At 73.2% G+C, this 207929-nt stretch carries 190 protein-coding genes, 8 pseudogenes and 1 riboswitch; of the genes and pseudogenes, 138 read left to right on the forward strand and 60 right to left on the reverse strand.

Annotated elements, in window-relative coordinates; all coding sequences use genetic code 11:
* A partial coding sequence (locus tag C569_RS30120) for a transposase (RefSeq protein WP_018785838.1) occupies positions 1-265 on the forward strand: 265 nt, incomplete at its 5' end.
* 75 nt (positions 266-340) lie between these two features.
* Here the strand turns inward: C569_RS30120 and C569_RS0111035 are convergent.
* Positions 341-1936, reverse strand: a complete 1596-nt coding sequence (locus C569_RS0111035; protein WP_026267994.1) for an NAD(P)/FAD-dependent oxidoreductase — start codon at positions 1934-1936, stop codon at positions 341-343.
* Positions 1937-2118: 182 nt separating this feature from the next.
* On the opposite strand from C569_RS0111035, the gene C569_RS0111040 reads away from it, so the two are divergent.
* Positions 2119-2535, forward strand: a complete 417-nt coding sequence (locus C569_RS0111040; RefSeq protein ID WP_018785840.1) for a 50S ribosomal protein L7/L12 — start codon at positions 2119-2121, stop codon at positions 2533-2535.
* A gap of 104 nt (positions 2536-2639) precedes the next feature.
* On the forward strand, positions 2640-3809 hold the full coding sequence (locus C569_RS0111045) for an alkaline phosphatase PhoX (protein WP_018785841.1): 1170 nt from the start codon (positions 2640-2642) through the stop codon (positions 3807-3809).
* A 9-nt stretch (positions 3810-3818) separates the two neighbouring features.
* Here the strand turns inward: C569_RS0111045 and C569_RS0111050 are convergent, their stop codons facing one another.
* Positions 3819-4661, reverse strand: coding sequence for a YhjD/YihY/BrkB family envelope integrity protein (locus C569_RS0111050; protein ID WP_018785842.1), 843 nt, complete (start codon positions 4659-4661; stop codon positions 3819-3821).
* Between the two features lie 51 nt (positions 4662-4712).
* On the opposite strand from C569_RS0111050, the gene C569_RS0111055 reads away from it, so the two are divergent.
* From C569_RS0111055 to ispG, 6 genes and pseudogenes are all read left to right on the forward strand, one after another.
* Positions 4713-5258, forward strand: coding sequence for a GNAT family N-acetyltransferase (locus C569_RS0111055; RefSeq protein WP_018785843.1), 546 nt, complete (start codon positions 4713-4715; stop codon positions 5256-5258).
* Positions 5259-5382: 124 nt separating this feature from the next.
* Entirely contained in the window at positions 5383-5592 is a 210-nt protein-coding gene (locus C569_RS0111060; RefSeq protein WP_231394761.1) for a hypothetical protein, read from the forward strand.
* Positions 5589-5888, forward strand: a pseudogene (locus C569_RS32240) (PIN domain-containing protein); the annotation flags it as partial. The gene C569_RS0111060 and the pseudogene C569_RS32240, both read left to right, overlap by 4 nt.
* Before the next feature lie 82 nt (positions 5889-5970).
* A complete protein-coding gene (dxr, locus tag C569_RS0111065) occupies positions 5971-7194 on the forward strand; it encodes a 1-deoxy-D-xylulose-5-phosphate reductoisomerase (protein ID WP_026267995.1) in 1224 nt (407 codons plus the stop codon).
* Positions 7191-8435, forward strand: coding sequence for an RIP metalloprotease (locus tag C569_RS0111070; protein ID WP_018785846.1), 1245 nt, complete (start codon positions 7191-7193; stop codon positions 8433-8435). The genes dxr and C569_RS0111070 overlap by 4 nt, the downstream gene beginning before the upstream one ends.
* A gap of 9 nt (positions 8436-8444) precedes the next feature.
* Positions 8445-9620, forward strand: coding sequence for a flavodoxin-dependent (E)-4-hydroxy-3-methylbut-2-enyl-diphosphate synthase (gene ispG, locus C569_RS0111075; protein WP_026267996.1), 1176 nt, complete (start codon positions 8445-8447; stop codon positions 9618-9620).
* Positions 9621-9741: 121 nt separating this feature from the next.
* On the opposite strand, the gene C569_RS0111080 is transcribed toward ispG, so the two are convergent.
* Complete coding sequence (locus tag C569_RS0111080) at positions 9742-10329, reverse strand: PadR family transcriptional regulator (RefSeq protein WP_026267997.1); 588 nt, start codon at positions 10327-10329, stop codon at positions 9742-9744.
* 248 nt (positions 10330-10577) lie between these two features.
* Here C569_RS0111080 and C569_RS30125 point away from each other — a divergent pair, with 248 nt between their 5' ends.
* From C569_RS30125 to C569_RS0111110, 6 genes are all read left to right on the forward strand, one after another.
* Positions 10578-11678 (forward strand): MFS transporter, encoded by a 1101-nt coding sequence (locus tag C569_RS30125; protein WP_018785849.1) that lies wholly within the window; start codon positions 10578-10580, stop codon positions 11676-11678.
* 64 nt (positions 11679-11742) lie between these two features.
* A complete protein-coding gene (locus tag C569_RS0111090) occupies positions 11743-12582 on the forward strand; it encodes a DUF4081 domain-containing GNAT family N-acetyltransferase (protein WP_018785850.1) in 840 nt (279 codons plus the stop codon).
* A gap of 94 nt (positions 12583-12676) precedes the next feature.
* Positions 12677-13393 (forward strand): ATP-binding cassette domain-containing protein, encoded by a 717-nt coding sequence (locus tag C569_RS0111095; protein ID WP_018785851.1) that lies wholly within the window; start codon positions 12677-12679, stop codon positions 13391-13393.
* Entirely contained in the window at positions 13390-15540 is a 2151-nt protein-coding gene (locus C569_RS0111100; protein ID WP_018785852.1) for a YhgE/Pip domain-containing protein, read from the forward strand. Before C569_RS0111095 ends, C569_RS0111100 begins: the two co-directional genes overlap by 4 nt.
* A gap of 10 nt (positions 15541-15550) precedes the next feature.
* Positions 15551-16144 carry a TetR/AcrR family transcriptional regulator gene (locus tag C569_RS0111105; RefSeq protein WP_018785853.1) on the forward strand — a complete coding sequence of 198 codons (594 nt, stop codon included), beginning with the start codon at positions 15551-15553 and terminating at the stop codon, positions 16142-16144.
* An 89-nt stretch (positions 16145-16233) separates the two neighbouring features.
* On the forward strand, positions 16234-19767 hold the full coding sequence (locus C569_RS0111110) for an ABC transporter ATP-binding protein (RefSeq protein ID WP_018785854.1): 3534 nt from the start codon (positions 16234-16236) through the stop codon (positions 19765-19767).
* A gap of 82 nt (positions 19768-19849) precedes the next feature.
* On the opposite strand, the gene C569_RS0111115 is transcribed toward C569_RS0111110, so the two are convergent.
* From C569_RS0111115 to C569_RS0111130, 4 genes are all read right to left on the reverse strand, one after another.
* The gene (locus C569_RS0111115; protein ID WP_018785855.1) at positions 19850-20917 is read right to left on the reverse strand and encodes an NADH:flavin oxidoreductase/NADH oxidase; all 1068 of its coding nucleotides are present in this window, start codon (positions 20915-20917) and stop codon (positions 19850-19852) included.
* Between the two features lie 69 nt (positions 20918-20986).
* Positions 20987-22267 carry a dicarboxylate/amino acid:cation symporter gene (locus C569_RS0111120; RefSeq protein WP_026267998.1) on the reverse strand — a complete coding sequence of 427 codons (1281 nt, stop codon included), beginning with the start codon at positions 22265-22267 and terminating at the stop codon, positions 20987-20989.
* 136 nt (positions 22268-22403) lie between these two features.
* Positions 22404-23072: a DUF998 domain-containing protein gene (locus C569_RS0111125; protein ID WP_018785857.1), complete on the reverse strand. Its 669-nt coding sequence runs from the start codon at positions 23070-23072 to the stop codon at positions 22404-22406.
* Positions 23065-24030: a glutathione S-transferase family protein gene (locus C569_RS0111130; protein ID WP_018785858.1), complete on the reverse strand. Its 966-nt coding sequence runs from the start codon at positions 24028-24030 to the stop codon at positions 23065-23067. Before C569_RS0111130 ends, C569_RS0111125 begins: the two co-directional genes overlap by 8 nt.
* Before the next feature lie 98 nt (positions 24031-24128).
* Between C569_RS0111130 and pcaF the strand changes: the two genes are divergently transcribed.
* The 7 genes from pcaF (at position 24129) to C569_RS0111165 (ending at position 32490) form a co-directional block, all read left to right on the forward strand.
* A complete protein-coding gene (gene pcaF / locus C569_RS0111135; protein ID WP_026267999.1) occupies positions 24129-25334 on the forward strand; it encodes a 3-oxoadipyl-CoA thiolase in 1206 nt (401 codons plus the stop codon).
* A 116-nt stretch (positions 25335-25450) separates the two neighbouring features.
* On the forward strand, positions 25451-26269 hold the full coding sequence (locus C569_RS0111140; protein ID WP_018785860.1) for an SAM-dependent methyltransferase: 819 nt from the start codon (positions 25451-25453) through the stop codon (positions 26267-26269).
* Between the two features lie 4 nt (positions 26270-26273).
* Positions 26274-28424, forward strand: coding sequence for a bifunctional diguanylate cyclase/phosphodiesterase (locus tag C569_RS0111145; protein WP_018785861.1), 2151 nt, complete (start codon positions 26274-26276; stop codon positions 28422-28424).
* 91 nt (positions 28425-28515) lie between these two features.
* On the forward strand, positions 28516-29016 hold the full coding sequence (locus C569_RS0111150) for a DUF456 domain-containing protein (RefSeq protein ID WP_018785862.1): 501 nt from the start codon (positions 28516-28518) through the stop codon (positions 29014-29016).
* A 262-nt stretch (positions 29017-29278) separates the two neighbouring features.
* Positions 29279-30853, forward strand: a complete 1575-nt coding sequence (locus tag C569_RS0111155) for an amino acid permease (RefSeq protein ID WP_018785863.1) — start codon at positions 29279-29281, stop codon at positions 30851-30853.
* Between the two features lie 29 nt (positions 30854-30882).
* Positions 30883-31260 carry a nuclear transport factor 2 family protein gene (locus tag C569_RS0111160; RefSeq protein ID WP_026268000.1) on the forward strand — a complete coding sequence of 126 codons (378 nt, stop codon included), beginning with the start codon at positions 30883-30885 and terminating at the stop codon, positions 31258-31260.
* A 354-nt stretch (positions 31261-31614) separates the two neighbouring features.
* The gene (locus C569_RS0111165; protein WP_231394762.1) at positions 31615-32490 is read left to right on the forward strand and encodes an IS982 family transposase; all 876 of its coding nucleotides are present in this window, start codon (positions 31615-31617) and stop codon (positions 32488-32490) included.
* Positions 32491-32580: 90 nt separating this feature from the next.
* Here C569_RS0111165 and C569_RS0111170 read toward each other — a convergent pair whose 3' ends face one another.
* Both C569_RS0111170 and C569_RS0111175 read right to left on the reverse strand, forming a co-directional pair.
* Complete coding sequence (locus tag C569_RS0111170) at positions 32581-32781, reverse strand: DUF397 domain-containing protein (RefSeq protein ID WP_018785866.1); 201 nt, start codon at positions 32779-32781, stop codon at positions 32581-32583.
* Positions 32768-33562 (reverse strand): helix-turn-helix transcriptional regulator, encoded by a 795-nt coding sequence (locus tag C569_RS0111175; protein ID WP_018785867.1) that lies wholly within the window; start codon positions 33560-33562, stop codon positions 32768-32770. Before C569_RS0111175 ends, C569_RS0111170 begins: the two co-directional genes overlap by 14 nt.
* A 407-nt stretch (positions 33563-33969) precedes the next feature.
* Here C569_RS0111175 and C569_RS0111180 point away from each other — a divergent pair, with 407 nt between their 5' ends.
* Together C569_RS0111180 and C569_RS0111185 are read left to right on the forward strand one after the other, a co-directional pair.
* Entirely contained in the window at positions 33970-34263 is a 294-nt protein-coding gene (locus tag C569_RS0111180; RefSeq protein ID WP_231394763.1) for a hypothetical protein, read from the forward strand.
* Positions 34263-34511, forward strand: a complete 249-nt coding sequence (locus C569_RS0111185; RefSeq protein ID WP_018785869.1) for a hypothetical protein — start codon at positions 34263-34265, stop codon at positions 34509-34511. Before C569_RS0111180 ends, C569_RS0111185 begins: the two co-directional genes overlap by 1 nt.
* A gap of 31 nt (positions 34512-34542) precedes the next feature.
* Here C569_RS0111185 and C569_RS0111190 read toward each other — a convergent pair whose 3' ends face one another.
* Positions 34543-35715, reverse strand: coding sequence for a sorbosone dehydrogenase family protein (locus C569_RS0111190; RefSeq protein WP_026268001.1), 1173 nt, complete (start codon positions 35713-35715; stop codon positions 34543-34545).
* 86 nt (positions 35716-35801) lie between these two features.
* On the opposite strand from C569_RS0111190, the gene C569_RS0111195 reads away from it, so the two are divergent.
* The 5 genes from C569_RS0111195 to C569_RS0111215 all read left to right on the forward strand — a co-directional run bounded on the left by C569_RS0111195 (position 35802) and on the right by C569_RS0111215 (position 44011).
* Positions 35802-37166 carry a glutamine synthetase family protein gene (locus tag C569_RS0111195; protein ID WP_018785871.1) on the forward strand — a complete coding sequence of 455 codons (1365 nt, stop codon included), beginning with the start codon at positions 35802-35804 and terminating at the stop codon, positions 37164-37166.
* Positions 37167-37294: 128 nt separating this feature from the next.
* On the forward strand, positions 37295-38641 hold the full coding sequence (locus C569_RS0111200) for an aldehyde dehydrogenase (RefSeq protein ID WP_369753371.1): 1347 nt from the start codon (positions 37295-37297) through the stop codon (positions 38639-38641).
* A 5-nt stretch (positions 38642-38646) separates the two neighbouring features.
* The gene (locus tag C569_RS0111205) at positions 38647-39414 is read left to right on the forward strand and encodes a 3-oxoacyl-ACP reductase (protein ID WP_026268003.1); all 768 of its coding nucleotides are present in this window, start codon (positions 38647-38649) and stop codon (positions 39412-39414) included.
* Positions 39411-40145: a gamma-glutamyl-gamma-aminobutyrate hydrolase family protein gene (locus C569_RS0111210; protein WP_018785874.1), complete on the forward strand. Its 735-nt coding sequence runs from the start codon at positions 39411-39413 to the stop codon at positions 40143-40145. Before C569_RS0111205 ends, C569_RS0111210 begins: the two co-directional genes overlap by 4 nt.
* 203 nt (positions 40146-40348) lie before the next feature.
* On the forward strand, positions 40349-44011 hold the full coding sequence (locus C569_RS0111215; protein WP_018785875.1) for a SpoIIE family protein phosphatase: 3663 nt from the start codon (positions 40349-40351) through the stop codon (positions 44009-44011).
* A gap of 25 nt (positions 44012-44036) precedes the next feature.
* Here the strand turns inward: C569_RS0111215 and C569_RS0111220 are convergent, their stop codons facing one another.
* Positions 44037-44660 carry a DUF4352 domain-containing protein gene (locus C569_RS0111220; RefSeq protein ID WP_018785876.1) on the reverse strand — a complete coding sequence of 208 codons (624 nt, stop codon included), beginning with the start codon at positions 44658-44660 and terminating at the stop codon, positions 44037-44039.
* A gap of 480 nt (positions 44661-45140) precedes the next feature.
* Positions 45141-45455, reverse strand: a complete 315-nt coding sequence (locus tag C569_RS0111225) for an STAS domain-containing protein (RefSeq protein WP_026268005.1) — start codon at positions 45453-45455, stop codon at positions 45141-45143.
* 95 nt (positions 45456-45550) lie between these two features.
* Here C569_RS0111225 and map point away from each other — a divergent pair, with 95 nt between their 5' ends.
* A complete protein-coding gene (gene map / locus C569_RS0111230; protein ID WP_018785878.1) occupies positions 45551-46408 on the forward strand; it encodes a type I methionyl aminopeptidase in 858 nt (285 codons plus the stop codon).
* Positions 46405-47121 carry a VIT1/CCC1 transporter family protein gene (locus tag C569_RS0111235; protein WP_018785879.1) on the forward strand — a complete coding sequence of 239 codons (717 nt, stop codon included), beginning with the start codon at positions 46405-46407 and terminating at the stop codon, positions 47119-47121. Before map ends, C569_RS0111235 begins: the two co-directional genes overlap by 4 nt.
* A 27-nt stretch (positions 47122-47148) precedes the next feature.
* Here the strand turns inward: C569_RS0111235 and C569_RS35020 are convergent, their stop codons facing one another.
* Positions 47149-47502 (reverse strand): hypothetical protein, encoded by a 354-nt coding sequence (locus tag C569_RS35020; protein WP_369753334.1) that lies wholly within the window; start codon positions 47500-47502, stop codon positions 47149-47151.
* Between the two features lie 294 nt (positions 47503-47796).
* Here C569_RS35020 and C569_RS0111245 point away from each other — a divergent pair, with 294 nt between their 5' ends.
* Both C569_RS0111245 and C569_RS0111250 read left to right on the forward strand, forming a co-directional pair.
* Positions 47797-48066, forward strand: coding sequence for a type II toxin-antitoxin system prevent-host-death family antitoxin (locus C569_RS0111245; protein ID WP_026268006.1), 270 nt, complete (start codon positions 47797-47799; stop codon positions 48064-48066).
* 32 nt (positions 48067-48098) lie between these two features.
* Complete coding sequence (locus C569_RS0111250) at positions 48099-48344, forward strand: type II toxin-antitoxin system RelE/ParE family toxin (protein ID WP_155945532.1); 246 nt, start codon at positions 48099-48101, stop codon at positions 48342-48344.
* A gap of 19 nt (positions 48345-48363) precedes the next feature.
* On the opposite strand, the gene C569_RS0111255 is transcribed toward C569_RS0111250, so the two are convergent.
* The 6 genes from C569_RS0111255 to C569_RS0111280 all read right to left on the reverse strand — a co-directional run bounded on the left by C569_RS0111255 (position 48364) and on the right by C569_RS0111280 (position 54079).
* Entirely contained in the window at positions 48364-48843 is a 480-nt protein-coding gene (locus C569_RS0111255; protein WP_018785883.1) for a nitroreductase family deazaflavin-dependent oxidoreductase, read from the reverse strand.
* A gap of 98 nt (positions 48844-48941) precedes the next feature.
* Complete coding sequence (locus C569_RS0111260) at positions 48942-51623, reverse strand: ABC transporter permease (protein ID WP_018785884.1); 2682 nt, start codon at positions 51621-51623, stop codon at positions 48942-48944.
* Positions 51620-52351 carry an ABC transporter ATP-binding protein gene (locus C569_RS0111265; protein ID WP_018785885.1) on the reverse strand — a complete coding sequence of 244 codons (732 nt, stop codon included), beginning with the start codon at positions 52349-52351 and terminating at the stop codon, positions 51620-51622. Before C569_RS0111265 ends, C569_RS0111260 begins: the two co-directional genes overlap by 4 nt.
* A gap of 19 nt (positions 52352-52370) precedes the next feature.
* Complete coding sequence (locus tag C569_RS0111270; RefSeq protein WP_018785886.1) at positions 52371-52952, reverse strand: PadR family transcriptional regulator; 582 nt, start codon at positions 52950-52952, stop codon at positions 52371-52373.
* 69 nt (positions 52953-53021) lie between these two features.
* The gene (locus C569_RS0111275; RefSeq protein ID WP_369753373.1) at positions 53022-53519 is read right to left on the reverse strand and encodes a ferritin-like domain-containing protein; all 498 of its coding nucleotides are present in this window, start codon (positions 53517-53519) and stop codon (positions 53022-53024) included.
* A gap of 110 nt (positions 53520-53629) precedes the next feature.
* The gene (locus tag C569_RS0111280; RefSeq protein ID WP_026268009.1) at positions 53630-54079 is read right to left on the reverse strand and encodes a hypothetical protein; all 450 of its coding nucleotides are present in this window, start codon (positions 54077-54079) and stop codon (positions 53630-53632) included.
* A gap of 263 nt (positions 54080-54342) precedes the next feature.
* Between C569_RS0111280 and rimP the strand changes: the two genes are divergently transcribed.
* From rimP to C569_RS0111340, 12 genes are all read left to right on the forward strand, one after another.
* Entirely contained in the window at positions 54343-54993 is a 651-nt protein-coding gene (gene rimP / locus C569_RS0111285; RefSeq protein ID WP_018785889.1) for a ribosome maturation factor RimP, read from the forward strand.
* Positions 54990-56033: a transcription termination factor NusA gene (gene nusA / locus C569_RS0111290; protein ID WP_018785890.1), complete on the forward strand. Its 1044-nt coding sequence runs from the start codon at positions 54990-54992 to the stop codon at positions 56031-56033. The genes rimP and nusA overlap by 4 nt, the downstream gene beginning before the upstream one ends.
* Before the next feature lie 15 nt (positions 56034-56048).
* The gene (locus C569_RS32255; protein WP_081635938.1) at positions 56049-56384 is read left to right on the forward strand and encodes a YlxR family protein; all 336 of its coding nucleotides are present in this window, start codon (positions 56049-56051) and stop codon (positions 56382-56384) included.
* A 93-nt stretch (positions 56385-56477) separates the two neighbouring features.
* A complete protein-coding gene (infB, locus tag C569_RS0111295; protein ID WP_018785891.1) occupies positions 56478-59519 on the forward strand; it encodes a translation initiation factor IF-2 in 3042 nt (1013 codons plus the stop codon).
* Positions 59520-59601: 82 nt separating this feature from the next.
* On the forward strand, positions 59602-60645 hold the full coding sequence (locus C569_RS0111300) for a TRM11 family methyltransferase (protein WP_018785892.1): 1044 nt from the start codon (positions 59602-59604) through the stop codon (positions 60643-60645).
* A gap of 41 nt (positions 60646-60686) precedes the next feature.
* Positions 60687-60980, forward strand: a complete 294-nt coding sequence (locus C569_RS0111305; RefSeq protein ID WP_013284668.1) for a DUF503 domain-containing protein — start codon at positions 60687-60689, stop codon at positions 60978-60980.
* A gap of 181 nt (positions 60981-61161) precedes the next feature.
* Positions 61162-61647 (forward strand): 30S ribosome-binding factor RbfA, encoded by a 486-nt coding sequence (gene rbfA, locus C569_RS0111310; RefSeq protein WP_026268010.1) that lies wholly within the window; start codon positions 61162-61164, stop codon positions 61645-61647.
* On the forward strand, positions 61644-62672 hold the full coding sequence (locus C569_RS0111315; RefSeq protein ID WP_018785895.1) for a bifunctional oligoribonuclease/PAP phosphatase NrnA: 1029 nt from the start codon (positions 61644-61646) through the stop codon (positions 62670-62672). The genes rbfA and C569_RS0111315 overlap by 4 nt, the downstream gene beginning before the upstream one ends.
* 145 nt (positions 62673-62817) lie before the next feature.
* The gene (locus C569_RS0111320; RefSeq protein WP_018785896.1) at positions 62818-63225 is read left to right on the forward strand and encodes a hypothetical protein; all 408 of its coding nucleotides are present in this window, start codon (positions 62818-62820) and stop codon (positions 63223-63225) included.
* Positions 63225-63434, forward strand: a complete 210-nt coding sequence (locus C569_RS0111325; protein ID WP_018785897.1) for a DUF6186 family protein — start codon at positions 63225-63227, stop codon at positions 63432-63434. The genes C569_RS0111320 and C569_RS0111325 overlap by 1 nt, the downstream gene beginning before the upstream one ends.
* A 533-nt stretch (positions 63435-63967) precedes the next feature.
* Positions 63968-64477, forward strand: a complete 510-nt coding sequence (locus C569_RS0111335; protein WP_026268011.1) for an adenylate kinase — start codon at positions 63968-63970, stop codon at positions 64475-64477.
* A gap of 47 nt (positions 64478-64524) precedes the next feature.
* The gene (locus C569_RS0111340) at positions 64525-65847 is read left to right on the forward strand and encodes an MATE family efflux transporter (protein ID WP_018785900.1); all 1323 of its coding nucleotides are present in this window, start codon (positions 64525-64527) and stop codon (positions 65845-65847) included.
* 165 nt (positions 65848-66012) lie between these two features.
* On the opposite strand, the gene C569_RS0111345 is transcribed toward C569_RS0111340, so the two are convergent.
* From C569_RS0111345 to C569_RS33700, 4 genes are all read right to left on the reverse strand, one after another.
* Positions 66013-66708, reverse strand: a complete 696-nt coding sequence (locus tag C569_RS0111345) for a hypothetical protein (protein ID WP_018785901.1) — start codon at positions 66706-66708, stop codon at positions 66013-66015.
* Between the two features lie 172 nt (positions 66709-66880).
* Complete coding sequence (locus tag C569_RS0111350) at positions 66881-67180, reverse strand: hypothetical protein (protein ID WP_018785902.1); 300 nt, start codon at positions 67178-67180, stop codon at positions 66881-66883.
* 42 nt (positions 67181-67222) lie between these two features.
* A complete protein-coding gene (locus C569_RS0111355) occupies positions 67223-67444 on the reverse strand; it encodes a hypothetical protein (protein ID WP_018785903.1) in 222 nt (73 codons plus the stop codon).
* Positions 67405-67590, reverse strand: a complete 186-nt coding sequence (locus C569_RS33700) for a hypothetical protein (protein WP_018785904.1) — start codon at positions 67588-67590, stop codon at positions 67405-67407. Before C569_RS33700 ends, C569_RS0111355 begins: the two co-directional genes overlap by 40 nt.
* A gap of 108 nt (positions 67591-67698) precedes the next feature.
* Here C569_RS33700 and truB point away from each other — a divergent pair, with 108 nt between their 5' ends.
* The 7 genes from truB (at position 67699) to C569_RS34735 (ending at position 75071) form a co-directional block, all read left to right on the forward strand.
* Entirely contained in the window at positions 67699-68583 is an 885-nt protein-coding gene (gene truB, locus C569_RS0111360) for a tRNA pseudouridine(55) synthase TruB (RefSeq protein ID WP_036345644.1), read from the forward strand.
* Positions 68584-68615: 32 nt separating this feature from the next.
* A complete protein-coding gene (locus C569_RS0111365) occupies positions 68616-69542 on the forward strand; it encodes a bifunctional riboflavin kinase/FAD synthetase (RefSeq protein WP_018785906.1) in 927 nt (308 codons plus the stop codon).
* A 182-nt stretch (positions 69543-69724) separates the two neighbouring features.
* Entirely contained in the window at positions 69725-69994 is a 270-nt protein-coding gene (gene rpsO / locus C569_RS0111370) for a 30S ribosomal protein S15 (protein ID WP_013284678.1), read from the forward strand.
* Between the two features lie 219 nt (positions 69995-70213).
* Positions 70214-72571, forward strand: coding sequence for a polyribonucleotide nucleotidyltransferase (locus C569_RS0111375; RefSeq protein ID WP_018785907.1), 2358 nt, complete (start codon positions 70214-70216; stop codon positions 72569-72571).
* 121 nt (positions 72572-72692) lie between these two features.
* Positions 72693-74060, forward strand: a complete 1368-nt coding sequence (locus C569_RS0111380) for a pitrilysin family protein (RefSeq protein WP_036345631.1) — start codon at positions 72693-72695, stop codon at positions 74058-74060.
* A 46-nt stretch (positions 74061-74106) separates the two neighbouring features.
* Positions 74107-74868 carry a 4-hydroxy-tetrahydrodipicolinate reductase gene (gene dapB / locus C569_RS0111385; RefSeq protein WP_018785909.1) on the forward strand — a complete coding sequence of 254 codons (762 nt, stop codon included), beginning with the start codon at positions 74107-74109 and terminating at the stop codon, positions 74866-74868.
* A 74-nt stretch (positions 74869-74942) separates the two neighbouring features.
* Positions 74943-75071 carry a hypothetical protein gene (locus C569_RS34735; protein ID WP_255327268.1) on the forward strand — a complete coding sequence of 43 codons (129 nt, stop codon included), beginning with the start codon at positions 74943-74945 and terminating at the stop codon, positions 75069-75071.
* 136 nt (positions 75072-75207) lie between these two features.
* Here the strand turns inward: C569_RS34735 and C569_RS0111395 are convergent, their stop codons facing one another.
* The gene (locus C569_RS0111395; RefSeq protein WP_018785911.1) at positions 75208-75801 is read right to left on the reverse strand and encodes a GNAT family N-acetyltransferase; all 594 of its coding nucleotides are present in this window, start codon (positions 75799-75801) and stop codon (positions 75208-75210) included.
* Between the two features lie 35 nt (positions 75802-75836).
* Here C569_RS0111395 and C569_RS0111400 point away from each other — a divergent pair, with 35 nt between their 5' ends.
* Positions 75837-77141, forward strand: coding sequence for a glycosyltransferase family 87 protein (locus C569_RS0111400; protein WP_026268013.1), 1305 nt, complete (start codon positions 75837-75839; stop codon positions 77139-77141).
* Here C569_RS0111400 and C569_RS0111405 read toward each other — a convergent pair.
* On the reverse strand, positions 77046-77591 hold the full coding sequence (locus C569_RS0111405) for a GNAT family N-acetyltransferase (protein ID WP_018785913.1): 546 nt from the start codon (positions 77589-77591) through the stop codon (positions 77046-77048). The two genes, C569_RS0111400 and C569_RS0111405, sit on opposite strands and share 96 nt — an antisense overlap.
* 79 nt (positions 77592-77670) lie before the next feature.
* Here C569_RS0111405 and C569_RS0111410 point away from each other — a divergent pair, with 79 nt between their 5' ends.
* The 6 genes from C569_RS0111410 to C569_RS0111435 all read left to right on the forward strand — a co-directional run bounded on the left by C569_RS0111410 (position 77671) and on the right by C569_RS0111435 (position 84788).
* Positions 77671-78900: a winged helix-turn-helix domain-containing protein gene (locus C569_RS0111410; RefSeq protein ID WP_018785914.1), complete on the forward strand. Its 1230-nt coding sequence runs from the start codon at positions 77671-77673 to the stop codon at positions 78898-78900.
* The gene (locus tag C569_RS0111415; protein ID WP_026268014.1) at positions 78890-79492 is read left to right on the forward strand and encodes a DUF2752 domain-containing protein; all 603 of its coding nucleotides are present in this window, start codon (positions 78890-78892) and stop codon (positions 79490-79492) included. Before C569_RS0111410 ends, C569_RS0111415 begins: the two co-directional genes overlap by 11 nt.
* 114 nt (positions 79493-79606) lie before the next feature.
* Entirely contained in the window at positions 79607-80344 is a 738-nt protein-coding gene (gene thyX, locus C569_RS0111420; RefSeq protein ID WP_026268015.1) for an FAD-dependent thymidylate synthase, read from the forward strand.
* 52 nt (positions 80345-80396) lie between these two features.
* Positions 80397-81323 (forward strand): 4-hydroxy-tetrahydrodipicolinate synthase, encoded by a 927-nt coding sequence (gene dapA, locus C569_RS0111425; RefSeq protein WP_026268016.1) that lies wholly within the window; start codon positions 80397-80399, stop codon positions 81321-81323.
* A gap of 51 nt (positions 81324-81374) precedes the next feature.
* Positions 81375-83063 (forward strand): ribonuclease J, encoded by a 1689-nt coding sequence (locus C569_RS0111430; RefSeq protein WP_018785918.1) that lies wholly within the window; start codon positions 81375-81377, stop codon positions 83061-83063.
* A 174-nt stretch (positions 83064-83237) separates the two neighbouring features.
* A complete protein-coding gene (locus C569_RS0111435; protein WP_026268017.1) occupies positions 83238-84788 on the forward strand; it encodes a S1 family peptidase in 1551 nt (516 codons plus the stop codon).
* 97 nt (positions 84789-84885) lie between these two features.
* Here the strand turns inward: C569_RS0111435 and C569_RS0111440 are convergent, their stop codons facing one another.
* The gene (locus C569_RS0111440) at positions 84886-86580 is read right to left on the reverse strand and encodes a YbjN domain-containing protein (RefSeq protein WP_369753347.1); all 1695 of its coding nucleotides are present in this window, start codon (positions 86578-86580) and stop codon (positions 84886-84888) included.
* Positions 86529-87008: a YbjN domain-containing protein gene (locus C569_RS0111445; protein WP_018785921.1), complete on the reverse strand. Its 480-nt coding sequence runs from the start codon at positions 87006-87008 to the stop codon at positions 86529-86531. The genes C569_RS0111440 and C569_RS0111445 overlap by 52 nt, the downstream gene beginning before the upstream one ends.
* A gap of 113 nt (positions 87009-87121) precedes the next feature.
* On the opposite strand from C569_RS0111445, the pseudogene C569_RS35025 reads away from it, so the two are divergent.
* The 3 pseudogenes from C569_RS35025 to C569_RS35035 form a co-directional block, all read left to right on the forward strand.
* A pseudogene (locus tag C569_RS35025) lies at positions 87122-88651 on the forward strand (DNA translocase FtsK 4TM domain-containing protein); the annotation flags it as partial.
* Between the two features lie 60 nt (positions 88652-88711).
* Positions 88712-89872 (forward strand): annotated as a pseudogene (locus C569_RS35030) (LAGLIDADG family homing endonuclease); the annotation flags it as partial.
* Positions 89873-90022: 150 nt separating this feature from the next.
* Positions 90023-91063 (forward strand): annotated as a pseudogene (locus C569_RS35035) (FtsK/SpoIIIE domain-containing protein); the annotation flags it as partial.
* A gap of 60 nt (positions 91064-91123) precedes the next feature.
* Here C569_RS35035 and C569_RS0111460 read toward each other — a convergent pair.
* A complete protein-coding gene (locus C569_RS0111460; protein ID WP_026268018.1) occupies positions 91124-91366 on the reverse strand; it encodes a hypothetical protein in 243 nt (80 codons plus the stop codon).
* An 84-nt stretch (positions 91367-91450) separates the two neighbouring features.
* Positions 91451-91765 (reverse strand): multidrug efflux SMR transporter, encoded by a 315-nt coding sequence (locus C569_RS0111465; RefSeq protein ID WP_013284696.1) that lies wholly within the window; start codon positions 91763-91765, stop codon positions 91451-91453.
* Between the two features lie 58 nt (positions 91766-91823).
* A riboswitch (guanidine-III (ykkC-III) riboswitch) is annotated at positions 91824-91889 on the reverse strand.
* A 95-nt stretch (positions 91890-91984) separates the two neighbouring features.
* Between C569_RS0111465 and C569_RS0111470 the strand changes: the two genes are divergently transcribed.
* From C569_RS0111470 to C569_RS0111500, 7 genes are all read left to right on the forward strand, one after another.
* On the forward strand, positions 91985-92917 hold the full coding sequence (locus C569_RS0111470) for an ornithine cyclodeaminase family protein (RefSeq protein WP_018785924.1): 933 nt from the start codon (positions 91985-91987) through the stop codon (positions 92915-92917).
* A 63-nt stretch (positions 92918-92980) separates the two neighbouring features.
* Complete coding sequence (rimO, locus tag C569_RS0111475) at positions 92981-94483, forward strand: 30S ribosomal protein S12 methylthiotransferase RimO (RefSeq protein ID WP_018785925.1); 1503 nt, start codon at positions 92981-92983, stop codon at positions 94481-94483.
* 47 nt (positions 94484-94530) lie between these two features.
* Positions 94531-95112, forward strand: a complete 582-nt coding sequence (gene pgsA, locus C569_RS0111480) for a CDP-diacylglycerol--glycerol-3-phosphate 3-phosphatidyltransferase (protein ID WP_026268019.1) — start codon at positions 94531-94533, stop codon at positions 95110-95112.
* Positions 95113-95171: 59 nt separating this feature from the next.
* Positions 95172-95729: a CinA family protein gene (locus tag C569_RS0111485; RefSeq protein WP_026268020.1), complete on the forward strand. Its 558-nt coding sequence runs from the start codon at positions 95172-95174 to the stop codon at positions 95727-95729.
* A 209-nt stretch (positions 95730-95938) separates the two neighbouring features.
* Positions 95939-96379 carry a helix-turn-helix domain-containing protein gene (locus tag C569_RS0111490; RefSeq protein ID WP_018785928.1) on the forward strand — a complete coding sequence of 147 codons (441 nt, stop codon included), beginning with the start codon at positions 95939-95941 and terminating at the stop codon, positions 96377-96379.
* A gap of 127 nt (positions 96380-96506) precedes the next feature.
* Positions 96507-97358, forward strand: a complete 852-nt coding sequence (locus C569_RS0111495) for a PspA/IM30 family protein (RefSeq protein WP_018785929.1) — start codon at positions 96507-96509, stop codon at positions 97356-97358.
* A gap of 16 nt (positions 97359-97374) precedes the next feature.
* Positions 97375-98136, forward strand: a complete 762-nt coding sequence (locus tag C569_RS0111500) for a hypothetical protein (RefSeq protein WP_018785930.1) — start codon at positions 97375-97377, stop codon at positions 98134-98136.
* A gap of 56 nt (positions 98137-98192) precedes the next feature.
* Here the strand turns inward: C569_RS0111500 and C569_RS0111505 are convergent, their stop codons facing one another.
* On the reverse strand, positions 98193-101921 hold the full coding sequence (locus C569_RS0111505) for a fibronectin type III domain-containing protein (protein WP_081635939.1): 3729 nt from the start codon (positions 101919-101921) through the stop codon (positions 98193-98195).
* A gap of 39 nt (positions 101922-101960) precedes the next feature.
* The gene (locus tag C569_RS0111510; RefSeq protein WP_018785932.1) at positions 101961-102782 is read right to left on the reverse strand and encodes a DNA-formamidopyrimidine glycosylase family protein; all 822 of its coding nucleotides are present in this window, start codon (positions 102780-102782) and stop codon (positions 101961-101963) included.
* A gap of 109 nt (positions 102783-102891) precedes the next feature.
* On the opposite strand from C569_RS0111510, the gene C569_RS0111515 reads away from it, so the two are divergent.
* Positions 102892-104142 (forward strand): hypothetical protein, encoded by a 1251-nt coding sequence (locus tag C569_RS0111515; protein WP_026268021.1) that lies wholly within the window; start codon positions 102892-102894, stop codon positions 104140-104142.
* A 90-nt stretch (positions 104143-104232) separates the two neighbouring features.
* Here C569_RS0111515 and C569_RS0111520 read toward each other — a convergent pair whose 3' ends face one another.
* Positions 104233-105021: an S-adenosyl-l-methionine hydroxide adenosyltransferase family protein gene (locus C569_RS0111520; protein ID WP_018785934.1), complete on the reverse strand. Its 789-nt coding sequence runs from the start codon at positions 105019-105021 to the stop codon at positions 104233-104235.
* Between the two features lie 193 nt (positions 105022-105214).
* On the reverse strand, positions 105215-110008 hold the full coding sequence (locus tag C569_RS0111525) for a DEAD/DEAH box helicase (protein WP_018785935.1): 4794 nt from the start codon (positions 110006-110008) through the stop codon (positions 105215-105217).
* Between the two features lie 177 nt (positions 110009-110185).
* Here C569_RS0111525 and C569_RS0111530 point away from each other — a divergent pair, with 177 nt between their 5' ends.
* The 18 genes from C569_RS0111530 (at position 110186) to C569_RS0111615 (ending at position 129929) form a co-directional block, all read left to right on the forward strand.
* The gene (locus C569_RS0111530) at positions 110186-110530 is read left to right on the forward strand and encodes a hypothetical protein (protein WP_018785936.1); all 345 of its coding nucleotides are present in this window, start codon (positions 110186-110188) and stop codon (positions 110528-110530) included.
* Between the two features lie 150 nt (positions 110531-110680).
* Positions 110681-113416, forward strand: a complete 2736-nt coding sequence (mbhE, locus tag C569_RS30150) for a hydrogen gas-evolving membrane-bound hydrogenase subunit E (RefSeq protein WP_018785937.1) — start codon at positions 110681-110683, stop codon at positions 113414-113416.
* The gene (locus tag C569_RS0111540; RefSeq protein WP_018785938.1) at positions 113413-113781 is read left to right on the forward strand and encodes a sodium:proton antiporter; all 369 of its coding nucleotides are present in this window, start codon (positions 113413-113415) and stop codon (positions 113779-113781) included. Before mbhE ends, C569_RS0111540 begins: the two co-directional genes overlap by 4 nt.
* Positions 113781-115244 carry a proton-conducting transporter membrane subunit gene (locus tag C569_RS0111545; RefSeq protein ID WP_155945534.1) on the forward strand — a complete coding sequence of 488 codons (1464 nt, stop codon included), beginning with the start codon at positions 113781-113783 and terminating at the stop codon, positions 115242-115244. Before C569_RS0111540 ends, C569_RS0111545 begins: the two co-directional genes overlap by 1 nt.
* Positions 115245-115249: 5 nt before the next feature.
* Positions 115250-115660 carry a Na+/H+ antiporter subunit E gene (locus C569_RS0111550; RefSeq protein WP_018785940.1) on the forward strand — a complete coding sequence of 137 codons (411 nt, stop codon included), beginning with the start codon at positions 115250-115252 and terminating at the stop codon, positions 115658-115660.
* 1 nt (position 115661) lies between these two features.
* Positions 115662-115919 carry a monovalent cation/H+ antiporter complex subunit F gene (locus tag C569_RS0111555; RefSeq protein WP_018785941.1) on the forward strand — a complete coding sequence of 86 codons (258 nt, stop codon included), beginning with the start codon at positions 115662-115664 and terminating at the stop codon, positions 115917-115919.
* On the forward strand, positions 115916-116281 hold the full coding sequence (gene mnhG / locus C569_RS0111560; RefSeq protein WP_018785942.1) for a monovalent cation/H(+) antiporter subunit G: 366 nt from the start codon (positions 115916-115918) through the stop codon (positions 116279-116281). Before C569_RS0111555 ends, mnhG (C569_RS0111560) begins: the two co-directional genes overlap by 4 nt.
* Before the next feature lie 264 nt (positions 116282-116545).
* Positions 116546-119260 carry an HAD-IC family P-type ATPase gene (locus C569_RS0111565; RefSeq protein ID WP_018785943.1) on the forward strand — a complete coding sequence of 905 codons (2715 nt, stop codon included), beginning with the start codon at positions 116546-116548 and terminating at the stop codon, positions 119258-119260.
* A gap of 90 nt (positions 119261-119350) precedes the next feature.
* The gene (locus tag C569_RS30155) at positions 119351-119977 is read left to right on the forward strand and encodes a universal stress protein (RefSeq protein WP_155945530.1); all 627 of its coding nucleotides are present in this window, start codon (positions 119351-119353) and stop codon (positions 119975-119977) included.
* Between the two features lie 133 nt (positions 119978-120110).
* Positions 120111-122942: a Na+/H+ antiporter subunit A gene (locus tag C569_RS0111575; protein ID WP_018785945.1), complete on the forward strand. Its 2832-nt coding sequence runs from the start codon at positions 120111-120113 to the stop codon at positions 122940-122942.
* A complete protein-coding gene (locus tag C569_RS0111580) occupies positions 122939-123421 on the forward strand; it encodes a Na(+)/H(+) antiporter subunit C (RefSeq protein WP_026268024.1) in 483 nt (160 codons plus the stop codon). The genes C569_RS0111575 and C569_RS0111580 overlap by 4 nt, the downstream gene beginning before the upstream one ends.
* On the forward strand, positions 123418-124923 hold the full coding sequence (locus C569_RS0111585) for a Na+/H+ antiporter subunit D (RefSeq protein ID WP_018785947.1): 1506 nt from the start codon (positions 123418-123420) through the stop codon (positions 124921-124923). Before C569_RS0111580 ends, C569_RS0111585 begins: the two co-directional genes overlap by 4 nt.
* Entirely contained in the window at positions 124920-125567 is a 648-nt protein-coding gene (locus C569_RS0111590) for a Na+/H+ antiporter subunit E (RefSeq protein WP_018785948.1), read from the forward strand. The genes C569_RS0111585 and C569_RS0111590 overlap by 4 nt, the downstream gene beginning before the upstream one ends.
* Positions 125564-125827, forward strand: coding sequence for a monovalent cation/H+ antiporter complex subunit F (locus C569_RS0111595; protein WP_018785949.1), 264 nt, complete (start codon positions 125564-125566; stop codon positions 125825-125827). Before C569_RS0111590 ends, C569_RS0111595 begins: the two co-directional genes overlap by 4 nt.
* Before the next feature lie 120 nt (positions 125828-125947).
* The gene (gene mnhG, locus C569_RS0111600; protein WP_026268025.1) at positions 125948-126283 is read left to right on the forward strand and encodes a monovalent cation/H(+) antiporter subunit G; all 336 of its coding nucleotides are present in this window, start codon (positions 125948-125950) and stop codon (positions 126281-126283) included.
* Positions 126284-126446: 163 nt separating this feature from the next.
* On the forward strand, positions 126447-127802 hold the full coding sequence (locus C569_RS0111605; RefSeq protein WP_018785951.1) for a hemolysin family protein: 1356 nt from the start codon (positions 126447-126449) through the stop codon (positions 127800-127802).
* Positions 127799-128863 (forward strand): hemolysin family protein, encoded by a 1065-nt coding sequence (locus tag C569_RS0111610; protein WP_026268026.1) that lies wholly within the window; start codon positions 127799-127801, stop codon positions 128861-128863. Before C569_RS0111605 ends, C569_RS0111610 begins: the two co-directional genes overlap by 4 nt.
* A gap of 136 nt (positions 128864-128999) precedes the next feature.
* A complete protein-coding gene (locus C569_RS0111615; protein WP_018785953.1) occupies positions 129000-129929 on the forward strand; it encodes a sporulation protein in 930 nt (309 codons plus the stop codon).
* 63 nt (positions 129930-129992) lie between these two features.
* Here the strand turns inward: C569_RS0111615 and leuE are convergent, their stop codons facing one another.
* Positions 129993-130655, reverse strand: a complete 663-nt coding sequence (gene leuE / locus C569_RS0111620) for a leucine efflux protein LeuE (protein ID WP_026268027.1) — start codon at positions 130653-130655, stop codon at positions 129993-129995.
* On the reverse strand, positions 130652-131899 hold the full coding sequence (locus tag C569_RS0111625) for a bifunctional pyridoxamine 5'-phosphate oxidase family protein/GNAT family N-acetyltransferase (protein ID WP_018785955.1): 1248 nt from the start codon (positions 131897-131899) through the stop codon (positions 130652-130654). Before C569_RS0111625 ends, leuE begins: the two co-directional genes overlap by 4 nt.
* A 38-nt stretch (positions 131900-131937) precedes the next feature.
* Between C569_RS0111625 and C569_RS0111630 the strand changes: the two genes are divergently transcribed.
* Together C569_RS0111630 and C569_RS0111635 are read left to right on the forward strand one after the other, a co-directional pair.
* Positions 131938-133275 (forward strand): aminotransferase class I/II-fold pyridoxal phosphate-dependent enzyme, encoded by a 1338-nt coding sequence (locus C569_RS0111630; RefSeq protein ID WP_026268028.1) that lies wholly within the window; start codon positions 131938-131940, stop codon positions 133273-133275.
* Positions 133276-133355: 80 nt separating this feature from the next.
* On the forward strand, positions 133356-134057 hold the full coding sequence (locus C569_RS0111635) for a UdgX family uracil-DNA binding protein (protein ID WP_018785957.1): 702 nt from the start codon (positions 133356-133358) through the stop codon (positions 134055-134057).
* Positions 134058-134225: 168 nt separating this feature from the next.
* Here C569_RS0111635 and C569_RS0111640 read toward each other — a convergent pair whose 3' ends face one another.
* Complete coding sequence (locus C569_RS0111640) at positions 134226-134879, reverse strand: 4a-hydroxytetrahydrobiopterin dehydratase (protein ID WP_026268029.1); 654 nt, start codon at positions 134877-134879, stop codon at positions 134226-134228.
* Between the two features lie 389 nt (positions 134880-135268).
* On the opposite strand from C569_RS0111640, the gene C569_RS0111655 reads away from it, so the two are divergent.
* From C569_RS0111655 to rny, 10 genes and pseudogenes are all read left to right on the forward strand, one after another.
* On the forward strand, positions 135269-135490 hold the full coding sequence (locus tag C569_RS0111655) for a hypothetical protein (RefSeq protein ID WP_018785960.1): 222 nt from the start codon (positions 135269-135271) through the stop codon (positions 135488-135490).
* A gap of 20 nt (positions 135491-135510) precedes the next feature.
* Positions 135511-136653 (forward strand): acyl-CoA dehydrogenase family protein, encoded by a 1143-nt coding sequence (locus C569_RS0111660; RefSeq protein WP_018785961.1) that lies wholly within the window; start codon positions 135511-135513, stop codon positions 136651-136653.
* A 68-nt stretch (positions 136654-136721) separates the two neighbouring features.
* Positions 136722-138034: pseudogene (locus tag C569_RS0111665) on the forward strand (MFS transporter).
* Positions 138025-138225 (forward strand): DUF3046 domain-containing protein, encoded by a 201-nt coding sequence (locus C569_RS0111670; RefSeq protein WP_018785963.1) that lies wholly within the window; start codon positions 138025-138027, stop codon positions 138223-138225. Before C569_RS0111665 ends, C569_RS0111670 begins: the two are co-directional and overlap by 10 nt.
* A gap of 185 nt (positions 138226-138410) precedes the next feature.
* Positions 138411-139043 (forward strand): annotated as a pseudogene (recA, locus tag C569_RS34860) (recombinase RecA); the annotation flags it as partial.
* Positions 139044-139085: 42 nt separating this feature from the next.
* Positions 139086-139877 (forward strand): annotated as a pseudogene (locus C569_RS34865) (recombinase RecA); the annotation flags it as partial.
* Between the two features lie 171 nt (positions 139878-140048).
* The gene (locus C569_RS34870) at positions 140049-140552 is read left to right on the forward strand and encodes a hypothetical protein (protein WP_279616549.1); all 504 of its coding nucleotides are present in this window, start codon (positions 140049-140051) and stop codon (positions 140550-140552) included.
* Positions 140553-140563: 11 nt separating this feature from the next.
* Entirely contained in the window at positions 140564-141265 is a 702-nt protein-coding gene (locus C569_RS0111680; protein ID WP_026268030.1) for a regulatory protein RecX, read from the forward strand.
* Between the two features lie 51 nt (positions 141266-141316).
* On the forward strand, positions 141317-142024 hold the full coding sequence (locus tag C569_RS0111685; RefSeq protein WP_018785966.1) for a 3-keto-5-aminohexanoate cleavage protein: 708 nt from the start codon (positions 141317-141319) through the stop codon (positions 142022-142024).
* An 840-nt stretch (positions 142025-142864) separates the two neighbouring features.
* On the forward strand, positions 142865-144631 hold the full coding sequence (gene rny / locus C569_RS0111690) for a ribonuclease Y (RefSeq protein ID WP_018785967.1): 1767 nt from the start codon (positions 142865-142867) through the stop codon (positions 144629-144631).
* A 56-nt stretch (positions 144632-144687) separates the two neighbouring features.
* Here rny and C569_RS0111695 read toward each other — a convergent pair whose 3' ends face one another.
* Genes C569_RS0111695 through C569_RS0111710 form a run of 4 tightly spaced genes read right to left on the reverse strand, consistent with a single transcriptional unit; the run spans position 144688 to position 148084 of the window.
* On the reverse strand, positions 144688-145656 hold the full coding sequence (locus C569_RS0111695) for an amino acid ABC transporter permease (protein ID WP_018785968.1): 969 nt from the start codon (positions 145654-145656) through the stop codon (positions 144688-144690).
* A complete protein-coding gene (locus tag C569_RS0111700) occupies positions 145653-146360 on the reverse strand; it encodes an amino acid ABC transporter permease (RefSeq protein WP_026268031.1) in 708 nt (235 codons plus the stop codon). Before C569_RS0111700 ends, C569_RS0111695 begins: the two co-directional genes overlap by 4 nt.
* A 36-nt stretch (positions 146361-146396) precedes the next feature.
* Complete coding sequence (locus tag C569_RS0111705; protein ID WP_018785970.1) at positions 146397-147275, reverse strand: glutamate ABC transporter substrate-binding protein; 879 nt, start codon at positions 147273-147275, stop codon at positions 146397-146399.
* Positions 147276-147328: 53 nt separating this feature from the next.
* The gene (locus tag C569_RS0111710) at positions 147329-148084 is read right to left on the reverse strand and encodes an amino acid ABC transporter ATP-binding protein (protein ID WP_018785971.1); all 756 of its coding nucleotides are present in this window, start codon (positions 148082-148084) and stop codon (positions 147329-147331) included.
* A gap of 198 nt (positions 148085-148282) precedes the next feature.
* Between C569_RS0111710 and selD the strand changes: the two genes are divergently transcribed.
* A complete protein-coding gene (selD, locus tag C569_RS0111715; RefSeq protein WP_018785972.1) occupies positions 148283-149272 on the forward strand; it encodes a selenide, water dikinase SelD in 990 nt (329 codons plus the stop codon).
* Positions 149273-149484: 212 nt separating this feature from the next.
* Entirely contained in the window at positions 149485-149964 is a 480-nt protein-coding gene (locus tag C569_RS0111720; protein ID WP_018785973.1) for a hypothetical protein, read from the forward strand.
* A 79-nt stretch (positions 149965-150043) separates the two neighbouring features.
* Here C569_RS0111720 and C569_RS0111725 read toward each other — a convergent pair whose 3' ends face one another.
* On the reverse strand, positions 150044-150271 hold the full coding sequence (locus C569_RS0111725; RefSeq protein WP_018785974.1) for a DUF2277 family protein: 228 nt from the start codon (positions 150269-150271) through the stop codon (positions 150044-150046).
* A 52-nt stretch (positions 150272-150323) separates the two neighbouring features.
* On the opposite strand from C569_RS0111725, the gene miaB reads away from it, so the two are divergent.
* Positions 150324-151823 (forward strand): tRNA (N6-isopentenyl adenosine(37)-C2)-methylthiotransferase MiaB, encoded by a 1500-nt coding sequence (gene miaB, locus C569_RS0111730; RefSeq protein WP_018785975.1) that lies wholly within the window; start codon positions 150324-150326, stop codon positions 151821-151823.
* A gap of 93 nt (positions 151824-151916) precedes the next feature.
* On the opposite strand, the gene C569_RS0111735 is transcribed toward miaB, so the two are convergent.
* The gene (locus tag C569_RS0111735; RefSeq protein WP_018785976.1) at positions 151917-153125 is read right to left on the reverse strand and encodes a DUF349 domain-containing protein; all 1209 of its coding nucleotides are present in this window, start codon (positions 153123-153125) and stop codon (positions 151917-151919) included.
* Between the two features lie 203 nt (positions 153126-153328).
* Between C569_RS0111735 and C569_RS0111740 the strand changes: the two genes are divergently transcribed.
* The 3 genes from C569_RS0111740 to dapF are packed head-to-tail and all read left to right on the forward strand — an operon-like array spanning position 153329 to position 155803.
* On the forward strand, positions 153329-154048 hold the full coding sequence (locus C569_RS0111740) for a hypothetical protein (protein WP_026268046.1): 720 nt from the start codon (positions 153329-153331) through the stop codon (positions 154046-154048).
* Entirely contained in the window at positions 153931-154950 is a 1020-nt protein-coding gene (gene miaA, locus C569_RS30160; protein WP_155945531.1) for a tRNA (adenosine(37)-N6)-dimethylallyltransferase MiaA, read from the forward strand. Before C569_RS0111740 ends, miaA begins: the two co-directional genes overlap by 118 nt.
* 7 nt (positions 154951-154957) lie before the next feature.
* A complete protein-coding gene (dapF, locus tag C569_RS0111750; RefSeq protein ID WP_018785979.1) occupies positions 154958-155803 on the forward strand; it encodes a diaminopimelate epimerase in 846 nt (281 codons plus the stop codon).
* A 306-nt stretch (positions 155804-156109) separates the two neighbouring features.
* On the opposite strand, the gene C569_RS0111755 is transcribed toward dapF, so the two are convergent.
* Positions 156110-157582, reverse strand: a complete 1473-nt coding sequence (locus C569_RS0111755; protein ID WP_018785980.1) for an NAD-dependent malic enzyme — start codon at positions 157580-157582, stop codon at positions 156110-156112.
* A 196-nt stretch (positions 157583-157778) separates the two neighbouring features.
* Here C569_RS0111755 and hflX point away from each other — a divergent pair, with 196 nt between their 5' ends.
* Together hflX and C569_RS33145 are read left to right on the forward strand one after the other, a co-directional pair.
* Positions 157779-159242 carry a GTPase HflX gene (hflX, locus tag C569_RS0111760; RefSeq protein ID WP_018785981.1) on the forward strand — a complete coding sequence of 488 codons (1464 nt, stop codon included), beginning with the start codon at positions 157779-157781 and terminating at the stop codon, positions 159240-159242.
* A 50-nt stretch (positions 159243-159292) separates the two neighbouring features.
* The gene (locus C569_RS33145) at positions 159293-160990 is read left to right on the forward strand and encodes a hypothetical protein (RefSeq protein ID WP_018785982.1); all 1698 of its coding nucleotides are present in this window, start codon (positions 159293-159295) and stop codon (positions 160988-160990) included.
* 55 nt (positions 160991-161045) lie between these two features.
* Here the strand turns inward: C569_RS33145 and lexA are convergent, their stop codons facing one another.
* A complete protein-coding gene (lexA, locus tag C569_RS0111770) occupies positions 161046-161828 on the reverse strand; it encodes a transcriptional repressor LexA (protein WP_018785983.1) in 783 nt (260 codons plus the stop codon).
* A gap of 490 nt (positions 161829-162318) precedes the next feature.
* Between lexA and nrdR the strand changes: the two genes are divergently transcribed.
* The 7 genes from nrdR (at position 162319) to C569_RS0111810 (ending at position 170085) form a co-directional block, all read left to right on the forward strand.
* Positions 162319-162819, forward strand: a complete 501-nt coding sequence (gene nrdR, locus C569_RS0111775; protein ID WP_013284751.1) for a transcriptional regulator NrdR — start codon at positions 162319-162321, stop codon at positions 162817-162819.
* Positions 162820-162857: 38 nt separating this feature from the next.
* Entirely contained in the window at positions 162858-165755 is a 2898-nt protein-coding gene (locus C569_RS0111780) for a vitamin B12-dependent ribonucleotide reductase (RefSeq protein WP_026268032.1), read from the forward strand.
* 206 nt (positions 165756-165961) lie between these two features.
* Positions 165962-167287: a polysaccharide pyruvyl transferase family protein gene (locus C569_RS0111785; protein WP_026268033.1), complete on the forward strand. Its 1326-nt coding sequence runs from the start codon at positions 165962-165964 to the stop codon at positions 167285-167287.
* A gap of 72 nt (positions 167288-167359) precedes the next feature.
* Positions 167360-168295 (forward strand): DUF2332 domain-containing protein, encoded by a 936-nt coding sequence (locus tag C569_RS0111790; RefSeq protein WP_018785986.1) that lies wholly within the window; start codon positions 167360-167362, stop codon positions 168293-168295.
* Between the two features lie 137 nt (positions 168296-168432).
* Positions 168433-169074, forward strand: a complete 642-nt coding sequence (locus C569_RS0111800; protein ID WP_026268034.1) for a class I SAM-dependent methyltransferase — start codon at positions 168433-168435, stop codon at positions 169072-169074.
* A gap of 141 nt (positions 169075-169215) precedes the next feature.
* Entirely contained in the window at positions 169216-169449 is a 234-nt protein-coding gene (locus C569_RS0111805) for a DUF5522 domain-containing protein (RefSeq protein WP_018785988.1), read from the forward strand.
* An 87-nt stretch (positions 169450-169536) separates the two neighbouring features.
* Positions 169537-170085, forward strand: coding sequence for a hypothetical protein (locus C569_RS0111810; RefSeq protein WP_018785989.1), 549 nt, complete (start codon positions 169537-169539; stop codon positions 170083-170085).
* 49 nt (positions 170086-170134) lie between these two features.
* Here C569_RS0111810 and C569_RS0111815 read toward each other — a convergent pair whose 3' ends face one another.
* Entirely contained in the window at positions 170135-170821 is a 687-nt protein-coding gene (locus tag C569_RS0111815) for a metal-dependent transcriptional regulator (protein ID WP_026268035.1), read from the reverse strand.
* A gap of 97 nt (positions 170822-170918) precedes the next feature.
* On the opposite strand from C569_RS0111815, the gene C569_RS0111820 reads away from it, so the two are divergent.
* From C569_RS0111820 to C569_RS0111830, 3 genes are read left to right on the forward strand one after another with little or no spacing between them, the layout of a single operon-like run.
* Positions 170919-171776 carry a sulfurtransferase gene (locus C569_RS0111820; RefSeq protein WP_018785991.1) on the forward strand — a complete coding sequence of 286 codons (858 nt, stop codon included), beginning with the start codon at positions 170919-170921 and terminating at the stop codon, positions 171774-171776.
* A 47-nt stretch (positions 171777-171823) separates the two neighbouring features.
* Positions 171824-173005 (forward strand): acetoin utilization protein AcuC, encoded by a 1182-nt coding sequence (locus C569_RS0111825; protein ID WP_018785992.1) that lies wholly within the window; start codon positions 171824-171826, stop codon positions 173003-173005.
* A gap of 25 nt (positions 173006-173030) precedes the next feature.
* The gene (locus C569_RS0111830) at positions 173031-175586 is read left to right on the forward strand and encodes a bifunctional GNAT family N-acetyltransferase/acetate--CoA ligase family protein (protein WP_018785993.1); all 2556 of its coding nucleotides are present in this window, start codon (positions 173031-173033) and stop codon (positions 175584-175586) included.
* Between the two features lie 55 nt (positions 175587-175641).
* Here the strand turns inward: C569_RS0111830 and C569_RS0111835 are convergent, their stop codons facing one another.
* The 4 genes and pseudogenes from C569_RS0111835 to sigB all read right to left on the reverse strand — a co-directional run bounded on the left by C569_RS0111835 (position 175642) and on the right by sigB (position 178105).
* Positions 175642-176049: a VOC family protein gene (locus tag C569_RS0111835; RefSeq protein ID WP_018785994.1), complete on the reverse strand. Its 408-nt coding sequence runs from the start codon at positions 176047-176049 to the stop codon at positions 175642-175644.
* Positions 176046-176536, reverse strand: a pseudogene (locus C569_RS30165) (SRPBCC family protein). Before C569_RS30165 ends, C569_RS0111835 begins: the two are co-directional and overlap by 4 nt.
* A gap of 110 nt (positions 176537-176646) precedes the next feature.
* The gene (locus tag C569_RS0111845) at positions 176647-177009 is read right to left on the reverse strand and encodes a helix-turn-helix transcriptional regulator (RefSeq protein WP_018785995.1); all 363 of its coding nucleotides are present in this window, start codon (positions 177007-177009) and stop codon (positions 176647-176649) included.
* A 109-nt stretch (positions 177010-177118) separates the two neighbouring features.
* The gene (gene sigB, locus C569_RS0111850; RefSeq protein WP_018785996.1) at positions 177119-178105 is read right to left on the reverse strand and encodes an RNA polymerase sigma factor SigB; all 987 of its coding nucleotides are present in this window, start codon (positions 178103-178105) and stop codon (positions 177119-177121) included.
* A gap of 220 nt (positions 178106-178325) precedes the next feature.
* Between sigB and C569_RS0111855 the strand changes: the two genes are divergently transcribed.
* The gene (locus C569_RS0111855) at positions 178326-179114 is read left to right on the forward strand and encodes a sporulation protein (RefSeq protein WP_026268037.1); all 789 of its coding nucleotides are present in this window, start codon (positions 178326-178328) and stop codon (positions 179112-179114) included.
* Here C569_RS0111855 and dtd read toward each other — a convergent pair.
* Positions 179111-179533, reverse strand: coding sequence for a D-aminoacyl-tRNA deacylase (gene dtd / locus C569_RS0111860; RefSeq protein ID WP_018785998.1), 423 nt, complete (start codon positions 179531-179533; stop codon positions 179111-179113). The two genes, C569_RS0111855 and dtd, sit on opposite strands and share 4 nt — an antisense overlap.
* Positions 179533-181017: a methyltransferase gene (locus C569_RS0111865; RefSeq protein WP_018785999.1), complete on the reverse strand. Its 1485-nt coding sequence runs from the start codon at positions 181015-181017 to the stop codon at positions 179533-179535. Before C569_RS0111865 ends, dtd begins: the two co-directional genes overlap by 1 nt.
* A 183-nt stretch (positions 181018-181200) precedes the next feature.
* Here C569_RS0111865 and C569_RS0111870 point away from each other — a divergent pair, with 183 nt between their 5' ends.
* From C569_RS0111870 to C569_RS0111880, 3 genes are all read left to right on the forward strand, one after another.
* Complete coding sequence (locus C569_RS0111870) at positions 181201-182421, forward strand: S8 family peptidase (protein ID WP_018786000.1); 1221 nt, start codon at positions 181201-181203, stop codon at positions 182419-182421.
* 125 nt (positions 182422-182546) lie between these two features.
* Positions 182547-183122 carry an HhH-GPD-type base excision DNA repair protein gene (locus C569_RS0111875; protein WP_018786001.1) on the forward strand — a complete coding sequence of 192 codons (576 nt, stop codon included), beginning with the start codon at positions 182547-182549 and terminating at the stop codon, positions 183120-183122.
* 72 nt (positions 183123-183194) lie between these two features.
* Entirely contained in the window at positions 183195-184427 is a 1233-nt protein-coding gene (locus C569_RS0111880; RefSeq protein WP_018786002.1) for a low temperature requirement protein A, read from the forward strand.
* A gap of 4 nt (positions 184428-184431) precedes the next feature.
* Here C569_RS0111880 and C569_RS0111885 read toward each other — a convergent pair whose 3' ends face one another.
* Complete coding sequence (locus tag C569_RS0111885) at positions 184432-184743, reverse strand: hypothetical protein (protein ID WP_018786003.1); 312 nt, start codon at positions 184741-184743, stop codon at positions 184432-184434.
* 259 nt (positions 184744-185002) lie between these two features.
* On the opposite strand from C569_RS0111885, the gene C569_RS0111890 reads away from it, so the two are divergent.
* Positions 185003-185359: a DUF3099 domain-containing protein gene (locus C569_RS0111890; protein WP_026268038.1), complete on the forward strand. Its 357-nt coding sequence runs from the start codon at positions 185003-185005 to the stop codon at positions 185357-185359.
* Between the two features lie 39 nt (positions 185360-185398).
* Here C569_RS0111890 and C569_RS0111895 read toward each other — a convergent pair whose 3' ends face one another.
* Together C569_RS0111895 and C569_RS0111900 are read right to left on the reverse strand one after the other, a co-directional pair.
* Positions 185399-186295 carry a carbohydrate kinase family protein gene (locus C569_RS0111895; RefSeq protein WP_026268039.1) on the reverse strand — a complete coding sequence of 299 codons (897 nt, stop codon included), beginning with the start codon at positions 186293-186295 and terminating at the stop codon, positions 185399-185401.
* 53 nt (positions 186296-186348) lie between these two features.
* Positions 186349-187284: a pseudouridine-5'-phosphate glycosidase gene (locus tag C569_RS0111900; RefSeq protein WP_026268040.1), complete on the reverse strand. Its 936-nt coding sequence runs from the start codon at positions 187282-187284 to the stop codon at positions 186349-186351.
* 88 nt (positions 187285-187372) lie between these two features.
* Here C569_RS0111900 and C569_RS0111905 point away from each other — a divergent pair, with 88 nt between their 5' ends.
* The 3 genes from C569_RS0111905 to C569_RS0111915 all read left to right on the forward strand — a co-directional run bounded on the left by C569_RS0111905 (position 187373) and on the right by C569_RS0111915 (position 190255).
* The gene (locus C569_RS0111905) at positions 187373-187591 is read left to right on the forward strand and encodes a DUF3039 domain-containing protein (protein WP_018786007.1); all 219 of its coding nucleotides are present in this window, start codon (positions 187373-187375) and stop codon (positions 187589-187591) included.
* Positions 187592-187631: 40 nt separating this feature from the next.
* Positions 187632-188282, forward strand: coding sequence for a trimeric intracellular cation channel family protein (locus C569_RS0111910; protein WP_018786008.1), 651 nt, complete (start codon positions 187632-187634; stop codon positions 188280-188282).
* A gap of 251 nt (positions 188283-188533) precedes the next feature.
* Positions 188534-190255: a DEAD/DEAH box helicase gene (locus C569_RS0111915; protein WP_018786009.1), complete on the forward strand. Its 1722-nt coding sequence runs from the start codon at positions 188534-188536 to the stop codon at positions 190253-190255.
* Between the two features lie 152 nt (positions 190256-190407).
* Here C569_RS0111915 and C569_RS0111920 read toward each other — a convergent pair whose 3' ends face one another.
* Both C569_RS0111920 and C569_RS0111925 read right to left on the reverse strand, forming a co-directional pair.
* Positions 190408-190641 carry a hypothetical protein gene (locus C569_RS0111920; RefSeq protein ID WP_013284786.1) on the reverse strand — a complete coding sequence of 78 codons (234 nt, stop codon included), beginning with the start codon at positions 190639-190641 and terminating at the stop codon, positions 190408-190410.
* Between the two features lie 244 nt (positions 190642-190885).
* Entirely contained in the window at positions 190886-192487 is a 1602-nt protein-coding gene (locus C569_RS0111925; protein WP_018786010.1) for an RNA polymerase sigma factor, read from the reverse strand.
* Positions 192488-192773: 286 nt separating this feature from the next.
* Here C569_RS0111925 and C569_RS0111930 point away from each other — a divergent pair, with 286 nt between their 5' ends.
* A complete protein-coding gene (locus C569_RS0111930) occupies positions 192774-193595 on the forward strand; it encodes an inositol monophosphatase family protein (RefSeq protein ID WP_018786011.1) in 822 nt (273 codons plus the stop codon).
* Positions 193596-193667: 72 nt separating this feature from the next.
* On the opposite strand, the gene C569_RS0111935 is transcribed toward C569_RS0111930, so the two are convergent.
* Complete coding sequence (locus C569_RS0111935) at positions 193668-194183, reverse strand: LytR C-terminal domain-containing protein (RefSeq protein ID WP_018786012.1); 516 nt, start codon at positions 194181-194183, stop codon at positions 193668-193670.
* Between the two features lie 439 nt (positions 194184-194622).
* Between C569_RS0111935 and C569_RS0111940 the strand changes: the two genes are divergently transcribed.
* Entirely contained in the window at positions 194623-194919 is a 297-nt protein-coding gene (locus tag C569_RS0111940; RefSeq protein WP_013284790.1) for a DUF4193 domain-containing protein, read from the forward strand.
* A 214-nt stretch (positions 194920-195133) separates the two neighbouring features.
* The gene (locus C569_RS0111945; protein ID WP_036345662.1) at positions 195134-195940 is read left to right on the forward strand and encodes a hypothetical protein; all 807 of its coding nucleotides are present in this window, start codon (positions 195134-195136) and stop codon (positions 195938-195940) included.
* A 45-nt stretch (positions 195941-195985) separates the two neighbouring features.
* Here the strand turns inward: C569_RS0111945 and C569_RS0111950 are convergent, their stop codons facing one another.
* Positions 195986-196477 carry a DUF3093 domain-containing protein gene (locus C569_RS0111950; RefSeq protein ID WP_018786014.1) on the reverse strand — a complete coding sequence of 164 codons (492 nt, stop codon included), beginning with the start codon at positions 196475-196477 and terminating at the stop codon, positions 195986-195988.
* 85 nt (positions 196478-196562) lie between these two features.
* Between C569_RS0111950 and dut the strand changes: the two genes are divergently transcribed.
* The 4 genes from dut to C569_RS0111970 all read left to right on the forward strand — a co-directional run bounded on the left by dut (position 196563) and on the right by C569_RS0111970 (position 198920).
* Positions 196563-197060 carry a dUTP diphosphatase gene (dut, locus tag C569_RS0111955; protein ID WP_026268042.1) on the forward strand — a complete coding sequence of 166 codons (498 nt, stop codon included), beginning with the start codon at positions 196563-196565 and terminating at the stop codon, positions 197058-197060.
* A 25-nt stretch (positions 197061-197085) separates the two neighbouring features.
* Positions 197086-197706 carry a DUF3710 domain-containing protein gene (locus C569_RS0111960; RefSeq protein ID WP_018786016.1) on the forward strand — a complete coding sequence of 207 codons (621 nt, stop codon included), beginning with the start codon at positions 197086-197088 and terminating at the stop codon, positions 197704-197706.
* Between the two features lie 156 nt (positions 197707-197862).
* Positions 197863-198243 carry an OB-fold nucleic acid binding domain-containing protein gene (locus tag C569_RS0111965; RefSeq protein ID WP_013284795.1) on the forward strand — a complete coding sequence of 127 codons (381 nt, stop codon included), beginning with the start codon at positions 197863-197865 and terminating at the stop codon, positions 198241-198243.
* A complete protein-coding gene (locus tag C569_RS0111970) occupies positions 198240-198920 on the forward strand; it encodes a DUF3159 domain-containing protein (protein WP_018786018.1) in 681 nt (226 codons plus the stop codon). Before C569_RS0111965 ends, C569_RS0111970 begins: the two co-directional genes overlap by 4 nt.
* A gap of 4 nt (positions 198921-198924) precedes the next feature.
* Here C569_RS0111970 and C569_RS0111975 read toward each other — a convergent pair whose 3' ends face one another.
* Positions 198925-199614 (reverse strand): TrkA family potassium uptake protein, encoded by a 690-nt coding sequence (locus C569_RS0111975; RefSeq protein ID WP_018786019.1) that lies wholly within the window; start codon positions 199612-199614, stop codon positions 198925-198927.
* Between the two features lie 3 nt (positions 199615-199617).
* Complete coding sequence (locus tag C569_RS0111980) at positions 199618-200283, reverse strand: TrkA family potassium uptake protein (protein ID WP_026268043.1); 666 nt, start codon at positions 200281-200283, stop codon at positions 199618-199620.
* A gap of 158 nt (positions 200284-200441) precedes the next feature.
* Here C569_RS0111980 and C569_RS0111985 point away from each other — a divergent pair, with 158 nt between their 5' ends.
* The 5 genes from C569_RS0111985 (at position 200442) to C569_RS0112005 (ending at position 207630) form a co-directional block, all read left to right on the forward strand.
* Positions 200442-202493, forward strand: coding sequence for an APC family permease (locus C569_RS0111985; protein ID WP_026268044.1), 2052 nt, complete (start codon positions 200442-200444; stop codon positions 202491-202493).
* The gene (locus C569_RS0111990) at positions 202490-203755 is read left to right on the forward strand and encodes a class I SAM-dependent RNA methyltransferase (RefSeq protein ID WP_018786022.1); all 1266 of its coding nucleotides are present in this window, start codon (positions 202490-202492) and stop codon (positions 203753-203755) included. Before C569_RS0111985 ends, C569_RS0111990 begins: the two co-directional genes overlap by 4 nt.
* A gap of 79 nt (positions 203756-203834) precedes the next feature.
* On the forward strand, positions 203835-205001 hold the full coding sequence (locus C569_RS0111995) for an anhydro-N-acetylmuramic acid kinase (RefSeq protein WP_018786023.1): 1167 nt from the start codon (positions 203835-203837) through the stop codon (positions 204999-205001).
* 58 nt (positions 205002-205059) lie between these two features.
* Positions 205060-207003, forward strand: coding sequence for a 1-deoxy-D-xylulose-5-phosphate synthase (dxs, locus tag C569_RS0112000; protein ID WP_018786024.1), 1944 nt, complete (start codon positions 205060-205062; stop codon positions 207001-207003).
* Between the two features lie 96 nt (positions 207004-207099).
* The gene (locus C569_RS0112005) at positions 207100-207630 is read left to right on the forward strand and encodes a GNAT family N-acetyltransferase (protein WP_018786025.1); all 531 of its coding nucleotides are present in this window, start codon (positions 207100-207102) and stop codon (positions 207628-207630) included.
* Positions 207631-207929 lie beyond the last annotated feature (299 nt).

The raw sequence follows: 207929 nt of genomic DNA on the forward strand, positions 1-207929 counted from the left end.
CGTGCACCGCAGAGTCATGATCCGCGACTGGCTCACCGAGCGCACCGACGACATCGAGATGCACTTCCTGCCCGGCTACGCCCCTGAACTCAACCCCGTGGAACTGCTCAACCACGACGTCAAACACCATGTCGCACAAGCCCGCCCGGCCAGCCCTACAGATCTGGCCACCGCAGCCAGCCGGCACCTACGCCGCCGGCAGAACCAGCCAGCCACGGTGAAAGCCTTCTTCGGCAAGCCCGAAGTCCGCTACGCCGCAGAATAACCACGGCACATTTGCCCTACCCCTCAATAATAAGGGGCCCTTCCTCTACCGGAGGCGTTAAGAGGGGGCCCTTCCTTACAGGTCGGCGAGGATGCGCCGGGCCGCGTTGTGCCCGGCCGCGCCGATCACGCTGCCCGCCGGGTGGCAGCCGGCGCTGCCCGCGTACACGCCGTCCACCCCCGTCGCGTACGGCATCCGGTCGGTGAACGACACGGTGTTGTCGACGTGGTGGATGTGGCCGCCGGTGATGCCGAAGTGCGCCTCGATGCCGGGCGGCGGCAGCGGCACCGCGTCCGCGACCAGGTCGGCGGCGCCCGGGGCGTACCGCTCGCAGATTGCGATCAGCCGCTCCACGTAGCCGGGCAGCACCGCGTCCCAGGTGGTGCCGGTCGGCTCGTAGGGGACCGACTGCACGAACAGCGCCGACGAGTGGTGCCCCGCCTCGTCGGACAGTGACGGGTCGACAGTGGTGTGCAGGTACCACTCGATGGTCGGCTCGTCCGGCAGCCGCCCGGCCCGCACGTCCGCCCACATGCCGCGCAGCGCCGCCATCGGCGACTCGCCGCCGTCGCCGACCAGCGAGGCCGAGCCGGGCAGCAGGTGGATGGTCGATCCGAACGGGCTCGGCGCGTCGTCGGGCAGGCAGGAGAAGCGCGGCAGCCCGGTCAACGCCAGGTTGAGCTTGAGCGTGGTGCCGGGGCGGCGGACCGCCGCCATCCGCGCGCCCAGCTCCGCCGGGAGCGCGCCGTCGGGCAGCAGCTCCATCAGCCGGTACGGGTCGCAGGCGCCGAGCACCACCGGGGCGTCCACCTCCCGGCCGCCGGCGAGCGTCACCCCGGCGGCGGCGCCTCCGGCCAGCCGGATCCCGGTGACCGGCGCGTCGGCGACGACCCGCGCTCCGGCGCGCTCGGCGGCCTCGGCGAACATGCGGGACACGGTGCCCATGCCGCCCCGGGTGATCATCCAGGTGCCGTCCGCGCCCGGCAACCGGCACATGTTGTGCACCAGGAAGTTGTGGCCCGTGCCGGGATCGTCCGGGCCGGCGTTGAGCCCGGACAGGCCGTCGGTGACCGCGTACATGCTGACCAGCAGCTCGGAGCGGAAGTCGAAGCGGGCCAGGTGGTCGGCGACCGAGCCGCGTACCAGGTCGACGAAGACCTGCCGCAGCGCGGGCCGCACGTAGCGTTCCGCGGTCTCCTCGACCGGCATCGGCTCGGCCAGCCACGCCGGGGCGAGATCCTCCCGCAGTTGGGCCAGCTCGGCGTGCAGCGCGTCGTCGGCGGCGACGTCGGCGGGGGAGAACATCTCCGCGAGCTGCCGCCGGCCGGCGGCGATGTCGCTGCCGGCCAGCAGGTACGGCGAGCCGGGCCCGCCCGGCGTGGGCAGGAAGTAGTGCGGGTCGCGGCGCAGCACCGGGATGGTCACGTCGAGCGTGGCCAGCAGTTCCGGCGGCATCAGCCCGAGCAGGTACGACCCGGTGGAGTGGCGCAGCCCGGGCACCTTCGGGAACGGGTTCTCGGTGCGGGTCGCCCCGCCGATCACTCCTGATGCCTCCAGCACCAGCACGTCCAGGCCGGCGCGGGCCAGCAGGATCGCCGAGACCAGGCCGTTGTGCCCGGCGCCGACGATCACGACGTCGGCGCGGGACGGCAGCTCATTCGCGCCGCTCATGCTGGGCCGGCTGGGCATGCGCTCACGGCCCTCGCTTCGCTCGGTGCGTTCGCTCATGCTGTGCGGGCTGGGCATGCGCTCACGGCCCTCGCTTCGCTCGGTGCGTTCGCTCATGCTCGCGCAGCCTATCCGCGGCCGGGCCCCGACGGGAGGGTTCGCGGCGGGGCGCTACCGTTCCGGGCATGTCCCCGGCTGTCCAGATCGCGCTCGCGGTGACGCTCGTCGTGGTGCTCCTCCTCCTGCTCGTGCTGCGGCGCGACCGGCCCCGGGATCTGGTCGTCCCCGATCGCCCGGCTGGCGACGGGCAGGTCGAGGTGCTCCGGCTGGCCCGCGCGGGGCGTACGGTCGAGGCGGTACGGGTGCTCCGCCGGCAGACCGGGCTGCCGCTGCTGGACGCGAAGCGGGTGGTGGACGCGCTGGAGGCCGGCGGATCCTGGTCGCCGGGCGGCCCGGTGCCGGGACGGGGCGTCGACGACGCGGTGCGGGCCGAGGCCGCGCGGCTGCTGCACCGGGGCCGGAAGATCCAGGCGATCAAGGTGGTGCGGGAGCACACGCACATGTCGCTCGCCGACGCCAAGCGGTACGTCGAGGGACTCTGACGCCGGACGGCCGTCACCGGGCGTTCACCCGGTAGCGGCAGTTGTCGATGCTTTTCTGTCCTACCGTCGACGGGAAACCCACCGCCTCCGGGAGGTAATCCCCGATGGATCGTCGTACCGTCCTGCGTGCCACCGCCGCCGGTGGCACCGCTGCTTTCGCCGGTGCTCTCTGGGCCGCCGCGGCCGCCCGGGCCCAGCCCGCCCAGCCCGGCTCCGGCCCGTACGGCGACCTGCTGGCCGCCGACGCCAACGGCCTCCAGTTGCCGGCCGGCTTCACCAGCCGGGTGATCGCGCGTTCCGGGCAGCGGGTCGCCGGCACCTCGTACACCTGGCACCCGGCGCCGGACGGCGGCGCCTGCTTCCCGTCCGGCACCGGCTGGATCTACGTCTCCAACTCGGAGGTTCCGCTCGTCGGTGGCGCCTCGGCGGTGCGGTTCGCCGCCGACGGGGCCATCGTCGCCGCGTACCGGATCCTCGGCGGCACGAACGTCAACTGCGCCGGTGGGCCGACCCCGTGGGGAACCTGGCTGTCCTGCGAGGAGGTGCCGCTGGGACGGGTCTTCGAGACCTGGCCCGAGGGCGGCCGGTCCGGCGAGGAGCGGACCCGGATGGGCCGCTTCAAGCACGAGGCGGCGGCCTGCGACCCGGTGCGCCGGGTGGTCTACCTGACCGAGGACGAGGGGGACGGCTGCTTCTACCGGTTCGTCCCGGACACCTGGGGCGACCTGCGTACCGGCAAGGTGCAGGTGCTGTGCGCCCCGGACGGCCAGGTGACCGGGCCGGTGACCTGGCGGGACCTGCCGGACCGCGACGGGTTCCCGGTGCCCACCCGCTACCAGGTGGGCGCGGCGCAGACGTTCGACGGCGGCGAGGGCTGCTGGTACGCGGACGACACCTGCTGGTTCACCACCAAGGGCGACAACCGGGTGTGGGCGTACGACGCGGTGAACCAGCGGCTCGACCTCGCGTACGACGACTCGCTGGTGCCGGCCGGGGCCGCGCCGCTGACCGGCGTCGACAACATCACCGGCACCGCGGGAGGTGACCTCTACGTGGCCGAGGACGGCGGCAACATGGAGATCAACATGATCACGCCGGCCGGTGTGGTGACCCCGTTCCTGCGGCTGCTCGGGCAGGCCGAGTCGGAACTCACCGGGCCGGCGTTCTCCCCGGACGGCAGCCGGCTCTACTTCTCCTCGCAGCGCGGCACCAGCGGCGCCCGGGTCGGCACCGGCGGCATCACGTACGAGGTACGCGGCCCGTTCCGGCGCTGACCCGTACCGTCAGGGGCGGGCCGCCTCCCGGGTGGCCCGCCACCGGCTCGCCGCCAGCGTGGCCGAGTAGCCGGACAGCACGATCACGTGGAACAGGTACAGCCAGAGCAGCACCGCCACGCCGCCGCCGATCTCGTCGAACCCGCCGAACGGCACGCCCAGGTCCAGCGGCAGCGAGCAGAACAGCACGAAACCGTGCAGGAAGCCGGACAGGTTCGCCGCTGTGAACGAACCTAGGCCCACCGTGACGAGCCAGTCCGGGGAGGCCGGGCCGACCACCCGGAACACCCAGATCAGCACCGGCGTGAGCACCAGCCACACCGCCAGGAACGACAGCACCACGCCGAGTGCGCCGATCCAGCCGCCCTGGCGCACCAGCCGGGTGGTCATCGGCAGTCCGAGCAGGATCGACAGCAGTAGCGCCGGGGCCGGCGCCAGCAGCGGGAGCAGCAGCAGGCGACCCCGCCAGCCGACGAGCGCGCCGGACTCGGCGCGCGGCTCGGCCACCGAGACGAACGCGCGGCGCAGCCCTTCGCCGTACAGGGAGGCGGGCAGCAGCGAGGCCAGTGCCAGCAGCGGGGTCAGCCCCAGCCCGGCCTCGACGAGCGCGGCCGCCGCCCGGTGCGCGCCGATCTCCGTGGGCAGCGTGTCGATGGCGTACCCGGTCAGCCGCCGCACCCGGTCCGCCCCGGCGAGCAGCCCGGTCAGCCAGATCGCCAGCAGCGCCACCGGCACCACGGCGATCGCGCTGTAGAAGGTGATCGCGGCGGCGTGCAGCGACAGGTCCCGGCCACGGACCGGCCGGAACGCCGCAGCCGTGATCCGCTTGGTCCGCTCCCACCCGTCGCCCATCGCCCTCTCGTTCCCCGTACGACCCCGCGCCACGCATTACGATCCGGCGGCATGACGATCGCCACGACCGAGCGGCTGGTGCTGCGGGACTGGACCGAGTCGCCAGGCGACCTGGGCCGGATCTACGACATCTATTCCCGAGACGAGGTGATGCGCTGGCTGGGCGGCGGCAAGGGGCGGATGACCGACCCGTCCGAGGCGCTCGAACGGGTCCGGATGTGGCACGAACGCTGGACGCCGTACGCCGGCCGCTGGGGCCTGTGGGCGATCGAGCCGCGTGCCGGCGGACCGGTGGCCGGGAGCATCCTGCTCAAGCCGCTACCGGGACGCGACGGGGTCACGCTGACCGACGACATCGAGGTCGGCTGGCACCTGCACCCCGACGCCCAGGGCCGCGGCTACGCCACCGAGGCGGCCCACGCGGTGCTGGAGCGCGAGTTCGCCACCGGCACCCCGCGGGTGTACGCGGTGGTGATGGCCGGGAACGACCCGTCGATGGCGGTGGCCCGGCGGCTCGGTATGACGCACGCGGGTGTGCGCACCGACTGGTACGGCGGCGCCGAACTGGAGACCTTCGTCCTGGAGCGCCCCGCCTGACCGTGCGGAGAGAGGGGCGCACAGGGTGCGACCGGCGGCTCCGGGAACGTGTGGGCCTCGGGTGCGATCAGCAGGTTTCCGCGCCGCCAGGTGAGAGGATGAAGCACTCAGTGAGGTGCAGAAGGTGAGCGCCCCCATGTCGACCGACGCCGAGCGCAACCCGGACTGGCCGGGCACGGTTCACGTGCCGGCTGACGAACTCGCACGTCGCCAGGGCGTCGAGCCGGTCACCAGTCTCGACGACCTCGCCCGTCCGGACCTGATCGAATCGGACGAGGAACTGGAACGCTTCCTCGCCGACCTGTACGCCTCACGGCGCGAGGGACTGGCTTGAGCATCGTCGTCCTGGACACCGACGTGGCATCGGCCATTCTGCGAGGCCGGGTCGACGAGCGGTTGAGAGCGCGGCTGACCGGGGCGACCCTCGCCATCACCTTCGTGACGCTGGGAGAGCTGACCAGATGGACCGTGGTGCGGAGCTGGGGCCCGCGCAGGTTGGCTGACCTCGCGCGCTGGCGGCGGAACCTGGTCCTGTTGCCTTTCGACGAGACCGTCGCGGTGCGTTGGGGGCGAATTCAGGCAGCGGCCCAGCTTCGTGGACGGCCGCGGCCGGTCAACGACTCATGGATCGCCGCGTGCTGCTGCGGCGCATCTCCGTCTCGCCGGGCACTCCGGGACGAACCGTGGTGGGGCGCTGGGGAACAATGGTCCGGTGACCACTCCCCGAGATCTCGTGCTGCTCGGTTCGACCGGCTCGATCGGCACCCAGGCCATCGACATCGTCAAGCGCAACCCGGACCGCTTCCGGGTGGTGGCGCTGGGCGCGGGTGGCGGCAACGTCGACCTGCTCGCCACGCAGGCGCTGGAGCTGGGCGTGGAGGCCGTCGGTGTGGCCCGCGCGTCCGCCGCGCAGGATCTTCAGCTGGCGTTCTACGCCGAGGCGAGCCGGCGCGGCTGGGCCACCGGCGACTTCAAGCTGCCGAAGATCGTGGCCGGGCCGGACGCGATGACCGAGCTGGCGCAGTGGCCGTGCGACGTGGTGCTCAACGGCGTGGTCGGCTCGCTGGGCCTGCCGCCGACGCTGGCCGCGCTGCACGCCGGGCGTACCCTCGCGCTCGCCAACAAGGAGTCCCTCGTCGCCGGCGGCCCGCTGGTGCGGGCCGCGCTGTCGCGGCACCCGGGTCGCAGCCAGATCGTTCCGGTCGACTCCGAGCACTCGGCGCTGGCGCAGTGCCTGCGCGGCGGTGCCCGGGGCGAGGTGCGGCGGCTGGTGGTAACCGCCAGCGGCGGCCCGTTCCGGGGCCGGCGGCGCGACGAGCTGACCGCCGTCACGCCGGAGCAGGCGCTGGCGCACCCGACCTGGAACATGGGCCCGGTCGTCACGATCAACTCCGCCACGATGGTCAACAAGGCGCTGGAGGTGATCGAGGCGCACGAGCTGTTCGACGTGCCGTACGCCGACATCGAGGTGATGGTGCACCCGCAGTCGGTGATCCACTCGATGGTCGAGTTCACCGACGGCTCCACACTCGCCCAGGCCAGCCCGCCGGACATGCGGCTGCCCATCGCGCTGGGCATCGGCTGGCCGGACCGCGTGCCCGGCGCCGCCGCGGCGGTCGACTGGACCGGCGCGCACGCCTGGGAGTTCTTCCCGCTCGACGACGCGGCGTTCCCGGCGGTCGCGCTGGCCAAGGCGGCGGGTGAGGCGGGGCGCTGCCGCCCGGCGATCTACAACGCGGCGAACGAGGAGTGCGTGGCGGCGTTCGTCGCGGGCCGGTTGCCGTTCCTCGGCATCGTCGACACCCTCCAGCGGGTGCTGGAGGACGCTCCCGATTTCGACGAACCAGGTACCGTCGAGGACGTGCTCGCCGCCGAGTCGTGGGCACGGGCGCACGCCCAGGAGATCATCGTCGGGTCGGTGGAAGGAGCTCGATGAGCTATCTGCTCGGGGTGGTGCTGTTCGCCCTCGCGATCCTCATCTCGGTGAGCCTGCACGAGGCGGGGCACATGCTGACCGCCAAGGCGTTCGGGATGAAGGTCACCCGCTACTTCGTCGGCTTCGGCCCGACGCTCTGGTCGTTCAGGCGGGGTGAGACCGAGTACGGCATCAAGGGCATCCCGCTCGGCGGCTTCTGCAAGATCGTCGGCATGACACCGCAGGACGACGACGTCGAGCCCGGGGACGAGAAGCGCGCCATGTGGCGCTACCCGGTGTGGAAGCGGACGATCGTGATGTCCGCGGGTTCGATCACCCACTTCGCCCTGGCCCTGGTCGCCCTCTGGATCATCGCGGTGTCGGTCGGGCTGCCGAACCCGAAGTTCCCCACCACCGAGGCCGGCTACCGGGCCGAACCGGCGGTGATCGCCCCCGTCCCGTGCGTCACGGTGGACAAGGTCCGTGCCTGCCAGCCCGGCGACCCGGCCAGCCCGGCCGAGAAGGCCCAGCTCAAGGAGGGCGACCGGATCACCGCGGTGAACGGCAAGCCGGTCTCCACCTGGGGCGACATGCTCGACGTGGTCCGCGCCACCCCGCCCGGCGCGGTCACCGTCACCTACCTGCGCGACGGCACCTCGCAGGACGCCAGGGTCGACCTGGCCGCGGTGCAGCGCCCGCCGCTGGGCGACCCGGAGGGCGCCACCTCGCCGGTCTCCGCGCTCGGCGTGGTGCTCTCGCCCACCACCCCGACCCGGGTCGAGTACGGCCCGGTCGCCGCGTTCGGCGCCACCGCCGACTTCACCGGCAACATGGCCGTGCAGACCGCGCAGGCCATGCAGCGCATCCCGCAGAAGGTGCCGGCGTTGTGGGACGCGATCACCGGCGGCGAGCGCGACGTGGACACCCCGATCAGCGTGGTCGGCGCCAGCCGGCTCGGCGGCGAGGCCGTGGAGAACAACGCCTGGCTGGTGTTCTTCATGCTCTTCGTGTCGCTGAACTTCTTCATCGGCGTGTTCAACCTGCTGCCGTTGCTCCCGCTGGACGGTGGCCACATCGCCATCGCCTGGTTCGAACGGGCGCGGTCCTGGCTCTACGCGCGCATCGGCCGCTCCGACCCGGGCCGCGTCGACTACCTCAAACTCATGCCGTTCACGTACGCGGTGATCCTGATCGGTGGCGCGTTCACGCTGCTGACCGTCACCGCTGATGTCATCAACCCGATCACGCTCTTCTCAAGGTGAGTGCCTGAAGTGACCGCTGTCAGTCTCGGTATGCCCCCCGTACCGCCGCCGCCGCTGGCCCCGCGCCGGGCCAGCCGCCAGATCATGGTCGGTTCGGTGCCGGTCGGTGGTGGCGCGCCGGTCTCGGTGCAGTCCATGACCACCACCCTCACCGCCGACGTCAACGCCACGCTCCAGCAGATCGCCGAGCTGACCGCGTCCGGCTGCCAGATCGTCAGGGTCGCCGTGCCGTCGCAGGACGACGTGGAGGCGCTGCCCGCGATCGCCAGGAAGTCGCAGATCCCGGTGATCGCCGACATCCACTTCCAGCCGAAGTACGTCTTCGCCGCGATCGACGCCGGCTGCGCCGCGGTGCGGGTGAACCCGGGCAACATCCGGCAGTTCGACGACAAGGTCAAGGAGATCGCGCGGGCCGCCGGCGACGCGGGCGTGCCGATCCGGATCGGCGTCAACGCCGGCTCGCTGGACAAGCGCCTGTTGGCCAAGTACGGCAAGGCCACCGCCGAGGCCCTGGTGGAGTCGGCGCTGTGGGAGTGCTCGCTGTTCGAGGAGCACGGCTACCGGGACATCAAGATCTCGGTCAAGCACAACGACCCGGTGGTGATGATCCGCGCGTACCGGCTGCTGGCCGAGAAGTGCGACTACCCGCTGCACCTCGGCGTCACCGAGGCGGGCCCGGCGTTCCAGGGCACGATCAAGTCGGCGGTGGCGTTCGGCGCGCTGCTGGCCGAGGGCATCGGCGACACCATCCGGGTCTCGCTGTCCGCCCCGCCGGTCGAGGAGATCAAGGTCGGCGCCGCGATCCTGGAGTCGCTGGGCCTGCGTGAGCGTGGCCTGGAGATCGTCTCCTGCCCGTCCTGCGGCCGGGCGCAGGTCGACGTCTACAAGTTGGCCGAGGAGGTCACCGCCGGCTTGGAGGGCCTGCCGGTGCCGCTGCGCGTCGCGGTCATGGGCTGCGTGGTGAACGGTCCGGGTGAGGCCCGCGAGGCCGACCTGGGCGTGGCCTCCGGCAACGGGAAGGGCCAGATCTTCGTCAAGGGCAAGGTCGTCAAGACGGTGCCCGAGGCGCAGATCGTGGAGACGCTGATCGAGGAGGCGCTGCGGATCGCCGACGAGATGGGCGCCGAGATCCCCGAGGAACTGCGCGACCTGGTGCCGGGTGGCGCCACTGTCACCGTGCACTGATCCGCTCTCCGCGTCGCCGTGCGGCCGTCCCCGGCATCGGGGGCGGCCGCACGCGCGTTCGCGGACCGGTGCGCACGGCGTCACCGCGCGCCGGGTGTGTCCGGGTCGCGCCGCCCGGCGCTCACTCGGACTCGGCGAGGATGGCGTAGAGCTTGCGCCGGGTCTCGTCGAGGACCTGCACGGCGCGGGCGCGCTGGTCGTCGGTGCCGGTGGTCATCACCTGCCGCAGCGCCTGCATGGCCTGCGCGCCGGCGTCGCGGATGTCGTGCCAGCTGTTTACTGTCTGCTCGGCGAACTCCGCCCACGGCGGGGCCTGCGCCGCGCCGGTCGCCTCGGCCTGCCCCGCCTCGGTCAGCGCGAACCGCTTGCGCCCGCCCTCGGAGTCGGCGGCGGTCGCGATGACGCCCTCGTCCTCCAGCAGTTGCAGCGTCGGGTAGATCGAGCCGGGGCTGGGCCGCCAGGCCCCGCCGGTGCGGGAGTCGATCTCCTGGATCATCTCGTAGCCGTGCATCGGCCGCTCGGTGAGCAGGGCCAGCACGGCGCCGCGGACGTTCGGCCGCCGTCCGAGTCCCCGGCCGCCTCGGCCCCGCCCGCGACCGTGCGGTCCGGGGGAGAAGGGCGGCGGGCCCGGGGGTACGGGCGGGAATCCGAAGCCGCCGTGGCGGCGCATCTCGTCGTGCACGGCGTGCATGCGTCGATGGAAACCCATCAGTCGTTCTCCTTCTGTCGTGTGTCGCTGATGCATCAACGATATATCGGCAATGCATCGCCGACAAGACGTCAGGCCGACGGAAATGCAAACCGTACGTACGTCTTGCTAATGTGCCGGTGTGCGCCTGCTCCCCGAACCGGGCCCGTCCCGGACCCTCGCCCTCTCCACGCTCGTCAACACCCGTCGGGCGGGGCACCTGGCTCACCGCCAGCGCACTGTTCCTCACCCGGTCGGTAGGGCTCTCGGTGACCCAGGTCGGTGTGGCGCTCACCCTCACGGCGCTGGTCAGCCTCGTGGCGAGCACGCCGATGGGCTACCTCGCCGACCGCCTCGGCCCGCGCGGCCTCCAGCTGTCCGCGCTGCTCGCCTCGGCCGGGTGCACGGCCGCCCTGGTCGCGGTGCGCTCGTTCACCGGCTTCCTGGTCGTCGGCATGCTGATGGCGGTCGCCGACGCGGGCACCCGTGGCGCCCGGGGCGCGCTGATCGCCGGTGCCGTCCCACCCGACCAGCGGGTCCGCACCCGCGCCTACCTGCGCGCTGTCACCAACGTCGGGATCTCGGTGGGCACCGTGCTGGCCGGGTTCGCGCTCGCCGCCGACACCCGCGGCGCGTACGTCACGCTGATCCTGCTCGACGCCGCCACGTATCTGCTGGCGGCGGCGGTGCTGCTGCGGCTCCCGCCGGTGCCGCCGATGCCCGCTCCGGCGCACGGGCCCCGGCTGATCGCGCTGCGGGACCGCCCCTTCCTCGCCTTCACCGTGCTGGACGGGCTCATGTCCATGCACTTCTCGCTGATCAACATCGCCCTGCCGTTGTGGATCGCCGGGCACACCACCGCGCCGAACTGGCTGATCTCCGCCTGCCTGCTGGTCAACACCGTGGTGGTGATCCTGTTCCAGGTCCGGGCCTCGCGGGGCACCGAGGACCTGACCGGCGCGGGCCGGGCCGCCCGGCGGGCGGGCGTCCTGCTAGCGGCCGCGTGCGCGCTGTTCGCGGCCGGTGGCGGGGTGCCGGTCGCCTTCGCGGTGCCGCTGCTGCTGGCCGGTGCGCTGGTGCACGTCGTGGGGGAGTTGTGGCACGCGGCGGCCGGCTGGGGCATCTCCTTCGGCCTGGCCCCGGCGCACGCGCACGGGCAGTACCAGGGCGCGTACGGGATGGGCATGCAGCTCGGCTCGATGGTCGCCCCGGTGGTCGTGACCACGCTCGCGATCGGGTGGGGCGTGCCCGGGTGGCTGGTGCTCGGCGTGGTGTTCCTGCTGCTCGGCGTGCTGGTGCCGCCGGTGGTGCGGTGGGCCGCCCGGACCCGGCCGCCGGTGCCCGAACCGGTGCCGGCGGCTGCGGGTTGAGCGCGGTGCGGCAGGTGCCCGGTCGGCCCGCGCGCGCCGGGGTGGATCTGGCAGGCTGGTAGCCGTGCTCACGGTGCCGGTACGCCAACTGGGGGAGTCGGAGCGCCGCGCGGTCGAGCGGCTGCTCGACCTCGACCCGTACGCCGGCGCGCAGGTCGCCGAGCGGGTGGCGGCACGCGGGCTGGCGTGGTGGCGGGCCGAGGCGCGGATCCTCGGGTACGGCTCCCGCCGGCACCTGGAGTCGATCTGCTGGCTGGGCGGCAACCTCACCCCGGTGCTCGCGTCCGAGTCGGCGGTGACCGCGTTCGCCGACCAGCTGAGCGCCGAGGAGCGGCTCTGTTCCTCGATCGTGGGCAGTGCCGACGCGGTGCTCGGGCTCTGGGACCGCCTCTCCGCCTACTGGGGGCCGGCTCGGGACGTACGCCCGAACCAGCCGCTGCTGGCCACCGACGCGCTGCCCGCCGTGGCGCCCGACCCGCAGGTCCGGCGGGTGCGCGGCAACGAGGTCGACCGGCTGTTCCCGGCGGCGGTGGCGATGTACACCGAGGAGGTCGGGGTGTCGCCGCTGGCGGAGGACGGCGGGCGTGGCTACCGGCGGCGGGTGACCGAGCTGGTGCGCGCCGGCCGCGCCTACGCCCGTTTCGTCGACGGGCGGGTGGTCTTCAAGGCGGAGCTGGCGGTGGTGACCCGCCGGACCGCGCAGGTGCAGGGCGTCTGGGTGGCACCCGAGTGGCGTGGCCGGGGCATCGCCACCGCCGCGATGGCCGCCGTGGTCCGCGACGCGCTGGCCCGGGTCGCGCCCACCGTGAGCCTCTACGTCAACGACTTCAACCTGCCCGCCCGCCGGGTCTACGAGCGCTGCGGTTTCCGCCCGGTCGGCACGCTCGCCACAGTGCTGTTCTGAGGATCACTCCCGCCGGACCGTCCCGAACCGGACAACCGGCGCTATGCTGGGCATGTTTTTGTACTGACCAGTCAGTTTGGAATTCGGGTTCCTGATGAACATCGTCGAGGCCCGCGGCCTGGGGCTGCGCACCCGCCGGGGCTGGGTCTACCGGGATGTCGACCTCACCGCCGCGAGCGGTGAGCTGCACGCCGTCACCGGCCCGCCGGGCAGCGGGCGCACCTCGTTGCTGCTCGCGCTGGCCGGGCGCTTCCCGCACAACCACGGTGAGCTGCGCCGCCGCGGCCCGGCAGCGCTCGGGCAGGTGGCGGGCGTGCACGAGCCCGATCCGACGCTCACCGTCGCCGAGCACATCACCGAACGACTGCTGCTGCTCGGCCCGGTGCCGCGCCGTCGGCGCCGGCTCGTCCCGGTGGCAGCGGTCCGGGCCCGCCGGGCCTACCGCCGTGACGCCTACGCCGCCGCCGTCAACGGCGCCGGGCTCACCGACGAGCCGCTGGACCCCGGCCGGTACGGCAGAGACCTCACGCCGGTCGAACGGCAGGTGCTCGGGCTGGTGCTCGCCGGCCTCGGCGGCCCCGGCCTGATCGTCGCCGACGACGTGGACGCCGGTGCCGACCGACCCGAGCGGGAGTGGATGTGGGGCGCGCTGGAACGCCTCGCCGGCCAGGGGTACGCCGTGGTCGCCAGCGCCCGCGCCGTCGAACCCGGGGTCGCCGCCACCGTGCACCGCGTCGGCGACCCGGCAGTGCCCGTCCCCGCCCTTCCCACCGAGCCCGCTCCCGCCGAACCCGCCGAGGTGCCCGCATGAGCGTCCTGCGACTGGCCCTGTTCGAGCTGCGCCGGATGACCCGGGGCCGGCTGCCCCGCGCCGCCCTCGCGGTGCTCACCGTCGTCCCGCTGCTCTACGGCGCGCTCTACCTGTACGCGTTCTGGGATCCGTACGGGAAGATGGACCGGATTCCGGTCGCCCTGGTCGACGCCGACCGCCCGGCCGCCGCCGGTGACGGCAGCGAGGTGCACGCCGGCCGCGACCTGACCGAGAAGCTGCTCGACCGCAAGGTGTTCGGCTGGACCGTCACCGACCAGGCCGACGCCACGAAGGGGCTGCGCGACGGGCGCTACCACCTGATCTTCTCCATTCCGGAGGACTTCTCCGCCACCCTCGCCGCCGGTCCGGAACCGGACCGCCCGGCCCGGCAGGGCGAGCTGAAGGTCGTCAACGACGACGCCACCAACTACCTCTCCGGCCTGCTCGCCCGGTCGGCGTTCAGCGAGATCCGGGCCGCCGCCGCGCAGAGCACCGCCGCCACGTACTTCGACCGGATGCTGATCGGCTTCACCGACGCCAAGGCCGAGACCGGGCGCGCCGCCGACGGCGCCGGCAGGATCGCGGACGGGCTCGGCAGCTCCCAGCAGGGCGCGGACGAACTCGCCGACGGGCTCGGTGACGCAGGGAACGGCGCCGGGCAACTCGCCGGTGGGCTGAGCCAGTCGGTCCAGGGCGCGGACAAGCTCGCCAAGGGCCTCGACCAACTGCGTACCGGCGCGGCCCAGCTCGCCGACGGCGCCGGGCGGGCGGCCACCGAGACCAGGGCCGCGGCGGCCACCGTGAACGCCGCCGCCGACAGGTACGAGCCGGTGCTGCGCCGCAACGCCGACAGGATCGAGAAGGCGGCCACGCTGGTCGCCGACGGCGCGCAGCAGCTCGCCGCCGGCCTGGACGCGCTGCCGGGCCGGGCCGCCGAGGTGGTCGCCACCGCCGAGGAGGTCCGTGACCGGCTCGACGCGGTCGCGAAGGAACACCCCGAACTGGCCGACGACCCGGACTTCGCCGCCGCCCGCAAGGCCGCCGACCGGGCCGTCACGCAGGCCCGCTCGGTGGTGGCCGCGCTGGACGAGACCGACATGGCCACGCTGCGCAAGCAGATGACCGACGTGTCGAAGACCGCCCGCGAGGTCGCCGCCGCCGCGCCGCACCTGGCCGACGACGTCGCCTCCGCCCGCGCGAAGGTCAACGAGCTGGCCGGCGGGCTCGCCACGCTTGCCCAGGGCAGCGCCGAGCTCCGCGACGGGCTGGGCGACGCGTCGACCGGCGCGAACGGGCTGCGCGGCGGCCTCTACCGGCTCCCCAGCGCCCCCCGCCAGCTCGACGGCGGCCTGGCCCAGCTCGGCAGCGGCAGCAACCGCCTGGTCGACGGGCTGACCCGGCTGGAGGGCGGCGCCGGTGACCTCGCCGACGGGCTCGCCGCCGGGGAGCGGAAACTGCCCGGGTACGACGACGCGGCCACGCGCGCCGAGGTCCTCGGTGACCCGGTCGGCCTGATCCGCGACTCGCAGAACCCGGCCGGCTCGTACGGCGTGGGCTTCGCCCCGTACTTCCTGTCGCTGGCGCTCTGGGTCGGCGCGATGATCACGTACATGCTGTTGCGGCCGGTCAACCGGCGGCACGTGATGTCCGGCGCGCCCGGCTGGCGGGTCGTGCTCGCCGGGTGGCTCCCGGCCGCGGCGATCGGCCTGGCCCAGGTCACTGTGCTCTACACGGTGGTGACGCTGGCGCTCGGGCTCGGCCCGCGGCACGGGCCGGCCACGTTCGGGCTGCTCGCCCTCACCTCGCTGGCGTTCACCGCGATCATGCAACTGCTCGGCGTGGCGCTCGGCCCGGCCGGCCGGCTGGCCGCCCTGGCGCTGCTGATGCTCCAGCTCACCTCGTCCGGCGGCACCTACCCGGTGCAGACCTCGCCCGGCTTCTTCCAGGCGGTCCACCCCTGGCTGCCGATGACGTACGTGGTGGACGGCCTGCGGCACACGGTCAACGGCGGCGCGACCGCCCCGGTCGTCACCGCCGCGCTGGTGCTGCTCGCGTTCGGGCTGGGCGCCATGGCGCTGACCGTCGGCGCGGCTCGCCGGTCCCGCCGCCTGACCCCGGCCAAGCTGCACCCCGAACTGACCATGTGAGGATGAGCCGGTGACGGACGGACGGACGCGCCGGCGCGAGGACACCCGCCAGCGCCTCTTCGTGGCGGCGGTGGACCTCATCGCCGAGCAGGGCTTCTCGGCCACCACCGTGGACCACATCGCGGCCCGGGCCGGCGTGGCCAAGGGGACCGTCTACTACAACTTCGAGTCAAAGACCGTCCTGTTCGAGGAGCTGCTGCGGCACGGTGTCGGCCTGCTCACCGCCGAGTTCCGGGCCGCCGTCGACGGGCTGCCGCCGCTGGAGGCGCTCGGCGCGCTGGTCCGGGCCCAGCTGGAGTACATCCGCCGCTACCGCGCCTTCGCCCAGCTGCTGCTCTCGGAGATGTGGCGGACCAACCGGGAGTGGCAGCAGACGCTGCGGCTGCTGCGCGGCGAGGCCATCGCGGTGATCGCCGACACGGTGCAGGCCGGGGTGGACAGCGGTGACCTGCCCGCCGACCTGGACGTGCGTACCGCGAGTTCGGCGCTGTTCGGCGTCGGGCTGGTGGTGGCCGTGGACTGGCTGGTCTTCTCGCCGGAGCGGCCGATCGACGAGGTGCAGGAGTCGCTGCTCGGCATCGTCCGGCGGGTCGCCTGGACCTGACCAAGGGCCGATAATTCGGTTGAATCCGGGCCGCCGTGAGGACGAGGCTGGGGACACCGCCCCACCGATCCGAGTCCGGAGGACCCTCCATGCGCCTGCTCCGAGATCTCTGGGCCACGGCGCCCCGGCGGATGGCGGCGGTCCTGCTGCTGATCGTGCTCGGCGCCGGTGGCCAGGCGGCCGCCGCCGCGCTGGCCGGGCCGGTGCTGGTGCACCGTTCGTCCGGCTGGTTCGTCGCGCTCGCCGCGGCGCTCGTCGCGGCTGTCGTCACCGACCTGCTGATCGGCCTGATCATGGCCCGGCTCACCGCCGACTGGTCGGCCGACGTGCGGCGGCGGCTCTGCCGGGTCGCGCTCGGCCAGGACCTGCCCACCCTGGAGACCACGCCGGTCGGCGAGCTGCTCGACCGGATCGACAACGACGTCTACCAGGTCGCCGCCGAGATGCGGAACACCGGCGTACGGCTGGCGCAGGGTCTCGCGGTCTGCGCCCTGTCGCTGGTGGGCGCGCTGATCGTCTGGTGGCCCGCGGGTGTCGGCATGATCCTGCTCACCGCGCTGCTCGCGGTGACGCTGCGCCGCCCGACCGCCCGTATCGCCCCGGCCCGGATGGCCGAGGAGGAGGCGTGGTCCGACCTCGCGGCCGTGATGGAGGAGGCGGTGCACGGGCAGGACGACGTGCGCACCAGCCTCGCCCGGCCGTACGTGCTGCGCCTCTACGCCCGCCGCGCGGCCGAGGTGATCGCCCGGTGCGTCCGGGTCTTCCGGCTCTCCGCGCGGGTCACCGCGATCGCCGCCGGCGCGGTCGGGCTCGGCGTCGCGGGCGTGGTGCTGGGCGGCGCGTGGGCGCTGGCCACCGGCCGGGTGGACGCCGCGCGGCTCACCGCGATCTGGCTGCTGGCCGTCGCGTTCGGCGCGACGGTCGAGCAGATCGCCCGCTGGGTGCCGCACCTGCAACAGGCGTTGGGCGCGTGGGGCCGGGTGCAACTGCTCGCCGGATCGCCGCAGGAGCCGGACGGCGGCGAGGCCCCGGTCGACGGCGACCTGACCGTGCGCGGGCTCACCTACCGCTACCCGGCCGGCGGGGACGACCGCGGGCCGGCGCTGCGCGACGTGCGTCTCGACTTCGTCCGCGGGCGCTCGTACGCCCTCGTCGGGCGGACCGGCTCGGGCAAGTCGACGCTGGCCAAGGTGCTCACCCGGGCGGTCGACGTGCCGCGCGGCGCGGTGTTCCTCGGCGGCACCGACCTGGTCGACCTGGACGTGGAGGAGCTGCGCCGGTGGATCGCCGTGGTGCCGCAGCGCACCGAGATCCTGGCCGGCACGCTCGCCGAGAACGTGGCGCTGTTCGATCCGGAACTGCTGGACGCCGCCGAGCGGGCGCTCGCCGAGCTGGGCCTGGCCGGCTGGATCGCCGAGCTGCCCGACGGCGTGCACACCCGGCTCGGCGACGGCGGGTACGTGCTCTCCGCCGGGCAGGAGCAACTCGTCGCGTTCGCCCGCATCCTGGTCCGCGACCCGCACGTGGTGATCCTCGACGAGGCCACCGCGCGGCTCGACCCGGTCACCGAGAACCGGGTACGCGAGGCCACCGAACGGCTGCTCACCGACCGGATCGGCATCGTCATCGCGCACCGGCTCTCCTCGGTGCGCCGCTGCGACGAGGTGGTGGTGATGGCCGACGGCGCGGTGCTGGAGGCCGGTCCGCTGCGCGAGTCGGCCCGCTTCGCCGAGCTGCTCGCCACCAGCCACGTCGGGGCGTACGCCGGGGTGGGCGCCGGGGTGGGCGCCCGGCGCGGCGGCGTGGACCTGCTCGACGTGCCCGCCTGGGACGACGCGCCCGCCACACCGACCGCGCCCGCCTGGGACGACGCGCCCGCCACACCGACCGCGCCCGCGACCCGGCCGGCGGCCGTGCCGCGCGCCGACCCGCCACCGGCGCCGCCCACGCCGCCGGCGCGGACCATGCGGGAGATCTTCCGGCTGGGCACCAACGACCCGCGGTACGGCCTGCTCTCGGTCGGTCTGTTCGTCGTGATGACGGTGCTCGGCCTGGACGGCGCGGTCCTGCCGTGGCTCTGGGCCGACATGGTCGGCGGCGGCGACCCGTGGCTGCCGGCGCTGGGCATCGTGGCCGCGCTGCTGGTGGTGCTGCCGTTGCCGTACCTGACCAACCTGTGGTTTCCGCAGTGGTGGATCCGGCAGATGCTGCGGATCAGCGCCCGGCTGGTGCACGGGCAGACCGGCGCGCGCCGGGTCAGCGGGCACACCCCGGCCGAGGTGGTGGCCCAGGGCGGCGACACCGAACGGGTGGTGCGCCTCGCCGACAACCTGATGGACCAGGTCATCTCGCTGGTCATCGTGGTCGCCATGACGCTGGTGACGGGGAGTCTCGTACCGGCGCTGTTCTTCGTCGGCACGATGGTGGTCTCCGGGCTGGCGGCGACGCTGTTCGGACCGAAGCTGGAACGCACCGCCGCCGGCACGGTGAAGGCGCGCGCCGCGTTCGCCACCGCGCTGGTCTCCGCGCTGTCCGCCGCCCGTACGGTGAAGCTGGCCGGCGCGACCCGCCCGGTGCTGCGCCACCTCGCCCGGCTGGACGAGGTCCGCAGCGAGCGGCAGCGGCGCGAGATCGCCATGCAGGTGTGGGCGCGGTCCACCCCGTCGGTGGCGAGTGGTCTGCTGCCGATCGGCGCGTGGGCGCTCTACCTGGCCGGTGAGCTGTCCGCCGGGGCCACGCTCGTGGCCGTCTCCACCCTGGGCGCGGCCCGCTGGTTCGCGTGGACCACCGCGTCACTGGTGTCGCAGTACCCGTCGGCACGGGTGTGGACCAGGCGGACGGTGGCGATGACCGGCGAGGCCGTGTACGCGGCACCGGTGCCCGGACTGGACCTGGTCGCCGGCACCGCGCCCGCGCCCGAGCCGCCGCCCCGGCACCCGCTGCGCCGCCTGGAACTGTCCGGCTTCGGCGCGCTGCACTCCGACGGCACGCTCGCCGTCCGCGACGTCGACCTGGTGGTCGAGCGCGGACAGTTGGTGCTGGTCGTCGGCCCGGTCGGGTCCGGCAAGTCGTCGCTGCTGCGGGCGCTCGCCGGGATCGTGCACCACGTCGGCGAGCTGCGCTGGAACGGCGACCCGGTCACCGAACCGGAGATGTTCCTGCGCCCCAACCAGGTCGGGTACGTGGGCCAGCTGCCCCGGGTGCTCTCCGGCACGGTGGCCGACAACATCGCGCTCGGCCACCAGGTGGACGCCGCCGGGGCGGTCTCGACCGCCCAGCTCGAACACGACCTGGCCGCGGCCGGGGGCGGGCTCGGTCTGCTGATCGGGCACAAGGGCACCCGGCTCTCCGGTGGTCAGCTCCAGCGGCTGGCGCTGGCCCGGGCGCTCGCTCCGCGTACCGAGCTGCTGGTGGCCGACGACGTGTCGTCGGCGCTGGACGTGGGCACGGAGCTGGCGCTGTGGGCGGCGCTGCGCGAACACGGGGTCACAGTGGTCGGCTCGACCGCGAAGCGGGCCGCGCTGGTCCGGGCCGACCACGTGGTGGTGCTGATCGACGGCACGGTGGCCGACCAGGGCACCTGGACCGACCTGGAACCCCGCTGGAACCACCTGGCCGGCTGACCGCGTCTTCCTGGTTGATCATGAGGTTGGCGGCGACAAATCCGACGCCGACTGCCGCCAACCTCATGATCGACGCGCAAGGTCAGACGGCTCGGGTGTACTGGTCGGGCCAGGTTGGGGTGGCTCCCAGCTTGGCTGCGGCGCGGTGGGGCCAGTACGGGTCGCGCAGCAGTTCCCGGCCCAGCAGCACCAGGTCCGCCTCGCCGCCGGCCACGATCTGCTCGGCCTGCTCGGGCTCGACGATCATGCCGACGGCGCCGGTCGGCACCCCGGCGTCGCGGCGGATCCGGGCGGCCAGCGGCACCTGGTAGCCGGGGCCGACCGGGATGGACGCCTGGACCGCCGCGCCGCCGGAGGACGTGTCGACCAGGTCGACCCCGGCGGCGGCCAGTTCCCCGGCGAGCACCACGCTGTCGTCGACGGTCCAGCCGCCGTCGGTCCAGTCGGTGGCGGAGATCCGGGTCAGCACCGGCACCGACTCGCCGACGGCGGCGCGTACCGCGCGGGCCACCTCCAGCGTGAGCCGCATCCGGGCGGCCCGGTCACCGCCCCAGCCGTCGGTGCGCCGGTTGGTCAGCGGGGACAGGAACTCGTGCAGCAGGTAGCCGTGCGCGGCGTGGATCTCCACGGCGGCGAACCCGGCGTCGAGCGCCCGCCCGGCGGCGGTGGCGAAGGCGTCCACCACCGCCGCGATCCCCGCCTCGTCCAGCGCGGTCGGGGTGCGGTAGTCCGGTACGAACGGCTGGTCACCCGGGCCCACCGGGGTCCAGCCGCCCTCGGCGTCCGGCACACCGCCGCGGGCCGGCGCCCATGGGCGGTACGTGGACGCCTTGAACCCGGCGTGCGCGAGCTGCACGGCCGGCACCGCGCCGTGGGCGGCGACGAACGCGGTGACCGGCCGCCACGCGTCGACGTGCGCGCCGGACCAGAGGCCGGTGTCCTGCGGGCTGATCCGGCCCTCGGGCACCACAGCCGTCGCCTCGGTGATCACCAGGCCGGCCCCGCCGACCGCGCGGGAACCGAGGTGGACGCGGTGCCAGTCGGTGGGCAGGCCGTCGGGTCCGGCGCTGTACTGACACATGGGCGCCAGCGCGACCCGGTTGGGCACCGTGACGCCGCGCAGGGCGAGCGGGGTGAACAGGGCACTCATTCTTCAGGCTCCTCCGGTCGTGGCAACGGGTGCGCCTCCTTCCCGGCAGGCGCACCCGTTTGTTGTGGATCAGGCGGGTACGGGGTCGAGCCGCTCGGTCTCGACCGGCTCGATCAGGTCGCGCTTGCCGGCCGAGTCGTACGCGGCCCGGTCGAGCGTGCCCTCCCGGGCGGCCACGATGGTCGGCACCACTGCTTGCCCGGCCACGTTCGTGGCGGTACGGATCATGTCCAGGATCGGGTCGATGGCCAGCAGCAGACCCGCGCCGGCCAGCGGCAGGCCCAGCGTGCTCAGGGTCAGCGTGAGCATGACGATCGCGCCGGTCAGGCCGGCGGTCGCGGCCGAGCCGACCACCGAGACGAACGCGATCAGCAGGTAGTCGGTGACGCCCAGGTTCACGCCGAACACCTGCGCCACGAAGATCGCGGCGAGCGCCGGGTAGATGGCGGCGCAGCCGTCCATCTTCGTGGTGGCGCCGAACGGCACCGCGAAGGAGGCGTACTCGCGGGGGACGCCGAGACGCTCGACCGAGCGCTGGGTCACCGGCATGGTGCCGACCGAGGAGCGGGAGACGAACGCCAGCTCGATGGCGGGCCAGGCGCCGGCGAAGAAGCGCAGCGGGTTGAGCTTGCCGGCCACCGCCAGCAGCACCGGGTAGACCACGAACAGCACCAGCGCGCAGCCGACGTAGACGGCGGTGGTGAACTTCGCGAGGGGGGCGAGCAGGTCCCAGCCGTACGAGGCGACGGCGTTGCCGATCAGGCCGAGCGTGCCGATCGGGGCGAGCCGGATGACCCACCAGAGCGCCTTCTGCACGATCGACAGCAGCGAGCGGTTGAGCGCCACGAACGGCTCGGCGGCGTCGCCGACCAGCAGCGCGGCGGCGCCCACCACCAGGGCGAGGAAGACGATCTGCAGGACGTTGCCCTCGACGAACGCGCCGACCGGGTTGGTCGGGACGATGCCGGTGAGGAAGTCGATCCAGGAGCCGGTGGTCTTCGGCGCGGAGGCGCCGGCCGGGTCCAGGTTGACGCCCCGGCCGGGGTCGGTGAGCAGGCCGAGGCCGATGCCGATGCTCACCGCGACGAGCGCGGTGACGCCGAACCAGAGCAGCGTCTTGACTGCCAGCCGGGCGGCGTTGGCGACGCCGCGCAGGCTGACCACGCTGACCACGATGGCGGTGAAGACCAGCGGCGGCACGGCCAGCTTGAGTAGCTGGACGAAGAGGCCGCCGACGGTGTCGAGCGTGCTGGTCAGCCAGGCGAGGTCGGCGGCGCGGGCGAGGAAACCGAGCGCCACGCCGAGCACGAGGCCGAGCAGGATCTGGACGGAGAAGGGGATTCTGCGCAGGGCGGAGGTCATGAGGACGGATCCAAGGTCTGGAGAGGGAAGGCGGGCGTCGGGGCGTGGAGCTACGCCGGACAGACGCCGCTGGCCTGCCGTCGCAGGTCGACGTACAGGCGCTCGGTGAGGCACCAGACATTGGTCATCGTCGTGACACGTTACTCCCGTCCGGAGTCCGAACGGAAGGACCGTCGGCGGTGAGGCTCCTTACAGCCAGGTAGCCGGAGGTGGCCAGTCCCCAGACGGCGACCACCGCGAGCAGCACCCGCTCCGACACCCCGAGCAGCGTGCTGCGCCCGACCAGCAGCAGCGCCGCCGCGACCACGGCGGCCACCGGCAGCGCCAGCGCCGCGCCGATCGCGGCGATCCGCCGCACCCCCCGGTCCGCCGCCGGAGAGACCAGCAGCACCAGCATGGCGAGCACCACCGCGGCGGTCGCCGCGATGCTGGCCCCGCCGTGCACCAGGTCGGCCACCGTGGTCGCCTCGAACGGCGGCAGCGGGCAGCCCTCGCTGCACGTCACCGCGCCGGAGAGCACCGTGGCCACCGCACCGGCGCCGAGCAGCCCGGCCGCCGCGCGTACCCCCGGTGGCAGCGCCCCGGCGAGCAGCAGCAGCGACGCGGCCACCGAGAAGATCCCCGTCCGGTACGCCCCGGCGTACCCGCTGTCGGTGACGCCCGCCTCACTCACGTACCCGGTCAGGCCCGGACCGGGACCGGCGACCACCGCGACCGTCACCGCTGTCACGCCGGCAGTCAGGCAGACGGCGGCGAACGCGGCGGCGATCCGGCGGGCTGTTCCCTCAGCCACGCCCGTGCGCTGTGGTCCAGCCGGACAGGTCCGGGCCCAGCGGCACGATCCGGGTCGGGTTGATCATGTCGTGGGTGGCGTAGTAGTGCCGCTTGATGTGGTCGAAGTCCACCGTCTCGCCGAAGCCCGGCGTCTGGAACAGGTCCCGCGCGTACGCCCAGAGCACCGGCATCTCGGTGAGCTTGCGCTCGTTGCACTTGAAGTGCCCGTGGTACGCCACGTCGAAGCGCACCAGCGTGGTGAACAGGCGCACGTCCGCCTCGGTGATCGCGTCGCCCATCAGGTAACGCCGCCCGGCCAGCCGCTCGCTGAGCGCGTCGAGGCGGGCGAACAGCGCGGTGAACGCCTCGTCGTACGCCTCCTGGGAGGTGGCGAAGCCGCACCGGTAGACGCCGTTGTTGACGTCCCGGTGGATCTCCGCCATCAGCGCGTCCATCTCCGGGCGCAGCTCGACCGGGTACAGATCCGGGGCGTCCGGCGCGTGGAGGCGCCGCCACTCGGTGGAGAGGTCCAGCGTGAGCTGCGGATAGTCGTTTGTGACCACCCGCCCGGTGAGCGTGTCCACCAGCGCCGGCACCGTCACCCGGCCGGTGTAGTCGGGGTCGGTGGACAGGTACGCCTCGGACAGGAAGCCGATGCCGAGCACCGGGTCGAAGCCGTCCGGGTCGAGCGCGAACCGCCAGCCCCGCTCGTCCCGGATCGGGTCGACGGTGCCCAGCGAGATCACCTCGTCCAGGCCGAGCAGGCCGCGCACGATCCGGGCGCGGTGCGCCCACGGGCAGGCCCGGCACCAGATCAGCCGGTACCGGCCGGCTTCCAGCGGCCAGCGTCCCTGCTCGTCCGGCCCGCCGCCCTCGGGTGCTGTGGAGTGCGGGGTGACCCGGCCGGTGAACCGGTTGGGCTGGCGGACGAACGCGCCGCCGCCGCTGGTCTCTGCGCTGAACTGGGCCCCGGACATGCGGCAAACCTATCCGCTCCGGTCGCGGATATCCTGGCGCCGGGTACCCCCGCGACCCGCCGACCGACCCCTTCCCACCCCCGAAGGACGTACGCGCGATGACAGTGGCCTATCTCGTTGCCGGAGTCCGCACCCCGATCGGCCGGTACGCCGGCGCCCTGGCCGGGGTGCGCCCCGACGACCTGGCCGCGCACGTCGTCCGCGAGCTGGTGGCCCGCCACCCGTCGGTCGACTGGGCCCGCACCGACGACGTGATCCTCGGCTGCGCCAACCAGGCCGGCGAGGACAACCGCAACGTGGCCCGGATGGCCGCGCTGCTCGGTGGCCTGCCCGAGGAGGTGCCGGGCAGCACCGTCAACCGGCTTTGCGGCTCCGGCCTGGACGCGCTCGCCTCCGCCGCCCGCGCGATCGTCGCCGGGGAGGCCGACCTGGTGGTGGCCGGCGGCGTGGAGAGCATGAGCCGCGCGCCGTTCGTCATGCCGAAGGCGGCCACGCCGTTCGCCCGCACCGCCGAGGTGTACGACACCACGATCGGCTGGCGGCTGGTCAACCCGCTGATGCGCGAGGGCTGGGGCATCCACTCGATGCCGGAGACGGCGGAGAACGTGGCAGCCGAGTTCGGCGTGGACCGGGCCGCGCAGGACGCCTTCGCGTACCGGTCGCAGCAGCGGGCCGCCAAGGCGCAGGCCGACGGCCGGCTGGCCGAGGAGATCGTCCCGGTGACGGTGCCCGCCGGCAAGCGGGAGACGAAACTGGTCGAGGCCGACGAGCACCCGCGCGAGACGACGCTTGCGAAGCTCGCCGCGCTGCCCACCCCGTTCCGCGAGGGCGGCACCGTCACCGCCGGCAACTCCTCCGGCGTCAACGACGGCGCCGTCGCGCTGCTCGTGGCCTCCGCGGCCGCCGTCGCACGCTACGGCCTCACCCCGCTGGCCCGGGTACGCGGCGCCGCGTCGGCGGGCGTACCGCCACGGATCATGGGCATCGGCCCGGTTCCGGCGACCCGGAAGCTGCTCGACCGGGCGGGCCTGTCACTCGCCGACGTGGACGTGATCGAGCTGAACGAGGCGTTCGCCGCGCAGTCGGTGGCGGTGCTGCGCGAGCTGGGCCTGCCGGAGGACGCCGAGCACGTCAACCCCGGCGGCGGGGCGATCGCGCTGGGTCACCCGCTCGGCGCCAGTGGTGCCCGGCTGGCGTTGACCGCCGCGCTGGAACTGCGCCGCCGGGGCGGCCGGCGGGCCCTCGCCACCATGTGCATCGGCGTCGGCCAGGGCATCTCGCTGCTGCTGGAGTCGGCCGACTGACCCGGGCCGCCGGCATCGCCTCTGGCGGATCTCCCATACCTGGCCGTACCGGCCTAGAGTGGTCTGGACCACATGATCCGCCATCGACGGCGGACGACGACCTGGGGGACCGAGCGATGCAGACGCCGGAGAGCCTGCCCACCGAGATCGACCTGAGCCGGCCGAGCGCCGCCCGGGTCTACGACTACTTCCTGGGTGGGGCGCACAACTTCGAGATCGACCGGCAGCTCGCCGAGCAGATCGCGGCCATGACGCCGAACCTGGCCGCCACCATGCGTTCCGGGCGGGAGTTCCTGCGCCGGGCCGTACGGGTGCTGCTCGACGCCGGCATCGACCAGTTCCTCGACATCGGTTCCGGCATCCCCACCGTCGGCAACGTGCACGAGGTCGCCCAGGCCGCCGACCCGGACGCCCGCATCGTGTACGTCGACACCGACCCGGTCGCCGTGGCGCACAGCCACGAACTGCTCGCCGGCAACGACCGGGCCACCGCGATCCTGGCCGACCTGCGCGAGCCGAAGCTGATCCTGGACCACGCCCGCGCCAGCGGCCTGATCGACTTCGACCGGCCGCTGGGCATCCTGCTCGCCGGCGTGGTGCACTTCGTGCCGGACGCCGACCGCCCGGCCGACATCCTGGCCACGCTGCGCGCCGCCGCCGCGCCCGGCAGCTACCTGGTCATCTCCCACTCCACGTTCGAGGACCAGCCGCAGGAGATGCTGGACGCGCAGCGGCTGTCGGCGCGTACCGCCACCGAGATCACGTTGCGCTCGCGGGCCGAGATCACCGGCTTCTTCGGTGACTGGACGATCCTCGAACCGGGCGTGGTGCACATGCCGCTGTGGCGGCCCGACTCCCCGTCGGACGTGGACGAGCACCCGGAGCGGTTCGGAGCCTTCGGCGGCGTCGCCCGGCACGACCGCGCCGCCGGCTGAGACCGTGCGCGCCCCGGACAGCGACGGGGGAGACGTCAGCCGGCCCGGCGCCGCCGCGTACGCCACCGAGTGGGCTCGGGCGGTGCGCCGCATCGGGTTCGTGCCGCTGAGCGCGGCCGAGACCGAGCGCCTGCTGATGCCGCTCACCGAACGGCTCGGCGAGGCCCTGGTCGCCCCCACCTTCTCCGCCCGCCCGGCGGAGGAGGTGGGGCGTGCCCTGGTCGAGGCGCACCTCACCGAGCCCGGCGTACTCGACTGGTCGGTGCAGGCACTCGGCGACCGGTTCCTGCAGTGGGTGCTGCCGTCGCGGACGGAGTCGCCGGAACTGCGCGAGCGGGTCGCGCTGCTCCAGGGCGCGCTCGCGGCCGGGTTCGCCCGCGCGCTGCGCGACCGGGTCTTCAGCCAGCAGGAGCGGATCGCCCGGTCCGCCTGGCAGGCCCGGGACACCGTCGAGCAGGCGCTGCGGGACAGCGAGGCACGGTTCCGGGCGGTCTTCACCGGCGCCGCCATCGGCATCGGCATCGCCGGGGTGGACGGGCAGATCATCGAGGTCAACCAGTCCTTCGCGGACATGCTCGGCTACACGGTCGCGGAGATGCGGCGGATGAACGTGTCGGCGCTGGCCTACGCCGACGATGCCTCCGGGATGTGGGAGCTGTACCAGGAGCTGATCGAGGGCAAGCGGGACAGCGCCCGGGTGGAGAAGCGCTACTACCGCAAGGACGGCAGCGTGGTCTGGACCGACCTCGCGGTGTCGCTGATCCGGCACGACGACGGCCGGCCCCGGTTCACGGTGGCGATGGTGGAGGACATCACCCAGCGGTACGAGTTGCAGCAGCGGCTGCGCTTCCAGGCGCTGCACGACCCGCTGACCGGCCTGCCCAACCGGACCCTGTTCTTCGAGTCACTCGAGGACGTCTTCGACGGCGCCGGCCCGGACCAGCGCGTCGGGCTCTGCTTCATCGACCTGGACGGCTTCAAGGCGGTCAACGACAGCCTCGGTCACGACCTGGGCGACCGGCTGCTCAAGGTGATCGCCCGGCGGCTCAGCGACTGCGTGGCCGGCCGCGGTCACCTGGTGGCCCGGATGGGCGGCGACGAGTTCGTCATCCTGGTCGACTCCGACGGTGGCATCGACGACGCGGTGGAGGTCGCCGAGCTGGCCCTGGCCGCGGTGTCCGCACCGGTGCACGTCGGTGACCAGCAGCTCGCCGTCTCGGCCAGCATCGGCATCGTGGAGTGCCCGGCGGCGGAGACGAGCGTCGGCGACCTGATGAAGGCCGCCGACACCACGCTCTACTGGGCCAAGGCGGAGGGCCGGGGCCGCTGGGCGGTGTACGACCCGGAGCGCAGCGCCGCCGACATCGCCCGCTCCGCGCTGGCCGCGAACCTGCCCGCCGCGCTGGACCGGGGCGAGTTCGTGCTGCACTACCAGCCGATCGTGTCGCTGCTGGACGGCACGATGGTGACGGTCGAGGCGCTGGTGCGCTGGCAGCATCCGGAGCTGGGGTTGATCGGGCCGGACCGGTTCATCGGGCTGGCCGAGGAGACCGGCCTGATCGTCCGGCTCGGTGCCTGGGTGCTTCGGCAGGCGTGCCGCGACGCCGAGTCGTGGCGGCGCGCGTACCCGGACACCAGGCCCGTGGTGAGCGTCAACCTGGCCGCCCGGCAGGCCGACGACCCGGCGATCGTGGAGACGGTGGCCGAGGCGTTGCAGCACACCGGCCTGCCCGCCGAGCTGTTGCAGCTGGAACTGACCGAGAGCGCCGTCATGGGCAGTGCCGGGGAGCCGTTGCGGACGCTGCACCAGCTGGCCGGCCTCGGGCTGCGCCTGGCCATCGACGACTTCGGCACCGGCTACTCGAACCTGGCGTACCTGCGGCGGCTGCCGATCCACTGCGTGAAGCTGGCCGGCCCGTTCGTCGAGGGGATACGCGGCGACGGCGCCGACGCGGTCGCCGACCACCGGGACGAGCGGATCGTGGACGCGCTGGTCCGGCTGGCGCATGCGCTGGAGCTGTCGGTGACGGCCGAGGCGGTGGAGACCGAGGTGCAGGCCGAACGGCTGCGGGCGCTGCGCTGCGACACCGGGCAGGGTCGGCTGTTCGGCGCCCCCATGCCCGCCGACGGCATCCGCGCCCGCCTGGGCGGGTAAGGAAGGGCCCCCTCTTAACGCCTCCAGTAGAGGAGGGGGCCCCGCTTAACACCTTCCGCGCAGACGCGGCAGGCGAGGAAGGGAGAACCGGTTGAGCCTCACCGATTCGCAGGCCGTGGTGTCGGTGGTCGCCGCGCTGGCGATCGTCGCCGGCCTGGCCGGAGTGGTGGTGCCCGGGTTGCCGGCGTTGCCACTGTGCTGGGGCGGCGTGCTGGTGTGGACGCTGTTCGGCGACGCCGGGCCGGGCCGCTGGGCGGTGCTCGCCGCCGCCACGGTGCTCGCCGCCGGCGGCACCGTGCTCAAGTACCTCTGGCCGGGGCGCAACCTGAAGCGGACCGGGGTGCCGACCACGTCGCTGCTGGCCGGCGGGCTGCTCGGCGTGGTCGGGTTCTTCGTGATCCCGGTGGTCGGGCTGCCGATCGGGTTCGTCGGCGGCATCTTCGGCGCCGAGCGGCTGCGGCTCGGCGACACCCGGCTGGCCTGGCCGGCGACGGTGCAGGCGCTCAAGGCGGCCGGGCTGTCGATGGTCCTGGAGTTCACCGCCGGCCTGATGATCGCCGCGCTGTGGGTCGCGGGGCTGCTGTTCGCCTAGAGGTGCGGCGGCGCGGGGCGTCCGGAGGGTACGGCCGATCGCCGTACATCAGTGAGAGAGAGGTGGACGCCGCGCGCCGCCGCGGACCGGGCGTTGCCGAGCGCCCGGTGCCGGCCCGTCGGGTCGGGCCTGGTCACGCCCACAATGATGCCCCGGGCGGGATCGGCCGACAACGCAATTACCGGGGTACGTATTGACCGCCTTGATCGGCCGGGAGCACACTGCGAGCACTCGCACGAGCACCGCCTCGAGGAGGTGTGCAGTGGCCACGACGCCCGCGCCGACCGCCGAGCAGCCGATGGACGACGACGCCCGACGACTCGCCGAACTCGGCTACAAACAGGAGCTGCGCCGCAAGTGGAGCGGCTTCTCCAACTTCGCGATCTCGTTCTCCATCATCTCGATCCTGGCCGGCTGCTTCACCACGTTCGGCCAGGCGTGGAACAACGGCGGCCCGGTGGCGGTCTCCTGGGGCTGGCCGCTGATCTCGCTGTTCATCCTGATCATCGGCTTCTGCCTGGCCGAGCTGGTGTCGGCGTACCCGACAGCGGGCGGGATCTACTGGTGGGCGGCGAAGATGGGCCGGCCGGTGCACGGCTGGTTCACCGGCTGGCTCAACCTGATCGGGCTGGTCGCGGTGACCGCGTCGGTCGACTACGGCTGCGCCACGTTCCTCAACCTGACGCTGTCGGCGCTGTTCGACGGCTGGGCCGGCACCGGGCATCAGACGTTCGGGCTGTTCGTGGTGATCCTCGCGCTGCACGGGCTGATCAACATCTACGGGCACCGCATCATCGACGTACTCCAGAACGTCTCGGTCTGGTGGCACGTGGCCGGCGCGGCCGCTGTGGTGCTGATCCTGGTGCTGGTTCCGGACGACCACCAGAGCTTCCGGTTCGTGTTCACCGAGCGGTTCAACAACTCCGGCTTCGGTGACGGCGACAGCGGCGGGCTGGCGTTCTGGTTCTACGTGCTGCCGCTGGGCTTCCTGCTCACGCAGTACACGATCACCGGCTTCGACGCCTGCGCGCACGTCTCCGAGGAGACCCGGGGAGCGTCCAAGGCCGCCGCCCAGGGGCTGTGGCGGTCGATTTTCTACTCCGCGGTGGGCGGCTGGATCCTGCTGCTGGCGTTCCTGTTCGCGGCCACCGACGTGGACGCGATCAACGAGGCGGGCGGCTTCTCCGGGGCGATCTTCGAGAGCGCGCTGACGCCGTTCTTCTTCAAGGCCGTCATCATCATCTCCACCATCGGGCAGTTCTTCTGCGGCATGAGCTGCGTGACGTCGATGTCGCGGATGGCGTACGCGTTCAGTCGCGACCGCGCGGTGCCCGGCTGGCGGCTGTGGTCGAAGGTGAACCGCAACGGCACGCCCGTCAACGCCATCATCGGCGCGACGCTGGCCGGGCTGGTGCTCACGCTGCCCGCGCTCTACCAGCGCGGCGGCATCCCGGTGGCGTTCTACGCGGTGGTGTCGGTCGCGGTGATCGGGCTGTACCTGTCCTTCATCATCCCGATCTTCCTGCGGCTGCGGATGGGCGACCGGTTCACCCCGGGCCCGTGGACGCTCGGCCGGCGTTACAAGCTGCTCGGCTGGATCGCGGTGGTCGAGATCGCCGTCATCTCGGTCTACTTCGTGCTGCCGATCGTCCCGGCGGGTGTACCAGGCAATCCCGACTTCAGCTGGACGGCGGTCAACTACGCGCCGATCGCGGTCGGAGGCGTGCTGCTCGGCGTCGCCATCTGGTGGTACGCCTCGGCCCGCAAGTGGTTCACCGGCCCGCGCCGCACCGTCGACCAGCCCGAGCCCGAGCCCGAGCCCGCCGAGCCGTCGTAGCTGTCGGTGGGGCCTGCCATGATCCGGCCATGGACTCGGAAGCTGTGGTACGCGCGTTGTGGGATCGCATGCAGGCCCGGGACTGGACCGGCGTCGGTGACCTGCTGGCCGACGACGTGGTGGTCGAGTGGCCGGTCAGCGCCGAACGGATCGTGGGCCGCGACAACTACGTGAAGGTCAACGCCGAGTACCCGGAGGGCTGGTCGATCCGGGTACTGCGGGTGGTGGCGTCCGGCGACACCGTGGTGTCCGAGGTGGAGGTGCCGCACGAGGGGATGGGCGTGCACCGGGTCGCGTCGTTCTGGACCGTGCGCGACGGGCGGATCGTCGACGGGCGGGAGTACTGGACGAGCCTCGGCGCGGACCCGTCCCCGCAGTGGCGATCCGCCTCGGTCCAGCCGATCTGACCGCCGGGCCGTCCGGAGAACTCGTTGTTGGCTTTGCCGGTCAGGTCGCAGGCCCGATCTGTTCGGCCAACACGACGAACGCTCGCCACGACGACGGCGTGACGTAGAGGGTGCCGCCGTCGCGGTCCTTGCTGGACGCAGTCGGTGTTGCCGCTGCGGGTCGCTGTGCGCCACATCGCGCCGCCCACATCCATGATGGCGCTCGCCTCTCCCGGTCGGTCACTAGACGATCTATTCCAAGGGTTCCGGGGCAGCGAACAGGAGCGAGGGTGTCCATGATCGACGTTGCGAAGCAACGATGACCATGGAGGCCACGTGCACGTCGATCGGGACACCCTCGCTACCGCACTGTACGTGAAGATCGACGATGAGCTGAAGGCGTCACCCCAGCTCAACCGGTGGCGACCAGCAGTCGGTATCGCTCCGAAGATCACCGACGCGGAGTTGATCACCCTTGCGGTGTTGCAGTCCGTGCTGAGCTACCACAAGGAAGCCCAGTGGATCCGCTACGCGCGCAAGAACCTGCTCCACCTGTTTCCCGACCTGCCCAAACAGCCCGGATACAACAAGCGACTGCGGACCCTGACCTCGCAGATCACCCACTTCATCCGGCTACTGACCTTGGACACCGACCTGTGGCAGCACCCGGTGCGCCTCGCCGACTCCACCCCGGTGGAGTGTGGACGCTCCCGCGAGACCGTCAAACGCTCTGACCTGGCCGGCTGGGCCAGCTACGGCTACTGCGCCTCACACTCGCGTCGCTTCTGGGGACTGCGTCTGCACCTGGTCACCACCGTGCACGGCCTGCCCGTCGCGTTCGCCCTGACCACCGCCACCACCGACGAACGCGAAGTCCTGACCGACCTGTTCGACCTCGACACCGGCCTGTTGACCCACCCCGACGGACTGATCCTCATCGTGGACAAGGGCTACCGCGACGCCGCCGTCGAACAGCAGCTGGCCGAACGCGGCGTCACCATGATCCGCCCCGCCTACCGCACCGAAGCGCAACGCCCCGGACGGGCACTGCTACACGCCCTGCGCCAAAGCATCGAGTCGGTCAACCAGACCCTCAAAGGCCAACTCGACCTCGAACGACACGGCGGACGAACTCCCGCCGGCGTGGCCGTACGCGTCTTGCAACGCATCCTCGCGCTCACCGCCGTGATCTGGCACAACTGGCACACCGGCCAGCCGGTCCTACGGTCCCTGACCGCCTACGACCACTGACCCTTGGAACAGATCGTCTAGTAGATCTTGGCGAGTTGTCGTTCGGTGCGAACAAGAACTCGCCAAGGTCGCCCCGCGACGACCTGTTGGTCAGGCAGCGGGTGCGGCCTGCTTGGCCAGTGTGACGAACGCACGCCACGAGGACGGGGTGACGTGGAGGGTGCCGCCGTCGCGGTTCTTGCTGTCGCGCACCAGCACCACACCCGGCAGGTTGTCGGCCACCTCCACGCAGTCGCCACCGCTCGTACCGCTGTGGGTGGACTTCTTCCAGATCGCGCTACTGAGGTCCATGCTGACTCTCGACTTCCTTCATCAGGGCGACCGACAGGGTCTGCGGCAAGGCTACGCCGCGGACGCCTTCCCACCGTGCCAGGAGCGTCGCCATCGCATCCTCACCATCGACGACCAGGCCCGCAAGCTGGTTCTCCAGGTGCCCTACCCAGCCGCCCTCTGCCGAGCGGGCCAGCGCCAGCGGCCCGGAAAGGCCGACGTGAAGGCCCGCATCGGCTGGAATGACATGCAGCTGAACATGAGGGAGTTCGGCCATGTGCAGCAGATGCGCAAGCTGTTCGGCCATGATGGCGTCACGGCGGCGGAGCGCTGACTCGTCAATGACGGCGATGACGAGCGGGGGACGGTCGCGAAGCAAGATCTCCTGCCGCTCCAATCGTGCAGCTACCTGCTTCTCCACTTCCTCGTGCGGTCTCGTGCTGTCGAAGCGCAGCACCATCCGGGCATAGTTCGCCGTCTGAAGCAGGCCAGGGACCAGGGACGGATTGAAATACCGAAGTTGACGGGCTGAACGCTCGGCCTCCAGCCAGGGCCGGAACCACGAAGGCTGGCTCTCCCGTTCGGCCATTTTCAGCAGCGTCGTCAGCAGGTCGCCGGTCTTCAGCGCTTCATCGGCTCGGGTGAGGAACACGCGGTCCAACGGACGTGTTCCGGTCTCCACTGACGAAACCATGGACGCGGAGTAGTGCAGAAGCCTGCCGAACTCCTCCTGACTGAGACCGGCGGCGGAGCGCATCCGGCGGAGCTGCGCTCGGATGAGATCTGCTGTCGGTTCCTCCACAGTTCCTCCACAGTCCGTGCGTGAACTTCATTCGACATCTGCCAGCCGGCTCGGTGCTTCACTCGTGCGCCGTGACCAGGCTCAATGTCTTCCGACCGTAGCGGTGTCCTCACCAGACTGTCACGCATGCGGATCCGCTCGTCGCACGCGAGCACGGGCGGATCCCAGCCCGGGGCCGCCCGGTCCCGACGATGCCGGGCGGCCCCCTCCATCTGCGAGGAGGCCGATGTGCGTGTCCGATGGTTCCGGTGCCGTACCCGTGAGCTGCCCACCCTGCCGAAGCGCGAACCCGGCGGCAATCTGCCGGCCTGGATGCGTGAACCGACCCGGCCGTTCCCCACAGTTCGTCCGGGCAGCCCGGGGCGTCTGACGCCGGCGCAGGAGTGGCGGGCAAACGGAGGCCGTTGGTGACGGCCCTGGTCGGTGTGCTCAGCGCCATCGGTCACATCGGGTACGAGCCGGACTGGGTATGCGAGCGCTGCCGGGAGCCGTGGCCGTGTCCCACCCTGCGTCGCATTCCCCGCGACCAGCTCGAAACGGCGGCGCTCATCCGGATGATGGCGTTCCTCGTCCGTGGGGCGATCCGGGATCTGCGCGGTCGCGTCGAAGGACCGGAGCCACCCGAGATCGTCCGGCGGTTCTTCTGGTTCCTTCCGCTCAGCGACGACGAGGCGCGTGCGATCGCCCGAAGGCTGCGGTGATGGGCCGTCGCATGGTTCCGCACCTGCCTCTGCGGCCGCTGTGGCGGTGCCGCAACTGCGGTGCGGAGTGGCCCTGCCAACCGGCCCGTCTGTCGCTGCTCGTCGAGTACCAGGAGGACCGCACCGCGCTGCTGCTCTATCTCGGCGGCCTGATGGCCGAGGCACGGGAACAACTCGCCCGCTTGAGTCCCCACCACGCGCCGGACCTGCACCGCCGTTTCCTGGCCTGGGCGCGGGTTCGTGACTGACGCGGGGTGGGCTGTCCGCGTACCCCAGGGGTCAGATCGTGGGTCGGCGGTGGGTGAGCGGGAAGCGGAGGATGCGGTCGTCGCCGGCCGCCGGGGTGCCGCGGCCGTCGCGGTTGCTGGTCGCCACCCAGAGCGCGCCGTCGGGGGCCACCTCGACGGTACGCAGGCGGCCCCACGTGCCGGCCAGCTCCGCCACGGGTACGCCGACGCGGCCGGCGTTGTCGACGGGCACCGCCCAGAGCCGGGCGCCGCGCAGCGCGGCGACGTAGAGCGTGCCCCTGGTGAACGCGGCGCCGCTCGGGGACGCCTGCGCGGGCGGCCAGACGACGACCGGGTCGCGGAAGCGGGGATCACCGGCGACGCCCTCGACGTGCGGCCAGCCGTAGTTGCCGCCGGGCACGATCCGGTTCACCTCGTCCCAGGTGCTCTGCCCGAACTCGGTGGCGAACAGCCGTCCGTGCCGGTCCCAGGCGAGGCCCTGCACGTTGCGGTGGCCGTAGCTGTAGACGAGCGAGCCGGGGAACGGGTTGCCCGCCGGCACGCCGCCGTCCGGGCGGATCCGCAGGATCTTGCCGTTGCGGCTGGTCAGGTCCTGCGCGCGGGCGGCAACCCCGGCGTCGCCGATGCCGGCGTAGAGCATGCCGTCGGGGCCGAACGCGATCCGGCCGCCGTCGTGGACGGCGCTGCGGGCGATGCCGCTGACCAGCACCTGCGGCGGCCGCGACGAGCCGAGACGGAATCGGACGATCCGGATGTCGGCAGCGGTGGTGTAGGCGGCGTAGACCCACCGGTCGCGGCGGTAGCGGGGGGAGACCGCCAGGCCGAGCAGGCCCGCTTCGCCGCCCGCGGCCACGTCGGCGATGCGGGCCACCTGCCGGGCCGGGCGTCCCGGGCGTACGCACAGGATCGTGCCGGAGTCCCGCTGCGTGACCAGGGCGCTGCCGTCGGGCAGGAAGTCCAGCCCCCACGGCGCTGCCAACCCGGTCGCGACGACGTGGGGTCGGGTCAGGTCGTAGCCGGACCAGCCGGCGCGCCCGTCGAACCCGTGCAGGTCGAGCGCGACCGGGCGCGCGTCGGTGGGGACCGGCCGGTCCGGGCCGCCGGTGGGTCGCTCGCCGGTGGGCCGGTCGCCCGCGTGGGCGTCGGTCACCGCGAGCACGATCGCGAGGCCGGCGGCGACGACGGCGACGGTACGACGGCGCATGTGCACTCCCCGGTTTCGCACCCGGCCCCGCCGGGGCATTGACGGTGATCCGGTTTGCCAGTAGACCTTGGTGATGGAGGCCCCTGATGAAGCAAACGCCGCTCTCGCTGGAACAGTTGCGGGTCGCCGTCACCGAGGGTGAGATCGACACGGTGGTGCTCGCCCTCACCGACATGCAGGGCCGACTGCAGGGCAAGCGGTTCCACGCGCCCTACTTCCTCGACCAGGTGGTCACGCACGGCAGCGAGGGCTGCAACTACCTGCTCGCGGTGGACGTCGACATGAACACCGTCGACGGGTACGCGATGTCGAGCTGGGAACGCGGCTACGGCGACTTCGCCATGCGCCCCGACCTGGACACGCTGCGCCGGATGCCCTGGCAGCCCGGGTCCGCGCTGCTGCTGGCCGACCTGGAGTGGCTGGACGGCTCCGGCCCGGTGGTCGCCTCGCCCCGGCAGATCCTCCGCAAGCAGCTCGACCGGCTGGCCGCGCACGGGCTGACCGCGTACGCCGGCACCGAACTGGAGTTCGTGCTCTACCGCGACTCGTACGAGGAGGCGTGGCGGCGCGGCTACCGCGACCTGACCCCGGCCAACCAGTACAACGTGGACTACTCGCTGCTCGGCACCGCCCGGGTCGAGCCGCTGCTGCGCCGTATCCGCACCGAGATGGCGGGCGCCGGGCTCACCCCGGAGAGCGCGAAGGGCGAGTGCAACCTCGGCCAGCACGAGATCGCCTTCCGGTACGACGAGGCGGTGCGTTGCGCCGACCACCACGTCATCTACAAGAACGGCGCGAAGGAGATCGCCGCCCAGGAGGGCATGGCGATCACGTTCATGGCGAAGCCGAACGAGCGGGAGGGCAACTCCTGCCACATCCACTTCTCGCTGCGCGACGCCTCCGGCTCGTCGGCGATGCTGGGGGACGGGCCGGCGCACCTGAGCGTCACCGGTCAGCGGGTGCTGGCCGGGCTGCTCGCCACCATGCGCGAGTTCAGCCTGTTCTTCGCGCCGAACATCAACTCGTACAAGCGTTACCAGCCCGGCTCGTTCGCGCCGACCGCGTTGCGCTGGGGCACCGACAACCGCACGTGCGCGCTGCGGCTGGTCGGGCACGGGCAGGGGATGCGGGTGGAGAACCGGGTGCCGGGGGCCGACGTCAACCCGTACCTGGCGATCGCGGCGCTGGTGGCCGGGGCGGTGCACGGCATCGAGAACGAGCTGGAACTGGCCGGCGAGTGCACCGGCAACGCGTACGACGACCCGGACGCCGAGCGGGTGCCCACCACGCTGCGTGACGCGCTGGACCTGTGGCAGCGCTCGGCGGTGGCCCGGGAGGCGTTCGGCGACGAGGTGGCCGACCACTACGCCAACCAGGCGAAGGTCGAGCTGACCGCGTTCGACGCCGCGGTGACGGACTGGGAGCTGACCCGTGGCTTCGAACGCCTCTGACGCCGCCGCGCTCCCGGCCCGCCTCGGCGATCTTGCACTTGCGGTCCCCGGCGCGGGTGTTGTGCGGCTTTTGCCCGGGCGGCAACTGCAAGATCGCCGGAGTAGGGGGAGGGGGACGCGTGGGTGAGGTGATCTCGCCTGTTGACGGAGCGGGGATCGGGGTCGTTGCGGGGTGCTCCGTCGACGACGTGGATGCGGCAGTCGCGCGTGCCGCCGTGGCGTTCGAGACGTGGCGGAACATGGCGCCGGGGGATCGGGGGCGGCTGCTGCGGCGGTTCGCGGCCACCGTCGACGCGCACCTGGAGGAGCTGGCCCAGCTGGAGGTGCGCAACGCCGGGCACACCGTCGGCAACGCGCGCTGGGAGGCGGGCAACGTCCGCGACGTACTCGACTACTACGCGGGCGCGCCGGAACGGCTGACCGGGCACCAGATCCCGGTGCCCGGCGGGCTCGACGTCACGTTCCACGAGCCGCTGGGCGTGGTCGGCGTGATCGTGCCGTGGAACTTCCCGATGCCGATCGCCGGCTGGGGGTTCGCCCCGGCCCTCGCCGCCGGCAACACGGTGGTGCTGAAACCGGCCGAGCTGACCCCGCTGACCGCGCTGCGCCTGGCCGAACTGGCCCGCGACGCCGGCCTGCCCGACGGCGTGTTCACCGTGCTGCCCGGCCGGGGCAGTGTGGTCGGCGAGCGGTTCGTCACCCACCCGGCGGTCCGCAAGATCTGCTTCACCGGCTCGACCGAGGTCGGCACCCGGATCATGGCCGGCTGCGCCGACCAGGTGAAGCGGGTGACGCTGGAGCTGGGCGGCAAGTCCGCCAACATCGTCTTCGCCGACGCGGACCTGGAGAAGGCGGCGGCCACCGCGCCGTACGCGGTCTTCGACAACGCCGGCCAGGACTGCTGCGCCCGCTCCCGGATCCTGGTCCAGCGCCGGGTCTACGACCGCTTCCTGGAACTGCTCGAACCGGCCGTGCGGGCGGTGCGGGTGGAGGACCCGGCCCGGGAGACGGCCGAGATGGGCCCGCTGATCTCCGCCGCGCACCGGGACCGGGTCGCCGGGTACGTCGACGGGGCGGACGTCGCCTTCACCGGCTCGTGCCCCGACGGCCCCGGCTTCTGGTACGCCCCGACCGTGCTGCTCGCCGGCTCCCCGGCGGACCGGCACTGGCGGGAGGAGGTGTTCGGCCCGGTCGTCTCGGTGCTGCCGTTCGACGACGAGGCGGACGCGATCCGGCTCGCCAACGACACCGAGTACGGCCTGTCCGGCTCGATCTGGACCCGGGACGTCGGGCGCGCGGTGCGGGTGGCCCGCGCCGTCGAGTCCGGCAACCTCAGCGTCAACTCGCACTCCTCGGTGCGCTACTGGACCCCGTTCGGCGGGATGAAACGCTCCGGCCTGGGCCGGGAGCTGGGTCCGGACGCACTGCACGCCTTCACCGACGTCAAGAACGTGTTCATCGGCACCGAGGAGTGATCACAGTGCAGGGACGGCTTACCGACCGGGTGGCGGTGGTGACCGGCGCGGGCAGCGGCATCGGGCTGGCCACCGTACGCCGCTTCGCCGCCGAGGGCGCCCGGGTGGTCTGCGTGGACATCGACGCCGACGCCGGCACCCGGGCCGCGCAGGAGGTGGACGGCGAGTTCGTCGCCGCCGACGTGGCCGACGAGACGGCGGTCCGCGACCTGTTCGACGGCGTGGTGCGGCGGCACGGCCGGGTGGACGTGTCGTTCCACAACGCGGGCATCTCGCCGCCGGACGACGACTCCATCCTGGAGACCGGCCTGGACGCCTGGGAACGGGTGCTGCGGGTCAACACCACGAGCGTCTACCTGTGCTGCAAGTACGTCATCCCGCACATGCGCCGGCAGGGCAAGGGCTCGATCATCAACACCGCCTCGTTCGTGGCGCTGATGGGCGCGGCCACGTCGCAGATCGCGTACACGGCGAGCAAGGGCGGGGTGCTGGCGATGACCCGGGAACTGGGTGTGCAGTTCGCCCGTGACGGCATCCGGGTCAACGCGCTGTGCCCCGGGCCGGTGGCCACGCCGCTGCTGCTGGACCTGTTCGCCAAGGACCCGGAGCGGGCCGCCCGGCGGCTGGTGCACGTGCCGATGGGCCGGTTCGGCGATCCGGCCGAGATCGCCGCCGCGGTGGCGTTCCTGGCCAGCGACGACGCCTCGTTCATGACCGCCGCGCAGTTCGTCGTCGACGGCGGCATCACCGGCGCCTACGTCACACCCCTGTGAGCGCCGGCACTGTGGGCGCGCGACGGCCGGTCATCGGCATCACCGCGTACGTCGAGCCGGCCGGCTGGGCGGTGTGGCGGGACGTGCCGGCGACGCTCGTGCCGCACGCGTACGTCCGGTCGGTCACCGCGGCGGGCGGCCGGGCCGTGGTGCTGCCCCCCGACGACGCGGACGCGGACGTGCTGGGGCTGCTGGACGGGCTGCTGCTGGCCGGCGGCGCGGACGTCGGCCCGGAACGGTACGGCCAGCCGCCGGACCCGCGTACCGAGAGCCGCCCGGAGCGTGACGCCGGGGAGACGACGCTGCTGACCGCCGCGCTCGCCGCGGACCTGCCCGTGCTGGGCGTGTGCCGGGGGATGCAACTGCTCGCGGTGGCGTACGGCGGCCTGCTGCACCAGCACCTGCCGGACGTGGTCGGGCACGACGGGCACCGCCCCGCGCCGGGCGTGTACGGGGCGCACCCGGTGGGCTTCGCCGCCGGCAGCCGGGCCGCCGAGGTGATGGCCGGGGTGGACCGGGTCAACTCGTACCACCATCAGGCGGTGGCCGACAGCGGCGGCCTGGCGGTCACCGGCTGGGCCGACGACGGGGTGATCGAGGCGGTGGAGGACCCGGCGCGGCGCTTCGTGCTCGGTGTGCAGTGGCATCCGGAGAACGAGGCCGACCAACGGCCGGTGGAGGCCCTGGTCCGGGCCGCGATGTCGGCCAGATCACACATCCGCGTTTCGTAGGTCAGGACAGCCGGATCGGGGGCCCGCCGACGCGGCCAGGACCGCCCGAGTCGCCCCGCCGCGCCGGTTACGCCAGGATGAGGCGGAGGTAAGCAGCGTCGAACGGTGCGGGTGCGTTACGTTGCTCCTCCGTCGGGGTAGTACGCGGGGATGGTGGCCGGAGATCGCCGACCGTCGTGATCATGGCCGGAGCGGGAGGCTGCATGGGTTCGGCCCTGGGGGACGGGAAGGACGGCCGTTCGTCCCCGTCGGCCGGCGAGGCGTCATTCCCACCGCTGCTGGCCGCGGCGTTCGCCGCCGGTGGCGAGATGGGCGAGCGGCTGCGCGGGTTCGACTGGTCGACCACCGCCCTCGGCACACCGGACAGCTGGCCCGCCGCGCTCTGCCACGCGGTGAGCACCATGCTGTCGTCCCGCGCGCAGATGGTGGTGTTCTGGGGCGAGGACCACCTGGCCTTCTACAACGACGCCTACCGGCCGACCATCGGCGACAAGCACCCGGCCGTGATCGGGCAGGCCGCACGCCGGCACTGGGCGGAGACCTGGGATGTGCTCGGCCCGCTGCTGGACGGGGTACGCCGCACCGGCGTGCCGTACCGGGGCGAGAACCACCCCTTCGTGATCAACCGGCACGGCTTCCTGGAGGACGTCTACTTCGACGTCTCGTACGACCCGATCCGCGACGCCGACGGCACCGTCAGCGGGATCTTCTGCTTCGTCAACGAGACCACCGGCCGGGTGCTCGGTGAACGCCGGCTGCGTGTCCTCGCGGAGCTGGGCAGCGAGCTGGGCGACGTACCGGGCCTGATCGAACTGGGCGGGGCCGTCGCCCGGGTGCTCGACGCACACCGCGCCGACGTGCCGTTCAGTGCGGTCTGGTTCCAGGGTGAGGGCGGGACGCTGGTGCCGGCGGGCTGCACCGGGGTGGACCCGGGCACCGTCGCCGGCCCGCCGCCCGGACCGCCCGGCGACGGGCCGCTCACCGAGCCGCGCTGGATCGCCACCGCCGACCTGCCCGGCGCGGTGCCGCCGGACGCCGCCGACCAGGCGCTCCTGCTGCCGCTGACCGCCACCAACGAGCCGGCCGGCGTGCTGCTGCTCGGGGTGTCCCGTCGGCTGCCGTTCACCGACGACTACCGCCACTTCGTCGACCTGGTCGCCGCGCAGGTCTCCCGCGCGGTGGGCAAGCAGCGGGCGTACGAGCAGGAACGCGCCCGCGTCGCCGAGCTGGCCGCGCTGGACCGCGCCAAGACCAACTTCTTCGCCAACGTGAGCCACGAGTTCCGTACCCCGCTGACGCTGGTTCTCGGCCCGCTGGAGGAGATGCTCGCCGACCGGGAGCTGCCCGAGCGCTACCTCGATCGGTTGGCCGTCATGCACCGCAACGGGCTGCGCCTGCTCAAGCTCGTCAACACGGTGCTCGACTTCTCCCGGCTGGAGTCCGGCCGGTCGGCCGCCCGCTACCAGCCCACCGACCTGTCCGACTACACCTCCCGGCTGGCCAGCACGTTCCGCTCGGCCGTCGAACGGGCCGGGCTGCGCCTGGTGGTGGACTGCCCGCCGCTGCCCGCACCGGTCTACGCCGACCGGGACATGTGGGAGAAGATCGTCCTCAACCTGCTGTCGAACGCGGTCAAGTTCACCTTCGACGGGGAGATCCGGGTCCGGGTACGCCCGGCCGACGGCGCCGCCGTCCTGGAGGTGACCGACACCGGAGTCGGCATCGCGCCGGAGGAGCTGCCGCAGGTCTTCGAGCGGTTCCACCGGGTGGCAGGTGCCCGCTCCCGTACCCACGAGGGCACCGGCATCGGGCTCGCCCTGGTTCGCGAGCTGGTCGAGATGCACGGCGGCACGGTGACCGCGCACAGCGTCGTCGACCGGGGCACCACGTTCACGGTGACCATGCCGTTCGGGTACGCACACCTGCCCGCCGACCACGTGGCCGCGCTGTCCCCGGTGCCGCTGAGCGAACCGGCACAGGCCCGCCTGTACGTCGCCGAGACGGCGCTCTGGACCGACGAGGTGGCCCGCCCCGCCGGGCTGCCGGCGCCGTCCGGCACGCCGGGTGGCTCCGGCCGCGTCCTGTTCGCCGACGACAACCCCGACCTGCGGGAACACGTCGTCCGGCTGCTCTCCCCGGCGTACGAGGTGGTGGCCGTGCCGGACGGCGTGGAGGCGTTGCGGCTGGCCGTCGAAACCCCGTTCGACCTGGTGCTGACCGACGTGATGATGCCCCGGCTGGACGGCTTCGGGCTGGTCACCGCGCTGCGGTCCGAGCCGGCCACCCGGTACGTGCCGATCGTGCTGCTCTCCGCGCGGGCCGGCGCCGCCGAGGAGGTCGCCGGCCTGTCCACCGGGGCCGACGACTATCTGACCAAGCCCTTCTCCAGCCAGGAGCTGGTGGCCCGGGTCCGGGCCAACGTCGAACTGGGTCAGTTGCGCGGGCAGATCATCCGCCGGCTGCGGGCACTCGCCGACGCCGCCGTGGAGATCAACACCGCCCGGTCCACAGCCGAGGTGGTCCGGGTGGCCGCGCGGCACGCGCTGCGCCTGGCCGAGGCCGGACGCGTCCGGGTCACCGCCACCGGGGCCCGCCACGAGGAGGACGCCGGAGGCGACCTGCCCGCCGAGCCGACCGCGGTGCTGCCGCTCACCGGCACCTCCGGCGAGCAGCTCGGCGAGCTGCAGGTGTGGCGCCGGGAAGGCGGCGGCACCGAGGAGGCGGCGCTGGCCGAACTGGCCCGGCTGATCGGCGTACGGCTGGAGAACGCCCAGCTCTACGAGGCCGAGCACCACATCGCCACCACGCTCCAGCACAGCCTGCTGCCGCGTACGCTGCCGCAGTTGCCCGGCGCGGTGGTGGCCAGCCGCTACCTGCCCGGCAGCGCCGACGTGGAGGTCGGCGGCGACTGGTACGACGTGATGGCCACCTCCGACGACGACCTGATGCTGGTCATCGGCGACGTGGTGGGCAAGGGCGTGCGGGCCGCCGCGGCGATGGGTCAGCTCCGCAACGCGCTGCGGGCGTACGTCCTGGAGGGCTACGACCCGGGCGAGGCGCTGACCCGGCTCAACCGGCTCGTCCACTCCGCCGGCAGCGGCTCCTTCGCCACGGTGGTCTGCCTCGGCTTCTCCCCGCGCACCGGCCGGATCCGGTACGCCAGCGCAGGCCATCCCTCACCCCTGCTGATCCGAGGAGACGACGTGGCGTTCCTGCACGATCGGGCCCTCGGGCCGCCGATCGGGGCGATTCCCGGCACGGCCTATCCGACCGCAGAGGGGGACCTCGCGCCGGGCAGCCGGCTCCTGCTCTACACCGACGGCCTGATCGAGGACCGGGCCGCGGGCATCGACGCCGGGCTGGGCCAGTTGCGGGTGGACGCGACCACGCGCGCCGGGCACGTGGCCGACCTGGTCGACGCCGTAATGGCGCGGGTGGCCGGGCGGTCCCGGCACGACGACGTGGCGGTGCTCGCGCTGGAGGCGGCCGAGCCGAACCGCTTCGCGCTGCGCCTGCCCGCCGATCCGACCCGGCTCAGTGTGCTGCGCAAGCGGCTGGAGGACTTCCTCGTCGCCCACCACGTCGGCGAGACCGACCTGTTCGACCTGACGGTGGCGGTCTCCGAGGCGGCGGCGAACGCGATCGAGCACCCGGTCGACCCGGCGGACCCGACGATCGAGATCGAGGTGACGGTCGCCGACCGGACGGTCACCGCGACGATCCGGGACAGCGGGCGCTGGCGGGAGTCGAGCGGGTCGAGCTTCCGGGGACGCGGGCTGGCACTGATCCAGGCGCTGGGGGAGATGACAGTGACCCGTACCGCGAACGGCACCGAGCTGACGCTGCGCCGCCGGCTGGCCGACTGATACCGGCGCGGCGGCGCAGCGGCGCCTAGAGGGTGACCTCCGCGTCCTCTGCGAGGGTGAAAAGCCCGGCGTCGAACACCAGCTTCACAAGCTTCGTCCCCTTTGGTACGTCGAAGTAGACGTTCGCCTTCACGGCGTTCCCCGGGTTGATCTCATCGAGGAAACCCTCGCCGCTCTCGTTGCCGTAGATCGCCGCCTCGCCGTCGGCCTCGTACTCCCGGCCGGCCGCGTCGAGGGCGCTGACGGTGCCGTCGGCGTGGAACAGCTTCGCCTTCTTGGTGACGTTCTTCGCGGTGAGAACGACCCGGCAGAAGCTGCCCTGGGCCTTCTTGTTCAGGAAGTCGCTGCCCACCTCGGCGATGCCGCACTTGATGCTGTGCGTGGTGAACTCGAAGTCGCCGCCGCGCACCGTGTCGCCGATCCGGTAGGCCTTCGGCGCGTCGACGGGCTTCTCGCTCTTGGCTGGCGGCGGTGCGGCGGCCGAGGTGGGAGCGGAGGTCGTGGTCAGCCCGGCGCCCTCGGCGGCGGGGGCGACGGGAGCGCTGCTACCGGCCGCGTCCGGGCTCTTGTCATCGCCGGTCAGGGCGAGCAGGGCAGGTCCACCGCAGCAGAACACCACCACGACGGCGACGCCGATGAGCATCGGCATGAGCCACTTCTTCTTCGGTGGCGGTCCGAATCCGGGCTGACCGGGAGGCGGCGGGTACGCGCCGGGGGGACCGGGCGGCGGGGGATAGGAGCCCGGAGGACCGGGCGGCGGCGGGTACGAGCCAGGGTGATGTGGTGCGGTCATGGTGATGCGCTCCCAGGTGATGTGCCCCCGCGCCCCGCGGAGGCGATCACCGACGCTGCCACACCGCCCCTGGCCTGCATAGATCGTCCACTGTCCGGTGCCCGACCATGTTCATCCGAACAGCTTGCGCGGTCTGACCTTGACGGTGGCACCGGATCGGCCGCCGAGGAGCCGTCCGGACACCGTCCGGACGGCACGCCGTGGCCTTCATGATCGCCTCGGTGACCTGACGGGACGGCAGAGCATCGATCCGGCCGGGAGAATTCCACTACGGTAGTGCCGGTACGGCCGGAAAGGCCTAGTGTGCCTTCCGGCTCCGGAGGTCAGCTCCCGACCTCAGCCCTCGGCCAGCCAGTCCTGTTCGCCCAGGCCGGAGATGTCCAGCACGCGCCGGACCTGCGGGGACGGCAGCACTGTCAACACGTCCGGGAACCGCTGGGCGAGCCGGACCACCGCGTGGATGGCGGCCGAGTCGAAGAAGGTGACCGCCCGCAGGTCGAGCGTGAGCCGCTTGGCGGGCTCGCGGAGCGCGGTCTGGAACATGGTGTCGGCGGTCGCCATGTCGACCTCGCCGGTCACCTGGACGTGCAGATGGTCGCCGTCGACCTGCGCGGTCACGGAGAAGACGGGCGCCGCGCCCCCTTGATCCACGGAGCAACAATGGCACAGCGTTTGCGGCACGGCAACAACCTCCCTGGCGGGCCTGTGGCGGGGGGGCACACCGGCCCCGGGGATAGGCTTGCGCCATGACCGTCCGTGCGCCGCTGACCCCCGGCACGCTCTCCCCGTGGCGAGCGGTTCCCGCCCACATCCCGCGCCCGGAGTACGTGGGTAAGAAGCGCCCGCAGGAGTGGCGCGGCTCGCACGTGCAGACGCCGGAGACCATCGAGAAGATGCGCGTGGCGGGGCGTCTCGCCGCCCAGGCCACCAGGCTCGCCGGTGAGCACTGCAAGCCGGGGGTGACCACCGACGAGATCGACAGGGTGGTGCACGAGTTCCTCTGCGACCACGGTGCCTACCCGTCGACGCTCGGCTACCGGGGCTTCCCCAAGTCGTGCTGCACCAGCATCAACGAGGTGATCTGCCACGGCATCCCCGACACCACTGTGCTCCAGGACGGCGACATCATCAACGTCGACGTCACCGCGTTCCTGAACGGCGTGCACGGCGACACCGACGCCACGTTCTGCGTGGGCGAGGTGAGCGAGGAGGCCCGCCTGCTGGTCGAGCGGACCCACACCGCGATGATGCGCGGGATCAAGGCCATCGCCCCGGGGCGGCAGATCAACGTCATCGGCCGGGTGATCGAGTCGTACGCGAAGCGCTTCGGCTACGGCGTGGTCCGCGACTTCACCGGGCACGGCATCGGCGAGGCGTTCCACAGCGGCCTCTACGTGCCGCACTACGACAGCCCGCGCCCCATCGACGTGATGGAGCCCGGCATGACGTTCACCGTCGAGCCGATGATCACGCTCGGCACCTACCAGTACGACATGTGGGACGACGGCTGGACGGTGGTCACCAAGGACCGCAGGTGGACGGCCCAGTTCGAGCACACCATCCTCGTGACCGACGACGGCTACGAGATCCTGACGCTGCCGTGACCGACACCCCTGCGGCGCTGCGCGAGGCGCACCACGCGGATGTCTCCGGCGGCTGGCTGCGTCCGGCTGTCTTCGGCGCGATGGACGGGCTGGTCACCAACATCGCGCTGATCGCCGGTGTGGGCGGCGGCGGGGTGTCCCCGCGCAGCGTGGTGCTGACCGGCACGGCCGGTCTGGTGGCCGGCGCCATCTCGATGGGCCTCGGCGAGTACACGAGCGTCCGGTCAGCGAACGAGCAGGTCGCCGCCGAGGTGGCCAAGGAGCGGCGCGAGCTGGAACGCCACCCGGAGGCCGAGGCCCGGGAACTGGCCGACGCGTGGGTCGCCCGTGGACTGCCCCGGGATCTGGCCACGCAGGTCGCCGAGGCGGTACGCGCCAACCCCGAGGAGGCGCTGCGCGTGCACGTACGGGAGGAACTGGGCGTCGACCCCGACGACCAGCCCAGCCCGTGGGCCGCCGCGATCTCGTCGTTCGTCTGCTTCTCCGTCGGCGCGCTGGTGCCGCTGCTGCCGTACCTGCTCGGCTTCACCAGCCTCTGGCTGGCCCTCGCCGTCGGCGGCGTGGGGCTGTTCGTCGCCGGTGCGGTCGTGGCCCGGTTCACCAACCGGGCCTGGTGGCGCAGCGGCCTGCGGCAGTTGCTGCTCGGCGCGCTGGCGGCCGGCGCCACCTACCTGATCGGCGCGCTGATCGGCGTCGGCGGCGGCATCGGCTGACGCCGAGCCGTCCGCGACCGTCAGCGGTCAGCCGGACAGCAGGTCGTCGATGGTGCCGTCGACCGGGCGGCCCCGGGCGGCCAGCTCCTCGGCCTGGCGGGTCAGCGCCGCGCCCACCTCGGTCATGTCCGCACCGGCCAGCCCGGTACGCCGCACCGCGCGGGCGTGCGCCGCGCTGCCCCGGTACCACGCCTGCCGCGCCGCGCGGGCCCGTGCCAGCCGCGCCAGGTGCTCGTCGCGCAGCTTCCGCAGCCAGCCGGTCGGATCGTGCAGGGCGCGCGTGGTGACGTACCGGTCCGCGGCCAGCGGCCAGCGGGACGTGATCGTCGTCGCCCGGCGCAGGTAGTCGTCCGCCCCGGCCACCGTGAGGTCGACGAGCACCCCGTCCACCCGCCGGGCGGCGGTCCGGCGCCGGGCCGGTAGGTGACGACCAGGAGGCCGACCTCGCGGTCCCCGCCGCCGTCGTCGTCGCCGTGCGCGAGCGGACCGTGTACGGCGACCGCCAGCACGTCGGCCGGGAACCGCCGCAGGACGGCGTCACCGGTCCGCTCGGCCACCTGCCACCGCGGATCGTCCAGACGCCGTTCGGAGTCTCGTTCGCCGGCCAAGGCCACCGCCAATCCCCAACGTCGTCAGTTCCAGTTGTACGACTCGTACGAGCTGTACGCTTCAGGTATGACCGAGCCCGCTGCCGAGCTTCCGATCTCCGATGCTCGCGAGAATCTCGCGGACGTCGTCTCACGCGCTCACTACGCCGGTCGCATCACCTACGTCACTCGTCGTGGGCAGCGGCTGGCTGCCATTGTCCCGGCCGACCTCGCCGAGGCGATCGAACGCGCCGAGGACGCGATCGACGTGGAGGCCGCCCGAGCCGCCCTGGCCCGTCTGGATGCGGGTGAAGCGCCGGTTTCCCTCACTGACTTGCGCAAAGAGTTGGGCCTGTGAGCGGGCAGCCGCCACCCGGCTACACCGTCAAGATCGACCGCGCAGCCGCCAAGCTCCTCCGTAAGCTCGACCGTCCGGTGCAGGCTCGCCTCATCGACGCGATCGCCGCTCTCGCCGCCGAACCTCGGCCTGCCGGTGTCAAGGCACTCGTCGGGCATCCGGGCCTCCTGCGCATCCGTGTCGGCTCCTACCGCGTGGTGTACACCGTCCGCGACGAGGAACTGATCGTTCTGGTGGTGCAGCTCGGTCACCGCAGCGACGTCTACGACGCGCTCTGACGGGGCGTGCCGAGGGCGCTTACGTGACCGGATTGCCGTTCGGGACCAGGCGGAATACGCGGATCTCGCGGCCACCGGCGCGCTCGACGTACGTGCGGTACGCGGGCCACTCCTGCACCAGCCGCTGGAACAGCCGTTCCCGTTCCTCGCCCGTGACCTGCTCCGCGGTGACCGGGATCCGGCGGCCCTTGACGTCCACCTCGGCACCCGGGTGGGCCATCAGGTTGAACGTCCAGGACGGCTGGTGCTGCTGCCCCCAGTTCGAGCCGATCACCACGTAGGCGTCGCCGTCGGGGACGTACACCAGGGGGTTGCTGCGCGGCTTGCCGGAGCGGCGGCCGGTGGAGGTGAGCACCAGCGTGGGCACGAGCCCGAAGGCGACCACGCGACCCTTCGTCATCCGGCCGACCAGCCGGTCGGCCGGGACGAGCAGGCGCATGGTGGCGCCGAACCAACGCTGGTGACCGAGGCGGCGGGTGAGGGATCCCAGGGCGGACATCCGACAAGTGTGCCGCCCGCACCGCGCCCCGTCACCCCTCGGACGGTCAGACCGCCCGGACCGCTGTCGATCATGGTCGGGCGCTCCGGACGGCCGGCTCAGTCGAGCCGGCGTTCGATCGGCAGGCGGGACCGGGTGAACAGCGCCGCGCCGCCCATCGCCACCAGCGGCACCACGACCAGCGCGGCGAGCGTCACGCCGGGCACCGTCACCGGGTACGGCGGCTGCACCGGCCAGGACTCGGCGTACCGCTGGTTGAGCGAGGCCAGGACGACCACGGCGGAGCCGAGCCCGGCGACGATGCCCAGCGCGGAGCCGAGCACCGCGATGACCCCGGCCTGGCAGAGGGACAGCAGGCGGCGTACCCGGGGATCGGCGCCGACTGCCGCGAGCGTGGACAGGTCCCGGCGACCCTCGGCCGCGGCGAGGCCGGTGGCGACCGCGGCGGCGCCCAGCGTGATCACCCCGGAGGCCACTGCGAGCAGGAGCAGCATCGGGCGCTGGTCCGACGGCGGGTCGGCGGTCGCCACCTGCGCCGACACGGGCACGATGTCGTACAGCTCGTCGGTCAGCAGCTCGATCTGCCGGTCGGTGGGCGAGCCGCCGGTGTCCAGCAGGTAGCCCATCGGCACGGCGGTCAGGCCGAGCGTGGCCGCGGCGACGGGGGAGAGGACCAGCCGGTCGACCGGAAGACCGCCGTGCAGCACGTACGCGGGCAGGAGCCGCCCGGTGGGCAAGCCGCCGGAGTTGTCGTTCACCTCCACCCGGACCTGCCCGTCCACCACCCGCCGGGGGTCGGTGACCACCACGCCACCGGTGGCGAGCGTCCGGCGCGCGGCGGCCAGCTCGTCGTCCGGTGCGCCGGTGAGCGCGGCAAGCGCGCCGCCGTCGTCCACGAGCGCCGGCAGGTAGACGTCGACCGGCTCCTGGAGAGGGCTGACGCAGCGCGGATCCCGCCGGGCCGAGTCGGGGACGGCCTGCTCGGAGGAGCTGTACGGGCAGCGCTGCTCGGGCGGGACGAGCGCGTACGCGGTGCAGTCGTTCTTGTCCCGGATCCTGCCGGCGCAGCCGGGGAAGGCGACGGATGCCACTGTGGCGTCGGGCAGGACCGAGCGGGCCCGGTCGGCGACGACCTCGGCCGACGGCGGGACCGCCGGGGTGTCACCGGAGTAGGTGAGCAGCACGTTCCCCGGCGGGATGCCGGGCTGCCAGAGCTCTCTCGACCGGGTCTCGTCGCTCGCCACGTAGACGCCGAGCGCGACGCTTCCGGCGACCGCCGCCATCACCGCCGAGATGGCGGGCGCGGCCGACGACCGGTTGCGGCTGGCGTCGCGCAACGCGAGCCGAGGGGTCAGCGGCAGCAGCCGGCCGGCCCGGCCCAGGACACCGACCAGCGTCGGGGTGCAGAACACCAGCCCCAGCTCACCCAGGGCGACGCCGGCCAGCACGCCGGTCTGCGAGGTGCGGCCGGCGGCGAACGCGGCGATCGCGGTCCCGGTGACGGTGAGCGCCAGCCCGGCCAGCAGCCAGCGGCGGCGGGGCCGGGCCGCGTCGCGCCGGCCGGCCAGGCCGGTCGCCACGTCCTGCCGGGCGGCCGTCCAGGCCGGGGCCATCGCCGCCAGCACCCCGGCCAGCACCGCCGTCGCGGCGATCGCCAGCAGCGCGGTCGGGAAGATCCGGTACGCCCCGAGGCGCTCCCCGAGCACGTACTGCTCGACGAGCGGCCGGCCGGCGAACGCGGCGCCGATGCCGAGCAGCAGGCCGAGAGCAGCCCCGCCGGCACCGAGCACCACCCCGTCGGCGAGCACGATCCGGCGCAGGTGGGAGGCGTCGCCACCGGCCACCGCGACGAGCGCGAGGTCGCGCCGCCGGCGCCGGACGCTCACCGCGAAGGCCGGGCCGACCAGCAACACCACCTCCAGCAGGCCCAGCCCGCCGACCACCCCGACGACGCCGGCCTCGTCGGCGTCCGGCATGGTCATGCCGCGGGAGAACTCGTCCCGTCCGGGCAGCCGGTCGCGGGCGACGACCTGGACGCCCTGCGCGTTCAGCCGGTCGACCAGTCCCGGGTCCAGCGGGCCGGGCAGGTCCACCAGCCAGGTGTCGCTTCCGGCCGCGCCCTCCGGGGCCACCCCGGGCAGCGTGATCACGTCCCGGAGGTTGTCCGGGTACTCCACCACCCCGACCACCCGGTAGGTGGTGCCGTCGATGCCGCGGACCGGGTCGCCGATGCGGGTCTCCAGCCGGCGCAGCGCCGCCGGGCTGACGGCGATCTCGTCGGGGCGTACCGGCGGGCGGCCGTCGCGGACCCGCGCCAGCGGCCGGGTGAGCGGGTCGGCCAGGTCCACGGCGCGCGCGTCGAGCGTCTCGACGTGCCGGCCGATCCGGGTCGAGAACGTCATCCACCAGCGCGTGCGGGCGACCCGGCTGCCCTCGGGCAGCAGCGCGCGCACCTCCTCGGCGGTCGCCGGACGGGTCCGGCCGACCCAATCGCCCTCGACCGGCCAGGCCGACTCGCCCCAGGCGTCCTGCGTCACCGGCGTCAGGCTGTCCCAGCGCAGCGCAGCGTCGCCACCGCCGAGCTGGCGCTCGATGCGCTCGGCGCGGGTCAGGTCACCCATGTCGTAGCTGACCGCGACGAAGCTGAGGCCGAACACCGGCAGCGCGATCATGACCAGCACCAGCAGCGTCCGCCGCCGGGACCGCCGTGCCTCCCGGCGGGCGATCCGCAGCGCGGTCCGCCACGATCCGCGTACGGCGGCGAGGCGGCCGCCGCTCACCGGCTGCTGCCGCTGAGCAGGTGCTCGACGCCGATCAGCGGGGCGGTCGAGTCGACCATCACCCCGTCGCGCAGGAAGACCACCCGGTCCGCCCAGCCGGCGTGCCGGGCCTCGTGGGTGACCAGCACCCCGGCCGCTCCGGCGTCCACCCGGCGGCGCAGCAGATGCAGCACCGCCTCGCCGGTCTGGGAGTCCAGTGCGCCGGTCGGCTCGTCGGCGAGGACCAGGCGGCGTTCGCCGACGAGTGCCCGGGCGATGGCGACCCGTTGCTGCTGGCCGCCCGACATCTGGTCCGGGAAGCGGTCGGCCAGGTCCTTCAGGTCGACCTCGCGCAGTGCGGCCAGCGCCAGTTGGCGGGCCGCCCGTACGCCGGTGCCGTCCAGTTCCAGCGGGAGCGCCACGTTCTCCACGGCGGTCAGGCTGCCCAGCAGGTTCAGATCCTGGAAGACGTACCCGATCCGGCGGCGGCGCAGCCGGGCCAGCCCGCGGGCGGACAGCCCGGCCAGCGCCTCGCCCTCGACCACCACCTCGCCGCCGGTGGGCCGGTCCAGGCCGCCGGCCAGCGCCAACAGCGTGGACTTGCCGGACCCGGAGGGGCCCATCACCGCCACCAGCTCCCCGGCCCGTACGGTCAGGCTCACGCCGCGCAGCGCGTGCACGGCGGCCGCACCGGCGCCGTGGGTCCGGCGTACGTCCCGCAGTTCCAGCACCCCGTCGACCGGGTCCATCAGCGCCTCCCGTTCCGGGTCACCGGCGGGCTTCGTCGCCGGCCCGGTCCACCGCCTCGGGCTGGTCGACCGCCCGGATCGGCGCCGGACGGTGCCGGACCAGGCTCGTCTCGCAGTGGTCGAGCCACCGCACCTCGGCCTCGGTCTGGAAGATCATCGCGTCCAGCACCAGCCGCCAGGGTAGATCCTCCGGCTTGTCACTCGTGTACTTCAACCGGGTGAACTCCTGGAGGGCACGCATGGTGGCGGTGCGCTGGGTCTGCACCACCGACCGCACGTCGACGCCCGGGGTGGTCAGCGCCAGCGCCAGCTTGATGGACAACTCGTCACGGGGCCGGTCGGCGCGGCTGATCGGCGTGGCGAACCACAGCGCCAGGTCCGCCCGTCCGGCGTCGGTGATCTCGTACGGCCGCTGCCCGCTCTCGTTCTCCGGTAGCGGGCGGACCAGGCCGTCACGTTCCAGCCGCGCCAGCGTGGTGTAGACCTGTCCGATGTTCAACGGCCAGGTCGACCCGGTGGACTCCTCGAACGCGGCACGGAGCTGGTAGCCGTACATCTGGCCGCGTTCGAGCAGGGCGAGCAGGCCGTGACGGATGGACATGACCGCGAGTATGCATACCTGGTATGCGCTACGCAACCGGAGGGTTCCGCCGGGTGACCGGCATCGCGCTCAGGCCGGGCGGCCCGGGAACGGAACGGTGACCGGTGTCACGCCCGCCGTACGCCGCCAACGGGTGGCGCGCAACGCGCAGTCGGTGAGCGCGGCGAGCGCCGTGTTCCGGTCCGCGCCCGTGGTGTGCACCAGCGCGGCCCGCCAGTGCCCGGCCGTCCGCTCCTCGATCTCCACCGCGAGGCGCAGCGCGCTCGCCTGGTCCGTCACCGGGTGGGGCAGCGCGTACCCGGCCCGGTCGGCGGGCACCTGCCCGGAGCCCTCGGCGAGCTGGAGCAGCAGCGCGTCGCGGCGGGACCGGTGGGCCGCCTCGGCGGCACGGGCGGCCGTACGCGCCGCCTCGGTCAGGTGTACACCGATCACCCCGTACGCCCAGATCGCCGCGTACTCGGCGGCGAGCGCGTCGGCGAGCGCCGAGGCCGGAGCGTTCGTCGGGTTCACGCTGCTCCAACCCGGCGTGAACTCACGACCCTCGCTCCGCTCGGTGCGTTCGGTCATGCTGCTCCAACCGTGCGTGAACTCACGGCCCTCGCTCCGCTCGGTGCGTTCGGTCATGCTGCTCCAACCGGGCGTGAACTCACGGCCCTCGCTCCGCTCGGTGCGTTCGTTCATTTGAGGGCCTCCACGTGGGTGGCCCGCGCGGCGGCGATCGAGCCGAGCAGCGCGGCCCGCTCGGCCGGCGCGGCGGCGCACGCCCTGGCCGCGTTCGTCCGGCCCTCCTGCTCGGCCCGGCGCAGCTCGGTGAGCGCGGCGTCGGGTGCCGGCGCGCTCGCCGGCGCGGCGGACGCCGGGGCGCCGGAGGGCGCCGGACGGCCGATCACGCGGCGTAGCTCCTCGGCGTGCGCCCGGTGCGCGTCGGCGATCGGGGTGAGTTGGCCGGCCAGCGCCGGAGCGGCGGTGGCGGCGGCCCGGTAGCGGGCCTCCAGCGCGAGCGCCTCGGCGGCGAGCGGCTCCAGCGCGTCGGGCGCCGGTGGCTCCTTGTCGCGGTCGAAAAGATCACAACCGGTCAGCGGCACTGTCGCGCCGCCGAGTGCCACGAGCCCGCCGGCGCGCAGCAGCCAGCGCCGGGAATGCCCCGTTCTGACCCGGTCGGATGGTGTTCTGCCGATCCCCACCTGACAGAGTCAACACCATCCGCGCCGCCTCGTGGGGCAGGGTCTCGGTGCGCCGCCGGGCCCGTCGACGGCCACAAGCGTTACGCTCTGCGCAACCACCGGGCGCGGACGCCCCGGTGGCGCGCCGGTATGGCGGGCCGATCGCCCGCACCGGCCCGGGACAACACGGCCCGCGGGTCGTGGCAACAGCAGGAGAGGTGCGCGCAATGACGCAGCGTGGCCGTGCCACCCGGTCGACGGGGCCCGCCGGGCGGCCCCGCCGATCCGACGGGCCCCGCGGCACGGACCGGAGTGGCGCACCCCGCGGCGATCTCGCCGCCCGCCGCAACCGGCTGCGCGAGGTGATCGAACCGGTCGTCACCGCCGCCGGTTACGACCTGGAGGACCTCTCCGTCTCCCGCGCCGGCCGGCGGCACGTGGTCCGGGTGATCGTGGACGCCGACGGCGGGATCAACCTGGACGCCGTGGCGGACGTCTCCCGCGCGGTCTCGGCGGCGCTGGACGCGGCCGAGGAGGCCGGCGGCGACATCGTGGCCGGCGAGTACCAGCTGGAGGTCAGCTCGCCCGGCGTGGACCGCCCGCTCACCCTGCCCCGGCACTGGCGGCGCAACGCCGGGCGGCTGGTCAAGGTCACCGTCCGCGGCGACGCGGGGGACCGCCAGCTCACCGGCCGGATCACGGCCGCCGACGACGAACGCGTGGTGCTGGAGACCGACGCCGGCCCCGCCGAACACCCGTACGCCGAACTCGGGCCCGGCCGGGTCCAGGTGGAGTTCAACCGCCTGGACGACCTGGCCGACGAGGACTTCGGTGACGACACCGACGACGACGAAGATCTGGAGGACGAGGAGAGGTGAACATCGACCTCGCGGCGCTGCGCGCCCTGGAGCGCGAGCGGGAGATCCCGTTCGACACGATCCTCGCGGCGATCGAGACCGCGCTGCTGACCGCCTACCGGCACACCGACGGTGCCGAGGCGCACGCCCGGGTGGAGATCGACCGCAAGAGCGGGGCCGCCTCGGTCTACGCGCGGGAGTTGGACCCCGACGGCACGGTGACCCGGGAGTGGGACGACACTCCGCACGACTTCGGGCGGATCGCCGCCATGACGGCCAAGCAAGTGATCCTCCAGCGGCTGCGGGAGGCCACCGACGAGGTGCACTTCGGCGAGTACGTCGGCCGCGACGGTGACCTGGTCACCGGCGTGGTGCAGGCGCACGAGACCCGCCGCGAGAAGGGCATCGTCAGCGTCGACCTGGGCAAGCTGGAGGGCGTCCTGCCGCAGTCCGAGCAGGTCCCGGGCGAGCGGTACGAGCACGGCGAGCGGATCCGTTGCGTGGTCGTGCACGTCGCCAAGGGCATGCGCGGCCCGCAGATCACGCTGTCCCGGTCGCATCCCGCGCTGGTGAAGAAGCTGTTCGCGCTGGAGGTGCCGGAGATCGCCGACGGCACCGTGGAGATCGGCGCGATCGCGCGTGAGGCAGGTCACCGCACGAAGATCGCCGTACGCTCGACCACGTCCGGCGTCAACGCGAAGGGCGCCTGCATCGGCCCGATGGGCCAGCGGGTCCGCGCCGTGATGAGCGAGTTGCACGGCGAGAAGATCGACATCATCGACTGGTCGGACGACCCGGCCACCTTCGTCGGCAACGCGTTGTCGCCGGCCAAGGCGCTGCGGGTCGAGGTGGTCGACCTGGCCTCCCGGACCGCCCGGGTGACCGTCCCGGACTTCCAGCTCTCGCTCGCGATCGGCCGGGAGGGGCAGAACGCCCGCCTCGCGGCCCGCCTGACCGGTTGGCGCATCGACATCCGGTCCGACGCGGAGACCGCGGCTCCGCAGAGCCGGGGCGGAGCTGATCACGTACCGGAGCCGGGCGGCGCGATCTCGGGAAGCTAGGGGTAGACTTTCTCAGTGGTACGACGCGCGCTGCCGGAGCGCACCTGTGTGGGCTGCCGGAAACGAGCGCCGGCCAGCGAGTTGTTGCGGATCGTCGCGGTTGGTGACGAGGCTGGTCACATCAGTCTCCGGCCCGACCCGGCCCGCAGACTGCCGGGTCGGGGAGCGAACATGCACCCTGATCCGGCCTGCTTCGCGCAGGCGGTGCGACGCCGCGCCTTCGGGCGGGCACTGCGCCTCACCGAGGTCCCCGACCACGGTGCGCTTGCGGAGCACGTCGACGCGCAACCCCCGACGACCGGTCAACCCGACCGGTCGAGGGTCGCTAGCAAGGTAGGACGACCGACATGAGCACACGATGAAGTCCCAGAAATGACCAGGCTTCAAGTGCACGAGTGAGGTCGCTGCGGGTGCTGCCCGCACGACCTCGGAGTGAGGAGTGCAGTGGCAGGAAAGGCCCGCGTACACGAGCTCGCCAAGGAGCTCGGGGTCGAAAGCAAGACCGTTCTCGCCAAGCTCAAGGAGATGGGCGAGTTCGTTAAGTCCGCGTCCAGCACCGTCGAGGCGCCTGTCGCCCGGCGGCTGCGTAGCGCGTTCGTGGCCGGTTCGTCGGCGCCCGCCGGCCCGCCGGCTGCCGCGCCCAGTGGCCCGGCGCCGACCCCGACGCCCACCCCGACCCCGGGTGCCCCCCGGGTCTCGGCCAAGCCGATGCCGCCCCGGCGTCCGGCCGCGCCGACCCCTGGACCGAAGCCCAAGGGCCCGGTCCCCGGCCCGCCGCAGCCGGCGACTCCGGTCGCCAAGCCGGCGAGCGCGCACGACATCGAAGTGGCGGCCGCCGAGGCGCGTGCCGCCGCCCTCAAGGCTGAGCAGGAGGCCGCGGTCAAGGCCGCCCAGGCCGCCCGCCAGCAGCAGCGCGAGACCGTACGCCGGGAGCCCCCGGCCGAGGGCGGCCCGCGCCCGGGTCCGCGTCCCGGTCCGAACGCCATGCCGCCGCGTCCGGGTTCCCCGGCCGCCGGTCGTCCCGGCGGTCCGGGTCAGGGTCAGGGCCCCGGTGCCCGGCCCGGCGGTCGTCCGCCGGCGCGCGGCGCCGGTAACAACCCGTTCGGTATCCAGGGCGGCCAGCAGCAGCGGCCCCCGGCCGGTGGTGCGGGCGGTCCCCGTCCCAGCCCGGCCGGCATGCCGCCGCGGCCCAGCCCGGCGTCGATGCCGCCGCGGCCGAGCCCGGCCTCGATGCCGAGCCAGCGGCCGACCACCGGCCGTCCCGGCGGCCCCGGTGGCGGACGTGGCGGGCCCGGCGGCGGCGCCGGTCGTCCCGGCGGTGGCGGTGGCTACCGCGGTGGACCCGGTGGTGGCGGCGGTGGCGGTGGCTACCGCGGCGGTCCCGGTGGTGGCGGCGGTGGCGGTGGCTACCGCGGCGGTCCCGGTGGTGGCGGCGGTGGCGGTGGCTACCGTGGCGGTCCCGGTGGCGGTGGCGGTGCTCCCGGTGGCGGTTTCCGTCCGGGTGGTCCGGTCGGCGGCGGTGGCCGTCCCGGCGGCGGTGGCCGTGGCCGTGGCGGTGGCGCGGCGGGTGCCTTCGGGCGTCCCGGCGGCCGGCCGACCCGCGGTCGCAAGTCCAAGAAGCAGCGCAGACAGGAGTTCGACAACCTGTCGGCCCCGACCATGTCCTCGGGCGCGCCCCGCGGCCAGGGTCAGGTCGTCCGGTTGTCCCGTGGCGCCTCGCTGTCGGACTTCGCCGACAAGATCAACGCCAACCCGGGTTCGCTGGTCCAGGAGATGTTCAACCTGGGCGAGATGGTGACGGCGACCCAGTCGTGCTCCGACGAGACCCTGCAGCTGCTGGGCGAGCACCTCGGCTTCGACGTGCAGATCGTCAGCCCGGAGGACGAGGACCGCGAGCTGCTCGCGCAGTTCAACATCGACCTCGACGCCGAGGTCGCGGAGGACCGCCTGGTCAGCCGTGCGCCGGTCGTGACCGTCATGGGTCACGTCGACCACGGTAAGACCAAGCTGCTCGACGCGATCCGCAAGGCGAACGTGGTGGCCGGCGAGGCGGGTGGCATCACCCAGCACATCGGCGCCTACCAGGTCCACGTCCCGCACGAGGGCGAGGACCGCGCGGTGACGTTCATCGACACCCCGGGTCACGAGGCGTTCACCGCCATGCGTGCCCGTGGTGCCCAGGTCACGGACATCGTGATCCTGGTGGTCGCGGCCGACGACGGCGTCATGCCGCAGACCATCGAGGCGCTCAACCACGCCAAGGCGGCCGAGGTGCCGATCGTGGTCGCGGTCAACAAGGTCGACAAGCCCGAGGCGAACCCGGACAAGGTCCGCCAGCAGTTGACCGAGTACGGCCTGGTCGCCGAGGAGTACGGCGGCGAGACCATGTTCGTCAACGTGGCGGCCAAGCCCGGCATCGGCATCGAGGAACTGCTCGAGGCCGTGCTGCTGACCGCCGACGCGTCGCTGGAGCTGACCGCTCCGATCGACGGGCCGGCGCAGGGCGTCGCGATCGAGGCGCACCTGGACAAGGGCCGTGGCGCGGTGGCGACCGTGCTGGTGCAGAAGGGCACCCTGCGTGCCGGTGACTCGATCGTCGCCGGTGGGGCGCACGGCCGCGTCCGGGCCATGCTGGACGAGAACGGCAAGCCGGTCGACGAGGCCGGTCCGGCCCGTCCGGTCATGGTGCTGGGTCTGACCACGGTGCCGGGTGCGGGTGACACCTTCCTGGCCGCCGAGGACGACCGCACCGTGCGGCAGATCGCCGAGCAGCGGCAGGCGCGGAGGCGGGCGGCGTCGTTCGCCAACTCCCGTGGCCGGGCCACTCTCGAGACGCTCATGGAGCAGCTCAAGGAGGGCGAGAAGACCTCGCTCAACCTGGTGCTCAAGGGCGACGTCTCCGGTTCCGTGGAGGCGCTCGAGGACGCGCTGTTCAACCTCGACATCCCGGAGGAGGTCCAGCTTCGGATCATCCACCGGGGCGTGGGCGCGATCACCGAGAGCGACGTCATGCTCGCGAGCGCCTCGTCCGAGGCGGTCACGATCATCGGCTTCAACGTGCGGGCCTCGAACAAGGTCCGCGAGATGGCCGACCGCGAGGGCGTGGAGATCCGGTACTACACCGTCATCTACCAGGCCATCGAGGAGATCGACGCCGCGCTCAAGGGCCTGCTCAAGCCGGAGTACGAGGAGGTCGAGCTGGGCACCGCGGAGATCCGCGACGTCTTCCGCTCGTCCAAGATCGGCAACATTTCCGGCTGTATCGTCCGGTCCGGCCTCATCCGCCGCAACGCCAAGGCGCGGCTGCTGCGGGACGGGGCGGTCGTGGCGGACAACCTCACGATCAGCTCCTTGAAGCGGTTCAAGGACGACGCGACCGAGGTCCGCGAGGGCTTCGAGTGTGGTCTGACACTGGGCGGCTACAACAACGTCCAGGTCGGCGACGTCATCGAGACGTTCGAGATGCGCGAGAAGCCGCGCGCCTGACGACCACGCGTACGACCGGCCGACGGCCGGGGCCTGCGGGCCCCGGCCGTCGCCGTCTCCGCAGGCTGCGACAATCTCCGGCGTGATCCGGTACGCACTGCTCCTCGCCCCGTCCGCCAACCGCGTCTACGCCGGTGCGGCGGCCCGGCTGGCCCGCGCCGAACTGGCCGTGTTCGCCGGATCCGGCGTACTGGGCGTCGTACCGGCCGACGCGGAGGTGACCGGGATCGGCGGGGTGGAGTACGTGACGTTCACCACCGCCGAACCCGGGCTCGGCGAGCGGGACCTGGCCCACCTGGCGAACCTGTCGGCGGCGTACGCGCTGTTCGAGCGGGTCGGCGACGACCTGCTGCGGCCGGTGCCGCTGCGCCCGCTGGCCCGGTACGACTCCGACCTGATCACCATCCCGAAGTACGCCGGCAAGACCAACGAGCAGTTCACCCGGCTGCTGCTCAACGTCACGGTGCTCGCCTCCGCCGCCGCGCCGCGGATGCTGGACGGCCCGGTGGTGGTGCTGGACCCGCTCTGCGGCCGGGGCACCACGCTCAACCAGGCGCTGATGTACGGCTACGACGGCATCGGCATCGAGCGCGACGGCAAGGATGTGGACGCGTACGCGGCGTTCCTGCGTACCTGGCTGCGCCGCAAGCGGCTCAAGCACACCACCGACTCGACGTCGGTGCGCCGGGACCGCAAGCTGGTGGCCCGCCGGTTCGAGGCGGTGCTCGCGCCGTCGCGGGACGAGCACCGGGCCGGTGCCACCCAGCGGGTGACGGTGCTGCACACCGACACCACCCGTGCCCGCGAGGCATTGCGTCCCCGATGCGCGGACGTGATCGTCACCGACGCGCCGTACGGGGTGGCGCACGGCAGCCGTACCGACCAGGGGTTGTCCCGCAGCCCGCTGGAGCTGCTCACCGCCGCCGTGCCTTTGTGGCGGGAGCTGCTGCGTCCGGGCGGCGCGCTCGGGCTGTCCTGGAACACGCTCGTGGCACCGCGGGCGCAGGCGGAGGCGGTGCTGGCCGACGCCGGGCTGCGGGTGCTCGACGGTCCGGGTTTCGGTGACTTCGCGCACCGGGTCGACCAGGCGATCGAGCGGGACGTGCTGGTGGCGGTGACGCCTTAATCGCGTGCCGGGACGCGCCGCCCGGCGTACCGTTGCTCGCCGTGTATACCGGAACCGCACTGTTCGACCTGTTGCTCCCGGGTGACTCCCGGTCCCTGAAGGCCAAGCGGTCCTACGTCCGGCCGATCGTCGCCGCGTTGCGCAAGTTCGAGGTCTCCGCCGCCGAGGTGGGGGCGCTGGACCTGCACGGCCGGGCCGAGATCGGGGTGGCGGTGGTGGCCGCCGAGCCGGCTCACGTCCGCGAGGTGCTCGACTCCTGCGAGCGGCTGGTCGCCGCCCGTCCGGAGACCGAGCTGCTGTCGGTGCGCCGCCGTCTGCACGGCGCGGACGACTGACGGCGCGTCGCGCGGCACTCCGGCCGTGCCGCGCGATGCCCGGCCGGGCGCGGGTAGTGTTCTTCAGCGTTGAGCGGTCGGATCCGGCGGCGCCCACGCGCCCGCTGTCTCCGGCCGACGGCCCGGGTCGCCTGGTGATCCGGCGTCGTCATCGGTACAGGTGATCCCGGAGGTGGGGGACATGTCGGATCCGGCCAAGGTACGCAGGCACGCGGAGCGCATCCGGGAACTCGTCGCGTCGGTGGTGCGCAGCCAGATCAAGGACCCCCGGCTCGGCATGATCACGATCACCGACGCCCGGATCACCGCCGACCTGCGTGACGCCACCGTCTTCTACACGGTGCTCGGCGACGCGGCGGCCCAGGCGAGCACCGCCGCGGCGCTGGAGAGCGCCAAGGGCATGCTGCGCAGCACCGTCGGCAAGGCGCTCGGGCTGCGGCACTCGCCGACGCTGACCTTCGTCCTGGACGACGTGCAGGACCAGGTCAAGCACATCGACGACCTGCTGGCCGCCGCGCGTACCGCCGACGCCGAGGTGCAGCGGCTGGCCGCCACGTCCTCGTACGCGGGCGACGCCCAGCCGTACCGGGTCGAGGAGGACGACGACGAGGACGCCTCGGCCGACGACGAGGGCGACGACGAGCCGCGCGCCGGCGACCGCCGGTGACCGAGGCCGCCGGGCCCACCGAGACCGCGTGGGCGGCCGCCGTCGCGGCGGTACGCGATCTCCCCGCCGACGCGCGGGTGCTGCTGGTCTGCCACGTGAACCCGGACGGGGACGCGCTGGGCAGCATGCTGGGCTTCGGGCTGGGCCTGCGCCGGCTGGGCGTACGCGATCTCCAGGCCACCTTCCCCGGCCCGCCGGAGGTGCCCGAGCCGTTCCGGTGGATGCCCGGGGTGGACCTGCTGGTGCCGCAGGACGACGCGTACCCGGTGCCGGACCTGGTGATCTGCTTCGACGCGGCCAGCGAGTCCCGGCTGGGCGACCTGGCCGACCGGCTGGACACGGCGGGCACGTCGCTAGTGCTCGACCATCACGCCTCGAACAGCGGGTTCGGCCGGATCAGCCTGGTCGACCCGCACGCCGCCGCCACCTCCGTGGTCGCGCTGGAGCTGCTGGACCGGCTCGGTGTGACGCTGGACGCGGAGATGGCGACCGGGCTGTACGTCGCGCTGGCCACCGACACCGGCTCGTTCCGCTTCGAGGCGACCACGCCGGCCGTGCACGAGACGGCCGCGCGCCTGGTCGCCACCGGCATCCGGCCCGGTGACATCTCCCGGCGGGTCTTCGACACCCGCCCGTTCGGCGCCGTCCGCCTCTTCGGCGAGGTGCTCGGCCGGGCCACCCTGGAACCGGCGGCCGCCGCCGGGCACGGCCTCGTCTGGACGTACGCCACCCGCGACGACCTGGTCCGCCACGACCAGCCCGCGTACGTGCTGGAGGCGCTGATCGACTCGGTGCGCTGCACCGCCGAGGCGGACGTGAGCTGCGTGGTCAAGCAGGCGGGCGAGGCCGAGTGGGCGGTGTCGCTGCGCAGCAAGGGCGCTGTCGACGTGAGCCGGGTGGCGGTGGCGCTCGGCGGCGGCGGGCACCGGTTCGCCGCCGGTTTCACCGGCCGGGGTTCCCTCGACGAGGTGGTCGGGTGGATCCGTGCCGAGCTGGCCGCCGGCGCGGTGACCCCCGTGGCGTGAGGCGCCCGGTTAGGGCGATTCGTCCTTCTGGTCCGGTCGATCCGGTGCGGCGGCGATCGGAAGTGTGAGCCGATCGGCGCGTTTTCGGGGGATCACGACGCGTGCCGGGCTTTCCGCGGTGCGTCACCCTGGGGACAATCGGGTGATGGATCATCCCCGTGAGCTCACCGTCGAGGCGCCCCGGGCCTGGGACCGGCCGGTCGTCTCCGTGCCGGTGCTGATCTGCCTCTCCCTGGTCGGCGGCCAGTTGCCGTCCTTCTCGACCGCGGCGAACCTCTACATCCTCACCACCGGCGGGGGGCTGATCTGGGTCGGCCTGAACAACCGGGTGCCCCGGCGCCCGGCGCCGCGCCGGCTGCCGTCGGTCGCGCTGTGGTGGCTGGTGCCGGTGACCGTCTTCGGTGTCTTCGAGGGGGCGACGTTCGTGATGGCGGCGGGTGACGACTTCCCCACCTTCTCCCGGCTGGCCGATCCGCTGCTGGAGGACAACCTGGCCCGCTCGGCGGCCTGGTTCGCGTGGCTGTCCGCGTTCTGGGGACTGGTGCGCCGATGATGCGGGCACTGGCGATCGGCGGGTTCGCAGTCTCGATCGTGCTGTTCGCCGTGGTCGAGTGGGCCGCGCGCCGGGAGGGATCGCGGATCCCGTCGCTGGCCGACATCTGCGCGTTCGTGATGCGGTACGAGGTGGGTCCGGTGCCCGTCGGCCGGATCGGGCTGTTCGGCTTCTGGTGGTGGCTGGGCTGGCACTTCCTGGCCCGCTGACCGCCCTGGCCGAGCCGGGACGACGACATCGATCTTTCCGCATTTCGGGAACAGTGGGCAGTATCTGGAAAGTGAACGTTAATTTGGGTGCGGGACCGGCGCTTCGCGGCGCTGGTCACGGGCGGTGGTGCCGCACCCGGCTTCGCCTCCCTCCAGGGTCAGACCGACCCGGGCTCCCGCTGCCAGGCGAGCCGCTCCGGTGATCCCGGACCGCTGCCGGGCGCTCAGCCGCCGACGACTTCCGGTCGGGACGCGATTCGCTGTCGCGCCGAGCCGGAGCGCCGGGCGCCCGTAGGACCGCCACGTCCGGCGGTCCGCACCCTGGAAGGACCTCAGATGCCCAGCAAGCGCAAGCCGCAGAACGAGACCACCACCGACGAGACGCGCGAGCAGATGCGCCGCGCGCTGCAGACCTCGATGGACACCCGTCAGTGACGTACGCCGTCCGGCGGTGACGCCGGCCGGGCCGCACCCGCAGCCCGGCGCCCGCGTCACCGCCGCGCGGGAACCCGCTTCCGCGCTACCGTCGCCTGGTGCGACGCATTCTCGTGGTCGGCAGCTCCGGCGCCGGCAAGAGCACGCTCGCCGGCGACCTGGCCCGGCGACTCGACCTGCCGCTGATCCACCTCGACCGGCACTACTGGCGTCCCGGCTGGGCCGCCCCCACCGTCGACGACTTCCGCGCCGAGGTGGCCGCGCTCGCCGCCCGCCCGGCCTGGGTGATGGACGGCAACTACGCGAGCACCCTCGACCTCCGGTTGCCCCGCGCCGACCTTCTGGTGCTCTGCGACACCTCCCGGCCGCGCTGCCTGACCCGGATCGTGCGCCGCCGGTGGGCACATCGCGCCGCACCGCGTCCCGACCTGCCCGAGGGCTGCCCGGAACGGCTGGATCTCGACTTCCTGCGCTTCGTCTGGCGCTTCCCCCGTGACTCGCGGCCCCGGGTCTTCGCCGCGCTCGCCGAGCACGCCCCCGGGCTGCCGGTACGCCGTCTGCGCGGGCGGCGCGACACCGCCCGCTTCCTGGCCGGTGTGGGTAAGTAGTCCCTGGCCTTGTAGACCTTACTTGGGACATGCCAGGATCAGCGGCGATGAGCACCACCGCCGCTCCCGCCGTCACCGCCTCGCCGCGGCGGATCGCCGCGCTCGCGCTCCCAGCCCTCGTGGTGCTGGCCGCCGAGCCGCTCTACGTCCTGGTCGACACCGCGGTCGTCGGCCACCTCGGCCGGGTGCCGCTGGCCGCGCTCGCAGTCGGCGGCACGGTCATGACGCTCACCGCCTGGGTCGGCACCGTCGTCGCGTACGGCACCACCGGCCGCTCGGCCCGCCGCTTCGGGGCCGGGTACCGGGCCGCCGCGGTGGCCGAGGGCGTCCAGGCATCCTGGCTCGCCCTCGCCACCGGAGTGCTGGTGGCGGTCGCCATCGGCATCGGCGGCGGCGCGCTGGCGCGTACCCTCGTCGGCGGCCCCGGCGAGGTGGCCGACGCCGCCGCCGGATGGCTGCGGGTCGCGGCGCTGGGCGCGCCCGGCCTGCTGCTCGCCGCCGCCGGCAACGGCTGGCTGCGCGGCATCCAGGACACCCGCCGCCCGCTGCTGTTCGTGCTCGGCCCGAACCTGCTCTCCGCGGTGCTCTGCCCGCTGCTGGTCTACCCGGCCGGGCTCGGCCTGGTCGGCTCGGCGGTGGCGAACGCGATCGCGCAGACGCTCTCCGGTGTCCTGTTCGCGGCGGCGCTCGTCCGCGAGCGGGTCTCGCTGCGGCCCCGGCCCCGGGTGATCGGCCAGCAGCTCGTGCTCAGCCGTGACCTGCTCGTGCGGGGCGTCGCGTTCCAGGCCAGCTTCCTGTCCGCCACTGCCGTCGCGGCCCGCTTCGGCGCCGCCGCGGTGGGTGCGCACCAGATCGCCGTACAGCTGTGGTTCTTCACCGTGCTGGTGCTCGACGCCCTGGCCATCGCCGCGCAGTCGCTGGTCGGCGCCGCGCTCGGTGGCGGCGACGCGGCAGCCGCGCGATTCCTGGCGCGCCGCGTCGCGCTGCTCGGCGGCCTGTGCGGCGTGGCCTTCGCGGTGCTGATCGCCGCCGGCGCCGGCCTGGTGCCGTCGTGGTTCAGCTCCGATCCGCAGGTACGCGAGCAGGCCATGACGGCCTGGCCCTGGTTCGTCGCGCTCCAGCCGATCGGCGGCGTGGTGTTCGCGCTCGACGGGGTGCTGATCGGCGCGGGCGACGTGCGCTACCTGCGCAACCTCACCATCGTGTGCGCGTTCGGCGGGTTCCTGCCGGCGATCTGGCTGGCCTACGCGTTCGACCTCGGGCTGGGCGGGATCTGGGCCGGGCTGACGCTGTTCGTGGTGCTGCGCCTGGCCGGCCTGCTGCTGCGGACGCGCTCGGGCGCGTGGGCGGTGACCGGCGCGGTGCGCTGACGCCGATCAGCAGGGCTGGAACGAACCGGGACCGCCCGTCCACGGCTCGACCACGAAGAAGCCCTCGCCCAGCCGCGCGCAGTCGACGTTGCTCGTGCTCGCCTGAGCGGAGACGAGCCAGAGGCCACGCTTCGCCGCCGGCAGTCTGTCGGGGTGGGGGACCTCTCAGACGACCCGGTCGCGGATGGTGGCGATTCCGGCCCGGCCCGGCGTCGTCCGCGGCACGTCGAACGCGTACATCCAGACGTACTCGGTGGTGATCCGCAGGATCGGCAGGCCGTCGTCGCCGGTGACGGCCCGGTAGCGCATCTCACCCCGGACCCGGATCTCGTCGGCGCTGTCCTGCGAGCCGATCCGGGTGGCGTAGTGCAGGAACGACGAGTCCTCGAAGTCGGTACGCATCTGCGCGCGCGAGGCAGGCGCCAGCAGCGCCAGGAACGGCTCCGTGTCGCCGAGGATCATGGACAGGTCGAGCCGGGCCTGGATCAGCGCGGCCCGGACCTGGGTCAGCGCCGCGGCCACCTCGCGGGCGGTGAACGGCGGTCGCGCCGCGGCCTGCGGTAGCACGATCCCGGCCTCGCCGACCGCGAAGTCCGCGCCGAGGGTGCCGGCGAAGAGGTCGCGCGGCTCGCCCACCCGGCTGAGCGGGACCGGCGACGGGCTGGCCTCGGCCGAGGCCGCGGCGGCGCTGCCGCCCCGAACCCGGTCGACCGTGACCCGGCCGAGCACGGCCGTGCCGCCGATCAGCGCCAGCGCGAGCACCACCACGAGCGTGACGTGGCGCTTGCCGCGCTGCCGGGACCAGACCAGGCGGAACCGTTCGGCCCGGGTCAGCGGCACCTGCGCGTCCGCGCCTGTCATCCAGCTCGGTAGCTGGACCTGCTCACCCCGGGTGGCGACGACGTAGGGGTCCGGGCCGGGGGGGAGTGGTTCCGTTCTCGGTGCTCATGAGGCGTCCCAGGGAGTGCAGGGGGCGGGCCGTGCATGATCATCGCACCCGGAGGGCTGGCGCGCTGCCCCGTGCCGGCGCCGGTCAGATCCGCCCCTGCCGGATCGCCCAGGCGAGGTAGAGCATGCCGACCACGAGCAGCGTCGCCGTCACCGCGACGAACACGAACGACCCGATCGCGGCCACCGTCGGGTGCCGCTCGCCGAACCGGGTCCGGCCCTGCCAGGCCCAGATCCGGCGGCGCGCCACCGCCAGCGCCGGTACGCCGTCGACCAGGTCGGACAGGCGGCGGCCGAGGGTACGGCGGGGCGGCTCCGGATTGCGCATCCAGTCCGGCAGGTCGACTCGGGCACGGTGCGGTGGCGGGGGCGGGGCGTCGCTCATCGAAAGGCTCCTACCGCGGGGCGGTGTGGTGAGACGGGCGGGTCAGCAGGTGTCCGGCAGGTCGACCGTCTTGTCCGGGTCGAAGACCGCGTCCGGGTCCGGGTCGGCCGGACCGGCGAACGAGGGCCGGCCCAGCGCGAGCAGTCCCTTGTCCAGTGCGGCGCAGTCGATGTTGGAGGCGTACGAGTCGGCCCGCTCGATCCACAGCCCGGCGGAGGCGGTGGTCACGTCGGCCGGGTGTGGCGCGGCCAGTGTGTCGGCCACCTGCCGAGCGTGATCCGCAGGCGGTCCGCGCGGCCGGGTGGCACCTCGGGCGCGGGCTGGCGCAGCCACTCGGGCACCTGCCCCAGTTCGTCCTCCGACGGGCGATCGGTGGCGTAGGGATCGGGGACGGAACGGTGATCGGTCATCGGACTTCCCGGGCAGACGAGGCGCTGGCGCATGATCTTGGCACCCGGTCGAAGCTGGGCGGTATCCCCCGCAGGGCCGATCACCGCCGTCTGGCAGGCTTGGCGGTCGTGAGCACAGACGGTCTGATCGTGGTCGACAAGCCCGGCGGCATGACGTCGCACGACGTCGTGGCCCGCATCCGGCGGCTGGCGCGTACCCGCCGCGTCGGCCACGGCGGCACGCTCGACCCGATGGCCACCGGCGTCCTGGTGATCGGGGTGGGCCGGGCGACCCGGCTGCTCACCTACGTGATCGGCGCCGGCAAGAGCTACGCCGCGACGATCCGGCTCGGTCAGTCCACGGTCACCGACGACGCCGAGGGCGAGGTGGTCGCGACCACCCCGGCCGGCGCGGTCACCGACGACGGGGTACGCGCCGCGCTGGCCGCCCTCACCGGCGAGATCGACCAGGTGCCGAGCGCGGTCAGCGCCATCAAGATCGACGGGCGGCGGGCGTACAAGCGGGTCCGCGACGGCGAGGCGGTCGAGCTGCCTTCCCGCCGGGTCACCGTGTCGCGGTTGGATGTGCGCGCGATCCGCCGGGACGTCCCGGACGTGGTGGACGTGGACGTGGACGTGACCTGCTCGTCCGGGACGTACATCCGGGCGCTGGCCCGCGACGCGGGCGCGGCCCTCGGCGTCGGTGGTCACCTCACCGCGCTGCGGCGTACCGCCGTGGGCGGGTTCACCCTCGCCGAGGCGGCCACGCTCGACCAGCTCGAAGAACGTGCGCCGGACGTGGTCAACCTGCCGCTGGACGCCGCCGCCGGGCGGTTCTTCCCGCGCCGGGACGCCACCGCCGACGAGACCCGGGTGCTGTCCCACGGCGGGCCGCTGGCGCCGGCCGGGATCACCGGGCCGTACGCCGTCTTCGACCCGGCGGGCGGGCTGATCGCTATCGTCAGCGAGCGGGACGGCCGGGCCCGCGCGGAGATCGTGCTGGCCCCGGCCTGAACGGCGCGCGGGCGGACAGGGGGAGGAACGGCATGCAGCGGTGGCGGGGGTACGAGGCGGCGCCCGGAGGCTGGGGACGCTCGGTGGTCACCATCGGCGTCTTCGACGGCGTGCACCGGGGGCACCAGGCGACCATCGGTCACGCCGTGGCGCGCGCCCGGGAGCTGGGCGTCAAGTCGGTGGTGGTGACGTTCGACCCGCACCCGGCCGAGGTGGTACGCCCCGGCTCGCACCCGGCGGTGCTGACCGAGCCGGCCCGCAAGGCCGAGCTGATCGAGGCGCTCGGCGTGGACGTGCTCTGCGTGGTGCCGTTCACAGTCGAGTTCTCCCGGCTGCCACCCGAGGCGTTCGTGCACGACGTCCTGGTCGCGCACCTGCACGCCGCGCTCGTGGTGGTCGGCGACAACTTCCGGTTCGGGCACCGGGCCGCGGGTGACGTGCCGCTGCTGGAGCGGCTGGGCCGTACCTTCGGGTTCGCGGTCGAGGGCGCGCCGCTGGTCGCCGAGGCGGGGACCGTCTTCTCGTCCACGTACATCAGGTCCTGCGTCGACGCGGGCGACGTGGGCGCGGCGGCGGCGGCGCTCGGCCGCCCGCACCGCGTCGAGGGCGTGGTGGTCCGCGGCGACCAGCGCGGACGTGAGCTGGGTTACCCCACCGCCAACCTGCTGACCCACAGGTACGCGGCGGTGCCCGCCGACGGGGTGTACGCGGCCCGCCTGGTGCGCCGCGACGGCGAACCGCTGGCGGCGGCGGTGTCGATCGGCACCAACCCGACGTTCTCCGGCCGGGAGCGGCGGGTGGAGGCGTACGCGCTGGACTTCACCGGCGACCTGTACGGCGAGCGGCTGGCCCTGGACTTCGTGGCGCACCTGCGTGAGCAGCGGACGTACGACGCGATCGAGCCGCTGGTGGCCCAGATCGCCGAGGACGTGGAGCGCACCCGCCGGGCGGTGCTCTGACCCGCGGAGGGCGACCTTGACCGGCCGTCCGGCCCGGGGGCTGGTAAGCTGGCGGAGACGTCGGCTGACCGACGGGGGCCTCGCGTGCCTGCACGACGCCGCGGGTGCGAGGAACCGGTCCGTTGCACCGGTCACCACGACCGCTCCGGACCTCATCGAATGACCCACGAAACAGGGAGAACATGGCGCTCGACCAGGAAGCCAAGGCCAAGATCCGCCAGGAGTACGCGACCGCCGAGGGCGACACCGGCTCGCCCGAGGTGCAGGTCGCGGTCCTGACCAAGCGGATCGCGGAGCTCACCGAGCACCTGAAGGTGCACAAGCACGACCACCACAGCCGCCGTGGGCTGCTGCTGCTGGTCGGCCGGCGCCGCCGGCTGCTCAACTACGTCCAGAAGAAGGACATCAACCGCTACCGGTCGCTCATCGAGCGGCTCGGCCTGCGCCGATGACCTGACGGGGGAGTGGCCGCTGGGCCGCTCCCCCGTTCCGGTACCACCGAAGAACCCGGCCGCGCGACACCCGAGAGGGAGCCGGTCAGCACCGGTCTCCGGTAGTGGCCCCCGGGAATCCCGGCACGACGCCGGCCACCCCGGGCGCTTCGATCGAAGACCGGCCGCCTGAGCAGTTCCCGTGTCGTCGGCCGACGACGCGAAGGAGCACCACAGCACATGACCGAGACCAACCTCGGCACCGAATCCCGCACCGCAGTGATCGACAACGGGGCCTTCGGCACCCGCGAGATCACCTTCTCCACCGGCCGTCTGGCCCGCCAGGCCGCCGGCTCCGTCGTCGCCCAGCTCGGCGAGACGGTCGTCCTCTCCGCCACCACCGCCGGCAAGCAGCCGCGGGAGTCGTTCGACTTCTTCCCGCTGACCGTCGACGTCGAGGAGCGGATGTACGCCGCGGGCCGCATCCCCGGTTCGTTCTTCCGCCGCGAGGGCCGGCCCAGCGAGGACGCGATCCTCACCTGCCGGCTGATCGACCGGCCGCTGCGCCCATCGTTCGTCAAGGGCCTGCGCAACGAGGTCCAGGTCGTCGAGACCGTGCTGGCGCTCGACCCGCAGCACCCGTACGACGTGGTGGCGATCAACGCCGCGTCGATGTCGACCAAGCTCTCCGGCCTGCCGTTCTCCGGCCCGATCGGTGCGACCCGGGTCGCGCACGTCGACGGCCAGTGGGTCGCCTTCCCGACCCTGGAGGAGCTGGAGCGGGCCACCTTCGACATGGTCGTGGCCGGCCGCACCCTGCCGGACGGCGAGGTCGCGATCATGATGGTCGAGGCCGAGGCCACCCCGAACGCCGTGACCCTGATCTCGGGCGGCGCCACCGCGCCGACCGAGGAGATCGTGGCCAGCGGCCTGGAGGCCGCCAAGCCGGCCATCCGCGAGCTGTGCCGGGCGCAGAGCGAGCTGGCCGAGGTGGCCGCCAAGCCGGTCGCCGAGTTCCCGATCTTCCTGGATTACCAGGACGACGCGTACGACGCGGTGGCCGAGGTGGCCCGCGCCGACGTCGCCGAGGCGCTGAAGATCGCCGGCAAGGCCGACCGCGAGGAGGCCCTGGACCGGATCAAGGCCAAGGTCGCCGAAGAGCTGACCGGCCGGTTCGAGGGCCGCGAGAAGGAGCTGTCCGCCGCGTTCCGCTCGCTGACCAAGTCCGAGGTCCGCAACCGGGTGCTGCGCGAGCAGGTCCGCATCGACGGCCGCGGCCCGCGCGACATCCGCTCGCTGACCGCCGAGGTCGGCGTGCTGCCGCGGGTGCACGGCTCGGCGCTGTTCGAGCGCGGCGAGACCCAGATCCTGGGCGTCACCACGCTGAACATGCTGCGCATGGAGCAGATGGTGGACACGCTGTCCCCGGAGAACCGCAAGCGCTACATGCACAACTACAACTTCCCGCCGTACTCGACCGGTGAGACCGGTCGGGTCGGCTCGCCGAAGCGGCGCGAGATCGGCCACGGCGCGCTCGCCGAGCGGGCGCTGATCCCGGTGCTGCCCTCGCGCGAGGAGTTCCCGTACGCCATCCGGCAGGTCTCCGAGGCGCTCGGCTCCAACGGCTCCACCTCGATGGGTTCGGTCTGCGCCTCGACGCTGGGCCTGCTCTCGGCCGGTGTGCCGCTGAAGGCGCCGGTCGCCGGCATCGCCATGGGCCTCATCTCCGACGAGGTCGACGGCAAGACCCGGTACGTGACGCTGACCGACATCCTCGGCGCCGAGGACGCGTTCGGCGACATGGACTTCAAGGTCGCCGGCACCCGTGACTTCGTCACCGCGCTCCAGCTCGACACCAAGCTGGACGGCATCCCGTCGGACGTGCTGGCCGCCGCGCTCCAGCAGGCGCACGAGGCCCGGCAGACCATCCTCGACGTGATGCAGCGGGCCATCGAGGCGCCGGCCGAGATGTCGGACTACGCCCCGCGCGTGACCACCGTCAAGATCCCGGTCGACAAGATCGGCATGGTGATCGGCCCGAAGGGCCAGACCATCAACGCGATCCAGGACGAGACCGGCGCCGAGATCTCCATCGAGGACGACGGCACGATCTACGTCGGCGCGACGAACGGCCCGTCCGCCCAGGCGGCCGTCGACCGGATCAACGGGATCGCCAACCCGACGCTGCCGAAGGCCGGCGAGCGGTTCCTCGGCACCGTGGTGAAGACCGCCGCGTTCGGCGCCTTCATCTCGCTGCTGCCGGGCCGCGACGGCCTGCTGCACATCTCCAAGGTGGGCGACGGCAAGCGGGTCGAGAAGGTCGAGGACTTCCTCAACGTCGGCGACAAGGTCGAGGTCGAGATCGCCGACATCGACGCCCGCGGCAAGATCTACCTGGACAAGGTCCGCCCGGAGGGCGCCGAGGCGCCGGCCGCCGCCGAGGGTGGCGACCGTCCGTCCGGCCGGGACCGCGGCGGCGACCGTGGCCCGCGTGACCGGGGTGACCGGGAGCGCCGTTCCGAGGGTGGCGAGCGTCGCTCCGAGGGTGGCGAGGGCGGCGGCGAGTCCCGTCCGCGCCGCCGGACCCGGCACAGCTGATCCACCGACCGGCCCGGGTGACGTCCGCGTCACCCGGGCCGGCCCACGGCTCCAGGTCGCCTGCGCGAACTGGAGCCGTCGTACGTCCCGCCGTTCCTCGTCACCCGGAGAGCAGGTTCTCGTGAGTTCGTCAGTCGCCTCGACGGGACGGGGGGTGGCGTCGACCGGTTCGGCGGCCCGCGCGGTCACCCGGACGCTCAGCGACGACCCGCTCGGCGGCACCGTCCGCCGTACCGTGCTGCCCAGCGGGCTGCGCGTGCTCACCGAAGCGGTCCCGGCGATGCGCAGCGTGTCGTTCGGCATCTGGGTGTCGGTCGGCTCGCGCGACGAGACCGGCACGCAGGCCGGCGCCGCGCACTTCCTGGAGCACCTGCTGTTCAAGGGCACAAACAAGCGCAGCGCGCTGGAGATCTCGGCGCAGATCGAGGCGGTGGGCGGCGAGACGAACGCCTTCACCACGAAGGAATACACCTGCTACTACGCGCGGGTGCTGGACGAGGACCTGCCGCTGGCCATCGACGTCATGTGCGACCTGGTCGCCGACTCGGTGCTGGCCCCCGCCGACGTGGAGACCGAACGCGGCGTCATCCTCGAAGAGATCGCCATGCACGACGACGAGCCCGGAGACGAGGTGCACGACCTGTTCGCCCGCGCCGTCTACGGCGACCACCCGCTGGGCCGGCTCATCTCCGGCACCGAGGAGACCGTCACGCCGATGACCCGGCGGCAGATCCAGGGCTTCTACCGCCGCCGCTACACCGCGCCGCAGATCGTGATCGCCGCCGCCGGGAACCTCGACCACACAGCAGTGGTCAAGCTGGTCCGGCAGGCGCTGCGCGGCACCCCGCTGGACACCGATCCGGCGTCGCCGGCGCCGCACCGCCTCGCCACTCCGGCGGTACGCACCAAGCCGGCCACCACGCTCGTCGAGCCGAAGGAGACCGAGCAGGCGCACGTCATCCTCGGCTGCCCGGGGATCGACCGCACCGACGACCGGCGGTTCGCCCTCGGCGTGCTGAACAACGTGCTCGGCGGCGGCATGTCCAGCCGCCTGTTCCAGGAGATCCGGGAGCAGCGCGGCCTGGCGTACTCGGTCTACTCCTACGCCAGCCAGTACGCCGACAGCGGCGTGTTCGCCGTCTACGCCGGCTGCGCGCCGGGCAAGGTGGACGAGGTGCTGGACCTGACCCGCGCGGAGCTGGCGCGGGTGGCCGCCGAGGGGATCACCGAGGCCGAGCTGGCCCGGGGCAAGGGGATGAGCAAGGGTTCGTTCGTGCTCGGGCTGGAGGACACCGGCTCGCGGATGAGCCGACTCGCCAAGGGGGAGCTGCTCTACGGCAACCTGATGCCGGTGGACGACCTGCTGGCCCGGGTGGAAGCGGTGACGCTCGACGACGTGAACACCCTCGCCGCCGACCTGCTCGGCCGGCCCATGTCGCTGGCCGTGGTCGGCCCGTTCGACTCCGGCAGCTTCGCGGCCACCAGCTGAGCGGCCCGCCGGACCACGCGCCGGGCGCTGGGATAGGTTGTGGCCCGTGACTGAGCAGCAGAGGACGGCGGCCCGGGTCGGTGTGCTGGGTGCCCGGGGCCGGATGGGCATGGAGGTCTGCAAGGCGGTCGAGGCCGCCGCCGACCTGGAGCTGGTCGCGGCCGTCGACCAGGGCGACGACCTGGACGCGGTGGCGCGGGCGGGCGCCGGTGTGGTCGTCGACTTCACCACCCCCGACGCGGTCATGGACAACCTGCGCTGGTGCGTCGAGAACGGCGTGCACGCGGTGGTCGGTACCACCGGCTTCACCGAGCAGCGGCTCGCCGAGGTGCGGGGCCGGCTCGCGGACCGGCCCGGCGTGGGCGTGGTGATCGCCCCCAACTTCGGCATCGGCGCGGTGCTGATGATGCAGTTCGCGGCACGCGCCGCCCGCTACTTCGAGTCGGTCGAGATCGTCGAGCAGCACCACCCGCGCAAGCTGGACGCACCGAGCGGCACCGCCACCCACACGGCCCGGCTGATCGCCGCCGCCCGCGCCGAGGCCGGCCTGGGGCCCGCGCCGGACGCGACCCGCGACGAGGTGCCCGGCGCCCGCGGCGCCGACATCGACGGGGTACGCGTGCACGCCGTACGCGCCACCGGCCTGGTCGCCCACCAGGAGGTGCTGTTCGGCACCACCGGCGAGACGCTCACCATCCGGCACGACTCGTACGACCGGGTGTCGTTCATGCCCGGCGTGCTGCTCGCGGTCCGGGAGGTCGGCCGTCGTCCCGGTCTGACGGTCGGTCTGGACGCCCTGCTCGACTGACCCGTGGCGCGGCCTGCTCCGGCCTGCGCGGAGTCCGTTTTGCCTGGTCGGCGGCGTGGACCTAGGCTGTTTCCATGATCGATTCCGGACATGTGGACCCCGACAACAAGCCCGCCGCCGCCCTCTACACCTCGCTCGGCTTCCACCCCACCGGCGCGACGGAGGACGACGAACTGGTGGCCGAACTCCGCCCCGCAGCCTGACCGCTCTCCTTCGGCTGATCATGGAGCCGGCTCGCTGAACCGCCGGGTGAGGGCGAGGTGGGGTGGCGGCGGTCCCGCCCCGTGCCGGGACCGCCGGCCCACCCACGTAAGGGTGGACCGGCGGCCGGGCGGAGACTCATCGGCCGGCTGAGGATTCTTCCTCTGCGGTCTCCGGGACCGCCACGTGCAGGCGGATCTGGGGGACCAGCATGTCGTCCACGTCCAGCGCGCGGGCCGCGCCGTCCGGCTCCCAGCCGGTCGAGCCGAGGAACTTGCGGGTCGCCGCGTCGGCGTCGAACGCCCACGCCACCGCCCGGGTCAGACCGTCGGCGCGCCAGTGGTCGACAGCCGCGGCGAGCAGCCGGCTGCCGTGCCCGCGCCGCCCCCACCGGGGCTCGACCAGCAGGTCCGTGACCGCGGCGACGCCCGGACCGAGGGCCTCGGCCGGCTCGTCCGGGGCGAGCGCGTCGGCGTCGGCCGGACCGGAGGCGACGAACCCCACCAGATAGGATTGCGCCGCCTGTTCGACGGCGACCAGCACCCGGTGCGCGCCCGAGGGCGGCTCCTGCACCGCCGCGCTCCACCGCCGCGCGAGGTACGCCTCGTCGAGGTTGTCGAGCACGTGCCGTGGCAGGATCCGGCGGTAGGCGACCCGCCAGGTCGCGAGCTGGATGCGTGCGATCTCGCCGGCGTCGGAGGGACGCGCGGGCCGGACGTAGCCTGCAGCCATGGCACGAGAGCCTACGCAGGGCGAGGAGGGTGACGGTGGCGCAGGGTGCCAGGCGGACGGTCGTGCAGGTCGTCGCCGTGGTGGCGCTCGCCGCGGCGGTCACCGTGTTCCTCTCCGTGGCGGCGGTGCGGCACGGCTTCTTCGACCTCCAGGTCTACTACGGCGCGTTGACGTACTGGGCGCGTGACGGCGGGGAGATCTACGACTTCCTGCGCCCCGGCACGCAGTACGGCTTCACCTACCCGCCGTTCGCCGCGCTGGTGATGCTGCCGATGGCGTACCTGCCGTGGAACGCCGCGATCGTGGTGAGCGTGACCGCCACGGTGCTGGCGAGCGCCGCGGTGATCTGGCGGCTGCTGGATCCGGTGGCCCGCCGGTCCGGCTGGACCCGCTGGTTCGCGCTCGCGGTCGCACTCTGCCTGGCCGCCGCGTACGAGCCGATGCGTGAGACGGTCAACTTCGGCCAGGTCAACATGCTGCTGCTGTTCCTGGTCGCGGTGGACCTGCTGTGGCTGCTGCCGGCGCGCAGCCGCTGGGCGGGTGTGGGCATCGGCCTGGCCACCGCGATCAAGCTGACGCCCGGCATCTTCATCGTCTACCTGCTGGTCACCGGCCGATGGCGGGCCGCCCTGACCACTGCCGGCACCGCCGCCGTCGCCACGCTGGTGGCCGCCGGCCTCTTCCCCGACGCCTCCCGGGAGTTCTGGACCGAGGCGCTGTGGAACACCGGCCGGGTCGGTGAGCTGGCGTTCGTCTCCAACCAGTCGCTGCGCGGGGTGGTGGCCCGGCTCGACCCGCAGCACCCGAGCACGGTCGCCTGGCTGGTGCTCGTACTCCTGACGCTCGTGGTGTGGGCGTGGCGTTCGCGGGCGGCGGTGGCCGCCGGGGACGAGGCCACCGGCCTGGCCCTGACCGGCGCCGTGATGTGCCTGGTCAGCCCGGTCACCTGGGTGCACCACCTGGTCTGGCTGCTGCCCGGGTTGATCCTGCTCGTCGACAACGGCATGGCGGCGCCCGCGCGCAGCCGCCGGCGCCGCCTGCTGCTGGGCGCCGCGTCGATCGGGTACGCGCTGCTGTGCAGCCGGATCGTCTGGTCCTGGGAGAAGGACTTCACCGGCGTGGACGGGTTCCTCGGCAGCAACACGTACGTGTGGATCAGCCTGGCGCTGCTGCTCGGCCTGCCGATCCGCCGCTGGCTCACGCCGGGCGGCGGCGAGCGGCGTGGCGACGACGTCCCGGCCGGGTCAGCCGCCGCTGGTGTACCGCAGCTCGCGGAGCAGGACCGGGGGGAGCCCGCCGGACAGCGGCACCGGGTAGGTGGACTCCTCGCCGTCCGGTGAGTGCCCGGCCCGCTCGTAGAAGCGGCGGGCCCGGATGTTGTCGGCGAGCACCCAGAGCCGGTACGCGGTCCAGCCCCGCTCGGCGAGGCCGTCGCGGGCCGCCGCGAGCAGCGTCCGGGCGGCGCCCGAGCCCCAGTGCGCCGGTTCCAGGTAGATCGCCAGCAGTTCGCCGTGCGCCGGGTCGAGGTCGCCGCGGTCCTGGTTGTTCCGGTACGGCCCGAACGTGGTGAACCCGACGACCGTGCCGGCGTCCTCGCCGACGAGCGTGGTGAACGGGTGTTCCGGGTCGGCGGTGCCGAGGTCACGGCGGCGCTGCGCCCAGGCGCGGGGGTTCAGCCGGCTCAGCACCTCCGCGGGCATGATCCCGGCGTAACCGGCCTGCCAGCCGTGGACGTGGACCCGGGCGATCGCCTCGGCGTCGTCCGGTTCCTCCCGGCGGATGGTGAGCACCTGTCCGTTCTATGCCTCGACGGGCGATCGGTCCAGCCGCCGCTCCCGGTGTCGTACCCCTGGATTAGGGTCGCCGACGATGGCCGTACCGGAATCGCTCTCCCTCGCCCAGGCCCGCCGGATCGCCCTGGCCGCCCAGGGCTTCGCCGACCCGGCGCCTGCCGGCGTGCCCACCCGGCGGCACCTGCGGCGGGTGCTCGACCGGGTCGGGCTCATCCAGATGGACTCGGTGAACGTGCTCCAGCGCGCGCACTACCTGCCGCTCTACAGCCGGCTCGGGCCGTACCCGACCGCCCTGCTGGACACCGCCGCCTACCGCCGCCCGCGTGAGCTGTTCGAATACTGGGCGCACGAGGCGTCGCTCGTGCCGGTGGGGCTGCACCCCGCGTTGCGCTGGCGGATGGCCAAGGCCCGCGACGAGGCGTGGGGCGGGATGCGCCGGGTCGCGGAGGAGCAGCCCGGACTGGTCGCCTGGGTCCGCGACGAGGTGGCCGCCCGGGGGCCGCTGACCGCGGCCGAGATCGAGCACGACGCGCCGCGGGAGACCGGCAACTGGGGCTGGAACTGGTCGGCCGTGAAGCGGGCACTGGAGTTCCTGTTCTGGGCCGGCGAGGTCACCGCCGCCGACCGGACCAACTCGTTCGCCCGCCGCTACGACCTGCCCGAGCGGGTGCTCCCGGCCGCCGTGCTGGACGCGCCCACTCCGAGCGACGCCGAGGCGCACCGGTCGCTCGTGTCGATCGCCGCCCGCTGCCTCGGCGTCGCCGCCGAGACGGAGCTGCGCGACTACTTCCGGCTGCCGGTCGCCGGGGCGCGGCGGGCGGTGGCCGAACTGGTCGAGGCGGGCGAGCTGATCCCGGTCACGGTGCAGGGCTGGCGGCATCCGGCCTATCTGCACGCGGACGCCCGGCTGCCCCGCCGGGTCCGCGGCAACACCCTGGTCAGCCCGTTCGACCCGCTGGTCTGGGAGCGGGCACGCACCGAACGGCTGTTCGGCTTCACCTACCGGATCGAGATCTACGTGCCGGCGCCCCAGCGGGTGTACGGCTACTACGTGCTGCCCTTCCGCCAGGGCGAGCGCTTCACCGCCCGCGTCGACCTGAAGGCCGACCGGAAGGCCGGGACGCTGCTGGTGCCCGCCGCGTGGGTCGAGCCGGACGCCGACCCGGGGGAGACCGCTGTGGCGCTCGCCGCCGAGTTGTACCGGCTGGCCGGCTGGCTCGGCCTGGACGCGGTCGCCCCGCCCGCCGCCGGCGACCTCGCGGGGCCGCTGGCCGCCGCGCTGGTGGGCGTGGCCGGTGTACGGTGAGCGCGTGACGAGCGTTGACCGGCCTGCCACCGCGACCGACCCGCATCCGCACGCCGAGACGCACCCGCACGCCGGCCCGCCTGCTTCCGCCGGGGCGCCCGGAGCACCGTGGCCGGGTCACCCGGTGGCCTACCAGCCGGTCGAGCCCGACCGTTTCACCCGGATGGTGCTGCGCCTGCACGCCCGCGCCCCGCGCTGGGCGGTGCCGCTGGCCGCGCTCGGCTGCGTCGGTCTCGGCATCGCGTACGCGCTGATCAGCGACCCGACCCGCAGCGACCCGGACGCCGCGCCGACCTGCCTGCTCAAGCTGACCACCGGGCTGGACTGCCCGGGTTGCGGCGGCACCCGCGCGCTCTGGTTCGTGCTGCACGGCGACCTGCCCGCCGCCGCCCGGCACCACTTCCTGTTCGTCTTCGCTCTGCCGTTCCTGGCCTGGCTCTTCGTCGCCTGGGCCGGCAACCGGGCGTTCGGCTGGAAACTGCCCGAGGCGCGGCTCAGCCCCAAGGTCATCGGCATGTTCCTGGCCGCCTGGGGCGTCTTCTCGGTGGTCCGCAACCTCCCGTGGGAACCTTTCACCTCGCTCTACGTCTAGCCTCCCGCCGGACCCACATGACGGGACCCAGGGCGCGACGGAGCCGACGGCCTCGGCCGCGTGCCCGATTTCCGCGGCGACGGCGGGGCCACTACAGTCGCAGGAATGCCGGACATGGTGCAGCCCCAGGTCAAGTTGATCGCGTGGACCCAGTTCCAGGCGCCGGAAGAGGTGCCCTGGTCCACCGACGCCGACGGCGGGCAGGCGCTCGCCGAGTTCGCCGGCCGGGCCTGCTACCAGAGCTGGAAGAAGCCGAACCCGGCCACCGCCACGAACGCCGGTTACCTGGCACACATCCTGGAGGTCGGCCACCTGAGCGTGCTGGAGCACGGCTCGGTGAGTTTCTACTTCAGCGGCGTCTCCCGCTCGTTCACCCACGAGCTGATCCGGCACCGGCACTTCTCCTACTCGCAGCTCTCCCAGCGCTACGTGCCCGAGCGGGACGCGGCGATGGTCGAGCCGTCGGTGATCGCCGACGACCCGGAGCTGCACAAGAAGTTCGTCGAGGCCACCGACGCGGCGGTGCGGGCGTACACCGAGTTGCTGGAGGGGCTGGAGGCCCGGTTCACCGACGAGCCCAACCCGACGCTGCGCCGCAAGCAGGCCCGCCAGGCGGCCCGGGCGGTGCTGCCGAACGCCACCGAGACGCGGATCGTGGTGACCGGCAACTACCGGGCCTGGCGCCACTTCGTGAAGATGCGCGCCACCGAGCACGCCGACGTGGAGATCCGCGAGCTGGCCGTCGAGTGCCTGCGCCAGCTCAAGGGTGTCGCGCCGAACGTCTTCGCCGACTTCGAGATCTCCACCCTGCCCGACGGCACCGAGGTGGCAGCGTCGCCGCACGCGGAGTGACTCGTCGCCCTTCGCCGCCGGGCCACCGGCGGCCGTCCGCTAGGTTGTGAGCATGACGCACGACCACTCCGCCGCCCCGAGCCGGGGCGCGTCGCGCCCGTTCGGGCGAGTGATGACGGCCATGGTGACCCCGTTCACGCCGGACGGCGGCCTGGATCTCGACGGCGCCGCCCGGCTGGCCGAATACCTCGTCGACGAGCAGGGCAACGACGCGCTGGTGCTCAACGGCACCACCGGCGAGTCCCCGACCACCACCGAGGCGGAGAAGGAGTCGCTGATCCGCACCGTGGTCGAGGCGGTCGGCGACCGGGCCCGGATCGTCGCCGGGGTGGGCACCAACGACACCCGGCACACCGTCGAGCTGGCGTCGCAGGCCGAGAAGGCCGGTGCGCACGGCCTGCTGGTGGTCACGCCGTACTACAACAAGCCGCCGCAGGCCGGGCTGCTGCGTCACTTCACCACCGTCGCGGACGCCACCGGCCTGCCGGTCATGCTCTACGACATCCCGCACCGCGCGGGCGTGGCGATCGCCACCGAGACGCTCGTGAAGCTGGCCGAGCACGGCCGGATCGTCGCGGTAAAGGACGCCAAGGGCGACCTGTTCGCCACGTCGGAGGTGCTCAGCCGCACCGACCTGGCCTACTACAGCGGCGAGGACGCGCTCACCCTGCCGATGCTGTCGGTCGGCGCGGTCGGCGTGGTCGGCACCTCCACCCACTTCACCGGCGCGCTGACCAAGCAGATGATCGAGGCGTTCGAGGCGGGCGACAACGCCCGGGCGCTCGCCCTGCACCGGCAGTTGCTGCCGCTCTACACCGGCATCTTCCGCACCCAGGGCACGATCCTGGTCAAGGCCGGCCTGGGGACGCAGGGCCGCCCGGCCGGCCCGGTGCGGCCGCCGCTCGTCGACGCCACCGGTGACGAACTGGCCCAGCTGCGCGCCGACTGCGCCGCGGCGGGCCTGCCCCTGCCCGAATGAACCAACGACACGACGGACGCCGCGCGACGGCGTCGCAGAATGAGGTGACGCGTGACCGAGGCGCACATCGAGGGTGAACTGCCCCCGCCGCTGCCCGAGGGCGGCCTGCGGATCATCCCGCTCGGCGGACTCGGTGCCATCGGCCGGAACATGACCGTCTTCGAGTACGACGGCAAGCTGCTCATCGTCGACTGCGGGGTGCTGTTCCCCGACGTCGAGCAGCCGGGTGTGGACCTGATCCTGCCCGACTTCGGCCCGATCCTGGACCGGCTGGCCGACGTGCAGGCGATCGTGCTCACGCACGGCCACGAGGACCACATCGGCGCGGTGCCGTACCTGCTCGCCCACAAGCCGGACATTCCGCTGGTGGGCTCGCAGTTCACGCTCTCGCTCGTCGAGGCGAAGCTGGCCGAGCGGCGGATCCAGCCGTACTCACTGACCGTGCGGGAGGGCGGCCGGGAACGGCTGGGCCCGTTCGAGTGCGAGTTCTTCGCGGTGAACCACTCGATCCCGGACGCGCTGGCGGTGGCCATCCGTACCCCGGCCGGCCTGGTGCTGCACACCGGCGACTTCAAGATGGACCAGCTCCCGCTCGACGGGCGGATCACCGACCTGGCCGGGTTCGCCCGGCTCGGCGCCGAGGGCGTCGACCTGCTGCTGTCCGACTCGACGAACGCGGAGATCCCCGGGTTCGTCACGCCGGAGCGGGAGATCGGCCCGGTCCTCGACTCGATCTTCGCGAAGGCCAAGGGGCGGATCATCGTCGCCTCGTTCGCCTCGCACGTGCACCGGGTGCAGCAGGTCTTCGACTCGGCGGTCGAGCACGGCCGCAAGGTGGCGCTGATCGGCCGGTCCATGGTCCGCAACATGGGCATCGCCCGCGACCTGGGCCTGCTCAACATCCCGGCCGGCCTGGTGGTCGGGATCGAGGAGGCCACTAACCTGCCGCCCGAGCGGATCGTGCTGATGTCCACCGGTTCGCAGGGTGAGCCGATGAGCGCGCTGGGCCGGATGGCCAGCGGCGACCACCGGCACATCACCATCGCGCCCGGCGACACCGTGGTGCTGGCGTCCTCGCTGGTGCCCGGCAACGAGACCTCGGTCTACCGGGTGATCAACCGGCTGGCCCGGGCCGGTGCCGTGGTGGTGCACAAGGACGTCGCGAAGGTGCACGTGTCCGGCCACGCCCCGGCCGGCGAACTGCTCTACCTGCTCAACGTCGTACGTCCGAGCAACCTGATGCCGGTGCACGGCGAGTGGCGCCACCTGCGGGCGCACGCCCGCCTCGGCATCGAGTCCGGCGTCGCGCCGGACCGGGTCGTGCTCTGCGAGGACGGCGACGTGGTCGACCTGGTCGAGGGCCGCGCCAGCCTGGTCGGCCGGGTCAAGAGCCGGTACGTCTACGTCGACGGCCTCGCCGTCGGCGACGTCAGCGAGTCGCTGCTCACCGAACGCCGGATCCTCGGCGACGGCGGGTTCATCGCCGCGACGGTCGTGGTCGACTCGGTCACCGGCAAGGTGGTCGCCGGGCCGACCGTCTCGGCGAAGGGCTTCTCCGAGGACCCGGCCGCGTTCAACCCGGTGGTCCCGCTGGTCACCGAGGCGCTGAACCGGGCCGCCGCGGACGGCATCACCGACCCGCACCAGCTCCAGCAGATCGTCCGCCGCACGGTGGGCCGCTGGGTCAACGACGCGTACCGCCGCCGGCCCATGATCGTCCCGACCGTCGTCGAGGTCTGACCCGACCGCCACGCGCGCCGGTCCACCGTCCGCGGTGGGCCGGCGCCGTCGCTTTCCGGGTACGCCCCGACACGGCGCGTCGAAACGTGGTGACCGTCCTCATCCGATCGGCGTCCGTCTCCGTACCTCCCGATGGCCGGCGTGCCCCTGCGCCGGTCGGGAGGAGCGTGGCGGATGGACCGCAGACGGATGACAGCCATCGGCGTACTGGTGGCGGCGGCCGGATTGACGGCGGCGGTGACCGTACCGTCGTTCGCCGGTGAGGAACCCCGGCGGGCCGCCCCGGCGGCCGGCGGCGTCGCCCCGGAGGTCCTTGATGCCATGGGCCGCGACCTGGCGCTGACCCGCGACCAGGCGGTCGAGCGGCTGCGGGCCGAGCGGTGGGCGGCCGGCACCGTCACCCGGCTGCGCGGGGAACTCGGCGCCGGTTACGGCGGCAGCTGGCTCAGCGAGGACGGCGCCACGCTCACCGTGGCGGTGGCCGACCCGGCCGGTGAGGCGCGGGTACGGGCCGCGGGCGCGGTCCCGAAGCGGGTCTCCCGGGGCGTCGCCGAGCTGGACGCGGTGAAGACCCGGCTGGACGCGGCGGGCGCCGAGGCCAGCCCGGACGTGGCCGGCTGGTACGTCGACGTGGCAGACAACGCGGTGGTCGTGATCGCCCGGCCGGGCGCGGAGGCCGACGGCCGCCGGTTCGCCGCCGCCGCGGGGTCGAAGGCCGGGATGGTCCGGGTACGTACCGCCGACGAGGCCCCGCGCCCGCTGTTCGACGTGCGGGGCGGCGACGCCTACCTGATCAACAACGCGGGCCGCTGCTCGGTCGGCTTCTCCGTGGTCGGCGGGTTCGTCACCGCCGGGCACTGCGGCCGGCCGGGGGACCGCACCACCGGATCGAACCGGGTCGCCCAGGGCACGTTCGCCGCCTCCTCGTTCCCCGGTGACGACTGGGCGTTCGTGCGGGTGAACGCCGACTGGACGCCGCAGGGTGTGGTCACCGACTTCGCCGACGGCAGCACGGTGGCGGTGAACGGCTCCACCGAGGCGCCGGTCGGCGCGTCGATCTGCCGGTCCGGTTCCACCACTGGCACCCGCTGCGGCCTGATCCAGGCGAAGAACGCGACGGTCAACTACGCCGAGGGGACCGTCACCGGGCTGACCCGCACGAACGTCTGCGCCGAGCCGGGTGACTCCGGCGGCGCGTGGCTCTCCGGCGACCAGGCGCAGGGCGTCACCTCCGGTGGCTCCGGCGACTGCACCCGGGGCGGCACCACGTTCTTCCAGCCGGTCAACGAGATCCTCCAGCGCAACAACCTGACGCTCGTCACCGCCGGTGACCAGCCCGCGCCCACCCAGCCACCGGCCGGCGGCGGCGAGACCACGCCGCCGGTGACCGCCGAGCCCACCCCGCCGGCCGACGACACCGGGTGCTCCGGCCAGGTGAGCCGGACCGGCCGGATCGCCGCCGGGCGGACCCAGATCCAGCCGGACGGGCGCTTCTACCGGGTGCCCGACGGCACCCAGGAGGCGTGCCTGTCCGCGCCGGACGGCGCCCGGATGGTGCTGGAGCTGCAACGCTTCACCGGCGGCACGTTCCGTACCGTGGCCCGCGCGGCCACCGCCGACGGCACGGCCCGGCTGACCGCCGAGACCCAGGCCGGTGCCTACCGGTACCGCGTCGTCGGGTTGTCCGGCTCCGGCGAGTACACGCTGGCGTTCTCCGCCCGCTGACCGCCGCCCCCGGACCGCGGCCCCCGCCCACCCTCGCCCGGTGGTCGGGGGCCGCGCCGCGCCGGCGGACGGTTCGCCGGCCGGCCGGGGCGGCGGCTCAGGGCAGCGCGGCGACCGCTTCGGCGTACGCGCTGCCGGTCCGGACCGCGGCGGCCACCAGCACCGCGAGCTGCGCCGGGGCCACCCCGTAGGACAGGTCGGTGGAGACGCCCGCGGCCAGCACGAGCGTCCCGTCGCCCGGCTCGTGTACGTACGCGGCGGGCAGCAGCCGATCGTGGTTCCAGGCGTTGCAGAACGCGTACGCCTCGGCGCGCCGCCCGGCCGCCAGCCGCCGCTGCGCCACCACCCGGGCGTGCAGCACGTCGCGGTGCCGGCCGAGGAGGCGGAACTGGATCGTGGCCTCACCCCACCGCCCGACGAGCGTGCCGTCCGGCTCAAGCGTGTACGGTTCGCCCCGGGCGTCGAGCGCGGCGGCGAGCAGCGCCGGGTCCAGCGGTGTCGGTTCCTCCGGTCCGGGCGGCCCGGGCTCGGCCGGTTCGGCGTCCGGCTCCTCGTCGAACCCGCTCTCGGCAGCCAGTGGCACCGGCGCGGCGAGCGGGCGCTCGGCCAGCCAGGAGGCGATCCGGCCGGACTGGTGCCCGGTGCCGTTGCGAGCGTCGAAGCTGCCGGCGAGCGCTGTCGCCAGCGCCTGCAACTGCGTACCGAGCGTCGCCACGTCCACCTCGGCCGCGGGCCGGGAGCCGTGCCCGGGGCGGTGGATGCGCCGCCCACCCAACCCGGCCTCGGCGGCCAGGCCGCACAGCAGCGCGCCCGCGGCGGCGAACTCCATCGCGGACAGGTCGTCGGCCGGGCGGTCCAGCTCGGGCAGCTGCTCGGTCAGGATCTCCAGCCCGCGGTGCAGGTAGCCGCCCAGCGCGCAGAACCGCAGGTGCGCGGCGAGCAGCGGGAACGCGGCCCGCTCGCCACGGTGCCGGCGGTACGCGTGCACGTGCGCCCGGGCCGCCCGCGTCACCGCGCCGGTACGCAGCCACGGCAGCAGCCCCACGGCGAGCGCCCGTTCGGGCTGGTCGGTGCAGGCCGTCGTACCGGCCGCGGCCGCCTGCCGTTCGCCCCGCCGGGTCGGTGGCGCCTGCGGCTCGGCCCAGCCGGTCAGCGCCGGCGCCAGCGCCGCCAGTGCCGCGTCCGGCTCGCCCCAGCCGGCCAGCAGGTCGGCCCGCCGCGCCGGGGCGCACCCCGCACAGCCGCCCACCGGGTCCGCAGCGTCCGCGGCCGACCAGCGTTCGTACGCGCGCCGGGCGGCCGGCTCGTCGCCGAGATGGTCGGCGAGCCGGCAGCGCAACTCCGCCACCGGCGCGGCGTCCTCGCCCAGCTCGGCGGCGAGCGCGTCCAACAGGGACCGGGCCTGGTCCAGGCCCACCCGGGGCGTGCCGAACGACGCCTCCACCGCCTGCCGCTGGTGGCGGCGCAGCCGGGTCAGCTCGTCCGGGCGGGCGTCCAGCAGCCCGGGGTGCCGGGCCAGCGCGGCGCGTATCCGCCGGACCGGCTCCACCGCACGCCACCGCTCGCCCCGGTGCAGGTACGCCTCGACCAGCGCGAACCGCGCCGACAGCGCGGTACGCGGGTCGCCGGTGGCGTCCGCCCGGGACGCGATCCGCTCCAGCTCGGCGCAGCGCTCCGCGCCGTCGGGCCGGTCCCGGGCGTCGGCGAGTGCGGCGGCCAGCCCCCGGTCGCGTGCCGTGGTCACCGGAGCGTCCCGCCGGCCAGTTCGTCGACGGCGGCGGCGAGCTGGCATCCGGTGGTCACGCCACAGTCGACGAGCCGGTCGAGCTGGTGCGGCGTCACCCCGCGCTCCAGGTCGGTGGTGACCTCGCCGCACACCTGGGCCGACCCGTCGTCGGCGACGTGCACGTACGCCTTCGGCCAGAGCCGGTCGTGGTTCCACGTGTTGCAGAAGGCGTGCAACTCGGGCACGCGCTCGATGCCGAAGTGGTGCGCGACGACGGTGCGTACCTGGAGCAGCTCTCCGGCCGCACCCCGGCGGTGGAACCAGATCAGATTGCGCTCCCAGCGGCCCACCAGCGCGCCGTCTGGTTCCTCGGCCACCGCGTAACCTCGGTGGCTGAGCACGGCGGCGATCAGCTCGCCGGTCAGCGGGCGCAGTTCCTGCGGGTGTCCGGCCAGTGGACCGTCCGGACCGTCCTCGATCTCCGGCGACGCCATCGGGCATCCCTTCTGAGGCGAATAACACAAACGACGGTCCGACCCGTGCTGCGACGCGCGGACACGACCCGGAAAAGCGGCGATCCACCGGGTGCCGCCGTTACCGTGACTCTATGGCGGGCCGTACCTCTCAGGCGAGCCGGCGGCGCGGCGCGTCGCCGCGTGGCACCACTAACAACCGCGCCCGGCAACCGGCGAAGAAGCCGGCGGCGCGGAAACCGGCTCGGCGGCGTCCGGCCGCCGGGCCGAGCCCTGCCGCGTTCGTCGGCCGGGCGGTCGGCGCCGTCTGGATGGGACTGGCCCACACTGTCGGCTGGACGTTCCGGGCGGCCGGGCGGCAGGCGGCGTCCACCCGGGAGCTGGATCCGGAGCACCGTCGCGACGGCGCCGGGCTGCTGCTGTTCGGCCTGGCCATCCTCAGCGCGGTGGGCATCTGGGGCGGCGCGGCCGGGCCGGTGGGCCGGCACCTGGCCGACACCGTGCGCCTGTTCATCGGCGCCATCTCGATAATCCTTCCGGTGCTGTTCATGGTCGGCGCGTGGCGGCTCATGCGGACCCCGGCCGACCCGGAGCACCGCGGTCGCGGCCTGGTCGGCTGGGGCTCGATGATGCTGGCCACCGCCGCGATGCTGCACATCGGGCAGAACCCGGTCGACGAGGTCCAGCGTGACTTCGCGGGCGGCCTGATCGGCGCGGGCGTGGGTGACCTGCTGGAGTCGGCGGTGACCGCCTGGGTGGCCATGCCGCTGCTGCTCCTGCTGCTGGTGTTCGGCCTGCTGGTGGTCACCGCGACGCCGATCAACAAGATCCCGGAGCGGCTCGGCCTGCGCGCCGACCCGGCCGGGGCGGACGCCGACGAGGAGTTCGTCGAGGACGAGGCGCCGGCGAAGCCGGCCCGTAAGCGGCCCGCGAAGCGGATGCCGTCGCCGCTGGAGCCGCTGGACCCGGACGACGAGCTGGCAGGCGTCGACCTCCAGGAGACGCTCGTGCTCCCGCGCAAGCCGCCGAAGGCGTCGGCGAACCGCAAGCCGGTCGAGCCGCCGGAGCACTCGCCGCTGCCCACCCGCGCCGAGCAGCTCGCGCTCACCGGGCTGGCCGGCGACTACACGCTGCCGCCGGCGAACCTGCTCGGCAGCGGTGCCAAGCCGAAGAGCCGCAGCAAGGCCAACGACGAGGTGATCGCGGCGCTCACCGGCGTCTTCGAGCAGTTCGACGTGGACGCCGCCGTCACCGGCTTCACCCGCGGCCCGACGGTCACCCGGTACGAGGTGGAGCTGGGTCCGGGCGTCAAGGTCGAGCGGATCACCCAGCTGTCCCGCAACATCGCGTACGCGGTGAAGTCGCCGGACGTGCGCATCCTCAGCCCGATCCCGGGAAAGAGCGCGGTCGGCGTGGAGATCCCGAACACCGACCCGGAGAACGTGTCGCTCGGCGACGTGCTGCGCTCCCGGGCGGCGACCAGCGACCACCATCCGATGGTGGTCGGACTCGGGAAGGACATCGAAGGCGGGTACGTCGTCGCGAATCTGGCGAAGATGCCGCACATCCTGGTGGCAGGAGCGACCGGAGCCGGCAAGGCCCTGGCCCTCGACACTCCGATCGCCACCCCCACCGGTTGGTCGACCATGGGTGATCTGCGTGTGGGTGACCAGGTGTTTGACGAGAGAGGGCGGCCGTGCAACGTCGTCGCCGCGACCGAAGTGATGCACGGAAGGCCGTGTTACGAGGTCGGGTTCTCTGACGGCACCGTCATCGTGGCGGACGCCGAGCACCAGTGGCGGACGACGACAAGGGCTGGCCGTACCCAGCGCAGACGCGGATGGAAGGACGGCAGCTGCTGGACGCAGAACGACCGTGGTCTGGTGTCTCGTCGGATCAAGGATGTGTTGAGCGAGCCGGACCGTCCGGTGTCAAGCGGCGAGGTGATCACAGACCTGGGAGAGCAGTTCCGTAACGTCCTGTACCGCGTACTGCGACCCATCCCGGCCGAGGCTCATCTGGCGCGGCGCCCGTACGAGCGCGGCGGCCGTCACCTCACTCGCTGGGTGAAGACCTACTCCCGCCATCGCGTGTACGAAGGGCTTTCAAGACAGGTTCTCGCCCCGGGGCGTTCCGTCGGCCGTAAGGACCACGATGCAACGCCGATCACCACCCGCCAGATCGCGGAGAGCCTGAGGGCCGGACCGCGTGGTGAGTGGGCGAACCATGCCATCGACGTTGCATTGCCGCTGGTCTGTTCCGAGCAGGAGCTACCCATCGGCCCGTACACACTGGGCTGCTGGTTAGGGGACGGGACGACCGGAGCCGCCACCATTACAGGCATTGACCAAGAGATCCTCGACGGGATCAGGTCTGAGGGCTACGAGGTCCGCAAGCAACCAGCCAGTGAGTTTCTTCACACCATCTCCAACCGGCAGGAACGCGAGCGTCGGATCGTGGATGCCCTACGTCTGGTGGAGGAGGGCGTGAGTGGGCCGCAGGCTGCTCGTCGGGTGGGGGTAGCCGTTACCGCTGTCTATCTGGCCCGCAAGGCTGGGCTACCCTGCGACGACGCTTCGCCCGGTCCAAGGCGCACGGCGACTGCCCTGCCTTACCGTACGATGCGGGCCTTGTTCCGAGAGATCGGCGAAAAGCACATTCCCTTCCCCTACCAGCGTGGGTCCGAGACCCAGCGACGGGCTCTGCTGGCTGGGCTTCTGGACACGGACGGCACGGTGTCGAAGCGCGGAGGGGTGGAACTGGCTCTCACATCCGAGCGGTTGGCACGAGACGTACTCGAGTTGATTCTGGGTCTGGGCTACCAGGCGACGATGACGACAAAGCCCGTGAAGGGCCGGTCCTCGGCGACGTCCACCTGTTATCGGATCCACTTCACCCCAGCAGACAGGGTCTTCCGGCTTACCCGGAAGGCGGATCGGCAGATCACGCAGAATCGTCCCAGCACGACAAGGCGCTACATCGTCGATGTACGGCCGGTGCCCTCAGTGGCGGTGCGCTGTATCGAGGTGGACAGCCCCAGTCATCTGTTCCTGGCCGGTAGGACTCTGGTTCCCACACACAATTCCAGCCTCCTCAACTCACTCCTGGTGTCGATCCTCACCCGGGCGACTCCGGACGAGGTGCGTCTTCTGCTGGTGGATCCGAAGCGAGTTGAACTGACCAGTTACGAGGGCATCCCGCACCTGGTCACGCCGATCGTGACCAACCCGAAGAAGGCGGCCGACTCGCTGGAGTGGGTCGTCCGCGAGATGGACATGCGCTACGACGACCTCGCCGCCAACGGGGTCCGGCACATCGACGACTTCAACCGCAAGGTGCGCAACGGCGAGATCAAGGCGCCGCCGGGCAGCGAGCGGGAGATGCGGCCGTACCCGTACCTGCTGGTGATCGTGGACGAGCTGGCCGACCTGATGATGGTCGCGCCGCGCGACGTGGAGGACTCCATCGTCCGGATCACCCAGCTCGCCCGGGCCGCCGGCATCCACCTGGTCCTCGCCACCCAGCGACCCTCGGTCGACGTGGTCACCGGCCTGATCAAGGCGAACGTGCCGTCCCGGCTCGCGTTCGCCACGTCCTCGCTCGCCGACTCCCGGGTCATCCTGGACCAGCCCGGCGCGGAGAAGCTGCTCGGCCGCGGCGACGGCCTGTTCCTGCCGATGGGCGCGTCGAAGCCGCAGCGCATCCAGGGCGCCTGGGTGACCGAGCGCGAGATCTCCGACGTGGTGAAGTTCTGCAAGGATCAGCGCGAGCCGGAGTTCCGCCCGGACGTGCTCACCCCGGCGCAGGACAGCAAGAAGAAGATCGACGAGGACATCGGCGACGACCTGGACCTGCTCGTGCAGGCGGTCGAGCTGGTGGTCACCTCGCAGTTCGGGTCGACCTCGATGCTGCAGCGCAAGCTGCGGGTCGGCTTCGCCAAGGCGGGCCGGCTGATGGACCTGATGGAGACCCGGGGCGTGGTCGGCCCGTCCGAGGGCTCCAAGGCCCGCGACGTGCTGGTCAAGCCGGACGAGCTGGAGGAGGTCCTGGCCGGCCTGCGCGGCGACGGGGACTGACCTCTGGACATGACGACGGCGGCTCCACCATGAGGTGGGGCCGCCGTCGTCGGTTGCGGATCAGTTGAGCAGCGCGGCGACGAGCACGGCGCCGATGATCGCGCCGACCACGCTCGCGGCGGCGGCGTACCAGCCCAGCGGCTTGTCACCGAGGACGGCGCCGACGATGCCGAGGATCAGGCCGAGAACCCCGAAGATCAGCGGGGACAGGAAGATCGCGAGGGCGGCGAAGACGAACGCGATGATCGTGCAGATCCGGGCGGCGTTGCTGCGCGGACGGGCGCTGGCGTGGATGTCGGCCATGGGGTCCTCCGTGATGATCGCTCTGTCGGTCAACGGGAGACCGGGTACCCCGGGCGATGCATCGTCCAAACCGGATGCCTGGGATCAGGCGAACAACTTCAGTCCGATCACGCCGGCGACCACCAGCAGCAGGCAGGCCACGCGCGGCAGGTTGACCGGCTCACCGAGCGCGAGCATGCCGACCAGCGCGGTACCGACCGCGCCGATGCCGACCCACACCGCGTAGCCGGTGCCGACCGGGATGTCGCGCAGCGCGTACGCCAGGCCGGCCATGCTGCCGACCAGCGTGACGGCGAAGACGGCGGAGGGGAGCGGACGGGTGAAGCCGGCGCTGCGGTCCAGCGCGATCGCCCACGCGGTCTCCAGGAGTCCGGAGATCACCAGCACGATCCAGGCCATGGGTATCACCTCTGACGGGCGGGCCCGGCGCGGAGCGGGCCGGGCGACGGTCGGGTCACGCGGGGCGTCTTGGCCTGACCGGGTACGCCCACCACTCGTCCGGGACGGCCCACGGGCCGTCGTGGCCGACGGTAGCACCGCCCCGGCCGGATCGTCCGTGGGTGAGAAAGGCCACCATCGGTGGAGTTGACGTCAACTTCAAGTTGCAGCATGCATGCCATGACCCTGCTCTTCTCCGACGACGACGTCGCGGCCGCCGTGGACGCCCCGCTCACCGTCGTGGCCATGCGGGACGCGCTGCTGGCCGCGCACGCCGGGCGGCTCGTCGCCCCGCCCCGGGCGTCCGCGCCGCTGGGCGGGGGCCGGATGGTGCTCACCGCCGGGCACCTCACCGGGCAGTGGTACGGCTTCCGCTCGTACGACACGTTCGGCCACCCGGGAGGCGGTCAGCTCGTCGTGCTGCACGACGCCACCACCGGGGCGGTACGCGCCATCGCCGTCGGCGAGGAACTCGGCTCCCGGCGTACCGGAGGACTCGGTGGCGTGGCGGTGGACGCCCTGGCCCGCGCGGACGCCGCCACCCTCGGCGTGGTGGGGTCCGGCCGGCAGGCGTGGTCCCAGGTGTGGGCCGCGGCGGCGGTCCGGCCGCTGCGCGAGGTGACCGTGTTCAGCCGCTCGGCGGCCCGGCGGGAGGCGTTCGCCGCGCGGGTCCGCGCCGAGCTGGGCGTGCCGGCCCGCGCGGTCGGCTCGGCCGCCGCCGCGGTACGCGACCGCGACGTCGTGGTGCTCGCCACCACCAGCACCGTCCCGGTGCTCGACGCCGCCGACCTGGCCCCCGGCACCCACGTCAACACGGTCGGCTTCAAGCAGGTCGACCGGCACGAGTTCGGCAGCGACCTGCTCGACGCCGCCGGCCTGCTGGTCACCGACTCACCCGGGCAGGCCGCCGCTTACGTCCCGCCGATGGTCGCCGCCGTCGAGCCGTACGCCGGGCGGCTGCGTGACCTGGGCGCGGTGCTGGCCGGCGCGGTTCCCGGCCGGACCGCCGCGGACCAGATCTCGGTCTTCTGCTCCACCGGCCTGGCCGGCACCGAGGTGTTCCTCCTCGACCGGCTGGCCCGTACCCCGGCGCACGCACGCCCGCGGCGGTGAGAGGGGAACCCTTCTCTACCGCAGGCGTTAACAAGGGGCCCTTCCTTGCACCTGTACCCTCGGATGGTGTCTGCCTCCTCCTCCACCCCGCGATCCGACGGGCGCCGCGTCGCCCTGCTGACCCTCGGCTGCGCCCGCAACGAGGTCGACTCGGAGGAACTGGCCGCCCGGCTGCACGCCGACGGGTGGCAGGTCACCACCGACGGCGAGGGCGCCGACGTGGTGGTGGTGAACACCTGCGGGTTCGTCGAGAAGGCCAAGCAGGACTCGATCCAGACGCTGCTGGCCGCCGCCGACACCGGCGCCAAGGTGGTCGCCGCCGGGTGCATGGCCGAGCGGTACGGCCGTGAGCTGGCCGACAGTCTCCCCGAGGCGCAGGCGGTGCTCAGCTTCGACGACTATCCGGACATCGCCTCCCGGCTCGACTCGGTGCTGGCGGGCGAGGCGATCGGCGCGCACACCCCCCGCGACCGGCGGGAACTGCTGCCGCTGACCCCGGTGCAGCGCCGCGACGCGGCGGTGTCGCTACCCGGGCACGGCACCCCGGCCCGGGTCGCCCCGGAGACCGACGCGCACACCCCGGCGCACCTGCGGCAGGTGCTGCGGCACCGGCTCGACACCGGCCCGGTGGCCTCGCTGAAGCTCGCCAGTGGCTGCGACCGGCGCTGCGCCTTCTGCGCCATCCCGGCGTTCCGCGGCGCGTTCGTCTCGCGTACCCCGGACGAGCTGCTCGCCGAGGCCGAGTGGCTGGCCAAGACCGGCGTACGCGAGCTGGTGCTGGTCAGCGAGAACTCCACCTCGTACGGCAAGGACCTGGGCGACCCCCGCGCGCTGGAGAAGCTGCTGCCGCAGCTCGCCGCGATCGACGGGATCGTGCGGGTACGCGCCAGCTACCTCCAGCCCGCCGAGACCCGCCCCGGCCTGGTCGAGGTGATCGCCACCACGCCGGGCGTGGCCGCGTACTTCGACCTGTCGTTCCAGCACTCCAGCGAGCCGGTGCTGCGCCGGATGCGGCGCTTCGGCTCCACCGACCGGTTCCTGGAGCTGCTCGCGTCGGCCCGCGCGCTGGCGCCGGACGCGGGCGCGCGCAGCAACTTCATCGTCGGCTTCCCCGGCGAGACGAAGCAGGACGTGGCCGAGCTGGTCCGCTTCCTGACCGAGGCCCGGCTGGACGCGATCGGCATGTTCGACTACAGCGACGAGGACGGCACCGAGGCCGCCGGGCTGACCGGCAAGGTGTCCGCCGCCACTGTGAAGCGGCGGTACGACAAGCTCAGCGCGCTGGCCGACGAACTCTGCTCGCAGCGCGCCGAGGAGCGCCTCGGCGCGACGGTGGAGGTGCTCGTGGACTCGACCGCCGACGGTGTGGTGGAGGGGCGGGCCGCCCACCAGGCACCCGAGGTCGACGGCTCGACCACGCTCGTCGCACCCGTCGGCGGCGGCGTCGATCTGGCCGCGCTGCGCCCCGGTGACCTGGTCCGGGCCACGGTGACGGCGACCGAGGGCGTGGACCTGATCGCCGTGCCGGATGAGATGATCTCGGCGGCGCCCGGCGCGGCACGGTGACGGCGGGCCCTGATGGAGCGGGGAAGCCACGTGGGGCGATGCGGGACATGACGGGAGCGGAGTCGACGGCGGCTGCCCCCGTACCGCTGCTCAACGCGGCGAACCTGCTCACCGGCGCGCGGCTGGTGCTGGTGCCGGTCTTCGTGGCCACCGTGATCGCCTCCGGCATGAGCCACGCGGGCTGGCGTACGGCCGCCTGCCTGATCTTCGTGGTGGCCTCCGCGACCGACCTGGTCGACGGCTGGATCGCCCGCCGGTACGAACTCGTCACCTCGCTGGGCAAGGTCGCCGACCCGATCGCCGACAAGGCGCTCACCGGCGCGGCCCTGGTGCTGCTCTCCTTCTACGACCGGCTGCCCTGGTGGGTGACGGTGGTGATCCTGGCCCGCGAGCTGGGCATCACCGCGCTCCGCTTCTGGGTGATCCGGCATGGCGTGATCGCGGCCAGCCGGGGCGGCAAGGTCAAGACGGCGCTGCAGATCCTGGCGATCACCTGGTACCTCTGGCCGATGCCGGAGGCGCTCGCCGCGATCGGGCCGTGGATCATGGGGGCGGCCGTGGTGGTCACCGTGGTCACCGGGTTCGACTACATCGCCCAGGCGTTGCGGCTGCGCCGCCCGGCCCGTTGAGCCGGTCGGCGGGTCCGGCGATCCGGTCGGCCGACGAGTAAGCCGGCGCGGTGCGGGAAATGGGGGCGGGCATGGACACGGACGCGAGGGACCCCCGGCCCGCCGGCAGCCCGGCGGCTGCCGTGGTGCACCGGCTGCACGAGTGCGGCGAGACGCTGGCCACCGTCGAGTCGCTGACCGGCGGTCTGCTCGCCGCCGCGATCGTGGAGATCGCCGGGGTCAGCTCGGTCTACCGGGGCGGCCTGGTGGTCTACGCCACCGAACTCAAGGCGACGCTGGCCGGCGTACCGGAGGGCCTGCTGGCCGACCGCGGCCCGGTCGACCCGGACGTGGCGGCGGCGCTGGCCGAAGGCGGACGCCAGCGGTGCGGTGCCGACTGGGGCCTGGCCACCACCGGTGTGGCCGGGCCGGAGCCGCAGGACGGCAAGCCGGTCGGCCTGGTCTACGTGGCGGTCGCCGGGCCGGACGGCACCGGGGTGCGCCGGCTCGACCTCGACGGCGGTCGCGACCACATCCGCTCGGCCGCGGTGATCGAGGCGCTGCGCCTGCTCGCCGACCGCATCCAGCTTCCCGGGGACGCCGACGCCGCCGAGGCGGCGGGGGCCGGCCACCGGTGAGCCGGCGGTCCCGCCGGCACGCCCGGCGGCGGGACCGCCGGACCGGCCGATCCGCCCGGATTTCCGAGGCGGGGTGGGATGTCGTCGTGGCGACCAACGGGTACGGTTGCGGGAAGGCTCCGGCGGTCGCCGTCGGCGCCGGAGCGGTCCGCCGCGTCCGGCGCGACGCGGACGGCCGGGGATGGTGGTCCCGTTCAGGGGGAGGTGCGATGGTCCTGCTACGCCGGGTGATCGGTGACGCGCTGCGAGCACGCAGGCAAGGGCAGCACCGCACCCTCCGCGAGGTCTCCTCCGCCGCCAACGTCAGCCTCGGCTACCTCTCCGAGATCGAGCGCGGCCAGAAGGAACCCTCCAGCGAGCTGCTGGCCGCGATCTGCGACGCGCTCGGTGCCCGCCTGTCCGAGCTGCTGCGTGAGGTGAGCGACACGGTCGCCCTGGCCGAGCAGATGCCAGGCGTGCTGGTGCCGGTGGCCGACGAGTCGGCCCCGGTGGCCCCGGCCGCCGTGCGCAAGGCGACGAACCGGGGTGTCCGGCAGGTCACCTCCGACGGCGGCGTCGCCGTCCAGGTCCGGCAGGACTCGCCGCTCAAGGCCACGCTGCGCAGCACCCGGGTACGCCCCGCCGAGCGGGATGTGGTCTGCGCCGCCTGACCCGGCCCGTCACGTCATGGGCGGTGCTGGCGTCCGCGTCGTACTGTTGATCAGGAGCGTACGGGTGCCGGGGTGGCGTCCGGCTGGGACGATGTAGGCGCGACGCTACTGAGGGGACGAGGCGGAGATGGCTAACCCGTTCGTCAAGGGTTGGAAGTACCTGATGGCGCTCTTCGGCGCCAAGATCGACGAGCACGCCGATCCGAAGGTGCAGATCCAGCAGGCCGTCGAGGAGGCGCAGCGCCAGCACCAGGCGCTGGTCCAGCAGGCGGCGGCGGTGATCGGCAACCAGCGCCAGCTGGAGATGAAGCTGTCCCGGCAGATGACCGAGGTGGAACAGCTCCAGGGCAACGCGCGGCAGGCGCTCGCAGTGGCCGACCAGGCCCGCGGCAAGGGTGACGAGGCCGAGGCCGGTCGCTACGAGCAGACCGCCCAGATGCTGGCCACCCAGCTGGTCTCCGCCGAGCAGGCACTGGAAGACCTCAAGACGCTGCACGACCAGGCGCTCGGCGCGGCCGCACAGGCCCGCAAGGCGGTCGAGAACAACTCGATGATCCTCCAGCAGAAGCTGGCCGAGCGCACCAAGCTGCTCAGCCAGCTGGAGCAGGCCAAGATGCAGGAGAGCGTGGCCCACTCGCTGGAGTCGATGTCGTCGCTCACCGCGCCCGCCAACACCCCCTCGCTGGACGAGGTCCGCGACCGGATCGAACGCCGCTACGCCACCGCCATGGGCCGGGCCGAACTGGCCGGCAACTCGGTCGAGGGCCGGATGCTGGAGGTCCAGAAGGCCACTCTCGACTCGGCCGGATCGGCGAGGCTGGAGCAGATCCGGTCGAGCATGGCCGGCGAGCAGCTCGGCAGCCGGTCCGAGACCCCCGCCGTGGGGCAGCCGGCCGACCCGGCCGCCGCCGCCCGGCTCGACGAGATCCGGGCCAGCATGAGCCGGGAACGCGGCACCGGGGAGACCACGACCGGCTGACGGAGGGGCGGACACGATGGCGGACGAACGGGCCCGGCACTTCCGCAGGCTGCGCAGGCTCCGCAACTCGGCGCGGCGGTGGAGCGTGCTGGCCGGAGGACTCGGCGGTGCCGCCGCGGTGCTGACCCCGTACGCCGGACTGGGCCTGGCGGACGCGGCCTGGGCCGGCGCCGCGGGCAGCGCGATCGCGGTGGCCGCCTGGCGCTGGGTCGACCACCGCGCGCTCGCCGCCGTGCCGCCCCCGCCCGCCCTGGACCCGGCCGAGGCCGCCGCCCGTTCCCGCGCCCGGCTGGTCGCCGCCGTCGAGCGGCTCCCCGTGGGCCCGGGCGTCGTGGCCGAGGTACGCCGGGTCCGCTCCCGCCTCGCGCTACGTGGCACCGCCGCGGCCGAGCCGTGGGCCCGGCTGGACCGGGCCGCGCTCACCCTGGCCGGGCTGGCCGGGCGGCTGACCGGGCTCGCCGAGCCGGCGGTCCGGGAGGCGGCCGAAGCGGACCGGTCCCTGCGCGAGCTGGCGACCCGGCTGGCGGGCGTGGAGCGCGCGGCGAAGCTGACCCCGCAGAGCCCGCTGAACGAGGTGCACGCCACGCTCGTGGCCCAGCTGGAGGACGGGGTGGCCGCGTACGAGCGGCTGGTGGTGGCCGCCGCCGGTTACGTGGCCGAGGAGGCGCGTCCGAACACCGAGCACCCGGCCGCCGCGCGCCTGACCGAGGCCACCGACCTGCTGCACGGTGTGGCCTCGGCCCTGGCCGAACTCCGCACCCCGCTGCGCGCCCCCTGACAGTCCCCGCTGCTCCGGCCGGCTCCCGCCCCCGCGCCCCGAGGGAGGGGGAGGGGTCAGGTGGGGGTTGTGGTGCGGGTCGGGGCGGTCCAGGGGGAGGTGCCTACGACGTTCGTGGCTCTTACCCGGTAGTGGTAGGTAGTGCCTCTCGTCAGGCCGGTGTTGGTGAAGCCGCGGCCGGTCACGTGGAACGTCGCCGGTTCACGGGTGAAGGCGGCGTCGGTGGCGCGCTGCACGACGAACCCGGCGCCCGGTCCGGTCGGCGTCGGTGCCGACCAGCTCACCGTCACGGTGGCGGTGTCCGGCCCGGACACGCTCGCGGTGACGCTCACCTCGGTGGGCGCGACCGGCCGGGCGGGGGTGGTCACGGTGGCCACCGTCGACCAGGGGGAGGCGGCCCCCAGGTACGTCGTGCGTACCCGGTAGTAGTACGTGGTGTCCGGCGCGACGGCCGGGTCCACGTGGGCCTCGCCCACGGCGATGGCCGTGGTGCCCGGACCGCTGGTGAACGTCGGGTTCGTGGCCCGCTGCACGTCCACCCCGGTGGCGAAGGAGTGGTTGGCCCAGCGCAGCGCCACCCGTAGCGGCGCGGCCGGCGGCAGCACCGCTGTCAGCCGGGCCGGCGCGGTGAGGTGCACCGCCGCCGGTACGGCGTTGGACCAGGACGAGCAGCTCACCGCGTTCTCGGCCCGGATCCGGTAGTGGTAGGTGACGCCGGGGGTGACTGTGGCGTCGGTGTACCTCGTGGCGGTGGCGGCCACGGTGATCTCGGTCAGCCCGGTGGTGAATGTGCTGTCGGTGGCGCGTTGCAGCCGGTGGCTGGTCGGTACGGGACGGCTGCCGTTGCCGGTCCACGTCAGGGCGATGGCGGGGAGCGCGGTGGCGCTGCCGGGCGCCGGGGTGGCGGTGAGCCCGGTCGGCGCCCTGGGCGCGAGGCGCAGGACCAGCGGGCGGCTCATGCCCTGGTCGCGCAGTCCGGCCGAGCGGGTCTGCCAGCGGTACTCCCAGCCCAGGTTGACCAGCTGGTTGACCACGACGGCGGGGCGGCCGTCGGCCGGGCTGACCGGACCGGCGTCCAGCCGTGCGCCGGCCGGACGGGCCGGGTCGAGCAGCCGTACGCTGTCGCCGATCTTGAAGGGCAGGGTGGGCGGGACGGGGCGCAGCGCCACCACCACGTCCTCCCGGGGGTTGACCCGGACGGTGTCCTTCCAGCCCAGCTCGCCCGGGTCCGGCGGGCGGACCGTGCCGTCCCAGCCGACCCGGTTGACCAGCTGCACGTCGCAGCCCTCGATGTGGACGGGGTGGGTACGCGGGGCGTCGCCGACGATCCGCCAGAGCTGGGTGCCGTCGCCGGGCGCGCCGACCGCCACGGCCGGGTCGGTGGCGTGCAGCACCTCGGTGGCCGGGTCGGCCGGCCCCAGCGGCAGGGTGGCCGGGGCGAGCGGCCCGCCGACCGGGTGGCCGACGCCGAGCCGTCCCACCGCGCGGCCGTGCCGGGCCTCGAACACCTGCCCGACCGACTTCACCGCCAGCGGCAGCGTGACCGGGGCGGTCGCGCCGGCCGGGGTGAACGTGACCGAGGTGGCCCGCGCGGGAACGAGCGTCGGGCGTGGGGTGGAGGTGCCGATCGCGGCGTCGTACGCGGGTTGCGGCACGATCGGCGGCGGCTGGCTGCGGGCGTACGCCCCGGGCAGCCGGTCGGCGAGCCGCCGGGTGTCGTACGGCTCGGCGGGGGTGCCGGTGACCCGGATCTGGAGCAGGGTGCGGGTGTTCGGGCCGTACCCGGGGCGGGTCGGCGGCAGGCCACCGGCGGCGGTCCGGTCCGGCGCGCCGGTGTGGTGGTCGTAGCGGGGATCGAACCGGGGCAGCGGTGCGGGGCAGTCGTTGTAGAGGATGAGCGTGCTGCCCGGCGGGACGGTGGAGAAGTCCACCACCACGTCGGCCCGTTCGCCGGGGGCGAGCAGCAGTGCGTGCCCGTCCACATTGAGCACGGTCGGGTCCTGCCTGTCGTACCGGTAGTCCACCGGCCGGTTCGTCAGCACCACAGGGGCCGGGAGCAGACCGCTCTCGTTGCCGATCTGGATCATCTCGGGTCCGGCGGCGGCCGGGTCGGGCACGCCGCCGTCGCGCCCGTCCACCGGCCAGTACGCGGGCCGTCCCGGCGCGCGTACCGCCTCGACCATCGGCACCTCACCGGCGCCCGGGTCGGCCGGGCTGCCGTCGTCGGCCCACATCGGCGCGTCCGAGGCGGCCCGGTAGAGCTGGAGGTTGAGCGCCCGGTCGGCGCAGGCGTTGAGGATCCGGAACCGGTACGCCCGTGGCGCGACCTCCAGGTACGGGTAGGCCACGCCGTTGACGAGCGGGGTGTCGCCGTACGCGTCGGGGACCGCTGACGGGTGCGGCACGCCGGGTACCAGCGGCGGCTCGTCGGGATCGGTGTCGGGGTCGTGGTGCGGGTTCGGCACCGGGGCGACCCACGGGCTGTGGCCGCCGTCCGGGTCGTGGGTCCACGGCCCGTAGTCCCAGCGCCCGGTGGGGTTGGTGCCGGTGAGCCGGTACGGGTTCTGCCGCGGCTGGTAGACGTGCGGGTGCCAGAGGCTGCCCTTGGCGCCCCAGCGGTCCCGGTCCCAGGTGGGGTCCTGGGCGGCGAGCTGCGCGTCGTCGGGGACGAACGTCTTGTCCTCGATCACCAGCGGGAGCTGGTCGGCGGGTAGCACGCCGTCGTCGACGAGCCGTTCCTCGGCCGGGTCGGTGAGCAGGTAGAGCGCGATCTGCCCGGAGTAGACGGTGAGCCGGGACAGGCCGAGCGTGTTGTCGTGCAGCCACATGAGCCGGCCGCTCTGGTCGTTCGGGAAGTACAGCGTGGTGGCCCCCGCTCCGGGTGGCGGCATGTCCGGCACCGGCGTCACGCCCACACCGGCCGGGTACGGGGTGATCTCGCCGGCCGGGGTCACCCACTGCCACGGGTTGCCGGCGCTGATCCATCCGGTCTGCGCGCCGGACAGGTGCGGCACGGCCCGGTTCTGCGGGTACGGCGCGGGACCGTCCAGCGGTCCGCCACCGGCGCCGTCGACAGTCTCGTCGACCGGCAGGAACAGCTCGCCGGCCCGTCCGGTGGGGAGCTGGTTGATGAACTTGATCCGCACCGGGCGGCCCCGCCGGGCCACGATCATCGGCCCGAGGTGCCAGGGGCGGCCGGGCGGGCTGACCGTGTTGTGCCCGGACGCGTCGGTGCCCAGGTTGAGCTGGCGGTAGCCGCGCAGCCGGGTGGCCGGCAGGTCGCGGTGCAGGCGTTGCGCGTACTCCTGGAGGCCGATCTCGTAGTAGTCGCAGCCCGGCCAGGTGATGGTGTCGGGAACGGCGACGGGCAGGCGTGCGCCGAGCCCGGCGGTGGCCGGCTGCCCGGGCAGCGGCAGCGGGTCGACGAACTTGCGGATGCCGGTGCCGGGCACCGGACTGCCGTCCGGGTCGAGCGTGGGCAGCGGGCTGGCGGCGGTGTTCGGCACCGGGCCGAACAGGCGCGGAACGGCGGCCGGGTCCAGGCTCGCCGGCGCCGGGCGGTGGGCGTCGTCGCCGTCCCGGGCGGCCGGGACGGCGGGCGCGACGGAACCGGCAGGCGCGGTCGGCGCGGTCTCGTCGGCGACGACGGCGGCGCGGTCGGGACGTCCGGGCCGGCTGCGGCGGAACAGCACCATGGCTCTCCCCGGGTCTGGGCGCGCCGGCCGACACCCCGGCGTGGCGGGCGTACGCGCTGATGACGATCCGTGAGCGTTCCACCGCAGCATGCGACGTCACAGGGGTGAGGCGGAAGTACCCAATCGTCCCTATCTCGGCCGATCTTGGGTGTTTCGTGGAAGTTCCACGCCCGGCTGGCAGGCCGGGCACCAGTAGGTGACCCGTTCGCCCAGTTCCTCCTTGCGGATGGCGGTCCCGCAGCGGCGGCACGGCTGCGCCCGGCGGCCGTAGACGTAGCTGGTCCCGCCCCGGTGCAGCACTCCCGTGGTGCTCTGCGTCCAGCGGCCCCGGTTGGCCGCCAGCAGCCGCTGGGCCAGCGCGACGGTGCCGGGCAGGTCCGGCACCGCGCCCACCGGCGTCCACGGCGACACGCCGCGCAGGAACAGCACCTCGCACTTGTAGAGGTTGCCCACCCCGGCCAGGTTGCGCTGGTCGAGCAGCGCCTCGCCGATGGTGCGGTCGGGGTCGGCCGCCAGCCGGCGGACCGCCTCGCCGGCATCCCAGTCCGGCCCGAGCAGGTCCGGGCCGAGGTGGCCGACGAGCGACTCCTCCTCGGCGGCCGGCACCAGTGCCAGCTCGTGCAGGTGGTAGCCGACAGCGACCGCGGCCGGGGAACGCAGCACCACCCGGATCAGGTGCGCCGGCCGTCCGCGCCAGCGCTCGCCCGGGGCGTACGCACGCCAGGCGCCGTCCATCCGCAGGTGCGAGTGCAGCGTCCAGGGCGCGGCATCGGTGGCCGCCAGGCGCAGCAGCAGGTGCTTGCCCCGGCTGGCCGACTCGCGCACCGTCCAGCCGGTCAGGTCGGTGGCGGCGAGCTGCGGCACGCGGAAGTCGGACCCGGTGAGCCGGGCCCCGGCGAGTGCGCGTTGCAGGACGCGCGCGGTGTTCCAGACGGTGTCGCCTTCGGGCACCCGGCCATTGTCCCCCGCCCGAGCGGAATTCGCATGTGTCGCTATTTGTACTGAGGTTCCACTTGATCTGCGGAAACGACACGATCAGGGGGTTCTGAGGAGAATGCTGATGGCCCGTTCCCGACGCCGTACCGTCGTCGCCCTGACCGCCCTGCTCACCGTGGCCGCCGGACTGCCCGGCACGCCCGCGCCGGCCGCGCCCCCGCCCGCCGCCGTACCGTCCCGCGCCGCCGCACCCGGCCCCGAGCGCTGGTCCGTCGACCTCGCCGTCGCCGGCGGCGACGACGTCAACGTCGCCTGGCGGTCCGGCCGCCTGCGGCTCGCCGACCCCCGTCCCACCGCCCGCACCCGCCCGGCCGCCGCCGGCGGACCGGTCGCCGAGGGCATCCTGCTCTCCGCGCCGCGCACCCTGGACCGGCCCGCGACCCGGGTACGCGCCCAGTTCGCCGCCCGCACCGGCGACGGAGGTACGGCGGTGGCCCAGGTACGTGGCTGGCGTACCCGCGGCTGGACCGAGTGGCGCGACGCCACCGAGGCGGTCTTCGACGCACCGGTCAGCCGGATCCAGGCCCGCGTCGTGCTGACCAGCAGCGACGCCGCGTCGGAGGCCACCGTCACCGGCCTGACCCTGGCCGCCGACCGGGTCGCCACCACAGCGGTCCAGCCGGCCGCCGCGCTCAGGTACCGGGTGTACGCGACCCGGATCGGCCTGGTCGGCGGCACCACCGCCAACGGGCACACGGTGCGCGCCCGGGACCACTTCGCGGCGCTGCCCACCCGGCGCGGCCTGTCCCCGCGCGGCACCGGCGACTACACGGTCAAGGTGTGCACCACGAGCGGCAGCCGCTGCGAGTACGCCCCGGTGTGGGACGTCGGCCCGTGGAACACCCGGGACGACTGGTGGAACCCGGCGTCGGTCCGGGAGAACTGGAAGGACCTGCCGCGCGGGTTGCCGCAGGCGCAGGCGGCGTACCAGAACGGCTACAACGGCGGGCGCGACCAGTTCGGCCGCACCGTGCGCAACCCGGCCGGGCTGGACCTGGCCGACGGGACGTTCTGGGACGGGCTGCGGCTCACCGACAACGCCTGGGTCGACGTGACGCTGCTGTGGACCGGGGGCGGAGCGCGGGCCGTGGTCGGCTCGGGGCCGCTGAATCTGCGCACCGGGGCGAGCACCTCGTACGCGAGCCGGGGCCTGGCCGCCACGTACGCCCACATTCCGGTGCAGTGCTACGTGACCGGGCAGCGGATCGCCGGCACGTACCGCACCACGACGAGGTGGTACCGCCTGGTGGGCGGCACCTACGTCAGCCACGCGTACCTGTCCTCGATCTACGGCGGCACAGTCCCCCGCTGCTGACCCCCTGCTCCCCTCGTTGATCTTGCGCTTGCGCCCCGACCTTCGGGGCTTCTGCCCTTGTGCCGGGGCGCCAAGTGCAAGATCGCGGGGTCAGGGGTGGGTGATCGTAACGACGTCGCCCGGGGCGGTGTGGAGGGTGTCGGCGGCCCGGCCGGTGTTCACCGCCACGGCGACCCGGCCGGCGGAGTCGACGTAGACCACCAGCGTGCCGGGCTCGGCGTCGCCGAACGTGCGGCCGTGCACCGCCTCGTGGCCGTTCACCAGTAATCGGGACGGCAGGCCGTCGAGCAGCGCGCCCGGTGCGGCGAGCTGGACGTTGCCGAAGTGGTCGACGGTCAGCACCTCGGCGCGGAGGCCGCCGGGCTCGGCGCGTACCACCGGTTCCGGCAGCCGGACCAGCGCGCCCGGGTCGACGGCCGGTCCCGCCCCGGCCGGCGGCGCGCCGAGCGCCAGCCGGGCTGCCACCGGCGCGAACACGTCCCGCCCGTGGAACGTGCGGGAGACGGACGGGCCGAGCCACTCCGGGTTGGTCAGCTCCACCGCGGCGGTCACACCCCCGAGAGCCTCCGCGGCCGCGATCAGCAGCCCGTTGTCCGGCCCGACCAGCAGCCCGCCGGGCGCGGCGAGCGCGACCCCGCGCCGCGCGGTGCCGACACCCGGGTCGACCACCGCCACGTGCACGCCCCACGGCAGGTACGGCACCGTCTGCGCGAGCACCGCCGCGCCCCGGCGCACGTCGGCCGGTGGGATCAGGTGCGACACGTCGATCACCCGGACAGCCGGGGCGAGCCGGGCCAGCACCCCGTGGCACGCCGCCACGAATCCGTCGGCCAGGCCGTAGTCGGTGGTCAGCGAGACACACAGCGGGCTGCCGTTCACCCGTTGCCCGCCCTGGTCACCTGCCGCGCCAGGCGCAGCTCGTCGTGCAGCGGGATCCCGTCCGCGCCGATGTGCGGAATGCTCGGCTTGACCGCCCGCCGTCAGCGCGGCACGGTCCCCGTCGCGCGCCTGTCGTACCCGGATCGAGGCCACCGGCACACCCTACGTTCCCGCGCCCCGGCGCACCGGGCGGTCAGCCGCGCAGGCGCAGACCGCGCGGGGTGGCGCGGAAACCGGCTGCGGTCAGCGCGTCGCGCAGCGGGGACGCGTGCACGGCTTCGCCGTCGGCGCGCTCCACCGAGATCGCGCCGAGCGCACCCGAGTGCACCGCGTCGGCGAGCGCCTTGCCGGCCGCGCCGAGCGTGTCGGTGTCGTCGGTGAACGACAGGATCGTCCGGCCGCCCCGCTCCACGTAGAGCACCAGGTCACCGCCGACGAGCACGACCAGCGCTCCCGCCTTGCGCCCGGCCCGGTGACCGGTGGCCGGTGCCACGCCGTCGCCGGAGTCGACCACGCGTTCCGGCCACGGCAGCGCCGCGCCGTACGGGTTGGCCGGGTCGGTGGCCGCGAGGACGACTGTCGGACCTCCCCGGCCCTGGCTGTCGTCGGCGAGCGCCCGGATGCGGTCCACCGCGCCGGGCACCGCGAACTGCGCCGCGCCGAGCCCTTCGACGAAGTAGCCGCGGCGCGCCGCCCCGCGTTCCTCCATCGCGGACAGCACCGGGTAGACCCCGGCGAAGCCGCCGGTGACCTGTTCGGCCACGACCGCGCCCCGGGTCACCACGCCGTGCCGCTCCAGCAGCAGATCGGCCAGGGCGGCGGCCCGGCGGGTGGGGTCGCTGTCGCGTTCGGGCAGCCGGGACCAGCGCCCGGCCATGATGGGCGGACCGCCCCGGCTGGGCAGCGCCACCCGGCCCGGCCGGCGGTAGCGGGTGCGCGGCGCCGAGGGCCGGGACCGGTGCGCCCCGCCCGCGCCGAGCGCGGCCCGCAGCGGGGCGAGCGTGTCGTTGGTGAGGTGACCGGCCCAGACCAGATCCCACACCGCGCCCGAGAGTGCGGCGTCGTCGGTGGCGCCGACCCGGTCGGACAGCGAACGGAAGAACAGCGCCTGCCCGTCGGCGAGCGCGTCCAGCACCGACTCGTGCAGCGGGGTCAGCGTGAGCGCCTCGTCCGGCGGCGGGAGCAGCAGCGGCGCCACGTCGGCGTACGCGAGCGTCACCCACCCGTCGCCGCCGGAGATCGCGCCCGCACCGGCCCACACCACCTCGCCACCGGCGCACAGCTCGTCGAGCTGGGCGGGGGAGTAGTCGGCGACCCGGGCGGGGAGCACCAGCCGTTCCAACGCGGACGCCGGCACGCTCACGCCCTGCAACTGCTCGACGGCCGCGGCGAGCGCCTCGACCCCCCGGGCCGACGAGCCGACCTGCTGCCAGCGGGGCAGGAACGTGGCGAGCGCGCGCGGCGGCACCGGCTCGATCTCCCGGCGTAGCGCCGCCAGCGAGCGGCGGCGCAGCAGACGCAGCACCTCGGCGTCGCACCACTGGGTGCCCACACTGTCCGGCGCGAACTCGCCCGAGACCACCCGGCCGCCCGAGGCGAGCCGCCGCAGCGCCTGCTCCACCACGAACACGCCGAGCCCGAACCGGGCCGCGCAGGTGGCGGCCGCGAACGGGCCGTGCGTGCGGGCGTACCGGGCGACCAGGTCGGTGAGCGGATCAGCGACCGGTGCGAGGTACGCCTCGGCGACCCCGACGGGCAGCGCCACCCCGAGCGCGTCGCGCAGCCGGGCGGCGTCCTCGACGACCACCCAGCGGTCCTCGCCGGCGATGCGGACCCGCAGCACCCGCCGGGCCGCCGCCAGCTCGCCGGTCCAGGACTCCGGTACGCCCCGCTCGGCCAGCTCGGCGCCGCTCAGGTCACCGACCACGCGCAGCAGCTCGACCACGTCCTCCGGGTCGCGGGGCCGCCGCTGCTCGGTACGCCAGCGCAGTTGCCGTGCGGTCTCGGCGAGCACCTCCGGGTCGAGCAGTTCCCGCAGGTCGACCCGGCCGAGCAGCTCGCCGAGCAGCCCGGAGTCGAGCGCCAGCGCGGCGGCCCGCCGCTCGGCCAGCGGGGCGTCGCCCTCGTAGAGGAACGCGCCGACGTATCCGAACAGCAACGACCTCGCGAACGGCGACGGGCGCTCGGACTCCACCTCGACCAGGCGTACCTTGCGGGCGGCCAGGTCGCGCATCAACTCGCCCAGCGCCGGCTGGTCGAAGACGTCCTGAAGGCACTCGCGGGCGGCCTCCAGCGTGACCGGGAAGTCGGCGTACTCCCGGGCCACGTCGAGCAGCTGCGCGGCGCGCTGGCGCTGCTGCCACAGCGGCTGCCGCCGGCGGGGGTCACGGCGTGGCAGCAGCAGCGACCGGGCCGCGCACTCGCGGAACCGGGACGCGAACAGCGCCGACGTGCCGACGGACTCCTCGACGAGCTGGGCGATCTCGTCCGGCTCGAAGACCACCACGTCGGCGCCGGGCGGGGTCTCGGCGGTGTCCGGCAGGCGCACCACGATGCCGTCGTCGGAGGGCATCACCTGGGCGTCCACGCCGTACCGCTCGGCCAGCCGGCGGCCGATCGCCAGCGCCCACGGCCCGTTGACCCGCGCGCCGAGCACCGAGTGCACGGCGAGCCGCCAGTCGCCCAGCTCGTCGCGGAACCGCTCGACCACCACCGTCCGGTCGTCCGGCAGCGCCCGGGTGGCCGCCTTCTGCTCGCGTAGGTAGTTCATCAGGTTGCCGGCGGCCCAGTCGTCCAGCCCGCCGGCCCGCAGCGCCGCCACCGCGTCGGCGTCGGACTGCCGCAGCAGCGCCCGGACCCGGGCGCCGATCGCCCGCCCCAGCTCGACCGGGCGGCCGAGCTGGTCGCCCTTCCAGAACGGCATCCGGGCCGCCTGACCGGGCGCGGGGGAGACGAGCACCCGGTCGGGGGTGATCTCCTCGATCCGCCAGGACGACGAGCCGAGCAGGAACACGTCACCCACCCGGGACTCGTAGACCATCTCCTCGTCCAGCTCACCGACCCGCGCCGCCCGCTCGGCGCTGGCCAGGAACACACCGAACAGGCCCCGGTCGGGGATGGTGCCGCCGCTGGTCACGGCGAGCCGCTGCGCGCCGGGCCGGCCGGTCAGCACGTCGGTGGCCCGGTCCCAGACCAGCCGGGGACGCAACTCGGCGAACGCGGTGGACGGGTAGCGCCCGGAGAGCATGTCGAGCACCGCGTGCAGCGCCGAGTCGGGCAGCTCCGCGAACGGTGCCGCCCGGCGGACCAGCACCGCCAGGTCGCCGAGCCGCCACGGTTCCAGCGCCACCATCGCGACGATCTGCTGGGCCAGCACGTCGAGCGGATTGCGCGGGTAGTGCAGCTCCTCGATCGCCCCCGCGCCCATCCGCTCGGCCACCACCGTGCAGGAGAGCAGGTCACCCCGGTGCTTGGGGAAGACGACGCCGCGCGAGACCGCGCCGACCTGGTGCCCCGCCCGTCCCACCCGTTGCAGCCCGGCCGCCACGCTCGGCGGTGCCTCGATCTGCACCACCAGGTCGACGGCACCCATGTCGATGCCCAGCTCCAGGCTGGACGTGGCGACCACGGCGGGCAGCCGGCCGGACTTGAGCGCCTCCTCGATCTGCTTGCGCTCCTCGCGGGACACGCTGCCGTGGTGCGCCCGGGCGATCACCGCCGGCGCGCCGGCCGCCGCACCGGACTGCGCCATCACCTCCGCCGGCTGGCGCGGCGCGCTCACCGGCCCGCCGAACGCCTCCGCCGCTCGCCGCGCCCGGCCCTCGTGGACCGGCTCGCCGCCGGACACCGGGCCGAGCCCGCCGAACGGCCCGTCGCCGTCGCGCGGACGGCCGTCGCCCGGCTCGCCACCGCGCAGTGGACCGAGCCCGTCGGCGTCGTCGAGCCCGTCGCCGTCCGGGCCGGGCAGCAGATCGGATACGCGCACCGGCTCCCCGCCCCGGGCCACGCGGCTGCCCTCCGGGGCGGACGCCGCCTCCGTCTCCTCGGCGGCCAGCTCGTTGAGGCGGGCGCAGAGGCGTTCGGCGCTGCGCCGGGAGTTGGTGAACACGATCGTGGACCGGTGTGCGCAGATCAGCGCGAACACGCGTTCCTCGACCGCCGGCCAGATCGACGGGCGGCGGGGGGCGAGGCCGCCGAGGTCGTCCTCCGGCGGCTCCTGCTCGTCGAGGCGCGTCATGTCCTCCACCGGGACCTGGACGCTGACCTCGATGGTCTTGTCCGAAGGTGGCTGCACCACGTCGACCGGGCGCGCGCCGCCGAGGAAGCGGGCGCACACGTCGATCGGCCGGACGGTGGCGGACAGCCCGATCCGCTGCGCGGGGCGCTCCAGCAGCGCGTCGAGCCGTTCCAGGGACAGTGCCAGGTGGGCTCCGCGCTTGGTGCCCGCGACCGCGTGCACCTCGTCCACGATCACCGTGTCGACGCCGCGCAGCGAGTCGCGGGCGGCGGAGGTGAGCAGCAGGAACAGCGACTCGGGCGTGGTGATGAGGATGTCCGGCGGGGTGCGGGCGAAGGCCCGCCGTTCGTCGGCCGGGGTGTCGCCGGTCCGCATGCCGACGGTGATGTCCGGCGGGACCAGGCCGAGCCGGGAGGCGGCCTGTCGGATGCCGGTGAGCGGGGCGCGCAGGTTGCGTTCGACGTCGACGGCGAGCGCCTTGAGCGGGCTGACGTAGAGCACGCGGCAGCGGCGCCGGGGATCGGCCGGCGGCGGCTCCTTGGCGAGCCGGTCGAGCGACCAGAGGAACGCCGCGAGCGTCTTGCCGGAGCCGGTCGGCGCGACGACGAGGGCGTTGTGAGCGGCGGCCACCGAGCGCCAGGCGCCCTCCTGGGCCGGGGTGGGCGCGGCGAACGCCGCGGTGAACCACTCCCGGGTCGCCGCGCCGAACTCCTTGAGCACCCCACCTGACCGGTTCGCCTCGTCCGCCACGGTCCCATCCTGCCGCGCCGGTGTGACATCCGGCCGATCGCCGGAGCGTTCTGTCCGGGCGTCGGGGCCGGATTGTGGAATGCGCGTTTCTTCCGTTAAGTCTTACTTAACTGCTTGCTTGCGCAGTGCAACATAAAGTAACTTCACTCGCGATTGCGGCGTGGGCTGGAGGCTTGGATGACCGTCGAGGAACGAGGCTCCGGGCCTGGCACCGACCTGCTCCTCCGGAAGGTGGACAGCCGGCTGACCGCACTCCGCGCCGGGCTGCACGGTCCCGACCTCGAACTGGCCGAGGACCTGGCCCGGCGGCTGCGCGAGATGATCCTGGCCACCGCCCGTTCCAGCGCCGCCGACCGGGCGCGTGTCCGGGCCGCTGTGCACTACTTCGTCCAGCGCCGGGAGACCCGGGACGCCCGACTGCCGGTCCGCTCCCTCGCCGCGGCGCAGCGAGCGGCCGACCGGGCGGCGAGTCAGCTGGCGTGTGCCGACGTGGCGGCCGAGCGCCAGGCGGGCCGGCGCTGACGTCTCCGGGGCGTGAGCGGGGCCCGCCTACCGCGTTCACGGCCCTGAGGTCGCTTTTGTCCTGTATCAAGGAAGCATGTCCCTTCCCCGTGGTTCTCGGCATCCGCGGGCGCCGAGGCTCGGCGCGGGGCACGGCCCGGGCACTCCCGCATGATCCTGCTGCTCGCCCTGGCCTGGCAGGTCGGGCTGGCCGCGGCGGTGCCCGCCCTCATCCGCCCGCTGGGACGTGATGTCGGCTACCTCCTTGCCGTCGGTTACCTGGCCGGGGCCGCTCTGCTGCTCAGCCACCTCCCCACCATCCTGCGCGACGAGGCCGTGGAGGTCTCGTGGCGCTGGTTGCCGGCCATGGACATCTCCGTCGCCTTCCGGATGGACGCGCTCGCGCTGATCTTCGCGCTCCTGGTTCTGGCGGTCGGCGCGCTGATCATGATGTACACGCCGCGCTACCTGAGCGCCTCCGGCCGACACGCCACCCTGTACGTCACCCTGACCCTGTTCGCGGCCGCGATGCTGGGCCTGGTGCTCGCGAACGACCTTCTGGTGCTGTTCGTCTTCTGGGAGCTCACGTCCATCCTGTCGTTCGTCCTCATCGGCCGGAACCAGCCCTCGGCGACCCGTCCTGCGGCGCACGCGCTGTTGGTCACGTCCGGTGGCGGCCTCGCCCTGCTCGCCGGTTTCGTGGTGCTGATGGTCAGCCTCGGCACAAGTGATCTCACGCGGATCCTCGCCGAGCCCGATCGGGTGGCCTCCGGGCCCGCCGCGGCGGCCGGCGCGCTGATCCTGGTGGGGGTCTTCACGAAGTCGGCGCAGATGCCGTTCCACTTCTGGCTCCCCGGAGCCATGATCGCGATCACCCCGGTCAGCGCCTACCTGCACGCGGCCACGATGGTCAAGGCAGGAATCTATCTGGCCATGCGTTTCTCCGCCCTGTTCGGCGGCTACTGGCCCTGGCGGGTGACCCTCGTCGGCGTCGGTCTCGTGACCGCGGTGCTCGGCGCCTTCCTCGCACTGCGTCAGTACGACCTCAAGGCGATGCTGGCCTACTCCACGGTGAGCCAGCTCGGGCTGCTGATCGGCGTGATCGGGGTGGGAACCCCGGAATCCGACGCGGCAGCCATCCTCTACACGGCCGCCCACGCACTGTTCAAGGCGACGCTGTTCATGCTCGTCGGCATCATCGACCACGAGGCAGGCAGCCGTGACCTCCGCGAGTTGTCCGGCCTCCGCCGGAAGATGCCGGTCACGACCATGATCACCGCACTGGCGGCCATGTCCCTCGCCGGACTGCCGCCGACCATCGGGTTCGTCGGGAAGGAGGCGATCTTCGAGGCGTTCGGCAAGGCACCGGGCATTTCCTGGCCGGCATGGACTGCCGTGGGGCTGGCGGTCCTCGCATCCGTGCTCACCTTCGCCTACGCGGCGCGGCTCGTGCACGGCCTCTTCGCCGGCCCGTCCCGTCAGCGGGCGCTCTACGAGCCCTCCTGGTCGTTTCTGGCACCCGCGGCCGTGGCGGCCGTGGCGGCAACCGCGGCGGGGCCCCTGGTCGGCCTGATCAGCCCGCTCGTCGTCCGCGCCGCGAACAACGCCCGACCGCAGGGCGAACCGGCCGACCTCGCGTTCTGGCACGGTGTCACTGTTGCGTTGCTGCTCTCGGTGCTGACCTTCGTCCTCGGCACGGTGATCTTCGCGCTTCGACGGCGCGTCGACCGGCGACTCCTCCGCACCCCCACCCCGCGCCCGTTCGGGTGGCAGTTCGACCGCGGTTACCAGTGGCTGCTGCGCGTCGGCGAGTGGGTCGCAGCCCCGGCCCGCAGCAGCCGGGTCGGGCCCTTCCTGGCAGTTCCCCTGCTGGTGGTGATCGCGCTCGGTGCGGCGGGTCTCGCGTTGGCCGGACCCCTGCCGGCATCGACGGGAGACCTCACGCAGTTCGGTGACGTGGTCGTGCTCGCGCTGCTCGTGCTGGTGACCGCAGGACTGGTCGGCGCACGTTCGGTGCTGGCCGCGATCAGTCTGACCGGCGTCGTCGGGCTGATCCTGTCGGCCTGGTTCGTGACCCTCGGCGCGCCGGACGTCGCGGTGACCCTGTTGCTGGTGGAGGTGCTGACGACCATCGTGATGATGCTCGCCCTGCGCCGACGGCCCAGGGAACTGCACCGTCCGCGACTCCGGGGCTCGGCCGGTGCCGCCGCCCTCGCGGTCGGAGTCGGCGTGGTGGCCGCCGCCGCCACGGCCGCCCTCACCGGACGCCGGGAGACGTCCCCGCCCGGGCGGTACTACCTGGAGCGGGCCGAGGAGATAACCGGCGGTCACAATGTCGTAAACGTGATCCTGGTCGATTTTCGTGCGTTGGACACACTCGGTGAGGCGGTCGTCCTCACGGTCGTCGCGCTCGGTCTGGCCGCCCTGCTGCGGCTCGGCCCGCCGGCCTTGCGGGCGGGGTCCGCTCCGCCCCACCCGGACCTGGTCTTCTGCTTCGCCTACCGCGTGCTCACCCCGGTGATGCTGGTGGTCTCGGCGTATCTGTTCGCCCGCGGGCACGAGGAAGTGGGTGGCGGGTTCATCGGGGCCCTGGTCGCGGGCACCGCAGTGGGGCTCGGGCACATCGCCCACGCCGGGTCGGCGTCGCCGCCGCTCGGCTGGCTGCGAGCCCGGCCACTGCTCGTGTCAGGGCTGCTCCTGAGCCTTGTCGTCGGTCTGGCGCCGATGGCGTCGGGCAGACCGATCCTCAGCCCTGGAACCCTGCCGTTGCCCGGCCCACTGTCGCTCTCCTCGGCGACCCTGTTCGACCTGGGCGTCTACCTCATGGTCCTGGCGCTCGCCGTGTCCGCGGTACGCCGGCTCGGTGCGTCCATGGTCGACAGCCGCGCCGCCGGGGCGGAACCGTGAGCGCGGCGGCGCTCCTTGTCGGCCTGCTCGCCGCGGCCGGCACGTTCATGCTTCTCCGGGGGGCACAACTCCGGCTCATCATCGGCTTCATCCTGCTCACCCACGCCGTGAACGTGGTGTTGCTGTCCGCCGGAGGGCTGCGGTGGCGGGCCCCCGCCTTCGCCGGTGGCGGACCGGGACGCGCCGACCCGCTGCCTCAGGCGTTCGCCCTGACCGCCATCGTGATCACCTTCGGCATCACCATCTACCTGCTGGGGCTGCTGGTCAGGACCGGCCGGGACGCGGCCGGCGGCGGGGCGGATCCGACCGACGACGACCGGGCGGAGACCCGGCCGGGCGACGGACGCGAGCAGGACGAGCTGTGATCGGATCCCTGGTCGTGGTACCGGTGGTGGCGCCGCTGGCCACCGCTGCGGTGCTGCTGGCGTTCGCGAGGCGTCGGGCGTTGCGCCGCGTGGCCGGCCTGGTCGTGTCGGGCGTCGTACTGGTCGCCGCGGTGTGTCTGCTGATCATGGTCCGGGACGGCTCGGTGCTCGCCGTGCGGATCGGCGGGTGGGCGCCGGTGGTGGCCATCGGCTTCGCGGCCGACACGTTCACGGCCCTCATGCTCTGCGCCGCCGCGCTGGTGGTGCTGGTCTGCCTCGCCTCGGCCGCGGCCACCGGGCAGGACGGTCACCCGTTCTTCGTGCCGTTGGCCCTGGTGCTCGCGGCCGGCGCCAACGGCGCCCTGCTGACCGTCGACCTGTTCAACCTCTTCGTGCTGATCGAGGTCATGCTCGTGCCGTCCTACGTGCTCCTCGCCCTGCGCGGCGAAGCCCGGGACATGAGGGCGAGCCGGGTGTACGTCGCCACCAACCTGCTCGCCTCCACACTGCTGCTGACCGGCGTCGGTCTCCTGTACGGGGTTTCCGGCACCGTGCAGCTCGCCGAGCTCGTCGGTGCCGGCCGGGAATCGTCCCCGGCGGCCCTGGCGGGTGGGCTCGTCCTGGTGGCGCTGGCGCTGAAGAGCGCCGTCGTACCGGTGCACGCCTGGCTTCCGCGCAGCTACTCGGATGCGCCACCGGTGGTGGTCGCGCTCTTCTCCGGACTGCTCACCAAGGTGGGGCTGTACGCGCTCATCCGCGTGTTCGCGGTCGTCTACGGCGGCGCGGCGGACTACCTGTGGATCATCGGCGTCGTGGCGTTGGTGTCCATGGTCGTCGGCGTCCTGGGGGCGGTGGGCGAGCACAGCATGCGCCGGATCCTCTCGTTCCACATGGTCAGTCAGATCGGTTACGTGCTGCTCGGCCTCGCCCTCTTCACCGAGGCCAGCCTGACCGCCGCGATCTTCTATCTGGTGCAGTACATCCTGGTCAAGGCCGCTCTGTTCCTCAGCGTGGCGGCGGTACACGCGGATCGCGGCACGGACCGGCTGGCGTCGTTGGGCGGTTTGGCTGCGACCCGCCCGATCCTGGCCATGTCCTTCGCGGGGGCTGCGCTCTCGCTCGCCGGCCTGCCGCCCTTCTCCGGGTTCCTGGCCAAGTTCCTGCTCATCCGTGCGGCGGTGGACAGCGGAGCCTGGCTCGCGGTGGCGGTGGCCCTGGGAGTCAGCCTGCTCACTCTCACGTCGATGCTCAAGATCTGGGGCTCGGTCTTCTGGGGGCCGCCGGGCCCGGCGGAGCCGGTCGCGCTCGGAGAGGGGGCGCGGACCTGGGCTACGGCGTCCGCACTGACGCTCGCCGTGGTGACTCTGCTGCTCGGTCTCGCCGCCCAGCAGTTGCTGGTCCTCTCCGGGGAGGCCGCCACCGGCTTGACCGATCCGGTGGAGCACCCGCGGGTCGGACGGTGAATCACATGAGGCGCGGGACCGACCTGCCGTCGCGGCTGCTCCGGCGGACTCTCCGGATCATGCGCTTCGCCGGGTACTTCGCTGTCCAGTTGGTGCAGGCGAACTTCGTGGTCGTGCGGGAGATCGTGACGCCCGGTTCCGGGCTGTGTCCGGCGATTGTCCGGATCCCGCTACGGGCGAGAACCGACGGTGAGATCGTGTGGATGGTGCTCTTCGTCGGTCTGACGCCGGGCACCCTGCCGCTCGCGATCGACCGGCCCGCGCCGGCGATGTTCGTGCACGGCATGCACGTTCACGACGAGACGGCGTTCCGTCTCCGGCTCGCCACTCTGGAGGACCGGCTGTTGTCCGCTCTGCGCCCCGCCACCGCCGACGGGCGACAGTCCGGCCCGGCCGGAGACAACGACCGGGGGTGACGTGCTTCTTCTGGACATCGTGCTCGTCGCACTCGCACTGTCGATGATCCTGGTCATCGGCCGGCTGGTGATCGGCCCGTCCGACGCCGACCGGGCTACGGCGCTCGACCTCGCGTTCGTCCACGTCCTCGCCGCCGTCGCGGTTCTCGCCGCCCGGCTCGACATTCCCGCCATCCTGGATCTGGTCCTCGTCGGCACTCTGGTGGGTTTCCTGGCGACGGTCTCGCTGGCCCGGCTCCTCGACCGGGGCCGGTCGTGATCCGCCAGGTGCTGGCATCGGTCCTGCTCCTCGGTGGGGTGGGCCTGGTCGTCGTGAGTGCCGTCGGACTCGTCCGGTTGCCCGACGCCTACAACCGGATGAACGCGATCGCCAAGGCGGCCAGCCTGGGGGCGGTAGGCGTGCTGCTGGGCGTCCTGCTGCTCATGCCGAGCCTGCGAACCGGCGTCGTGCTGCTGCTCGCCATCGGGTTGCAGCTGTTCACCGCCCCGCTCGGCGGCTACGCTCTCGGCCGCGCCGCCTACCGGGCGGGAACGCCGCTCGCGCCGGTCACCCGGCGCGACGACCTCGGCGCCCGTGGGCCGACTCCGCCGTCGTCGTCCGGAGAGCCGGAAGCCTCGTGACTGTCGCATCGCCCGCCGTCACCGTCGCCGGTCGCCTTCGGATGAGCGGCCCGCCGACCGGCCGGGAGTACGGAGATCCGGTCGCCGCCGGACACCAGGTGGCGTGCCGGCCGGATCGGTGAACAGCGCCGAGCGCGGCCCGGCGCACCGGGCGCAGGGTGTTCAGATTCCCGGTTCTGTCGCGGCTGACCTGCCTATACTTCGGATGCCGAGTCCGTGGCGACGTCTGGGCGGGCGGGTCCGCGTCGGGGTCGGGGGTGACCGATGGACTCGAAGGGTACGGCCGATCCGCGCGATGGGGCGCACCACGAGATGTCGGCCCACGAGGTGGTGCTCCTCCTCGAGACCGACCCGCAGCGAGGGCTCGGCGGTGACGAGGCCGCCCGTCGCCGCGACCGTTACGGCCCCAACGTGCTGCCGACCGCGGGCGGTCCCGGGGTCCTGCGCCGGATCCTGGGGCAGTTCCATCATCCCCTGATCTACGTGCTGCTCGCGGCGACCGGGGTCACCGCCGCGTTGCGGGAGTACGTCGACTCCGCTGTGATCTTCGGGGTGGTGCTCATAAACGCCACCGTGGGGTTCGTCCAGGAGTCGCGGGCCGAAGCGGCGCTGGACAGCCTCCGGTCGATGGTGCGCACCGGGGCGCGGGTGATCCGCGACGGCGAGACCCGGTCGGTCGGCTCCGAGGAACTCGTGCCCGGCGACCTCGTCGAGTTGGAGCCGGGCGCCAAGGTTCCGGCGGATCTCCGGGTCGTGCACTCGGGCGGGCTGCGGGTGGACGAGTCCGCGTTGACCGGTGAATCAGTCCCGGTGAGCAAGGACGAGGCGGAACTGCCGGACGTGACGCCGGTGTCCGACCGCCGCAACATGGCCTACTCCGGCACGCTGGTCACGGCCGGCGGTGGCAGGGGCATCGTGGTCGCCACCGGCGCCCGCACCGAACTCGGGCAGATCCATCGGCTTGTGGGTTCGGCGGAGGCTCTGGCCACACCGTTGACCCGCAAACTGGGGTGGTTCAGCAAGGTGCTCACCATCTCCATCCTCCTGCTGTCGGCGGCCACCTTCGGCGTGGGGACGCTGCGGGGTCAGGAGCCCGTCGAGACGTTCACCGCGGCGGTCGCCCTCGCAGTGGGCGCCATTCCGGAAGGTCTGCCCGCGGCGGTCACCATCACGCTGGCCATCGGGGTGACCCGGATGGCTCGCCGCCGCGCTGTGGTCCGTCGACTGCCCGCCATCGAGACGCTCGGCAGCACCACGGTGGTCTGTTCGGACAAGACCGGCACCCTGACCGAGAACCAGATGACGGTACGTGCCGTCTGGACGCTCGACGGCGAGTACGCGGTCACCGGCTCCGGATACGCGCCGGACGGCGAGCTGACCGGCCAGGAGCAGAGGAGGGTCACGGCGGCCACGAGCAAGTCCCTGGAACGCTGTCTGCTCGCGGGCGCCGGCTGCAACGACGCCTGCCTCGGCCGCAGGGACGGCGAGTGGGTGCTGACCGGGGATCCCACCGAAGCCGCGATGCTCGTGGTCGCCACCAAGGGCGGACTCGGTCATGACGACGTCGTCCGGCGGTATCCGCGGTCCGAGACGATTCCCTTCAGTTCGGAACGGCAGTACATGGCCACTCTGCACCACGATCGCGACACGGGTCGCCCGTTCGGGTTGGTCAAGGGGAGTGTCGAACGGATCGTGGCCATGTCCGACGCCGCGATGCGCGCCGACGGGTCGCTTGACCCGCTCGACGACAAGCGGATCCTGCGGGCGGCGGAGGACCTGGCAGGTCGGGGCCTGCGGGTGCTGGCCACCGCCGAGCGTCCGCCCGGCGTCACGCGCGCGTTCGGCGAGGACGAGTTGCCGGGCACTCTGGTCTTCACCGGCCTGCAGGCCATGCTCGACCCGCCTCGGGCCGCCGCCACCTCGGCCGTCGAGGCGTGTCACTCAGCGGGCATCCGAGTCAAGATGATCACTGGCGACCATGCGGCGACCGCCTCAGCCATCGCCACCCAGCTCAAGGTGCTCGGAACGGACCAGCGCGACCGGGTGCTGACCGGGGCGGAACTGCGCGATCTGCCGGACGGCCGGTTCGCGGAGATGGTGGAGGAGACCGCCGTGTTCGCACGGGTCTCACCGGAGCAGAAGCTGCGGTTGGTCGAGGCACTCCAGGGGCGCGGGCACGTGGTGGCGGTCACCGGCGACGGCGTCAATGACGCTCCTGCCCTGAGGCAGGCCGACATCGGCGTCGCGATGGCCCGGTCCGGCACCGAGGTGGCCAAGGAGGCCGCCGACATGGTGCTCACGGACGACGACTTCGCCACCATCGAGGCCGCGGTGGAGGAAGGCCGCGGTGTGTTCGACAACCTGACCAAGTTCCTGGTCTGGACGTTGCCGACGAACCTCGGCGAGGGCCTGGTGGTACTCGTGGCGATCGTGCTCGGGGCCACGCTGCCGCTGCTGCCGACTCAGATCCTGTGGATCAACATGACCACCGCCGTGTTCCTCGGCCTGATGCTCGCCTTCGAGCCGAAGGAGGCGGGCCTCATGCGGCGGCCGCCCCGTGATCCCGCCCGCCCTCTGCTGACCCGCCCTCTGATCGTGCGGGTGTTCCTGGTGGCGGCGCTCCTCGTGGCCGGCGCCTCGTGGATCTTCCATTGGGAGCAGCAGACCGGGCAGCCGGTCGCCGAGGCGCGTACGGCCGCGCTCAACCTGTTCGTCGTGGTGGAGATCTTCTACCTGTTCAGCTGCCGGACGCTCAGCCGGCCGGTCTGGCGCACCGGTCTGATGTCCAACCGGTGGATCCTGCTGGGCGTCCTGGCGCAGGCGGCCGGCCAACTCGCCATCACCTACGTGCCCGTCATGAACCGGATCTTCGGCACGGCGCCGCTGTCAGGTGGGGCGTGGCTGCGAATCCTGGCGGTCAGTGCCGCCGCCGCGCTGGTGGTGGCGGTGGACAAGCGGCTACGGCGGCATCTGGTGTGACCCGGCCGGCGGCGGTCAAGTGGCCTAGCCGTCGGCGACCCGGGTAGTAACGGACATGACTCCGGCATCGTCGCCGGCCCGGAGCGGGCCGTGACTTCCTGGTGGTGGGTTCTCCTGGTGGCCGTCCTGTGGCTGACCGTCGGCCTGCTCACCGCGGGCTGGTTCGTGATCCGGGGTGGCCATCCCCACCTCTCGTGGTATCTCGTGGGTGGGCTGCTCGGCCCGCTGTTCATCCCGATCGCTGTGGAACGGGGCCGCGCCCGGCCGGCGGTGGTCGACGTGATGCACCGGCCCTCGTCCCGGGAGGGCAGTGGACTGCGCGTCGCGATAGGCGTGGACGGATCCGCCGAGGCCGACCGTGCGCTGCGCGCAGTCGCCCGGACGCTCGGCCACACCGCCAGTCATCTGGTCCTGGTCACCGTGACCAGCCCGGACTCGGTAGGCGAGGACCAGGCGGCCGAGTCACGGGAAGCCCGCCGGCTTCTCGAGGAGCGGGCTGAGGCCCTGCCCTCGGGCCTGCCGGCGCCGACCGTCGAGCTGGTGCGGGGACATCCGGTGGACGCGTTGCTGACGGTGGCGGAGGCGCACGACGTCGACCTCCTGGTGGTCGGCCGGCACGGCCACGGGATCCGGGACCGGCTGCTGGGCAGCGTGGCGGAGGAACTCACCCGCCGGTCCTCCCGGGCGCTGCTGCTGGGCAGCCTCCCGGACCGCTGAGCGGGACGGGGCCGGATGACCGCCGTGCGGGGTGGGTTTTGCGGAAAACGGCCCGGCTGGGTGGGGAAGTGGCGTCTGATCGGTCGTACCCGCAGCGTGTTCCGGCGCGCTGTCACCTCGACCGGGAGTACGCGTGCTCGTCCTGCTGATCGTGCACCTGGTGGCGGCGCTGCTCGCCCCGTTGCTCGTCCGCCGGTGGGGTCCGCGCGCATGCCTGCTGCTCGCGCTCGCCCCGGCCGCCACGGCGGTCTGGGCGGCGGCGCACACCGCTGTGGTACGCGACGGCGGCGAGGTGGTCGAGACGTACCCCTGGATCTCGCAGCTCCAGCTCGACGTGGCGCTGCGGGTCACGACGCTGTCCTGGCTGATGCTGTTGCTCGTCGGCGGCGTCGGCGCGCTGGTGCTGGTCTACTCCGCCCGCTACTTCCGGCCCGGGTCCACCGGGCTGGCCCGGTTCGCCGCCGTCATGGTCGCCTTCGCCGGGGCGATGCTCGGCCTCGTCGTCTCCGACAACCTGCTGCTGCTCTACGTGTTCTGGGAACTGACCACCGTCTTCTCCTACCTGCTCATCGGGCACAGCACCGAACGCCGGTCCAGCCGGTGGGCCGCCGCGCAGGCGCTCATCGTGACCACGCTGGGCGGGCTGGCCATGCTCGTCGGGTTCCTGCTGCTCGGCCACCACGCCGGGGGCTACCGGTGGTCGGAGGTGACCTCGACGCCGTTGCCCGGCGGCGGGTACCTGACCGTCGCGGTGCTGCTCATCCTCACCGGGGCGCTGACGAAGTCGGCGGTGTTCCCGTTCAACGCCTGGCTGCCGGTGGCGATGGCCGCCCCGACGCCGGTGAGCGCGTACCTGCACGCGGCGGCGATGGTGAAGGCCGGCGTCTTCCTCATCGGACTGCTCGGCCCGGTGCTCGCCCCGGCCGGCGGGTGGCGGCCGGTCACCGTGGTGGCCGGACTGGTCACGCTCGTCATCGGCGGGTGGGCGGCGCTGCGGCAGACCGACCTGAAGCTGCTGCTGGCGTACGGGACGGTCAGCCAGCTCGGCCTGCTCGCCGTGGTGTTCGGCGCGGGCACCCCGAAGGCGGCGCTGGCCGGCGTGGCGATGCTGGCGGCACACGCCCTGTTCAAGGCGGCGCTGTTCCTGGTCGTCGGCATCCTCGACCACGAGGCCGGCACCCGTGACCTGCGGGAGCTGTCCGGGGTGGGACGGGCCGCGCCGGTGCTGGCCACAGTCGCCACCCTGGCCGCCGCCTCGATGGCCGGGGTGCCGCCGCTGGTCGGGTTCGTCGCGAAGGAGGCCGCGCTCGCCGCGTTCACCGGCGATCCACTGGTGCTGGCCGTGCTGGTGGTCGGCAGCGCGCTCACCGTCGCGTACAGCATCCGGTTCCTCTGGGGTGCGTTCGCCGCCCGGCCCGGCGTGCCGGACACACCGCCGGCCCGGCCGCCCGCCGCGATGCTCGTACCCCCGGCGCTGCTCGCCGTGGCCGGGCTCGCCGCCGGTCCGGCCGCCGGGTGGCTGAGCGGCCTGTTCGAGCCGTACGCCGAGCTGTTCGGGCCGGTCGAGGAGCACCTGGCGCTGTGGCACGGACCCACGGCGGCGCTCGGCCTGTCCGCCCTCGTGCTGGCCGGCGGTGTGGTGCTGCACCTGGTCCGCGGTCCGCTGGCGCCCGCGCTGGCCCGGCTGCGCTCGCCGGTGAGCGGCAACCAGGGGTACGAGTGGGTGACGCACCGCTTCGACCGGCTCGCCATCGAGGTCACCGGCGCCACCCAGCGCGGTTCGCTGCCGCAGTACCTCGGCACCGTGCTGCTCGCGCTGGTGGTCGTGCCGGGCGGGGCGATGATCGCCACCGCGCCCTGGCGGGTCGAGCTGGCGGCCTGGGACAACCCGGCCCAGCTCGTGGTCTGCGTGGTGATCGCGGTCGCCGCGCTGCTGGCGGTCGGCGCGCGCCGCCGGCTCACCGCGATGCTGCTCGTCGGCGTGACCGGCTACGGCACCGCGATGATGTTCGTCCTCTACGGCGCGCCGGACGTGGCGCTCACCCAGTTCCTGGTGGAGACCGCCACGATCGCGGTGTTCGTGCTGGTGTTGCGGCGGCTGCCGGAACGCTTCTCGGCCCGCCCGCTGCGCCGCAGCCGCTGGGTGCGGCGCGGCATCGGCGTCGCCGCCGGGGTGGTGATGGCGGGTCTGGCGCTGGCCGCGGCCGGTGCGCGGCGGGCACCGTCGATCTCCGCGGAGTTCCCCGATCTCTCCGTGGCCGAGGGGTACGGCCGCAACGTCGTGAACGTGACGCTGGTGGACATCCGGGCCTGGGACACGATGGGGGAGATCTCGGTGCTCGTGGTGACCGCGACCGGTGTGGCCAGCCTGATCTACGAGCGTTCCCGCACCGGGCCGCGTCCCCGCCGTCCCCAGCCGGCCGCGCTGCGCGCCGGCGACCGGCGCACGGTGTGGTTGCGTGGCGGGCAGACGCTGCCGGAACGGCGGCGTTCGATCGTGTTCGAGGTGGTCACCCGGCTGATCTTCCACACCGTGCTGATCTTCTCGCTGTTCCTGCTGTTCTCCGGGCACAACGCCCCCGGCGGTGGCTTCTCCGGCGGGCTCGTCGCCGGCCTCGCGCTGGCCCTGCGGTACTTGGCCGGCGGCCGGTACGAGCTGGCCGAGGCGGCGCCGGTCGGAGCCGGCACGGTGCTCGGCGCGGGCCTGGGCATCTCGGTGGGCAGCGGGGTGCTCGGTCTGGCGCTCACCGGCGAGGTGCTCCAGAGCGTCAAGGTCAACCTGTGGCTGCCCGTGGTCGGCGACTTCTACCTGGTCACGTCGCTGTTCTTCGACATCGGCGTCTACCTGGTGGTGGTCGGGCTGGTGCTGGACATCCTGCGGAGCCTGGGCGCCGAGGTGGACCGGCACGTGGAGGCCGCGGGTGAGGCGGGGCGCGGCCTGGTGGTCCAGCGGGAGTCCTCATGATGAGGGGAGCGGCCGGGCCGACGCTGGTGCTGGTGCTGGCGGTCGGGGTGCTCGTCGCCGCCGGGGTCACGCTGTTGCTGGAACGCAGCCTGACCCGGATCCTGCTCGGCATCATCCTGCTCGGCAACGGCGTGAACCTGCTCATCCTGCTCGGCGGTCGGGCCGGCGCGGCGCCGTTCGCGGGGTCCACCCCGCCGGGCGCGATGAGCGACGCGCTGCCGCAGGCCATGGTGCTCACCGCCGTGGTGATCATGCTCGGGTTGACCGCGTTCCTGCTCGCTGTCGCCTACCGGAGTTGGTACACCAGCGGCGACGACGAGGTGCAGGACGACCTGGAGGACCGATACATCGTCCGGCTCGCCGAGAGCAATGAGGTGTCCACGGCGGACCTCGGCGGCGAGGGCCCGGGCGGCGACCCGGAGCAGGTGGATCCGGAACCGGCCCGACGACGGTTGCGCCGCGACGGGAAAAGTCCATGAGTGCCCTGGTGCCGCTGCCGGTGGTGGTGCCGCTGCTCGGCGCGGCACTCACCCTCCTGCTGTCCGGGCGGCCCCAGCTGCAGCGCTCGGTGAGCGTGCTCTGCCTGGGCAGCGTCCTGGTGGTCGCGGCGGTGCTGCTGGTGCAGTCGTACCGGTTCGGGCCGGTGGTGGTGCGGGTGGGCGGCTGGCCTGCGCCGGTGGGCATCGTGCTGGTGGCGGACCAGCTGGCGGCGCTGATGGTGCTGGTGTCGTCGGCGGTGACGCTGTGCGTGCTGCTCTACTCGATCGGCCAGGGCCGGGCGGAGACCGGGGAGACCGCGCCGGTGAGCATCTTCCACCCCACCTACCTGGTGCTGACCGCGGGCGTGACGAACGCCTTCCTGGCCGGGGACCTGTTCAACCTGTTCGTCGGCTTCGAGATCCTGCTGGCCGCGAGCTTCGTGCTGATCACGCTCGGCGGCACCGAGGTGCGGTTGCGGACCGGATCGACGTACGTGGTGGTCAGCATCCTGTCGTCGCTGCTGTTCCTGTCCGCCGTGGGGCTGGTGTACGCGGCGACCGGAACGCTGAACATGGCGCAGCTCGCCGGCCGGCTGGACGCGCTGCCGTCGGGCGTACGCCTGACGCTGCAACTGACGCTGCTGCTCGCGTTCGGGATCAAGGCGGCGGTGTTCCCGCTGTCGGCGTGGCTGCCGGACAGCTACCCGACCGCGCCCGCCCCGGTCACCGCGGTCTTCGCCGGCCTGCTCACCAAGGTCGGCGTCTACGCGATCATCCGCACCGAGACGCTGCTGTTCCCCGGCGGCCAGGTCGCCACGCTGCTGATGGTGGTGGCCGGACTGACCATGGTGGTCGGCATCCTCGGCGCGGTCGCCCAGTCGGACCTGAAACGGCTGCTCTCCTTCACACTGGTCAGCCACATCGGCTACATGATCTTCGGGGTGGCGCTGAGCAGCGTCGCCGGCCTGTCCGGGGCGATCTTCTACGTGGTGCACCACATCACCATCCAGACCACGCTGTTCCTGGTCGCCGGCCTGGTCGAGGAACGCGCGGGCAGCACCGACCTGCGCCGTGTCGGCGGGCTGGCGCGGATCGCTCCGATGCTCGGCGTGCTCTTCTTCGTCCCGGCGATGAACCTCGCCGGCATCCCGCCGTTCTCCGGCTTCCTCGGCAAGCTCGGCCTGCTCCAGGCCGGCGTGGCGGCCGGCGGGGTGCTGCCCGCCGTGCTGGTCGCGGCCGGCACGCTGACCAGCCTCCTGACGCTCTACGCGGCGTCCCGGGTGTGGAACATCGCGTTCTGGCGGGCGCCCCGGCTGGCCACCGCCACCCCGCCGGCCCGGCTGCCCGGACTGATGGTCGGCGCGACCACCGCCCTGGTCGCGCTGGGCGTGCTGTTCACGCTGCTGGCCGGGCCGCTGTTCCAGGTCACCGCTGACGCGGCCACCGACCTGCGCGAGCGCACCCCGTACGTGCGGGCGGTCCTGCCCCGGGACGTGCCGTGACCGACGGCCCGCCCCCGGGCGGGGGCGTCCCCGGGGAGCCGTCGGGCGTACCCCCGGCGGCGCCCGCCGCGGACGCGCCGGCGCCGGCAGTCAGCCGGGTCGGGCGGTGGCGGGACCAGGCGCTCGCGCTCGGCTGGCTGGTCGCCGCCTGGATGCTGCTGTGGGGCGACGTGTCCTGGGGCAACCTGGCCGCCGGCCTGGTGGTCGGCACCGCCGTGCTGCTGTTCTTCCCGCTGCCGCCGGTCACCTTCGGCGGCCGGTTCCGCCCCCGGGCGCTGCTGGTGTTCCTGGCCACCTTCGTGGCCGAGCTGGTCAGCGCCAGCCTGCACGTCGCCGCCGTGGCGCTGCACTTCGGCTACCGCCCGCGCGGCGCGATCATCGCGGTGCCGTTGCGCGTGCGCACCGACCTCAACCTGGCGCTCACCGCCGAGGTGATCTCGCTGGTGCCGGGCACGCTGATCCTCGACATCGACCGGGCCCGGGGCGTGCTCTACGTGCACGTGCTCGACGTGCGTGGACCCGGCGACCTGACCGCCAGCCGTGAGCGCGTGCTCGCCGTCGAACGGCGCATCGTCCGCGCCATCGGATCTGCCGACGAGGTACGCCGGCTCGACCTCGAACCCACCGAACGGAGGAACCCGTGACCGCTCTGCTCGCCGTCGCGCTGACCGTGCTGCTCTCGGCCACCGCGCTGCTCGCCATGGCCCGGATCTACCGTGGCCCGTCCCTGCTCGACCGCGTCGTCGGCGCCGACCTGCTGCTGACGGCGATGCTCGCCGGGGTGGGGGCGGAGGCCGCTGTGAATCGGCACGCCACCACGCTGCCCGTGCTGGTGGTGCTCTCCCTGCTCGGCTTCGTCGGCTCGGTGTCGCTGGTGCGCTTCGCGGTCCGGGCCGAAGCGTGAGCGCGAGGAGTGAGCCGGTCTTGCGAGCCCCGCAGTCGCGAACGGAAGGGGGCTCAGCGTGAGCGCGAGGAGTGAGCCGGTCTTGCGAGCCCCGCAGTCGCGAACGGAAGAAGGATCAGCGTGAGCGCGAGCACCCTTGCGGACTGGGTGGGGGGATTCCTGCTGCTGGCCGGGGCGACGCTCGGCCTGGTCGCCGGCATCGGGCTGGTCCGGTTCCCGAACGTACTGGACCGGATACACACGGCCACCAAGCCGCAGGTTCTCGGCGTCCTGCTGCTCCTGGCCGGGTTGGCGCTGCGCCTGCGTACCCCCTCGGACCTGGGCATGCTGGTCCTGGTGGCGATCTTCCAGCTCTCCACCGCGCCGGTGGCCGCGCAGATGATCGGCCGGGCCGCGTACCGTTCCGGACGGGTCGACCGGACGCTGCTGGACGCCGACGAACTGGCCGGACGCTGAAGCGCACGGGCGGGAGGCTTCCCGGCACCCTCAGCGAACGTCCAGCGGGTACCGATAAAATAGGCCGCATGATCGACTCTTCTGCCCCGGAGGGCAGCAGTAGCCGGCCGGGTAGTACCCGGCGAATTCCCTTCCCGACGACCGCGGGAGCCCTGAACCTCCCGTGTTGATCCTCGTCGGTCTCCTTCTCATCACCGTCCTCACCGCCGCCACCGGTTACTTCGTGGCCCAGGAGTTCGGTTACGTCGCCGTGGACCGGGGCAAGCTCAAGCAGCTCGCCGACGGTGGCGATCGTGCCGCGGCCCGGGCCCTGGAGGTGACCGGGCGGCTCTCCTTCATGCTGTCCGGCGCGCAGCTCGGCATCACCGTGACCGCCCTGCTCGTCGGTTACGTCGCCGAGCCGTACCTGGGTGCCGGGCTGGCCGACCTGCTCGGCCTGGCCGGGGTGTCCAGCTCGGTGTCGCTGCCGCTGTCAGTGGCCCTCGCCCTGATCATCGCCACCGTGGTGCAGATGGTCCTCGGTGAGCTGGCCCCGAAGAACCTGGCCATCGCGCGGGCCGAGCCGCTCGCCCGGGCGCTGTCCCGGTCCACCCTGGTGTACCTGAAGATCGCCGGTCCGCTGATCACGCTGTTCGACCGGGCCGCCGTACGGCTGCTCCGCCGGATCGGCATCGAGCCGATCGAGGAGCTACCCAGCGGCGCCACCCCGCAGGACCTGGAGCAGATCATCGCCGAGTCCCGGGAGGAGGGGCATCTCGACGCCGAGATGTCCGACCTGCTGGACCGGGGTCTGGACTTCCGGGAGCTGACCGCCGGGGAGGCGATGGTGCCCCGGGTGGACGTACACACCGTCCGGGCCGACGAACCGGTCAGCCGGATCGTCGAGCTGCTGGACACCGGCCACTCCCGGTTCCCGGTGAGCGGCGCCGAGGGCGTCGACGACCTGATCGGCGTGGTCGGCATCGCCGACGTGCTCGGGGTGCCCCCGGCGCAGCGCGCGACCACCCGGGTCGACGCGGTGGCCGTACCCCCGTTGCTGGTGCCCGAGACGTTGCCGCTGCCGACGGTGCTGGACCGTCTGCGGTCCGGGCACCGGCAGCTCGCCTGCGTGGTCGACGAGTACGGCGGCTTCGCCGGTGTGATCACGCTGGAGGACCTGGCCGAGGAGCTGGTCGGGCCGATCCGCGACGAGGACGATCCGCCGGACCGGGCTGCGGCCCGGCAGGAGGACGGCTCCTGGGTGGTCCCGGCGCGCTGGCGGATCGACGAGGTCGCCGACAGCACCGGCATCGAACTGCCCGAGGCGCCCGAGTACGACACGCTCTCCGGTCTGGTGATGCGGGAGCTGGGCCGGGTGCCCGAGGTCGGTGACCGGCTGGAGATCCCGGTCGTCGCGGACGGCGACGGGCCGGCCGACGGCCCGCGGGTGCTGGTCGAGGTGCTCGCGGTGGACCGGCACGTGGCCGACTCGGTGCGGCTGCGGCCGACCGCCGGCGTGTCCGGGGAGGGTGCCGCATGAGCCCCGGGTTTGCGTTGTTCTTCTCCGTGGTGCTGCTGGCGCTCAACGGGTTCTTCGTGGCCGCCGAGTTCGCGCTCGTCGCGTCCAAGCGGTACCGCCTGGAGCAGGCTGCTGCCGGTGGCGGCCGGGCGGCCCGCGCGGCGCTGGACGGCGTCCGCGAGCTGAGCCTGATGCTGGCCGGCGCGCAGCTCGGTATCACGCTGTGCACGCTGGGTCTGGGCGCGCTGGCCGAACCGGCCATCGAGCACCTGCTCAGCCCGCTGCTGCACGCGGTCGGCCTGCCCGAGGCGGTCAGCCATCTGGTGGCGCTGGTGTTCGCGCTGTCGCTCGTGACGTTCCTGCACCTGGTGGTCGGTGAGATGGCCCCGAAGTCGTGGGCGATCACCGACGCGGAGCGTTCGGCGGTGCTGCTGGCGCTGCCGTTCCGGGCGTTCGCCCGGATCTCCCGGCCGGTGCTGTCCGCGCTCAACGGGCTCGCGAACGCGATGCTGCGCCTGTTCGGGGTGCAGCAGCAGGACCAGCTCGCTCAGGTGCACGGCCCGGACGAGCTGCGCATCCTGCTGGAGCAGTCCCGGGAGCACGGGCTGCTCGGCGCCGAGCAGCACCAGCTGCTGACCAGCATGCTGGAGCTCCAGGGCACCACCGTCGCGCAGGTGATGGAGCCGTTCGACCGGATCGTCACGGTGGGCCGGAGCGAGACCGCCGAGCGGATCGAACACGTCTCCCGCGACAGCGGCCGGTCCCGGCTGGCGGTGGTCGACTCCGGTGGCGAGGTGTGCGGCCTGGTGCACGTACGCGAGGCGGTGCGCGCCGTCACCACCGGCCGCCCGGCGACCGCCGGAGAGCTGATGACCAGCGCCTTCACGTTGCCGGCCGAGGCGTCGGTGACCGAGGCGGTGGCCGCGATGCGGGCCCGCCAGGCACAGCTGGCGCTGGTGAGCAACGGTGGCGGGCCGACCAGGCCGATCGGGTTCGTCGCGCTGGAGGACCTCCTGGAGGAGGTCATCGGCGAGTTCGACGACGAGACCGACCCGGTGCCGCGGGGCCGCCGGATGCGTTGACCGTCGTGATCCGTACCGGCCCGGCGAGGTGGGACACCACCTCGCCGGGCCGGCGTCCGTTTCGGCGTGCTGCCCGGCCTCGCCGGTGCTGGAGGCGAGCGGGGCATGGCCGGGCGGGCAGCGGGAAAGCCCCGGCATGCGGTTGACCGGCGTGTCGCGGGACTCCGCCTGGACCGGGCTCTCGGTGAGCACGACGGTGCCCAACCCGAGCACCCGGCCGGGTCTGCGCCTGCCGGGCCGGGTGACGCTCGCCGCCGGTGACTCGGACGTGCCGGTCCGGCACATCCGGCTGGGCCTGGTGACGCAGGTCGAACCGGATGATCCGGAGGCGCCGCGCCGCCTGGTGCAGTTCCAGACCTGGACGATCGCGGGACGGTTCGTGGTGCCGGCCGGGCGGCGGCGCGCAGTCGACTTCGCGGTGCCGCTGCCGTGGGGGGCGCCGGTGACCACGTACGGCGGGGTGCCGCTGCTGAGCCTGCGTACCGGGCTGCGCACCGAGGTGTCGGTGGACCCGGAGGTGGACCAGGGTGCGATGGTGCCGGTGCTGATCCACCCGCTGCCCACCCAGGAGCACGTGCTCGCCGCGCTGGACACGCTCGGCTTCGCGATCCGGCAGGCCGGGCTGCGCGACGGCCGGCTGCCGGGCGTGGAGCAGGCGCTGCCGTTCCAGCAGTGGTACGGGTTCTGGGCCGCCCCGCTCTACGCCGGCCCGATGACGGAACTCGAAGTGATCATGCTGACCGACTCGGCCGGCATGGAGGTGCTGCTCTGGCTGGACCGGCGGCTCTCCCTGGCCGGGATCACCCATCAGAGCATCAGCCGGTTCCGGGTCTGGCACGCGGGGGCCGACCGGCGGGACTGGTTGGCCACCGTGGACGGCTGGCTGCGGCACGCCATCGACAGGCACGCGGCGGCCGCCGCGCACGCCGACTGGTCGGCCACGATCCGCGAGTCGGCGCACGTCAGCCGCCCGCCCGACCGGCCGGTCGCGCCCGGTTACGGACTCGGGGGTACGGCCGGCGGAGCGGGCATCGGCGGTGGTGGCGGAGGCGGCGACGGGACATGATCGTGTTAAGAGGGGGCCCCTGCTCTACCGGAGGCGTTAAGAGGGGGCCCTTCCTTACACCCCTCAGCCGGCGGCGAGCTTGAGGCTGAAGCCGAGGAACAGCACCGCGACCGCTGTGGTGCCGCTCGCGGCGAGCCGGCGGCGCTGCCGGAACTGGGCCGCCAGGTACGTGCCGGTGAAGATCAGCACGGTCAGGTAGAGCGCGCTGGCGACCTGTGCGATCAGCCCGAGCAGCAGGAACGACAGCGCCGGCCACGCGTACCGGGGGTCGACGAACTGGATGAAGAACGAGACGAAGAACAGGATCGCCTTCGGGTTGAGCAGGCTGATCACCAGCGCCCGGCGGAACGGCTCCCGCTGCTCCGCCGGCTCCACCTCGTCGATCAGGCGCGGCGTGGCCGGGTCGTTGCGGTCACGCCAGCGCCGCCACGCGCCGCGCAGCATGGCCAGCCCCAGATACCCGAGGTACGCCGCGCCGGCGTACTTGATCACCAGGTAGAGCGGCGGGTACGCCTGGAGCAGCGAGGCCACTCCGGCGGCGGAGAGGACCATCAGCACCGCGTCGCCGACGAACACCCCGGCCGCGGCCCGGTAACCGGTGGCCACGCCCCGGCGGGCGGCGGTGGCCAGTACGAAGAGCGAGTTCGGGCCGGGCAGCAGCACGATCGCCACGGTGCCCAGCACGTACGTCCAGATGTCGGTGATCCCCAGCACGCCGGACATCATGACGCCTCGGGTGCTGCCGGGCGAAGCCTTTCCCGCAGGCCGGCCTGTGCCGTCGGCCACTCCTGCGCGAGCATGGAGTACTGCACGGTGTCCCGCCAGGAGCCGTCGGCGCGCTGCTTGTGCCGCCGCAGCACGCCCTCCCGGCTCGCGCCGAGCCGTTCGATCGCCCGCTGGGAGCGTTCGTTGCGGATGTCGGTGTGCCAGACCACGCGGACCGCGTCCAGGTCGTCGAACGCCCGGCCCAGCAGCAGCAGCTTCGCCTCGGTGTTGACGCCGGTACGCCACCAGGGGCGGCCCAGCCAGGTGTAGCCGATCGCCAGTGACCGGCGGACCGGGTCGATCTCGTAGTAGGAGGTCGTGCCGATCACCGCGCCGGTGACGGCGCACCGCTGCGCCCAGCACACCTGTTCGCCGCGTTCCTGCGCGTCCAGGTAGGCGGCGACCGTCCGGAGCATCTCGGCGGCGTCGGCCGGCTGGACGCCGCCCAGGTGCCGCCACACCTCCGGGTCGGCGGTGGCGGCGTACAGCTCGTCGGCGTGGGCGAGGTCGAGTGGCTCCAGCACGACGTGCTCGCCGCGCAGCACCGCCGGCTCGTGCCACGGGAAGCGGGCCGAGCGAAGGTACGCCGGCACCGGCGCGGCCACCCCGGGCGCGGGTTGGGGCCGGCCCGGCGTGAGCCGCAGCGGCACCACTCCGGCCCAGTAGGGCAGCGCCTCGTCGGCCGGTTCGTCGTTGACGCCGCCGGTGCGCATCCGTACCGACACCTCGCGCAGCGGCAGCGCCAGCACGGCGGTCTCGGCCAGCTCGCGCCGGTGCGGCGGGCGGCTGTCGGCGGACCGGCCGGCGGCCACCTTCTCCACCAGGGCGGTCAGCACCGCTGCCTTCTCGCCGGCGTCGTCGACCAGGCGGGCTGTCCCGTGCGCCACCACTGACCGGTAGTTGGCGCTGTGGTGGAACTGGGAGCGGGCGTAGATCAGCCCGTCGAGGTGGGTGACAGCGACGCAGACCGGCAGTCCGGCCTCGCCCCGGGCGGCCAGCAGCGGCCGGCTGCCGGTGGACCCGTGCAAATAGAGCGTGTCGCCGACGCGCACGTGCAGGATCGGCAGGACGCGTGGTTCACCGTCCACAACGAAGGCCAGCGCGCAGTGGTACGCCTCGTCCAGGAGCGCGTGCGCGGTGGGCCGGTCGTAGTGCATCCGGTCGCGGACGCGGCTGGCGGTGGTGCGTTCGGTCGGGGGGTACACGTGTCATCCCACCTTTGTTCTAGTACAATCTTCGAACTGTGGCAGCACATTATCAGGTCGTGGGGTCAACCTCGGCCGCGATTTCGGCAAGCGTCGAATCCGGCATCCGCGCCGGCGATCTCGCAGCGGGCGACGCCCTGCCGGCGGTCCGCGCGCTCGCCGCCGACCTCGGCGTCAGCCCGGCCACCGTCGCGAAGGCGTACCGGGAACTGCGCCAACGCGGCCTGGTCACGACCGCCGGCCGGCACGGCACCCGGGTCCGCCCCCGCCCGCCGGTCGCCGCCCGCCGCGCCGCGCTGCTGCCCCCGCCGCTGACCGGCGGCCGCGACCTCTCCGCAGGCCAGCCCGACCCCCGGCTGCTGCCCCCGCTCGGGCCGCACCTGGCCGCGCTCGCCGCCGAGATCGGACCCCCCGGCGGGTACGCGACCGACGCCGTCCTGCCCGACCTGGCCGCCCTGGCCCGGGACCGGCTCGCCGCCGATCGCGTGCCGGCCGCCGAGCTCACAGTCACCGGCGGTGCGCTCGACGGCATCGAACGGCTGCTCGCCGCCCACCTGCGCCCCGGCGACGCGGTGGCGGTGGAGGACCCGGGCTGGGCCAACCTGCTCGACCTGATCGCGGCGCTCGGGCTGCGTACCGTCGGGGTGCCGGTGGACGACGACGGGCCGACTGTCGGCGGCGTCCGGGCGGCACTCGCCGCCGGGGTCCGGGCGCTCGTGGTGACCAGCCGGGCGCAGAACCCGACCGGCGCGGCCGTGACCGCCGACCGGGCCGACGCGCTGCGGACGCTGCTCGCCGGCCGCGCCGACCTGCTGCTGATCGAGGACGACCACGCCGCCGAGCTGGCCCGCGTACCGGTGCACCCGCTCGCCGGCGCGACGCCGGCGTGGGCCTTCGTCCGGTCGGTGAGCAAGCCCTACGGCCCCGACCTGCGGCTGGCCGTGCTGGCCGGCGACGAGGCGACGGTGGCCCGGGTGGCCGGGCGGGCGCGGGTCGGCGCCGGCTGGGTCTCCACGGTGCTGCAACGGCTGGTCGTGTCGCTCTGGCGCGACCCGGCCACCGCCGGGCTGGTCCGGCGCGCGGCGGACAGCTACGACAGGCGGCGCGACGGGCTGGTGGCCGCGCTCGCCGCGCGCGGGGTCGCCGCGCACGGGCGTACCGGGATCAACATCTGGGTGCCGGTGCCCGACGAGACGGTGGCGGTCACGGCGCTGCGCGACGCCGGGTGGTCGCTCGCCCCCGGCGGCCTGTACCGGATCGCGGCCGCCCCCGCCGTGCGCGTCTCGGTGAGCGCACTCGACGAAACGGACGTCCCCGCGCTCGCCGACGCCCTCACCGCCGCAAGGAAGGGCCCCCTCTTAACGCATTCGGTATAGGAAGGGCCCCTTCTTAACACCTCCGGACAGCGCGGCGGGCCGCTCGCGTGCGCGGCGCCGGACGGGGTAGAACGATCGGCATGGCCGAGACCGAGAGCGCCCCCGGAGCGCAGGAGTTCATCCCGCCGTCGGCGGACACCATCGACGAGCTGCGCGCCGCGGCGGACGGCTGCCGGGGCTGCGAGCTGCACCGGGATGCCACCCAGACCGTCTTCGGCCGCGGTGACGAGCACGCGCGCGTCGTCTTCGTCGGCGAGCAGCCGGGCGACATCGAGGACCAGAAGGGACTGCCGTTCGTCGGCCCGGCGGGGCGGCTGCTGCGCAAGGCCGTCGACGACGCGGCACTCGACCCCGCCCAGATCTACCTCACGAACGCCGTGAAGCACTTCCGGTTCGAGCTGCGTGGCCGGCGGCGCATCCACCAGACCCCGGACCGGGTGCACGTCACCGCCTGCCGGCCGTGGCTGGTCGCCGAGTTCGCCCGGCTGCGTCCGGAGATCGTGGTGGTGCTCGGCGCGACCGCCGCCAAGGCGCTGCTCGGCCCGTCGTTCCGGGTCACGAGGCAGCGTGGTGAGCTGCTGCCCTGGCCCGCCGCCGCGCAGCATCCGGAGGACTTCGAGCGGGTACCGGTGGACCGGACGGGCGCGGTCGCCGACGCCCCGGCGGCCCGGCTGCTCGCCACCATCCACCCGTCGGCGGTGCTGCGCGCCGACAACCAGGACGTGGCCTACGAAGGGCTGGTCACCGACCTGAAGGTGGCCGCGGAGGCGCTCAAGAAGTGACCTTGCCGAAGACGTCCTTGGCGACGATCCGCCCGTCCCGAGCCCGATAGACGTCCAGCCCGCGAAGCACTGTGCCGTCCTCGGCCGGCGGCCAGGCCCACTCGCGGACCGCCCGGTCGCCGGTGGCCCAGACCCGCGCCGAGCCCCGTCCGCCGCTGCCCCGTTCTGTCAGGAGCGCTGCTGCCAGGTGCAGAGGCAGACCCGGTTGCCGTCCGGGTCGGCGAGTACCCAGAAGCTCGGCGCCTCCGCGTCGCTGACCAGCGTGCCGCCGGCCGCCAGCGCCGCCGCGATGCGCGCGTCCACCTCGGCCGGGTCGACCCACACGTCCGGATGCCACCGCTGCCGGGGCTCGTCCCGGCCGGAAGCCTGGAACCAGACCGTCGGCAGCACGGCGTCCGGGTCGCGTACCTCGTCGTCGGGCCCTCGGCCGGGCGCCGCGCCCCACGTCAGGACCGCCCGCCAGAACGGCAGCACCGCGGCGTGCTCGGGGGTGTCCAGCGCGAGTTCCAGGCGGGACAGCCCGGCCGCCGACAGGGCCAGCCCGGCGTCGGCGGCCAGCGCCGAGATCGTCCGGGCCAGGCGCAGGTCGCGCCCTGTCACGCCGCCCGCGTCGTGCGACCAGAGCCGGACGTCCACGTGGGTGTAGCGCAGGTCCAGGTCCGGGTGATGGTCGACCCGCTCGGCCTCCGCGCCCACCGCGGCCACCAGCGCCAGCCCGGCCGCGAAACCGGGGGTACGGATGCGCGTCTGCAACGCCCCCAGCAGGTACGTCCACCCGTCCAGCCCGGCCTCGGCCACCTGTCTCCCCGTGAGTGTGCTCATCCGGCCATCCTGGCGTGCCGCCCGCCCGCCCGGCACCATCCACAGGGGATTGGCGGACGGCACGCGGGGGTACGGCCCCGCTATGGCGGACTCCCGACCTCGTGCGTCGCTGCTCCGGCTGGGTGCTCCCGGCCCCTACGTGATGGCCACGGTGATCGCCGGACTCCTCTGGCTGCCGGTCCGGCTGTGGGAGGAGCGGGACGGGCCCGTGCAGGTAGCGGTGGTCGAGGCCGGTCTGAACGCGGTGATCTGGGGCTTCTTCTTCCTCTTCGTGCTGGTCCGGGTCGGGAAACCGCGCCCCGCCGAGGCGGAGCGGGCCGCCGCCTGGGCGACCACCGAGACCGCGTTGCGCCGGGGTGCGCCGCCCGCCGACGAGGCGGGGCGCGGCGGTGGCGGACAACCTTCCCGCCGTACGCCGGGGCGCGCTGTTCGGGGCGGCCGGTGGCGTCCTGCTGCTCGGCCCGCTGATCGTGCTCGCGATCCGCGCCGGGTGGGAGGTCGCCGCCGTCGGGTTCGGGATCGTGCTGGTCGCGATCCTGGCCGTGGCCGTCCGTACCGGCCGGCGGGAGCGGCGTCTGCGAGCGGCGCTCACCCCTGTCCGGGGCAGCTGAGCGGTGTCAGACTTGCCGCCATGGAGCAGCATCTCTACGAGCCCGTCCACGACGAGTTCCGCGACCTGTGCCGCCGGTTCCTCACCCGGGAGGCGGTGCCGCACCACGAGCGCTGGGAAGCCGACGGGATCGTCGACCGGCAGGTGTGGCGGGCCGCCGGCGCGGCCGGGTTACTCGGCCCCGACGTGGACCCCGAGTACGGCGGCGGCGGGCAGCGCGACTTCCGGTTCAACGCGGTGCTCGACGAGGAGATCGTCGCGGCCGGGTGCACCGGCCTCGGGTTCGGGCTGCACAACGACGTGGTCGGCCCGTACCTGACCGAGCTGACCACCGGCGACCAGCGCAAGCGGTGGCTGCCCGGCTTCTGCTCCGGCGACCTGGTCACCGCCGTCGCGATGAGCGAGCCGGGCGCGGGCAGCGACCTGGCCGGCATCCGCACCACTGCGGTCCGCGACGGCGACAGCCTGGTCCTCAACGGGCAGAAGACGTTCATCACCAACGGCGAGATGGCCGACCTGGTCATCGTGGTGGCCAAGACCGCGCCGGACCAGGGCGCGCACGGGGTGAGCCTGGTCGTGGTGGAGAACGGCACGCCGGGCTTCAGCCGGGGCCGCCGGCTGGCCAAAATCGGGCTGAAGGCCAACGACACCGCCGAGCTGTTCTTCGACGACTGCCGGGTGCCGGCGGAGAACCTGATCGGCACCGAGAACCACGGCTTCTACCACCTGATGGCCAACCTGCCCCGGGAACGGCTGAGCATCGCCGTGGTCGCGGTGGCGGCCTGCGAGAAGCTGCTCGCGCTCACCATCGAGTACGCCCGCTCCCGGGAGGCGTTCGGGCGGCCGATCGGCCGGTTCCAGCACAACCGGTTCCTGCTGGCCGAGCTGGACACCGAGGTCACCATCGCGCGGACGTTCGTCAACCACTGCGTCACCGAGTTCAACGCGGGCCGCCTCTCGGTCACCGACGCGGCGAAGGCCAAGTGGTGGACCACCGAGTTGCAGACCAGGGTCGCGGACCGGTGCGTGCAGCTGCACGGCGGCTACGGCTTCATGGCGGAGTACCCGGTGGCGAAGGCGTGGCTGGACAGCCGGGTGCAGACCATCTACGGCGGCACCACCGAGATCATGAAGGAGATCATCGGCCGGGGCCTCGGTCTGTAGCGAAACCGGGTGCCGGTCGGACGGACCGGCGGGAGAGGATGGGGCATCCGTCCTCACCAGGAGCGCGCATGTCCACCGACCTGACCGCGCCGGCCCCGCCCCGGCCCGACGTCGCCGGCATCCAGCGGCGTACCGTCCGGCTGCTCTTCCTCACCCAGATCATCGGCGGCATCGGCGTCACCATCGGCATCTCGGTCGGCGCGCTGCTCGCCGCCCGGGTCGCCGGCACCGCCCTGGCCGGGCTGGCGCAGAGCGCCGGGGTGGTCGGCGCCGCGTTGCTCGCCATCCCCGTCACCCGGCTGATGGCGGCCCGGGGCCGGCGACCCGGCCTGGTCCTCGCGTACGCGGTGGGTGCGGTGGGCGGTGTGCTGGTGGTGGTCGCCACCGCGACGCGCCTGGTGCCGCTGCTCTTCGTCGGGATGCTGCTGTTCGGCGGCGGTACGGCGGCCAACCTCCAGGCCCGCTACACGGCGGTGGACCTGGCCGAGCCGCACCGCCGGGGGCGGCAGCTCTCGCTGGTGGTGTGGGCGACCACCATCGGCGCGGTGGCCGCGCCGAACTTCGCCGCGCTCGCCGACGACACCACCCGGGGCTGGGGCCTGCCGGCGCTGGCCGGCCCGTTCGCCTTCAGTGCCGTCGCGTTCGCGCTCACCGCCGCCGTACTCCTGGTCCTGCTCCGGCCGGACCCGCTGCTCACCGCGCGCCGGCTGACGGCGGCCGACCCGGCACCCGGCGCCGCACCGGCGGTCACCCGCCGTGGTGGCATGGTCGCCGCCTGGCGCACGGTACGCGGGCGGCCGGCCGCCCGCCTCGGCATCGCCGCGGTCGCGGTGGGGCACCTGGTGATGGTCGCCGTCATGTCGATGACCCCGGTGCACCTCGGCGAGTGGCACTCCGACGCGGACGTGCTGCCAGTGGTCGGCCTGGTGCTCAGCCTGCACATCGCCGGCATGTACGCGCTGTCGCCGGTGGTGGGCTGGCTCACCGACCGGCTGGGCCGCCGGCCGGTGATCCTCGGCGGGGTGGCGCTGCTGCTGGCCGCGTGCGCGGTCTCCGGCACCGCCGGGCACCACACGCCGCTGCTGTCGGTGGGGCTGACGCTGCTCGGGCTGGGCTGGTCGGGCACGATGGTGGCGGGCTCGACGCTGCTGTCGGAGTCGGTGCCCACCGCCGACCGGCCGGGCGTGCAGGGCCTGTCCGACCTGCTCATGGGGCTGGCCGGGGCGGGTGCGGCGGCGGCGAGCGGGTTCGTCATGCGAGCCGTGGGGTACCCGACGCTCACCCTGCTGGCGGCGATCGCCGTGGTGCCGCTGGTGGCGCTGGCACTGCGGCGTCCCGGCCCGGCACCACTCGACGAGGAGGACTGAACACGTGCGGCTGACCGACTTCTGGACGCGGCTGGAGGAGGCGTTCGGCCCGGGGTACGCGGCCAGCATCGCCAGCGACCAGGTGCTGTCCCAGCTCGGCGGGCGGACCGTCGAGCAGGCCCTCGCCGCCGGTGAGGAAACGCACGTGGTCTGGCGTGCCGTGGTCGCCGCGTACCCGGACCGGGTGCCCGCCCGACTACGCTGAGCAGCCTTTTCGTCGATCCCGCGTGTCGCTTGCCCAGTCGTACACCTGTTCGGCTATTGTCCACAGCGGGGTGCTCGTCCACAGCTCACGGCCCGTCGGCTGGTTTTCTGTCGGACCCAGCGCCTAGCGTGTCCCGCGTGACGCGAAGCTCAGGAAAGACGCCGGCGAAGGCAGGGGTGGCAACGATGGCAGCAGGGCCTGACCGGGAGAAGGCGCTCGACCTTGCTCTCGCTCAGATCGACAAGCAGTTCGGCAAGGGTTCGGTGATGCGCCTGGGGGAGCGGCCCGTCGTGCAGACGGCTGTCATCCCGACCGGCTCCATCGCGCTCGATGTGGCGCTCGGCGTGGGCGGTCTGCCCCGCGGCCGGGTGGTCGAGATCTACGGTCCGGAGTCCAGCGGTAAGACCACCGTCGCGCTGCACGCGGTGGCAAACGCCCAGCGCGCCGGCGGCATCGCCGCGTTCATCGACGCCGAGCACGCGCTCGACCCGGAGTACGCGCGGGCCCTCGGCGTCGACACCGACGCCCTGCTGGTCTCCCAGCCGGACACCGGCGAGCAGGCGCTGGAGATCGCCGACATGCTGGTCCGCTCCGGCGCGATCGACATCATCGTGATCGACTCGGTGGCGGCCCTGGTGCCGCGCGCCGAGATCGAGGGCGAGATGGGCGACAGCCACGTCGGTCTCCAGGCCCGGCTGATGAGCCAGGCGCTGCGGAAGATCACCGGCGTGCTCAACAACACCGGCACCACCGCGATCTTCATCAACCAGCTCCGCGAGAAGATCGGCGTGATGTTCGGCTGCATGTCGTACTCGACCAGGGTCACCCTGGCCGACGGCTCGCAGGAGAAGATCGGCAAGATCGTCAACCAGCGGATGGATGTCGAGGTTCTCTCCTACAACCCGGACACCGACCGGACGGAGCCCAGGCGGATCACCAACTGGTTCAACAACGGGCCTGCGGAGCAGTTCCTCCAGTTCACCGTCGCCAGGTCCGGTGGCAACGGCCGTGCCCAGTTCGCCTCGACCGCCAATCACATGATCCGGACGCCCGGCGGCTGGCGGGAGGCGGGCGAGTTGATCGCCGGTGACCGGGTCATGCTGGCTGAGCCGCGTCGTCTCAGCGAACAGCAGTGGCAGGTCGTGCTCGGATCGCTGATGGGCGACGGGGCGCTGTCGCCCAACCAGCGGGACCGCTCCGGTGTCCGCTTCCGGATGGGGCACGGTGCCCAGCAGGTCGGCTACCTCGACTGGAAGGCCTCCCTGCTGGGCAACATCAGCCAGTCTCGCCGCACCGACGCCCGTGGCGCGAGTTTCGTCGACTTCACGCCGCTGCCCGAGCTGGACGAACTGCGTCGCGCGGTATATCTCGGTGACGGCAAGAAACACCTTAGCTGGGACTACCTCAAAGCGTTGACCCCGCTGGCGCTCGCTGTGTGGTTCATGGACGACGGTTGCTTCACGCTGCGTTCCAAGGGGCTGCAGGAGCGAACGGCCGGTGGTTCGGGGCGGATCGAGATCTGCGTCGAGGCGATGGCGGAGGGGACCAGGACCCGTCTGGTCGACCACCTGCGCGACGCGTACGGCCTGGACGTGAAGCTGGTCGCGCGAGGCGCCCGGCAGACCGCGTCGATCATCTTCACCACCGACGCGTCGGCGATGTTCCAAGCGTTGATCGCGCCCTACGTTCCGGCGACCATGGAGTCGAAGCTACTGCCCCGATTCCGCGGGCAGTGCGTGGTAGTGCCGCAGTTCGTGCCGGAGGAGCTCACCCCGGTGCCGGCGCGGATCATCGACGTACGGATCAAGCCCCGTACCCGGTCGATGAACCGGTTCGACATCGAGGTGGAGGGCAACCACAACTACTTCGTCGACGGCGTCATGGTGCACAACAGCCCGGAGACCACCACCGGTGGCCGGGCGCTGAAGTTCTACGCCTCGGTCCGGCTCGACGTGCGCCGCATCGAGAGCCTCAAGGACGGCACCGACGTGGTCGGTAACCGCACCCGGGTCAAGGTCGTGAAGAACAAGGTCGCCGCGCCGTTCAAGCAGGCCGAGTTCGACATCATGTACGGCAAGGGCATCTCCCGCGAGGGTTCGCTGATCGACGTCGGCGTGGAGCAGGCGATCATCCGCAAGTCCGGCGCCTGGTACACCTACGACGGTGACCAGCTCGGCCAGGGTAAGGAGAAGGCCCGCGAGTTCCTCCGCGAGAACCCGGACGTGGCGGCCGAGATCGAGAAGAAGATCCTGGAGAAGCTGGGCGTCGGCACCGGTGGTACGGGCGACGCCGCCGGTGGCCCGGAACTGCCGCCGGTCGACTTCTGATCCGCTGACCCGTGGCAGGACGACGCGCCCGTACGGGCCGGGGCTGGGATGCCGGCCCACCCCGTACGGGCGACGCCACAGGTACGCCCCGGCCTCGCCGGGGACGCGGTGATCGCGCGGCGGAGCCCGATGCAGGGGAGGCTCCAGCTTCGCCGCGCGACGAGGCCGAACTGGCCCGGGAGATCTGCCTGCGGCAGCTCGCGGTGCGCCCGCGCACCCGGGCCGAGTTGGCCGGCGCGCTGGCGCGGCGCGGCATCTCCGAGGAGGTCGCCGAGCAGGTCCTCGACCGGTACGACGAGGTCGGCATCGTCGACGACGCCGCCTTCGCCCGCGCCTGGGTGAGCAGCCGGCACAACGGCCGCGGGCTGGCCCGCCGGGCGCTCGCCAATGAGCTGCGCCAGCGCGGCGTCGACGGCGAGGTGGCCGGCGCCGCCCTGGACGGGCTGGACGAGGAGACCGAGGCGCAGACCGCCCGCGCCCTGGTGGAGCGCAAGCTGCGCAGCACCAGGGGCGAGCCGGACGCGGTGTTCCGGCGCCTGGTCGGCATGCTGGCGCGTAAGGGCTACCCGGCCGGGGTGGCGTTCCGGGCGGTGAAGGACGCGCTGGCCGCGCAGAGCGCCGAGGCGGCCGAGTTCGCCGAGCACATCGACGCCGACGCGATGGCCGACGCCGAGCACGACCTCGACTCCCGCCCGGCCCGACTGACCGACTGATCGACCGGGCGCACCCGTCAAGGCCGCCGTCGCGAGGAGAGGCGCACACCCGTGCTGAAGGCGTGTCTCAACGGCACCAGGCGGCGGGGCGAGCACCCCGCGGTGCCGCTCACCCCGGTTGAACTGGCCGCCGACGCGGTGCGCTGCGCGAGCACCGGGGTGGCAGCGGTGCACGTGCACCCGCGCGACGACAGCGGCGCCGAGTCGCTCGACCCGGCGGTGGTCGCCGCCGCGGTCAGCGCCATCCGCGACGCCCGTCCCGGCCTGCCGGTCGGCGTGAGCACCGGCGCCTGGATCGTCCCCGACCCGGCCGCGCGGGTCGCCGCCGTCCGAGCCTGGACGGTGCTGCCCGACTTCGCCTCGGTGAACGCCCACGAACCCGGAGCGGCCGAGGTCGCCGCCGCGCTGCACGAGCGCGGCGTGATGGTCGAGGCCGGTCTGTGGACGCCGGCGTCGGTCGGCGCCTGGCGCCGCTGGTCCGCGCCCACCGGGCGGATCCTGGTCGAGTGCATGGCCGAGCGGGTCGAGACGGCGCTCGCCGACGCGGCGGCGATCCTCGCCGCGCTGCCCGGCGGGCACCCGCCGGTGCTGTTGCACGGCGAGGGCCCGGCCACCTGGCCGGTGTACGCCGAGGCGGTCCGGCGTGGTCTGCACACCCGGATCGGCCTGGAGGACACGCTGCTGCTGCCCGACGGCGCCCAGGCCCCCGACAACGCCACCCTGGTGACCGCGGCCCGCACCCACCCCACTCCCCATTGACACCCCGCCCCCGGCACCGCCCCCACCCAGCCGCCGTGCGCCGGTGCGCCGGTGCGCCGATCATGAACTTGGCGGCGTTTCCCGTCCGTTTGTCCAGGCCAACCTCATGATCACGCCCGCCAACCTCATGATCGCCGGGTATGTCGGATGGCCCGCAGCGGTGATCAAGGAGTTTGTGTGGCCGGGAGGCCCGTGGGGGACGCCAACTCCTTGATCACCAGGGGGCGGCGGGAGTCGGGGAGTCGGCGGGAGTGGAAGAGGGTCTGAGCAGGTCGGGAGCGGTGCTGCGGGGCGGCGTTTGTCCTGGCCTGTCCGGCATATGATCACCACTGAGTGACGCCGTAACTTCTCTCCGTCCGGGTGGTTTGATCATGACTCCTTGACCGAACGGCCCCTCGCGACCTAGCCTCGCCATACAGGCTCACTTTGCCCGACCAGCGCAGGCTAAGCGCACAACATAGATCTCGTAACAGAACAGCATCACTTTGGCCAGCCACACCGGCCCTTGACGGGTGCTCCGGAGCCTCCGGAGCCTCCGACAACTGCAACCGGCCGCCAGCGGTGCCCCGTACGGGACACCGCCGACGGAAAGCTGCCCAGAGTCAGCCGCTCCGGTCGGGCGTCCAGAGCCGCAGGCGCGTGTCCTTCGCGCGTGTCCTGCGGCGCCGACGTTCAGGGGGAGGCGGCCATGGCAGGGCGGCACAGGTTCACCGGCGGTCTGCCACACGGCCCCGATCCCTCCCCGGCGGGTGACAGCCCGGCCACCGAGCCCCGACGGAGCGGTGACGCCGGCGGAGCACGGCGGGCGAGCGTGTCCGCAAATCGCTGCGGAGCGGCTCGATGAGCGCCTTCGACGTCGTCCTCCTCCTGGTCGTGCTGCTGCTGGTCGTGGTGGTGGTCGGTGCCGTGCTGCTCGGCGTGCGAGCCCTCAAGCGGCTCAGCCTGGCGCCCGCGCCGGAGGACCCGGCGTTCATCGCGGAGAAGGACCGGCAGGAGCAGTCCCTCGCGGCGTTGCGGACGGCAGCCGACGAGGTGAACAGCACCATCGACGTGGCGAAGTCCGCCGCGGCGGCGGCGCGGGCCGAGGCGGCCGCCGCCAAGGCCGAGGCGAAGGCGGCCCGTGCCGAGGCCCGGCGGGTGCTCGACGACGCCCGCGCCGAGGCGGACACGGTGCTGGAGCGCGCGCACAAGCAGGCCGAGGCGGACGCCGAGCAGTTGCGCGCGACGGCGCGGCGCAGCGGTGAGCGGGAGGTGGCGGTGCTGGCCGCCACCACCCGGGAGCAGGCCGCCGAGGTGGAACGCCGGGCCGCCCGGATGGATGAGCGGGAGCGGCTGCACACCGAGGAGGTGGAGCGGCTGGCCGAGCGGGAGCGGCAGCTCACCGCCGCCACCGCGGCGCTCGCCACCCGGGAGGCCGCCCTGGTCGAGCGCGAGCGGACGCTGACCGAGGTGGAGGAGCAGCGTCGCCGGGAGCTGGAGCGGGTGGCCGGGCTGACCGCCGACGCGGCCCGCGCCGAGCTGGTCGAGTCGATCGAGGGGCAGGCGAAGCGGGAGGCCGCGCTGCTGGTCCGGGAGATCGAGGCGGACGCGCGCGGTAGCGCGGAGCAGCGTGCCCGCAACATCGTGGTGGACGCGATCCAGCGGGTGGCCAGCGAGCAGACCGCGGAGAGCGTGGTCAGCGTGCTGCACCTGCCCGGGGACGAGATGAAGGGGCGGATCATCGGCCGGGAGGGACGCAACATCCGTGCCTTCGAGTCGGTCACCGGCGTCAATCTGATCATCGACGACACGCCCGAGGCGGTGCTGCTGTCCTGCTTCGACCCGGTACGCCGGGAGGTCGGTCGGGTCACGCTGGAGAAGCTGGTGCTCGACGGCCGGATCCACCCGCACCGGATCGAGGAGGTCTACGACGCGGCCCGGCAGGAGGTGGAGGAGCTGTGCTTCCGGGCCGCCGAGGACGCGCTGGTCGAGGTCGGCATCACGGAGATCCACCCGGAACTGGTCACGCTGCTGGGCCGGTTGCGCTACCGCACGTCGTACGGGCAGAACGTCCTCAAGCACCTGGTGGAGACCGCGCACATCGCTGGGGTGATGGCCGCCGAGCTGCGGCTGGACGTGCCGACGATCAAGCGGTGCGCGTTCCTGCACGACATCGGCAAGGCACTGACCCACGAGGTGGAGGGCAGCCACGCGATCATCGGCGCGGACGTGGCCCGCAAGTACGGCGAGAGCGAGGAGGTGGTGCACGCCATCGAGGCGCACCACAACGAGGTGCCGCCGCAGACCATCGAGGCGGTGCTCACCCAGGCGTCGGACGCCTGCTCGGGCGGGCGGCCGGGCGCGCGGCGGGAGAGCCTCGAGGTGTACGTCAAGCGGCTGGAGCGGATCGAGGAGATCGCGGCCGGCAAGCTGGGCGTGGAGAAGGTCTTCGCCATGCAGGCGGGCCGCGAGATCCGGGTGATGGTCAAGCCGGACGACGTGGACGACATCGGCGCGGCGGTGCTGGCCCGGGACGTGGCCAAGCAGATCGAGGAGGAGCTGACCTACCCGGGGCAGATCCGGGTGACGGTGGTGCGCGAGTCGCGGGTCACCGAGATCGCCCGCTAGATCGGGGAACACGAAAGGGCTGGCCGGAGACGGCCAGCCCTTTCACGTGTGGCGGGTCAGGGGCCGCCGGCACCCTCGGCCTGCGCGGTGAGCGCGGCCGGCGGTGGGGTCGGCGTCGTGGTGCCGGCGCTCTTGCGGCCCTGGGAGAGCCGGTGCTGGACGTACTGGGCCAGCTTCGACAGCGAGTAGTTGATGGCGATGAACAGTACGGCGATCACCACGTACACCTGGATCGGGTTGCCCAGGACGCCGATGATCTGCTTGCCGATGTTGAGCGTCTCCTCGTAGCTGATGATGAAGCCCAGCGAGGTGTCCTTGAGTACCACCACGAGCTGGCTGATGAGCGCCGGGAGCATGATCCGGAAGGCCTGCGGCAGCAGAATCAGCCCGGTGGTCTGGAACGGGGAGAGCCCGATCGCGGCGGCCGCCTCGGCCTGCCCGCCGGGCAGGCCCTCCATCCCCGAGCGCAGGATCTCGGCGATGACCACCGAGTTGTAGACGGTCAGGCCGATGACGAGGTACCAGAGGTTGTCGAACGAGGCACCGAACTCGGGGAAGCCGCGGGCCACGAAGAAGATGGTGATGACGACCGGCAGCCCGCGGAACACCTCGACGCAGACCCGGGTCACGACGGCCAGTACCCAGCTCAGCCCGCGCAGCAGGTACGCCAGGGGCGCGGCCGTTCCGGTGAACCGCCGCCGGGCCAGGCTCTTGAGCTGGATCCGTAGGACGGCGAGGAGGGTGCCGACGACGAGCGACGAGACGATGGCCAGCGCGGCGGCCACGAGGGTGTTCTTGAGGCCGAGTCCGATCCGGTCCCAGACGAGCGGGAAGTTCTCGTTTGAAGGGTCGACGAGCGGCCCCCACAGCTCCATCGAGAACTGGCCCTTGTCGGCCAGCGGCCGATAGATGAACAGGTAGGCGCCGGCCAGCACCACCACGACGGCGACCAGGCTGCTGATGAGCGTGACGCGCCGCTGGCGCGGCCCGGGGATGTCGTAGAGGACGCTGCTCTGCTGGCTCATCGGGCCACCGCCTGTCGCTTCTCGATCCGGTCCAGCAGGGCGCCGAGCGGGACCGTCATGATCAGGTATCCGACCGAGATGCCGATCGCCACCGGGATGAAGGGGTAGCCTCCGGCGGAGGTGAGCTGGTCCGCGGTCTGCGAGAGGTCACCGACCACGCCGAAGAAGCCGACGAGCGCGGAGTTCTTGATCATCGCGATGATGACCGAGCCGAGCGGCACCACCGAGGCCTTCCAGGACTGCGGGAGCACGACGTGCCGCAGGTTCTGGCCGAAGGTGAGGCCCAGCGAACGGGCCGCCTCGGCCTGCCCGGCCGGCACCGCGTTCACGCCGGACCGCAGGGCCTCGCAGACGAACGCTGCGGTGTAGAGGACCAGGGCGATCAGGCCGAAGCGGAAGTAGGGCAGGTCGGTGCCGAGCCGGCTGAAGATCGACTCCAGGCCCGGGATGCGCAGGAAGTCGGCGTTGGAGCCCAGCGCCGGCAGGCCGAACGCGGCGAAGAAGAGCACCACGGTCAGCGGCAGGTTACGGAAGATGGTCACGTACGTGGTGCCGACCGCGCGCAGCGGTGGCACCGGCGAGATCCGCAGCACCGCCACGACGGCGCCCAGGATCAGGGCGCCGATCGCGGCGAGAAAGCAGATCTGGAGGGTGAGCCAGAACCCGCCCGCGAAGACGTCGAACTTGTCGATGAGCACATTCACGGGTCGGTTTCCTCCCCACCCTCCGGATCTAGCGGATCAGTAACGGTTGACGGCGGGCGGGTCGCCCAGGGTGGCGCCGAACTTGCCGGCGGTCTCGTCCCACGCCTTCTTCCAGCTACCGTCCTCGAAGGCCTTGTCGAGGGTGTCGTTGATGAAGTCACGGAAGTCCGTGTCCTCCTTCTTGACACCGATGCCGTACGGCTCCTTGGTGAAGTTGTCGCCGGCCATCTTGAAGGACGCCTCGTCCTTGGCGATGTAGCCGAGCAGGATGACGTTGTCGGTGGTGACTGCGTCGACCTGCTTGCCCTTCAGGGCGTCGCGGCACTTGTCGTAGGTGTCGAAGAGCACCAGCTGGGTGGCGACGTCCTTGACGTACTTCTTGATCTCCTCGGCCGGGGTGGAGCCGGTGACCGAGCAGACCTTCTTGGTGCCGTCGGAGAACGAGTCGGGGCCGGTGATGGCGGCCTCGTCCTTGCGGACCATGATGTTCTGGCCGGCCTCGTAGTACGGCCCGGCGAAGGCGATGCGCTCCTTGCGCTTGTCGTTGATCGTGTAGGTGGCCGCGACCAGGTCGACGGTGCCGTTCACGATGACGTCCTCGCGGACCTTCGACGGCGTCTCGACGTACTCGATCTTGTCCTCGGGGATGCCGAGTTCCTTCACGATCAGCTTCGCGATCTCGACGTCGAAGCCCTCGGGCTTGCCCGACAGGCCCTTCTGGCCGAAGCCCGGCTGGTCGAACTTGGTGCCGACCTTGATCTTCTGGGCCGTGTTCAGCCGCTCCATGGTGCTGCCGGCGGCGAAGTCCTTGTTGCCGGCGCCGGTGCCCGCGTCGTCGCTGTCGCCACCGCAGGCGGACAGGCCGAGCGCCAGAGTCGCCGCTGCGGCGACCGCCGCCACGCGCTTGTAACGCATACTCAATCTCCTTCTTCGACGGAGCCGCCGGGGACGACTCCACTACGGGACGCTCAGTGGGTGAGGATCTTGGAGAGGAAGTCCTTGGCCCGCTCGCTGCGCGGGTTCGCGAAGAACTCGGCCGGCGGCGCGTCCTCGACCAGCTGCCCGTCGGCCATGAATACCACCCGGTTGGCCGCGTGCCGGGCGAAGCCCATCTCGTGGGTCACCACGACCATGGTCATGCCCTCGCCGGCCAGCGAGGTCATCACGTCCAGCACCTCGCCGACCATCTCCGGGTCCAGCGCGCTGGTCGGCTCGTCGAACAGCATCGCCTTGGGCTGCATGGCCAGCGCACGGGCGATCGCCGCCCGCTGCTGCTGACCGCCGGAGAGCTGCGCCGGGTACTTGTCCGCCTGGTTGGCGATGCCGACCCGGTCCAGCAGGGCCAGGCCGCGCTCACGGGCCGCGGCCGGCTTCTCCTTGCGGACCTTTACCGGCCCCAGCGTGACGTTCTCCAGGATGGTCTTGTGCGCGAAGAGGTTGAACGACTGGAACACCATGCCGACCTCGCTGCGCAGCCTGGCCAGGGGCTTGCCCTCCGCCGGCAGCGGCTGCCCGTCGAACGTGATGGTGCCGTTGTCGATGGGCTCCAGCCGGTTGATGGTGCGGCAGAGCGTCGACTTGCCGGAGCCGGACGGGCCGATCACCACGACCACCTCACCCCGGCCGACGGACAGGGACACGTCGTCGAGCACGTGCAGCGGCCCGAACCACTTGTTCACCCCGTCGAGCACGATCAGCGGGTCGCCCGTCGTCACGTCGTCCACCGTCCCTGTCGTCCATGGCGGAATCCGGGAGTCGGTCGACCCTCGGTTGGGCAACTGTAGGCGGGGTGATGTGGCAGAACGCAACCCAGATGGTCACGGAGCGGTAACACCGGTCGCCGCCGTGCCGGCCCGTCCGAATTTCGTCACCCGCCGGGTGGCCGAGTGGCGGCGTCGCCACCGGCCGGAGACCATGAGGGGATGACCGACGCGATCCGGCTGACCGACTACGCCCGCGGTGGCGGTTGCGCCTGCAAGATCCCGCCCGGCGAGCTGGAGGCGATGGTCGCCGGGCTCGGCGCGACCGGCGGCTCCGCCGATCTGCTGGTCGGGCTGGAGAACGGCGACGACGCCGCGGTGGTCCGGCTGGACGAGCGTACGGGCCTGGTGAGCACCGCCGACTTCTTCACCCCGGTGGTCGACGACGCCTACGACTGGGGGCGCATCGCCGCCGCCAACGCGCTCTCCGACGTGTACGCGATGGGCGGCACCCCGCTCGTCGCGCTGAACCTGCTCTGCTGGCCGCGCGGCATCCTGCCACCGGAGATGGCCCGCGAGGTGCTGCGCGGTGGCCTGGACGTGGCCCGGGAGGCGAACTGCCACCTGGCCGGCGGGCACAGCGTGGACGACGACGGCCCGAAGTACGGCCTGGCGGTCACCGGCGTGGTCCGGCCGGAAGAGCTGATCACGCTCGACGCGGGGCGGGCCGGGCGGCCGCTGTCGCTGACCAAGCCGCTCGGGGTGGGCGTGCTCAACACCCGGCACAAGCAGACCGGGCAGCGTTTCCCCGAGGCGGTCGACTCGATGGCCCGGCTCAACCGGGACGCGGCCCGCGCGGCGGTGGCCGCGGGCATCCGCTGCGGCACCGACGTGACCGGCTTCGGCCTGCTCGGGCACGCCTCGAAGCTGGCCCGCGCGAGCCGCCTGACGGTGGCGATCGACGCGGCGGCGGTGCCGTACCTGCCGGGTGCGCGGGAGGCGCTGCGCGACGGGTACGTCAGTGGCGGCACCCGGCGCAACCTGGACTGGGTCACGCCGTGGACCGACTTCGGCGGCGCCGACGAGGGGGAGCGGCTGCTGCTGGCCGACGCGCAGACCTCCGGTGGCCTGCTGGTCGCCGGTGAGGTGCCGGGCGGCACGGTGATCGGCGAGTTGCTGCCGGCTTCGGAGCATCTGATCCGGGTTCGTTGAGTGACGGTTCGCGGCGTGGCCTGGCCGCCACCGCGGCACCGTACCCGATAAACTGTCATCTTCCAGCTACTCTGGGCAACGTCGCCCGAGGGAATTTTGCCCGGAATGGTCACAGACCGGTAACTTGCGCCCGGTTGGGGGCAAACGCAGCCCACCATCGTCATGAAGGCCCGATCCGGAGGCCGGTGGAACGAGCGCAGCGAGGAGGCGGCATGACCGAGCTGTGGAACTGGAGAATCGACGGCGGCGAGCCGGTGGAGGTCTACCCGGCACTGGCCGAGGCGCTCGGCCGGGTGGTGATGCCCATGGCCGTCGCCGACCCGATGCGGCTCCCCGCGTACGCGGTGGTCTGCGACGTGTGGGAGGCGCCCGGGCTGTACGGCACCGTGGTCGACTGTTACGGCGTGCCCGAGAGCCTGACCGAGCTGCCCGCGATCGCGGCGCTGGCCCGGCTGCTGGGCCGCAACTGCCTGACGCGCGACGACACGCTCGACGCCGGCCGGCACCTGCTGGTCGCGCCGGACGGCACGATCCGGCCGGTGCACTTCGACGTCGCCGACACCGACGACGGCGAGGTGCTCAGCCACCACCGGCTGTGCACGGTCGCCGACGCACGCTGCCGGGGCTGGTCGCAGTGCCACCGCTCCCGCTGGGCCCCCGACACTGTCGCACCGGCGCTCGCCGCCGCCTGAGCGCGGACGCCGGCCGGCACCCGTGAGGCGGTGCTCGCCGCCGTGTCCCCTCCGGCGGCGAGCGGTGGCGGGCCCGGACTCACCCCCGGGCCGCCTGCTGCTGTCCCCGCACCACGAGCTGGTCCAGCAGCGTCGCGGTGGCGGCGGCCACCGCGTCCACCGCGGCGTCGAACGCTGCCGCGTTGTGGGCGGCGGGGGTACGGAATCCGGAGATCTTCCGGACGTACTGCAACGCGGCGGCGCGGATGTCCTCCTCGGTCACCACCGGGACGTACGGCTCACGCAGGGTCTTGATGCTCCGGCACACAGCTCCTCCTCGTTCGATCCGATCGGCTCCACCCGGATACGCTGTCCGGGTCATGACTACCGCAGCCGCGGGCAGCCCGCGCACCTACCAGGTGCGTACGTACGGCTGCCAGATGAACGTGCACGACTCCGAGCGCATCTCCGGCCTCCTCGAGGACGCCGGGTACGTGCGCGCCGCCGAGGCCGACGAGCAGCCCGACGTGGTGGTGTTCAACACCTGCGCGGTCCGGGAGAACGCCGACAACCGCCTCTACGGCAACCTGGGTCATCTGCGCCCCGTGAAGGCGAAGCATCCCGGGATGCAGATCGCGGTCGGCGGCTGCCTGGCCCAGAAGGACCGCGGCGACATCGTCCGCAAGGCGCCCTGGGTGGACGTCGTCTTCGGCACGCACAACATCGGCGCGTTGCCGGCGCTGCTGGACCGGGCCCGGCACAACGCCGCGGCCGAGGTCGAGATCCTGGAGTCGCTGGAGGTCTTCCCCTCCACGCTGCCGACCCGGCGCGAGTCGACGTACGCCGGGTGGGTCTCGATCTCCGTCGGCTGCAACAACACGTGCACGTTCTGCATCGTGCCCTCCCTGCGCGGCAAGGAGAAGGACCGCCGCCCCGGCGACATCCTCTCCGAGGTCCGCGCGCTGGCCGACTCCGGCGTGCTGGAGGTGACGCTGCTCGGGCAGAACGTCAACTCCTACGGCGTCGAGTTCGGCGACCGGTACGCCTTCGGCAAGCTGCTGCGCGCCTGCGGGGACATCGACGGGCTGGAGCGGGTGCGGTTCACCAGCCCGCACCCGAAGGACTTCACCGACGACGTGATCGCCGCGATGGCCGAGACGCCGAACGTCTGCCACTCGCTGCACATGCCGTTGCAGTCCGGCTCGGACGACGTGCTGCGGGCGATGCGCCGGTCGTACCGGTCGGAGCGTTACCTGGGGATCATCTCCAAGGTCCGGGCGGCGATGCCGGACGCGGCGATCACCACCGACATCATCGTCGGCTTCCCGGGCGAGACCGAGGCCGACTTCGCCCGCACGCTCGACCTGGTGCGGGAGGCGCGGTTCTCCTCGGCGTTCACGTTCCAGTACTCCAAGCGCCCCGGCACGCCGGCCGCCACGATGGACGGGCAGTTGCCCAAGCAGGTCGTGCAGGAGCGTTACGAGCGGCTGATCGCCTGCGTGGAGGAGATCACCTGGGCGGAGAACAAGAAGCTGGTCGGGGAGACCGTCGAGGTGCTGGTGGCGGTCGGCGAGGGCCGCAAGGACGAGCGCACCGGCCGGATGTCCGGACGCGCCCGCGACGGCCGGCTCGTGCACTTCGCCACCGGTGAGCTGGCCGGGCGTATCCGTCCCGGCGACATCGTGCACACAGTCGTCACGTACGCCGCCCCGCACCACCTCAACGCCGACGGCGCGCCGCTGGCGCACCGGCGCACCCGGGCCGGGGACGCGGCCGAGGCGGGACAGGTTCCGCGTACCCCGGGGGTGCTGCTGGGCCTGCCGACGATCGGCGCGCCGGCCGCGGCACCCGCCCCCGTAGGCGGCTGCACCGCCCAGTGACCGCACGCAAGGAAGGGCCCCCTTTTAACACCGAGTGTTAAAAGGGGGCCCTTCCTCTACCGGAGGCGTTAAGAAGGTGCCCTTCCTTCCGCGTCAGCCGGCCTGCTCGGCGAGCTGGAGGAACTGCCGCTTCGAGGCGAGTGCCTGCTCGGCATCCTTGATCCGGCGGGCGTCACCGGCGGCCTGGGCCCGGGCCAGCCGGTCCTCGGCCTCGGCGACCTGGGCGCGCATCTGCGCCAGCAGCGGGTTGTCCTCCTTGGAGGTACGCCGCCACGCCGAGTCCATCACCTCGCGGACCTTGTCGTCCACGGCCCGCAGGCGGCGCTCCAGCCCGGCGGCGGCCTCGCGGGGCACCCGGCCGGCCTCGTGCCACTGCGCCTGGATCTCCCGCAGCTTCGCCTGGGCGCCCTTCGGGTCGCCGTCGACGTCTAGCGCCTCGGCCTCGGCCAGCAGCGCCTGCTTGCGCTCCAGGTTGGCGCGCTGCTCGTTGTCGCGCGCCGAGAAGACCTCGCTGCGGCGGGTGAAGAACTCGTCCTGCGCGGCGCGGAACCGTTCCCAGAGCTTCTGCTCGGCCTCCTTGGCGGCGCGCGGCGCGGCCTTCCACTGGGTCATCAGGTCCTTGAGCTGCCCGGCGGTGACGCCCCAGTCGGTGGAGTCCTTGAGCTTCTCCGCCTCGGCGACCAGCTCCTCCTTGACCGTCTGCGCCTGCTTGCGCTGCTGGTCGAGGGAGGCGAAGTGGGCACCCCGGCGGCGGGTGAAGCCGTCGCGCGCGGCGGCGAACCGCTTCCACAGCTCACCGTCGGCCTTCTTGTCGACGCCGCGGATGGTTTTCCACTCGTCGAGGATCTCCTTGAGCCGGTCACCGGCGGTCTTCCAGCCGGTCGACTCGGCGGCGAGCTTCTCGGCCTCCTCGACCAGAGCGGTCTTGCGGGCCAGTGCCTCGCCCCGGGCAGCCTCGCGGGCCGCCTTGGCCTCGCCGGCCTTCTCCTCGGCGACGGTGGCCAGCTTGTCCAGGCGGGCGGCCAGGGCGTCGATGTCACCGACCACGTGCGCCTCGGCCAGCGACCCACGGATCCGGCGGATCGTGGTCAGGGAGTGACCGGCGTCAGCCGCGCCCGAGTTGAGCCGGGCCTCGGTTAGGTCGACCTCGGTCACCAGGTCGGCGTAGCGCCGGGCGAAGTGGGCGAGCCCTTCCTCCGGTGCCCCTGCCTGCCAGGATCCGACCACCCGCTCGCCCTCGGCGGTCTTGACGTAGACGGTGCCGTCCTCGTCGACCCGTCCGAAGGCAGTCCAGTCGCTCATGTGCCCATCCTCGTTCTCCCGGCGTCGAGGGGACAGCCCCCTCGTCCGCCGCCACGGCGCAGCAAACTTTCTCCCGGCATTGTCACAGGTCCACCCCGGTCCGTGTCGAGCGCCTGTCGCCGACCGTGACCATACGGTGTTGTACGCCCCCGATGACCGGATCGGCGCGGGGACGCACCGGGAGATCCCGATAGGTTTGGGGCGTGCCCCTGGTTGCCGCCGCCGTCTGCCCCCACCCGCCGCTTATCGTGCCCGAGCTGGCCGGCGCCGCCGCGCCCGAGCTGGACGACCTGCGCGCCGCCGCCGACGCCGCGGTCGCCCGGCTGCTCGCCGCCGGTCCCGAGGCGGTCCTGCTCGTCGGCGGCGGACCGGAGACCGTTCGGTTCGCCGCCGCCGACTCGGGCTCCCTGCGCGGCTTCGGGCTGGACCGGCCGGTGCGGCTGTGGCAGACCTCCTGCTCCGGCGCGGAGCGCCTGCCGCTGAGCCTGACCATCGGCGCCTGGCTGCTGAACCGCTCCGGCACGACGCTGCCCCGGCTGGCCCGGTCGGTGGCGCACGACGCCACGCCGGCGGAGTGTGCGGCGTTCGGCGCGAGCCTGATCGCCGACGACGATCCGCCCGTCGCGCTGCTCGTGCTCGGTGACGGGTCCGCCTGCCGGGGCGTCAAGGCGCCGGGGTACGACGACCCGCGCGCCGCGGCGTACGACGAGGGGGTCGCCGCGGCCCTGGCCGGCGCGGACGCCGACGCCCTGCTCGGGCTGGACCCGGGGCTGTCGGCGGAGCTGCGGGTCGCCGGGCGGGCGCCCTGGCAGGTGCTGGCCGGCGCGGCCCGGGCGGCGGGCGGCGACTGGTGCGGCGAGCTGAGCTACCACCGCGCCCCCTACGGCGTTGCCTACCTCGTGGCGAACTGGGAGCGGTCGTGACAGTCGTGGCGGTGGTCGGGCCGACCGCGGCCGGGAAGTCGGCGCTGAGCATCGCGCTGGCGCACGCGCTCGACGGCGAGGTCGTGAACGCCGACTCGATGCAGCTGTATCGGGGCATGGACGTCGGCACCGCGAAGCTGTCGCCGGCCGAGCGCGAGGGCGTGCCGCACCACCTGCTGGACATCTGGCCGGTGACCGAGCCGGCCAGTGTCGCGGAGTATCAGACGCTGGCCCGTGCGGCGGTCGACGACATCCTGGCCCGGGGACGGGTGCCGCTGCTGGTCGGCGGCTCCGGGCTGTACGTGCGGGCGGTGCTGGAGCGGTTCGAGTTTCCCGGCACCGACCCGGCGCTGCGGGAGCGGCTGGAGGCGGAACTCGCGACGGTCGGCCCCGAGCCGCTGCACGCCCGGCTGACCGAGGCCGACCCGGACGCGGCGGCGAGCATCCTGCCCACGAACGGCCGCCGGATCGTGCGGGCGCTGGAGGTGATCGAGCTGACCGGCGCTCCGTTCACCGCGTCGCTGCCGTCGCCCACTCCGTACTACCCGTCGGTGCAGCTCGGCGTCGACCTGGACACCGCTTCGCTGGACGAGCGGATCGCGTTGCGGGTGGACCGGATGTGGGCCGCCGGGCTGGTCGACGAGGTGCGGGCGCTGGTCGCCGAAGGGCTGCCCGAGGGGCGGACGGCGAGCCGGGCGCTCGGCTACCAACAGGTGCTGCGGTTCCTGGCCGGGGAGCTGACCGAGACGGAGGCGCACGAGGATACGGTCCGCGCGACCCGCCGGTTCGTCAGGCGGCAGCGCTCCTGGTTCCGGCGTGACCCGCGCATCCACTGGCTGGACTCGGCGTCGCCCGGGTTCCTCGGCACTGCCCTGCGGGTGGTCGCCGAGCATCGGGGATGATGGAGGCGTGGAGTTCACAAAGGGTCACGGCACCGGCAACGACTTCGTCATCCTGCCCGACCCGGACGGCGCCCTCGACCTGACGCCGGGCCTGGTCGCCGCGCTCTGCGACAGGCGGCGCGGGCTCGGCGGCGACGGCGTGCTGCGCGTCGTACGGGCCGCCAAGCACCCCGAGGGTGTCGCGCTGGCGGGCGAGGCCGAGTGGTTCATGGACTACTGGAACTCCGACGGCTCGTTCGCCGAGATGTGCGGCAACGGGGCCCGTGTGTTCGTCCGCTACCTGCTGGACCGGTCGCTGGCCGCCCCGTCGGGCGGGACGTTGCCGATCGCGACCCGCGCCGGCCTGGTCCGGGCCCGCGTCGAGGGCGCTGGTGTGGCGGTCGAGATGCGCCGCCCCCGGCTGTACGACACCGCGACCGCCACGCTCGGCGGGCTGACGCTGCCCGGCACCGCCGTGGACGTCGGCAACCCGCACCTGGTGTGCCCGCTGCCCGCCGCGCTGGAGCTGACCGGGCTGGACCTCACCCGCGCGCCCGGGGTCGACGCCTCGACGTTCCCGTCCGGGGTGAACGTCGAGTTCACCTCGCCGGGCGAGCCGGTCGCCGGCACCGACGGGCACGTGCTGATGCGGGTCTACGAGCGCGGCTCGGCCGAGACGCTATCCTGCGGCACCGGCGCGTGCGCGGTGGCGGCGGTGGCGTTGCGCGACGCCGGCCTGGACACCGGCACGATGACCGTGGACGTACCCGGCGGACGCCTCACCGTGACGGTGACGGCCGACACCTGCTGGCTGTCCGGTCCCGCGGTCCTGGTGGCGACCGGCACCCTGACCCCCTCCACCCTGCACCAATAGCCCGCCCGCGTTGCTTCTGCCAGTTGATCAAGGAGTTTGTGGCGGAATCCCGGTGCTCCGGTGACGCGAACTCCTTGGTCGGCACGGGGCTGAGTGCGCGCTGCGGTCCGGCTGGCCGGCATTCCTTCCAAGATCTCGTGTGGACGTGCCGGGGACGCCTGACTGCGCCGGGTTGCGGGTGTGGGGTGGTGCGCTGAGCCGGGCGCGGGCGGGCCCGTGGGAGGAGATGCCGCCTTGCGAGGTGCTGCCCCCGCGAGAGGGCGCTGGCCTGCGCGAAGGCGCCGCGCAAGGCCGGGTGGGAACGCGTCAGGGGGTGGCGCTGGCGTTGGCGGCGATCTCGGGCAGGTCGGCCGGGCCCGGGTCGGCCGCCGGGGCCGGCGTCGCGGCCGGGTTCTGGGCGGCGGCCCGCACCGCGGCGGCCACGGCCGGGGCGACCCGGGAGTCGAAGACGCTCGGCACGATCACCGTCGGGTTGATCTTGTCCGCACCGACCACGTCCGCGATGGCTTGCGCGGCGGCGAGCGCCATCTCGTCGGTGAACTCCTCGGCGTGCGCGTCGAGCATGCCGCGGAACACGCCGGGGAAGGCCAGCACATTGTTGATCTGGTTCGGCTGGTCCGAGCGGCCGGTGGCGACCACTGCGGCGTGCTTGCGCGCCTCTCGCGGGTCCACCTCCGGATCGGGGTTGGCGAGCGCGAAGACGATCGCGTCCTTCGCCATCTGGGCGACGTCCTCGCCGGTGAGCAGATTCGGCGCGCTCACGCCGATGAACACGTCCGCGCCGCGTACCGCCCCGGCCAGGTCACCGGAGTAGTTCTCCTTGTTGGTGTTGTCGGCCAGCCACCGCCAGGCCGGGTTGAGGTCCGGCAGTCCGCGGTGCAGGGCGCCCTGGCGGTCGTACGCGATGATGTCGCCCACGCCCTGGCGCAGCAGCAGCTTCATGATCGCGGTGCCGGCCGCGCCGGCGCCGGAGACCACGACCCGGACGTCCGCGAGCTGCTTGCCCACGACGCGCAGCGCGTTCGTCAGCGCGGCCAGCACGCAGATCGCGGTGCCGTGCTGGTCGTCGTGGAAGACCGGGATGTCCAGCGCCTCGCGGAGCCGGGCCTCGATCTCGAAGCAGCGCGGCGCGGCGATGTCCTCCAGGTTGATCCCGCCGTACGCGGGCGCGATCGCCTTGACGATCGCCACGATCTCGTCGGTGTCCTGCGTGTCCAGCACCACCGGCCAGGCGTCCACCCCGCCGAAGCGCTTGAACAGCGCCGCCTTGCCCTCCATCACCGGCAGCGACGCGGCCGGCCCGAGGTTGCCCAGGCCGAGCACCGCGGTGCCGTCGCTGACCACGGCGACGGTGTTGCGCTTGATGGTGAGCCGGCGGGCGTCGGCCGGGTTCTCCGCGATCGCCATGCAGACCCGGGCCACGCCCGGGGTGTACGCGCGGGACAGCTCGTCCCGGGTGCGCAGCGCGACCTTCGGGGTGACCTCGATCTTGCCGCCGAGGTGCAGCAGGAAGGTGCGGTCGGAGACCTTGCGGACGTCCACCCCGTCGAGCGCGGTGAGCGCGTCGACGACCTGGTCGGCGTGGCCGGCGTCGGCGGTGTCGCAGGTGAGGTCGACGATCACGTGCGCGGGGTCGGAGTCGACCACGTCCAGCGCGGTGACGATGGCCCCGGCCTCGCCAGCGGCGGTGGTGAGCCGGCCGATGGAGGTGGCGTCGGCGGGTACCGCGATCCGGATGGTGATGGAGAATCCGGCACTCGGCAGTCGTGTGTTGGCCACGAGAAACTCCTCCGTCGGCGCTGAGCGGCTCGACTGGCATTTCTACTCGCCCGCCCTGGTCGCCCGGCATCCGCCCCCGCTACCGGTGGGTAGCGTCGCGGGCATAACACACGTGCGTCCGGCGTTGTCACATGTCAGGATTGCTGTCACGCGCCGAAAATTCCCGGCGTTGCACATAACGGACAGGAGACGCAGTTTGCGCGACCAGGAGACCTTCCACCCCTACACCGACGACGAGTTCGACGCCACCACCGGCGAGTACGAGCTGTCGGAGCGGCAGGCGCTACGGCGGGTCCCCGGCCTCTCCACCGAACTCACCGACATCACCGAGGTCGAATACCGCCAGCTCCGGCTGGAGCGGGTCGTCCTGGTGGGGGTCTGGACCGAGGGCACCCAGGCCGACGCCGACAACAGCCTCACCGAGCTGGCGGCGCTGGCCGAGACGGCCGGCTCGCAGGTGCTCGAAGGGCTGATCCAGCGTCGCCACCGGCCCGACCCGGCCACGTACATCGGCCGCGGCAAGGTCGACGACCTGGGCGCGGTGGTGCTGTCCACCGGCGCCGACACGATCATCTGCGACGGTGAGCTGTCGCCGTCGCAGCTGCGCAACCTGGAGCAGCGCACCAAGGTCAAGGTGGTCGACCGGACCGCCCTGATCCTCGACATCTTCGCCCAGCACGCCAAGAGCAAGGAGGGCAAGGCGCAGGTCGAGCTGGCCCAGCTCGAATACCTGCTGCCGCGCCTGCGCGGCTGGGGCGAGACGTTGTCCCGGCAGACCGGTGGTAGCGGCCGCGGCGGTGGCGCCGGCGGCGGCGTGGGCCTGCGTGGTCCCGGTGAGACCAAGCTGGAGACCGACCGGCGGCGCATCCGCCACCGCATCGCGCGGCTGCGCCGCGAGATCAAGAGCATGGCGACGGTACGCCAGACGAAGCGCGCCCGGCGCACCCGGAACGCGGTGCCCGCAGTGGCCATCGCCGGCTACACCAACGCCGGCAAGTCCAGCCTGCTCAACCGCCTGACCGGTGCGGGAGTGCTGGTGGAGAACGCGCTGTTCGCCACGCTGGACCCGACCACCCGCCGGGCCACCACGTCCGACGGGCGGCTCTACACGCTGTCCGACACGGTCGGGTTCGTCCGGCACCTGCCGCACCAGATCGTCGAGGCGTTCCGCTCGACGCTGGAGGAGGTCGCCGACTCCGACCTGGTCGTACACGTGGTCGACGGCACGCACCCGGATCCGGAGGAGCAGGTCCGGGCGGTACGCGAGGTGCTCGCCGAGGTGGGCGCCGACCGGCTGCCGGAACTACTGGTGGTGAACAAGACCGACGCCACCGACGAGGAGACGATGCTGCGGCTCAAGCGGCTCTGGCCGGACGCGGTCTTCGTCTCCGCGCACAGCGGGCGCGGGATCGACGAGATGCGTGCGGCCGTCGAGCGGCGGCTGCCCCGGCCGGCCGTCGAGGTGCGCGCGGTGCTCCCGTACGACCGGGGTGACCTGGTCGCCCGGGTGCACCGGCAGGGTGAGGTGCTGAGCACCGCGCACCTGCCCGAGGGCACGCTGCTGCACGTGCGGGTCAGCGAGGGGCTGGCCGCGGAGCTCGCGCCGTACCGGGCGGGTGACCGGCTGACCAGCGACGAGCGGGTGAGCGCCGGGCGGTGAGCCGTCCGGCGTCACCCGGCGGAAACCCGCGCCGTGCGACACTGAGCGTCATGCGGCACGTTGTCTCCTCGGTCACGCTCGCGCTCGGCCTGGTCGGCGCGGTCGTGGCGCCGGCCGGGCCGGCCCCCGCGGCCCCCGTGCTGGCCGCGGCTCCCAAGAAGAAGTGCACGGTCACCGACGACCGCCTTCGCGAGCTGTCCGGGCTCGTCGCCACCAGCAACGGGTACGTCGTGATCAACGACGGGTCGGACGACCCCAGCCGCAAGCGGGTCTTCTACCTGGACACCAAGTGCAAGGTCGACAAGGAGGTCCGTTACTCCGGTGACGGGCCGCTCGACACCGAGGACCTGGCGCTCAGCCCGGACCGTAAGAACCTCTGGATCGCCGACACCGGCGACAACGTGGAGAAAAAGACCCGCCGGGAGCGGGTGGCGGTCTGGACGATGCCGCTGAGCGGCTCGAAGCAGCCGGTGCTGCACCGGCTCAGCTACCCGGGCAAGGAGCCGCACGACGCGGAGGCCCTGCTCGTCGACGACGACAACATGCCGCTGGTGATCACCAAGGAGCTCTCCGGCAAGTCGGAGATCTACACCCCGACGGTGAAGCTGAAGGCGAGCGGCGACACCGAGCCGATCCCGATGAAGAAGGTCGGCGAGTTCACGCTCCCGAAGACCAGCACCGACAACAAGCTCGGCTCGCCCGGGCGGGCGCTCGTCACGGGCGCGGCCCGCTCGCCCGACGGCGGCAGGGTCGTGCTGCGCACGTACGCCGACGCGTTCGAGTTCGACGTGGCCGGCGGCGACATCGTCAAGGCGATCACCACCGGCAAGCCCCGGGTCACCCCGCTGGCCGACCCGTTCGGCGAGGCGATCTCCTACACGCCGGACGGCAAGACGTTCGTCACCGTCTCCGACGGCGGCACGCTCGACGAGTCGGACCCGATCGACATCCTCAGCTACACCCCGTCGACCACCGGCGCGGAGGCGCTGCCCAACGGCGGCAAGGCCGACACCAAGGCGGCCGCCGAGAAGTCCTGGCTCGAAGGGCTCTCGCTCGACGAGATCACGTACCTGATCGCGGCGGTCGGGGTGATCGGCGCGCTGCTGATGGGCGCCGGCGTGTTCGGCATCCTGCGGGCGCGGCGCAAGCCGGCGCCCCGGGCACCGGCCGGCGAACCCGAGCGCAGCGGCGACTTCCCGGTGAACAACGGCTTCCCGTCGGGCGAACGGCCGGACGCCCCGCGCGGCGGTGTCTACGGCGGTGGTCAGGGCGGCGTCTACGGCAGCGCGGCCAAGGGCGACCGCCCGGCGTCCGGCGGTGTCTACGGCGGTGGCCGGTCAGGCGGCGGCGTGTACGGCGGCGGCGCCCAGGGCGGTGGCCGTCCCCCGGGCGGGGCTCGTCCGCAGGGTGGCGGCGTCTACGGCGGCGGTGGTGCCCCGGCCGGTGGCGGGCGCGGTGGCGGCGTCTACGGCGGCGGGGGCCAGGGCGGACCGGGCGGCGGCCAGGGCGGCCCCGGCCGTGGCGGCCCGGGTGGCGGCGGCCAGGGCAGTCCGGGCCGCGGCGGCCCGGGTGGGGCCGGATACCGCGGGCAGCCGAACGGTGGTGGGCCGCGGGGGGACGGCGGCCGGGCCGAGCCGCCGCGCCGCGGACAGGACCCGCGTGGCGGGCGCCGCGACGGTTACGACGACCAGGGCCGGTACGGCCCGGTGTCCGGCGGCGGCCGGGAGTACCGGGGCGACCGCTACTGAGACGACACGGAAAAGGGGTGACCGGCCACGGTCACCCCTTTTCGCTGCTGTCGCCTCAGATGCGCCGCAGCACCGCCACCACGCGGCCCATGATCGTGGCGTCGTCGCCGGGGATCGGGTCGAAGGCCGGGTTCTGCGGCATCAGCCAGACGTGCCCGTCGCGCCGCCGGTAGGTCTTCACCGTCGCCTCGCCGTCGAGCATGGCGGCCACGATGTCGCCGACCTCGGCGTTCGGCTGCTGCCGGACGACCACCCAGTCGCCGTCGCAGATCGCCGCGTCGAGCATCGAGTCACCCTTGACCTGGAGCATGAAGACCTCGCCCTCGCCGACCAGCTCGCGGGGGAGGGGGAAGATGTCCTCCACCGCCTGCTCGGCCAGGATCGGCCCACCGGCGGCGATGCGGCCCAGCATCGGCACGTACGCCGGGGCGGGCCGCTGGGCGCGGGCCGCCTCGTCGTCCGCCTCGCCCGGCGCGCGGACGTCGACGGCGCGCGGACGGTTCGGGTCGCGGCGCAGGAAGCCCTTCTTCTCCAGCTCCTTGAGCTGGTAGGCGACGCTGGACGGGGACACCAGCCCGACCGCCTCGCCGATCTCGCGCACGCTCGGCGGGTAGCCGTGGCGCTCGACCCAGGTGCGGATGAACTCCAGGATCCGCCGCTGCCGGGCGGTCAGGTCGACGGTCGTCGGGTCGGGGAAGCTGCTCACCACCGGGGTGACCGGACGCACCGCCGCGGGAGCGGTGCGGCTGCGGGCGGTGCGGGGGCGACGGGTCGCCGGCGGACCCGCCCCGTCGTTCGGCTGCGGGTTCTTCTGCCGGCTGGCCCGGTCCTCGGTCACGTCCGTCCCTCCCTGGTCGGCGCTGGGGTGCCTCGTCGGCTCGTGGTGCGTGTGGTCTGACCGTATAGGTGAGATCGGCCATTTTCAAACATCTGTACGACCTGCTGTCGGCGTGTCGTGCCGAATTCCTGGATTTCCGAACGGGTGTTCTGATAGAAGGGTACGCCGATCGAACGGATGTTCTATCCCGGCCGCCCGTGACCAGTGCGGGAGGCCGCCCGTTGGGCTCCTCGGTGGCGTCGCGCCGGACGTGATCCTGATGACGCGCCGGACGCGCCGGTCAACTTGACCTCGCTTGGGGTTCGGCATACGGTCGACCCCTAGATGTAGTAGTCACACGGGCGTAAGTTGCCTACAGGTTGGGTTCAACTACCGAACGCACTCCCGCACCGCGCACCCGGCGACGGTCATCGGACGATGGCCCCGCCGTGTCGACGCGTGCCCGGGAGCCGGTAGGTGTGCCCGCGATCGACGACAGGAGGTCGGGCGAATGCGGTGTCCGTACTGCCGGCACGCCGACTCCCGGGTGGTCGACTCGCGGGAGGCCGACGACGGCCAGCTCATCCGGCGGCGGCGGTCGTGCCCGGAGTGCGGCAAGCGGTTCACCACCGTCGAGGAGGCGGTGCTCGCGGTGGTCAAGCGCAGCGGGGTGACCGAGCCGTTCAGCCGTACGAAGATCATCGGCGGGGTGCGCAAGGCGTGTCAGGGGAGGCCGGTCGACGACGACTCGATCGCGCTGCTGGCACAGAAGGTCGAGGAGACCGTGCGGGCCAAGGGGGCGGCCGAGATCCCCAGCCACGAGGTGGGCCTGGCCATCCTCGGCCCGTTGCGTGACCTCGACGAGGTGGCCTACATGCGGTTCGCCAGCGTCTACCGGTCCTTCGACTCGCTCGCCGACTTCGAGCGCGAGATCGAGACGCTGCGGGCCGCCGCGCGCGCCCGGGAGGGCGCCGGTGCCGGTGCGGCGGACGCCGCCGGCGCGATCAGCTGACATTTTCCGGTTTCTGACAGGTACACGAGGCGCGGTGGGTGACCGTTGCCGACGAGGGGGGCGAGGGCGTGACGACCAGCAGGTCACGGAACAAGGCCGGGGCGGGGCTGAAGATCGAGCGCGTCTGGACGACCGAGGGGGTGCATCCCTACGACGAGGTCGCCTGGGAGCGCCGCGACGTCGTCATGACGAACTGGCGGGACGGCTCGATCAACTTCGAGCAGCGCGGGGTGGAGTTCCCCGCGTCCTGGTCGGTGAACGCGGCGAACATCGTGACCACCAAGTACTTCCGGGGCGCGGTGGGGACCCCGGAGCGGGAGTGGTCGCTCAGGCAGCTCGTCGACCGGGTGGTCGACACCTACCGCACCGCCGGTGAGGAGTACGGCTACTTCGCCACCCCGGCCGACGCCGAGGTGTTCGCACACGAGCTGACCTGGATGCTGCTGCACCAGGTGTTCAGCTTCAACTCGCCGGTGTGGTTCAACGTCGGCACGCCGTCGCCGCAGCAGGTCTCGGCGTGCTTCATCCTCTCCGTCGACGACTCGATGGACTCCATCCTCGACTGGTACAAGGAGGAGGGGCGGATCTTCCAGGGCGGCTCCGGCGCCGGGGTCAACCTGTCCCGCATCCGTTCCTCGAAGGAGCTGCTCTCCTCCGGCGGCACCGCCTCCGGCCCGGTCAGCTTCATGCGCGGTGCGGACGCCTCCGCCGGCACCATCAAGTCCGGTGGCGCCACCCGGCGCGCGGCCAAGATGGTCATCCTCGACGTGGACCACCCGGACATCGAGGAGTTCGTGGCGACCAAGGCGCGCGAGGAGGACAAGATCCGCGCACTGCGCGACGCCGGGTTCGACATGGACCTGGGCGGCGCCGACATCGTCAGCGTGCAGTACCAGAACGCCAACAACTCGGTCCGCGTCTCCGACGAGTTCATGACCGCGGTGGAGAACGGCGGCGGCTTCGACCTGCGCGGCCGGCTCGACGGGCAGACCATCGAGACGATCGACGCCAAGAAGCTGTTCCACACCATCTCCCAGGCGGCCTGGGAGTGCGCCGACCCGGGTTTGCAGTACGACGACACCATCAACGACTGGCACACCTGCCCGGAGACCGGGCGGATCACCGCGTCGAACCCCTGCTCGGAGTACCTGCACCTGGACAACTCCTCGTGCAACCTGGCCTCGCTGAACCTGATGAAGTTCCTCCGCGCCGACGGCGGCTTCGAGGTGGAGAAGTTCGTCAAGTCGGTCGAGTTCGTCATCACCGCGATGGACATCTCGATCTGCTTCGCCGACTTCCCGACCGAGAAGATCGGTGAGACCACCCGCGCCTACCGGCAGCTCGGCATCGGGTACGCCAACCTGGGCGCGCTGCTGATGGCCTCCGGCCTGCCGTACGACTCGGAGCAGGGCCGGGAGGTGTCCGCCGCGATCACCTCGCTGATGACCGGCACCGCCTACCGCCGTTCCGCCGAGCTGGCCGGCATCGTCGGCCCGTACGACGGCTACGCCCGCAACGCCGAGCCGCACAAGCGGGTCATGCGCAAGCACGCCGCCGCCAACGACGCGATCAAGGCGACCGGCACCGTGGCCACCGCCGTGCAGCGCGAGGCCACCAAGCAGTGGACGTCGGGCAACAAGCTCGGTGACAAGTTCGGCTGGCGCAACTCGCAGGCCAGCGTGCTCGCCCCGACCGGCACCATCGGCCTGATGATGGACTGCGACACCACGGGTGTCGAGCCGGACCTGGCGCTGGTGAAGTTCAAGAAGCTGGTCGGCGGCGGCTCGATGCAGATCGTCAACCAGACCGTGCCGCGCGCCCTGCGCAGCCTCGGCTACCCCGAGGAGCAGGTCGAGGCGATCGTCGAGCACATCGCCGACCACGGGCACGTGGTGGACGCCCCGGGCCTCAAGCCGGAGCACTACCCGGTCTTCGACTGCGCCATGGGCGAGCGCTCGATCGCGCCGATGGGCCACGTGCGGATGATGGCGGCCGTCCAGCCGTTCATCTCCGGCGCCATCTCCAAGACGGTGAACATGCCGGAGCAGGCGACCGTCGCCGACGTCGAGAAGATCTACTTCGAGGGCTGGAAGCTCGGCCTCAAGGCCCTGGCGATCTACCGGGACAACTGCAAGGTCGGCCAGCCGCTGTCGGCGGCGAAGAAGAACGACGCCAAGACGGACACGACCGCCGTCGCGCAGGCCGCGCCGGAGAAGGTCGTGGAGAAGGTCGTCGAGTACCGCCCGGTACGCAAGCGGCTACCGAAGAAGCGCCCGTCGGAGACCATCTCGTTCTCGGTCGGCGGCGCGGAGGGCTACCTCACCGCCTCGTCGTACCCGGACGACGGCCTCGGCGAGGTCTTCCTCAAGATGTCGAAGCAGGGCTCGACCCTGGCCGGCGTGATGGACGCCTTCTCGGTGGCCATCTCCATCGGTCTCCAGTACGGCGTGCCGCTGGAGACGTACGTCAGCAAGTTCACCAACATGCGTTTCGAGCCGGCCGGTATGACCGACGACCCGGACGTGCGGATGGCCGCCTCGGTGATGGACTACATCTTCCGTCGCCTGGCGCTGGACTTCCTGCCGTACGACCGCCGCGCCGAGCTGGGCATCTTCACCGCCAGGGAGCGGGCCGCCCAGCTCGCGGCCGAGGCGGAGGCGGAGGCGAGCGGTGCGGACCTCACCGCGATGGCCGCCTCCGCCCCGGTCGAGGCGACCGAGCCGAAGACCGGCCCGGTCGCGCAGCCGGCGCAGGAGATGGCCGACGCCGCGGCCGTGAAGCCGGCCCCGGCCGTGGGTTCCAGCACCGAGCTGCTGGAGGCCGTGATCGGTAAGGCCGCCGACGCGCCGCTCTGCTTCACCTGCGGCACGAAGATGCGGCCCGCCGGTAGCTGCTACGTCTGCGAGGGCTGCGGCTCCACCAGCGGTTGCAGCTGACAGTCGGGAGACCAGCGACCGCCCGGTCCGGTAGGGGTCGGGCGGTCGCTGCGGCAGGGACGTGACGGCCGGCAGGTGGGATCCGGACCGGCCTGGAGATGGCATAGGATTTCTGCTCCTGCACGGAACGGGGCCGTGCCCGGCCGATCGCGCCGCTTCGGCCTCGCCGGGCGCCGTGGCGTCCGGGACGAAGGGTGGACACCCGGATGCACCAGCGGATCCTGTTGCGCGCCCGCAAGGGCCCGTTCGACGTCGTCACCGCCGAGGAGACCTACGAGCGGGACTGGATCGGCAAGAACAGTGGCAACCTGGTCTTCAGCCACGCCGCGCACAAGCTGCTGTCCACCTCGGCGGCGGAGATCACCCCGTCGCGGTTCCGGGCGGACCCGCGCGATGCCGACGAGATCAACGAGAAGTACGACGTCTTCGTGATCCCGCTGGCGAACGCGTTCCGCCACGACTACACGAACCGGCTGATCTCGATGACCCGGCTGATCGAGCGGCTCAAGATCCCGGTGGTGGTGCTCGGGGTCGGTGTGCAGACCGACGTGGACGGCGACCGGGAGTTCCTGCGCCCGATCGACGAGCCGGTGAAGGCGTTCTGCCGGGCGGTGCTGGACCGGTCGCACAGCATCGGCGTACGCGGCGAGATCAGCGAGAGCTACCTGCGTACGCTGGGGTTCTCGGCCGTCGAGCAGATCGGCTGCCCGTCGATGTTCCTGCACGGCGACAGCTTCCGGGTCGAGAAGGCGAAGGCGACCCTGGGCCCCGAGGACCGGCTCGCGTTCGTCATCTCGCCGTACGTCCGCGCGTTGGCCCCGCTCGTCCGCCACCACCACCAGCGCTACCCGAATCTGCGCTACCTGGCCCAGGGCCTGTACACCCTCGGCACCCTGCTCTACGGCGACGAACCGAAGTTGCGGGGCAAGACCGACGACCTGCCGATCCACACCTCACACCCGCTCTTCGCCGAGGACAAGGTGCGGATGTTCGTGGACCCGTGGCCCTGGATCGAGTACCTCTCCGGGTTCGACTTCGCCTTCGGCACCCGGATCCACGGCACCATCACGGCGCTGATCTCGGGCACGCCCGGTTATCTCCTCGCCCACGACTCGCGCACCCTGGAACTGGCCCGCTACTTCGACATCCCGCACCGGCTGATGCGCGACGTGCCGGCCGACGTGGACGCCGCGCGACTCTACGAGGAAGCCGACTACACGGCCCTGAACGAGGGCCACAAGGAGCGCTTCGCGCGGATCACCGCGTTCCTCGCCAAGCACGACCTCGGCCTGTCGTTCGCCGACGGGGACAGCGCCACCCGCTTCGACGAGCAGGTCCGCCGCACCGTCTACCCGCCGGCGGTCCGGCCGGCCTCCGCCCACACCACGGAGGAACTGCTGGCGCGCATGCAGTGGCTGCGGGACGAGAACCGGACGCTGCAGCAGAAGCTCAAGACACGCCGCGCAAAGCCGTTGCGCGAGCAGGTCAAGCAGGCGGTGGGCAGCCGGGTCCGCCGGATGCTGTCGCGCTGACCGTCGTACGCCTGCGCGTCCGGGTGCGGGCGGTCACAGACCATCGGGTACGCGGACTGGAATGCTCACGGGATGAGTACTGCCGACATCTACCGGGTCTTCGCGGAGCGTGAGACGCGCGGCGTGTCCCCGGCGTACGAGCGGTTGTCGCGGACGGTCGCCGGTGACCCGGAGCTGCTCGCCCTGCTCGACACGCTGCCGCCGGCCAAGCGTCAGCCGAACCTGCTGTTCGGGGTGGTGCGGCTGCGCGGTGGGCCGGTGGACGACCCGGCGGCGTTCCGCGCGTACGTGATCGCGCACTGGCCGGACGTCGCGGCGCAGATGCGGGTGCGGGCGACCCAGACGAACGAGGCGGGGCGCTGCGCGGTGCTGCTGCCGGTGCTCGCCGCGTTGCCGCAGCCGCTGGCGTTGCTGGAGGTCGGCGTGTCCGCCGGGCTGTGCCTCTACCCCGACCGGTACGCCTACCGCTACGGCGAGCACCGGCTCGGCGACGGCGAGCCGGTGCTCGACTGCGTCCTGACGGGCGTGGATCCGCCGGCGCGGCGCCCGGAGGTGGTGTGGCGGGCCGGGCTGGACGTGAACCCGCTCGACGTCACCGACCCGGCCGACGTGGCCTGGCTGGAGGCGCTGATCTGGCCGGAGCACCGGCACCGCCGGGAGCGGTTGCGCGCCGCGGCGGCGGTCGCGGCGGCCGATCCGCCCCTGCTGGTACGCGGAGACCTGGTCGACGACCTGCCGGCGCTGGCGGCGCGTGCTCCGGCCGGGGCGACGCTCGTGGTGTTCCACAGTTCGGTGCTCTACCAGGTGCCGCCGGCCCGCCGTGAGGCGTTCACCGCGCTGGTCCGGACCCTGCCCGGACACTGGATAGCCAACGAGGACCCGTCGGTCCTGCCCCACGCCGACCTGCCCGAGCCACCCGCCGACGGCTTCCACAACGTCCTGGCCCTCGACTGCCGTCCTGTGGCCTGGACGACAGGCCACGGCCAGTCCCTGACCTGGTTCCCCTGACCCGCCCGGTCCGCCCGGCCAGCCCAATCCCCGTTGATCATGAAGTTGACGGCGCGACACGCCGACGGGACGGCCGTCAACTTCATGGTCAACAAGGTCGGGCGGGCCGGGCGGGCGTTGGACTAGGGTCGGTGGGCGTGACCGAACCTGCCTGGCTGGTCGAGACGCGTGCTGCCTACGACACCGTCGCGGAGGACTACGCGCGGCTGCTGCCCGACGTGGTGGAGCCGCCGCTGGACCGGGCTCTGCTGGCCGCGTACGCCGAGACGGTCGGGCCGGGCCGACCCGTGCTGGAGGTGGGTTGCGGCACCGGGCGTGTCACCGCCCACCTGCACCGGCTGGGCCTCGACATCGGCGGGGTCGACCTCTCGCCGGGCATGGTGGCGGTGGCCCGGCGGACGTACCCGGACCTGCGTTTCGAGGTCGGCTCGCTGACCGAGCTGGCCGTGCCGGACGGATCGCTGGCCGGGCTGGTCTCCTGGTACTCGGTCATCCACCTGCCGCCGGAGCTGCTGCCCGGGGTGTTCGCCGGCTTCCACCAGGCGCTCGCCCCGGGCGGTTACCTGCTCCTCGCGGTCAAGGCCGGTGACCGGTGCGTACGGCTGGAGCGGGCGTACGGCCACGACGTCGCGTACGACGTGCACTGGCTGCCGCCGGAACGACTGGCCGCACAACTCGCGACGGCCGGGTTCACGGTCTCGGCGACGCTGGTCCGCGCGCCGGTCGCCACGGAGCGGCAGTCCCAGGCGTTCCTGCTCGCCGAGCGGACCATCCGGTGATCATCACCGGCGCCGACCTCAACCGCCGCCGTAGCTCGCCGGCATCCCGCTCGACGTGCGCGACGTCGGGTGGGGGATGTTAAAAGGGGACCCTTCCTATGCCGAAAACGTTAAGCAGGGCCCCCTCCTTACACTTCAGCGGTGCGTGACGAGCCGGCGGACCGGCCCCTTACCGAACCGCACCCGTCCCGGCTGTCGCCGGATCACCCCGGGCGGGAGCGGATCCTCGCCGCGCACGCCGCCGCCCTGGCCGCCGGGGATGCCGGTTACCTGGACCCGGAGACCGGGTTGTTCGTGCTCAGCGCCGGGTTTCTGGCCCGGCGCGGCACGTGCTGCGGGCGAGGCTGCCGGCACTGTCCGTACGTGGCCGATTAGGGGGCTTCCGTCCCCGCTGGGGCGCACCGTACGGTGTCCGACGGAACTCTGGCGGGCCGGACCCGCCGCCGACCGCGGAGGTCTCCCGTGCGTGCCCGTATCTGGCTGGTCGTTCCGGCCGTCCTGCTCGCCGCCGGCTGCGCCGACGAGGGGCCGACCGAGGCCGGGCCGCCGCCCCCGCCCTCGCCGGTGCCGGTCGCGGCGGCGTCCTCGGGCGGGGCGTGCCGGCTGCTCGACTTCGCGGTGATCGCCGAGCACACCGGCGGCACGTTCGACGTGGCGGCGGCCACCGAGCGGGGCGACACCCACACCTGCCTGGTCCGGTCGGCCGGGGCGGTGCTGCCGGAGCTGACGCTGTCGGTGACCGAGACGTCGATCGACGCGGCGACGTTCACCCTGGACGTGCAGCCGAGCGGCGCGGCGAAGATCAGCAAGCTGGGCAAGGCCGCCTACCGGCACACGCTGCCCAAGACCGCGAAGTCCGGCCCGGCCGCCGAGGTCGGCTGGCTGGACACCGAGGGACAGCTCGCCACCCTGCGCTGGACCGCCCCGCCCGGCATCGCGACGGCGGAGGTGGACAAGACGGCCGGCAAGCTGGTCACGCTGGCGAAGGTGATCGACACAGGGCAGCTCTGACCGAAGGTCGTACCGGCAGCTCTGACCGCAGGCCAGAGCTGCCGGACGATCAGCGGGCCGCGACGAACACCCGGGACGCCACCTCACGGGGCAGGCGTACCCGGTCACCGGAGCGGTCGATGGAGACGGCGTCGCGTTCCTGCGCCACAGTCACCGTCGCGCCCGGGTCGACGCCGGCGGCGTGCAACTGCCGGAGCACGTCCGAGTCGGTCTGCACGCTCTCGCAGATCCGCCGCACCACGACCGGGCCGGACAGGCCGGGGAAGGCCAGGTTGCGCTCGCCCTCGACGGCGTCGGCAGGCGTCTGCCCCGGGTCGCCCAGCTCCGCCAGGCCCGGGATCGGGTTGCCGTACGGCGAGCGGGTCGGGCGGTTGAGCAGGTCGAAGACCCGCTTCTCCACCGCGTCGCTCATCACGTGCTCCCACCGGCAGGCCTCCTCGTGGGCCTCCTCGTAGGGCATCCCGATCACGTTCACCAGCAGCAGCTCGGCCAGCCGGTGCTTGCGCATCACCGACACGGCGGTGTTGCGGCCCTGCGGCGTGAGGGTCAGATGCCGGTCGCCCTCGACGGTGAGCAGGCCGTCGCGCTCCATGCGGGCGACGGTCTGGCTCACGGTCGGACCGCTCTGCTTCAGCCGCTCGGCGATGCGGGCACGAAGCGGCGGCACGCCCTCCTCCTCGAGTTCGAGAATGGTGCGCAGGTACATCTCAGTGGTGTCAACAAGGTCGTGCTTCACGTCTGCGGCCTCCTGGGCTCCGATGGTACCCGCTACCACCGACCATCGACGCAGGCCAAGCCGGAGGTGGCGCGTCGAATGGTGTTGACTGGACCGCATGTCCGCCACCGCAGACCTGCTGGTCGAGCCCGACCGGCTCGCCGCCGACCTCGATCACGCCGACCCGCCGACCCTGCTCGACGTCCGCTGGCGGCTGACCGGCCCGCCCGGCCGCGACGACTACACCGCAGGCCACCTGCCCGGCGCCGTCTTCGTCGACCTGGACACCGAGCTGTGCGGGCCGCCCGGCGCCGCCGGCCGGCACCCGCTTCCGGACCCGGCGGCGTTGCAGGCCGCGTTGCGGGCCGCGGGCGTCCGCGCCGGTCATCCGGTGGTGGTGTACGACGGCGGCGACGGCATGTCCGCCGCCCGCGCCTGGTGGACGCTGCGCTGGGCCGGGCACCGGCAGGTGCGGGTGCTGCACGGCGGCTTCCCGGCCTGGACGGCCGCCGGCCTGCCGGTCGACACGAGCGTGCCCGCTCCCGTTCCGGGCGACGTGACGGTGACGCCCGGCGCCCTGCCGGTGCTGGACGCCGCGCAGGCCGCCGGGCTCGCCGTCGCCGAGCCCGGCGTGCTGATCGACGTCCGGGCCGCGCCGCGCTACCGGGGCGAGCACGAGCCGGTCGACCCGGTCGCCGGGCACGTGCCGGGCGCTGTCAACCTGCCCGCCCCGGAGTACGTCACGCAGGGGCGGTTCCCCGCCGCCGAGGCGCTCCGGGAGCGGTTCGCCGCCGCCGGAGTGGACGCGGACGCCCCGGTCGGCGCGTACTGCGGCTCCGGGGTGACTGCCGCGCAGGCGGTGCTCGCGCTGCACCTGGCCGGTCGTCCGGACGCCGCGTTGTACGTCGGCTCGTGGAGCGAGTGGGTGGCCGACCCGGACCGTCCGGTCGCGACCGGTGGCACGTCCGGCCGGTGAGCGTACGACCCGTGGGCGCGCCCCGGACCACGTGCGACGATGGCCGCATGGCCGACGACACGGTGGTGGTGTGGGACGAGGCTCTCCTCGCCTACGACATGGGCGACCATCCCCTCGACCCGGTCCGGGTCGAGCTGACCATGGCGCTCGCCCGTGAACTTGGTGTCCTGGACCGGCCCGGCGTGCGGCTGGTCAAGCCCGAGCCGGCGGACGACGCGCTGCTCACCCGCGTACACGATCCGGCCTACCTGGACGCCGTCCGGTCCGCGCCGCGCGACCCGCTGTTCGCCGGCTTCGGTCTGGGCACCTCGGACAATCCCGTCTTCGACGGGATGCACGAGGCGAGCGCGCTGATCGCCGGCGCCACGACGGCCGCCGCCGAGGCGGTGTGGCGCGGCGAGGCACGGCGCGCGGTGAGCGTGGCCGGTGGGCTGCACCACGCCATGCGCGCCCGGGCCGCCGGGTTCTGTGTCTACAACGACCCGGCGGTGGCCATCGCCCGGCTGCTCGACCTCGGCGCGCAACGGATCGCGTACGTGGACGTGGACGTGCACCACGGCGACGGCGTGCAGGAGATCTTCTACCGCGACCCGCGGGTGCTCACCGTCAGCCTGCACGAGACGCCGCTCGCGTTGTTCCCCGGCACCGGGTTCCCGGACGAGACCGGCGGTCCGGGCGCGGAGGGCACCGCTGTCAACGTGCCGCTGCCGCCGGGAGTGGGTGACGCGGGCTGGCAGCGGGCGTTCCACGCGATCGTGCCGTCGGTGCTGCGCGCGTTCCGGCCGCAGGTGCTGGTCACCCAGTGCGGAGCGGACGGGCACCGCAAGGATCCGCTGGCCGACCTGCACCTCTCCGTGGACGGGCAGCGGGCCACCTACCGCGCGCTGCGGGCGCTCGCCGACGACCTGTGCGACGGCCGCTGGGTCGCCACCGGCGGCGGCGGGTACGCGCTCGTCGAGGTGGTGCCCCGGGCCTGGACGCACCTGCTCGCGATCGCCGCCGGCGAGCCGGTCGACCCGGCCACGCTGACCCCGCCCGGCTGGCGGGACCTGGCCGCGCGGCTGCGACCCGGGCACGAGGTGCCGTTGCGGATGACCGACGACGTGGACCCGTCGTACCAGCCGTGGCAGCCCAGCGGCGAGCCGAACGCGGTGGACCGGGCCGTCGCGGCCACCCGCAAGGCCGTCTTCCCGCTGCTCGGGCTCGATCCGCACGACCCGCGCGACTGAGCCGGCGGCAGGGGAGGACCGACCGGTGACCACCGTCGAGCAACCGCTGGACGTGCTGCTCAGCGACGGCACGACCGTCCAGCTGCGACCGATCCGGCCGGAGGACGCGGCCGAGATCGTGGCCATGCACGGCCGCTTCTCGGAACGCACCCGATACCTGCGGTACTTCTCGCCGTACCCGCGGATCCCGGAACGCGACCTGAAGCGCTTCGTCAACGTCGACCACCGCGACCGGGAGGCGTTCGTGGTGCTGGCCGGCGAGCGGATCGTCGCCGTCGGCCGCTACGAACGGCTCGGTCCCGCCTCGCCAGAGGCGGAGGTGGCGTTCGTGGTCGAGGACGCCTACCAGGGCCGCGGCATCGGCTCGGTGCTGCTGGAGCACCTGGCCGACGCGGCCGGGCGCAACGGCATCGTGCACTTCGTCGCCGAGGTGCTCCCGGCCAACGGGGCGATGCTGCGGGTCTTCGCCGACTTCGGCTACCAGGTGCAGCGCCAGTACGCCGACGGCGTGGTGCACCTGAGCTTCCCGATCGCGCCCACCGAGGCGACCCTGGAGGTGCAGCGCGGCCGGGAGCACCGCACCGAGGCCCGGTCGATCGCCCGGCTGCTCGCGCCCCGGGGCATCGCCGTCTACGGCGCCAGCACCACCGGCCAGGGCGTCGGCGCGGCGCTGCTCGGGCACCTGCGCGACGGCGGCTTCGCCGGGTCGATCGTGCCGGTGCACCCGAGCGCGACGACTGTGGCGGGGCTGCCCGCGTACCCGTCGGCGGCCGACGCCGGCCAGGACGTCGACCTGGCCGTGGTGGCGGTCCCGCCGGACGCGGTGACCGACGTGGTCCGCGACGCGGCCCGCGCGGGCGCGCACGGCCTGGTGGTGATCTCGGCCGGGTTCGCCGAGTCCGGCCCGGCCGGCGCTGCCGCGCAGCGCGCGCTGGTCCGCGCCGCGCACCTGGCCGGCATGCGGGTGATCGGCCCGAACTGCCTCGGTATCGCCAACACCGACCCGGCGGTACGCCTCAACGCCACGCTCGCCCCGGCGCTGCCCGCGGCGGGCCGGGTCGGCGTGTTCAGTCAGTCCGGGGCGTTCGGGGTGGCGCTGCTGGCCGAGGCGTCCCGGCGCGGGCTCGGGCTGTCCAGCTTCGTCTCGGCCGGCAACCGGGCCGACGTGTCCGGCAACGACCTGCTCCAGTACTGGCAGGACGATCCGGCCACCGACGTCATCACGCTCTACCTGGAGACGTTCGGCAACCCGCGCAAGTTCGCCCGGCTGGCCCGGCGCATCGGCCGCCGCAAGCCGGTGGTGGCGCTCGCCTCGCTGGCCCGGCCGCGCGGGGTGGGGGACGCGCCCGCGCTGGACGCGGCGGCGGTGAGCGCGCTGTTCGCCCAGTCCGGGGTGATCCGGGTGGACACCGTGTCCGAGCTGCTCGACGTGGGCGTCCTGCTGGCCCACCAGCCCCTGCCGGCCGGGCGGCGGGTGGCGGTGGTGGGCAACTCGTCGGCGCTGACCGGGCTGGCCGCGACCGCCTGCGCCGCCCAGGGACTGACCGTCGCCGACGGCTACCCGCAGAACGTCGGGCCGAGCGCGGGGGCCGCCGCGTACGCCGCCGCGCTCGGCGACGCGGTGGCCGGCGAGCAGGTGGACGCCGTGGTGGCGGTGTTCGCGCCGCCGTTGCCGGGCCAGCTCGCCGACCCGGTGGCCGACTTCGCGGCGGCGCTGCCCGACGCGCGGGTCACCGGCAAGCCGGTGGTGGCGACGTTCCTGGCCGGGCTGGTGCCGGCCGGGGTGCCGGCGTACCCGAGCGTGGAAGAGGCGGTACGCGCGCTGGGCCGGGTCACCGGGTACGCGGACTGGCTGCGCCGGCCCGCCGGTGTGCTGCCGGAACTGGCCGACGTGGACCGGGCGGCGGGGCACGCCGCGCTGCGGCCGGACGGGGCCGACGCGGCGGCGTTGCTGCGCGCGTACGGGATCGACGTGGTGGAGTCGGTCCCGGCCGGCAGCGCCGACGAGGTGCTGGCGGCCGCCGACCGGCTCGGCCGGCCGGTGGCGCTCAAGGCCGCCGCACCCGGACTGCGGCACCGCCTCGACCTCGGCGCGGTACGCCTCGACCTGGCCGACACCGCCGCGCTGCGCCGCGCGTACGCCGAGATGGCCCCGGTGTTCGGCGCGGAGGTGCTGGTCCAGCCGATGGTCGCGCCGGGCGTGGCGTGTGTGGTGGAGCTGGTGGAGGATCCGGCGTTCGGGCCGGTGGTCGGTTTCGGGCTGGGTGGCGTGGCGACCGAGCTGCTGGGTGACCGGGCCTGGCGCGCGGTCCCGCTCACCGACCGGGACGCCGCCGAACTGGTCGACGAGCCCCGGGCGGCACCGCTGCTGCGCGGGCACCGGGGCGCCGCGCCGGTGGACCGGGCGGCCCTGGTCGACCTGCTGATGCGGGTCGGCCGCCTCGCCGACGAGCAGCCCCGGGTGCGGTCGCTCACGCTCAACCCGGTGCTGGCCCGGCCGGACGGCATCTCGGTGCTGCACGCCACGGTCCGCACCGGCACGGAGTCCCCGCGCCCCGACACGGGCCCCCGGCGGTTGTAAGGAAGGGCCCCTTGTTAACGCCTCCGGTAGAGGAAGGGCCCCTTCTTAACGCTCCTCAGCCGCGGGCGGAGATCTGCTGCACCGCCCACTCGTTGCCGTCCGGGTCGCGGAAGAAGACGAAGCCGACGTTGTCCAGCGGGTGCGGCACCGGGCGCGGGTTCTGGCCCACCACCTGGATCTCGCTCACCTCGGCGCCCCGCTCGACCAGTTCGGCGCGCGCCTTCTCCAGGTCGGCCACCACCAGTTGCAGGCCCTTGAGCGAGCCCGGCGGCATCTCCGGTACGACGCCCCGGCCGAGGACGATCGAGCACCCGGATCCCGGGGGAGTGAGCTGGACGATCCGCCCCGCGCCGCCCGGATCCGTGTCGTGGTCGACGGCGAAGCCGAGCCGTCCGGCGTAGAACTCCTTGGCCCGGTCCACGTCGGAGACCGGTACGACCACCACTTCCAGCGTCCAGTTCACGTTGTCGCTCCTGTCGTCGAATCGTTGTGCAGCACGGCCGTGAGCCGGTCGAACGCCTCGCTCAGGCCGCGGGTCATCGGATAGCGCAGGACGGTGTCGCGGCCCTGCGCGGTGGCGTACCGCAGGTGGGTGACGACAGTGGTCCGGCCCGCCGAGCCGGTGAAGTCGTGACGCACCAGCGTCTCGCCGGGGTAGGACTGGTCGTCGAACATCTCGGTGCAGACCAGCCGCGCGGGCGGGTCGATCTCGCGGTAGGTGCCGCCCTGGGCCATCAGGTCACCGTCCGGCCCTCGGAGACGAACCGCCAGCGCCCGCCCACCCGCAGGTCGACCTCGCATTCGACCAGGTGCCAGCCGCGCGCGCCCCACCAGCGCACCAGCAGTTCGGGGCGGGTGAAGGCGGCGAACACCAGATGGCGCGGGGCAGCGAAGCCGGGGCTGAGCCGGACCTCCCGGTCGCCGTGCAGCGTGACGGTCAGATCGGTCATCGCTGCTCCCCGGCGGTCAGGCCGCTCATCGCTGCTCTTCGGCGGTCAGGCCGCTCATCGGGCCTCCCGGCGGTCAGGCCGCTCATCGCGGCTCCCGGCGGTCAGGCCGCTCATCGCGGCTCCCGGCGGTCAGGCCGCTCATCGCGGCTCCCGGCGGTCAGCTCGGCGAGGACCTCGTCCAGCCGTGCGTAGCTCTCCGCCCAGTAGTCGCGGTAGTCCGCCAGCCACGCGACGGCCTCCCGCAGCGGCCGGGCGTCGAGCCGGCAGGGACGGCGCTGGGCGTCCCGGCCCCGGGTGACCAGGCCGGCGCGTTCCAGCACCTTGAGGTGCTTGGAGACGGCCGGCTGGCTCATCGCGAACGGCTCGGCCAGCTCGGTGACGGTCGCCTCCCCGGCGGCCAGTCGGTTGAGGATGGCACGCCGGGTGGGGTCGGCGAGCGCGGCGAAGGTGGCGTCGAGCAGATCCGCGGACAATTCTATAACCTCCCGGTTGTGTAACCAGTCGGTTGTATATGACGGGAGCGCCCGGGTCAAGCACGACAGGCCCCGGCGAACCGCCGGGGCCTGTCGGACCGGGTGTGGATCAGCAGGCGTACGCCTCCAGCCGGTTCGCCCGCTCCGGGTCGCGCAGCTTGAGCAGCGTGACCTTCTCGATCTGCCGGATCCGTTCCCGGGACAGGCCGAACTCGCGGCCGACCTCGTCCAGCGTGCGCTGGCGGCCGTCGTCCAGGCCGAAACGCAACCGGATCACCGCCTGCTCCCGCTGCGACAGGGTGGCCAGCACGATGCGTACCTCGTTGCGCAGCTCGCCGTTCGCGGCGGCGTCGCCCGGCTCGGCGCGCGGGTCGACAGCGGCGACGAAGTCGCCGAGGGCGCTCTCGCCGTCCTCGCCGACCGCCTGGTCCAGGCTGACCGGCTCCCGGTCGTAGGAGATCAGCTCGATCACCTGGAACTCGGGGATCTCCAGCGCCACCGCCACCTCGCTCACATTCGGCTCGCGGCCCAGCGTCACCGACAGCTCGCGGCGTACCCGGACCATCCGGTTGACCTGCTCGACCATGTGCACGGGGATGCGGATGGTGCGGGCCTGGTCGGCCATGGCGCGGGTGATGGCCTGGCGGATCCACCAGGTGGCGTACGTGGAGAACTTGTAGCCCTTGGTGTAGTCGAACTTCTCGACCGCGCGGATGAGGCCGAGGTTGCCCTCCTGGATGAGGTCGAGGAAGGCCATGCCGCGGCCGGTGTACCGCTTGGCGATGCTCACCACCAGCCGCAGGTTCGCCTCCAGCAGGTGGTCCTTGGCCGCGCGGCCCTCGGCCACGATCAGCGTCAGGTCCGCGTTCAGCTCGGCGGAGACGGGGGTGCAGGTGGCCAGCTTCTCCTCGGCGAAGAGGCCGGCCTCGATCCGCTTGCTCAGCTCGACCTCCTGCGCCGCGGTGAGCAGCTTGGTGCGGCCGATGCCGTTCAGGTACGCCCGGACCAGGTCGGTGGAGACGCCGCGCTCGTCGGTGGCGTCGAGGTCCGTGAGGGTGACGTCCATGTCCTTGTGCTCGATCATCTGCTGGGTCATCTCTGTTCTCCCCGTGTCCGACGTGCCTACCGGTCCCGTGCCGCCCACGCGGTGGTGGCCGATGACAAACAGCTTGGCGGTCGGGGCGTGAGACGGGAGTGAGGCGATCGGAGACCCGACAGGAATCCTCGCGGGAATCCGGCATCCGCTTGCCCGGCGCGGTTACCGTGCCAGCGACCGGCCGTCGGGGCCGGTGCGGCACTGACGATCGGAGAACGTGGTGGTCTTCAAGCGGCTCATGCAGGCGATGGGTGTGGGCGGACCGTCGGTGGAGACGGTGCTGGCCAACCCGAACTGCCGCCCGGGCGGCGTTCTGGAGGGCCGGATCCAGGTGGTCGGCGGCGACCACCCGGTGGACGTGAGCTACGTCGCACTCGGCCTGGTCACGCGGGTCGAGGTGGAGAGTTCCGATTCGGAGTACGACGTCAACCAGGAGTTCGGCCGGGCCCAGATGACCGGCCCGTTCCGGCTGGAGCCGGGGCAGCGGCACGACGTGCCGTTCCGCTACCAGGTGCCCTGGGAGACGCCGCTGACCGACCTGTACGGCCAGCACCTGCACGGCATGACGATGGGTCTGCGTACCGAGCTGGAGGTGGCGCGGGCGGTGGACAAGGGCGACATGGACGCCGTGTCGGTGCACCCGCTGCCCGCCCACGAGCGGTTGCTGGAGGCGCTGCTACGGCTGGGTTTCCGCTTCGCCCGCGCCGACGTCGAGCGTGGACACATCTACGGCCTGCACCAGCAGTTGCCCTTCTACCAGGAGATCGAGTTCTACCCGGCGCCGCAGTACGCGGGCGCGATGAACCAGCTGGAGGTCACCTTCGTGACCGATCCGCGCCAGGTGCACGTGGTGCTGGAGCTGGACAAGCGGGGCGGCCTGTTCACCGAGGGCCGGGACGCGTTCGGCCGGTTCACGGTGGACCACGCGACGGCGGACCGTACCGACTGGGCCGCGCAGCTCGACGGCTGGCTGCGTCAGTCGCTGTCCCGTCGCGGGCTGTTCTTCTAGAGGTCGAGCACGAGGGTGCGGGGACCGACGTTGACGCTCTCCACGAGCATGTGGGCGCGGAAGCGGCCGGTCTCCACCTTCGCGCCCCGGCCACGCAACTGTTCGACGACGGCGTCCACCAGGGGTTCGGCCACCTCGGCGGGCGCGGCGGCGGTCCAGCTCGGCCGCCGGCCCTTGCGGGCGTCGCCGTAGAGCGTGAACTGGCTGACCACGAGCAGTGGCGCCCCGACGTCCGCGGCACTGCGCTCGTCGTCGAGGATGCGCAGTTCGTGCAGCTTGCGGGCCATCGTGGCGGCCACCTGCGGGGTGTCGGTGTGGGTGACACCGAGCAGCACCAGCAGCCCGTCGGCGATCTCCCCGGTCACCTCGTCGTCGACTGTCACCCGGGCCCGGCCGACCGTCTGCACCACCGCTCGCATCAGTCGGTCACCGGCTCGACGATGCCGCGCTCGACCAGGTGCGCCACGATCGGTCCGGCCGCCTCGGCCAGCTCGTCCGGCGCCACGTCGTGCGCGGCGGCGAGCAGGGCGAGCTGGTCGCGCAGCGGCAGGCGGCCGTCGGCGCCGCCGACCAGGGCGAGTACCAGCGGGTCGATCTCCTCCGACCAGCGCAGGCCGCGGGGCGTGGCCAGGACCTGTCGGTCCACCGCCCAGCCGTCGTCGCCCATGGTGGCCTCCTGCCGCAGCTGGAGCCCTTCGGCGGCGCGGTAGCGGGCGGCGAGCAGCGCCTCGGTGTCCCGGGCGCGCAGCCAGTCCTGCCGGGCGAACCACTCGCCGATCCGGTCGCCCAGCGGCGGCTCGACGCGCTGGCGCAGGTCCTCCACCCGGACGACCGGTTGGTCGTGCCCGGAGCGGCGCAGCGAGACGATGCCGAAGCCGACCGCCTCGACCTTGTGCGCGTCGAACCAGTCCAGCCAGGCGGCCATCCGCTGCGGGTCGGCGCTCTCGCCGACGTCGGTGAGCCAGAGGTTCACGTACGCCATCGGGTCGGCCACCTCGCGCTGGATGACCCAGGCGTCCAGGCCGGTTCCGCTGAACCAGCCGGTGACCCGCTCGGCCCAGTCCTCGCCGGTGACGTGCACCCAGTTCGCCAGGTACTGCATGGTGCCGCCCTCGGTGAGCAGGCCCGGCGCGGCGGCGGCCAGCTCCGCGCCGATCGCGTCGCCGACCCGCCCGGAGTCCCGGTAGACGTGCGTGGTGGTGCCCGGGCCGACCACGAACGGCGGGTTGCTGACCACCAGGTCGAAGCGACGCCCGGCCACCGGGGCGACCATGTCCCCGCGCAGCAGCTCCCAGTCCTGCCCGTTGAGCGCGGCGGTGGTCGCGGCGAACCGCAGCGCCCGCTCGGAGACGTCGGTGGCGGTGACCCGGCGGGCGTGGGTGCCCAGGTGCAGCGCCTGGACGCCGGAGCCGGTACCGAGGTCGAGTGCGGTGTCCACGGCCGGGCGTACGGCGGCAGAGATCAGCGTCTGGGTGGCGCCGCCGATGCCCAGCACGTGCTCGGCGTGCAGCGGGCGCCCGGGCCGTGCGGCGGCTGGCACGTCGGCGAGCACCCACCAGTCGTCCCCGTACGGCTCCAGGTCGACCCCGGCGCGCAGGCCGTCGCCGTGCCGCTCCACGATGCCCCCGGCGAGCGCCTCGTCCACGGCGAGCGGGGCCAGCGCGGCGGCGACCGCCGCCTCCGGCTCGGTCTGGTCGCAGATGAAGACCCGGATCAGCGTGGCCAGCCGGTCCCGGTCCTGGGTGGCGCGCAGCGCGGCCCGGTAGTCGTTGCGGGCCACCGCGCCGGTGCCCTGCGGGCCCAGGCGGTCGGCGATCCCGTTGGCGGTGAAGCGGGCGAGCGTCAGCGCGGTGCGCAGCGCGTCGATCCCGGCGGGGGAGAGCAGCATGTCGTGACGGTCCACGTGCCCATCCTGCCCCGGGCGCCGCCCGGCGTGGCGCGGCACCCGCCGAATCCATAACGCCGACCGCATCTATCGGTAACTATCTCTTTCATGTTTATCGATCTCTGGTTAGCATTCCTGCCAACATCAGTCGATGAGGGCGATCCGGCCACAAGCCGGGCCGCCCCGGTAGGGAGCCAGACGATGCCCGACGTGTCCCTTCCCCGGCGGCGCGCGCTGCGTGCGCTCGCCGTCACGGCCGCCGCCGCGGCCTTCGCCGCCGCCGCCTCCACGCCCGCTCTCGCCGCGCCCACCGGGGAGATCCGGTACGCCGGCGCCGCGGACGCCGTCAGCGGCAGCTACGTGGTCGTGCTCAAGGGCGACGCGGTCGGCACCGCGAACAGCCTCGCCGCCCGCACCGCCGTACCGGACCGGGCCGCCGGCCTGGCCAAGCGCTACGGCGGAAACGTCGGCACGGTGTGGAGCTCCGCTCTCACCGGCTACAGCGCGAAGATGACCCCCGCCCAGGCTCGCCGGCTCGCCGCCGACCCGGCCGTCGCGTACGTCGAGCAGGACCGCGTGATGACCACCCAGGGCACCCAGACCGGCGCCACCTGGGGCCTGGACCGGATCGACCAGCGCAACCTGCCGCTCAACGGCACCTTCACCTATCCGAACACCGCCAGCAACGTGCGCGCCTACATCATCGACACCGGCATCCGCACCACGCACACCGACTTCGGCGGCCGGGCCACCTGGGGCACCAACACGGTCGACACCAACAACACCGACTGCAACGGCCACGGCACCCACGTCGCCGGCACGGTCGGCGGCACCAAGTACGGCGTGGCGAAGGGCGTGCGCCTGGTGGCCGTCAAGGTGCTCAACTGCTCCGGCAGCGGCACCACCGCCGGTGTGATCAGCGGCGTCAACTGGGTCACCTCGAACGCGGTGAAGCCGGCCGTCGCCAACATGAGCCTCGGCGGCGGCGCCAGCAGCACGCTTGACAACGCGGTGGTCAACTCGATCAACTCCGGCATCACGTACGCGCTCGCGGCCGGCAACTCCAGCGCCAACGCGTGCAACTCCTCGCCCGCCCGGGTCGGCGCGGCGATCACCGTCGGCTCGACCACCAGCAGCGACGCGCGGTCGTCCTTCTCCAACTACGGCTCCTGCGTGGACATCTTCGCCCCGGGTTCGTCGATCACCTCCGCGTGGCGCACCAGCGACACCTCGACAAACACGATCAGCGGCACCTCGATGGCGTCCCCGCACGTGGCCGGCGCGGCGGCGCTCGTCCTGTCCGCGAACACCTCCTACACCCCGGCTCAGGTGGCCAGCTACCTGACCAGCAACGCCACCACCGGCAAGGTGACCAACCCCGGCTCGGGCTCACCGAACCGGCTGCTCTTCGTCGTCAACTGACGACACGGGTGACCTGACCACCCGGTGGGCCGCGGCCCGGTGGACCTCGCAGGGGTCCGCCGGGCCGCGTCACGTCGCCGGGGAGTCGCCGCCCGGTCGGCGGCGCGGCGCGGCACTATGTCCCCATGACGCTGTCACTGCCCATCGACCCGCAGGCCAACGAACTGCTGGCACGCAGCCCGCTGGCCCTGCTCCTCGGCATGGTGCTGGACCAGCAGGTGCCGATGGAGAAGGCGTTCTCCTCCCCGTACGTGCTGGCGCAGCGGCTCGGCCACGAGCCCGACGCCGCGGAACTGGCCGGGTACGACCCGGAGGCGCTCGTGGAGGTCTTCGCCCGGCCGCCCGCGCTGCATCGGTTCCCCAAGGCGATGGCGGCCCGCGTGCAGGAGGTGTGCCGGGCCCTCGTCGAGCGCTACGACGGCGACCCGGCCCGGCTCTGGTCCGACGTGACCGACGGCCGGGAGCTGCTGCGCCGGGTGGGTGAGCTGCCCGGGTTCGGCCGGCAGAAGGCGCAGATCTTCGTCGCGTTGCTCGGCAAGCGGTTCGGGATCACCCCGGACGGCTGGCGCGAGGCGGCCGGCGACTACGGCGACGCCGACGCCCACCGGTCGGTCGCGGACGTGACCGATCCGGAGTCGCTGCGCCGGGTGCGCGAGTTCAAGCAGCGGATGAAGGCGGAGGCGAAGGCCGCGAAGGGCTGATCCGCCGCCCGCCGCCGCAACCGGCCCACCGTCCCTGTCGTTTGTCGCCAGGACGGGGGACGGGGGCCGACGATGACCGAGCAGCGGGGCGGGGCGCTGCTGCGTACCGGGTCCAGTCCCGGGCGGGCCACGTTCCTGGAGCTCTTCTTCGACCTGGTCTTCGTGTTCGCACTGACCCGGGTCTCGCAGCGGCTGATAGGCGGACTCGACGGCTCGCCCGGTGCGGTGGCCGCCGAGGTGGGCAAGACCCTGCTGCTGTTCCTGGTGCTCTGGCACGTCTGGACGATCACCACCTGGGTCACCAGCCGGTACGAGCCGGAGCGCGTCGCCATCCAGACCGTGGTGGTCGGCACCATGTTCGGCAGCCTGGTGCTGGGGGTGACGCTGCCCCGTGCGCTGGAGGAACGGGCGCTGCCGTTCGCGCTCGCGTACGTGGTGGTGATGGTCGGCCGGCCGCTGGTCATCGCGGCGGCGTTGCGCGGGCACCCGCGGCGCCTGGTGCCGCTGCGGCTGGCCGCCTGGGCGGCGGCCGGCGCGCCGCTGTGGATCGCCGGTGCCCTGATGGCCGACGTGCGCCTGCCGCTGTGGGTCGTCGCGCTGACCGTGGACTACCTCGGCACGTTTCGCGGCTGGCCGCTGCCGGGGATCGGGGCGTCGCGTATCCGGCAGTGGCTGGTCGCCGGGGAGCACCTCGCCGAGCGCTACCAGCAGATCTTCCTCATCGCGCTCGGGGAGTCGATCCTGGTGATCGGCATGACGTACAGCGGGAAGGAGTTCTCCGTCGACGCGGCGGCGGCGTTCGCGATCTCGTTCGTGATCACCGCGTTGCTCTGGCGCATCTACTTCTACCGGGCCGGTCATCTGCTGGCCGAGGCCCTGCGGATGGCCGGCACGCCGGGGCGGCTGGCCGAGTCGGCCGCGCAGACCCACCTGTTCATGGTGCTCGGCGTGCTCAGCGCCGCTGTCGGTTACGAGCTGGTCATCGCCCACCCGTACGACACGGCCCGGCCGAGCTGGCTGGTCTTCGTGGTGGGCGGCCCGGCGCTGTTCCTCGCCGCCCGCTCCCGGTTCGAGTACGAGATCTTCGGCCGGGTGTCCCGCCCCCGGCTGGCCGGGATGCTGGTCCTGGTGCTGCTCCTGCCCGCGCTGGCGGCCGTGCCGGCGATGTACGCGCTCGGTGCGGTGGCCCTCGTGCTGGCGCTCGTCGCATTCGCGGACGCCCGCCGGGCCTGGCACCGGCCGCCGGAGCCCTCCGCCTCGCCGATCGGCCGGGAGATGCTCGGCGAGGCCGGCCCGGAGGCGTGAGCCGTCAGGTGGCGGTCGGGCGGGACAGCGACGCCAGCGCGCGGCGTACGTCGGCCAGCGAGACGGTGGCGGAGTCGTCCAGGTCGGCCAGACCGGCCTCGATCCACTGCCGCATCAGCGTGGTCACGCCGATGCCGCGCGCGTCGGCGGCGGCGCGGACCCGCTCGTAGGTCTCCAGTGGGAGCCGGACCGACCGGCTGACCATCGGCACGTCGGTGTCGGGGGTGGGTAGCTGCGCCGGTGACGTGTCGTCGATCAGGTCGGCGAACGCGTCGCCCCCGGCGTGGAACCGCTTGGTCGCCTCGTCGCGGTGCATCGTGACCGCCTCCTCGTCGGTGTGACGTCGTCCCCGAGGTGGCGGATGACCCGGCGGTTGCTGTGCAGGGCCTCCCAGACTTCCCCGGGTGTGACGTCGTAGACCCGCAGGTTCGCCAGCGCCTCGTCGGTGAAGCTGAACCGGTTGGCCACGAGACGAAGCGTACCACGCGCGTAACACGCAGCCGCCTGTCACGATTCTCGCCGATCAGCCGTCCGGAGTGACAGGATGGGCCCTATCCCCTCGTAGGAGGTCCGTGGTGAAGCGTCAGGCGTACCAGCCGATACTGATCACCGACGCCCCGCGCAGCCAGGACGACCAGCTCAACAGCCGGCAGAAGCGGTACGTGCTGATGATGGCCATTCGGGTCGCGTGTCTGGTCGCGGGCGCGATCCTGGTCGGCGCGAAGGCCCCGCTGCTCTGGCTCTGGCTGCCGCTGTGCGCGCTCGGCATGGTGCTCGTGCCCTGGCTGGCGGTGCTGCTGGCGAACGACCGGCCGCCGAAGGAGGAGCACCGCCTGGCGAACCGTTTCCACCACCGGCGCCGCGAGGAGCCCGCCCCCACCGCGCTGACCGCGCAGGAGAACCCGCACAAGATCATCGACGCCGAGCCCTGACCGGTCCGGGCGGAACACCGCCCGGACCGGCCGCCCGCGTCAGGGTGCCGGGCGGGCGCCCACGGTCGTCACCGCCAGCGCGCCCAGGTCACCGGCCCGCCCCAGCGCGGCACGCGGGCCGGCACCGGCCAGCCACGCGGTGAGCAGCCCGGCCGCGAACGCGTCCCCGGCGCCCGTCACGTCCACCACGTCCACCCCGGGCGCGGGCGCGAACTCCACCACTCCGCCGCGCTCCACCCACACCGCGCCCGCCGCGCCGCGCTTGACCACCACCCGGTGCGCCACCGCGGTCAGCGCCCGCGCCTGCGCCGCCGGGTCCAGCCCGCCGGCCAGCACCGTCGCCTCGTCCGTGTTGACCAGCAGCAGGTCGACGTCGCGTACCCAGGTCAGGAACGCCCCGCCGACGCGCCGCAGCGGCGCCGCGGACGCCGCGTCGACGCTGACGGTCAGCCCGCGCTCGTGGGCGGTGGCCAGCGCGCGCAGGCCGGCGCCGCGCGACCCGACGTCCAACAGGGTGTACGCGGACAGGTGCAGATGCCCGGCGTCGGGCGCGGCGGCCAGCGCCGCGTCCACGTGCCCGGCGGTCAGCCGCAGGTTCGCGCCCCGCTGGCTGATCATCGTGCGCTCCCCGTCGTGGGCGAGCACGATGACGGTGCCGGTCGGGTAACCCTCGTGCCGCTCCACTACGCAGTCGACACCGATCCCGGTCAGCTCGGCCACCCGTTCCCGGCCGGTCTCGTCGTCGCCGACGGCGGCGACGAGCGTCACCGCCGCGCCCTGCCCGGCGAGCCAGGCCGCGGTGTTCGCCGCCTGCCCGCCGCCGCTGAACCGGATCCCGGCCGCGGTGTCCGAGCCGGTCGCGAGCGGCCCGGACAGCACCGCGAGCACGTCGGTGATCACGTCGCCGACGACGACGATGCGCGGCCTCCCGCTCATGGAGTGCTGGCTGGGCATGTCCGCACGGCCCTCGCTGCGCTCGGTGCGTTCGGTCATGGGGTGCGAGTGCGTCGGGCCGCCGCCACGGCGACCGCGATCCGGGCCGCGAGGTCGGCGTTGCGCAGGATGATCCGGACGTTGACGGCCAGGCTGGCGCCCTCGGTCGCGGAGTGGAAGTGCGACAGCAGGAACGGCGTGACCGCCTTGCCGGTGACCCCCTGGCGGGCCAGCGCGGCCAGTCCCTCGGCGAGCGTGCGGTCGTGCAGCGCCGGATCGAGCTGCTCGTCGGCGGGCAGCGGGTTGGCCACCACCAGCCCGCCGTGGTGCACGCCGTGCGCCGCGCGGGCGGCCAGCACGTCCGCCACCTGCTCCGGCGACTCGACCGACCAGTCCAGGTCGAAGCCCGCGTCGGTGCGGTAGAAGCCGGGGAAGCGGCGGGTGCGGTAGCCGACCACGCCCACCCCGAGCGTCTCCAGCCGCTCCAGCGTGGCGCCCACGTCGAGGATCGACTTCACCCCGGCGCAGACCACGGCGATCGGCGTCCGGGCCAGCGTGACCAGATCGGCCGACTCGTCGAACGTCTGCGCCGCCTCCCGGTGCACGCCGCCGAGCCCGCCGGTGGCGAACACGCCGATCCCGGCCGCCGCCGCGACCGCGCTCGTGGCCGCGACTGTGGTGGCGCCGTCCGCGCCCGTCGCCGCCGCCGGGGCCAGGTCGCGGACCGAGAGCTTGCTCACGCCGTCGACGGTGGCGAGCCGGGTGAGCTGGGTGTCGTCCAGCCCCACCCGCAGCTCGCCGGCGACCATGCCGATGGTGGCCGGCACCGCGCCCGCGTCCCGTACCGCCCGCTCGATCTCGCGTGCCACGCGCAGGTTGTCCGGCCGGGGCAGCCCGTGCGAGACGATCGTGCTCTCCAACGCCACGACCGGGCGGCCGTCCCGCAGGGCGTCGGCCACCTCACTACCGAGACTGATGTGAAAGTTGGTCACGTCGGTTACCGTACGGGCCGCTTCCGGCCGGGGCCCAGGTGGACCGGGGCGGATCGACCTGCAAAACTGGGACGCGGGAGGTGGAGTCGTGAGCACAGAGATCCTCGAGCGTCCCGAGCTGAAGGACGCGGACACTGGTCCGGAGATGTTCCACTACGTCCGCAAGGAGAAGATCGCCGAGAGTGCCGTCATGGGCACCTACGTGGTCGCGCTCTGCGGCGAGACGTTCCCGGTCACCAAGGCGGCCAAGCCGGGCTCCCCGGTCTGCCCGAAGTGCAAGGAGATCTACGACTCGTACGCCGAGTGATCCCGGGCGGCTCCGCCGCCCCTGGACGTAACCTGCGGCGGTGACCACCTCCACCGCCCTTCTGCTCGCCGACCTGACCGGCGTGGCGGTCTTCGCCGCCTCCGGCGCCTCAGCGGCGGTGGCGAAACGGCTCGACCTGTTCGGGGTGGTCTTCGTCGGCGTGGTCGCCGCCCTCGGCGGCGGCATCTTCCGCGACCTGGTCATCGACGAGGTGCCCCCGCTGGCGTTCGCCGACTGGCGCTACGCCGCCACCGCGGCGGTCACCGCCGCGGCCGTGTTCTGGCTGCATCCCCAACTCGCCCGGCTGCGCACCACGGTGCTGGTGCTGGACGCGGCGGGTCTCGGCCTGTTCACCGTCACCGGCACGCTCAAGGCCCTCGACGCCGCCGTGCCGGCGGTCGGCGCCTGCATGATCGGCATGCTCACCGCGATCGGCGGCGGGCTGGGCCGGGACCTGTTGACCGGCGAGATCCCGGTGGTGCTGCGCCGGGAGATCTACGCGCTCGCGGCGCTCGCCGGCTCGGTCGCGGTGGCGCTGCTGTCGGCGTGCGGACAGGCCACCGCCGTGCCGCTCACCGGCGCCGCGCTGTTCGTGTTCGGGCTGCGCCTGGTCGCCCTGCGCCGCCGCTGGTCCGCCCCGGTGGCGACGCTGCGACCGCCGCGTACCGGCACCCGGGGACCACTGCCCTGACCCGCGTCTCGCGCCCGTCCCACGCCGGGACGCCGCCTACCTCGTGATCGTCCGGCGGCTCGCGCCGTGCGCCGGGGTGGGCGGATGTGACGGGCGTGGCGTCGAGTGGGGTGTCCGGCCCGCGCTGGTTATGCTGAACCGGCCTTCGCGGCACCGGATGCGCGAGGGCGTTTTCATGGGCGGCGGCTCCCGTGGCCCCGGGCGGGCCCGCCGCCGTCCGCGGCGGAGAGGAGCTACGCGTGCCACCGCGGATGCCGGCGCTCGACACGTTCCCGCCCCTGCGCGCCTGGCAACGCAAGGCGCTCGTGGAGTACCTGCGCCGCCGGACCGAGGACTTCACAGCGGTCGCCACGCCGGGCGCCGGTAAGACCACGTTCGCGCTGCGCATCGCCGCCGAGTTGCTCGCCGACGGCACCGTCGAGGCGGTCACCGTGGTCGCGCCGACCGAGCACCTGAAGACCCAGTGGGCGCAGGCCGCCGCCCGGGTCGGCATCCAGCTCGACGCCGCGTTCCGCAACGCCGACCTGCACTCCGCCGCCGACTTCCACGGCGCGGTGGTCACGTACGCCCAGGTCGGCATGGCGCCGCAGGTGCACCGGCGGCGCACCATGACCCGCCGCACGCTGGTCGTCCTCGACGAGATCCACCACGCCGGCGACTCCCGTACCTGGGGCGACGGCGTCAAGGCGGCGTTCGATCCCGCGGTACGCCGGCTGATGCTCACCGGTACGCCGTTCCGCTCCGACGACAACCCGATCCCGTTCGTCACCTACGAGCGCGGCGGCGACGGGCTGCTGCGCTCCCGCGCCGACTCGGTCTACGGCTACTCCGACGCGCTGCGCGAGGGCGTGGTGCGGCCGGTGCTGTTCCTGGCGTATTCGGGGGAGACCCGGTGGCGCACCAACGCCGGGGAGGAACTGGCCGCCCGCCTCGGCGAGCCGATGACCCAGGACCTGGTCGCCCAGGCGTGGCGGACCGCGCTGGACCCGGCCGGCGACTGGATGCCGCAGGTGCTGCGTGCCGCCGACGCCCGGTTGACGGTGCTGCGCGCCAACGGCATGGCTGATGCGGGCGGCCTGGTCATCGCCAGCGATCAGCAGGTGGCCCGCTCGTACGCGAAGCTGCTGGAGCAGGTGACCGGTGAGAAGGCCGCCGTGGTGCTCTCCGACGACCAGGGCGCGTCCGCGCGGATCGCGACGTTCGCCGCCTCGCAGCAACGGTGGCTGGTCGCGGTGCGGATGGTGTCCGAGGGTGTCGACATCCCCCGGCTGGCGGTCGGCGTGTACGCGACGAGCGCCAGCACCCCGCTGTACTTCGCGCAGGCGATCGGCCGGTTCGTCCGGGCCCGCCGTTCCGGCGAGACCGCGTCGGTGTTCCTGCCCAGCGTGCCGCACCTGCTCGGGCTCGCCAGCGAGATGGAGGCCGAGCGGGACCACGTGCTCGGCAAGCCGAAGGACCGCGAGGGCTTCGACGACGACCTGCTGGAGCGCGCCCAGCGCGACGACGGCGCCAGCGGTGAGCTGGAGAAGCGTTTCGCCGCGCTCTCCGCGACCGCCGAGCTGGACCAGGTCATCTTCGACGGGGCGTCGTTCGGCACCGCCGCCCAGGCCGGCACCCCGGAGGAGGAGGAGTACCTCGGCCTGCCCGGTCTGCTCACCGCCGACCAGGTCTCGCTGCTGCTGACCAAACGGCAGGCCGAGCAGCTCGCCGCGCAGAAGCGCCGGGCCGCCCAGCGGACCGCTGAGCCGGCCGCTGCGGCCCCGGCGGTGGCACCCCCACCGATGAGTGCCGCACAGCGCCGGGTGGCGCTACGGCGGCAGCTGAACGCCCTGGTGGCCGCCCGCCACCACCACACCGGCCAGCCGCACGGGAAGATCCACGCCGAGCTGCGCCGGATCTGCGGTGGCCCGCCCAGCGCGCAGGCCACGATCGAGCAGCTCGAGGAGCGCATCGCCACCGTGCAGACCTTGTAAGGAAGGGCCCCCTGTTAACGCCTCCGGTAGAGCAGGGGCCCCTTCTTAACACCGCACCGCCTCAAGACCGCACCGCACGAAAAACCGGCCGGCGGCTCCCCTTGCGGGTGCCGCCGGCCGGTCATGTCGGGTTGTGGACTTCTTGTCGGACCTCAGTTCGCCATCAGATCGGCGCCTCGCCAGCTGAACTCCGGGTCCGACGCGTAGCGCACGGTGATCTTCACGAGATCCTCCGCGTACTTGTTCGCGTGGTGCCCACAGAACACCAGCTCGCTCCCACCCGCCAGAGTGATGCGGAGCTTGCCGGCAGCATTGCAGCGGTCGCACCGTTCATCGGCGGCCGGGGGGCTCACCGTCTCGGGCGGCGGCGTGAGGGTCGGGGTCATCGCCTTCCTCCTCTGGTCGTCACCGATGAACACTCTCTTCGGTTGCTCACCTATCGTGCAACACCCATCTCGGGCCCTGCCTTCCCTGTGTGCCCGCGGGGGACCGAGGTCACACCTGGCGTGGGAGACAGTGTGCCGTGCACCAAGGGTGCCACGTCAACGATCACAAACAGGCAACCGACCGATCACCGTTCAGTGTTCTACGGCTGGTGATCAAACCGGCACGATTTGTTGACGTGCGCGGTCAGTCCAGGTAGTCGCGGAGCACCTGGGAACGCGAGGGGTGCCGCAACTTGGACATGGTCTTGGATTCGATCTGCCGGATGCGTTCCCGGGTCACGCCGTACACCTGGCCGATCTCGTCCAGAGTGCGCGGCTGGCCGTCGGTGAGGCCGAAACGCAGGCGCACCACGCCCGCCTCACGCTCGGACAGCGTCTGGAGGACCTGCTGGAGCTGGTCCTGGAGCAGTGAGAACGACACCGCGTCGACAGCGACGACCGCCTCGGAGTCCTCGATGAAGTCGCCGAGTTGGCTGTCGCCCTCGTCACCGATGGTCTGGTCGAGCGAGATGGGCTCCCGGGCGTACTGCTGGATTTCCAGCACCTTCTCCGGTGTGATGTCCATCTCCTTGGCCAACTCCTCCGGGGTGGGCTCGCGGCCCAGGTCCTGGAGCAGCTCGCGCTGGATCCGGCCGAGCTTGTTGATCACCTCGACCATGTGCACGGGGATGCGGATGGTGCGGGCCTGGTCCGCCATGGCGCGGGTGATGGCCTGGCGGATCCACCAGGTGGCGTACGTGGAGAACTTGTAGCCCTTTGTGTAGTCGAACTTCTCGACCGCGCGGATGAGGCCGAGGTTGCCCTCCTGGATGAGGTCGAGGAAGGCCATGCCGCGGCCGGTGTACCGCTTGGCCAGCGAGACCACGAGCCGCAGGTTGGCCTCCAGCAGGTGGTTCTTGGCCCGCTCGCCGTCCCGGGAGATCCACATCAGGTCGCGCTGGAGGTCGCGGACCAGCTTCTCCTCGCCCTCGTCGGCGGCGCGCAGCCGCTCGGCGGCGTAGAGGCCGGCCTCGATCCGCTTGGCCAGCTCGACCTCCTGCTCGGCGTTGAGCAGCGGCACCTTGCCGATCTGCTTCAGGTACGCCCGCACGGAGTCGGCGGAGGCGGTCAGCTCGGCGTCCCGGCGCGCCTGCTTGAGCGCCTCGGACTCCTCGTCGTCCCACTCGAAGTCGTTGTCGGTGGCGGAGCTGGCCGCGTCGGCCTCGGCGGCCTTGGTCAGCTCGGCCGGCTCCTCGACCACCACGTCCTCGATCTCGGCGGCCAGTTCCTCCGGGTCGATCTCCCCGTCGGGGCCCTCGGTCTTGCCGCCGGCCTTGGCCGGCTTGGCCGCGGCGGTCTTGGCCGCCACCGTGGCCTTGGTGGCGCGGGTCGCCTTGGTCGCCTTCGCCGGGGCCGCGGCCTTGGCCACGTCGGCGGTGGTGGCCTTGCGCGCGGTCGCCTTCCGGGGGGCCGGGGCGGGCGACTCCTCGGCGGCGGGCGCCTGCTTCGGGGCGGGCGCGGCGGCCTTCTTGGTCGTCTTGGCCGTGGTCGCGCGGGAGGCGGGGGTGGCGGACCGGGCGGCGGCGACGCGGCGGCGGGTGCTCGCCGAGCCGTCCACCACCACCGTCACGCCCGCCTCGGAGAGCGCGCGGAGGATCTTCTTGGCCTGGGCCGGGGTCACCTCAGCGGACTCGACGGTGCGCGCGAGCTGGGCCGACGTGAGCTGGCCGCCGGCGCTCTGCGCGTGGGCGATCAGGGTGTCGGTGAGCGAGCGAACGTCGGCGCCGGTCTGGCGGGGATCTGTCACGAAGACCTTCCGGAGGCGAAAGAGCGAGCACGGCCGGGTCGTCCGGCGCAGCGTGGGACGGCCGCGCCGGGCGAGTCGTTGAGGACCCCCGTGTCCCGGGCCGTCCGGTCGCTGGCGGTCCGTGGCGCGTGGGCAGGGTGAATTGTAACGCCGTCTGCCGCGATCATCCCGCGCCGCACGGCGGACCTGCGGTCCCGGACCGCAGATTCGGCGCAGATGTGGACTTTGTAAGGATGATACCCGCGCACGAGACGGCCGGTCCCGATCGTGCCGGAAGGGGAGAGACATGATCACCTCGACGCCCACGGCGCGGGAGTTGCTCACGATCGCTGTCGACGTGGCCCGGGAGGCCGCCGTCACCGCGTACCGGATGCGGGTCGAGGGCGTCTCGGTGGCCGCGACCAAGAGCACGGTGACGGACGTGGTCACGGCCGCCGACCGGGCGGTGGAGCGGCAGGTGGTCGCCGCGCTGCGGCAGCGGCGGCCCGGTGACGCGGTGCTGGGCGAGGAGTACGGCGCGGGCGAGACCGGCCCCGCCGACCCCGACGGCGTGCGCTGGATCCTCGACCCGATCGACGGAACCGTGAACTACCTGTACGGGCTGCCGTACTGCGCCGTCTCGCTGGCCGCCGAGGTGGCCGGCGAGGTGGTCGCCGGCGTGGTCCGCAACATCGTCACCGGCGAGGAGTGGACCGCGACGCTCGGCGGCGGCGCCTGGCGCGACGGGCAGCGGCTGCACGGCTCGACCGCCACCGAACTGGGGCAGGCGCTCGTCGCCACCGGGTTCGGCTACGACGCCGGCCGCCGGGCCCACCAGGCACGGGTGGTGACCGAGCTGATCCCGCACATCCGGGACATCCGTCGGATGGGTGCCGCCGCGCTCGACCTCTGCCTGGCCGCCGAGGGACGGGTGGACGCGTACTACGAGAAGGGTCTGGCCGACTGGGACCTGGCCGCCGGCGGGCTGGTCGCCCGGGAGGCCGGACTGCTGGTGACCGGCCTGTCCGGCCGCCCGCCCGGCCCGGACCTGGTGCTCGCCGCGCCGCCGGCGCTGCAGGGGCCGCTGCACGACCGGCTGGTCGACCTGGACGCCTCCGGCGGGCCGTGACCGGCACCTGGGCGTGCGACGGGGCGGCCTCCGCGGAGGGCGACCGCCCCGTCTCGTCGTCGCGCCCGCCGCCTACTTCTCGATCGGCATCGGGCAGGTGCCGGTCGGGGCCTGCGGCGCGCCCAGGTCGCCGAGCGACTGGTTGACCTCGGTGGTGGTGGCGAGCTGCTGGTACTGCTCGCCCAGGACCACGTCGACCACGTCGTCCTTGCGGTTCGCGTCGAACTTCTGGTTGGCCTCGTTCAGGAAGTACGCGCGCAGCAGGTGTGCCGAGCCCACGGCCTTGGGGCCGAACCGCAGCTCGGCCACGCCGTCGAACGCCTTCTTCTCGTTGCCGACGTTCTTGACCTGGAACTTGCGGTTGCGGAAGTCGTCCGCGACGCTGCCGGCCCGGCCGGTCTCGTCGGTGGCGTTGTAGACGTTGATCTTGACGTCCTTCTGCTCCCGCAGCCGCAGGTCGACCAGCGGCCAGCCGTCCGGGCAGGCGTCCGCCGTACCGGCTGTGCCCTGACTGTCCTTCAGCACGGCGACGACCACGACGACCAGGGCGACGACCGCCAGCAGTCCGACGACAACGAGTGCCCGCACTCGCGCAAAACTCATCCTGGGCGCTCCCCGGACAGTGATTGGGTGGTGGCGGGCGACGCGGTCGGGCCGCGACCGGTCGGCCGTCCAGTACGCCGCTGAGGTTAACGCTTGTCCGGCTCAGGCGTGGAAACAGTCCGACATACCGGCGCGCCACGCGGTGAACCGGTAGGACTACCCCTATCTTCGTGTCGCCTGAGTCACATTGGGAACAACTTCGGGCGCAGAGGCGTACATCTCTCCCGCGAGGGCGGTATACATGCCTCGCCCACAGGGGGGGTAACGTTCCGCGCTCACCGGGGGCACTTCGCACCGGCGAGCCCGGCCCACCGCTCGTCGGGTCGGGTGCCCGACAGAGATGGTGGCCGGTCAGGGGAACCGAAACGGCGTCGTCCGGCGTTACAACCGGCAGCGACAATATCGATATTGGAGAGTGAAACCGATGGCCACCGACTACGACGCCCCGCGTCGCGACGAGGTCGACCTCGGCGAGGACAGCCTGGAAGAGCTCAAGGCCCGGCGGGTCGACTCACAGTCGGGCGCCGTGGACGTCGACGAGGCCGAGGTGGCCGAGAGCTTCGAGCTGCCCGGCGCCGATCTGGCCGACGAGGAGCTCACGGTAAAGGTCCTCCCGATGCAGCAGGACGAGTTCCGGTGCGCCCGCTGCTTCCTGGTCCACCACCGCAGCCAGCTGGCGGTCGAGCGCAACGGCGACCTGATCTGCCGCGAGTGCGTCTGACCCCGGACGGGGACACCAGCGGCGGCCTCCTCGACGGGGCCGCCGCTGTTCGAGCCGCCGCCGTGCGCGCGCGGCCGGGAGCTGCTTGACTCGTCACGGGCGGCTGCCACGCCGCGCGGAGCGGGAGGGCGGACGGGTGAGCGAGCGCAGCGAGGGAACCGGTGCCGATCGGACCCCGGCTCCGCAGGTGAGGCCGGCACCGGCCGACCCGGACGTGACAGCGGCGGGACCGGACACGGGACCGGCCGGCGCGGACACGGCACCCGATCCGACCGGCCCGGACACCGACGAGCTGGGTGCCACGGTCGCCGCCCTGACCGTCGACGACATCGCGCCGGCCCGCCGGCGGCAACTGCTCACCCGGCTGGTCGGGCAGGCCCGCGCCCGCGGCATCACCGACCTGTTCAAGCCCCGCGCGGCGGCGCGCTGGATGACCGACACGGTCGCCGAGGTCGCGCCGCACGTGCCGATCCGCGACCTCGCCACGCTGCGGCGGCACTTCCCCGGCCTGGACGACGAGGCGCTCGCCGACCGGCTGGTCCGCAACGCGTCCCGCGCCACCGCCGGGGTCGGCGCCGCGGGCGGCGGGGTCGCCGCCGTCGAGTGGGCGGTGACGCCCACCCTGCTCTCCGCACCCGTCCTGCTGGCCGCCGAGACGGTGGCCGTGGTGGCGATCGAGCTGAAGCTGATCGGCGAGCTGCACGAGGTCCACCGGGTGCCGCTGCCGGCCGGGGGCACCGGCCGTGCCGTGGCGCTCGTGCAGTCCTGGGCCACCCAGCGGGGGATCAACCCGATGATGCCGGGCGTCGGGGTGAGCGCGGTGCTCGGCACCGCCGCGCGCCGGGAACTGCGGGACAGCCTGATGCGCCGATTCGGGCGAAACCTCACCACGCTCGGGCCGTTCCTGACCGGCGCCGCAGTGGCGGGCTACCTCAACCGCCGGGCCACCCGCGCGCTCGGCGAGCAACTGCGCAAGGACCTGCGGCGTACCGCGCGTGCCCTGCCCGAGGTGCCGTCCTGACCGGGCCCGTGCCGGGACGTGGCGGAGGCGGGCCGGGGTGGACCGTCAGGCCGCGTCGCGGGCGGCCAGCAGGGCGGTCGCCAGCTCGACCGGGTGCCGCGTGCTGACCACCCAGAACGGGGTCGGGTCGGCCGGGTCGTCGAGCACCACCTGCACCGCGCCACCGATCCACGGCCGCTGCACCACGAAGGCGAGCGGGTCGGAGCCGACGCCGAGCACCTCGCGCCGGCCGGACGCGTCCAGCGGCACCACGTCCGCGACGTACCGCACCGGCAGGTGGGCGTCGTCCACCCGCAGTTCGCCGTCACGCACCTCGACCCGGATCCGGCCCAGCCACCACAGGGCGGCCACCGCGGCCGGGATCAGCAGCACGAACGGCAGCCAGGCCCGTACCCCGGTCGCGCCCATCCAGAGCTCGACCGCGAGCAGAGCGGCAGTGGCCAGCCCGGCCGGCCAGGCCCACCAGGGCAGCCCGAGGCGCTCCGCGTACGGCGCGGCGGTGGCCGTCGGGGCGGCCGCAGATGACGACTGACGCACACAGACGAGGGTACGGCGCGTCGACGGCCCGGCAACCGGCAGGATGGCAGGGGCACCCCGCAGGACCGGACGGAAGAGGATGACCGTGACAGACGTCGTACCCGTGCCCGTGCGGCTGCTCGACCCGGAGCTGCCACTGCCGGCGTACGCCCATCCCGGCGACGCCGGGGCGGACCTGGTGGCCGCCGCGGACGTCGAGCTGCCCCCCGGCGGCCGGGCCCTGGTGCCCACCGGCGTGGCGGTGGCGCTGCCGGACGGTTACGTCGGGCTGGTGCACCCCCGATCCGGACTCGCGGCCAGACTCGGCGTGACGGTGCTCAACGCGCCCGGTACGGTCGACGCCGGCTACCGGGGTGAGATCCTGGTCAACCTGATCAACCACGATCGGGACACGCCGGCCACGATCAGCCGGGGTGACCGCATCGCGCAGCTCGTGGTCCAGCGGGTCGCCAGGGCCGAGTTCCGGCCGGTGGCCGAGCTGCCCGAGTCCCGGCGTGGCACGGGCGGGCACGGGTCCACCGGCGGGCACGCCGGACTGGTCCCGGCGCCGTCCGGCGGGCAGAGCGAAGAGGTGGCAGGGTGAGTGTGAACAGCGGAGGGTGGGCGCAGTGATCTTCTCCCGGAAGCGGGCCGACGAGGCGCGTGACAATGGGGTCCTCGACGCCGAGGTGACCTCGTCGGCGCCGGCACGCGGCCCGTACGACGTCAGCGAGGCGCCCGACGCGCCTCGGCTCGACCTGGGCAGCCTGCAGATCCCGGCGGTGCCGGACGTCGAGGTGCGGGTCCAGGCCGACCCGCAGGGCGTGATCCAGCAGGTCGTGCTGGTGCACGGGCAGAACGCGCTCCAGCTCGGCGTCTTCGCCGCGCCCCGTTCCGAGGGCATCTGGGACGAGGTGCGCGAGGAGATCCGCCAGTCGCTCGTCAGCGACGGCGCGACCGCCCAGGAGGTCGAAGGGGAGCACGGGCCCGAGCTGCGCGCCCGGGTGCGTACCCCGGACGGGCCGACCGACCTGCGGTTCGTCGGCATCGACGGCCCGCGCTGGATGGTGCGCGGCGTCTTCCAGGGCGCGGCCGCCACCGACCCGGCCGCCACCGGGCCGCTCGCGGCCTGCCTGGACGGCCTGGTCGTCGACCGTGGCCAGGAGGCCAAGCCGGTGCGCGAGCCGCTGCCGCTGCGGCTGCCCCGCGAGGTCGCCGAGCAGCAGGCCGCCGACGCGCAGGAGGTCTGATCCACGCGTTCCCGGGCCCGGCGCCGATCGGCGCCGGGCCGCGGTGTGTCCGGGGGCGGCGACACGTCGCTCCCCCCGGCGGGCCACGGCGGCGTACGCTGGCGGGACGGTTCCGCCGCCCGCGGGGCCCCGCTGTGGAGAGGTGACGCGGAGGTCATGACGACCGACGAGAGCCGGGGGTCGCTGCGGCGGCTCCTGCACCGGCTCACCGCGAGCGAGGCCGAGATCGAGGCGCAGGAGCTGCGCCGGGAGAGCGCCGAGTCCGGCGGCACCCCCGCCCACCAGTGCAACAGGGGCCAGGTGGTGTCGGTGGCCGGTCGGCTGCGTACCGTCGTCTACACGCCCCGCACGAACCTGCCGACGCTCGAAGCCGACCTGTACGACGGCAACGACGTGGTGACCCTGGTCTGGCTGGGCCGCCGGCACATCGCCGGGATCGAGCCGGGCCGGCACCTGACCGCGCGCGGCCGGGTGGCGGTGCGCGACGACCGCAAGGTGATCTACAACCCGTACTACGAGCTGGAGTCGCCGAAGTGACGACCGGACAGCAGCACACCCCGTCGGGCCTCGGCCCCCAGGACGAGGAGCGGCTGCCGAGCCTCGCCGAGCAGATGGCCGACCAGCTCGGCGGATGGCGCGGGCTGGTCGAGTCGAGCATCCCGGTGGTGGTCTTCGTGATCGCCAACGTGATCGGCGAGCTGCGCCCCGCCGTGTACGCCTCGGTGGCGGTGGCGCTGCTGATCGCCGGGCTGCGGCTGGCCCAGCGCAAGCCGGTGCGGCACGCCGTAAACGGTCTGTTCGGCGTCGGCATCGGCGCGCTGCTGGCGCTGCGCACCGGCGACGAGCGCGACTTCTACCTGCCGGGCATCCTCTACGGCATCGGGTACGGCCTGGCGCTGCTGCTGTCGGCCGCGATCCGGCAGCCGCTGGTCGGCTGGATCTGGTCGGTGCTGGTGGCCAAGGGCCGCTCCGAGTGGCGCGACGACCCGAAGCTGGTGCGCACCTTCACCCAGCTCACCGTGCTCTGGGGCGTGGTGTGGCTGGCCAAGGTCGGCGTGCAGGCCGCGCTCTACCTGGCCCACCAGGACACCGCGCTCGGCGTGGCCCGGCTCGCCCTGGGCTACCCGCCGTACGCGCTGCTGCTGCTGATCACGGTCTGGGTGGTGCGCCGGGTCACCCGGGAGCCCGCACCCACCCCGCTGCCCGGCGCCTGACGCCTCAGGAGCGGTCCCGGTGGCGGTCCGCGCTGGCCGGGCCGAGAATCACCGCGCGCACGTCGTCCTCCACCGCCGCGGTGCAGACGAACACCAGCTCGTCGCCGGCCTCGATCGGGTCGTCCGGGGTCGGCACCAGCACCCGCTTGCCGCGCACGACCGCCACCAGCGCCGCGTCCCGGGGGATCGGCACCGCGTGGATCGGCTGCCCCACGTACGGCGCGGTCGGCGGCAGCGTGATCTCGACCAGGTTCGCCTCACCCTGGCGGAACGTCATCAGCCGGACCAGGTCGCCGACGGTGACCGCCTCCTCGACCAGCGCCGCCATCACCCGCGGCTTGCTGACCGCGACGTCCACGCCCCACTGCTCGGTGAACAACCACTCGTTCTCCGCCCGGTTGACCCGGGCCACCACGCGGGGCACCGCGAACTCGGTCTTGGCCAGCAGCGACACCACCAGGTTGACCTTGTCGTCGCCGGTGGCGGCCACCACCACGTCGCACCCGGCCACGTTCGCCTCCTCCAGGCTGGCCAGCTCGCACGCGTCGGCGAGCACCCAGTCGGCGGCCGGCACCCGGTCGGGCCGCAGCATCTTCGGCTGCCGCTCGATCAGCATCACCTGGTGGCCGTTGTCGATCAGCTCCTGGGCGATCGAGCGGCCCACGTTGCCGGCGCCGGCGATGGCGATCCGCATGGCTCAGTGCCCCCCTTCCGGCGGCGCCGCCGCCCCCGACGTGACCGGGCCGTTGACGTCGTCGGTTACCAGCATGAAGATCTGGTCGCCCTCCTGCACCACGGTGGAGACGGTGGGCAGCGTGCCGATCCCGAACCGGTTCAGGTAGGCCACCCGCGCGCCGACGGCCTGCTCCAGCTGCTTGAGCGGCCGGCCGATCCAGTCCTTGTGCACCGGCACCTCGATGATCGAGATGGTGCTCGTCGGGTCGCGGAAGATCTCCACGTTGCCCTCGGGGACCAGGTGACGCAGCATCCGGTCGGCGGTCCATCGGACGGTCGCCACGGTGGGGATGCCGAGCCGCTCGTAGACCTGGGCGCGGCGCTGGTCGTAGATGCGGGCCGCGACCCGGGACACGCCGAACGTCTCCCGGGCCAGCCGGGCCGAGATGATGTTGGAGTTGTCGCCGCTGGACACCGCCGCGAACGCGTCGGCCCGCTCGATGCCCGCCTGACGCAGCACCTCGCCGTCGAAGCCCGCGCCCGTGACGGTGATGCCGGCGAAGTCGGGCCCGAGACGGCGGAACGCGTCCGCGTCCTGGTCGATCACCGCCACCGAGTGTCCCCGCGACTCCAGGCTGTGTGCCAGGGTCGACCCGACCCGGCCACAGCCCATGATCACCACATGCACGGTGTCCGCTCCTCCCACGGCGCCGCCCGCCGACCCGTCGTCTGCGAGCCTGCCACGTCCCGCTGCGGGACGGGGGACCGAACCGTACCGCGTGCCCGCACCCGGGGGAGATCGACCACCCCCACGCCGCGGACGCCGTGGTCGTACGCTTGGCGGTTGTGGCCCGACCCACCTCGCTGCTGAAGCGACTCCTCCTCGGTCGACCGTTCCGGTCCGACCGCCTGCAGCACACGCTGCTGCCGAAGCGCATCGCGCTGCCGGTCTTCGCCTCCGACGCGCTCTCCAGCGTGGCGTACGCGCCGGACGAGATCCTCCTGACGCTGTCCATCGCCGGCGCCTCGGCGTACTTCTTCTCGCCGTGGGTCGCGCTCGCGGTCGTCGTGGTCATGCTGACGGTGGTGGCGAGCTACCGGCAGAACGTGCACGCCTATCCCTCCGGCGGCGGGGACTACGAGGTGGCGACGGTCAACCTCGGTCCCAAGGCCGGCCTCGCGGTGGCGAGCGCGCTGCTCGTGGACTACGTGCTCACCGTCGCCGTCTCGGTCTCCTCCGGCGTGGCGAACCTCGGCTCGGTGGTGCCGTTCGTGGCCACCCACAAGGTGCTCATCGCGGTCACCGCGGTCGTGCTGCTCACCGCGATCAACCTGCGCGGCCTGCGCGAGTCGGGCAACGCCTTCGCCATCCCCACGTACGGCTTCGTGATCGTGATCGGCGGCATGCTGCTGACCGGGCTGATCCGCATCTTCGTGCTCGGTGACGACCTGCGCGCGCCGAGCGCCGGCCTGGAGATCCAGGCCGAGCACAGCGTCACCGGATTCGCGCTGGTGTTCCTGCTGCTGCGCACGTTCTCCTCCGGCTGCGCCGCGCTCACCGGCGTCGAGGCGATCTCCAACGGCGTACCGGCGTTCAAGAGCCCGAAGTCGAAGAACGCCGCGACCACGCTGCTGCTGCTCGGCGGCATCGCGGTGGCCATGCTCGTCGGCATCATCTGGCTGGCCCGCCTCACCGGTCTCCAGTTCGTCGAGGACCCGAGCGCGCAGATCGTCGCCGGCCCGGACGGGTACGTGCAGAAGACCGTCACCACCCAGCTCGGCGAGACCGTGTTCGGCAGCGGCTCGGTGCTGCTCTACGTGGTCGCCGGGATGACCGCGCTGATCCTGTTCCTGGCCGCCAACACCGCCTTCAACGGCTTCCCGGTGCTCGGCTCGATCCTCGCCCAGGACCGCTACCTGCCCCGCCAGCTGCACACCCGCGGCGACCGGCTGGCGTTCTCCAACGGCATCCTCTTCCTTGCCGTCTTCGCGGTGGTGCTGATCGTCGGCTTCCAGGCCGAGGTGACCAAGCTCATCCAGCTCTACATCGTCGGGGTGTTCGTCTCGTTCACGCTCTCTCAGGCCGGCATGATCCGGCACTGGAACCGGCACCTGCGCAACGAGCGCGATCCGGAGGCGCGCCGCCGGATGATCCGCTCCCGGTCGATCAACACCTTCGGCATGGCCATGACCGGCGTCGTGCTGATCATCGTGCTGGCGACGAAATTCCTGCTCGGCGCCTGGATCGCGATCGTCGCGATGGCCGTGATGTACGTGGTGATGCTCGGCATCCGCCGCCACTACGACCGGGTCGCCGAGGAACTGGAGCCGACCGAGCAGCGGGGCGTGCTGCCCGCCCGCAACCACGCCATCGTGCTGGTGAGCAAGCTGCACAAGCCGACGCTGCGGGCCGTCGCGTACGCCCGCGCCACCCGCCCGGACACGCTCACCGCGGTCACCGTGAACGTGGACGAGCAGGACACCCGCGACCTCCAGGCCGACTGGGAGCGCCGCGAGCTGCCGGTGCCGCTGACCGTGATCGACTCCCCGTACCGGGAGATCACCCGCCCGATCCTCGACTTCGTCGCGTCGGTGCGCCGGGAGTCGCCGCGCGACGTGGTCACCGTCTTCATTCCGGAGTACGTGGTGGGGCGCTGGTGGGAGAACCTGCTGCACAACCAGAGCGCGCTGCGGCTCAAGGGGCGGCTGCTGTTCGAGCCGGGCGTGATGGTGACAAGCGTGCCCTGGCAGCTCGCCTCGACCGCGAGCAAGAACCTGGACCGGCTGGACGCCACGCTGAGCCGGGGCCCGGCGCGCGGCCCGCGGGTGGCGCCGCAGAGCACGCTGCCGCCGCCGGTGGCGTCCACGCCCGCCGGCGAGCGGGAGGAGCGGCCGTGAGCGCGGCGGAGCGGCTCGGGCCCGCGTCGCCGGCCGGGCGTCCCGGGCTGGAGGAGGCCGAACGGGTCGAGCTGACCGTCGACGCGGTCGCGCCGGGCGGGCACTGCGTGGCCCGGGTCGGCGGGCAGGTGGTCTTCGTCCGGCACGCGCTGCCCGGCGAGCGGGTGGTGGCCGAGGTGACCGAGCTGCACCGGGGCTTCGCCCGCGCCGACGCGGTGCAGATCCTCGACGCCTCGCCGGACCGGGTCACCGCGCCGTGCCCGTACGCCCGGCCGGGCCGGTGCGGCGGCTGCGACCTCCAGCACGTCGCCCCGGCCGCCCAGCTCGACTGGAAGCTGGCAGTGGTGCGCGAGCAGCTCACCCGGCTGGGCGGCCTCACCGCGGAGCAGGTGGAGGCGCTCGGCGTACGCGTCGAGGCGCTGCCCGGCGGGCCGCTGGGCTGGCGTTCCAGGGTCCGCTACGCGGTCGACGCCGCCGGCCGGGCCGGATTGCTCAAGCACCGTTCGCACGAGGTGGTGCCGATCGACAGGTGCCTGATCGCGCACCCGGCGATCCAGGAGCTGCCGGTGCTTGCGCCCACCGGCGCCCGCTGGCCGGACGCCGACGCGGTGGAGACGGTCGCCAGCACCGGCGGGGACGTCGCCGTGGTCGCGTACGCGCACGGGGTTCCGGCGGCGGTGAGCGGGCCGGAGCGGGTCCGGGAGACGGCGGCCGGGCGATCCTTCACGGTGCCCGCCTCCGGGTTCTGGCAGGTCCACCCGGCCGCGGCGGACGCCCTGACCGGCGCGGTCCTCGACCTGCTCGACCCGCGGCCCGGCGAGACCTCCTGGGACCTGTACGGCGGGGCCGGGCTGTTCGCCGCCGCGCTCGCCGAACGGGTCGACGGCGCCCGGGTGACGCTCGTCGAGTCGGCGCCGGACGGCGTGGCGGCGGCCCGGGAGAACCTGGCCGGCCTGCCCGCCGTCGAGGTGGTCGCCGCGCGGGTGGAGGCCGCGCTGTCCCGGCGCCGGATCACCGGACCGGTCGACCTGGTGGTACTCGACCCGCCGCGCTCCGGCGCGGGCGCGCCGGTGGTGCGCGGTGTGGTGGCCGCCCGGCCGCGCGCGGTCGCCTACGTGGCCTGCGACCCGGCCGCCTTCGCCCGGGACGTGCGCACGTTCGCCGAGGCGGGGTGGCGGCTGGCCGCGCTGCGCGGCTTCGACCTGTTCCCGATGACCCAGCACGTGGAGCTGGTGGGCCTGGTCCTGCCCCCGCAGCGTTGATCTTGTCCGCGGCTCCGCGCGTTGACCGCGTTAACAAGGGGCCCTTTCACTACCGGATCCGTTAAGAAGGGGCCCTTCCTTGCGCATCGTCGGGCTGATGTCGGGCACGTCGTACGACGGCGTGGACGTGGTGGCGGCCGAGTTCACCGCCGACGGCGGCACGCTGCGGCTGCGACCGCTCGGGCACCGGGAACTGGCGTACCCGGACGACCTGCGGGCCGAGATCGCCGCGCTGCTGCCCCCGGCGGCCACCACGATCGAGGCGGTCTGCCGGCTGGATAACCGGCTCGGCGAGGTGTTCGCGGAAGCGGCGGCGGCCGGTGTCGAGCTGGCCGGGGGCACTGCCGACGCGGTCGTGTCGCCCGGTCAGACGGTCTTCCACTGGGTCGAGGACGGCCGGGTGCGGGGCACGCTCCAGCTCGGCGCGCCGGCCCGGGTGGCCGCCCGGGTGGGCGTACCGGTGCTGCACGACCTGCGCTCGGCGGACGTGGCGGCCGGCGGCCAGGGCGCGCCGCTGGTCCCGGCGTTCGACGCGCTGCTGCTCGACCCGGCCGCCGGGGCTGCACCCCGCGCCGCGTTGAACCTCGGCGGGATCGCGAACCTCACAGTGGTCGCGCCCGGCACGCCCGTCCTCGGGTACGACGTGGGCCCGGCGAACGCGCTGCTGGACGCCGCCGCCCGGCGCTTCCTGGACCGGCCCTGCGACGTCGACGGCGCCCGCGCCGCGGCCGGCCGGGTGCACGGGGCGCTGCTGGCCCGGCTGCTCGCCGAGCCGTACTACGCCGCGCCGCCGCCCAAGTCGACCGGCAAGGAGCTGTTCCACGGCGGCTACCTGGACGCCGCGCTGACCGCGCTCGGCGAGCCGGTGGCAGCCGACGACGTGCTGGCCACGCTCACCGAGCTGACCGCCCGCACCGTGGCCGACGCCTGCAACCGGCACCGGGTCACCGAGGTGGTGGCCGCCGGCGGGGGAGTGCGTAATCCCACACTCCGGACCCGGCTGGCGGCGCTGGGGGAGGGACGCTGGCGGCTGCGCACCACCGACGAGCTGGGCGTACCGGCCCAGGCCAAGGAGGCGTACGCGTTCGCGCTGCTGGGCTGGCTGTCCTGGCACGGGCTGCCAGGCGCGGTGCCGTCGGTGACCGGGGCGTCCCGGGCCGCCGTGCTCGGCTCCTGGACCCCGTCCGGCCCGTCCGCCGCCGCGCCGCGCCCACCCGCGCCCCGGCGGCTGGTGGTGGACGCCTGACCTGGGTCGATGCACGGCCGGGCTGCGGACTGTTCCGCGGCCGATAGACTCTCGGGTCATGAGTGTTGAAGAGGGCACGGTCAACCACGGTCGGCTGCTGGGCACCGTCTGCGGCCCGCAGGACGTGAAGCGGATGACCGCCGAGCAGCTGGACATCCTCGCCGCCGAGATCCGTGACTTCCTGATCGCCAAGGTCTCCCGCACCGGCGGCCACGTCGGCCCCAACCTCGGTGTGGTCGAGCTGACCCTGGCGATGCACCGGGTCTTCGACTCCCCGCGTGACCGGCTCCTCTTCGACACCGGCCACCAGGCGTACGTGCACAAGATCCTCACCGGCCGGCAGGAGGGCTTCGACAAGCTCCGCCAGCGCGGTGGCCTCTCCGGCTACCCCAGCCAGGCGGAGAGCGAGCACGACCTGATCGAGAACTCGCACGCCTCCACCGCCCTGTCGTACGCCGACGGGCTCGCCAAGGCGTACGCGCTGCGCGGCGAGAAGCGCTCGGTGGTCGCCGTGGTCGGCGACGGCGCGCTCACCGGCGGCATGTGCTGGGAGGCGCTCAACAACATCGCCACCGCCGGCAACCCGCTCGTCATCGTGGTCAACGACAACGGCCGGTCCTACTCGCCGACCATCGGCGGCCTCGCCGACCACCTGTCGTCGCTACGGCTCAACCCCGGCTACGAGAAGGTGCTCGACACGGTCAAGGACGCGCTGGGCAACACCCCGTTCGTCGGCAAGCCGATGTACGAGGTGCTGCACGCGGTCAAGAAGGGCATCAAGGACGCGGTCGCCCCGCAGGCCATGTTCGAGGACCTCGGCATCAAGTACGTCGGCCCGGTCGACGGCCACGACGTGCCGGCGGTCGAGGCGGCGCTGCGCGCCGCGAAGAACTTCGGCGGCCCGGTGATCGTGCACGCGGTCACCCGCAAGGGCTACGGCTACCGCCCCGCCGAGGACGACGAGGCCGACTGCCTGCACGGCCCCGGCGCGTTCGACGCCGAGACCGGCAAGCTGCTCGCCGTCCCGTCGGTGAAGTGGACAAACGTCTTCGCCGACGAGCTGGTCGCGATCGCCGACGAGCGTCCCGAGGTGGTCGGCATCACCGCCGCCATGGCCGAGCCCACCGGCATCGCCACGTTGGCCCGCAAGTACCCGGAGCGGGTCTACGACGTGGGCATCGCCGAGCAGCACGCGGCCACCTCCGCCGCCGGCCTGGCGATGGGCGGGCTGCACCCGGTCGTCGCGGTCTACGCCACGTTCCTCAACCGCGCGTTCGACCAGGTCCTGCTGGACGTGGCGATGCACAAGCTGCCGGTCACGTTCGTGCTGGACCGGGCCGGCATCACCGGCCCGGACGGGCCTAGCCACTACGGCATCTGGGACATGTCGGTCTTCGGCGTCGTGCCCGGCCTGCGGATCGCCGCGCCCCGCGACTCGGCCACGCTGCGCGAGGAGCTGCGCGAGGCGGTCGCCGTGGACGACGGCCCGACCATCCTGCGCTTCCCGACCGGCACCGTCGCCGCCGACCTGCCGGCCGTACGCCGGGTCGGCCCGGTCGACGTGCTGGCCGAGTCGGCGCGTACCGACGTGCTGCTGGTCGCGGTCGGCTCGTTCGCCGGCCTCGGCGTCGAGGTCGCCGCCCGGGTCGCCGAGCAGGGGTACGGCGTGACAGTCGTCGACCCGCGCTGGGTACGCCCGGTGCCGGCCGAACTGGTCGAGCTGGCATCCACGCACCGGCTCGTGGTCACCGTCGAGGACGGCGTGCGCGTCGGCGGCGTCGGTTCCGCGCTGGCCCAGGCGATGCGCGACGCCGACGTCCGCGTACCGGTCAAGGACCTCGGCGTGGCGGCCGACTGGCACCCGCACGGCAGCCGCGCGCAGATCCTGGCCGATCTGCGGCTGACCGCGCAGGACGTGGCGCGCGACTGCACCGGCTGGATCTCCGGCCTGGACGCGGCCCCGGTGGACCCGGCCACGAACGGAGCCCGGGCCCAGAGCTGACCCGGTTCCCCGCCCGCCTGCGTTGATCTTGCACTTGCGGCCCTCCTGATGTCAGCTTCGCCCGATAAGGGAGGGCCGCAACCGCAACATCGCCGGATGTCCGGTGTGGAGGGAGGGCTCGTGGAGGTACGGGAGGCGGGGCTCGGGGATCTCTCCGGGATCGTCGAGGTGCACAGCCGGGCGCGGGTGGCCTACTACCGGGCCGGCGGGCTGCCGGTCGGGGAGATCCTCACCCCGGAGCTGGCCCGGGAACAGCGGGAGGGCTGGGCGGCGGCGATCACCTCGGCGCACAAGCAGGTGCGGTGCGCCATCGTGGACGGTTTGCTGGCCGGCGTGCTGGCCATGGGGCCGCCGCACTCGTCCGAGCTGGATCCGCGGACGACCGCGCAGCTCTACCAGATCCACGTCGATCCGGAGCTCTGGGGCCGGGGCGTGGGTGGTGCGCTGCACGCGCTGTTCGTGCGTCACCTGGCGGACGAGGGGCTGGCGCTGGGAGTACTGGAGGTGTGGGAGCGCAACACCCGGGCCCGCGCGTTCTACACGCGCCACGGTTGGCGCCCCGACGGCACCTCCCGCCCTGGCCCAGCCCAAACCCCCTACCTAGGCATGCACCTACCTCACCCCTAGCGCGGCCCAGCCCTCCCGGCCCCGCCGATCTGACCGGTAAATGACCTGTACCACGGTGGGTTTTGGGCGCGCGGGGGTGGCCCGGCGTCGGTGGGTCGACGCGGGTGGGGTTGGGGTGTGGGGTGTCAGGTGGCGGGTTGCAGGGTGACGGTGTGGCCGAGGGATTCGAGTTGTCGGACGAGGCTGTTGGTCCTGCGGGTGGTGTTGATCCGGCGGTCGTGGAAGTCGGCGCCGAGGTCGTGGTAGCGGGCCGTCGGGTCAGCGAGTAGGTGCCAGATGATCACGAGGATGGACCGGGC

The sequence above is a fragment of the Micromonospora sp. CNB394 genome (assembly GCF_000374985.1).
Taxonomy (GTDB): Bacteria; Actinomycetota; Actinomycetes; order Mycobacteriales; family Micromonosporaceae; genus Micromonospora; species Micromonospora marina.

Bases quoted from the DNA above. Each gene is read 5' to 3' on its own strand.
- C569_RS0111035 (WP_026267994.1), bottom strand. From the start codon at position 1,936: ATGAGCGGCGCGAATGAGCTGCCGTCCCGCGCCGACGTCGTGATCGTC.
- C569_RS0111040 (WP_018785840.1), top strand. From the start codon at position 2,119: ATGTCCCCGGCTGTCCAGATCGCGCTCGCGGTGACGCTCGTCGTGGTG.
- C569_RS0111045 (WP_018785841.1), top strand. From the start codon at position 2,640: ATGGATCGTCGTACCGTCCTGCGTGCCACCGCCGCCGGTGGCACCGCT.
- C569_RS0111050 (WP_018785842.1), bottom strand. From the start codon at position 4,661: ATGGGCGACGGGTGGGAGCGGACCAAGCGGATCACGGCTGCGGCGTTC.
- C569_RS0111055 (WP_018785843.1), top strand. From the start codon at position 4,713: ATGACGATCGCCACGACCGAGCGGCTGGTGCTGCGGGACTGGACCGAG.
- C569_RS0111070 (WP_018785846.1), top strand. From the start codon at position 7,191: ATGAGCTATCTGCTCGGGGTGGTGCTGTTCGCCCTCGCGATCCTCATC.
- C569_RS0111080 (WP_026267997.1), bottom strand. From the start codon at position 10,329: ATGGGTTTCCATCGACGCATGCACGCCGTGCACGACGAGATGCGCCGC.
- C569_RS0111095 (WP_018785851.1), top strand. From the start codon at position 12,677: ATGAACATCGTCGAGGCCCGCGGCCTGGGGCTGCGCACCCGCCGGGGC.
- C569_RS0111100 (WP_018785852.1), top strand. From the start codon at position 13,390: ATGAGCGTCCTGCGACTGGCCCTGTTCGAGCTGCGCCGGATGACCCGG.
- C569_RS0111110 (WP_018785854.1), top strand. From the start codon at position 16,234: ATGCGCCTGCTCCGAGATCTCTGGGCCACGGCGCCCCGGCGGATGGCG.
- C569_RS0111115 (WP_018785855.1), bottom strand. From the start codon at position 20,917: ATGAGTGCCCTGTTCACCCCGCTCGCCCTGCGCGGCGTCACGGTGCCC.
- C569_RS0111130 (WP_018785858.1), bottom strand. From the start codon at position 24,030: ATGTCCGGGGCCCAGTTCAGCGCAGAGACCAGCGGCGGCGGCGCGTTC.
- pcaF (WP_026267999.1), top strand. From the start codon at position 24,129: ATGACAGTGGCCTATCTCGTTGCCGGAGTCCGCACCCCGATCGGCCGG.
- C569_RS0111140 (WP_018785860.1), top strand. From the start codon at position 25,451: ATGCAGACGCCGGAGAGCCTGCCCACCGAGATCGACCTGAGCCGGCCG.
- C569_RS0111160 (WP_026268000.1), top strand. From the start codon at position 30,883: ATGGACTCGGAAGCTGTGGTACGCGCGTTGTGGGATCGCATGCAGGCC.
- C569_RS0111170 (WP_018785866.1), bottom strand. From the start codon at position 32,781: ATGGACCTCAGTAGCGCGATCTGGAAGAAGTCCACCCACAGCGGTACG.
- C569_RS0111185 (WP_018785869.1), top strand. From the start codon at position 34,263: ATGGGCCGTCGCATGGTTCCGCACCTGCCTCTGCGGCCGCTGTGGCGG.
- C569_RS0111190 (WP_026268001.1), bottom strand. From the start codon at position 35,715: ATGCGCCGTCGTACCGTCGCCGTCGTCGCCGCCGGCCTCGCGATCGTG.
- C569_RS0111195 (WP_018785871.1), top strand. From the start codon at position 35,802: ATGAAGCAAACGCCGCTCTCGCTGGAACAGTTGCGGGTCGCCGTCACC.
- C569_RS0111215 (WP_018785875.1), top strand. From the start codon at position 40,349: ATGGGTTCGGCCCTGGGGGACGGGAAGGACGGCCGTTCGTCCCCGTCG.
- C569_RS0111220 (WP_018785876.1), bottom strand. From the start codon at position 44,660: ATGCCGATGCTCATCGGCGTCGCCGTCGTGGTGGTGTTCTGCTGCGGT.
- map (WP_018785878.1), top strand. From the start codon at position 45,551: ATGACCGTCCGTGCGCCGCTGACCCCCGGCACGCTCTCCCCGTGGCGA.
- C569_RS0111245 (WP_026268006.1), top strand. From the start codon at position 47,797: ATGACCGAGCCCGCTGCCGAGCTTCCGATCTCCGATGCTCGCGAGAAT.
- C569_RS0111255 (WP_018785883.1), bottom strand. From the start codon at position 48,843: ATGTCCGCCCTGGGATCCCTCACCCGCCGCCTCGGTCACCAGCGTTGG.
- C569_RS0111265 (WP_018785885.1), bottom strand. From the start codon at position 52,351: ATGGACCCGGTCGACGGGGTGCTGGAACTGCGGGACGTACGCCGGACC.
- C569_RS0111270 (WP_018785886.1), bottom strand. From the start codon at position 52,952: ATGTCCATCCGTCACGGCCTGCTCGCCCTGCTCGAACGCGGCCAGATG.
- C569_RS0111275 (WP_369753373.1), bottom strand. From the start codon at position 53,519: ATGACCGAACGCACCGAGCGGAGCGAGGGTCGTGAGTTCACGCCGGGT.
- rimP (WP_018785889.1), top strand. From the start codon at position 54,343: ATGACGCAGCGTGGCCGTGCCACCCGGTCGACGGGGCCCGCCGGGCGG.
- rbfA (WP_026268010.1), top strand. From the start codon at position 61,162: ATGTCGGATCCGGCCAAGGTACGCAGGCACGCGGAGCGCATCCGGGAA.
- C569_RS0111320 (WP_018785896.1), top strand. From the start codon at position 62,818: ATGGATCATCCCCGTGAGCTCACCGTCGAGGCGCCCCGGGCCTGGGAC.
- C569_RS0111325 (WP_018785897.1), top strand. From the start codon at position 63,225: ATGCGGGCACTGGCGATCGGCGGGTTCGCAGTCTCGATCGTGCTGTTC.
- C569_RS0111340 (WP_018785900.1), top strand. From the start codon at position 64,525: ATGAGCACCACCGCCGCTCCCGCCGTCACCGCCTCGCCGCGGCGGATC.
- C569_RS0111345 (WP_018785901.1), bottom strand. From the start codon at position 66,708: ATGACAGGCGCGGACGCGCAGGTGCCGCTGACCCGGGCCGAACGGTTC.
- C569_RS0111350 (WP_018785902.1), bottom strand. From the start codon at position 67,180: ATGAGCGACGCCCCGCCCCCGCCACCGCACCGTGCCCGAGTCGACCTG.
- C569_RS33700 (WP_018785904.1), bottom strand. From the start codon at position 67,590: ATGACCGATCACCGTTCCGTCCCCGATCCCTACGCCACCGATCGCCCG.
- C569_RS0111365 (WP_018785906.1), top strand. From the start codon at position 68,616: ATGCAGCGGTGGCGGGGGTACGAGGCGGCGCCCGGAGGCTGGGGACGC.
- rpsO (WP_013284678.1), top strand. From the start codon at position 69,725: ATGGCGCTCGACCAGGAAGCCAAGGCCAAGATCCGCCAGGAGTACGCG.
- C569_RS0111375 (WP_018785907.1), top strand. From the start codon at position 70,214: ATGACCGAGACCAACCTCGGCACCGAATCCCGCACCGCAGTGATCGAC.
- C569_RS34735 (WP_255327268.1), top strand. From the start codon at position 74,943: ATGATCGATTCCGGACATGTGGACCCCGACAACAAGCCCGCCGCCGCC.
- C569_RS0111395 (WP_018785911.1), bottom strand. From the start codon at position 75,801: ATGGCTGCAGGCTACGTCCGGCCCGCGCGTCCCTCCGACGCCGGCGAG.
- C569_RS0111410 (WP_018785914.1), top strand. From the start codon at position 77,671: ATGGCCGTACCGGAATCGCTCTCCCTCGCCCAGGCCCGCCGGATCGCC.
- thyX (WP_026268015.1), top strand. From the start codon at position 79,607: ATGGTGCAGCCCCAGGTCAAGTTGATCGCGTGGACCCAGTTCCAGGCG.
- dapA (WP_026268016.1), top strand. From the start codon at position 80,397: ATGACGCACGACCACTCCGCCGCCCCGAGCCGGGGCGCGTCGCGCCCG.
- C569_RS0111435 (WP_026268017.1), top strand. From the start codon at position 83,238: ATGGACCGCAGACGGATGACAGCCATCGGCGTACTGGTGGCGGCGGCC.
- C569_RS0111440 (WP_369753347.1), bottom strand. From the start codon at position 86,580: ATGCCAGCTCGCCGCCGCCGTCGACGAACTGGCCGGCGGGACGCTCCG.
- C569_RS0111445 (WP_018785921.1), bottom strand. From the start codon at position 87,008: ATGGCGTCGCCGGAGATCGAGGACGGTCCGGACGGTCCACTGGCCGGA.
- C569_RS0111460 (WP_026268018.1), bottom strand. From the start codon at position 91,366: ATGGCCGACATCCACGCCAGCGCCCGTCCGCGCAGCAACGCCGCCCGG.
- C569_RS0111465 (WP_013284696.1), bottom strand. From the start codon at position 91,765: ATGGCCTGGATCGTGCTGGTGATCTCCGGACTCCTGGAGACCGCGTGG.
- C569_RS0111470 (WP_018785924.1), top strand. From the start codon at position 91,985: ATGACCCTGCTCTTCTCCGACGACGACGTCGCGGCCGCCGTGGACGCC.
- rimO (WP_018785925.1), top strand. From the start codon at position 92,981: ATGGTGTCTGCCTCCTCCTCCACCCCGCGATCCGACGGGCGCCGCGTC.
- pgsA (WP_026268019.1), top strand. From the start codon at position 94,531: ATGACGGGAGCGGAGTCGACGGCGGCTGCCCCCGTACCGCTGCTCAAC.
- C569_RS0111485 (WP_026268020.1), top strand. From the start codon at position 95,172: ATGGGGGCGGGCATGGACACGGACGCGAGGGACCCCCGGCCCGCCGGC.
- C569_RS0111490 (WP_018785928.1), top strand. From the start codon at position 95,939: ATGGTCCTGCTACGCCGGGTGATCGGTGACGCGCTGCGAGCACGCAGG.
- C569_RS0111495 (WP_018785929.1), top strand. From the start codon at position 96,507: ATGGCTAACCCGTTCGTCAAGGGTTGGAAGTACCTGATGGCGCTCTTC.
- C569_RS0111500 (WP_018785930.1), top strand. From the start codon at position 97,375: ATGGCGGACGAACGGGCCCGGCACTTCCGCAGGCTGCGCAGGCTCCGC.
- C569_RS0111505 (WP_081635939.1), bottom strand. From the start codon at position 101,921: ATGCTGCGGTGGAACGCTCACGGATCGTCATCAGCGCGTACGCCCGCC.
- C569_RS0111515 (WP_026268021.1), top strand. From the start codon at position 102,892: ATGGCCCGTTCCCGACGCCGTACCGTCGTCGCCCTGACCGCCCTGCTC.
- C569_RS0111530 (WP_018785936.1), top strand. From the start codon at position 110,186: ATGACCGTCGAGGAACGAGGCTCCGGGCCTGGCACCGACCTGCTCCTC.
- mbhE (WP_018785937.1), top strand. From the start codon at position 110,681: ATGATCCTGCTGCTCGCCCTGGCCTGGCAGGTCGGGCTGGCCGCGGCG.
- C569_RS0111550 (WP_018785940.1), top strand. From the start codon at position 115,250: ATGAGGCGCGGGACCGACCTGCCGTCGCGGCTGCTCCGGCGGACTCTC.
- C569_RS0111565 (WP_018785943.1), top strand. From the start codon at position 116,546: ATGGACTCGAAGGGTACGGCCGATCCGCGCGATGGGGCGCACCACGAG.
- C569_RS0111580 (WP_026268024.1), top strand. From the start codon at position 122,939: ATGATGAGGGGAGCGGCCGGGCCGACGCTGGTGCTGGTGCTGGCGGTC.
- C569_RS0111585 (WP_018785947.1), top strand. From the start codon at position 123,418: ATGAGTGCCCTGGTGCCGCTGCCGGTGGTGGTGCCGCTGCTCGGCGCG.
- C569_RS0111610 (WP_026268026.1), top strand. From the start codon at position 127,799: ATGAGCCCCGGGTTTGCGTTGTTCTTCTCCGTGGTGCTGCTGGCGCTC.
- C569_RS0111615 (WP_018785953.1), top strand. From the start codon at position 129,000: ATGCGGTTGACCGGCGTGTCGCGGGACTCCGCCTGGACCGGGCTCTCG.
- leuE (WP_026268027.1), bottom strand. From the start codon at position 130,655: ATGATGTCCGGCGTGCTGGGGATCACCGACATCTGGACGTACGTGCTG.
- C569_RS0111635 (WP_018785957.1), top strand. From the start codon at position 133,356: ATGGCCGAGACCGAGAGCGCCCCCGGAGCGCAGGAGTTCATCCCGCCG.
- C569_RS0111640 (WP_026268029.1), bottom strand. From the start codon at position 134,879: ATGAGCACACTCACGGGGAGACAGGTGGCCGAGGCCGGGCTGGACGGG.
- C569_RS0111660 (WP_018785961.1), top strand. From the start codon at position 135,511: ATGGAGCAGCATCTCTACGAGCCCGTCCACGACGAGTTCCGCGACCTG.
- C569_RS34870 (WP_279616549.1), top strand. From the start codon at position 140,049: ATGAACCGGTTCGACATCGAGGTGGAGGGCAACCACAACTACTTCGTC.
- rny (WP_018785967.1), top strand. From the start codon at position 142,865: ATGAGCGCCTTCGACGTCGTCCTCCTCCTGGTCGTGCTGCTGCTGGTC.
- C569_RS0111695 (WP_018785968.1), bottom strand. From the start codon at position 145,656: ATGAGCCAGCAGAGCAGCGTCCTCTACGACATCCCCGGGCCGCGCCAG.
- C569_RS0111705 (WP_018785970.1), bottom strand. From the start codon at position 147,275: ATGCGTTACAAGCGCGTGGCGGCGGTCGCCGCAGCGGCGACTCTGGCG.
- selD (WP_018785972.1), top strand. From the start codon at position 148,283: ATGACCGACGCGATCCGGCTGACCGACTACGCCCGCGGTGGCGGTTGC.
- C569_RS0111720 (WP_018785973.1), top strand. From the start codon at position 149,485: ATGACCGAGCTGTGGAACTGGAGAATCGACGGCGGCGAGCCGGTGGAG.
- miaB (WP_018785975.1), top strand. From the start codon at position 150,324: ATGACTACCGCAGCCGCGGGCAGCCCGCGCACCTACCAGGTGCGTACG.
- C569_RS0111735 (WP_018785976.1), bottom strand. From the start codon at position 153,125: ATGAGCGACTGGACTGCCTTCGGACGGGTCGACGAGGACGGCACCGTC.
- C569_RS33145 (WP_018785982.1), top strand. From the start codon at position 159,293: ATGCGGCACGTTGTCTCCTCGGTCACGCTCGCGCTCGGCCTGGTCGGC.
- nrdR (WP_013284751.1), top strand. From the start codon at position 162,319: ATGCGGTGTCCGTACTGCCGGCACGCCGACTCCCGGGTGGTCGACTCG.
- C569_RS0111785 (WP_026268033.1), top strand. From the start codon at position 165,962: ATGCACCAGCGGATCCTGTTGCGCGCCCGCAAGGGCCCGTTCGACGTC.
- C569_RS0111790 (WP_018785986.1), top strand. From the start codon at position 167,360: ATGAGTACTGCCGACATCTACCGGGTCTTCGCGGAGCGTGAGACGCGC.
- C569_RS0111820 (WP_018785991.1), top strand. From the start codon at position 170,919: ATGTCCGCCACCGCAGACCTGCTGGTCGAGCCCGACCGGCTCGCCGCC.
- C569_RS0111825 (WP_018785992.1), top strand. From the start codon at position 171,824: ATGGCCGACGACACGGTGGTGGTGTGGGACGAGGCTCTCCTCGCCTAC.
- sigB (WP_018785996.1), bottom strand. From the start codon at position 178,105: ATGACCCAGCAGATGATCGAGCACAAGGACATGGACGTCACCCTCACG.
- dtd (WP_018785998.1), bottom strand. From the start codon at position 179,533: ATGCGAGCGGTGGTGCAGACGGTCGGCCGGGCCCGGGTGACAGTCGAC.
- C569_RS0111870 (WP_018786000.1), top strand. From the start codon at position 181,201: ATGCCCGACGTGTCCCTTCCCCGGCGGCGCGCGCTGCGTGCGCTCGCC.
- C569_RS0111875 (WP_018786001.1), top strand. From the start codon at position 182,547: ATGACGCTGTCACTGCCCATCGACCCGCAGGCCAACGAACTGCTGGCA.
- C569_RS0111880 (WP_018786002.1), top strand. From the start codon at position 183,195: ATGACCGAGCAGCGGGGCGGGGCGCTGCTGCGTACCGGGTCCAGTCCC.
- C569_RS0111885 (WP_018786003.1), bottom strand. From the start codon at position 184,743: ATGCACCGCGACGAGGCGACCAAGCGGTTCCACGCCGGGGGCGACGCG.
- C569_RS0111895 (WP_026268039.1), bottom strand. From the start codon at position 186,295: ATGAGCGGGAGGCCGCGCATCGTCGTCGTCGGCGACGTGATCACCGAC.
- C569_RS0111915 (WP_018786009.1), top strand. From the start codon at position 188,534: ATGCCGGCGCTCGACACGTTCCCGCCCCTGCGCGCCTGGCAACGCAAG.
- C569_RS0111920 (WP_013284786.1), bottom strand. From the start codon at position 190,641: ATGACCCCGACCCTCACGCCGCCGCCCGAGACGGTGAGCCCCCCGGCC.
- C569_RS0111930 (WP_018786011.1), top strand. From the start codon at position 192,774: ATGATCACCTCGACGCCCACGGCGCGGGAGTTGCTCACGATCGCTGTC.
- C569_RS0111940 (WP_013284790.1), top strand. From the start codon at position 194,623: ATGGCCACCGACTACGACGCCCCGCGTCGCGACGAGGTCGACCTCGGC.
- C569_RS0111965 (WP_013284795.1), top strand. From the start codon at position 197,863: ATGACGACCGACGAGAGCCGGGGGTCGCTGCGGCGGCTCCTGCACCGG.
- C569_RS0111975 (WP_018786019.1), bottom strand. From the start codon at position 199,614: ATGCGGATCGCCATCGCCGGCGCCGGCAACGTGGGCCGCTCGATCGCC.
- dxs (WP_018786024.1), top strand. From the start codon at position 205,060: ATGAGTGTTGAAGAGGGCACGGTCAACCACGGTCGGCTGCTGGGCACC.
- C569_RS0112005 (WP_018786025.1), top strand. From the start codon at position 207,100: ATGTCCGGTGTGGAGGGAGGGCTCGTGGAGGTACGGGAGGCGGGGCTC.